Annotated in this window: 197 protein-coding genes, 4 pseudogenes and 1 riboswitch (1 of these 202 running past the window's edge); of the genes and pseudogenes, 96 read left to right on the top strand and 105 right to left on the bottom strand. The window is 60.7% G+C overall.

From position 1 onward, the window contains the following. The 3 genes in view from ELH03_RS31205 to ELH03_RS31195 are tightly spaced (at most 47 nt apart) and all read left to right on the top strand, a layout consistent with a single transcriptional unit that may run on beyond the window. Window positions 1–581, top strand: partial view of a DUF4153 domain-containing protein gene (locus ELH03_RS31205; protein ID WP_130767309.1) — the 3' end only. The gene continues 910 nt to the left of window position 1, outside the view; 581 of the gene's 1,491 nt are visible here — the last part of the coding sequence; its start codon lies beyond the left edge, outside the window; its stop codon occupies window positions 579–581. A 47-nt stretch (window positions 582–628) separates the two neighbouring features. Then, window positions 629–1,333, top strand: a complete 705-nt coding sequence (locus tag ELH03_RS31200; protein ID WP_018070626.1) for a response regulator — start codon at window positions 629–631, stop codon at window positions 1,331–1,333. Next, complete coding sequence (locus ELH03_RS31195) at window positions 1,333–2,361, top strand: sensor histidine kinase (protein WP_130767308.1); 1,029 nt, start codon at window positions 1,333–1,335, stop codon at window positions 2,359–2,361. The genes ELH03_RS31200 and ELH03_RS31195 overlap by 1 nt, the downstream gene beginning before the upstream one ends. 72 nt (window positions 2,362–2,433) lie before the next feature. Here ELH03_RS31195 and ELH03_RS31190 read toward each other — a convergent pair whose 3' ends face one another. Then, window positions 2,434–3,033, bottom strand: a complete 600-nt coding sequence (locus tag ELH03_RS31190; protein WP_130660004.1) for a TetR/AcrR family transcriptional regulator — start codon at window positions 3,031–3,033, stop codon at window positions 2,434–2,436. Window positions 3,034–3,153: 120 nt separating this feature from the next. Here ELH03_RS31190 and ELH03_RS31185 point away from each other — a divergent pair, with 120 nt between their 5' ends. Then, the gene (locus tag ELH03_RS31185) at window positions 3,154–3,582 is read left to right on the top strand and encodes a Tautomerase enzyme (RefSeq protein WP_128409584.1); all 429 of its coding nucleotides are present in this window, start codon (window positions 3,154–3,156) and stop codon (window positions 3,580–3,582) included. 94 nt (window positions 3,583–3,676) lie between these two features. Then, window positions 3,677–4,117 (top strand): VOC family protein, encoded by a 441-nt coding sequence (locus ELH03_RS31180; RefSeq protein ID WP_130767307.1) that lies wholly within the window; start codon window positions 3,677–3,679, stop codon window positions 4,115–4,117. Window positions 4,118–4,363: 246 nt separating this feature from the next. Here ELH03_RS31180 and ELH03_RS31175 read toward each other — a convergent pair whose 3' ends face one another. From ELH03_RS31175 to otsB, 7 genes are all read right to left on the bottom strand, one after another. Then, the gene (locus ELH03_RS31175; RefSeq protein WP_128403457.1) at window positions 4,364–5,128 is read right to left on the bottom strand and encodes an SDR family NAD(P)-dependent oxidoreductase; all 765 of its coding nucleotides are present in this window, start codon (window positions 5,126–5,128) and stop codon (window positions 4,364–4,366) included. Between the two features lie 43 nt (window positions 5,129–5,171). After that, window positions 5,172–5,900 carry an SDR family oxidoreductase gene (locus tag ELH03_RS31170; protein WP_128409582.1) on the bottom strand — a complete coding sequence of 243 codons (729 nt, stop codon included), beginning with the start codon at window positions 5,898–5,900 and terminating at the stop codon, window positions 5,172–5,174. A 26-nt stretch (window positions 5,901–5,926) separates the two neighbouring features. Next, window positions 5,927–7,186, bottom strand: a complete 1,260-nt coding sequence (locus tag ELH03_RS31165) for a sugar ABC transporter permease (protein WP_128403459.1) — start codon at window positions 7,184–7,186, stop codon at window positions 5,927–5,929. Continuing rightward, a complete protein-coding gene (locus tag ELH03_RS31160) occupies window positions 7,183–8,004 on the bottom strand; it encodes an ATP-binding cassette domain-containing protein (RefSeq protein WP_128403460.1) in 822 nt (273 codons plus the stop codon). Before ELH03_RS31160 ends, ELH03_RS31165 begins: the two co-directional genes overlap by 4 nt. Window positions 8,005–8,071: 67 nt before the next feature. Next, window positions 8,072–9,136, bottom strand: a complete 1,065-nt coding sequence (locus ELH03_RS31155) for an ABC transporter substrate-binding protein (protein WP_128403511.1) — start codon at window positions 9,134–9,136, stop codon at window positions 8,072–8,074. A 289-nt stretch (window positions 9,137–9,425) separates the two neighbouring features. Then, entirely contained in the window at window positions 9,426–10,310 is an 885-nt protein-coding gene (locus tag ELH03_RS31150; protein WP_130767306.1) for a helix-turn-helix domain-containing protein, read from the bottom strand. A gap of 200 nt (window positions 10,311–10,510) precedes the next feature. After that, window positions 10,511–11,290, bottom strand: coding sequence for a trehalose-phosphatase (otsB, locus tag ELH03_RS31145; RefSeq protein ID WP_197727816.1), 780 nt, complete (start codon window positions 11,288–11,290; stop codon window positions 10,511–10,513). Window positions 11,291–11,414: 124 nt separating this feature from the next. On the opposite strand from otsB, the gene ELH03_RS31140 reads away from it, so the two are divergent. From ELH03_RS31140 to ELH03_RS31115, 7 genes and pseudogenes are all read left to right on the top strand, one after another. Then, window positions 11,415–12,500 carry an ROK family protein gene (locus ELH03_RS31140; RefSeq protein WP_128403463.1) on the top strand — a complete coding sequence of 362 codons (1,086 nt, stop codon included), beginning with the start codon at window positions 11,415–11,417 and terminating at the stop codon, window positions 12,498–12,500. A 903-nt stretch (window positions 12,501–13,403) separates the two neighbouring features. Continuing rightward, window positions 13,404–14,081 (top strand): class I SAM-dependent methyltransferase, encoded by a 678-nt coding sequence (locus tag ELH03_RS31135; RefSeq protein WP_130767305.1) that lies wholly within the window; start codon window positions 13,404–13,406, stop codon window positions 14,079–14,081. Between the two features lie 518 nt (window positions 14,082–14,599). Next, a complete protein-coding gene (gene fabZ, locus ELH03_RS31130; protein WP_197730029.1) occupies window positions 14,600–15,046 on the top strand; it encodes a 3-hydroxyacyl-ACP dehydratase FabZ in 447 nt (148 codons plus the stop codon). Next, window positions 15,046–15,141, top strand: a pseudogene (locus tag ELH03_RS38820) (NAD(P)-binding protein); the annotation flags it as partial. The gene fabZ and the pseudogene ELH03_RS38820, both read left to right, overlap by 1 nt. Before the next feature lie 228 nt (window positions 15,142–15,369). Beyond that, complete coding sequence (locus tag ELH03_RS31125; RefSeq protein ID WP_419150374.1) at window positions 15,370–16,638, top strand: GMC oxidoreductase; 1,269 nt, start codon at window positions 15,370–15,372, stop codon at window positions 16,636–16,638. After that, window positions 16,610–17,017: a hypothetical protein gene (locus ELH03_RS31120; protein ID WP_245504914.1), complete on the top strand. Its 408-nt coding sequence runs from the start codon at window positions 16,610–16,612 to the stop codon at window positions 17,015–17,017. The genes ELH03_RS31125 and ELH03_RS31120 overlap by 29 nt, the downstream gene beginning before the upstream one ends. Then, window positions 17,001–17,726 (top strand): SDR family NAD(P)-dependent oxidoreductase, encoded by a 726-nt coding sequence (locus ELH03_RS31115; protein ID WP_130767303.1) that lies wholly within the window; start codon window positions 17,001–17,003, stop codon window positions 17,724–17,726. The genes ELH03_RS31120 and ELH03_RS31115 overlap by 17 nt, the downstream gene beginning before the upstream one ends. Window positions 17,727–17,766: 40 nt before the next feature. On the opposite strand, the gene ELH03_RS31110 is transcribed toward ELH03_RS31115, so the two are convergent. Together ELH03_RS31110 and ELH03_RS31105 are read right to left on the bottom strand one after the other, a co-directional pair. Continuing rightward, window positions 17,767–19,020, bottom strand: coding sequence for an acyl-CoA reductase (locus ELH03_RS31110; RefSeq protein WP_130767302.1), 1,254 nt, complete (start codon window positions 19,018–19,020; stop codon window positions 17,767–17,769). Beyond that, entirely contained in the window at window positions 19,004–20,068 is a 1,065-nt protein-coding gene (locus ELH03_RS31105; protein WP_245461732.1) for a LuxE/PaaK family acyltransferase, read from the bottom strand. Before ELH03_RS31105 ends, ELH03_RS31110 begins: the two co-directional genes overlap by 17 nt. Before the next feature lie 517 nt (window positions 20,069–20,585). Here ELH03_RS31105 and ELH03_RS31100 point away from each other — a divergent pair. Next, window positions 20,586–21,470, top strand: a complete 885-nt coding sequence (locus tag ELH03_RS31100; RefSeq protein ID WP_128403469.1) for a glycosyltransferase family 2 protein — start codon at window positions 20,586–20,588, stop codon at window positions 21,468–21,470. A gap of 58 nt (window positions 21,471–21,528) precedes the next feature. Here the strand turns inward: ELH03_RS31100 and ELH03_RS31095 are convergent, their stop codons facing one another. From ELH03_RS31095 to ELH03_RS31075, 5 genes are read right to left on the bottom strand one after another with little or no spacing between them, the layout of a single operon-like run. Beyond that, a complete protein-coding gene (locus ELH03_RS31095; protein ID WP_128403470.1) occupies window positions 21,529–22,911 on the bottom strand; it encodes an AMP-binding protein in 1,383 nt (460 codons plus the stop codon). Further along, a complete protein-coding gene (locus ELH03_RS31090) occupies window positions 22,912–23,151 on the bottom strand; it encodes a hypothetical protein (RefSeq protein WP_007637453.1) in 240 nt (79 codons plus the stop codon). It lies immediately after the preceding gene. Between the two features lie 9 nt (window positions 23,152–23,160). After that, entirely contained in the window at window positions 23,161–23,814 is a 654-nt protein-coding gene (locus tag ELH03_RS31085) for an LbetaH domain-containing protein (protein WP_128403471.1), read from the bottom strand. Window positions 23,815–23,825: 11 nt separating this feature from the next. Then, window positions 23,826–24,800 (bottom strand): transketolase family protein, encoded by a 975-nt coding sequence (locus tag ELH03_RS31080; protein ID WP_128403472.1) that lies wholly within the window; start codon window positions 24,798–24,800, stop codon window positions 23,826–23,828. Beyond that, the gene (locus tag ELH03_RS31075; RefSeq protein ID WP_130767301.1) at window positions 24,793–25,650 is read right to left on the bottom strand and encodes a transketolase; all 858 of its coding nucleotides are present in this window, start codon (window positions 25,648–25,650) and stop codon (window positions 24,793–24,795) included. The genes ELH03_RS31080 and ELH03_RS31075 overlap by 8 nt, the downstream gene beginning before the upstream one ends. A 303-nt stretch (window positions 25,651–25,953) precedes the next feature. Between ELH03_RS31075 and ELH03_RS31070 the strand changes: the two genes are divergently transcribed. After that, window positions 25,954–28,098: a TonB-dependent siderophore receptor gene (locus ELH03_RS31070; protein WP_130767300.1), complete on the top strand. Its 2,145-nt coding sequence runs from the start codon at window positions 25,954–25,956 to the stop codon at window positions 28,096–28,098. 887 nt (window positions 28,099–28,985) lie between these two features. On the opposite strand, the gene fhuB is transcribed toward ELH03_RS31070, so the two are convergent. Genes fhuB through ELH03_RS31050 form a run of 3 tightly spaced genes read right to left on the bottom strand, consistent with a single transcriptional unit; the run spans window position 28,986 to window position 32,654 of the window. Then, a complete protein-coding gene (gene fhuB, locus ELH03_RS31060) occupies window positions 28,986–30,956 on the bottom strand; it encodes a Fe(3+)-hydroxamate ABC transporter permease FhuB (protein ID WP_197730028.1) in 1,971 nt (656 codons plus the stop codon). Further along, complete coding sequence (locus ELH03_RS31055) at window positions 30,956–31,834, bottom strand: iron-siderophore ABC transporter substrate-binding protein (RefSeq protein WP_130767299.1); 879 nt, start codon at window positions 31,832–31,834, stop codon at window positions 30,956–30,958. The genes fhuB and ELH03_RS31055 overlap by 1 nt, the downstream gene beginning before the upstream one ends. A gap of 13 nt (window positions 31,835–31,847) precedes the next feature. Further along, the gene (locus ELH03_RS31050; RefSeq protein ID WP_130767415.1) at window positions 31,848–32,654 is read right to left on the bottom strand and encodes an ABC transporter ATP-binding protein; all 807 of its coding nucleotides are present in this window, start codon (window positions 32,652–32,654) and stop codon (window positions 31,848–31,850) included. 309 nt (window positions 32,655–32,963) lie between these two features. On the opposite strand from ELH03_RS31050, the gene ELH03_RS31045 reads away from it, so the two are divergent. Then, complete coding sequence (locus tag ELH03_RS31045; protein ID WP_128403478.1) at window positions 32,964–33,581, top strand: outer membrane protein; 618 nt, start codon at window positions 32,964–32,966, stop codon at window positions 33,579–33,581. A gap of 250 nt (window positions 33,582–33,831) precedes the next feature. Then, entirely contained in the window at window positions 33,832–34,743 is a 912-nt protein-coding gene (locus ELH03_RS31040) for an acetamidase/formamidase family protein (protein ID WP_128403479.1), read from the top strand. A gap of 63 nt (window positions 34,744–34,806) precedes the next feature. On the opposite strand, the gene ELH03_RS31035 is transcribed toward ELH03_RS31040, so the two are convergent. The 4 genes from ELH03_RS31035 to ELH03_RS31020 all read right to left on the bottom strand — a co-directional run bounded on the left by ELH03_RS31035 (window position 34,807) and on the right by ELH03_RS31020 (window position 38,644). Further along, the gene (locus ELH03_RS31035) at window positions 34,807–35,709 is read right to left on the bottom strand and encodes an NAD(P)H-binding protein (RefSeq protein ID WP_130767298.1); all 903 of its coding nucleotides are present in this window, start codon (window positions 35,707–35,709) and stop codon (window positions 34,807–34,809) included. 94 nt (window positions 35,710–35,803) lie between these two features. After that, a complete protein-coding gene (locus tag ELH03_RS31030) occupies window positions 35,804–36,661 on the bottom strand; it encodes a helix-turn-helix transcriptional regulator (protein ID WP_130767297.1) in 858 nt (285 codons plus the stop codon). 91 nt (window positions 36,662–36,752) lie between these two features. Beyond that, window positions 36,753–37,655: a proline iminopeptidase-family hydrolase gene (locus ELH03_RS31025; protein WP_130767296.1), complete on the bottom strand. Its 903-nt coding sequence runs from the start codon at window positions 37,653–37,655 to the stop codon at window positions 36,753–36,755. Window positions 37,656–37,831: 176 nt separating this feature from the next. Next, window positions 37,832–38,644 (bottom strand): helix-turn-helix transcriptional regulator, encoded by an 813-nt coding sequence (locus ELH03_RS31020; RefSeq protein WP_196767072.1) that lies wholly within the window; start codon window positions 38,642–38,644, stop codon window positions 37,832–37,834. A 129-nt stretch (window positions 38,645–38,773) separates the two neighbouring features. On the opposite strand from ELH03_RS31020, the gene ELH03_RS31015 reads away from it, so the two are divergent. From ELH03_RS31015 to ELH03_RS30995, 5 genes are read left to right on the top strand one after another with little or no spacing between them, the layout of a single operon-like run. Beyond that, on the top strand, window positions 38,774–39,664 hold the full coding sequence (locus ELH03_RS31015) for a proline iminopeptidase-family hydrolase (RefSeq protein WP_130660018.1): 891 nt from the start codon (window positions 38,774–38,776) through the stop codon (window positions 39,662–39,664). Between the two features lie 51 nt (window positions 39,665–39,715). Then, the gene (locus ELH03_RS31010; RefSeq protein ID WP_128403483.1) at window positions 39,716–40,654 is read left to right on the top strand and encodes an ABC transporter permease; all 939 of its coding nucleotides are present in this window, start codon (window positions 39,716–39,718) and stop codon (window positions 40,652–40,654) included. Beyond that, window positions 40,651–41,502 carry an ABC transporter permease gene (locus ELH03_RS31005; protein WP_128403484.1) on the top strand — a complete coding sequence of 284 codons (852 nt, stop codon included), beginning with the start codon at window positions 40,651–40,653 and terminating at the stop codon, window positions 41,500–41,502. Before ELH03_RS31010 ends, ELH03_RS31005 begins: the two co-directional genes overlap by 4 nt. After that, window positions 41,499–43,208: a dipeptide ABC transporter ATP-binding protein gene (locus tag ELH03_RS31000; protein ID WP_130767295.1), complete on the top strand. Its 1,710-nt coding sequence runs from the start codon at window positions 41,499–41,501 to the stop codon at window positions 43,206–43,208. The genes ELH03_RS31005 and ELH03_RS31000 overlap by 4 nt, the downstream gene beginning before the upstream one ends. A 19-nt stretch (window positions 43,209–43,227) precedes the next feature. Continuing rightward, complete coding sequence (locus ELH03_RS30995; RefSeq protein ID WP_130767294.1) at window positions 43,228–44,742, top strand: ABC transporter substrate-binding protein; 1,515 nt, start codon at window positions 43,228–43,230, stop codon at window positions 44,740–44,742. An 84-nt stretch (window positions 44,743–44,826) separates the two neighbouring features. On the opposite strand, the gene yghU is transcribed toward ELH03_RS30995, so the two are convergent. Then, a complete protein-coding gene (gene yghU, locus ELH03_RS30990; RefSeq protein WP_105010207.1) occupies window positions 44,827–45,702 on the bottom strand; it encodes a glutathione-dependent disulfide-bond oxidoreductase in 876 nt (291 codons plus the stop codon). 210 nt (window positions 45,703–45,912) lie between these two features. Between yghU and ELH03_RS30985 the strand changes: the two genes are divergently transcribed. From ELH03_RS30985 to ELH03_RS38205, 3 genes are read left to right on the top strand one after another with little or no spacing between them, the layout of a single operon-like run. After that, window positions 45,913–46,161 carry a type II toxin-antitoxin system ParD family antitoxin gene (locus tag ELH03_RS30985; RefSeq protein WP_072642369.1) on the top strand — a complete coding sequence of 83 codons (249 nt, stop codon included), beginning with the start codon at window positions 45,913–45,915 and terminating at the stop codon, window positions 46,159–46,161. Beyond that, window positions 46,118–46,306 carry a type II toxin-antitoxin system RelE/ParE family toxin gene (locus ELH03_RS38695; protein WP_348633884.1) on the top strand — a complete coding sequence of 63 codons (189 nt, stop codon included), beginning with the start codon at window positions 46,118–46,120 and terminating at the stop codon, window positions 46,304–46,306. The genes ELH03_RS30985 and ELH03_RS38695 overlap by 44 nt, the downstream gene beginning before the upstream one ends. After that, window positions 46,303–46,446, top strand: a complete 144-nt coding sequence (locus ELH03_RS38205; RefSeq protein WP_245504913.1) for a type II toxin-antitoxin system RelE/ParE family toxin — start codon at window positions 46,303–46,305, stop codon at window positions 46,444–46,446. Before ELH03_RS38695 ends, ELH03_RS38205 begins: the two co-directional genes overlap by 4 nt. Window positions 46,447–46,457: 11 nt before the next feature. On the opposite strand, the gene ELH03_RS30975 is transcribed toward ELH03_RS38205, so the two are convergent. Then, window positions 46,458–47,360: an NAD(P)-dependent oxidoreductase gene (locus ELH03_RS30975; RefSeq protein WP_130767293.1), complete on the bottom strand. Its 903-nt coding sequence runs from the start codon at window positions 47,358–47,360 to the stop codon at window positions 46,458–46,460. A gap of 160 nt (window positions 47,361–47,520) precedes the next feature. Between ELH03_RS30975 and ELH03_RS30970 the strand changes: the two genes are divergently transcribed. The 3 genes from ELH03_RS30970 to ELH03_RS30960 all read left to right on the top strand — a co-directional run bounded on the left by ELH03_RS30970 (window position 47,521) and on the right by ELH03_RS30960 (window position 49,346). After that, window positions 47,521–47,988 carry a universal stress protein gene (locus tag ELH03_RS30970; RefSeq protein WP_128409563.1) on the top strand — a complete coding sequence of 156 codons (468 nt, stop codon included), beginning with the start codon at window positions 47,521–47,523 and terminating at the stop codon, window positions 47,986–47,988. Window positions 47,989–48,105: 117 nt separating this feature from the next. Then, window positions 48,106–49,020 carry a DnaJ C-terminal domain-containing protein gene (locus ELH03_RS30965; protein ID WP_128403489.1) on the top strand — a complete coding sequence of 305 codons (915 nt, stop codon included), beginning with the start codon at window positions 48,106–48,108 and terminating at the stop codon, window positions 49,018–49,020. A gap of 2 nt (window positions 49,021–49,022) precedes the next feature. Then, a complete protein-coding gene (locus ELH03_RS30960; RefSeq protein WP_026236977.1) occupies window positions 49,023–49,346 on the top strand; it encodes a chaperone modulator CbpM in 324 nt (107 codons plus the stop codon). A 14-nt stretch (window positions 49,347–49,360) separates the two neighbouring features. Here ELH03_RS30960 and ELH03_RS30955 read toward each other — a convergent pair whose 3' ends face one another. From ELH03_RS30955 to ELH03_RS30945, 3 genes are read right to left on the bottom strand one after another with little or no spacing between them, the layout of a single operon-like run. After that, window positions 49,361–50,290 carry a phosphatidate cytidylyltransferase gene (locus ELH03_RS30955; protein ID WP_128403490.1) on the bottom strand — a complete coding sequence of 310 codons (930 nt, stop codon included), beginning with the start codon at window positions 50,288–50,290 and terminating at the stop codon, window positions 49,361–49,363. Beyond that, a complete protein-coding gene (locus ELH03_RS30950; RefSeq protein WP_128409562.1) occupies window positions 50,287–50,907 on the bottom strand; it encodes a lysophospholipid acyltransferase family protein in 621 nt (206 codons plus the stop codon). The genes ELH03_RS30955 and ELH03_RS30950 overlap by 4 nt, the downstream gene beginning before the upstream one ends. Beyond that, on the bottom strand, window positions 50,904–51,533 hold the full coding sequence (locus tag ELH03_RS30945) for a CDP-alcohol phosphatidyltransferase family protein (RefSeq protein WP_128409561.1): 630 nt from the start codon (window positions 51,531–51,533) through the stop codon (window positions 50,904–50,906). The genes ELH03_RS30950 and ELH03_RS30945 overlap by 4 nt, the downstream gene beginning before the upstream one ends. A 206-nt stretch (window positions 51,534–51,739) precedes the next feature. Here ELH03_RS30945 and ELH03_RS30940 point away from each other — a divergent pair, with 206 nt between their 5' ends. The 6 genes from ELH03_RS30940 to ELH03_RS30915 are packed head-to-tail and all read left to right on the top strand — an operon-like array spanning window position 51,740 to window position 58,971. Continuing rightward, entirely contained in the window at window positions 51,740–52,726 is a 987-nt protein-coding gene (locus ELH03_RS30940) for a BMP family protein (protein ID WP_130767292.1), read from the top strand. Between the two features lie 8 nt (window positions 52,727–52,734). Then, the gene (locus ELH03_RS30935) at window positions 52,735–54,147 is read left to right on the top strand and encodes an amidase (RefSeq protein WP_130767291.1); all 1,413 of its coding nucleotides are present in this window, start codon (window positions 52,735–52,737) and stop codon (window positions 54,145–54,147) included. Then, entirely contained in the window at window positions 54,144–55,676 is a 1,533-nt protein-coding gene (locus tag ELH03_RS30930; RefSeq protein ID WP_130767290.1) for an ABC transporter ATP-binding protein, read from the top strand. Before ELH03_RS30935 ends, ELH03_RS30930 begins: the two co-directional genes overlap by 4 nt. Then, the gene (locus tag ELH03_RS30925; protein ID WP_130767289.1) at window positions 55,666–56,715 is read left to right on the top strand and encodes an ABC transporter permease; all 1,050 of its coding nucleotides are present in this window, start codon (window positions 55,666–55,668) and stop codon (window positions 56,713–56,715) included. The genes ELH03_RS30930 and ELH03_RS30925 overlap by 11 nt, the downstream gene beginning before the upstream one ends. Next, on the top strand, window positions 56,712–57,656 hold the full coding sequence (locus ELH03_RS30920) for an ABC transporter permease (protein WP_128403497.1): 945 nt from the start codon (window positions 56,712–56,714) through the stop codon (window positions 57,654–57,656). Before ELH03_RS30925 ends, ELH03_RS30920 begins: the two co-directional genes overlap by 4 nt. Before the next feature lie 25 nt (window positions 57,657–57,681). Beyond that, entirely contained in the window at window positions 57,682–58,971 is a 1,290-nt protein-coding gene (locus ELH03_RS30915) for an amidohydrolase family protein (protein ID WP_130767288.1), read from the top strand. A 61-nt stretch (window positions 58,972–59,032) separates the two neighbouring features. On the opposite strand, the gene ELH03_RS30910 is transcribed toward ELH03_RS30915, so the two are convergent. Beyond that, entirely contained in the window at window positions 59,033–59,731 is a 699-nt protein-coding gene (locus ELH03_RS30910; protein ID WP_130767287.1) for a ribonuclease activity regulator RraA, read from the bottom strand. Between the two features lie 27 nt (window positions 59,732–59,758). Further along, window positions 59,759–60,544 (bottom strand): SDR family oxidoreductase, encoded by a 786-nt coding sequence (locus ELH03_RS30905; protein ID WP_130767286.1) that lies wholly within the window; start codon window positions 60,542–60,544, stop codon window positions 59,759–59,761. A gap of 93 nt (window positions 60,545–60,637) precedes the next feature. Between ELH03_RS30905 and ELH03_RS30900 the strand changes: the two genes are divergently transcribed. After that, window positions 60,638–61,510: a LysR family transcriptional regulator gene (locus ELH03_RS30900; RefSeq protein WP_130767285.1), complete on the top strand. Its 873-nt coding sequence runs from the start codon at window positions 60,638–60,640 to the stop codon at window positions 61,508–61,510. Window positions 61,511–61,516: 6 nt separating this feature from the next. Here the strand turns inward: ELH03_RS30900 and msrA are convergent, their stop codons facing one another. Continuing rightward, window positions 61,517–62,026: a peptide-methionine (S)-S-oxide reductase MsrA gene (gene msrA / locus ELH03_RS30895; RefSeq protein WP_130767284.1), complete on the bottom strand. Its 510-nt coding sequence runs from the start codon at window positions 62,024–62,026 to the stop codon at window positions 61,517–61,519. Window positions 62,027–62,210: 184 nt separating this feature from the next. Between msrA and ELH03_RS30890 the strand changes: the two genes are divergently transcribed. The 6 genes and pseudogenes from ELH03_RS30890 (at window position 62,211) to ELH03_RS30865 (ending at window position 68,779) form a co-directional block, all read left to right on the top strand. Beyond that, window positions 62,211–63,356, top strand: coding sequence for an extracellular solute-binding protein (locus ELH03_RS30890; RefSeq protein ID WP_130767283.1), 1,146 nt, complete (start codon window positions 62,211–62,213; stop codon window positions 63,354–63,356). Then, window positions 63,356–64,247: pseudogene (locus ELH03_RS30885) on the top strand (ABC transporter permease). The gene ELH03_RS30890 and the pseudogene ELH03_RS30885 overlap by 1 nt, the downstream one beginning before the upstream one ends. Next, on the top strand, window positions 64,244–65,071 hold the full coding sequence (locus tag ELH03_RS30880; RefSeq protein WP_130767281.1) for an ABC transporter permease: 828 nt from the start codon (window positions 64,244–64,246) through the stop codon (window positions 65,069–65,071). The pseudogene ELH03_RS30885 and the gene ELH03_RS30880 overlap by 4 nt, the downstream one beginning before the upstream one ends. A gap of 34 nt (window positions 65,072–65,105) precedes the next feature. Continuing rightward, a complete protein-coding gene (locus ELH03_RS30875; RefSeq protein ID WP_130767280.1) occupies window positions 65,106–66,188 on the top strand; it encodes an ABC transporter ATP-binding protein in 1,083 nt (360 codons plus the stop codon). A gap of 327 nt (window positions 66,189–66,515) precedes the next feature. Beyond that, the gene (locus ELH03_RS30870; RefSeq protein WP_130767279.1) at window positions 66,516–68,306 is read left to right on the top strand and encodes a methyl-accepting chemotaxis protein; all 1,791 of its coding nucleotides are present in this window, start codon (window positions 66,516–66,518) and stop codon (window positions 68,304–68,306) included. Further along, window positions 68,306–68,779 carry a chemotaxis protein CheW gene (locus ELH03_RS30865; protein ID WP_018069369.1) on the top strand — a complete coding sequence of 158 codons (474 nt, stop codon included), beginning with the start codon at window positions 68,306–68,308 and terminating at the stop codon, window positions 68,777–68,779. The genes ELH03_RS30870 and ELH03_RS30865 overlap by 1 nt, the downstream gene beginning before the upstream one ends. A 151-nt stretch (window positions 68,780–68,930) precedes the next feature. On the opposite strand, the gene ELH03_RS30860 is transcribed toward ELH03_RS30865, so the two are convergent. The 16 genes from ELH03_RS30860 to ELH03_RS30785 form a co-directional block, all read right to left on the bottom strand. Continuing rightward, the gene (locus ELH03_RS30860; protein WP_130767278.1) at window positions 68,931–69,764 is read right to left on the bottom strand and encodes an inositol monophosphatase family protein; all 834 of its coding nucleotides are present in this window, start codon (window positions 69,762–69,764) and stop codon (window positions 68,931–68,933) included. A gap of 105 nt (window positions 69,765–69,869) precedes the next feature. Continuing rightward, a complete protein-coding gene (locus tag ELH03_RS30855) occupies window positions 69,870–70,763 on the bottom strand; it encodes a ribokinase (protein WP_130767277.1) in 894 nt (297 codons plus the stop codon). Between the two features lie 23 nt (window positions 70,764–70,786). Next, window positions 70,787–71,434, bottom strand: coding sequence for a TenA family protein (locus ELH03_RS30850; protein ID WP_130660027.1), 648 nt, complete (start codon window positions 71,432–71,434; stop codon window positions 70,787–70,789). Between the two features lie 2 nt (window positions 71,435–71,436). Continuing rightward, a complete protein-coding gene (locus ELH03_RS30845) occupies window positions 71,437–72,279 on the bottom strand; it encodes a BtpA/SgcQ family protein (RefSeq protein WP_130660028.1) in 843 nt (280 codons plus the stop codon). A gap of 35 nt (window positions 72,280–72,314) precedes the next feature. After that, entirely contained in the window at window positions 72,315–73,088 is a 774-nt protein-coding gene (locus tag ELH03_RS30840; RefSeq protein WP_130660029.1) for a glutamine amidotransferase, read from the bottom strand. Window positions 73,089–73,228: 140 nt separating this feature from the next. Continuing rightward, on the bottom strand, window positions 73,229–74,308 hold the full coding sequence (locus ELH03_RS30835) for a phosphotriesterase family protein (protein WP_130660030.1): 1,080 nt from the start codon (window positions 74,306–74,308) through the stop codon (window positions 73,229–73,231). A 4-nt stretch (window positions 74,309–74,312) separates the two neighbouring features. Then, the gene (locus ELH03_RS30830) at window positions 74,313–75,317 is read right to left on the bottom strand and encodes an ABC transporter permease (protein WP_130660031.1); all 1,005 of its coding nucleotides are present in this window, start codon (window positions 75,315–75,317) and stop codon (window positions 74,313–74,315) included. Continuing rightward, window positions 75,314–76,135: an ATP-binding cassette domain-containing protein gene (locus tag ELH03_RS30825; protein WP_130660032.1), complete on the bottom strand. Its 822-nt coding sequence runs from the start codon at window positions 76,133–76,135 to the stop codon at window positions 75,314–75,316. Before ELH03_RS30825 ends, ELH03_RS30830 begins: the two co-directional genes overlap by 4 nt. Further along, window positions 76,132–77,085, bottom strand: a complete 954-nt coding sequence (locus ELH03_RS30820) for an ABC transporter substrate-binding protein (RefSeq protein WP_130660033.1) — start codon at window positions 77,083–77,085, stop codon at window positions 76,132–76,134. The genes ELH03_RS30825 and ELH03_RS30820 overlap by 4 nt, the downstream gene beginning before the upstream one ends. A 38-nt stretch (window positions 77,086–77,123) precedes the next feature. Further along, the gene (locus ELH03_RS30815) at window positions 77,124–78,146 is read right to left on the bottom strand and encodes a LacI family DNA-binding transcriptional regulator (RefSeq protein WP_130767276.1); all 1,023 of its coding nucleotides are present in this window, start codon (window positions 78,144–78,146) and stop codon (window positions 77,124–77,126) included. 265 nt (window positions 78,147–78,411) lie between these two features. After that, window positions 78,412–79,482 (bottom strand): ABC transporter ATP-binding protein, encoded by a 1,071-nt coding sequence (locus ELH03_RS30810; RefSeq protein ID WP_130767275.1) that lies wholly within the window; start codon window positions 79,480–79,482, stop codon window positions 78,412–78,414. Beyond that, window positions 79,479–80,306, bottom strand: coding sequence for a carbohydrate ABC transporter permease (locus tag ELH03_RS30805; RefSeq protein ID WP_128409543.1), 828 nt, complete (start codon window positions 80,304–80,306; stop codon window positions 79,479–79,481). Before ELH03_RS30805 ends, ELH03_RS30810 begins: the two co-directional genes overlap by 4 nt. Next, on the bottom strand, window positions 80,303–81,205 hold the full coding sequence (locus ELH03_RS30800; RefSeq protein WP_003552007.1) for a carbohydrate ABC transporter permease: 903 nt from the start codon (window positions 81,203–81,205) through the stop codon (window positions 80,303–80,305). Before ELH03_RS30800 ends, ELH03_RS30805 begins: the two co-directional genes overlap by 4 nt. Before the next feature lie 245 nt (window positions 81,206–81,450). Beyond that, window positions 81,451–82,683 carry an ABC transporter substrate-binding protein gene (locus ELH03_RS30795; RefSeq protein WP_128405604.1) on the bottom strand — a complete coding sequence of 411 codons (1,233 nt, stop codon included), beginning with the start codon at window positions 82,681–82,683 and terminating at the stop codon, window positions 81,451–81,453. A gap of 62 nt (window positions 82,684–82,745) precedes the next feature. Next, complete coding sequence (locus tag ELH03_RS30790) at window positions 82,746–83,648, bottom strand: sugar phosphate isomerase/epimerase family protein (RefSeq protein WP_130767274.1); 903 nt, start codon at window positions 83,646–83,648, stop codon at window positions 82,746–82,748. A gap of 11 nt (window positions 83,649–83,659) precedes the next feature. Beyond that, on the bottom strand, window positions 83,660–84,694 hold the full coding sequence (locus ELH03_RS30785) for a Gfo/Idh/MocA family protein (RefSeq protein ID WP_130660042.1): 1,035 nt from the start codon (window positions 84,692–84,694) through the stop codon (window positions 83,660–83,662). Window positions 84,695–84,831: 137 nt separating this feature from the next. Between ELH03_RS30785 and ELH03_RS30780 the strand changes: the two genes are divergently transcribed. Together ELH03_RS30780 and ELH03_RS30775 are read left to right on the top strand one after the other, a co-directional pair. Next, window positions 84,832–85,875 (top strand): substrate-binding domain-containing protein, encoded by a 1,044-nt coding sequence (locus tag ELH03_RS30780; protein ID WP_128405607.1) that lies wholly within the window; start codon window positions 84,832–84,834, stop codon window positions 85,873–85,875. A gap of 36 nt (window positions 85,876–85,911) precedes the next feature. Next, window positions 85,912–86,172, top strand: coding sequence for a type II toxin-antitoxin system Phd/YefM family antitoxin (locus ELH03_RS30775; protein ID WP_245504912.1), 261 nt, complete (start codon window positions 85,912–85,914; stop codon window positions 86,170–86,172). Window positions 86,173–86,215: 43 nt separating this feature from the next. Here ELH03_RS30775 and ELH03_RS30770 read toward each other — a convergent pair whose 3' ends face one another. Beyond that, entirely contained in the window at window positions 86,216–87,553 is a 1,338-nt protein-coding gene (locus ELH03_RS30770) for an LLM class flavin-dependent oxidoreductase (RefSeq protein ID WP_128405608.1), read from the bottom strand. 321 nt (window positions 87,554–87,874) lie between these two features. Between ELH03_RS30770 and ELH03_RS30765 the strand changes: the two genes are divergently transcribed. Next, complete coding sequence (locus tag ELH03_RS30765; protein ID WP_130767273.1) at window positions 87,875–89,092, top strand: SfnB family sulfur acquisition oxidoreductase; 1,218 nt, start codon at window positions 87,875–87,877, stop codon at window positions 89,090–89,092. 79 nt (window positions 89,093–89,171) lie between these two features. On the opposite strand, the gene ELH03_RS30760 is transcribed toward ELH03_RS30765, so the two are convergent. Further along, a complete protein-coding gene (locus tag ELH03_RS30760; protein ID WP_130660043.1) occupies window positions 89,172–90,380 on the bottom strand; it encodes an acyl-CoA dehydrogenase family protein in 1,209 nt (402 codons plus the stop codon). A 77-nt stretch (window positions 90,381–90,457) separates the two neighbouring features. Continuing rightward, the gene (locus tag ELH03_RS30755; protein ID WP_130660044.1) at window positions 90,458–91,504 is read right to left on the bottom strand and encodes a substrate-binding domain-containing protein; all 1,047 of its coding nucleotides are present in this window, start codon (window positions 91,502–91,504) and stop codon (window positions 90,458–90,460) included. A 234-nt stretch (window positions 91,505–91,738) separates the two neighbouring features. On the opposite strand from ELH03_RS30755, the gene ELH03_RS30750 reads away from it, so the two are divergent. The 11 genes from ELH03_RS30750 to ELH03_RS30700 all read left to right on the top strand — a co-directional run bounded on the left by ELH03_RS30750 (window position 91,739) and on the right by ELH03_RS30700 (window position 104,779). Continuing rightward, the gene (locus ELH03_RS30750) at window positions 91,739–93,223 is read left to right on the top strand and encodes a sugar ABC transporter ATP-binding protein (protein ID WP_128405441.1); all 1,485 of its coding nucleotides are present in this window, start codon (window positions 91,739–91,741) and stop codon (window positions 93,221–93,223) included. Next, window positions 93,220–94,281, top strand: coding sequence for an ABC transporter permease (locus ELH03_RS30745; protein ID WP_130767272.1), 1,062 nt, complete (start codon window positions 93,220–93,222; stop codon window positions 94,279–94,281). Before ELH03_RS30750 ends, ELH03_RS30745 begins: the two co-directional genes overlap by 4 nt. A gap of 17 nt (window positions 94,282–94,298) precedes the next feature. After that, window positions 94,299–95,696 carry an LLM class flavin-dependent oxidoreductase gene (locus ELH03_RS30740; RefSeq protein WP_130767271.1) on the top strand — a complete coding sequence of 466 codons (1,398 nt, stop codon included), beginning with the start codon at window positions 94,299–94,301 and terminating at the stop codon, window positions 95,694–95,696. A gap of 122 nt (window positions 95,697–95,818) precedes the next feature. Further along, on the top strand, window positions 95,819–97,429 hold the full coding sequence (locus ELH03_RS30735; protein WP_130767270.1) for an ABC transporter substrate-binding protein: 1,611 nt from the start codon (window positions 95,819–95,821) through the stop codon (window positions 97,427–97,429). A 40-nt stretch (window positions 97,430–97,469) separates the two neighbouring features. Continuing rightward, the gene (locus tag ELH03_RS30730) at window positions 97,470–98,459 is read left to right on the top strand and encodes an ABC transporter permease (protein ID WP_130767269.1); all 990 of its coding nucleotides are present in this window, start codon (window positions 97,470–97,472) and stop codon (window positions 98,457–98,459) included. After that, window positions 98,456–99,289 carry an ABC transporter permease gene (locus ELH03_RS30725; protein WP_130767268.1) on the top strand — a complete coding sequence of 278 codons (834 nt, stop codon included), beginning with the start codon at window positions 98,456–98,458 and terminating at the stop codon, window positions 99,287–99,289. Before ELH03_RS30730 ends, ELH03_RS30725 begins: the two co-directional genes overlap by 4 nt. Then, a complete protein-coding gene (locus ELH03_RS30720) occupies window positions 99,286–100,080 on the top strand; it encodes an ABC transporter ATP-binding protein (RefSeq protein WP_130767267.1) in 795 nt (264 codons plus the stop codon). Before ELH03_RS30725 ends, ELH03_RS30720 begins: the two co-directional genes overlap by 4 nt. Then, window positions 100,077–100,859 carry an ABC transporter ATP-binding protein gene (locus ELH03_RS30715; RefSeq protein ID WP_130767266.1) on the top strand — a complete coding sequence of 261 codons (783 nt, stop codon included), beginning with the start codon at window positions 100,077–100,079 and terminating at the stop codon, window positions 100,857–100,859. Before ELH03_RS30720 ends, ELH03_RS30715 begins: the two co-directional genes overlap by 4 nt. 11 nt (window positions 100,860–100,870) lie before the next feature. Next, window positions 100,871–101,965 (top strand): aminotransferase class V-fold PLP-dependent enzyme, encoded by a 1,095-nt coding sequence (locus tag ELH03_RS30710; RefSeq protein WP_130767265.1) that lies wholly within the window; start codon window positions 100,871–100,873, stop codon window positions 101,963–101,965. Window positions 101,966–102,131: 166 nt separating this feature from the next. Then, window positions 102,132–102,995 (top strand): glycerophosphodiester phosphodiesterase, encoded by an 864-nt coding sequence (locus tag ELH03_RS30705; protein WP_197730024.1) that lies wholly within the window; start codon window positions 102,132–102,134, stop codon window positions 102,993–102,995. Window positions 102,996–103,123: 128 nt separating this feature from the next. Beyond that, window positions 103,124–104,779, top strand: a complete 1,656-nt coding sequence (locus tag ELH03_RS30700) for a GGDEF domain-containing protein (protein WP_130806859.1) — start codon at window positions 103,124–103,126, stop codon at window positions 104,777–104,779. Window positions 104,780–104,828: 49 nt separating this feature from the next. Here ELH03_RS30700 and ELH03_RS30695 read toward each other — a convergent pair whose 3' ends face one another. The 7 genes from ELH03_RS30695 to ELH03_RS30665 form a co-directional block, all read right to left on the bottom strand. Then, window positions 104,829–105,638, bottom strand: coding sequence for an inositol monophosphatase family protein (locus tag ELH03_RS30695; protein ID WP_128409615.1), 810 nt, complete (start codon window positions 105,636–105,638; stop codon window positions 104,829–104,831). Further along, complete coding sequence (locus ELH03_RS30690) at window positions 105,638–106,642, bottom strand: LacI family DNA-binding transcriptional regulator (RefSeq protein WP_130767262.1); 1,005 nt, start codon at window positions 106,640–106,642, stop codon at window positions 105,638–105,640. The genes ELH03_RS30695 and ELH03_RS30690 overlap by 1 nt, the downstream gene beginning before the upstream one ends. Continuing rightward, a complete protein-coding gene (locus ELH03_RS30685) occupies window positions 106,626–107,405 on the bottom strand; it encodes a glycerophosphodiester phosphodiesterase (RefSeq protein WP_130767261.1) in 780 nt (259 codons plus the stop codon). The genes ELH03_RS30690 and ELH03_RS30685 overlap by 17 nt, the downstream gene beginning before the upstream one ends. After that, window positions 107,405–108,460 carry an ABC transporter ATP-binding protein gene (locus ELH03_RS30680; protein WP_130767260.1) on the bottom strand — a complete coding sequence of 352 codons (1,056 nt, stop codon included), beginning with the start codon at window positions 108,458–108,460 and terminating at the stop codon, window positions 107,405–107,407. Before ELH03_RS30680 ends, ELH03_RS30685 begins: the two co-directional genes overlap by 1 nt. Beyond that, window positions 108,460–109,302, bottom strand: a complete 843-nt coding sequence (locus ELH03_RS30675; RefSeq protein ID WP_018448958.1) for a carbohydrate ABC transporter permease — start codon at window positions 109,300–109,302, stop codon at window positions 108,460–108,462. The genes ELH03_RS30680 and ELH03_RS30675 overlap by 1 nt, the downstream gene beginning before the upstream one ends. 2 nt (window positions 109,303–109,304) lie before the next feature. After that, a complete protein-coding gene (locus ELH03_RS30670) occupies window positions 109,305–110,606 on the bottom strand; it encodes a carbohydrate ABC transporter permease (RefSeq protein ID WP_128401120.1) in 1,302 nt (433 codons plus the stop codon). A 63-nt stretch (window positions 110,607–110,669) separates the two neighbouring features. Then, window positions 110,670–112,016 carry an extracellular solute-binding protein gene (locus ELH03_RS30665; RefSeq protein WP_128401119.1) on the bottom strand — a complete coding sequence of 449 codons (1,347 nt, stop codon included), beginning with the start codon at window positions 112,014–112,016 and terminating at the stop codon, window positions 110,670–110,672. 247 nt (window positions 112,017–112,263) lie between these two features. Here ELH03_RS30665 and ELH03_RS30660 point away from each other — a divergent pair, with 247 nt between their 5' ends. Together ELH03_RS30660 and ELH03_RS30655 are read left to right on the top strand one after the other, a co-directional pair. Then, window positions 112,264–112,722 carry a YbaK/EbsC family protein gene (locus ELH03_RS30660; RefSeq protein ID WP_130767259.1) on the top strand — a complete coding sequence of 153 codons (459 nt, stop codon included), beginning with the start codon at window positions 112,264–112,266 and terminating at the stop codon, window positions 112,720–112,722. Between the two features lie 84 nt (window positions 112,723–112,806). Next, entirely contained in the window at window positions 112,807–113,802 is a 996-nt protein-coding gene (locus ELH03_RS30655; RefSeq protein ID WP_130767258.1) for a Tim44 domain-containing protein, read from the top strand. Between the two features lie 131 nt (window positions 113,803–113,933). Here the strand turns inward: ELH03_RS30655 and ELH03_RS30650 are convergent, their stop codons facing one another. Continuing rightward, window positions 113,934–114,965 carry a hydroxyacid dehydrogenase gene (locus ELH03_RS30650; RefSeq protein ID WP_130767257.1) on the bottom strand — a complete coding sequence of 344 codons (1,032 nt, stop codon included), beginning with the start codon at window positions 114,963–114,965 and terminating at the stop codon, window positions 113,934–113,936. Window positions 114,966–115,242: 277 nt separating this feature from the next. Between ELH03_RS30650 and ELH03_RS30645 the strand changes: the two genes are divergently transcribed. From ELH03_RS30645 to cydX, 7 genes are all read left to right on the top strand, one after another. Continuing rightward, on the top strand, window positions 115,243–115,842 hold the full coding sequence (locus ELH03_RS30645; protein WP_130767256.1) for a HupE/UreJ family protein: 600 nt from the start codon (window positions 115,243–115,245) through the stop codon (window positions 115,840–115,842). A 280-nt stretch (window positions 115,843–116,122) separates the two neighbouring features. Next, on the top strand, window positions 116,123–116,701 hold the full coding sequence (locus ELH03_RS30640; protein ID WP_018448951.1) for a GbsR/MarR family transcriptional regulator: 579 nt from the start codon (window positions 116,123–116,125) through the stop codon (window positions 116,699–116,701). A 4-nt stretch (window positions 116,702–116,705) separates the two neighbouring features. Next, the gene (cydD, locus tag ELH03_RS30635) at window positions 116,706–118,448 is read left to right on the top strand and encodes a thiol reductant ABC exporter subunit CydD (protein ID WP_130767255.1); all 1,743 of its coding nucleotides are present in this window, start codon (window positions 116,706–116,708) and stop codon (window positions 118,446–118,448) included. Continuing rightward, window positions 118,445–120,136, top strand: coding sequence for an amino acid ABC transporter ATP-binding/permease protein (locus ELH03_RS30630; protein ID WP_130767254.1), 1,692 nt, complete (start codon window positions 118,445–118,447; stop codon window positions 120,134–120,136). Before cydD ends, ELH03_RS30630 begins: the two co-directional genes overlap by 4 nt. 76 nt (window positions 120,137–120,212) lie before the next feature. Continuing rightward, window positions 120,213–121,793, top strand: coding sequence for a cytochrome ubiquinol oxidase subunit I (locus tag ELH03_RS30625; RefSeq protein ID WP_130767253.1), 1,581 nt, complete (start codon window positions 120,213–120,215; stop codon window positions 121,791–121,793). A 6-nt stretch (window positions 121,794–121,799) separates the two neighbouring features. Further along, entirely contained in the window at window positions 121,800–122,954 is a 1,155-nt protein-coding gene (gene cydB / locus ELH03_RS30620) for a cytochrome d ubiquinol oxidase subunit II (protein WP_130767252.1), read from the top strand. Window positions 122,955–123,054: 100 nt separating this feature from the next. Continuing rightward, window positions 123,055–123,177 (top strand): cytochrome bd-I oxidase subunit CydX, encoded by a 123-nt coding sequence (gene cydX / locus ELH03_RS30615; protein WP_130767251.1) that lies wholly within the window; start codon window positions 123,055–123,057, stop codon window positions 123,175–123,177. 40 nt (window positions 123,178–123,217) lie between these two features. On the opposite strand, the gene ELH03_RS30610 is transcribed toward cydX, so the two are convergent. The 5 genes from ELH03_RS30610 to ELH03_RS30590 form a co-directional block, all read right to left on the bottom strand. Next, window positions 123,218–125,221 (bottom strand): aldo/keto reductase, encoded by a 2,004-nt coding sequence (locus ELH03_RS30610; protein WP_130767250.1) that lies wholly within the window; start codon window positions 125,219–125,221, stop codon window positions 123,218–123,220. 38 nt (window positions 125,222–125,259) lie between these two features. After that, window positions 125,260–126,342: an ABC transporter ATP-binding protein gene (locus tag ELH03_RS30605; RefSeq protein ID WP_128401109.1), complete on the bottom strand. Its 1,083-nt coding sequence runs from the start codon at window positions 126,340–126,342 to the stop codon at window positions 125,260–125,262. Between the two features lie 20 nt (window positions 126,343–126,362). After that, on the bottom strand, window positions 126,363–127,199 hold the full coding sequence (locus ELH03_RS30600) for a carbohydrate ABC transporter permease (protein WP_063476083.1): 837 nt from the start codon (window positions 127,197–127,199) through the stop codon (window positions 126,363–126,365). Then, the gene (locus ELH03_RS30595; protein ID WP_017992298.1) at window positions 127,196–128,056 is read right to left on the bottom strand and encodes a carbohydrate ABC transporter permease; all 861 of its coding nucleotides are present in this window, start codon (window positions 128,054–128,056) and stop codon (window positions 127,196–127,198) included. Before ELH03_RS30595 ends, ELH03_RS30600 begins: the two co-directional genes overlap by 4 nt. 83 nt (window positions 128,057–128,139) lie before the next feature. Then, window positions 128,140–129,414: an extracellular solute-binding protein gene (locus ELH03_RS30590; RefSeq protein ID WP_130767249.1), complete on the bottom strand. Its 1,275-nt coding sequence runs from the start codon at window positions 129,412–129,414 to the stop codon at window positions 128,140–128,142. An 86-nt stretch (window positions 129,415–129,500) separates the two neighbouring features. Here ELH03_RS30590 and ELH03_RS30585 point away from each other — a divergent pair, with 86 nt between their 5' ends. The 8 genes from ELH03_RS30585 (at window position 129,501) to atzF (ending at window position 140,428) form a co-directional block, all read left to right on the top strand. Continuing rightward, a complete protein-coding gene (locus tag ELH03_RS30585) occupies window positions 129,501–130,418 on the top strand; it encodes a helix-turn-helix domain-containing protein (RefSeq protein ID WP_128401107.1) in 918 nt (305 codons plus the stop codon). Between the two features lie 212 nt (window positions 130,419–130,630). Beyond that, window positions 130,631–130,739, top strand: a riboswitch (guanidine-I (ykkC/yxkD leader). A 74-nt stretch (window positions 130,740–130,813) separates the two neighbouring features. Continuing rightward, entirely contained in the window at window positions 130,814–131,887 is a 1,074-nt protein-coding gene (locus tag ELH03_RS30580; protein WP_128401106.1) for a putative urea ABC transporter substrate-binding protein, read from the top strand. Window positions 131,888–131,952: 65 nt separating this feature from the next. Continuing rightward, entirely contained in the window at window positions 131,953–132,771 is an 819-nt protein-coding gene (locus ELH03_RS30575) for an ABC transporter permease (RefSeq protein WP_128401105.1), read from the top strand. After that, window positions 132,768–133,598, top strand: coding sequence for an ABC transporter ATP-binding protein (locus ELH03_RS30570; protein WP_128401104.1), 831 nt, complete (start codon window positions 132,768–132,770; stop codon window positions 133,596–133,598). The genes ELH03_RS30575 and ELH03_RS30570 overlap by 4 nt, the downstream gene beginning before the upstream one ends. Next, complete coding sequence (locus ELH03_RS30565; RefSeq protein WP_130767248.1) at window positions 133,595–134,416, top strand: urea amidolyase associated protein UAAP1; 822 nt, start codon at window positions 133,595–133,597, stop codon at window positions 134,414–134,416. The genes ELH03_RS30570 and ELH03_RS30565 overlap by 4 nt, the downstream gene beginning before the upstream one ends. Before the next feature lie 11 nt (window positions 134,417–134,427). After that, window positions 134,428–135,078 (top strand): urea amidolyase associated protein UAAP2, encoded by a 651-nt coding sequence (locus tag ELH03_RS30560; protein ID WP_130767247.1) that lies wholly within the window; start codon window positions 134,428–134,430, stop codon window positions 135,076–135,078. 3 nt (window positions 135,079–135,081) lie between these two features. Further along, window positions 135,082–138,621, top strand: a complete 3,540-nt coding sequence (uca, locus tag ELH03_RS30555; protein WP_130767246.1) for an urea carboxylase — start codon at window positions 135,082–135,084, stop codon at window positions 138,619–138,621. Between the two features lies 1 nt (window position 138,622). Next, complete coding sequence (atzF, locus tag ELH03_RS30550) at window positions 138,623–140,428, top strand: allophanate hydrolase (protein ID WP_130767245.1); 1,806 nt, start codon at window positions 138,623–138,625, stop codon at window positions 140,426–140,428. 97 nt (window positions 140,429–140,525) lie between these two features. On the opposite strand, the gene ELH03_RS30545 is transcribed toward atzF, so the two are convergent. The 3 genes from ELH03_RS30545 to ELH03_RS30535 are packed head-to-tail and all read right to left on the bottom strand — an operon-like array spanning window position 140,526 to window position 143,073. Beyond that, complete coding sequence (locus tag ELH03_RS30545; RefSeq protein WP_047622188.1) at window positions 140,526–140,936, bottom strand: VOC family protein; 411 nt, start codon at window positions 140,934–140,936, stop codon at window positions 140,526–140,528. 18 nt (window positions 140,937–140,954) lie between these two features. Further along, window positions 140,955–142,052 (bottom strand): Gfo/Idh/MocA family protein, encoded by a 1,098-nt coding sequence (locus ELH03_RS30540; protein WP_128401100.1) that lies wholly within the window; start codon window positions 142,050–142,052, stop codon window positions 140,955–140,957. Window positions 142,053–142,062: 10 nt separating this feature from the next. Continuing rightward, window positions 142,063–143,073, bottom strand: a complete 1,011-nt coding sequence (locus ELH03_RS30535) for a Gfo/Idh/MocA family protein (protein WP_128401099.1) — start codon at window positions 143,071–143,073, stop codon at window positions 142,063–142,065. Between the two features lie 366 nt (window positions 143,074–143,439). On the opposite strand from ELH03_RS30535, the gene ELH03_RS30530 reads away from it, so the two are divergent. Then, on the top strand, window positions 143,440–144,600 hold the full coding sequence (locus tag ELH03_RS30530; protein ID WP_130767244.1) for a fumarylacetoacetate hydrolase family protein: 1,161 nt from the start codon (window positions 143,440–143,442) through the stop codon (window positions 144,598–144,600). Window positions 144,601–144,663: 63 nt separating this feature from the next. On the opposite strand, the gene scpA is transcribed toward ELH03_RS30530, so the two are convergent. Beyond that, window positions 144,664–146,802, bottom strand: a complete 2,139-nt coding sequence (gene scpA, locus ELH03_RS30525) for a methylmalonyl-CoA mutase (RefSeq protein WP_128401097.1) — start codon at window positions 146,800–146,802, stop codon at window positions 144,664–144,666. A gap of 231 nt (window positions 146,803–147,033) precedes the next feature. Between scpA and ELH03_RS30520 the strand changes: the two genes are divergently transcribed. Next, window positions 147,034–148,392 (top strand): LLM class flavin-dependent oxidoreductase, encoded by a 1,359-nt coding sequence (locus tag ELH03_RS30520; RefSeq protein WP_130767243.1) that lies wholly within the window; start codon window positions 147,034–147,036, stop codon window positions 148,390–148,392. A 1-nt stretch (window position 148,393) separates the two neighbouring features. Here the strand turns inward: ELH03_RS30520 and ELH03_RS30515 are convergent, their stop codons facing one another. The 5 genes from ELH03_RS30515 to ELH03_RS30495 form a co-directional block, all read right to left on the bottom strand. After that, on the bottom strand, window positions 148,394–149,047 hold the full coding sequence (locus ELH03_RS30515) for a methionine ABC transporter permease (RefSeq protein WP_032980232.1): 654 nt from the start codon (window positions 149,045–149,047) through the stop codon (window positions 148,394–148,396). After that, window positions 149,028–150,113 carry a methionine ABC transporter ATP-binding protein gene (locus ELH03_RS30510; RefSeq protein ID WP_128409500.1) on the bottom strand — a complete coding sequence of 362 codons (1,086 nt, stop codon included), beginning with the start codon at window positions 150,111–150,113 and terminating at the stop codon, window positions 149,028–149,030. Before ELH03_RS30510 ends, ELH03_RS30515 begins: the two co-directional genes overlap by 20 nt. Before the next feature lie 89 nt (window positions 150,114–150,202). Continuing rightward, window positions 150,203–151,042: a MetQ/NlpA family lipoprotein gene (locus tag ELH03_RS30505; RefSeq protein WP_112908209.1), complete on the bottom strand. Its 840-nt coding sequence runs from the start codon at window positions 151,040–151,042 to the stop codon at window positions 150,203–150,205. Window positions 151,043–151,285: 243 nt separating this feature from the next. Next, on the bottom strand, window positions 151,286–151,846 hold the full coding sequence (msuE, locus tag ELH03_RS30500) for an FMN reductase (protein ID WP_128404558.1): 561 nt from the start codon (window positions 151,844–151,846) through the stop codon (window positions 151,286–151,288). Window positions 151,847–152,065: 219 nt separating this feature from the next. Continuing rightward, on the bottom strand, window positions 152,066–153,268 hold the full coding sequence (locus ELH03_RS30495; RefSeq protein ID WP_128404559.1) for an MFS transporter: 1,203 nt from the start codon (window positions 153,266–153,268) through the stop codon (window positions 152,066–152,068). A 356-nt stretch (window positions 153,269–153,624) separates the two neighbouring features. Here ELH03_RS30495 and ELH03_RS30490 point away from each other — a divergent pair, with 356 nt between their 5' ends. The 4 genes from ELH03_RS30490 (at window position 153,625) to ELH03_RS30475 (ending at window position 156,863) form a co-directional block, all read left to right on the top strand. Beyond that, a complete protein-coding gene (locus ELH03_RS30490; protein ID WP_128404560.1) occupies window positions 153,625–154,083 on the top strand; it encodes a helix-turn-helix domain-containing protein in 459 nt (152 codons plus the stop codon). Between the two features lie 27 nt (window positions 154,084–154,110). After that, window positions 154,111–156,060 (top strand): AfsR/SARP family transcriptional regulator, encoded by a 1,950-nt coding sequence (locus tag ELH03_RS30485; RefSeq protein WP_128409498.1) that lies wholly within the window; start codon window positions 154,111–154,113, stop codon window positions 156,058–156,060. Window positions 156,061–156,183: 123 nt separating this feature from the next. Beyond that, a complete protein-coding gene (locus ELH03_RS30480; RefSeq protein WP_128404561.1) occupies window positions 156,184–156,423 on the top strand; it encodes a hypothetical protein in 240 nt (79 codons plus the stop codon). A 47-nt stretch (window positions 156,424–156,470) separates the two neighbouring features. Then, window positions 156,471–156,863 (top strand): SMI1/KNR4 family protein, encoded by a 393-nt coding sequence (locus ELH03_RS30475; protein WP_128404562.1) that lies wholly within the window; start codon window positions 156,471–156,473, stop codon window positions 156,861–156,863. A gap of 667 nt (window positions 156,864–157,530) precedes the next feature. On the opposite strand, the gene ELH03_RS30465 is transcribed toward ELH03_RS30475, so the two are convergent. Then, window positions 157,531–157,677, bottom strand: coding sequence for a DUF1127 domain-containing protein (locus ELH03_RS30465; protein ID WP_003552150.1), 147 nt, complete (start codon window positions 157,675–157,677; stop codon window positions 157,531–157,533). Between the two features lie 813 nt (window positions 157,678–158,490). On the opposite strand from ELH03_RS30465, the gene ELH03_RS30460 reads away from it, so the two are divergent. Further along, window positions 158,491–159,420: a TauD/TfdA dioxygenase family protein gene (locus ELH03_RS30460; protein WP_130767242.1), complete on the top strand. Its 930-nt coding sequence runs from the start codon at window positions 158,491–158,493 to the stop codon at window positions 159,418–159,420. 201 nt (window positions 159,421–159,621) lie between these two features. Here ELH03_RS30460 and ELH03_RS30455 read toward each other — a convergent pair whose 3' ends face one another. Next, window positions 159,622–160,998 carry an FAD/NAD(P)-binding protein gene (locus ELH03_RS30455; protein WP_128409493.1) on the bottom strand — a complete coding sequence of 459 codons (1,377 nt, stop codon included), beginning with the start codon at window positions 160,996–160,998 and terminating at the stop codon, window positions 159,622–159,624. Between the two features lie 371 nt (window positions 160,999–161,369). On the opposite strand from ELH03_RS30455, the gene cysE reads away from it, so the two are divergent. The 4 genes from cysE to ELH03_RS30435 all read left to right on the top strand — a co-directional run bounded on the left by cysE (window position 161,370) and on the right by ELH03_RS30435 (window position 163,698). Further along, entirely contained in the window at window positions 161,370–162,218 is an 849-nt protein-coding gene (gene cysE / locus ELH03_RS30450; RefSeq protein WP_130767414.1) for a serine O-acetyltransferase, read from the top strand. 302 nt (window positions 162,219–162,520) lie between these two features. Beyond that, window positions 162,521–162,721, top strand: coding sequence for a type II toxin-antitoxin system VapB family antitoxin (locus ELH03_RS30445; RefSeq protein ID WP_128409613.1), 201 nt, complete (start codon window positions 162,521–162,523; stop codon window positions 162,719–162,721). After that, entirely contained in the window at window positions 162,718–163,125 is a 408-nt protein-coding gene (locus ELH03_RS30440; RefSeq protein ID WP_128409492.1) for a type II toxin-antitoxin system VapC family toxin, read from the top strand. The genes ELH03_RS30445 and ELH03_RS30440 overlap by 4 nt, the downstream gene beginning before the upstream one ends. Window positions 163,126–163,440: 315 nt before the next feature. Next, entirely contained in the window at window positions 163,441–163,698 is a 258-nt protein-coding gene (locus ELH03_RS30435; protein ID WP_128404570.1) for a CrpP-related protein, read from the top strand. Between the two features lie 94 nt (window positions 163,699–163,792). Here ELH03_RS30435 and ELH03_RS30430 read toward each other — a convergent pair whose 3' ends face one another. The 7 genes from ELH03_RS30430 to ELH03_RS30400 all read right to left on the bottom strand — a co-directional run bounded on the left by ELH03_RS30430 (window position 163,793) and on the right by ELH03_RS30400 (window position 177,932). After that, entirely contained in the window at window positions 163,793–165,595 is a 1,803-nt protein-coding gene (locus ELH03_RS30430; RefSeq protein ID WP_130767241.1) for an adenine deaminase, read from the bottom strand. 401 nt (window positions 165,596–165,996) lie between these two features. Beyond that, window positions 165,997–167,202, bottom strand: a complete 1,206-nt coding sequence (lhgO, locus tag ELH03_RS30425; protein ID WP_130767240.1) for an L-2-hydroxyglutarate dehydrogenase — start codon at window positions 167,200–167,202, stop codon at window positions 165,997–165,999. A gap of 147 nt (window positions 167,203–167,349) precedes the next feature. Then, window positions 167,350–168,780 (bottom strand): HlyD family type I secretion periplasmic adaptor subunit, encoded by a 1,431-nt coding sequence (locus ELH03_RS30420; RefSeq protein ID WP_130767239.1) that lies wholly within the window; start codon window positions 168,778–168,780, stop codon window positions 167,350–167,352. Next, a complete protein-coding gene (locus tag ELH03_RS30415; protein ID WP_128409488.1) occupies window positions 168,777–170,921 on the bottom strand; it encodes a peptidase domain-containing ABC transporter in 2,145 nt (714 codons plus the stop codon). Before ELH03_RS30415 ends, ELH03_RS30420 begins: the two co-directional genes overlap by 4 nt. Window positions 170,922–170,964: 43 nt before the next feature. After that, the gene (locus ELH03_RS30410) at window positions 170,965–171,273 is read right to left on the bottom strand and encodes a hypothetical protein (RefSeq protein WP_128409487.1); all 309 of its coding nucleotides are present in this window, start codon (window positions 171,271–171,273) and stop codon (window positions 170,965–170,967) included. Between the two features lie 67 nt (window positions 171,274–171,340). After that, the gene (locus ELH03_RS30405) at window positions 171,341–172,561 is read right to left on the bottom strand and encodes a GTP-binding protein (protein WP_128409486.1); all 1,221 of its coding nucleotides are present in this window, start codon (window positions 172,559–172,561) and stop codon (window positions 171,341–171,343) included. Between the two features lie 22 nt (window positions 172,562–172,583). After that, a complete protein-coding gene (locus tag ELH03_RS30400) occupies window positions 172,584–177,932 on the bottom strand; it encodes a DUF4082 domain-containing protein (RefSeq protein ID WP_130806857.1) in 5,349 nt (1,782 codons plus the stop codon). Between the two features lie 474 nt (window positions 177,933–178,406). Between ELH03_RS30400 and ELH03_RS30395 the strand changes: the two genes are divergently transcribed. Then, window positions 178,407–178,757, top strand: coding sequence for a hypothetical protein (locus ELH03_RS30395; protein ID WP_233944075.1), 351 nt, complete (start codon window positions 178,407–178,409; stop codon window positions 178,755–178,757). Between the two features lie 100 nt (window positions 178,758–178,857). Here the strand turns inward: ELH03_RS30395 and ELH03_RS30390 are convergent, their stop codons facing one another. Further along, entirely contained in the window at window positions 178,858–180,042 is a 1,185-nt protein-coding gene (locus ELH03_RS30390) for a GTP-binding protein (protein ID WP_128409483.1), read from the bottom strand. A 101-nt stretch (window positions 180,043–180,143) separates the two neighbouring features. Then, window positions 180,144–187,154: a DUF4082 domain-containing protein gene (locus ELH03_RS30385; protein ID WP_130806856.1), complete on the bottom strand. Its 7,011-nt coding sequence runs from the start codon at window positions 187,152–187,154 to the stop codon at window positions 180,144–180,146. Between the two features lie 637 nt (window positions 187,155–187,791). Between ELH03_RS30385 and ELH03_RS30380 the strand changes: the two genes are divergently transcribed. Beyond that, window positions 187,792–189,102, top strand: a complete 1,311-nt coding sequence (locus tag ELH03_RS30380; protein ID WP_130767236.1) for a polysaccharide biosynthesis/export family protein — start codon at window positions 187,792–187,794, stop codon at window positions 189,100–189,102. A 136-nt stretch (window positions 189,103–189,238) separates the two neighbouring features. Continuing rightward, complete coding sequence (locus tag ELH03_RS30375) at window positions 189,239–190,747, top strand: O-antigen translocase (protein WP_130767235.1); 1,509 nt, start codon at window positions 189,239–189,241, stop codon at window positions 190,745–190,747. Between the two features lie 69 nt (window positions 190,748–190,816). Here ELH03_RS30375 and ELH03_RS30370 read toward each other — a convergent pair whose 3' ends face one another. Genes ELH03_RS30370 through ELH03_RS30345 form a run of 6 tightly spaced genes read right to left on the bottom strand, consistent with a single transcriptional unit; the run spans window position 190,817 to window position 196,351 of the window. After that, window positions 190,817–192,034, bottom strand: coding sequence for a DegT/DnrJ/EryC1/StrS family aminotransferase (locus ELH03_RS30370; RefSeq protein ID WP_130767234.1), 1,218 nt, complete (start codon window positions 192,032–192,034; stop codon window positions 190,817–190,819). Continuing rightward, window positions 192,031–193,005: an NAD-dependent epimerase/dehydratase family protein gene (locus ELH03_RS30365; RefSeq protein ID WP_130767233.1), complete on the bottom strand. Its 975-nt coding sequence runs from the start codon at window positions 193,003–193,005 to the stop codon at window positions 192,031–192,033. Before ELH03_RS30365 ends, ELH03_RS30370 begins: the two co-directional genes overlap by 4 nt. Continuing rightward, a complete protein-coding gene (locus ELH03_RS30360) occupies window positions 193,002–193,721 on the bottom strand; it encodes an acyltransferase (protein ID WP_130767232.1) in 720 nt (239 codons plus the stop codon). Before ELH03_RS30360 ends, ELH03_RS30365 begins: the two co-directional genes overlap by 4 nt. Then, window positions 193,711–194,814 (bottom strand): DegT/DnrJ/EryC1/StrS family aminotransferase, encoded by a 1,104-nt coding sequence (locus ELH03_RS30355; RefSeq protein ID WP_130767231.1) that lies wholly within the window; start codon window positions 194,812–194,814, stop codon window positions 193,711–193,713. The genes ELH03_RS30360 and ELH03_RS30355 overlap by 11 nt, the downstream gene beginning before the upstream one ends. Next, complete coding sequence (locus tag ELH03_RS30350) at window positions 194,811–195,848, bottom strand: Gfo/Idh/MocA family protein (protein WP_128410688.1); 1,038 nt, start codon at window positions 195,846–195,848, stop codon at window positions 194,811–194,813. Before ELH03_RS30350 ends, ELH03_RS30355 begins: the two co-directional genes overlap by 4 nt. Beyond that, on the bottom strand, window positions 195,845–196,351 hold the full coding sequence (locus ELH03_RS30345; RefSeq protein WP_128410689.1) for an acyltransferase: 507 nt from the start codon (window positions 196,349–196,351) through the stop codon (window positions 195,845–195,847). The genes ELH03_RS30350 and ELH03_RS30345 overlap by 4 nt, the downstream gene beginning before the upstream one ends. A 553-nt stretch (window positions 196,352–196,904) precedes the next feature. Between ELH03_RS30345 and ELH03_RS30340 the strand changes: the two genes are divergently transcribed. Beyond that, window positions 196,905–197,693, top strand: a complete 789-nt coding sequence (locus ELH03_RS30340; RefSeq protein ID WP_128410690.1) for a response regulator transcription factor — start codon at window positions 196,905–196,907, stop codon at window positions 197,691–197,693. Window positions 197,694–197,860: 167 nt separating this feature from the next. Here ELH03_RS30340 and ELH03_RS30335 read toward each other — a convergent pair whose 3' ends face one another. The 6 genes from ELH03_RS30335 to ELH03_RS30310 form a co-directional block, all read right to left on the bottom strand. Continuing rightward, window positions 197,861–199,696 (bottom strand): glycosyltransferase, encoded by a 1,836-nt coding sequence (locus ELH03_RS30335; protein ID WP_130767230.1) that lies wholly within the window; start codon window positions 199,694–199,696, stop codon window positions 197,861–197,863. Window positions 199,697–199,700: 4 nt separating this feature from the next. Then, window positions 199,701–200,744, bottom strand: a complete 1,044-nt coding sequence (locus ELH03_RS30330; protein ID WP_130767229.1) for a UDP-glucuronic acid decarboxylase family protein — start codon at window positions 200,742–200,744, stop codon at window positions 199,701–199,703. A gap of 45 nt (window positions 200,745–200,789) precedes the next feature. After that, on the bottom strand, window positions 200,790–202,283 hold the full coding sequence (locus tag ELH03_RS30325) for a sugar transferase (RefSeq protein WP_128410693.1): 1,494 nt from the start codon (window positions 202,281–202,283) through the stop codon (window positions 200,790–200,792). A 7-nt stretch (window positions 202,284–202,290) separates the two neighbouring features. After that, entirely contained in the window at window positions 202,291–203,157 is an 867-nt protein-coding gene (locus ELH03_RS30320) for a WecB/TagA/CpsF family glycosyltransferase (protein WP_130767228.1), read from the bottom strand. Between the two features lie 347 nt (window positions 203,158–203,504). Continuing rightward, window positions 203,505–205,631 carry a right-handed parallel beta-helix repeat-containing protein gene (locus tag ELH03_RS30315; protein ID WP_130806855.1) on the bottom strand — a complete coding sequence of 709 codons (2,127 nt, stop codon included), beginning with the start codon at window positions 205,629–205,631 and terminating at the stop codon, window positions 203,505–203,507. Then, window positions 205,628–206,947, bottom strand: a complete 1,320-nt coding sequence (locus ELH03_RS30310) for an O-antigen ligase family protein (protein WP_130767413.1) — start codon at window positions 206,945–206,947, stop codon at window positions 205,628–205,630. Before ELH03_RS30310 ends, ELH03_RS30315 begins: the two co-directional genes overlap by 4 nt. Before the next feature lie 392 nt (window positions 206,948–207,339). Between ELH03_RS30310 and ELH03_RS30305 the strand changes: the two genes are divergently transcribed. The 7 genes and pseudogenes from ELH03_RS30305 (at window position 207,340) to fcl (ending at window position 215,236) form a co-directional block, all read left to right on the top strand. Then, window positions 207,340–207,555 (top strand): hypothetical protein, encoded by a 216-nt coding sequence (locus ELH03_RS30305; protein ID WP_130767226.1) that lies wholly within the window; start codon window positions 207,340–207,342, stop codon window positions 207,553–207,555. A gap of 9 nt (window positions 207,556–207,564) precedes the next feature. Then, window positions 207,565–208,515: a glycosyltransferase family 2 protein gene (locus ELH03_RS30300; protein WP_130767225.1), complete on the top strand. Its 951-nt coding sequence runs from the start codon at window positions 207,565–207,567 to the stop codon at window positions 208,513–208,515. Beyond that, window positions 208,512–209,612: a glycosyltransferase family 4 protein gene (locus ELH03_RS30295; protein WP_128410698.1), complete on the top strand. Its 1,101-nt coding sequence runs from the start codon at window positions 208,512–208,514 to the stop codon at window positions 209,610–209,612. Before ELH03_RS30300 ends, ELH03_RS30295 begins: the two co-directional genes overlap by 4 nt. Further along, on the top strand, window positions 209,606–210,748 hold the full coding sequence (locus tag ELH03_RS30290) for a glycosyltransferase family 4 protein (RefSeq protein WP_130806853.1): 1,143 nt from the start codon (window positions 209,606–209,608) through the stop codon (window positions 210,746–210,748). The genes ELH03_RS30295 and ELH03_RS30290 overlap by 7 nt, the downstream gene beginning before the upstream one ends. Then, complete coding sequence (locus ELH03_RS30285) at window positions 210,745–212,946, top strand: GumC family protein (protein ID WP_130767223.1); 2,202 nt, start codon at window positions 210,745–210,747, stop codon at window positions 212,944–212,946. Before ELH03_RS30290 ends, ELH03_RS30285 begins: the two co-directional genes overlap by 4 nt. Window positions 212,947–213,046: 100 nt before the next feature. Then, a complete protein-coding gene (gene gmd / locus ELH03_RS30280; RefSeq protein WP_128404468.1) occupies window positions 213,047–214,150 on the top strand; it encodes a GDP-mannose 4,6-dehydratase in 1,104 nt (367 codons plus the stop codon). Next, window positions 214,143–215,236, top strand: a pseudogene (fcl, locus tag ELH03_RS30275) (GDP-L-fucose synthase). The gene gmd and the pseudogene fcl overlap by 8 nt, the downstream one beginning before the upstream one ends. 300 nt (window positions 215,237–215,536) lie before the next feature. Here the strand turns inward: fcl and ELH03_RS30270 are convergent. Then, window positions 215,537–216,439 (bottom strand): LysR substrate-binding domain-containing protein, encoded by a 903-nt coding sequence (locus ELH03_RS30270; RefSeq protein WP_130767221.1) that lies wholly within the window; start codon window positions 216,437–216,439, stop codon window positions 215,537–215,539. Between ELH03_RS30270 and ELH03_RS30265 the strand changes: the two genes are divergently transcribed. Further along, entirely contained in the window at window positions 216,405–217,907 is a 1,503-nt protein-coding gene (locus ELH03_RS30265) for an MFS transporter (protein ID WP_165420547.1), read from the top strand. The two genes, ELH03_RS30270 and ELH03_RS30265, sit on opposite strands and share 35 nt — an antisense overlap. 344 nt (window positions 217,908–218,251) lie before the next feature. Here the strand turns inward: ELH03_RS30265 and ELH03_RS38690 are convergent. The 10 genes and pseudogenes from ELH03_RS38690 to ELH03_RS37765 form a co-directional block, all read right to left on the bottom strand. Further along, a pseudogene (locus ELH03_RS38690) lies at window positions 218,252–218,320 on the bottom strand (CGNR zinc finger domain-containing protein); the annotation flags it as partial. 12 nt (window positions 218,321–218,332) lie between these two features. Continuing rightward, entirely contained in the window at window positions 218,333–220,090 is a 1,758-nt protein-coding gene (gene lhpI / locus ELH03_RS30255; protein ID WP_130767219.1) for a cis-3-hydroxy-L-proline dehydratase, read from the bottom strand. Between the two features lie 89 nt (window positions 220,091–220,179). Further along, entirely contained in the window at window positions 220,180–221,190 is a 1,011-nt protein-coding gene (locus ELH03_RS30250) for an Lnb N-terminal periplasmic domain-containing protein (RefSeq protein WP_130767218.1), read from the bottom strand. 545 nt (window positions 221,191–221,735) lie between these two features. Continuing rightward, entirely contained in the window at window positions 221,736–222,782 is a 1,047-nt protein-coding gene (locus ELH03_RS30245) for an ABC transporter ATP-binding protein (protein WP_130767217.1), read from the bottom strand. A gap of 13 nt (window positions 222,783–222,795) precedes the next feature. Further along, the gene (locus ELH03_RS30240; protein WP_130767216.1) at window positions 222,796–224,496 is read right to left on the bottom strand and encodes a glycoside hydrolase family 32 protein; all 1,701 of its coding nucleotides are present in this window, start codon (window positions 224,494–224,496) and stop codon (window positions 222,796–222,798) included. 2 nt (window positions 224,497–224,498) lie between these two features. After that, on the bottom strand, window positions 224,499–225,392 hold the full coding sequence (locus ELH03_RS30235) for a carbohydrate ABC transporter permease (protein WP_130767215.1): 894 nt from the start codon (window positions 225,390–225,392) through the stop codon (window positions 224,499–224,501). Further along, window positions 225,385–226,317, bottom strand: coding sequence for a carbohydrate ABC transporter permease (locus ELH03_RS30230; protein ID WP_130767214.1), 933 nt, complete (start codon window positions 226,315–226,317; stop codon window positions 225,385–225,387). The genes ELH03_RS30235 and ELH03_RS30230 overlap by 8 nt, the downstream gene beginning before the upstream one ends. A 72-nt stretch (window positions 226,318–226,389) precedes the next feature. Further along, entirely contained in the window at window positions 226,390–227,682 is a 1,293-nt protein-coding gene (locus ELH03_RS30225) for an ABC transporter substrate-binding protein (protein WP_130767213.1), read from the bottom strand. A gap of 40 nt (window positions 227,683–227,722) precedes the next feature. Beyond that, complete coding sequence (locus tag ELH03_RS30220; protein ID WP_130767412.1) at window positions 227,723–228,733, bottom strand: LacI family DNA-binding transcriptional regulator; 1,011 nt, start codon at window positions 228,731–228,733, stop codon at window positions 227,723–227,725. A 594-nt stretch (window positions 228,734–229,327) separates the two neighbouring features. Continuing rightward, window positions 229,328–229,615, bottom strand: a complete 288-nt coding sequence (locus tag ELH03_RS37765) for a hypothetical protein (RefSeq protein ID WP_197730023.1) — start codon at window positions 229,613–229,615, stop codon at window positions 229,328–229,330. On the opposite strand from ELH03_RS37765, the gene ELH03_RS38200 reads away from it, so the two are divergent. Together ELH03_RS38200 and ELH03_RS30210 are read left to right on the top strand one after the other, a co-directional pair. After that, window positions 229,508–229,822: a YidB family protein gene (locus ELH03_RS38200; RefSeq protein ID WP_245276750.1), complete on the top strand. Its 315-nt coding sequence runs from the start codon at window positions 229,508–229,510 to the stop codon at window positions 229,820–229,822. The two genes, ELH03_RS37765 and ELH03_RS38200, sit on opposite strands and share 108 nt — an antisense overlap. 55 nt (window positions 229,823–229,877) lie before the next feature. Then, entirely contained in the window at window positions 229,878–230,333 is a 456-nt protein-coding gene (locus ELH03_RS30210; protein ID WP_130724774.1) for a hypothetical protein, read from the top strand. The last annotated feature ends 353 nt before the right edge of the window (window positions 230,334–230,686 follow it).

Genomic DNA, 230,686 nt, shown 5'->3' with positions numbered 1-230,686 from the left:
CCATGCGACCCGACGGCCCCGGCGATAAAAGCCCGCTGATCCGCGGCCTCGTCTACGCCTGGATCGGCCAGAACATCCTTCTCTGCCTGTCTTCGATGCTGCGGCTCGAGCTTTACGTCGAAGCCTATTCGCTGACGGAACTGCGTGTTGCCGCAGGTCTCTGGATGGGCATCGTCGCTGTCGGCCTTGCCTTGATCCTGCTGCGTATCGTGCTGCGCCGATCCAACGAGTGGCTGATCGCCACCAACCTCGCTTCCCTGATCGCCATTCTTTACCTCAGCGCCTTCATCGATCTCCCGGCTTTCATCGCCCGCTTCAATGTCGCGCACAGTCAGGAGATCAGCCAGGAAGGCCCGCCGCTCGATATCGATTATCTCTCCTCGCTCGGCCTTTCCGCCATCCCGGCGCTCGATCTCTATCTCCTCAAGCTTCCAACACATCTGATAGACCAGAGGAGCCAAGCGGTGACAGTTCGGTACTACCTCGCAAGGAATTTTGAGATGCGCCGGCGCGACTGGCGGAGCTGGACTTTCCGGTCTGCGCGACTGGATAACTATCTCCTTTCTCCCATTGCAAGATAGAACGAGAACGATAACAACAGGCATGACAAACAACGCAGGACTGGTGGATGGCGCCCCGCATTCTCGTCGTCGATGACGAACCTCACATCCGCGACGTGATCTGCTTCGCCCTCGAGCGCGCCGGCCTGGCATGGTTGGCAGTCCGCAACGGCACCGAGGCGATGACCGCCTTCCGCCGCGGCAGCATCGATCTCATCATCCTCGATATTGGCATGCCCGACATGGATGGCCTGGACGTCTGCCGCCAGATCCGCAAGACATCGGGATTGCCGATCCTGTTTCTTTCGGCGCGCGACGAAGAGATCGACAGGGTGCTGGGTCTCGAAATCGGCGGGGACGACTATGTCACCAAACCTTTCAGCCCGCGAGAACTCATCGCGCGGGTCAAGGCGATTTTGAAGCGTAGCGGCAATGGCGCAGAGCCTGAGAGACGCCACGCCACGCTTGTCGCCGGCGCGCTCAGCCTCGATCGCGGCGCCAGGACAGTGACGTTTCGTGATAGCGAGATCGCCATGACGGCGCTCGAATTCGCAATCCTGGATGCACTATTGTCACGCCCCGATATGGTCTTCAGCCGCGAACAACTGATGGAGGCGGCCTATGGCGCCGGTACCTATGTCGCCGACCGGACGATCGACAGCCATATCCGGAACATCCGGGCCAAATTCCTGGCGGCCGGCGGCCAGGGGGTCATCGCAACCGTTCACGGGATCGGCTTCAAACTCGGCAGCGAGATCGGGAGGCAGGCCTGATGCCGACGCCGAAGGTCAGGACGAAATGGCGGCCGGCGCTGGCGCTGGTCGTCTATGCCGTGCTTCTCGCCGTCATGGCGCTGCCGGTCCTGATCGTCATCTGGTTTCGCACTGTCGAGGCGAGCTCGCACCGGATGGCGCCGGCGGAAATCATTGCCCTGGCTTTCGCCTTCTTGCTGACGCTTGGCGTTGCCTATGTGCTGACGCGCACCATCACCGGACCGATCGACGCCTTGATCGCCCGCACGGACGAGATCGCCCGCGGTGGCAAGGCGGCGATCCGGCCGCTTGAAAGCTACGGAACGCGCGAGATCGCGGTGCTGTCGCAAAGCTTCCTCGATCTCGCCGGAAAACTGGTCGATCGCACCGAATATATCAGTTCCTTTGCCGCCCATGTCTCCCACGAGCTGAAATCGCCGCTGACGGCCATCCGGGGAGCCGCAGAGCTTTTACGCGACGATGACGTGGAAAGGCCGATGACGAAGGCTGAGCGTCTGCACTTTCTCGACAACATCGTCGCCGACGCAGTCCGACTCGATGCATTGCTGCAGCGGCTGAGAGAGCTTGCACAAGCGGAATCGTCGCTGGCCGAAGGCAGAAGCAGCATAGCAGACATCATATCCTCACTGCGCGAGCGATTTCCCGCCCTGGATATTTCCGGCGCAGGCGATACGGAAATATCAATTGCTCTTCCTCAGGAAGCAGCCGGTATCGTCTTTGCCAACCTTGCCGAAAACGCTCTTCAACACGGCGCCACGCTATTGGAACTCAGAGTATCCGCCGACGCCCGAACAGCCATAATTCTTGTTCGTGACGACGGCAGCGGTATTTCGGAGGCAAATCGCCAACGCATCTTTCAGCCATTCTTCTCAACCCGCCGCGAGCAGGGCGGTACCGGCATGGGTCTCGGTATCGTCCGCGCCATGCTGAGCTCCCATAGCGGTACGATCCGCCTGCTGCATACGACCGGTGCCGGCACCGAGTTCGAAATCACGATCCCGGGACCGAGCTGGCGTTACAAAGACTGATCGGAGCATTGCTCGGAAAGGCGATCCCGGCGCTACCCCGTCCTGAGCAAGGCATGTCGTCAAGCGAGTGGATCAGTTTCCAGGCTCTATCGCCGCCAATGCAGCCTGCGCGATGACATCTGCAATGCGTTTGGACAGCGCCGGGTCGGAAGCAGCGCGGGCGAGGGTCACACCGCCACTGAGCATGGCGAGTAGCAAGATCGCCTGATTTTCCCGGCGTGTTTCGGATTGACCCGGTATCTCACCCGCCGGCAAGCCGACCGCAACTTCCTCGATGAGACGTTTGAGTTCTGCCGTATAGGCGCTTCGTGTTTCATCGTCTGCGCGCATGACGTCGGGGGAAAGGCTCGGCAGAGCGCAGCTCTCGCCCAGATCGCAGGTTCTTTTATAGCCGAGATAGTAACCGACGAATGTCGTCAGCCAGTCTTTCGGTTCACTGGCCTTTAGCGCCGCAATTCCTTGCCGCAGCTCTTCGAGGCCCGCCAGCACGGCGGTGCGAAAGGCTTCGCCCTTGGACTTGAAATGTCCGTAGAAGGCACCGTTGGTCACGCCGGCCGCCTTGGTCAATGCATCGATGCCTGCGCCGCCATAGCCTTCCTGTCTGAAAACCCGTCCAGCCGCGGCAATGACGCGCGTTCGGGTCTCCTGCTTATGTTCGGCACTGTAGCGCATATATGTCCCTTTTAAGAGCGATCGCTCTTTATGTATTGCTAAGAGAGTGATCGATGTGTATGCATAAAGAGTGATCGGTATATATCAGAAGCGGTCACGGTTCAAACAGGGAGATATACGATGCCTATCACACTCACCGTGCCTGAAGGCCTGCTTTCGCAGCGGGCTCAGGCCCAAGCCTTTGCCGGATTGACGGAGGCAGTGCTCGATGCCGCCGGCTTGACCGGCAATGACTTCATGACCGCCAATATTATCGGTACGATCAACGTGCTGCCGCGGGAGCATGTGCTTGCTGCGGGAGAGCCGATCGATGCAGCCTTCGTCGAGCTCAAACTGCCCGAGATGGCGCTGGTGAGCGCTGAAGCAAAACAGTCCTTCTTCGAAAAAGCGGCCGATGTGATCGAACAGGCCGCCGAAGGCCGGCTCAAGCGCGAACATATATGGTCGAACATCGTCTACGCGCCTGAAGGGGCCTGGGGTATCGCCGGCCGCAGCTATAACAATGCCGATCTCGTCGGCGCCATCCGGGGTGCGGTTGCCGCCTCGTAACGATCGCGGCGTACGCTCGGAAATCTCAGACTTGATGCAACGCCGGGCCGGCGACACCAAGACGTCGCGGTCCGGCGCCTTACGGAGCCAAGCCATGCAGCTTGCCAACTATCTGTTCTTTTCCACCGGTTGCGAAGAGGCGCTTGCTTTCTACACCGAATGCGGGCTTGGCCAGATCACGCAATTGAAGCGCCACGGCGCAGACGGGATGCCCGTTGCCACCGACGCCATGCGGGGCAAGGTGATGCATGCCCGCTTCGAAGGACCTGGTATTCTGTTCTTCGCCTCGGACAATCACGATGCCGAGCCGATGCGAGGCTCCGCCCACATGCTGATTGCGGACGACCGCGACAGTACCGACAGCCTCTTCGCACGGCTGGCCGAGGGCGGCAAGATCACGACACCACTCGCCGCCCAGTCATGGGGAAGCTATTATGGCAAGCTCACGGATCGCTTTGGTGTCCAGTGGATGCTCGATTGCCTAGAGCATAATGCCGAAAAGTGTGAGCGGTTTTCGGACGGCATCATGCTCTAACTCTTTAATTTAGAACAGGATTCAGATTTCAGGCCGACCCGGCCTAAAATCATCCTGTTCTACCGTAACCATGTGCTGTCTACACACAAGTGCGAGACGAAAATCGCATCGATACATGCGAAGTGTCGGCGTCTGTGTCGCAATCATTCAGAACATCACGCGCGGAGGACAATCGGCAGGATGGCAGGGGAGAAACCCCGACCAAGCGGCTGCGAGCCGCCCTCCCCCCAATCTCGTCTTCGCGTCTCACCGCGTCGTATAACCGCCGTCGATAACCAGCACTTCGCCGGTGACATAACTTGCCGCCGCCGAGCAGAGGAACAATGCGGCACCCGCCACCTCCTCCGGCTGCCCGACGCGTCCCATCGGGGTCATGCTGCGCCAGGTAGGGAACCAGTCGGGATTGTCGATACCGCCGCGCGACAAATCGGTCTCGATATAGCCGGGAGCGATGGCGTTGACGCGGATGTTTTCAGCGGCAACCTCGCTGGCGAGGCTCTTCGTCATCATGTGGACCGCCGCCTTGGAAGTGTTATAGGCGACCTGGTTCTGCGGAATGTTGGACACGATGCCCGACATCGAGCCGATATTGAGGATGACGCCACCGCCCTGGCGCCGCATGGGTGCGAGCGCGGCGCGGCAAGTGCGGAAGACGGTGTCGACATTGACGGTCATGATCTCGCGCCAGATGGCATCGGAGAACTCGCCGCTGTCGCCATGAATGGCGATACCGGCATTGTTGACGAGGACGTCGAGCCGCCCCGCCCGTGAGAGGGTCTCAGTGACGAGTTCGTCGGCAGCACTTTCCTTCATCAGGTCGGCGGCAACGAAATCGCAATCGACGCCGGCCTTGGAGAGCCGGTCTTCCGCCGCTGCATTGCGGGTTCGGCCCGTGATGATCACTTTGGCGCCCGCCTCGCCGAGCGCCTCGGCGATGGCAAGCCCGATGCCGCGCGTGCCGCCGGTCACCAGTGCCACCTGTCCGTTCAGGCGAAATCTGTCGAAGATCATGTCCGTTTCCTCTCGGCGATTGTTGAAGGCGATCGCGCTTTCGTCAGATGTCGGCGCTCTGCGGCAGGATAACGAGATCGCGGATCGTAATGTTGCGTGGGCGCGTCAGCATGAAAAGCACGGCTTCGGCCACTTCATTCGCCTCCATCAGGCCGCCGGCGGCCAGCGCCTCATCCAGCTTCTCCTGCGGCCAGTCGCTGAGAAGGGCGGTGACCACGGGACCAGGAGCGACGGCGCCGACGCGCAATCCATGCTTGGCCACCTGCCGCCTCAATGTATGGACGAATGCCTGGACCGCATGTTTCGAGGCGGTGTAGATCGGCTCCCAGACGACAGGGATCATGCCGGCAACGGAACTCGTCAGGATGATATCGCCGGTCTTGCGCTCGACCATATGCGGCAGAACGGCGTGCACCGAACGGAATGCGGCGTTGATGTTCAGATTGAGCATCCGGTCCCAGGCATCAGGATCTCCGCCCAGCACTTCGCCGCCGATGTAAGAGCCGGCATTGGCGTGGAAGATATCCAGCTGGCCGGCTTTTTCCAGAATCTCAGGCATCATCCGTGCGACGCTTTTCGGATCCGTGAGATCGGTGACCAAGGGAATGGCGTTGGCGTCGAGTTTCGAGCAGATTTCCTTCAAGGCTTCTTCATTGCGGTCGACCAGCACGACCCGGGCGCCCGCGGCAAGCATAGTCTTGGCGCATTCAAGGCCGATACCCGACGCCGCTCCGGTGACGGCCGCGACTTTTCCAGACAGATCCTGTCCCATTTTCTTCCTCTGGTTTCCTGGTTGGTTTAGGCTCGGCCGTGGGAGATCCGCGATCTGCGTGCCAATGAGTCGACGATGACGGCGACGGCAAGGACGGCGCCGGTGATCATGTATCGAAGCGACGATGACAGATCGAGAAGCGTCAGCCCGCTGGCAATCGACTGAATGACGATGATGCCGAGAAGGGCTGAATAGGCACTGCCGCGCCCGCCGAACAGGCTCGTGCCGCCGATGACCGCCGCGGCGATGGCGTTGAGATTGACGTCGCCGGTGCCGGCCTGTTGACTTGCCGTCGCCAGCCGTGCGGCGGAGAGAACGCCGCCGGTCGCCGCAAGCAGAGCGCACATGACGAAGGCGCTCGTATAGATGTGCGAGACGTTGATGCCTGAGCGGCGCGCTGCTTCCCTGTTGCCGCCGACGGCATGCATGGAGCGTCCCCATTTGGTGCGCGTCAGCGCATAATTCATGGCGGCGGTGAGCCCGACGAAAAGGCCGAACATCCACGGAATGCCGCGCGACTGGTTGAGATAGAACGCGACAGCTTCAAGGGCGAGTGTGATGATGACGGCGCGCAGAAGCAGCCCACGGGCCGATTTCGCCGACAGGCCGGCCGCCCGCCGACGCGCCGAGGTGCGGTAGCTGGCGAAGAAGAAGGCAATGCCGGCAAGTGCCACCAGCAGATAGGCGATCGGGTCCGGCATGACCATGATCTGGCCGAAACTCACGAGCCAGGAACCATAGGGAAGATTGATCGAACCGGTCGCTCCGAGAATGTAGAGCTGCAGGCCGAGAACCGCGAGCAGCCCGGACAGGGTGGACACGAAACTCGGCATGCCGAAGCGGTTGAAGACAAACGCGTAGAGCGAGCCGATCAGGGCGCCGACAATCATGGCGGCGAGGACTGCCAGAACCACTGGCCAACCCTGGTTGACCCAGAAGACGCCGACCAACGCCGAGGCGAAGCCGCTGACGGAGCCGACGGAAAGGTCGATCTCACCCACCATCAGGATACAGACGATACCCAGCGAGATGACGCCGACCGTCGAGCAGTCGAACAGCATGTTGACGAGGTTGCTGCTGGAGAGAAACACAGGATTGAGCGCCTGGAACACCGTCCAGATGATCGCCAGGCCGACAATGACCGGCAGTGAACCGAGATCGCCGGAGCGGATGCGATCCCAAAAGGCCTGGATCGAGCCGCCGAAACTGTCGTCATGGCGCACTCTCTCATCACGCCGGTCAAGCAGCGCCGGCGTCGCCGGATCATTCTCGATGGACTTCATCATGGCCTGCCCTCCTCGCTCGGTTGGCTTTGCGCCTGGCGGCGCGACGCGCGGCGGGAGACGGAATTGTTGGATGCTCCGGTGATGGCGCTGACGAGCTGCTCGTTGGACGCGTCGGGCAGCATGGTGCCATTGTTGCGGCCGAGGCGAAGGACGACAATGCGATCGGCAACGGCGCGCACATCCTCCATGTTGTGGCTGATCATGATGACAGCGAGGCCGCGCTCCCGCACGCGCTCGATGAGGTCAAGCACCTCGGCGGTCTGGGCAACGCCGAGCGCAGCCGTGGGTTCGTCGAGCATGATCAGTTTCGGCTCGAGCAGCAGCGATCGGGCGATCGCCACCGTCTGGCGCTGTCCGCCGGAAAGTGAGGCGACGGGCTCGCGCACACTTGGAATGCGCGCCGAAAGCTCGTTCAAGAGCTGCCACGCGCGGATCTCCATGGCGACCTCATCGAGCTGATAGGGACTGAGCTCCTTGCCGAGAAAGATGTTGGCGACGACATCGAGATTTTCGCAAAGTGCCAAATCCTGGAAGACAGTTGCAATGCCGAGCCCGAGAGCAGCACTCGGGCTCGGCAGGGTCACCGGCTTGCCCTCGAACAGGATCGTGCCCGAGCTTGGCTGGTGCACGCCGGCCAGGATCTTGACCAGCGTCGACTTGCCGGCGCCGTTGTCGCCCACCAGCGCCACGACCTCACCGGCATGCACGTCGAGTTCGATATCGGTGAGCGCCGACACCGCCCCGAAGTTCTTCGATATTCCGCGCAGACTGAGGACAGGCTGACGGGAAGGGTCAAGAGTGTGCGAGATTTCAGACATCGCCTGGCCTTTCGGAAAAAGCAAAACGGAAAGCGCGACCGGCGACCGGTCGCGCTTTCCTTGCGGATTACTTCGTAATGCCAAGCTTCTTGCAGCCGTCGGCGTAACGGCCGGTGCACAGCTCCTCGGCGGTGTTGATCTTCTTGTCGATGATCTCGGCCTTGAGGTTTTCGGCAGTGACGACGGCAGGGACGAAAAGCTGCGCCGGCGTGTCGTAGAGCGTCATTTCGGCCTTCGGCGTTTCTCCGGCCAGAAGCTTCACGGCGACATCGGCAGCGGCGGCAGCGACGATTTCGCTGGGCTTGGAGATCGTATTGTACTGATCCCCTGATATGATCAGCTGCAGCGCGGCGATCGTCGCATCATTGCCGGTCACCGGCGGCACGGGATCGACACCCGCCGCCTTGAAGGCTGCGATGGCGCCGCCACCGGTGCCGTCATTGGCGGCGACAACTCCGACGATCTGTTTGCCGAAACGGGTGATCTGGCCGCCCGCCCATTGCTGGGCGTTCGAGGGCTGCCAGTTGGGCGTATCGAATTCGGCAAGCGTCTTGTATCCGCCGCTCGCCAGCCCCTCATGAATGCCGTCCTTGATGAGCCCGGCAGCCGCATCGGTCGGCGAACCGTTGATCTGCAGGATGCCGCCGCCATCGGTCGGCACGTTCTGCGCCTTCAGATGCTGGACGAGCGATTCCGCAATTGCCTTGCCGATCGCCTTGTTGTCGAAGGAGACGTAGAAATCGGCCTTACCCTTCGGGATAGGACGGTCATAGGCAATGACCTTGACACCCTGGCTCTGTGCGAGCTGGACGAGCGATGCGGCCGCCGCCGAATCCACCGGATCCAGCACGATGACCTTGGCGCCTTGCGTGATGGCCGAATTGAACTGTTGCTGTTGTTTTGCAATATCGGCATCGGCGTTCTGATAGAGAACCTTGCATGAGGCGCAAAGCTTCTTCATTTCCGCGACGAAGCCCGGGTGATCATGCTCCTCATAGCGGGTTGAGCCCTGGTCGGGCATCAAGAATGCCACCGTCGCATCCGAAACGGCCGTTTGCGCAAAGGCGGAAGTACCACCCAGCAAGGACAGGACAAATACCGCGGCGCCTGCCGCCTTTGTTGAGAATTTCATCATTTCTATCTCCTCCCATTGGTAAAAATTGTGTAGCTTCGTGATTGCACTGTCTGCTGTGGCCGTTCGGCTGAATGAACGGTCGCGCCTGTCCCGGTGGTTTGATGTTTTTGAGGACAAGCATCTCCCATCGCGAGCCGCTCATCGCGTGCCCGCGTTCAAGTCAGTGTCAGTTTTCGTTCCTCCTCCTTGTCCTCCCTCGTCCCTTGGACCGTGCTGGTTCGCCTCCTTTTTTTGTTTTTACGCAATTCCGGACGCAAAACCGCTGCGCACTTTTGCTGGAATTGCTCTAGGCCGCCTTTGCCACGTTGATATTGTCACCCAACAACCGCCGGAAACGCGAAGGCGTCATGCCTTTTTCCGCGAGAAACTGCCGGTTGAAGTTGGACAGATTGTTGAAGCCGACCTCGAAGCAGATATCGGTGATCGATGCGTGGTCATCGCTCATCAGGATCTGGCAGGCGAGATTGATGCGCAGGCGTTTCACATACTGTACCAGCGACATGCCGGTATGGCGGCGGAATGCACGCGAAAAGGCGCCGGTCGACTGGTCGGCGATCGCCGCGAGATCAGCTTCGTCGAAGGATTTCGTCAGGTTCTCTCTGATATAGGCGAGCGCCTTGTTGATGCCGGCAGACATGTAGCCCGATGGATCGGGCAGATAGCTCGGGCTGGCGAGAAGCTGGAAATCCTGCGCCCGGCTGAGCAGGCCGACAATCATCATGAAGAGCTCGATGCGACGCACACCGTGGGCCTGCTGGACCTCGTTCATCAGGGGAGCAACCTGCCGGCTAGTATCGGCGCCGAAGAGCACGCCGCGGCGGGAGGCTTCAAGAACCGGATCGAAGGACCCGAGTTCCGCCAGCACCTTCATCGTACCGCTGATGAAGCCCTCGCTGAACTGGATGAGCTGGCATCGAAGCGGAATGCTCGATCCTTTCGGGACATCGCTGATCCAGTTATGGGGAAGATTAGGCCCCGCAAGCACAAGGTTGCCCGGCTCGAACTCGCCGATGAAGTCGCCGACGAAATACCGTCCCCTTGTCGCCACGACGAGATGAAGTTCATATTCAGGGTGAAAATGCCACCGAACCGTATGGTAGGGATAGCCATGCGCCTTCGTTGCGAAAGATTCGCCCGGCCGGATCTGAATGACTTCCAAGTCAGGTTCCATTGTCTCCTCCTCCGAGGACGGTTCCAGGCCCGCCAGCCAAATTCCCTTTTTGGCTTTATTGTTGAAGGGGAGTGTAATGGGCTCATGTCACGCCTGCCACCACGATTCCCGGCTAAAACCGATACTTTTTTGACAATTGACGCTGCGCAGCCGGCGTAAAGACGACAGCAATCCGCATGCACATCGCCCAACGGCGTGCCTCAGGCCGCCAAGGCGGCAATCACGTTTCTGACCAGCGCAGAAGAGGACAGCCGGCTCGTGGCGCAGCTCGGTGCGCCGATCGCGCCGACGCGCACGGAAACGCCACCACGCGCATTGGCGATCGCAAACATCGACTCGTCGGTCAGATCATCGCCGATGGTAATCGGGCAGCGGTTCTTGAACGGGTCGGACTGGAAGAACCGCTCCAGCGCATCGCCCTTGCTCGACCGGGCCGGACGCAGCTCGAATACCATCTTGCCGAGCTGCAATGCCCAGTTCGGCCCGGCGAGCTCGGCATAGTGGTGCATGCGGTCTTCGAGCACCTTTTCATATTCGGGCGCCAGCCGGTAATGGGCGGCAACGGCCGCGCCCTTGTCCTCGATCAAGACGCCAGGATAGTGCTCGGCTTCCGCGGTCAGCGCATGCTTCAGTGCCTGAAATTCAGGTGTCGCCTCGACCGTCTGCATGCCCGCGGCGTTCCTGATTTCCGCGCCGTGCAGGCCTGCTGTCGGAAATGCAAAGGGTTTGAACAGCGCGTCTGCATAGGCAAGTGATCGTCCGGTGACCAGTGCCAAGGCACCGCCGAGCTTGTTCGACAGGCGATGAAGTTGTCCCGGAAGCGCCTCTGGGACCTCGATCGCATCCGGCGTGGGCGCAAGATTGAGCAGCGTCCCGTCGATATCGAGAAACATCGCCCAGTGGTCGGGCTCTTCCAAGACCAGTGAAAGCATTTCCTGAGTAGCGTCGTCGTCCTGCACGGCATTCTCCAAACTCTGCAACCATTGAAGCTAGGTCGCCGGCCGACAAGGACAAGGTGGCTTTTCAGACTCCGGAACATCCTGAGGCGAGTTCGCGTTGTATCTCGCCGCCCGTTCGAGCACTCGCGTCGTAGAAGGTACATTGATGGCCAAAAGCAGTTCCGATCCCCGTGATGAGGTCAATGCCCCGCTGGCACATGGCGCTTTAAATCTGCCACTGGTGACGATCGATGATTACAACAACGAACTGCGTGACAAGAATGGCTTCGTTGGCGACAACGCAAACAAGAAGACTTTCCAACAGAAGCTCGACGACTGGAGAAAACGCATCCGCAAGGTCGGAGACGACCCGATCGGCAAGACCGCGACGGACAAGCTCTCCAAGAAAAAAATCGACGCTATTTTGAAGGGCGATGATTTGGCGGCGGCGGCGTTGATCATCGGGGCCGTGGAGGATTTCGCCCGGGACTTTGCCGATGTGATAGGCAAGTTTCTGAGGGACAAACGCTGGGGAAAGACGGAACGCATCGTCGTTGGCGGCGGCTTCCGGCGGAGCCACTTTGGCGAATTAACGATCGCCAGAACAATGGTTATTCTCAAGGCGGCCGGCATCGACATAGAGGTCGTGCCAATCGTTCACCATCCCGATGAGGCCGGACTGATCGGCGCGGTTCACCTGATGCCGCGCTGGATGTTCAAAGGCCACGAGGCAATCCTCGCCGTCGATATCGGCGGCACCAATGTTCGCGCAGGCGTCGTTAAATTCGGAAAGGACGACGTGCCGAATTTTGCGGATGCAAGCGTCTGGGATTCAGCCATCTGGCGTCATGCCGACGACGAGCCAAGCCGCACTGCGACCATCGAGAAATTGGCCGCGATGTTGCGGGATCTGATCGGCAAGGCCGAGAAGGCCAATCTCAAGCCAGCCCCCATCATCGGAATTGCATGCCCCGGCATCATCAAAGCCGATGGTTCCATTGAACGCGGCGGACAGAACCTGCCGGGCGGAAACTGGGAGAGCGACAGCTTCAACCTCCCCGCCGCACTGATGAAGGCCATTCCCGCGATCGGCGACGACAGCACATTCGTGATGATGCACAACGATGCCGTCGTGCAGGGATTGTCACAAATCCCTTTTATGAACGACGTGTCGAGTTGGGCAGTGCTGACCATCGGTACGGGTTTGGGCAATGCGCATTTTACGAATCGCGAGGGAACGAAGGCGCGATAGGCTCCGCAGTTCGACACGTCCGGCGTCGCTGCCGCACGACGCATTTCAGGGTGCGATGGAAGCCCTCCTCGCCTCTCCCCCTTTCCCGCAAAACATGGTGATAAACGACGACAGACGGTTCTCCGCAGGTTCAAATTGCGCTTATCTCTGTTGCTTCACGCAATCGATCCGCAGACGAAAGATGGACCATGAACTTCAAGGGAATAAGCCCCCCGCTTAGTGCCGGCCGTCTCGAACAGATGCTGGGCCTAGTCCCGCCACGCCGCGATGCCGAAACCGAGGACGCTGGCGAGAAGCCCTCCAGCAACGCACCCGTCCGGGGATTGGAGGCTGAAAGATCGCGCCGTTCGGCCGCCTATAAGTGAGAACCGATTGTCTGATCCCGACCGTTCTCAGCTCCGCCGCTCGCCGGTGAGTAGGCAATGGCGTTCGGCCGTATCGATACGGGCTGTAACGAAGGATGGGGGCGATGGATGCGGACACGGCCGCCATTGTCAGCTGACAATTGCGCTAACATTCCGGAATTTCGCGTGACTTCGGAAAGAGACGCGGGTCGCTTTAATCACGTGGCATTCGTTCTCTCCCTACGAAGCCCCGCGGTTTTCGACAAGACCAAAGCCTCCGCTACCGCTCCCACGGCCATAACGGCAATCGTCGTTATCCCACGGAGAAGCCAGGTAGAGATAGGTGACCGCTCATCCACCGCATCAGGGTGAAACGACGCTCTAAGCGCTTGCGCCGTGGATCGAAGATTACAGCCAAATCCACCCACTTTCGCGAGGGTGAAACCCGTCCAGTGAAATGGGGGCACTCCATATTGACAGAATCAGAGCAATAACACATCGAAGGAATGGTGGGCCGGGGCCCTGATAGTGAGAGACAACAAAATCTGGCGGGCCAATCATGGACAGGGTAATGGATAGTCTAAAAGCGCTGATGACAGACCCTGCAACGCGGGCACGGGTCGACAATGAATGGGATCAGCTGGAGACAGATTTTGCCGCAGCTTATGCCGCGATGCCAGTCAAGTACATGTCCCGAACAGAATTGTCCTTTCATTCCTACGTCAAGCTTTTGGGATTTCTTAGTATCGACGTGGACTCGCTCGAGGGAGACATCGTCGAGATTGGCGTCTGGAAAGGCAAGTCTCTCGCCTTTATGCAAAGGCTTTCGTCACCTTCAACAAAACTCGTTGGAATCGATCCATTCGAGTTGCAAGGGCAGCTTCAAGAAGTCGATTATTTTCGCAATGTTCTTTATAGAACCTGCATTTTGGTGAGAGGTTACTCGCAGAACGCCATCGAGCGTACGCTCCAGGCTTCCCAAAGGTTCAAGATTTTGCATATCGATGGCGGTCACGCGAGCGAGAATGTATGGGCGGATTTCCTTCTTTATGAGCGATTTGTCGTACCTGGTGGGTATGTGGTCTTCGACGACTATGGTGATTTTGCCCATTCACCAGAAGTAGGACCTGCCGTCGATAGGATACGTGCAGCGGGCTTATTCGAACATTATGAGATTTTGGGTCAATTGCCGGAGTACGATAGCAGCTATGTCCTACGTAAGCGAAAGGGCGAGTGAATTCCCCGCTTCTCGAACGCCGGCGAGCATTCTGTCTCTATCCTCAGCCAGCTCTCGTGAGCTGGCTAAGTTACCTTAGCAAGGGACGCTGATGCGGCGCTAGAGCGCCGTTCGTCCTTTACACAAGGCACGATGCGCCAGCACGCGCATATCTGGAAGCTATGCAAAAACGTTCATACGCATTGGTCATCGCTGCCGTAGCATTGCAATTCATGACATCGACGGTTATCGCATTTTCGGTATAGCTGACGGCACTCCGCAAACATGAGTTCGTTTGCTTTAAACCCGTTGTTCTCAGCGCCACCCGTTCCCAACACTCTGGCTGACGAAGCAACCCTAAAGGCGCCTTTGCAGCACGGGTTGGGCCAGTTTCTGCGCAAGCCTGCGGCAGGGTTGGCCTGCTAAGTCGCAGTACGCCTTAACTTCGCGTGTCAGATCCATGAGCATTGCTTATCCAGGATCGTGCTGCCGAATATGCTGAATTTAGCTGTCAGACAGGAGTAAGAACATTGGGATTCATGTTGAACGCGGAAGCGCTGAAGGATTATCAGCCAAATCGATATCCTTTCCTGATGATCGACTGTGTCACCGATGTCGAGCCGGGTAAATATGCGAAGGGCTACAAGAACCTCTCCAACAACGAGTGGTATTTTCCCATTCACTTTCCCGGTCGTCCGAACATGCCCGGCGCGCTACAGCTTGAGGCGATGGCGCAGATGCTCACGGTTGCGATCACCACGCAGGAAGGGCTGAAGGGAATGGTCACTCATGCGCTTCAGCATACGGTGCGGTTTCGCAAGGAAGTTCTGCCGGGAGAGTGCCTGCAGATCGAGGCTTACGTGGACAGCTGGCGACGCGGCATATGTAAGGGTCACGCGACGGGTTATACCAACAGCACTATCGCTTGCGAGGCCGATATGTTGATTACGATACCGGAAATCCTAGAACAGTTTCTTCCGAAGTAATGGATCGTTTCCACTTCATCATTGTCGGAGCCGGGGCAGCGGGAGCAGCAGCGGCCTGGCGGTTGACGTCGAAGGGATATCGGGTGTTGTGCCTTGACCGCGGCCCGTGGATGGAGCCCTCCAGTTACCCATCCACAGGCCCGGACTGGGAGATCCGAAAGAAGACAGAGTTTAATCCAGCAATTGCAGAACGGCAAAACCGTTTCGATTACCCGGTTGATGACGCAGATTCCCCGATTGCGGTATGCAACTTCAACGCTGTTGGTGGTTCGACGGTGTTGTATTCCGGTCATTTTCCACGGTTCCTTGAGCCCGATTTCTCGTTGAAGACCAACGAGGGCCTCGGTGAGGACTGGCCCCTGAGCTATGTCGAACTGATGCCGTATTTTGCATTGAACGAACGGCAGATGGGCATGTCCGGTCTCGTCGGCGATCCCTATTATCCGCACATCGAGGAGGCGCTTCCTCCTGTGCCCCTTGGCGTGGCGGGTGCCCGGCTCGGTCGGGCGTTCAATGAAAAACGCTGGCACTGGTGGCCAAGCTTTGCCGCAATCGCCACGCGAGACAAAGGCGGGCGCAGTGCCTGTCTCAACCTTGGCCCTTGTAACACGGGCTGCCCGCAAGGGGCCAAGGCGACCGCCGACAATACCTATCTGGCGGATGCCCTGAAGCAAGGACTAACGATTGTTCCCGAATTCGCTGTGTCGCGCGTCCTCGTCAAGGACGGTGTAGCCTACGGTGTCGAGGGTTTTGATGCGAAAGGCGAGCGCCATGCGTTTCACGCCGACAACGTCATCCTTGCTTCGAGTGCTATCGGTACGCCGCGCATTCTCCTCAATTCGAGGAACGCCGAGCGCCCGACGGGGATCGGCAATACGATGGGTCTCGTCGGCCGCAATCTGATGATCCATCCGCTTGGTTATGTGGAAGGCATCTTTTCCGAGCGGATGGACACGGACGCCGGCCCGCAGGGGTGCATGCTTTACAGCCTGCAGTTTTACCGTTCGCAAGAGACGGGACATAAGCTTGGTTATATGATGCATGCGTTGCGGGGCACAGGCCCCGTCGAGTCGGCGATGTCTGCGCTCGGCAAACGCAAGCTGCGTTTCGGGAGCGATATCTATGGCGATTTCGATGCGCTCTATGGCAAGCAACTCGTTGTGGCGATCATCTGCGAAGATCTGCCGGAGGTGGAGAATAGGATCGAGCTGGACGAAACACGACAGGATCGTTTCGGAGATCCGGGCATCAAGGTTCACTACAAGCTGCACGAAAATACGAAAAAGATGATGGTGCACGGCATGACCCGCGGGCGCGAACTCATGGCGGCGGCGGGAGCCGTGAGAAGCTCGGCCTATGGCCCGGTCCGCAACACCGGCTGGCATCTGCTCGGAACCGCGCGAATGGGCGACGATCCGCAGCACTCCGTCGTCGATCCATCGGGAAAAGTTCACGATACCGACAACCTCTACGTCATCGACTCCAGCGTCTTCGTCACCGGTTCCTGCGTTAATCCTGCCAATACCATTCAGGCAGTTGCCCTTCTCCTTTCGGATCGCATCGATGAACGTGTCAGACCGACCATCCTATAAACTGCTGGCAAGGATGTTTCCCGGTGAGCCCGAAAGGTCGGTCCCGGCATTCGATGCAATTGCGGCCGCGCGCTTGGGCGAGCGGTTTGCCGGTCTGGACGAGATTGATGCATTAATACTCAAGGAGACGGAGGCCGCATGGCCTGAGGACGTCAATGTCTTGCTCAAGGCGCTGCGAAGTGGCGCACCAGATCTGGTCGGCCATTTCACAGAGCAAGCGGTGGTCCTCTATTTTTCGACGCCGGCCGTCTCCAGGGCCCTCACCGGCAAACCGGTTCCGCTTTTCCCGAACCGGACAGTCATGGACGACATCGACTATGATCTCCTGGAACCGGTGATCGCCAATTGCAAAGGACTTGCAGATGCCGAACGATCCTGAACGCGTTGCGGTCGTAACCGGCGGCAGCAGAGGTATAGGTCTCGCCGTTGTTCGGAAGCTAGTCGGGGACGGTTTTTTAGTCGCTGCCTGCAGTCGCCATCCGTCTCCCGCACTTCCGACGGGGGATGAAGGCAATGTCCGCTTCTTCCAGCTCGATCTTGCCGACCCGAATTCGGTGAAGGAATGTGCACAGGCACTTCACCGGCAATACCAGCGCATCGATGCGCTGGTGAATTGCGCTGGTGTCGCTGCCGGCGGGCTGTTTTCGATGGCTTCGATCGAGGATTTGAAACGGATATTCGACGTCAATTACTTCAATCAGATTCTGTTTTCTCAATATGTGGCGAAGAGAATGGTGCGGGCGAAGTTGGGCTCTATCGTCAATATCGCATCGACTGCCGGACTGCTTTCAGAGGCGGGAACGCTCGCTTATGGTGGCAGCAAGGCTGCGCTAATCCACGCCACAAAGGTGATGGCGACCGAGCTGGGGCCATTTGGAATTCGCGTCAATGCCATTGCGCCCGCGGTGGTCGAGACCGATATGGCTGTCCAGATGGACGAAAAAGCACGAACAGCGTTGGACGAGCGTTCGGCATTGCAAGGAGTGGTCGAAGTGGCCGACGTGGCCGAACTTGTCGCCTATCTGGTGTCCGACGCATCATCAAAGATGACCGGACAGATCCTGCGGCTGGACAGAGGGCTGCATTGATATCCTAGATGAATGCGCAGAGAATCGCGAGCTGAACCGCTCAGCTCTTGGAACTCGCTAAAGCCATTGCCGATATTGCTGCGCTCTCGCGCCCTTCCACTATTTCGACACGCCGGGACAGAAGCGAGAGAATGTCCTTGCCATCCCAGAAGGGATTGATATCGAGCGCCTTGCCGATAGGGACGATGCGGTCGATTGCGTGATTGGCAGAACCCGACTGGAGAGCGAGGAAGAGCGCCTGCGGTTGCAGTCCGAAATAGGTCAGGGTCTGTTCCTGCGGGCGAAGAAATGCTGCGATATCGGGAGGCGTCTGTACTTCAATTTCTGCAAACTGGCCGAAGCGCAGCCGTGTTTCCTTCGGCAGGGGTTGGCCGATACACCAGATATCCGGCGAATAGCGCTTGAGGGCCAGGGTTCCCCCGGTCGTGCGTATTGCATCCATCAGGTCGAGAAACTTGTCCAGTCGTGCGACCGTATCCAGATAAAAGTCCTGGCGATGGAGCTCTTCGTCGAGATGATGCCAGAAATCGACCTTGGCTTTCGCGATCGCGGCCGGCTCGCCGAGCCAGAAGATCTGACTTGGCGAGGAGCAGGCATTCTGGTCGACCAGATAGGTGTCGTTGAAGAAATCTCGCGCCAGTTTCGTCTTCTGTTCCGCCCCAAGCGCAGAATAGGCGCTGGCGTCGATCGCGGCCGATGATGTCCGGTCCGGAAAATAAAGCTCGACGGATCTAGGCTTCTTCGGCAGCGAGCGGAATTCGGCGACGGTCGCGTCGCCTCCCCAAACTGTCAGGCCATCAACCGCTGCAACGATCTCCTTGAGTTTGGCACTTCCGCGCTCCGTCTGGATGAATACATTGCCAACTGCGATCGATCGGAATGTTTCCAACGCTGCAGCGCCGTCGAATGCCCGCAAGAAGATATCGTTCTGTGGAAACGCCTTGCTCGGCATGCGCACAATGTTCGAATTGCCGGACAGCATGCCGAAGACCAACGAGAAGGCAAAATTGACGGGTATATTGGATGGCGCGATATGGGCCACTGTACCCCATCCACTGCGATATCCTGCATCTCGATATTGCTGCGAGAGTGTCCGCAGATTCGCCTTGCGGCAGAAATAGGCGAAGGTAACGAGGTCCGGATAATGTCGGGCATCGTTGTCCTTCATCAGACGGCGGGAAAGCTCATGCAGAAAATCGACAACCCGCTCATCGAAGAAGGCGTGGCGTGATGAAAGATCGAATTGCTTCAGCCAGTCGCCGGCTTCGAATCTGTCGTCACGAATTATAGGCATCGCTGCATCCTCGAATTTCCGCCTTCTGCAGCCGGCCGCTGATTTTGACGATCGTGTTTCGATTGCCACAGGAACAGGATGCGCCGTCGAGCGTGAAGCCGACATCCTCGGTCAGCAACGAGTGGCCCGGATAGCTCTTCTGGATGGAGGAGAAGACCTGGATCAGACCTTCCCGGCCGTGCGGAAGCGCATCGAGCGACGAAGTATCGCGAATGAGAGCGTCCGAGCCGGGTGCGGCATGCATATTGCCGTGTTCGCACTCCATGAAGATCGTACCCGTTTGCTCGACCATGCCGTAATAATTCCGTATGTCGGTACAGCCGGTCCATTCGCGGACCTCGTCCTTGAACATCGCATCCGAGATGTTCTGGTCGGCGAGTTTCTTCCATCCGCCGCCATGCAGCAGGAAACTGTTTGACAGATTGAGCCGCACATTCTGGCGGCGCAGCATCTGAACAAAGTTCAGCCAGACGATAGAGGTGAAACCGAAGATGAAGATGCGGTTGTCGCGATTGCTTTCGGCGAAGGCCTGCACGCGATCGATGTCGACGGAAAGTTCGTCGTCGAGCGCGAAATCGCGTCCTCTTGAGAACATGCTGAAGCCATTGATCGCTGCCGTGCGCGCGGAAAATTTCCGACGATCGGCAACAGTGTTCTCCGCATCGATGACAAGCATCGGGAAGCGGCTTTTCGAGAAGGCGATCGAGAAAACCTCGACGAGCTTGCGCGATTGTGCCTGTGACGTTTCCTTGTCGAGATAGATCCTGGAAACCTGTCCGGTCGTGCCGGAGGAGGTCATGATTTTGACGACCTCACTATCGGGGACGCTTTTCAGGTCGAAATTCTTGAAGGCACGGACTGGCAGATAGGGCGTTTCGGCGAGCGAAGTCGCCACGCGGTCGCCGAACATCGTGTGCACATAATGGCCGTAAAGATCGCAATACGCCTTGTGGTGTTCAGTCAACAAATTGATTTCGTTCAGGAACGTTGCGAGATCGGGAAGGAGCGGCTTGGTTACTGGAACAATGGGTAGCTCGTTCGCCGTCATTTCACTGCTCCATACCACGATATATGCCACAAGGCGGAAACCGGGCCTTGATTGTCTCCGCAGACTAGGTGGTTTAGCTTTCTCGTGGCTTGCGCGGGGGGTGCGCGACGGCGAGCAAGAGGGCAATAGACTCGCACAAGGTTGAATTGGAAAAGTCGACAGCGAGATGGTTTGAGATGGGCCGTTTCCGCACAGAAACCGCTTCCGAAAGATGCAGTCCGCCTGATGATCTCACACGCTTCGAGTGGTCGCCGTATCGTCGTCAATGAGGCGCCCGTGGAAAATGCCGCAGCGAGCGGCTCTTCGACAACACGCGCTTTGAGCGGAGAACAACTGCAGGAAATCAGGGCATTTGAACGTGCTGCCCTACCGCCCCATCGACCGTTCGCGAGCCATCGATTTCATCCGACATTGAATCTCGTGCAGTGGAACTGCGCGCGCCGAAACCCGCAGCCGCGCCAGCATCATGCCACTTCCAACCGCTCACGGGCGAGACAACCGTAAAAAGGACGTAGCAATGCCCCGAGTATCGATCTGCATCCCCGCCTACAAGCCGGATTTCTTTGAGCAAGCCTTGAAGAGTGCCATCGGGCAAAGCTATGGCGATACGGAGATTATCGTTTCAGACGATTGTCCAACGGATGCAATCGCAAATATCTGCGAGCGATATCAGCAACATCTCTCTTATAGCCGCAATCCGAAGCCGAGCGAGTTTTCCAATGTCATCCGGCTGGCCAATCTTGCGAACGGCGAATACATCAAGTTTCTGTTCGATGATGACATTCTCAACCCATTCTGCGTTCAGTTCCTGTTCGAGACACTGGAGGAGAGCCGTCATCTCGGCACAAGGCTCGCCTTTTCGCCGCGCTACCTGATCGATGGGAAAAACCGCATCACGTCGCTGGTCAATCACTTCGGCATCGCCGACGAGACAAAGGTCATCGACGGCGGCGCCTTCATTCGTGTGACGGCTGTCAATCACATGAACCTGATTGGCGAGTTCTCAAGCGTGATGTTCCGAAAGGAAGATTGCTTCGACGAGAACGGCGCATTTCGCCTATTTCGGATCGATGAGGACGGGATCTTCCGCGGCATCCTTGATCTATCGGCATGGATCGATCTTGCCAAACGCGGTCCGATCATCGGACATCCGCATCCGCTTTCCTATTTCCGCCAGCATGCCAATTCGACCTCAAATCACGAAATCAATCCGCTCTTCATCAACGGCATTCTTTACTATGAGGAAGTGATGAAGATGGCCTTCGAAAAGGGCTATATGTCAAGAGAGGACCTGCCGGTCTCAATGCGCCGTCTGCTCAACCACTACGGCTACTGGCAGAACGCTTATCCGCAGTTGAGGGCTCGGATCGTCGAAGTGCAGGCCATGCTGGCGAAACTGTAGAGCCGATAAGCTGGTGCAAGACAGATGCGGCTCTGCCGCATCTGATTTCGCAGAGATTCTACAGGAAACGCTCGGACAGCGTAACGTAGTCCGGCTTTCCGGCGGAGGTGAGTGGTAGGATTTCGGAGACCACAACCCTTGCAACAGACGGGTGGAAATTGAAGTTATCCTTCAACGCCGTCTGCGCTCGCTCCGCGTCCGGCTCCCTGATGCAGACAATCAGCCGGTTTTCGGCACCAATGACGATGCAATCAAGCCCGCCGGACTTCAGCACCGACTCCGCATGATCGAGATTGACTGAAATTCCGTGCAGTTTGATGAAGCGTTTCTTACGGCCGACGATTGTGATGAACCCGTCCTTATCGATTTTGGCATAGTCCCCGGTATAAAGTTTACCCTGGAATTCGTCGCCCTTTTCAAGGTCTTGCGCGGAGCTCGCATACCCCATCGACACGTTCGGGCCGACATACAGCAGCTCACCTTCGCCGATCGGCTCGCCCGTTTCCGCGATCAAAGCTCGACCGCCGGGCACCGGAATGCCGACGCTTCCAAGCTTCTCTATCGCCTGTCCGGGGGGAACGTAGGAAATGCGCGGGGCAGCCTCGGTCTGGCCATACATGGTGAAATAGCGCACGCCATGATCGGCGAAATACTGCCAGAAATGGCGAGTCAGTTCCGGTGCCAGGCGCCCGCCGGCCTGCGTCACGCAGACGAGATTGCCAAGGCAGGCCTCGCTCAGGCGAATGCGCCGCAATGTTTCGAATGTGAAGGGCACTCCGGCAAGATCGGTAACCCTCTCCTCTTCGATCATTTGCCAAATGCTCCTGTCGAGGATGGACTTATTGGTCAACACCATGCAGGCGCGCGCGAATATCGTATTGTGGAGAACGGAAAGCCCGTAGGAGTAATGAAACGGCAGAAGGCTGACCGTAATGCGTTCTCCGGTCATGCCGAGATATTCGACGATCGAACGCGTGCAGGCATCGATATTGTTGGCAGTTAGTCGCACGCATTTAGGGTCGCCTGTCGAACCCGAGGTGGGAATGAGCAAGGCAAGATCTTGATGCAGCAATGTGTTTACGACCGACGATCGCTCGAACAGAGCCTTTGTGCCCAATCGCCCGTTTGGCGCGTAGTCTTCCAGCGTCATCTCTGCGGGGGCGACAATGTAACGGGGCGTATAGGCTCCAATGGTGCGTTCCAGCGAGTGACGGGTCAATTCACCGTCGACCAACATGGGCACGAGGCCTTTGCGCAAGGCTCCCAGATAGGCCGCAACGGTTTCGGGCGACCGATCGCACAGAATCAGTACGATCGCCCTGTCGACCTTGGAGAATAGCGCATCTCCAAGTCTGAAAACGTCGTTGTAGCTGTAGCGGCGTCCATCGGCGATCAGGAACGTCCTGTCATCGGCGCCATCCGAGAGGCCTTGCCAGAACATTCAGAACGACACGCCGTATTTCTCGAGCGTCTTCAGGCCGGTCTTGTACGAGCCGAAATCGACCACGTCGTCCATGTCCAGCATGATGTCGAACGTATCCTCAAGAGAGGCGATAAGCGCCATGTGACCAACCGAGTCCCACGCGCGGATGCTCTGATACTGGAGGCCATCGCTTAAATCCTCGGCGCCAATGCCGAAAGTTTCGATGAAAGCGGCATCGTATTTTTCTTTGTTGCTCATGTCTTGCTCCTACTTGAATACTTTTTTGTCTTCGTTCCTGCGAACGACGCGCGCGGGATTGCCCAGCGCAATGACTTCATCTGGAATGTCGATATGCACGACTGAGCCCATGCCGATAATCGAAGAGTGTCCGATTTGCATGCGTTCCTTGACGAGTGCGCCCATGCCCAGATAACTCAACATCCCGACTCGCGTGCCGCCGCCCAGATTGACCATGGATGAGACGACGCAGTTTTCTTCTACCACAACGTCGTGGCCAAGGATCGAAGCCGTATTGACGGCAACGTTTCGACCGATCTTTGCCGTCGCCTGAATGGAGACATGCGGCGCGACGATCACGCCATCGGCAATCTCCGCATACTCAGAAATGAAGGCATCGGGGGAGAAGATCGATTGAAGCACGAGGCCCAACCCTTCCACCTTCTCGAGAAGAGCTTTCCGGGCAAAAGGTTCACCGACTGCGATCGTCACTTTGGCGCCGGGAACGTGATCCCCCACGGCAACGACCGGAAACCCAAGCACTTCCGTCGCCGTCGGATGATCGACGATGAATGCACAATGGTGAGGTTTCTGCTGGCCTCGGCGGATTGCCGATTGCAGTATATCCATGGTTTCGATGCCGAGGCCCCCTGCCCCGTAGATGTACCAATGATCCAGACTCATGCTTCGATTTCCTATTGCAATAACTTTTCCTGCAGGAAACCGGCGATACCCTCGCCATCCAGGCGCGCAGCCTTCAGCATGAAGGCATAGTCACCAGTCTCGACGAAGCGATCCGGAATGCCATGTGTGACGATGCGCGGAAACGGCATTCCCGAAGCATTGTAGTGATCAAGGATTGCGCTGCCCAGACCGCCGACCGTCGTGTGCTCCTCGATGACGAAAACCGTGCTGGCATGGCGGGCGACGTCGGCCAGTGCGCCCGCATCCAGCGGCTTGATCGTATGCATGTTAAGGACGCCGACATTCAGATCGGCTTCTTTCAGCTTTTCAGCGGCCAGAAGGCAATGCCCGACCGTGGTGCCGCTCGAGATCAGCATCACCTCGCGTGGCGGCGTCAGCCAAACGGCCTTGCCGATTTCGAACGTGTAGTCTTCCGTATAGACGACCGGTGCATTGGGCGTGCCGGTCAGCCGGATATAGACCGGTTGGTCGAAGCCGACACAAGCCTCCAACGTCTTGTAAATTTCCGAGCAGTCGGCTGGCGATATGATCGTCAGGCCCGGCACAGTGCGCATGACCGCGACATCCTCCAGGCCGAAATGGGAGTTGCCGAGATAAGCCATCGCCAGACCGCTACCAAGTGCAACGAGCTTCACCGGCTCGCCCATATAACCCATGTTCATGCGTACCTGTTCGCTTGCCCGCATTGAAGCAAAGGGCGCAAAAGTCGAGGCGAACACGTCGAACCCCATGCGAGCAAGACCGGCAGCGCAGCCCACCATGTTCTGCTCGGCAATACCGGTATTGAGGAATTGGTCCGGATATTCCTTGGAGAAGCGGTCAAGACCGGAAGACCGGCCGAGATCGGCGCTCATAGCGATAATGTTCTCGTTTTCGGTCGCAAGCGCTGTCAGCGCCTGACCATAAACAGCCCGCGGCCCGATGCGCGACCACGTGCGTGCATTGCGGCTCGACAACTCAACCACGGAATTCTCCTTCCGTTTCCAGCTCCGACCCAGTGCTCTCGCCGAGCGCCTTCAGGCACTCTTCATAGATAGTTCCCGTGATGCGATTGTGATGCCAATCGTTGTTGTTCTCCATGAATGGCAATCCCCTGCCCTTCACGGTGCGGGCGACGATGGCGGTCGGCATATCCGCGACCTCCTTTGCCTGCTGGAGGGCCGACAGGATCTGATGGTGATCGTGGCCATCGACATTGATGACGTTCCAGCCGAAAGCTCTCCAGATGTTCGTCAATGCAATTCTATTGGTATAGGTGGCATTCGGCCCGTCGTTGCGGAACCCGTTCTCATCAATGATCGCGGTAAGGTTGCCGACGCCCATTTCCGAAGCGGAAGCAGCGCTCTCCCAGACGGATCCTTCATTGCATTCGCCGTCACCGAGAAGCACATAAACACGACGGTCTTGTTTGCGCTTGCGCATACCAAGTGCGATGCCTATGCCATAGGCAAGGCCCTGGCCCAAGCTGCCGTTGGAGCTTTCGATGCCGAGCGCGACCTTCTTTACCGGGTGAGCGATCAGATCGCTGCCGTTCGTCTGAAAGGTCGCAAGCTTTTCGGCGTCGAAATAGCCGAAGTGATGCAGCACCGCTAGATAGCCAAGCACTGCATGGCCCTTGCTAAGAATGAAGATGTCGCGACCGTCCCATTGAGGTTCATGGGGTCGATGCGAAAGCACGTCGCTGAAGAGCGTATTCAGCAGCTCTACCATGCTCAGGCTACCGCCGATGTGCGCCGACTGTCCGCACCGAAACGCGGTGTCGACGATTATACGACGAACCCGCGCACAGGACTCCTCGAAGCTTGTATTGATCATCGGGCTAGTTTGCATCTTTCGGAAGCGGTTTTAGATCGGAATGGTCCATCTCAAACCATCCTTCCAATTGAAGCTTGTGCGGGTCTGTTGCCGCTACTTTGCCCGCCCCCAAGCCCGATTGAGACTGCGGGGCGCGCGGCCCGTGTTGCCCCTAAACCTCATGGTCCCGACCGGGCGCTAAGATGGTCACAAAGGTGTGATTATTAAGTTGACTCCAATTCTCCTGTTTTAGTAAACGGACTCTTAGCAGTGGCCGGAGGGGCGGCCGTCACACTGCCCGATATTGGTCTGACAGGGGATAGTATGACAGTGGGACTACAGGGAAAGTTGCGCGTGTTCACAAGCCGATTGGTTGCGAGCAGCGCTTTGATAACGGTGTCGTTCGCATCGATAGGCATCGGCTGGGCACAAGACAATTCGGCCGAAGAGGCGACGCAATTGGCCCCGATCGTCATATCGGGCAAGACGGATCGTGTGGCTGGCCCTGATCGCACCATCGTTGCCAAGGATACCGCCACCGGCACCAAAACAGACACTCCTGTCATCGATGTCCCGGCGTCCGTGTCGGTGGTGACGCAAAAGGAGTTGGAAGAGCGTCATGTGGACAATCTTCAGCAGGCGGTCGCTTATACTGCCGGCGTCTTTTCGGATGAGTTCGGCAACGACGACCGGTACGACTATATAAGAATTCGCGGCTTTGATCAGACGGCACTCGGCACCTATCGGGATGGACTGGCGGCACGTATTCCCGCTTGGTTCACTGCCAGCCGCCTTGAACCCTATGGTCTTCAGCGCGTGGAGGTTCTGAAGGGATCGACTTCGACCCTCTTTGGCCTCAACGGTCCGGGAGGACTGGTCAATGCGATCACCAAGCGGCCGCTGGATGAGAAGCATGGCGAAGTTTACACATCTTATGGTGATGGCACCAAGGAAGTGGGCGCGGATTTCGGCGGGCCGATTGATCCCGATGGTGTATGGAGCTACCGGCTTACCGCACTTGCCAAGGACGGTGACCAAGGCTGGGATTATTCGAACGACGACCGCACCTACATTGCACCGGCCCTGACGATCAGGCCGGAAGAGGGGACCTTGCTCACCATTCTGACCGATTATTATAAACGCGATGGAACGGGCGCGCGGGGCCTTCCGACCGGCGCCAACATCGATATCGACACCTTCCTCGGCGAGCCGGACTTCAATCGCTTCAATACGGAGCAGGCCGACATCGGCTACCAGTTCGAACACGAGATCAATGAAAATCTGACCTTCCGCTCGAATGCCCGGTATACGCATCTCGAGCTCGACTATGCCGAAGTCTATGGTGCATCGCTGGATCCGACCGCCGATCGAACGGCGTTCTCGGTCGACGGCATGTCCAACCGTTATGCCATCGACAATCAGTTGCAATATGATGCGACATGGAACGGGATCGACAGCAAGACGCTCGTCGGCGTCGATTACACCGATGACAATACGCGCGAGAACATCCTGTTCGGAACGGCCGGGCCGATCGATATCAACGATCCCGTCTATTGCGGCCTCTCCTGCATCAATCTCGGCCCGTACGTGAACTGGCGCGTCAAGCAGCAGGCGGTCGGGATCTATGCGCAGGAGCAACTGACCTTCGACGACCGATGGATCGCGACGATCGGAGGACGATGGGACCATGTTCATACGACGGCCGATTATCTCGACAGCGGCACGAGGGACGACGATACGGCATCGGCCTTCACCAAGCGCTTCGGCTTGACCTACAAGTTCAATCCGAACCTCGCGGCCTATGCCAATTATTCGGAAAGCTTCCAGCCGCTCGTAGCACAGACCGCAAACGGATATACGGTGACGGGCACGTTGAAGCCCCAGGAAGGCCAGCAATTCGAAATCGGCCTCAAATACAAGCCCGACGGATTCGATGGCCTCTTCACGATAGCGCTCTTCGATCTCACGCAAACGAACGTGCCGAGCTCGGTCAGCCCCCTCGTTCAGGAGCAGATCGGCAAGGTCGGCGTGCGCGGCATCGAGCTGGAAGGCAAAGCCGCCATCAACGACCGGGTCAATCTCACACTTGCCTATTCTTATTGGGATGCTGAAATCCGCGAGGACGGAACCGGCGGCAATATCGGCAACCGGCCCTCGCGCGTGCCGCGGCATCTGGCATCCGCCTGGCTCGACTACACGGTCCCGGGAGACGGAAAGCGCGGCGACCTGACACTCGGCGGCGGTGTGCGTTATATCGGCCAGACCTATGGGGACGAGGCGAACACCGTATCGGTCGCAGCCTATACGCTCGTCGACGCAGCCGTCAGCTACAAGGTGACGCCTGACGTGACGCTTGCCGTCAACGCGACGAATCTGTTCGATCGCAAATATGTCGCCAGCAGCTATTTCGGCACCGAATATTACGGCGATCGGCGCAAGGTCGTCGGCACGCTGAAGTATTCCTGGTAAAGTTTGGCGGACGCCGCCTTGTCCGATCAAGGCGGCGTCCGCTATCTGCGCCAAGGGATCACCCTCTCAGCAATGTGGACTGCATTTGGTCCATTCCGGAAATGATAACCCCACGACAAGGCTTCGATTGACGCAAGAGGGAGCCGCCTCTACCCAAGAGCGAGTTTTCAATTCGAACGTGCTCTAATTTGGTAGGTTGAACATGTCCGAGAATTCCCCGGGCTCAGTCCCGAAAATTTGGCCGTCTCCGGATCGGCCCGGTTTCCGCAAAACTTTCGCTATAGAACTCGACGACCATCTTGATATCCAGCATGCATCGCGCCAGCTTCTGCCACCCGGTCCAACCGTCGGGGCAGCGGGAATCGTTGCACTGTTTGTCGCGCTAATCACCAATTTCGACAAATGGCAGGCGGGTGACATCTGGATATTCGCTATCTATGTCCTCGCAACAATCGTTGCTGGCACGCTCGGGGCTTTTCTGCTGCTCGGGCCAATCCGGCGATTCCTGCGTTCCACGTATCGCCGGCGACTGGTGAAGGGCGGAAGCTATCGGCAGGCCCGTCGAGTCTACCGTGGACCAGAGCGGCATCAGCTACACGTTCCTGGGTCAGACGGTCACATGTACGTGGGATTCGCTCTATGCGCTCGAAGAGGATGCCGGAACTTTCCACTTTTGGATGTCCAGAATGGTTTCTCATCCGTGGCCGGCCAGATTGTTCGCCTCTAAGGAGGAGCGACAGGTCTTTCGCGAAAGCGTATTGAAATGGTCCGGCCGGCCGTTCTCCCCGCCCGTATTGGCCCGCCTCGGAGCAAGAGGCAGGGCCAACCTGCCGGCGAATGCGACGACGCCAAGGTGAGATCGTTGATGGTGTTGCGTGGGCAACCCCTCAGCTGGCGCCGCGCTTCCGCATCATCAACATCAAGAACGGCGCTCCGATGAGCGCGGAAACAAGACCGGCCGGGATCTGGTAGGGTGATACGATCGTGCGGCCGACGAAATCGGCAGCAACCATAAGGCCTCCTCCGATCAGAGCGGCACCAAGCATTTGCGGCAGCGCGCGTGCCAATCCCGCCTCCCGCGCAAGGTGAGGTCCCATGAGGCCAATGAATGACAATGGTCCAACCGTCAGCGTCGCGGCAGCCGTCAGCAATCCTGCGAGGCCAAAAAGCGCAAATCGCGATCTCGCCAATGGTATACCGACCGCCGCCGAGGGAGACGGCCCAAGGGGAAGTATGTCAAGCCAGCGGCGCACAGCGAGCGAGACGGCAATCAACACGGCCCCGAGCGCCACCTCCGTTGCGGCGGTCGACCCCTCGATAAGATAGGTGGACCCGCTCATCCACCGCATCAGCAGAACTGCTCTCGGATCTCCCGTCGAGCTCAACACGCCGACGACGGCATCGACCATCGCGCTTAGGGCAATGCCCGCAAGCAGGACTCGCTCGGGAGCGAACGCCGATCGCCGGGAGCTGGCGAAGATGACGACAAGCACGCTGATCGCACCTGCCACGGCAAATGCAAATTGACCGGAAAACCCTGGAGCGACGGCAAAGAGGGCAATCGCAACGCCGAAGGTCGCGCCGGCACTGATTCCCAGAACTTCGGGACTTGCCATTTCGTTTCCGGTCAGCCGCTGAAGGATCGAGCCCGCGACCGCAAGCATCGCGCCCGATGTCAGGGCGGCGAGGATTTTCGGTATCCTGATAGCAAGGACATCGTACGAGAATTCGCCTGATGTAAAAGCCCAGCCGCCATTGACGTCACGTCCGAGAAAAACGCTGACCATCAACAGCATAAGCAGGCCCGCAGCTGCGATGATGACCGGCGCGGTTCCATCCCATCGACGTGACCGTCCGAACGCCGGCGATTGCTGCAGTCTATGACGGATCTTCAGCCGCGGCAGGAGCGCGAGAAGCAGCGGCGAACCGAAGATGGCCGTTACCGCCCCCGTCGGCAAGAAATCACCAAGCCCGCCTGCGACCAGTTGCAGAACAGAGTCGGCGAAGAGGAGCAGCCCGGCGCCGATCAGGGGAGACCAGAAGATGAGCTGCGCGGGACGCCGTGCTCCGGACAATCGTGCAATCGTCGGCGCGACCAGTCCAACGAAACCAATGACTCCAACGGCGCTCGTGACAAATGCAGCAAGCGCGACAGCAAGCGCCACGACAACGAAACGCAAGCGGACCAATCGGACGCCGAGTGCCGTGGAACTGCTCTCGCCAAGATCGAGCAGCGAAAGCGGTCTGATCACGAAAGTGCAGACGATGGCGACGACGCCCAACTTCCAAAGAAGCGACAAGGGAATGACCCAGCTTTGCTGTGCCAGCGAGCCGGCGCCCCAGATGAACAGGCTCGAGAGATAGCGCTGGTTCAAATAGGTCAGGATGGCAGAGAGGCCGCCACACCATAGACTGAGAACCAGCCCCGACAGAACAAGCGAATAAGGCGAAAAACCACGGCGCGCCCCAAGGCTGACGACGATCACAGCCGCGGTCGCGCTGCCGATCAGAGCGACAAGATCACGGCCGGCGCCCAGCAGGTGCGGGAGAAACAGAGATGTCACCACCAGCGCCAGGTTTGCGCCGGCCGACACGCCGAGGGTGGTGGGATCGGCGAGCGGATTTCGCAAAACTTGCTGAAACAGCGCACCAGACAATGCAAGCGCGGCTCCGGCAATGAGCGCCGTCGTAAGACGGGGAAGCGTCGAATAGTACAACACCATTCGCGTGACATCGTAGTCCCCTTGAGCCATTTCAGACAGCGCAGGAGCGGCAAGAAACCACGATGCCACGCCTCCACCGCAAATCAGGAGGAGGAAGACAACGGCTGGCCCGATATTGTCGCGACGGGATATTATCATGCTTCTTTTTCCAGAAGATCTGTCAAAAGACTCGCGAAGCGCATGGCCTCGTTCACCATGCCAAACATCAGGGCTGGCGGCAGAATCGACAGATGGGCTGGACGTGCAAACGCAAGCCTGTTCCACAGCGGGCTCTGAGCGAGCTTCGGAAGAACGTCCGGAGGAACAGGGTCAAAGGCGATCAGACGTGCGTCCGGATCGGTGATCTTGGAGAGATCTTCAATCCCGATCGTTTCAAAACCCCAGTAATTCGACTCTCTGGACCAGGCGTTCCGGACACCGATGCGCTCGAGCACATTGTGGAACAGCCCAGGACTCGAATAGATGCGGACATGGCGGGCATCCATGAAATTCACGAGAGCGACTGGCGGCAGGTTCTTGCCCGCCAGCCGACTGCGGCATCGCTCGAAGAAGGCATCGGCTCGCGCAAGGAACTGCTCTGCTTCATTCTGACGACCAAGCTCACCAGCCAATTTGCGCGTCGCCGCGATGGCAGCGGGAAGGATAGATCCAATGCCCGGCGTAAAGACTTCCAGCCGAACGACTTTCGCCACCGACTGTAGCTTGGGCAGCAGCTCATCCAGGTAAGGTGTGGTCAAGATAATGTCGGGCTTCAGCGGGACGAGAATTTCAAAATTGACCTCGAACGAACTGCCAATATCGACGACGGATTTTGGCATCGGCGGCTCGACAACCCATCTGTCCCAATCGGCGAGGTCCGAGATCCCGACGGGAGGCAATCCGAGGGATAAAAGAGTGGACGCAAGGCCATAGTCGAGGCTGACGATCCTTGGGCCTATCGACTGCGCAAACAGCGGAGCTGGAACGACCGAGACCGCCGCAAACTGCAAAAAGGAGCGCCGCGTAACACCCATTGCACGATTAGCCTCAGCAAACATAAGCGAGCGGATAAGGCAGGTTGGGCGCCGAGATCACGTCCATATCGATCCCATAGATCTCTTGCAGCGTGTTTGGCGCAAGGATCACGCTCGGCGTTCCGCTCGCAACAACGCGACCGCGTTTCAATGCATGGATCCGATCGCAGAAGCGAGCGGCCATGTTGATGTCGTGGAGAACGATGACGACACTGCTTCCAACCTCGTGCGCCAAGCGTCGCACAAGGGAGAGCACCTCAATCTGATGTGCAACATCGAGTGCCGCAGTCGGTTCGTCGAGCAACAGGCACCGGGCATCCTGAGCGATCAGCATCGCGATCCAGGCACGTTGCCGCTCACCGCCTGACAGTGTTCCGACGATACGGTCGGCGAACTTCTCGATATGTGTTGCTCGGAGGGCTTCCTCGACTTTCCCTTCATCGTTCTTGGTGAAGCGGCCGAGCGCCCCGTGCCACGGATAGCGACCGCATCCCACAAGCTCGCGGACCGTCATTTCCGATCCGGTCGTGACATCCTGGGGCAGATATGCGACCGAACGAGCGAAGACGCGTTCCCTATACATCCTAAGATCCCGGTTCCCGTAAGAAATCGATCCAGCGCTTGGCACAAGCTGGCGAGCCAACATCTTGAGAAGACTGGATTTACCGGAGCCGTTGTGGCCGACCAGTGCCACAACTTCTCCTGCCGGAAATTTAAGACTGACGTCGCGGAGAATCTCGTTCCCCTCTATCGAAAGACCTATATTTTCGGCGACAAAAGTTTCAGCCGTTCGAGGCGGATCTTGCGTCGGGGGGAGCATAGCCACGTGACATCCTTTAACCGGGTGATAGCTCGGTACTAAAGATGAGACTAGCAATCAACTATTTTCGTTGTTCCAATACCCCTGCCTAGCGACTCGGCATCCTCATGCGGGAGGCAGGCCTTTCGGCCACCTGGTCAGGTTGACTTTTCCAAGTGCAACGCGCCGTCTCCAAGACGCCCAAGGTCGCAACATATCTCAACAATAAAGTGCAAACCGCAATACCGAACCGCAGCATAATGCATCGGTCCCAGCCGACTTCCGGTTTGCTGAAGCCTTCTCCAATCATCGAAATGACGAGGCAATTTAATGTACACAAAGATAATCGCGCTGGCCGCCGTGGCTTTCTCGGCGGTGCCGGCCTTTGCCGCCGATGCCGTGGTTCAGGATCCTGCTTACGTTCAACAGGGACAGACCCAGTCGGCCTTCGACTGGTCGGGATTTTATCTCGGGCTTCAAGGCGGATACACCTCGACACATGCGAGCTACCTCAACGGTTCCGAGCAGGATCTTGATGGAGGTTCGACGGGTATCTACGGCGGATATAATTTTCAGCACGGCCCTTTCATCTTCGGTATCGAGAATGACTTCAACTACAACTGGAAGGATGGAAGCGACGTTTCCCTCAAATGGGATGGCTCGGCGCGTGGCCGCGTGGGATATGCCTTGGACCGTACGCTGATCTACGGAACCGGGGGTTTGGCGGCCGCGGGTGGAGAAGTCGACGTGCCTGGAATTGGCAAGAAGGACGACATTCTGATTGGCTGGACCGCCGGTGGAGGTGTGGAGCGCGCTCTAACCGACAATATTATGATGCGTGCTGAATATCGTTATGACGACTTCGGACGCAAGGATTTCGGCTCGGCGCTCGGCGATTTCGAGGTTAATCAGCAAAAGGTAACAATCGGCACCAGCTTCAAATTCTGAACGTCGATCTGATCACGCCTCGACGTCGGTTGAGGCGTGATCATCCGCGAATCTTGCCCGGCGTGCACAAAGATGAGTTGATTTGACAGCCTGCCAATCGGCCGCCGGAATTGCGGCCGAACCCTATGTTACGGGTGATACTGTGGATATTGGCATTGCAAGGAAATCTCTGATCTAGTCTCGAACTCTTTCCGCCGGGCAGTTCAGCCGCAGGCTCATGATATTCGAAACGAGCGAGAGCCGTATTCTCATGACCACTCACCGCTTCATTCCGACGAGCTTTCACAATGTCATCGGCTCTCTTCCGCCGGCCCTGCACATCGCCGACGGCGACACCGTGGTCACCGGGACGCTCGACGCCGTTGGGTATGACAAGGACGGCATCAAGCAGGCATCCGGCCCCAACCCGATGAACGGCCCGATCTTCGTGGAAGGTGCTGAGCCCGGAGATGCGTTGAAGGTCGAGATCATCAGCATGGTCCCGACGAGGGACACGGGCTTTACCCGCAGCGTCGTCGCCGCCAATGTCGTCGATCCCGAGACGGTTCGTGACCTGCCGGCGCGCGATATGGCCGTCTGGGCGATCGACCGTGAGGCCTTGACCGTGCGGCTTTCCGAGCCGGTCGGCGGCCTCGAAAATTTCGTTCTGCCTCTCGCCCCGATGATCGGCTGTTTCGGCGTGGCGCCCAGCCTCGGCCAGGCGATATCGACCGCGACCAGCGGCGAATATGGCGGCAACATGGATTATCGGCTGTTTGGCCCCGGCACCACCGTCCGCTTCCCGGTATCGGCTCCCGGCGCCCTGTTCTTTCTCGGCGACTGCCATGCCGTGCAAGGGGATGGCGAGATCGTCGGAACCGGCGTCGAGACGACGTTCGAAGTCACGGTGCGGCTGACGGTGGAAAAGAAGGCCGGACTGGTCTGGCCGCGCGGCGAAACCGCCGAAGACATCTTCACCATCGGCAACGCCCGGCCCCTCGATCAGGCGCTCCAGCATGCGACCAGCGAAATGCTGAATTGGCTGGCATCGGATTACGGCCTGGACAGGACGGCGGCCAGCCATCTGCTCGGCCAGGTGGTGCGCTATGACGTCGGCAACGTCTTCGATCCGGCCTATACGATGGCTTGCCGTGTCGCCAAGAAATGGCTGGTTCGCCGATAGAGGGTTCTCGGGAGCTGCCGTCCCCGACAGGACTCCTCTCCGTGCGTCACGCGATTGAGACTATCACGGCACAGACTGCCGGACGTCAGGACGGAATGGTTCAAGGGCAGTGGAAAGCTCCGTGCTGCCACGACGGATTTCGCCGACGCCGGCTTCCGCTCCGATCAGGCCTCTATTGTGCACATCGCCGAGCCTGACGATCAGATCGGCGTAATTGTGCGAGAGTCCTGCGCGCATTAGCGTTGCCAGCCAATCGGCACGCGGCAGTTCGCGTGCGACGACGCTCCGGGTCAATAACCGCCCCAAGGCCGCAGCGATCTCGAGCGCCGTGTATTCGCGCGGCCCCTCGCCATGGATGATCCGCGGCAAAGGGCCATGATCCTCGTCGACGAGCAGAAGGTTTGCGGCCATATCGCCGATATCGGCGGCTGAGACGGTCGGGAAAGGTCGCGACAACGGTAGGTGCATGCTCGGCATTATGCCGGTCTCGCCGGCGATCTTCAGGTAGCGTGCCCAGTTTTCCATATGTTCGGCCGAACGCAGAAAGACCATCCTGGTGCTGCACTGCCGGAACCGCTCCTCCATCGCACGGAACAGGCTGGTAATGCCGGTATCGATCGTCAGATGTGCGCCGTAATCCGAGATCGCCAGGACGCGCGGCGGCCGGGCGGCATCGATCGCCTCCGCCATCCGCTCGATCGACTGCAGCATGTGGCGGCTAGCATCGGCGGTGCGAGGTTCGATCGGGCAGATGAGCTGTACAGCCGTCGCATCTCTCATCGCGACGGCCATGGCATCGGCATCGCCGACCTCGGCCATGGCGATCTCGCATCCGAGCGCCGCAAGGGGTGCAGCCTTGGCGGGATTACGAAGCACCGCCCTGACAGGAGAGCCCTCGGCTCGAAGCCTTGTTATCGTTGCCTTGCCGACCTTGCCGGTGGCGCCGAAGATGACAAACATGATCATTCCTTCCTCTGTTCGCAGTCGAAGGAAGATGTACTGCCGCCAGGGGCGTTGCCTGCGCATTCAGCCGATCCGTTGCAGGATCGGCCATTTTTCGTCAATTGCGTAGACGGGCGATGGTGCCGGGGCTGACGCCGACCAGCCGCTTCATGCTGTTTGCCATATGGCTTTGATGCGCGAAGCCTGCTTCCAGCGCGATCTGGCTCAGCGGCAGGCTGGAGCTCCGGATCAGTGCCTCGGCACGCGAGATCCGGCGGTGCATCACATACTGATGCGGCGGCATGCCGAAACTGTTTCGAAACTGCGTCTTCAGGTGCGAGAGGCTCAGTCCGGCAAGACCTGCCAGTTCTGCAAGCGAAAGCGACGTGTCGAGATTATCCTCGATGTAGTCGGCAAGCATCCGCTTCTGACGGGGCGAGAGCGCTCTGCCGCTATCCACTGGGCGAGAGCTGCCGCTGCCCGCCTCGACCAGACGGAGCGCCAAGGCTGTCGCCAGCGTATCGGCATAGAGATTGTCGGACGGCACATCCGCCTCGAGTTCCGCTTTCAAGGCCCAGACGATTGCCTCGAGCCGCGGATCGCGGAGTTGAAATTGCGGCACGATCGCCTCCGCGGGATCGCGGCCGAGATCGATCGCAGCCCGATGGAAAAGATCCGTGCTGATTTTCAGCCGCAGGATCATGCATTCACGGTCGTCCTCCCAGACGCCATCGAGGCCGGCTGGCACCACGTCGATATCGCCATGCTTCTGCAGTCGGCGATGCTCCCGCCCGTCACAGCGGCATTGCGCCCGCACCGGCCGGCCGACATGGATTCCGAGGCGATGATAGGGCGTGCCTGAAATATGCGTGCGGCCGGGCGGAATGCGCAAAAGCTCGGCCTCCAGACCGCGCCAGGCACGGCCCCTGCTCGTTGCGAGGATTGTCGCGCTTTCTGTTTGCGGATGATCGTTCATCGGTCCGTTCCATTCGCTCTTGAATGGGACGGAGACTATCGCAAGCGCCACTGCCGCGGCAAGAAACGGTGTAGCCGGCGCACGCGCTTCCTCAATCGTGCCGTGCCAGGAAACCGGAAACGGTCGCCAGGCAAAGCTGCTTTTCCTCGACGTGCGGCATGTGGCTGGAATTTTCGAAGAGCACCCATTCGCAGCCCGGAACGCGTTCGAGATAAGGCCTTACCACCAAGGGTGTCGCCTCGTCGTATTTTCCCGAGATCAGCAGCGTCGGGGCTTCGATGCGGTCGAGCCTGTTCTCGATCGTCCAGTCCTTCATCGTACCGATGACGTGAAATTCCGTCGGGCCGTTCATGTTGCGGTAGACCGTGTTGTCTTCGTCCATGATCGCGAAGGTCCGCGCCACTTCAGGCGGCCACGGCACCACCCGGCAGACATGGCGGTCATAGAAGACGCGCGAGGCGGCGATATATTCCGGATCGGCGAGGCTTCCCGCCAGTTCATGCTTCAGCAGCGTGTCCTGCACCTCTTTCGGCAGTTCCTGCCTCAGCCGGTTCGCCTCCGAAACCCAGGTGTGCATGTTGGCCGGCGAGTTGGCGATAACAAGTGCCTTCAGGCCTTGCGGCCGGCGCACCGCATGTTCGGCGCCGAGCATGCCGCCCCAGGACTGGCCGAGGAAGGCGTAACGATGCTGAATACCGAGATGGGAAAGCAGCGTGTCCAGCTCCTCGAGAAACAGGCCGACCGTCCAGAAATCCGGGCCCTTTTCCGGAAGGCAGGTGGAATTGCCATTGCCGAGCTGGTCGTAATGGATGACCGGACGGCCGTCGAGGGCGGCGATATCCTTGAAGGAATCGACATAATCATGGGTGCAGCCGGGCCCGCCATGGGCGACGACGAGAGGTAGCTTGCCGCTCTCCAGCGAACCGGTGATGCGATACCAGGTGCGATAGTCGCGAAAGGGCAGATAGGCTTCTTTGGTCGTGACTTCGCCCACCGGTGTCTCCATCTCCTAGAACAGGATGATTTTGGGCCTGTTCGGCCCAAAATCTGAATCCTGTTCTAAATTAAATAGTTAGAGCTTGATGTCGCCCGAAAACCGCTCACACTTTTCGGCATCATGCTCTGGCAATGATGAAAAGCATAACGCGGCGGCGACGGCGAAGGCAGCTATCACAAGTTATAGGGTGGCCAATTATGGGTCGGCCGGTCTTCGAGCAGGCGGTAATGGGTGGCGCGAACCACGGCCTGGGTGCGGTTGCGGGCGCCGAGTTTCTTTGTCGCGGCGTTCAGATGCATCACGACGGTCGGTACGGAACGGTCGATGATGCGGGAAATTTCCTTGGCGGAGTAACCTTCCGCCGAATGGCGCAGGCACTCACGTTCCCGCTCGGTCAGGCGGATCGTGCCGACGCTCTTCGCCCGCGTGTCGAAAAGCGAATAGGCGGTCTCATGGAAGACATGGGCAAGCAGGTTGAAGTCGGCGATATAGCGCAGCGCGTGCCGTTCGAAATCTTTGTTCCGGCCAAAGCGGATGCCGGTGACGGTCGCATAGTCGCCGCGTGGCATATGAACCGGGACGGTGACGCCAGTCGACATATCGCGTTCGCTCAAATAGCGCGTCACCGGCGCGGTGTCTTCGTTCATGAAACGGTTGATCAGCGTGTCGGCGTTCGGGTCATAGTTCCAGAAGAAAGGTGCGGAGGTGCGCAGCGCCACCTGCTGCACCGGATCGATACGGAAATAGCCGCGATTGAACCAGTAGTCGTGCATATCGTCTGAGATATTCCGCAGCTTCAGCAGCGATGGTATCATGATCGCGCCGTCGAGATCGTAAGGCACCGGCGTATAATCGTAGATCAGCGCCTCGAAACCGATCTGCTTCATCGCCTCGAAGGCCTGGTCGATCCGGCCGTCCAGCGTTTCGTGCGCTGTGAACTGCCGCCTGATCGTTCCAATGTCGTCAAGAATGGGGTCGTCAAGCATGGGCTGCTCCCGGGTTCGGCATTGCGGCCCACCCTATCACTTCTTATAGCTGGCACTGAATGCGGTTTAAGGTAAAAATTTAGCCGTGCCCAAATATTGAGCAAGCGAAATCTTCTGCCGGAGCGATCAATGTGGCGTGAAATACGGCCGGACGAGCGATTCGAGATCGATGTCGATGGCTATCGCGTCGTTGCCTATAGCTTCGGGACCGGCAGCGAGACGGTTTTCTGCCTGAACGGCGGGCCGGGTCTACCCTGCGATTACCTGCGCGAGGCGCATTCCTGTCTCATCGACAAGGGCTATCGCGTCGTCGCCTTCGACCAACTCGGCACCGGCGCTTCCGACCGGCCGGACGATCTCTCGCTCTGGACGATCGGCCGTTATGTCGAGGAGACGGAGACGGTGCGCAAGGCATTGGGGCTCGGCAAGGTCCACATGCTCGGCCATTCCTGGGGCGGGTGGCTGGCGATCGAATATGCGCTGACCTATCCCGAAAACCTCAAGACGCTGATCCTCGAAGATACCGTCGCCGACATGCCGCATCTGATCTCGGAACTGGAACGGCTGCGCGCAGCGCTCGGTCCCGAAACCGTGTCGATGATGCAGAAGCACGAGGCGCAGGGCACCTACAATCATCCGGAATATCTCGCTGCCGTCACCATCCTCAACTATCGCCATGTCTGCCGTCTGCCGGAATGGCCCGCGCCGGTACGCCGCTCGCTCGATGATTGGAACATGGCGCCCTATGAGACGATGCAGGGGCCGAACGAGTTTCTCTATATCGGCAACCTCAAGGACTGGAACCGCATCCCCGATCTGCCGCGGCTGACGCTGCCGGTGCTCATCACGACGGGAGAGCATGACGAGTTGACGCCGGCCTGTGCGCTGAGGATGAAGCTTGCGCTGCCGAATGCCGAGCTCAAGGTATTTGCCAATGCCAGCCATATGCCGTTCTATGAGAACCCGCAGGATTATTATCCGGCGCTTCTCGATTTTCTCGACCGGCACGAGGCAGGCTGATGCAAGAGGGAGCGGACCGAACCCGACGAAGACAAAGGGGCGATCGCCGTCATGCATCGCTATAAATTCGTTCTGACGCGACCGCTGCAGTTCCTGCCCGTCATTTTCGGCATCAGCGTCATCACTTTCATTCTGGTCCGGCTGATCCCCGGCGATCCGGCGCGCAATATCCTCGGCACGCGTGCGACGCCGGCGGCCCTTGCCAGCATTCGCGCCCAGTACGGCCTCGACCAGCCGATGTGGCTGCAATATGTCTATTTCCTCAAGAACCTTGCCAATGGCGAGATGGGCAAGTCGATCCTCTACAAGATCGACGTGCTGAAGCTGATCGTCACCCGTATCGAGCCGACGCTTGCACTCGTCGTCTCCAGCGTCGTGCTTTCGGTCCTGATCGCAGTGCCGATGGCGGCGGTCGCAGCACGCAATGCCGGCCGGGCGCCGGACCATGCGGTGCGCATCGTCTCGACCTTCGGCATCGGCTTTCCGCCCTTCTGGCTGGGGCTAATGCTGATCATCCTCTTCAGCGTTGAACTCGGTGTGCTGCCGGTTTCGGGCTATGGTGCGACGATCGGCGAAAAGCTGTCGCATCTCGTGCTGCCGAGCCTGACGGTCGCGCTGTCGCTTTCGACCGTGCTGACGCGCAGCCTGCGGGCGGCGATGATCGAGCAGCTGAAATCGGACGTCGCGACGGCGGCGCGCGCCCGCGGCATGCCCGAACGCATCGTCTTCTGGCGACACGTCCTGCCGAATTCGCTGGTGCCGACGATCAACCTGCTCGCCGTCAACATCGGCTGGCTGATCGGCGGCACAGTGGTGGTCGAGAGCGTCTTTGCGTTGCCTGGCATGGGGCAGTTGCTTGTCAGGGCGATCTTCTCGCGTGACTACATGGTGGTCCAGGGTGTCGCTATGGTCTTTGCCTGTGCCACCGTGCTCATCAACTTCATCGCCGATATCGTCACCGTCGCCGTCGATCCGAGGGTGAAGCTATGAGCATCGAGGCGATTTCCCCCGCATCTCTCGGCTGGCGTCGGTTCTTCGGCCGACGGCCGATGCTTGCGCTCAGTGCCGGCTTGCTGCTGTTCTTCGTTCTGCTGGCGATCGGTGCGCCCATCATCGCGCCTTACGACCCGATCATGCAGAATGCCGAGGTCCGCCTGCAGGCGCCTTCGCTGTTGCACCCCTTCGGCACCGACAATTTCGGCCGCGATATCCTCTCCCGCGTTATCTGGGGCGCGCGCCTCGACCTGCAGATGGCGCTGATCGGCGTCATCTTCCCCTTCGTGATCGGCACGACAGTCGGCACGATCGCCGGCTTTTTCGGAGGCATCGTCGATGCGCTGTTCATGCGCCTCGTCGATATCATCCTCGCCTTTCCCTTCCTCGTGCTGATGCTGTCGATCATCGCGATCCTAGGCCCGGGTCTTGGCAGTTTCTATATCGCCATGGCGCTTGTCGGCTGGGTCTCCTATGCGCGGCTGATCCGGGCGCAGATGCTGGTGCTGAAAGGCAGCGACTATGCCGTTGCCGCCGTCAGCCTCGGCTTCAGCCGCCCGCGCATCATGTTCCGCCACCTGTTGCCGAACGCGATCGCCGGCTCGATCGTCTTTTCGATGTCCGATGCGACACTGGTGTTGCTTAGCGGCGCTGCCGTCAGCTATCTCGGCCTCGGCGTCCAGCCGCCGATCGCCGAATGGGGTGTCATGGTCGCGGAAGGACAGAGCTTCATCACCACCGCATGGTGGATCACGCTGTTTCCCGGCCTCTCCATCGTCTGCCTCGCCTTCGGTTTCAGCATGCTGGGTGACGCGCTTGGCGAACTGCTGGGGGTGCACGAATGAGCGGCTCCGTGCTGTCCGTCCGCGATCTCACAGTCAGGGCGCATGTCGATTCCGGCCCGCGCACGCTGCTCGATGCGGTCTCGCTCGACCTCGGCAAGGGCGAGATCCTTGGTCTCGTCGGCGAGAGCGGCTCGGGCAAGAGCCTGTTCTGCCGTTCCCTGGTGCGCCTGCTGCCCTCCTCGCTGCTGAAGATCGAAAGCGGTAGCGTGCTGCTTGAAGGGCGCGACCTCATGCGGGTCGACGATAGCGAGATGCTGAAAGTGCGCGGCGGCGAGATCGGCATGATCTTCCAGAACCCGACCAGCCATCTCGACCCGGTGATGCGGATCGGCGATCAGATCGCCGAGGGCATCCGCTACCATCAGGGCCTCGGCCCCCGCGAGGCCCGCGCCGCGGCGACGGAAATCCTGGCGCAGGTCGGCTTCCCCGATCCCGTGCGCCAGTACGATAGCTATCCGCACGAATTTTCCGGCGGCATGCGGCAGCGCGCGATGATCGGCGTGGCGCTGTCCTGCAATCCGAAAATCCTGATCGCCGACGAGCCGACGACGGCACTCGACGTGACCATCCAGGCGCAGATCCTGCGGCTGTTGATTGACATTCGCGATCGGCGCGGCCTGTCGATCATTCTGATCACCCACGATCTCGGTATCGTCGCCCAGACCTGCGACCGCATCGCCGTGCTGCGCGGCGGCAAGCTGCTCGAAGAGGGGCCGAAGCGGACGATCCTGGCGCGGCCGCAGCATCCCTATACGATCAACCTGATCAACAGCCACCCTTCCATCTCAACCGAGACGCCTGCGCCGCCGCTCGAGCTTGCCGAGGCCAGCCAGCCGGCGAGACCATTGCTCGAAATCGATGATCTCCACGTGCGCTTCAGAGCGGGCGGCGCCCTGCTCAGAGGCGGTGCCAAGACGGTCAGCGCCGTTGCCGGCGTCAGCCTGCAGATCATGCCGGGCGAGACGGTCGGCATCGTCGGCGAATCCGGCAGCGGCAAGAGCACGCTTGCCCGCGCCGTGCTCGGCCTCACGCCGCTTTCCTCGGGCCACGTCACCTTCGACGGCGTCGATCTGGCGCTGCAGAAGAGTGCCGGCCTGGCAAAGCTCAGGCGCGAGACGGCGATGGTCTTCCAAGATCCCTACAATGCGCTCAATCCGCGGCTGACGATCGGGCAGATGCTGGCCGAGGTGCTGAAGGTGCAGGGCAAGGTCGCCAAGGCCGATATCCCGGCGCGGATCGGCGAACTGCTCGATCTCGTCGGCCTCGAACGCGAATTCGCCGGCCGCAAACCGCGCAGCATGAGCGGCGGCCAGTGCCAGCGCGCCGGCATCGCCCGGGCCCTCGCCGTTGATCCGAAGATGATCATCGCCGACGAATGCGTGGCCGCCCTCGACGTCACCATCCAGGCCCAGATCATCGAACTCTTCCGCGAGCTCACGGTGAAGATGAACCTGACGCTGATCTTCATCGCTCATGATCTCGCAATCGTCCGCAATCTCTGTGAACGGGTCGTCGTGATGTATCGCGGCGAGGTCGTTGAGGAAGGCCGCTCCGAAGAGGTCTTCGCGCGGCCGAAACATCCCTACACGGCGGCGCTGATCGCTGCCATTCCTGACATCGATCCTGACAAGCCGCTGCTTCAAGGCGTCGGCGGCAAGGACGATCCGCAGACGATGCCAATCCAGCCCATCAAACGCATGCCATAACAACGAAGGGAACGAACTCATGACAAACAGGTGGAAATCAATCGGGCTTGCAGCCTTGCTCGCCGGCCTGACGCTCAGTGCAAGCTATGCGGAGGCCGCCGGTGTACTCACCATCGGCCGCCGCGAGGATTCGACAACATTCGATCCGATCAAGACCGCCCAGAACATCGACAACTGGGTGTTCTCCAACGTCTACGACGTGCTGATCCGCGTCGACAAGACAGGCACGAAGCTGGAGCCGGGCCTTGCCGAAAGCTGGACCGCCTCGGATGACGGGCTGACCTACACGTTCAAGATCCGCGACGCGAAATTCTCCGACGGTTCGCCGCTGACGGCGGAAGACGCGGCCTACAGCCTGCTGCGCATCCGCGATGACGCGGCCTCGCTATGGAGCGATTCCTACAAGGTGATCGATACGGCGGTGGCAACCGACGCGCACACGCTGACGATCAAGCTCAAGAACCCGTCCGCGCCGTTCCTTTCGACGCTGGCGCTGCCGAATGCCTCCGTCATCTCCAAGAAGGGCATGGAATCGCTTGGCCCCGATGCCTATGGCGAAAAGCCGATCGCATCCGGCGCCTTCGTGGTCGAGGAATGGCGGCGCGGCGACCGCGTCATTCTCAAGAAGAACCCGAACTTCTGGCAGGCCGACCGCGTCAAGCTCGACGGCGTCGAGTGGATCTCGGTGCCTGACGACAACACCCGCATGCTGAACGTTCAGGCCGGCGAGCTGGACACCGCGATCTTCGTTCCCTTCTCCCGCGTCGAGGAGCTGAAGAAGGACCCGAACCTCAACGTCGATATCGACGCTTCGACCCGCGAGGATCATCTGCTGATCAATCATGCACATGGCGCGCTCGGCAAGAAGGAAGTCCGCCAGGCGCTGGATCTTGCGATCGACAAGAAGGCGATCGTCGATACCGTTACCTTCGGCCAGGGCACGGTCGCCAACTCCTACATTCCGAAGGGCGCGCTCTATTATTATGCCGACAATCTGCAGCGGCCTTATGATCCCGAAAAAGCAAAGGAGCTGCTGGCGGCTGCAGGCGCCTCGGACCTGACGCTGAATTACCTGGTCCGCGCCGGCGATGAAGTCGACGAACAGACGGCTGTGCTCGTCCAGCAGCAACTGCAGAAGGCCGGCATCACCGCCAATCTGCAGAAGGTCGACCCGAGCCAGGAATGGGACATGATCGTTGCCGGCGACTACGACGTCTCGGTCAACTACTGGACCAACGACATTCTCGATCCGGACCAGAAGACCACCTTCGTCCTCGGCCACGATTCCAACAACAACTACTCGACCAATTACAAAAGCGAGGCGGTGAAGGAACTGGTTGCCAAGGCGCGTCTCGAGCTCGACCCGAAGAAGCGCGAACAGATGTATGTCGATCTGCAGAAGATGGCCAAGGACGACGTCAACTGGATCGACCTCTATTACAGCCCCTATATCAACGTCTCACGCAAGAATATCGAGAACTTCTACCAGAACCCGCTCGGCCGATTCTTCCTGGAAGACACGGTCAAGAACTGAGTTCGGGCAGCCTGCAAACGCTCCGCCGCCGTAAAGGCGGCGGAGCATCATTTGTTGCTGCGACAAGTGGCTGAGGCCACTCGCTTACTCGGCGGCCGCGAGCTTGTCCTGCGTCCTGGTGTCGAAGTCGCTGGCGTCGTGGCGCTCGTGCAACTGGGTCGAGGGATCGCCGGAGAGGCGGTTGACCATCCGGCCGCGTTGCACGGCCGGCCTGCTATGGATGGTGTCGGCCCAGCGCAGCACGTTCTTATAGTCCTCGACCTGCAGAAACTCGGCTGCACCATAGGTCCAGCCCTTCACCAGGCCGCCATACCAGGGCCAGACGGCAATATCGGCGATCGTATATTGGCTGCCTGCCAGATACTCGCTTTCGGCGAGGCGACGATCGAGCACGTCGAGCTGACGCTTCACTTCCATGGCGAAGCGGTCGATCGCATATTCGATCTTCGTCGGCGCATAGGCGTAGAAATGGCCGAAGCCGCCGCCGAGATAGGGCGCGCTTCCCATCTGCCAGAACAGCCATGACAGGCATTCGGCGCGCGCACTCGGTTCCGTCGGCAGGAAGGCGCCGAACTTCTCGGCGAGATAGGTGAGGATAGCACCGGATTCGAAGACACGGATCGGCTTTGGTCCGCTGCGGTCCATCAGCGCCGGTATCTTGGAATTGGGATTGACCGCGACGAAGCCGCTTCCGAACTGGTCGCCATCGCCGATCTTGATCAGCCAGGCGTCATATTCGGCACCGCTATGACCGAGAGCCAGCAGCTCCTCGAGCATGATCGTCACCTTCTGGCCGTTCGGGGTGCCGAGCGAATAGAGCTGCAGCGGATGACGGCCGACCGGAAGCTCCTTGTCATGCGTCGGTCCCGCGATCGGGCGATTGATGCTGGCGAATTGACCGCCATTCGCTTTGTTCCAGGTCCAGACTTTCGGGGGTGTATATTCGGAAGAACCGCTCATCTTTCAAACTCCTGGCATTGGTCGGACAGAGCGCGACGCCGGTTGGGCCGCCGCATTTTTCCTGACATAGCAGAGGCAATCAGGTTTTGTCAGCGGTGTCGAAGCGGCTTCACACAATCGTCAGAATTGGCCGGGGATCAGATTCACGCTGTGAAGACTAGGTTTTGTTATGTACCAAAAATTGGTATATTGGCTTAAAGGAGATTCAGCATGGCCAGAAATACGTCCATATCGCTCGGCGAGCATTTCACCAGCTTCATCGATACGCAAGTTCAGGCTGGCCGCTATGGTTCAGCCACTGACGTTGTTCGGGCCGGCCTTCGCCTACTTGAAGAACACGAAGCCAAAGTGAAGGCATTACAGGATGCCTTGATTGAAGGCGAGGAATCCGGCCCTGCCACGCCCTTTGATTTCGATGCGTTCAACGCTCGCAAACGTGCGGCGTTCGAGGCGAAATGACAGGCATCATATTTCTCCTGCTGCGCAAACCGATATTGAGAAGATTTGGGATTACACAGCGACGAGTTGGAATGTCGATCAGGCAGAGCATTACATCCAGGACAAAGAGACGCCTGCCACGAATTGGCGGAGGGAAGACGGATGAGCCGTCCCTCAGATATTCGGAAAGGGTACAGAAAGGTCTCTGTTGGCTCTCATTTTCTGTATTTCAAAAGCAATGATGCAGGCCAGATCATCATCGTGCGCATCCTTCATCGAAGAATGGACGTAGCCAAGCACCTGTAAGGCTATTGCGGTCAGCGATCGATGTCGGGTCGCGCGAGGATTTCGTCCAACTGCCCGACGAGCACGCGGCTGCCCTCCACGTCATCAGCCATCCTGGCAAAGACGTCCGCCATGCCGCGGAAGATGGTCGTGGCCGGATCATCCTCGCCGAGGAAATCGGCGATCTCCTGCATTTCGGCTACCCACCGATAGGCTTTCGGATACATGTCGGGAATGGATCTCGACAGCTTGCGGCCGACGTCGGGAAGGCTTTGGGAGAGCTCGGCTTTCAGGCTTTCGGCAGCACCCGAACGCGATGCGGCAAGCAGCATGGCGGTGCTAAGGCCGATAAATCCCTTGTTGATGCCGGCATAACACATCTTCAGTGCCGAGGCGGCGCCGAGTGGTCCGTCGAGCCTGCGGATCTGCAGGCCGCAATCCTCGAGCAGCCGGCTCCGCTCCGCGGTATCGCCGCTGATATAGATGGTCGGACCTGATTTGCCGGGGACCGGCGGCCCGCCGATGATCGCACCATCAAGCACCTCGACGCCGCTGCCTTCGAACCGCGCCGCCAACGCCTGCATCGTTTTCGGCGCAATCGCGTTGAGGTCGACGAAGGGCGGCGGGGCCGGCATCCCCGACGATATGTCCGCGACGAGGTCGGCGACCTTGATCGCCTCCGACGGCGGAATGATCGACAGGATCAGCTCGGCCTTCGTCAGCTCCTGGCGGTCGACCGGCACCATGCCGGCTGCCTTTGCCCGCGCAATCGTCCGCTGGCTCCTGCCCTCGAGGTAAGTCAGCACCGTGGCGCCGTGGTCGATCAGCCGTTTGGCGACAGCGCTTCCCATCGCACCCGATCCGATAATCGCAAAATTCGGCATGTGAACCTCAATCAGTGACGACATCGGGTTAGAAATGTTGCTGGTGACCATGTCGTCAACTGCGACGATTCAGCCGGAGGTCCGTCGCGAAGCAGCTGGCCGTTTCATGCGCGCTGCCGTTGCGGCACTTTTTCTTGATATTCGTCAATGCCGGGATGGTCGACACTGGTATGATCGGTGTTATCATTCGCATTCAAGGATATGGATTTCAATGTATCGGACGATCATCTGCTGCATCGGCATGGGTTCCAGGGAAACGGCAAGCCGCCTTCTGCGCCGGGCTGCTGCGCTGGTGGATGAAGGCGGAAGCATCGTCGTCATGCACGTCATCGAGAGTATCCCGCACCGTCACCTGACGGAGCTTCCCGACGAATTCGAAACGACCGCCATCGTCGACGCCGAAAAGAAACTTGCATCGTGCTGTAAAGAGATGGGGATTCCGGCGACGATCGAGGTGCGCGTCGGCGTTGCCGCCTCCCTGCTCGTCTCCGTCGCAAGGGAGAAATCGGCCGATCTCATCCTGCTTTCATCCCATGTGACGAATATCACCGACTACGTCTTCTCCTCGATCGTCGACAAGGTCGTGCGTCACGCCGGGTGCTCGGTTCTCATCGATCGGCGACCCGATCCCGCGCAGGAAGGCTCGGCGCCACAAGTGGAAGACGCGGCGTTGTTTTAGTTCCGCTGCGGATTGAGGAGGTCGAGCAGAACGACCGCCTCCCCTCCCCGGCGGCGGCCCGACCACCTATATCATCCCCAAGCCAACCAGCAGTATCGCTGCCCTCAGGAGATATGCATGAGCCAGGATCCATATGAGCTTCTGGGCGTAAAGCGGGATGCGACGCAAAAGGATATTCAAAGCGCGTTCCGCAAGCTCGCCAAGAAACTTCACCCCGACCTCAACCCCGGCGACAAAAAGGCCGAGGAACGGTTCAAGGAAATTTCGGCCGCAAACGAGATCTTGAGCGACGAGGAAAAACGCGGCCGCTTCGATCGCGGCGAGATCGACATTACGGGCGCCGAGCGGGCGCAGCGTAATTATTACCGCGACTATGCCTCGGCGAGCGGTCCTAGTGATCCCTATCACAACAGCGCAGGCTTTGCCGATTTCGGCGATGCCGACGATCTCTTCGCCAATTTCTTTTCGCGGCGGACGGGAGGCAGCCAGACCCGTGGTCGTGGCCGGGACCGCCAGTTCTCCATGGAGGTCGATTTTCTCGACGCCGTCAACGGCACCAGGACCGAGATCAAGCTTCCTGATGGTCCGGCGCTCGATGTGCAGATCCCGCCGGGGACGCGTGACGGCCAAACCTTGAGGCTGCGCGGCAAGGGCGAGCCGGGGATCGGAGGCGGGCCGGCGGGCGATGCCCTGATCGACATCCGTGTGCGCCCGCACCGCTTCTTCACGCGAGACGGCGACGATATCCGGCTCGAACTGCCGATCTCGCTCGGCGAGGCCGTGCTCGGCGGCAAGGTTCGTGTGCCGACGCCGTCAGGGCCTGTTAATCTGACCCTGCCGCCTCATTCCAACACCGGCAAGGTGCTGCGCCTCAAGGGCAAGGGTGTTGCAAAACGTGGTGGCGAACACGGCGACGTCTATATTTCGCTGAAGATCGTGCTGCCCGACGCCCCGGATGAACGACTGACGGCCTTCGTCCAGGAATGGGCGACGGCAAACTCATACGATCCGAGAAAGAACATGGAGGCCTGATCATGGATGATCTCGAATTCCGTCTTTACTTGAAAATCGACATCGTCCAGCTCGACCTCTGGGTCGAAGAGGGTTGGCTGATCCCGGAGACGTCAGGCGGCCAACGGCAATTCCGGGACGCCGATGTCGCACGCGCCCGGCTCATCTTGGACCTCATGGGAAACATGGGTGTCAACGAAGCCGGCGTCGATGTCGTCATGGACCTGGTCGACCAGTTGCACGGCCTCAGGGGCACGATGGGCAAGCTGATGACCGCCATCAGCAAGCAGGAGCGGGATGTTCAGCGCCGGCTGTTCGAGAGCCTCGAGGAGATCGACCGGTTTTAGCCAGAACCAAGCTTCTACACGGTGAACCAATAGCGGACGATGTGGAAGAACAGCGGTGCGGCGAAGGTGATAGAGTCGAGGCGGTCAAGCACGCCGCCATGGCCTTCGATCACATAACCCCAGTCCTTAGCATTGAGATCGCGCTTGATGGCCGAGAGCACGAAGCCGCCAAAGAAGCCGGCGACGACGATGACCGTGCTGATGGCAGTGGCCTGCAGCGGGGAGAAGGGTGTCAGGCGATATAGCAGTGTTCCCACGAGGATGGCCGAGGCGCCGCCTCCGACCAGCCCTTCGATCGTCTTCGACGGGCTGATGTTCGGCGAGAAACGGTGCTTTCCGAGGAGTTTGCCCCAGACATACTGGAAGACGTCGCTGAGCTGCACGACCACGACCAGATAAACGAGAAGGAGCGCCGGTGACGTGCCGGTCTCCAACATGAGAAGGGCGGGCGCGTGGCTGATCGAATAGACCGTCAGCATCAAACCCCATTGGACTCTGGCGGTCCGCGCGAGGAATTCGTTGACATCCCCTGTCAAGGTCGCCACCGCCGGCAGGATCAGGAAGGCATAGACCGGGATGAAGATCGCAAACAGACCGTACCACTCCGTTCCGAGCAGCACGTAATGCAGCGGCAAGACGACGAAGAAGGACAGGAAAAGCGCCAGGTGATCGCCGCGCCGCGATGGTGTCAGGGTCCAGAATTCGCGAAGCGCCATAAAGGATAGGAATGCGAACAGGATGACGGTCGCCGTTTCGCCGAGCAGGATCGCGCCGCCGAACACGGCAACCATGATCCACCAGGAGCGGATGCGGGCGTTGAGGTTCTGAACGGTGGCGACGGAGCCGGGTTCTGTCGCGCGTCGCTGCAGGATGAAACCGATGGCGGAGGCGACGGCAAGCAGGCCGAGGATAGCAGCTAGCACGAGAGAGAACATACTGGTCATGCCGTGTGCCCCCCATCCGCGAGCTCGATGACAGCGGCACGGGCGCGCGCCAGGAATACAGCCTTTTCCTCGCCCGGTTCGACGCGCAAGGGTTTGCCGAAGCGCGCCGTGCAGGTGATCGGCACGATCAGCATGCTTCCCTTCGGCAGGATGCGCTGGAGGTTGTCGAGATGGATCGGCACCAGATCGACATCGGGGAAACGGCAGGCAAGACGAAAGATGCCGCTGCGGAACGGGGCGATCTCATCGGTGGTGCTTCTCGTTCCTTCCGGGAAAATCAGGACTGAGCGCCCCTCCTCAAGCAGGCGCTCTATCGGAGCCAGCGGGTCGGTGTCCGGCGGAGGCTTGCGGTCTATCAAGACGGCGCGCAGGCCTTTCTCTGCGATGAAACGGCGAAAGGCGCTCGTTCCCCAATAGTCCCGCGCCGCAACCGGATGGGTCATCCGGCGCACCGGCCAGGGCAAGGCGGCCATGACGGCGACGGTATCGATATGGCTGTTGTGATTGGCGAAATAGATGCGGCGACTGGGATCGGGCGCGCAGCCCCGCCACTCGCTTCGGGCGCCGACCAGGATACGGACGAACAGCACAAGAAGCCGACGGATGAGTGCGATCATAGTCTCTCCAGGGAACCGGCAAGCGTTATCGTGCGTGTGATGCAGGTGACAAGGCTGCCGGCCGCGATGACCGAAGATGCCACAATCAGCGACCAGTGGCTGCCTGATATCAGAGTCTCGACGCTCTGGGCGAGGAGGCCCGCCGTCAGCACCGCCATGCGGCGTTGCTTGGCCATGACACCGCTGAAGTCCTGGGCAAGACCGACCGATCCTCCGAACACCCTGATATAGGCGGTGAGTGCTGCGAGCAGCGCAGACAGCCAGCCGAGCCAGCCAAAGCCGCAGGCATAGCCGGCCGCGATCAGAAACAGGCTGTCGGCGACCCGGTCGGGGAATTCGTTGTAGATCGGCCCGCTCTTGGTTTTCTTTCCGCCCTCGATCGCGACCATTCCATCCAACAGATTGCAGACGAGCCGCAGTTGTACCGAGATCGCGGCACAAACCATGGCTATCGGATGTGTTGTGAAAACGATGAGCGCTGCACCTATACCCGCGAATACGACCGATAAAAGCGAGATGCCGTTCGGTGTCGCGCCGCTCCGCGCCAGCCACGCGCTGAGGCCGATGGCCCAGGACGACGACCGGCTCGCGATCGGCCGCCGCGAGGCGCCCTCTTCTTCCCCCATTTCATGTCCCCCAACCCCAATGATCCTTGCATATCCTGCCGATGTCGTCACGCCAAGATATAACACTTGTAAATCCAGCCCATCACCTCCGCCCTTCGGCGAGCATGGGTCGAACAGCCTGATTTTTAAGCCCGTTTACTGCTTGACACATTTTTGGGCGCTACTATGATTTTTGAACCAAATGGTAAAAAAAGGGGAGCAAAACAATGACCAAAGACATGCTGATTTCACGCCGGACAGTGATCGCGTCGGGCATTGCGCTCGGCGTCAGCGGCTTCGCCCCGCTGGTAAGAGCGGCTGCGCCACTGAAGGTTGCCGGCATCCATGCGTCGCCGGTGGAAAATGCCTGGAACTCCTGTCTGCACAAGGCGCTGCAGGACGCGGCCAAGGAAGGCGTCATCGAATATGTCTTCTCCGAAGGCGTCTCCGGCACCGATTATCCCCGCGCCATGCGTGAATATGCCGAACAGGGCAACAAGCTGATTATCGGCGAGGCCTATGCGGTGGAGAAAGAAGCCCGGCAGGTCGCGGCCGATTATCCCGATACCGCTTTCGTGCTCGGTTCGAGCGGCGAGCAGGCCGGCGACAATTTCGGCGTCTTCGGCACCTGGAACCATGACGGCGCCTATCTTGCCGGCATGCTGGCGGGCAAGATGACCAAGTCGAATGTCGTCGGTTCGGTCGGCGCCATTCCGATCCCCGAGGTCAACATGCTGATCAATGCCTTCGCGGCTGGCGTTAAGGCGGTCAATCCCGATGCAAAGCACCTCGTCTCGTTCATCGGCACCTTCTTCGATCCGCCGAAGGCCCGCGAAGCCGGTCTTGCCCAGATCGACGCCGGCGCCGACATCCTGTTCGGCGAGCGCATCGGTACTGCCGATGCCGCCAAGGAGCGCGGCATCAAGTCGGTCGGCTCGCTGATCGACTATACGCCACGTTATCCGGATACGGTGTTTGCCAACGCCATGTGGTACTTCCGCCCGATCCTGGACGCTGCGATCGCCGATGTCGCTGCCGGAAAGCCGGTCGGCAGGAACTACACGTCTTACGGCCTGATGAAGGAAGGCGGCAGCGACATCGTCTTCGTGAAGGGCGTGGCGCCTGCCGAGGCAGAGGCTGCGATGGAGGCCAAGCGGGCGGAGATCAAGGCCGGCACCTTCGAAGTCCCGAAGATGATGGACGAGCCGAAGTAATTCGGTTCATGAAGGGCGATGCAACGGATCTGGCGGCAGCGATCAGGCATGGCAAGCTGAGCGCTGCGGAGGCGATGCAGGCTTCTCTTGAGGCAGACGTGCTGCAGGAGCCGCTCGGCGCCATCGCTTATCTTGATGCCGCCATGGGCCTCGCCTCTGCCGACGACCGCGACAATGAGCGGCGGAGCGAGCCCGATCGCTTTGCCGCCAGGCCCTTTGGCGGTGTGCCGACCTTGGCGAAGGATCTTGGCGGTCCTTTTGCCGGGCTGCCGGTCACGGCCGGTTCCGGTCTTTTCGAAAGAAAGGGCGGCGAAGCGGATTCCGATCTGGCTGCCCGTTTCCGCGAAGCCGGCTTTTGCCTCTTCGGCCTGACGACCAGCCCGGAATTCGGCCTGTCGCTTGCGAGCGAACCGGCGATCGGGCCTGTCTGTCGCAACCCACTCGATCCGACACGAACCGCGGGCGGCTCCTCCGGCGGTGCGGCGGCCGCGGTTGCCGCCGGGATCGTCGCGATTGCGCATGCGACCGACGCCGGCGGCTCGATCCGTGTGCCCGCCGCCTGCTGCGGCCTTGTTGGGATGAAGCCGACGCGCGGTGCCATTCCGGGCGGGCCATCCTTCGGCAACCACGTTGCCGGCATTGCGAGCGAACTCGCGGTCTGCCGCTCGGTTCGGGATACTGCGGTGATTCTCGACTGGCTGAGCGGCAATTCGCGAGGTCCCTTTGCGGATCCTTCCCCTCTCCATATCGGCAACGGCTGTTTGCGGATCGGCCTGTTGACCGATACCGGAGCGGCCTATCCGACCGAGGGTGATCGGCTCGCAGCCGTCGAGGATGCGGCTCGTGCCCTCGAGAACGACGGGCATGTTATCGTTCCGCTGAGCTGGGCCGAGTTCGAATGGAGCGTCGCCGCCAGCGGCCGCGCCTTCGCGGATATCGTCTCCGTCAACCTTGCAGCACTCATGAAGGCGGCAGCGCTTGATGAAAGCAGGGCCGAGCCTCTGACGCAGGCTTTCACGGCGCGGGGACGGGCGCTTCCGGCGACATCGCTCTGGAACACCTTGAACGATGCCGTCCTGGTGAGCCATAAGCTCTGGACGCTATTCGACAGGGTCGATTGCATCCTGATGCCGATGCTTTCGTCTGTGCCTCTTGCGATCGGCTCCTTTCCGTCCGATCATGCCGACACGGATCTGCATCTCGGGCGGATGACGGCATTTGCGCCGCTTGCCTGCCTCGCCAATATTTCGGGTTTTCCTGCTTTGACACTGCCTTTCGGACGGGATGAGCACGCCATGCCGCTGCCGGTGCAGATCATGGCACCGATGGGCCACGAGCCGCGTCTCCTGTCGCTTGCCGCACGCCTGGAGGCCGAGGGGCGGTGGCAGCACCGTTTTCCCGTTGCAGGACTGCCGTCATGACCGGGCCGGTGCTGGAGATTATCGGCGTCAGCAAGCGCTTCGGCGCTAATCTTGCCAATGACGATATTTCCATGACGCTCGCCGGGGGTGAGGTCGTCGCTCTGCTCGGCGAGAACGGCGCGGGCAAGACCACGCTGATGAGCATCCTTTTCGGCCATTACATGCCGGATGCCGGCCGCGTCCTGATCGAGGGCACGGAGGTGCCGCAGGGCAAGCCGCGTGCGGCGATCCGCGCCGGCGTCGGCATGGTGCATCAGCATTTTTCGCTCGCGCCCAATCTGACCGTTCTCGAAAATGTCATGACCGGCACGGAAAGGCTGTGGTCCTGGCGATCGGGAACAACAGCGGCGCGGAAGAAACTCCTGGCAATTTCCGAGCGCTTCGGCCTCAAGGTTGATCCGGATGCCCGCCTTGGCGACCTGTCGGTGGGCGAGCAGCAGCGCGTCGAGATCCTCAAGGCGCTCTATAATGACGCCCGCATCCTGATCCTCGACGAGCCGACGGCAGTGCTGACGAACATCGAGGCCGAACGGCTGTTCACGACGCTAAGGGAAATGGCCCGCCAGGGCCTGTCGCTGATCTTCATCTCGCACAAGCTCGACGAGGTGATGGCAGCAGCCGACCGCATCGTGGTCCTACGCGGCGGCAAGATGGTCGCCGAACGCAAGGCGTCGGAAACCAGCAAGGCGGAACTTGCTGAACTAATGATCGGGCGCCGTGTAACACGACCCGTGCGCGAGCCGTCGACACCCGGCGCCGTTGCCCTCGAAGCGGCCGATCTGACGGTGCGCACCGGCGGCATCGATCGGCTGAAGTCGATCAGCTTCCGGCTGCACCAGGGCGAGATCCTCGGCATCATCGGCGTTTCGGGCAATGGCCAGGCGACATTGGCGCATCTTCTCTCCGGTATGCTGGCGCGCAGCGCCGGCGACCTGCTGCTGTTTGGCAAAGCCATCGGCAATCTTGGCGTTACCGATGTCGTCGAAGCCGGCATCGGCCGCATTCCCGAAGACCGCAACGAAGAGGGTGTGATCGGCGAAATGGCGATCTGGGAAAACACCGTGCTGGAGCGCATCGCCTCGCCGGCATTCTCTCGCCGTGGTTTCGTCAACCGCAAGGCGGGCATGGCCTTCGCCAAGGAGATCATCGACGGGTTTGATGTCCGCGGCGGCGGCCCTGCCATTCGCACCCGCCTGCTCTCCGGCGGCAATATGCAGAAGCTCATTCTCGGCCGCAACCTGCATTGGCGGCCGCGCATCCTGATCGCGGCGCAGCCCGCGCGTGGCCTCGATGAAGGGGCAGTGGCGGCCGTGCACGCACGCCTGCTCGAAGCCCGCAGGCAGGGTACCGCCGTGCTGCTGATCTCGGAGGACCTCGATGAGGTGATCGCGCTTGCCGATCGCATACAGGCGATCGTCGGCGGCCGCCTGTCCCCGCCCGTCGCGGCCGAAAGCGCCGATGCCCGCAGGCTGGGGCTGATGATGGCCGGCGAATGGCAGGAAACCCTCGAGGCCGGCCATGCGATTTGAGCGCCGCGAACATCGTCCGCTTTACCTGCTGATCGTCACCCCTGTGATCGCGGTCATCGCGGCACTGGCGCTGGCCGGCATCCTGATATCAATCGCCGGCGCGCCTGTTCTCGATGCCTATTGGCGCATCCTGACCGGCGCCTTCGGCTCGCGGCTGTCAGCGACCGAAACGCTGACGCGGGCAACGCCGCTGATGCTGACGGGGCTTGCCGCCGCCGTCGCTTTCCGGGCGCGGCTCTGGAATATCGGCGCTGAAGGCCAGTTCTATCTCGGTGCCATCGCCGTTGCCGCGGCGAGTTCCAAGCTGTTGGGCGATCTTCCCGCCGCCATCCTCATTCCGCTGCTGCTGGTGGTCGGCGCCATTGCCGGCATGGTGCTGATCCTGATCCCGCTCTGGCTCAGGCTGCGCTTCTCCGTCGACGAGGTCGTCACCAGCCTGCTCCTGAACTTCATCGCCGTGCTCTTCGTTTCGATGCTGATCGATGGTGTTCTCAAGGATCCGCTGGCCTTTGGCTGGCCGCAGTCGCAATCCGTCAGCGATCATGCCATGCTGCCGAAGCTGATCGCCCGCTCGCGCCTGCATATCGGATTTGCGATCGCGATCGCACTGGCGGTCGTCGTCCATTTCATCCAGTCCCGCACCGTGTTCGGCATGCAGTCGCGCGCCGCGGGCCTCAATCCCGGCGGGGCCGTCTTTGCCGGCGTCCCGCTCGGTAGAACGCTGGTGAAGGTCGCCTGTCTCTCGGGCGGGCTTGCAGGGTTGGCGGGAGCGATCGAGGTCATGGGCGTCAAGGGTTATGTGACGACCGACCTGTCGCCGGGCTTCGGCTACGCCGGTATTGTTGTCGCCATGCTCGCCAACCTCAATCCACTCGGCGTCGTCTTTGCCGCCATTTTCACGGCCACCATGTTCGTAGGCGCGGATGGGATGAGCCGGGGCCTTGGGATCCCGACCTATATCGCCGATGTCACGGTGGCGCTGTCATTGCTGACGATGCTGATTGCCTTGTTCTTCACCCAATACAGGATCCGGCGATGATGCAACTGTTCGACATCATCGCTTCATCAGGGCTCTGGGCGGCAATTCTGCGGATAGCCACGCCGCTGATTTTCGGCACGCTCGGCGCACTGCTCTGCGAACGGGCGGGCGTGCTCAATCTCGGCATCGAAGGCATCATGACCTTCGGCGCGATGATCGGCTGGCTTTCCGTCTATCACGGCGCCGATCTCTGGACCGGCTTGCTGATTGCGGCGGTGGCCGGCGGCGTCTTCGGCCTTTTGCATGCGTCGCTGACGGTGACGTTGGGCCTCTCCCAGCATGTCTCCGGTCTCGGCGTTACGCTGTTTGCCTCGAGCTTCAGCTATTATGTCTTCCGGCTGATCGTGCCGCTTGCCAATACTCCGCCCACCATCGTGCCGTTCCAGCCGATCGCCATTCCGGGTCTCTCGACGCTGCCCTTCATCGGGCCGGCCTTCTTCACGCAGACGGCGCCGACCTATCTTGCCATCCTTATCGCCCTACTGATGGCTTACATCATCTTCCGCACACCCGTCGGCCTTGCGATCCGCATGACCGGCGAAAATCCGCATGCGGCGGAAGCCCAGGGCGTCAATCCGATGAAGGTGCGCTACGGCGCGGTGATTGCCGGAAGCGCGCTGATGGGAATGGGCGGCGCCTTCCTGACATTGTCGGCGTTCAACAGCTTCTTTCCGACCATGGTACAGGGGCGCGGCTGGATCTGCATCGCGCTCGTCGTCTTCGCCTCCTGGCGGCCCGGCCGCGCGCTGTTCGGCGCGCTGCTCTTTGCCTTCTTCGACGCCTTTCAGCTGCGGCTGCAAACCGCACTGAGCGGGCTCGTGCCCTATCAGCTCTTTCTGATGACGCCCTATATCCTTTCCATTGCCGCCCTTGCCGTCATGGCCCGCCGCGCCCGCGTTCCACAGGCGCTGATGCAGCCCTATCGTCGCGGCGAACGCTGAACCACTTCTGTCCAATGAGGCTCCGATGTTCGATCTGATCGTCAGAAATGCAAATCTCCCCGATGGCCGAAAGGGGATCGATATCGGCATCCAGGGCGGCAAGATCATCGCTGTCGAGCACAATCTCCAGGCGCAGGCGGGGGAAGAAATTGACGCGACCGACCGGCTGGTCAGCCCGCCCTTCGTCGATCCGCATTTCCATATGGACGCCACCCTGTCGCTCGGCCTGCCACGCATGAACGTATCCGGCACGCTGCTCGAGGGCATCGCGCTCTGGGGAGAGTTACGCCCGATCGTGACGAAGGAAGAACTGGCCGATCGTGCGCTGCGCTATTGTGATCTGGCGGTGACGCAGGGCCTGCTCTTCATCCGCAGCCATGTCGATACCAGTGACCCCAGACTGGTGACCGTCGAGGCGATGATCGAGGTGCGCGAGAAGGTCGCGCCCTATATCGATCTCCAACTGGTCGCCTTCCCGCAGGACGGTTATTACCGCTCGCCGGGCGCGATCGACGCGCTCAACCGAGCCCTCGACATGGGCGTCGATATCGTCGGCGGCATTCCGCATTTCGAACGGACGATGGGCGAAGGGACCGCTTCGGTCGAAGCGCTCTGCCGCATCGCCGCCGATCGCGGCCTGCCGGTCGATATCCATTGCGACGAAACCGACGATCCGCTCTCGCGCCATATCGAAACGCTGGCTGCGGAAACCATCCGCTTCGGCTTGCAGGGGCGCGTCGCCGGCTCGCACCTGACCTCGATGCATTCGATGGACAATTATTATGTCTCCAAGCTTATTCCGCTGATGGCGGAGGCCGAGATCAACGTCATCCCCAATCCGCTGATCAACATTATGCTGCAGGGCCGGCACGACACCTATCCGAAACGCCGCGGCATGACCCGCGTGCGGGAGCTGATGGATGCCGGGCTCAATGTTTCCTTCGGGCACGATTGCGTCATGGATCCCTGGTATTCGATGGGGTCGGGCGACATGCTGGAGGTCGGCCATATGGCAATCCATGTCGCGCAGATGGCCGGCATCGACGACAAGAAGAAGATCTTTGAGGCGCTGACCGTCAATTCGGCGAAGACGATGGGGATTGCAGGTTACGGCCTTGAAAAGGGATGCAGCGCCGACCTCGTCATCCTCCAGGCCAGCGACACGCTGGAGGCGCTGCGGCTGAAGCCGAACCGGCTGGCGGTAATCCGCCGCGGCAAGGTCATTGCGCGATCGGCGCCGCGCATCGGTGAGCTTTTCCTGGATGGGCGCCCGGCACGGATCGACGGCGGCCTGGATTACGCACCTCGTTATTGAGATGCGATGAAAGCAAAAGGGCCGCGAAGCCGCGACCCCTTCATCCGTCTTAGCCTGGAGCCTATTTCTTCGAGGCTTCGTAGAGCGCCTTGGTTTCGGCGTTCATTGGGTAGAGGCCGGGCAACGGCGTGCCTTCATCGATCCTGGTCATGATCCAGGCTTCCATGCGCTCCTGTTCCGGCGCTTCCGCCAGCACGACGTCGAGCAGATCGGCTGGGATCAGCACTGCGCCGTCCTGGTCAACGACGATGACGTCATCAGGAAAGACCGCAACGCCACCGCAGCCGATCGGTTGCTGCCAGGCGACGAAGGTGAGGCCGGCGACCGAAGGGGGTGCTGCGACGCCGCGGCACCAGACCGGCAGGTTGGCATCGAGCACGCCGGCAAGGTCGCGTACGACGCCGTCGGTGACGAGTGCGGCAACGCCTCTCTTCTGCATGCGGGCGCAGAGGATATCGCCGAAGATGCCGGCATCGGTAACACCCATCGCATCGACGACGGCGACACAGCCTTCCGGCATCGCCTCGATCGCGGCGCGCGTCGAGTTCGGCGAGGCCCAGGATGCCGGCGTTGCCAGATCTTCGCGAGCCGGAACGAAGCGCAGGGTGAAGGCCGGGCCGACGATGCGCGGCTGGCCGGGCTTCAGCGGAACGGCGCCGCGGATCCAGACGTTCCGCAGGCCCTTCTTCAGAAGAACGGTCGTCAGGGTCGCCGTCGAGACGGTCTTGAGGGTTTCTATCGCTTCAACGCTGAGGGGCATCGGGTATCGGTTCCAATTCGGTTTCTGTCAGATGCTCTGGATCATGCCGCCATCGACGCGGATCACCGATCCGGTAAGATAGGAGGCAGGCTCGCTTGCCAGGAAGGTGACGACATTGCCATATTCTTCCGGTCGGCCATAGCGGCCGAGCGGAATGCTGCTGGTGCTCTCAGTGACAACGTCATCGACGGAGCGGTTTTCGCGTTTGGCCTTCTGCTCGTCGAGGAAGGTGATGCGGCCGGTGGCGATCCGGCCCGGCAGGACGATGTTGACGGTGATGCCGTCGCGCCCGACCTCGCGCGCCAGTGTCTTCGACCAGCCGACCAATGACAGGCGCAGTGCATTCGAGATGCCGAGATTGGGGATCGGCGCGACCACGCCCGACGAGGTCGAGGTGACGATGCGCCCCCATTTGCGCGCCCGCATCTCAGGCAGCACCCGATCGGTAATGGCGATGACGGAGAGGACCATGCTCTGGAAATACTGGTTCCAGATCGTCGGATCCTGGCCGGAGACGGTGGTCGGCGGTGGGCCGCCGGTATTGTTGACGAGGATGTCGACCGGTCCGAACTGGCGCTCGATTGCAGCGACATGCGCATCGATCGAACCGAGATCGGAAAGGTCCCATTGCAGCGCCAGCGCCTTGCCGCCTTCGGATTCGATCGCAGCCGTGGTCTTCTCAGCGACGGCGAGATCGATATCCGCCGCGGCAATTCTGGCGCCTTCGCGCGCAAGCTTGACGGCAATCGCGCTGCCCAGTCCGCCGCCGGCGCCAAGCACCAGGGCCGTCTTGTCCTTCAGGCCGAAATCCATTTCATCTCCTCATATGGTCGGGCCATCTTTCGGAGCAATGGATCGTAAATAAAATATGGCTTCTGCTTCGTTCAAGAGATAGAAAAACCATCGATGGACACACGCTTTCTCGAAACCTTCATCGTCGTTGCCGAGCGGCACTCGCTGGCAGAGGCCGCGCAGCGGCTGAACCTCACGCCTGCGGCTGTTGCCCAGCGCATCCGCGCATTGGAGACCGAGCTCGGGGTGCGGCTGCTGGTGCGCTCCGGCCGCGTCATGCGGCCGACGGAGGCGGGTTTTGCCATTCTCGACCGCTGTAGGGATCTGGTGCGCGATACGCGCGACCTGAAGGCGATGGCCGGCACCGCGACGATTTCGGGCGAGATGCGGATCGGGGCGATCAATACGGCACTGACCGGCATCGTTCCCGGCGTTCTCCACCGTCTCGCCCAGGATTACCCGCTGATCGAGATCTTCCTCAAGCCGGGCGCGTCGATGGACCTCTATGCCGAGGTTCTGAACGGCGCGCTGGACGCAGCCTTCATTATCGAGCCGCGATTTCCGATGCAGAAGACGCTGACTTTCAACAAGCTACGCCAGGAACCCCTGGTGCTGATCGCTCCGCGACACTGTGAGGGGGCGGATCCGTTTGAACTGTTGAAGTCTCTTCCCTTCATCCGCTACGACCGCAACCAGTGGGGTGGTCACATCGCCGATGAATATCTGCGCGAGATCGGCATCCATCCGGTCGAGCGTTATGAACTCGACGCGCTGGAGGCGATCGCAGTGATGGTAGACCGCGGTCTCGGAATCTCGATCGTGCCGGATTGGGCGCCGCCCTGGCCGGCGGGATTAGATATCGTCAAGCTGCCCCTGCCCCGCTCGTCCGCTGTGCGCACGGTCGGCATCGTGAAGACGCGATCCTCGCCACGGGCAAATCTCGTCGCCGCACTTCTGGAAACCAGCCGTGCGGCGATGGGGCTCTGATCAATTTCAGGCGATCTTCTGGCGGACCGGCAGTTTCCAGCCGGGTCGGACGAAATGGCAGGTATAGCCATTCGGAATCCACTCCAGATAATCCTGGTGCTCGGGTTCGGCTTCCCAGAAATCGCTAACCGGCACAACTTCGGTGACGACCTTGCCGGGCCACAGGCCTGATGCGTCGACATCGGCGATCGTGTCTTTGGCGACGCGCTCCTGCTCAGGGCTGACGTAGAAGATTGCCGAGCGGTAGCTCAAGCCAACGTCGTTGCCCTGGCGGTTGCGCGTGCTCGGGTCGTGGATCTGGAAGAAGAATTCGAGGATTTCCCGATAGCTGATCCTTGAGGGATCGAAGATGATCTCGATCGCCTCGGCATGGGTTCCGTGGTTGCGGTAGGTGGCATTCGGCACATCGCCGCCGGTATAGCCGACGCGGGTCGAAATCACGCCCTTGTATCGGCGGATCAGGTCCTGCATGCCCCAGAAGCAACCGCCGGCGAGGACTGCACGTTCTTCGGTCATTGGATATCTCCTTTTCCGCAAGAGATAGTATCTCCTGCCGCCGATTTCCACACGGTGCAAAGAGCACAGCTGTGCAATTTCCTCCAGATACGCCCGATCTGTCATGTCGATGTTACGCGCCGGCGCTAGCAAGGCCTCAGACAATCCTGCGGAGGCTGAGCCTCGACACCTGATGGAGACGGTTATGAATAGACGCGAATTTCTGATCACATCATCAGCTGCAGCTGGCCTGCTGGCTCTTCCGCGTTTCGCATCGGCTGCGGCCGGCACGATCGATCTCTACAGCGGTTCGGATGCCAATATCGTCGACCTCTGGAACAACGTCATCCGCCCGGCCTTCGAAAAGGCGCATCCGGGCGTCGCGTTGAAGGTGACCGACGCCGGCGACAATAATGGTCTGCGCGCCATCGCCGACCGTGCGCTCGCCGCGCTGAAGACGAAGACCGATCCGCAGGCCGACCTTTTCGAGCAGTTCGATCCGCGCCTGCCATCCGGCGGCGTGGATGCCGGGCTCTGGGTGAAGTTCTCCGCCGAGAACATCGAGGGCTATGACCATATCAATCCGCTTGCCTTCGATACTCCCTACTCCCTTCCCTATCGCGGTTCGCAGGTCCTTCTCGCCTATGACACGACCAAGCTCAATCCGAAGGATGCGCCGAAGAGCTGGGATCAGCTCACCGCCTGGATCAAGTCCAATCCGGGCCAGTTCATCTACAACCGTCCTGACAAGGGCGGTTCGGGCGGCAACTTCGTCCGCCGCGCGATCCATGAGGCCAATGGGCGTGATCCGAAGAAGTTCAAGATCGACAATTTCACCGCCGACTTCGCCACTGAGACGTTGACGCCGGCCTGGAAGATCCTCAACGACCTCGCGCCTGCGCTCTACGACAAGGGCGCCTATACGGCCGGCAACACCCAGTCGATCCAGTTGCTCGCCCAGGGCGTCGTCACCATGGTGCCGGTCTGGTCGGACCAGGTGCTACAGGCGATCTCCCAGGGTGTGCTGCCTGATACGACCGGCCTCGTGCAGCTTACCGATCTCGCCCTTTGCGGCGGTTTCTCCAGCATCACCGTCTTCTCCAACGGCGCCAACAAGGATGCGGCGCTGAAGCTTGCCGCATTCATGCTGACGAAGGAAATGCAGGAAGCGATCATCACCGAGATCGGCGGCTTCCCCGCCATCTCGTGGGATCACATCTCCGACGATCTTCGCAAGAAATATGCCGACGTCATTCCCTCGACCATTCCGACCTTCCCGGGCGGCGATTGGGAAAAGGCGATCGCCGACGGCTGGTACCGCAACGTTGCTCCTGGTATCAGCCGCACCTGATGTCCACTGACACTGCGCCGGCGGTTCTGCGCCGTCTCCGGTCCATCAACAGGGGGAGCTCGATCGGGCTCCTCCTCGTTGCTCTGCCGGTCTTCCTGGTTGCATGGCTGGTCGTCTTTCCGATCTTTTCGGCGGTCGTCGGCACAATCTTCGTTCGAGGCCCTGACGGAGCGACGGAATTCTCGCTTGCCTCCTACCGCTTCTTCTTCACCGACGGCTACAGCCTCGGCAATCTGTGAGCTGACGCTCTGGACCACCGCCGTCTGCGGTATCCTGCTTCTGGCGATCGGCCTTCCGATCGCGCTTTACCTTCGGTTCTCGGAGGGGCGATTTGCCGCCTATGTGCAGGCTCTTGCGATCTTTCCGATGTTCGTGCCGTCGATCATCCTCGCTTATGCGCTGATCAGGACGATCGGGCCGAACGGCACCGTCGACCTGTTGCTGAATTCCGTCGGCCTGCCCAAGCTGCGCACGCCCTATCTGACGCCGTGGGGACCGGTCATCGGCCTCGTCTGGGACAATCTTCCCCTGACGGTGCTGATGCTGACGGCAGGGCTTTCTTCCGTTTCGAACAGCGCGATTGAAGCCGCCCGCGATGTCGGCGCAAGACCGCTTCGGGTCTTCGTCTCGATCATCCTGCCGCGCATGGGGAACTCGCTGCTGGTGACCGCTTCCTTTGCCGTGCTTGGCATCTTCTCCGCCTTCACCCTGCCCTATGTGCTCGGCTCGGCGTCGCCGGAGATGATGGGGCCGTTCATGCAGCGCACCTTCGCCGATATGAACGACCCGCTGAACGCCATGACCCAGGCCGTCATCACATTCGGCTTCTGCCTGATCTTCGGTATCCTCTACATCAGGTCAATCGCCCGCAACCGCGAGGCCCGGCCATGAGTGCCGGCAGATCGAGCTTCGGCCCACGCTTCGACTGGATAGGCCTGCTCTTCGCCTGCCTGCTGACGCTGTTCATCGCGCTGCCGCTGATCGTTGTCGGCACATGGGCCTTCACCGAGGTCTGGCGTTACCCGTCGGTGATCCCGCAGCAGTTCGGCCTGCGTTTCTGGGGCCAGACGCTGGCGCGCGGGGATGTCTGGGACGCTCTCTTCCTCAGCCTGCGGCTGACGACGACGGTGACCATTCTTTCCGCCGTCATCTGCCTTCCCGCCGCGTATGCTTTCGCGCGCATGCGCTTTCCCGGCAGGAACATCCTGTTCCTGTCGTTTCTGGCATCGCATGCCTTTCCGAAATTCGGCCTGCTCGTCGCCATTGCCGGCATCTTCCTGCAGCTCGGCTTGATCAGCACCTTCTGCGGCGTCGTGCTGATCCAGCTCGTCGGCACGCTGATGCTGATGATCTGGATCCCCGTCGCAGCCTTCCAGAATGTCGACCGGCGCATGGAAGAGGCAGCACGCGACGCCGGTGCAACGCCGCTGCGCGTCTTCTGGTCGATCACACTGCCGCAGGCCGCACCGACGATATCAGCCGCGCTGCTTTTGACCTTCGTCGGCACCTTCTATGAGACCGAAGGCGCCTGGCTGATCGGCGCGCCTGAGATCCGCACCATGCCGGTGCTGATGATCAGCTTCATCAACAACCAGATCGTCGTGCAATACGGCGCCGTACTGTCAGTCATGCTGTGGGTGCCGTCCTTCATCGCGCTGATGTTTGCACGCCGGGTGATCGGCACCGGCGCCTTTGCGAGAGGCTTCGGCGCATGAAACGCCACGTGTCAGTCCAGGGAAGGGTTTGAGAATGGCACATCTTTCGATCGAGGGCGTTTCGAAGCTGTTCGGGACCAGTTTTGCCGTTCGCGACTTCTCGCTCGAAGTCGGCGACGGCGAGCTCGTATGCCTGCTCGGCCCATCCGGTTCCGGCAAATCGACGCTTCTCAGAATGATCGGCGGCTTCGAGCACCCGAGCGGCGGAACCATCCGCATCGATGCGAAGGATGTGACGACGCTGCCGCCCGAGCGGCGCCCCACCGGCATGGTCTTCCAGAGCCATGCGCTCTGGACGCATATGGACGTCTTCAACAATATCGCCTTCGGCCTGAAGCTCCGCCGGCTCCCGAAAGCGGAAATCCGTGAGCGTGTCGAGGATGCACTGGCGCTTGTCGGTCTTGCCGATTACGGCCGCCGGATGACGACCCAACTGTCCGGGGGCCAGCAGCAGCGTGTTGCCCTTGCCCGCTCGTTGGTGCTCGAGCCGAAGATCCTTTTGCTCGACGAGCCATTCGCCAGCCTCGACCAGCACTTACGCGAAAGGCTGAGGGAGGAGGTGCGCGATATCCAGCAGCGCCTCGGCATCACCACGCTCTTCGTCACCCATGGCCAGGACGAGGCCCTAGCGCTCGCCGACCGCATCGTCGTCATGCGCGACGGAGGCACCGAACAGATCGCGCCGCCGAGCACCGTCTACCGGCAGCCGCAGACTGCCTTCGTCGCAGGTTTCATCGGCTCGATGAATTTTGTCCAGAGCCGCATCAGAAACGGCGTCTGCGAGCATCCGCTGTTTACGCTTGCCGTTCCCGTCGAGGACGGGCCGGTGACGCTTGCCGCCCGCCCGGAAGCGCTGACGATCCGCCCCTCGGAGCGGGTCGATGCCGCGACAGTCCATCGCACCGTCGATTTCGGCACCCACAAGATGGTCGATGTCGATCTTGCCGACGGCACCCGTCTGAAAGCGATGGTGGCGCCGGATGATCGGATCCGGGCCGGGATGAGGGTCGAGCCGAGCTTTGCCGGCTTTTTCGTCTTCCGCGACAACGAGCTCGTCCACGCCGAGTTGCAGATCATGCCGCAGTACCTCGGCGACCGCATTAAGTCGCACACATAGATGCCATTCGGCATGAACGGCGCTTCAAGCTGTTGACTACGCCAGCTCACGCCGTGTGATCTGATGCCAGGTCTGGTGTTTCGAACTAAAGTTAAAGTTTAGTCCGCGTTTTCCATGGTCTTTTTGTGTATCCGCGGTTGTGCGGAGCGACCGCCATTTCGATTATCTGAAAAAATTCAAACAGAAATGAAGGAATTTTACACGAGTGCATTAGTACATTTACATATTATAAACGTCTTTATTTAAGAATTAGCACTACCAAAAGTAATGGTATTTGATGGGTTTCCGCACGCGTTAACGGCCCATTGTGAAACGTTGGAGGAATGAATGTTGGGATTTGGCGCTGGCGCCGATGCAAAGGCCGTTCTCGAAGCGATGAGCAAGTCTCAGGCGATCATCGAGTTCAAGCTTGACGGTTCAATCATCTTCGCGAATGAAAACTTTTGCCGGGCGCTCGGTTATCAGCTTTCTGAAATCGTTGGTCAACATCATCGCCTCTTCGTCGATCCGGCAGAAGCAGCCAGCTCCGACTACAAAGACTTCTGGGCAAAACTGGCGCGCGGTGAGTTCGATCAACGGCAGTATAAGCGCATTCGCAAGGACGGCACGGAGGTCTGGATCGAAGCCTCCTACAACCCGGTCTTTAGCGGTGGCAAACCCTATAAGGTCGTCAAATTCGCGACGGATATCACCGCGCAGAAGCTGAAGGCGGCCGAAGATGGCGGTAAGCTGAACGCCATTTCGCGCGCCCAGGCGGTCATCGAGTTCACGCCGAAAGGCGAAATCGTCAACGCAAATGACAATTTCCTGACGACACTCGGTTATGAGCTGACGGAAATCCAGGGCAAACATCACTCCATGTTCTGTGAGCCAAGCTATAGCAACAGTGAAGATTATCGTCGGTTCTGGACGAGGCTTGCCGCAGGAGAATTCGTTGCGGATGAGTTCTTGCGTATCGGCAAGGGCGGCAAGAAGGTCCATATCCAGGCATCGTACAATCCGATCTTTGACATGAACGGCAAAGTGTTCAAGGTCGTCAAATTTGCGACCGATGTCACCACGCGCGTCGGAAATGTCGACCAACTCGCGGGAGCGCTGAAGGCTTTATCAGATGGCGATCTGACTCAGACCATCGCCATGCCCTTCCTGCCCACCTTGGAGAAGCTGCGCGCTGATTTTAACGACGCTTCATCGAAGCTTCGCGTTACACTGCAGACAATCTCGCAGAACGCTGGCGCCATCGCTGCGGCATCGCAACAAATACAATCTGCCTCGAACGATCTCTCCAAGCGTACCGAGCAGCAGGCTGCTTCCGTCGAGGAGACGGCCGCAGCGCTTGAGGAGATCACAACCACCGTCGCTGATTCCAGTTCCCGCGCCCAGGAAGCAGGGCAGCTTGTTCGCAAGACCAAGGAGAACGCGGAGAATTCTGGCAACATTGTCAGTCAAGCCGTGGATGCGATGGGTAAGATCGAAAAGTCCGCCGGCGAGATCGCCAACATTATCGGCGTGATCGACGAGATCGCTTTCCAGACTAATCTTCTGGCGCTCAATGCCGGCGTCGAAGCGGCCCGAGCCGGCGACGCTGGCAAGGGGTTCGCCGTTGTTGCCCAGGAAGTTCGCGAACTCGCCCAGCGATCGGCAAAGGCGGCAAAGGAGATCAAAGAGCTGATCAATGCCTCGAACGAACACGTCAAAAGCGGTGTTGCCTTGGTTGGTAATACCGGCAAGGCATTGCAGGAAATCGTGACCCAGGTGGTGCAAGTCGACGGTAATGTCGGCGCCATCGTCGAAGCCTCCAAAGAGCAGGCAACGGGTCTCAAGGAAATCAACACCGCCGTCAACACGATGGACCAGGGCACACAGCAGAATGCCGCCATGGTCGAGGAGACGACGGCCTCGGCGCATAGCCTTGCCAAGGAAGCAGAGCAGCTCTTCGATCTCCTCGGTCAGTTCAACATCGGGACAGGTGGCGGTGCATCTCGTGCTGCCCCGGTTGCAGCCGACCGGCATTTGCGGGCTATGCCGTCGCCAGCCCGTCAGATGACGGCGAAGGTGGCCCGAGCATTCAACGGGAATGGCGCGCTTAAAGGCGGCGACAGCTGGGAGGAGTTTTGATGGCGTCGATATCCAAAAATCGCGAGGGACGTACGTCTCTTGAAATCATTGCATTCCAATTGAATGGTCAGAGCTTCTGCATCGAGACCACCTCCATTCGAGAGATACGTGGATGGGCGGCTTCGACGCCGATCCCGCACGCGCCGCCGGAAATGGTCGGTATCATTAACTTGCGAGGCGTCGTCATTCCCACAATCGACTTATGTCGCAAGCTGGGGATGCCGTCGTCGGAAGCGACCGAACGCAGTGCAATCGTGGTCGCGGAAGTTCACGGCAAACCGATCGGCCTAATGGTGGATCAGGTCACTGATATGCTTTCGATCAACGCCGATGATCTGCAACAGGCTCCAGAGATTGTCAGTTCGCCGGACCGCTCATACTGTGAAGGAATTATCACTCACCAGTCTGGGATGATTTACTTTCTCAGCTTGACCAGAATGTTCGCTGACGACGACAAAGCATTGGCCGCTTAGTTGTCCCGGTTCGGCGTTCAAATCAAAGAGTAGAGCATGATGTCGTCCGAAATCCGCCCATAGAAATCATGCTCTAGCACCGCGCCAACACAGTTGTCGGCCTGGCATCCGCTCGTGCGGAAGCGGGATAATTGCACCGGAATGCGACGGTTCATGTCTTGATCTGGAAGCCTCCCAGCAGCCATGGATGTAACGCCTTGCTGGCGGCCAGGATATCGCTCTTTCCGACAACCTTAGCGCCGGAAAAACGGGTGACGATGCCGCCCGCCTCTTCGACCATCAGTGCCGAGGCGCCGAAATCGTGGAGAGACAGCCCGTCTTCGAAGAACCCGTCCAGCCGGCCGCAGGCGACATAGGCGATCGACAGTGCCGCCGAGCCAAGGCGGCGCACGCCTGCCGTATTCGCCATCAGGCGTTTGATCGCATCGAGATAGATCTCTTCGGAAACCGCCTTGAGTTGGCCCGGGATCGGCAGGCCGGCGCCAACGAGCACATTTTCGATGTCGCCGACATCGGCGCAGCGGATGCGCTCGCCGTTCAGATAGGCGCCGCCGCCAATCTCGGCGCTGAACAACTCGTCCTGCATGGCATCATAAACGACGCCCATGACGAGCCTGCCGCCTTCGACGATCGAGATCGTCATGCCAAAATGCGGAATGCCCCAGGCGTAATTGGTCGTGCCATCGATCGGGTCGATGTAGATGATTGGCGTTTCCGGACCCGCCGTGCGGTTGCCGACGGCTTCCTCGCCCTGGATGGCATAGTCCGGGAAGGCCTTCGTCATCTCGTCGACGATGATCCGCTCGACGGCAACATCGATTTCGGTCTGATAATCGCGCGGCGCCTTGGCGAGCATTTCTGCCGACGTTCGTCGCCGCAGGGAGCCGCGGGCGGTTTCGCCCGCCTTCAATACCGTTTCGGCAAGCACGACGAGGCGGGACGAGGCGGTCGGGGAAAGACGCGCGAAAATCGGGGAAGTTGTCATGAGAAAAGTCCGGATGCTGCTGATATGACGGAGTGAATCGCGAGGAGCCCATCCCTTCGCAGAGGCTGATGATGGTTTTATGAAGCTGCAAGCCACACCGAGCGGCTATCTCAGGATCGCTTCAAGCTCGGAAATGGTCGGAAATGCCTTTCTTGTTCCATGTCTTGAGACGGTGATGGCTGCGGCTGCAACTGCGTGTTCGATGGCTAGCCTGTCCAGCCGCTTCCCGCGCAGCGCGCAGGATGCAAGTGCTGCGGCCATGAAGGTATCGCCTGCGCCCGTTGTATCCACAACATCGCAGACCTGGGCGGGCACTTCGATGCTATCGTGCCGGTTCACGAGCGTCGCGCCGTCGCCGCCCAGCGTCAGGACGATTTCACGCAGGCCGCGGCTCAGGAGATATTCGGCAGCATCCCTGCCCGTCGTTCCCGTCAGGGCCTGCGCCTCTCCCTTGTTCAGGAAGGCGATGTCGATCAGATCCCAGAGATCGGAGAAATAGGAGCGCACCGGCGAGGGATTGAAGGCGGTGACCATGCCGATCGCTCTCGCATGTTCGAGAATGTCGCGCGTCGTCCGGTCGGAGAGGTTGCCCTGCAGCATCATCAGATCGCCGGAGCCGGCCGTCGACAGGATACGCCTGACATCGGAGAGGGACAGGCTTTGCGCCGATTCCGTCGTCGTGACGATGGCATTTTCGCCGCCCGGCAGCCGGAAGATGATCGAGACGTCGCTCGATGCATCTTTCATTTCGATCAGTTCGCTCCGAAGCGGCTCGTCCGCGAGGTAACGGCGTATCGTATCGGCCCTCGCATCCCAGCCGACGGGCGCCACCAGCGTTGTCGGAACGCCGCAGCGAGCCATGACGACCGCCTGGTTCGTGCCCTTGCCGCCGAGATCGCTGCCCCCGGCATTGCCCAGGATGGAGGCGCCGATGACGGGAAGTTCGGAAACGGCGATGGTTTCGTCGATGGCGACGTTACCGATTATGTAGGCGCGCATGCATCCGCTTTCGCAAGGTGAGGCTAAGGGTAAGGCGCATCGTGAAAATCGACCTCGAGCTGCATCGCCCGGCCGAAGATCGCGCTGAGCCGCGCTTTTTCATCCTCTTCCAGCGTTTCTCCTGCCATGTCGAGTTCATTCTTCAGCCATTGCGCCTGGGCGGCGAAGTTCGGATCGACATGCAGGTCGACCCATTCTTTCAAGAGCGGATCGCTGATCGGGCAACTGGCCGCCGCCTTCGACCAGGTCCAATACATCCACTCGGCCGCAAACATCGCCGCGACCGTGTCGAGGAAACCGCCTTGGCGGGCGATCTCCAGCATGCCGGTGCGAAAGGCCTCGACCTCGGCGATGCCGGTGTCGAAGGACGAGGGGTCGATGCCGCGGCTGGCGAAGGTGCGCTCGAAATAGGCGATTTGCTCGTTGGCGAGCGCATCGAGAACCGCGATCAGCCAGCGCTTCTGCATCATCGTCTTGGCGGTCGCCGCTGCATAGGCGAAGATCGAGATGGCGCTGTCGACGAAGGCGCCTTCATAGACGAGATAACGTTCGAAAGCCGCCTTGCTCAGCCTGTCGTTCTTGACGTCCTCGACGAAGCGGTGGCTCAACATCGTCCGGAAGACAGCATCGTTCTCGCGCAGGATGCGGGCCGAAAGGCTCTCTGCCGCCATGCTCAGCCCTCCAGTCCCGGTTCGGCCGCCGCCCGGAAGGCGCGCACCCGCTCGATGTCGACCGGGTTCCACCAGACGCCGCCGTGCTTCAACGAAGACGCAACGATGACGCCGTTGGTGCGGGCGAGAATATCGACGATATTATCCTTGTTGACGCCGGAGCCGACGAGCAGCGGCAGGCGTGTCGCCGCACCGATCTCCTCGATTTCTTCCATCGTTGCCGCATTGCCGGTTCGCTGGCCGGTGGCGATGACGCCGTCGGCATCGAAGAAGGCGAGATCGCGCGTCAGTTCTTGGATCGAGCGGTCGGCGACGATGGCGTGGCTGCCATGCTTGACGTGGCTGTCGGCAAAGACCTTGATGTGCTCGGCCCGGAGCAGCGAGCGGTAGCGCATCGCCTCGGCCGCCCTGCCCTCCATGAAGCCTTCATTGGCGACATAGGCATTGGCCCATTGATTGACGCGGATGAATTTGGCGCCACCCGCCATGGCAATGGCGAAGGCTGGAATCGGTGCGTTGGCCAGCACGTTGACACCAAGCGGAATGCCGGCGGCGCGCGCGATCCGGTCGGTGACGACGGACATGAAGCCGGTCGTCTCGGGGCCGATATCCTCGGGCTTCGAGAACGGCACATCGCCGTGATTTTCGATGATCAGCCCATGCAGGCCGCCTTCCACGCAGGCTTCGGCGTCGCGCATACACGCGTCGTAGATCGCATCCATCGCAGCCCCCCGGTAGCGCGGCGCGCCCGGAAAGGCCGGGCAATGGATCATGCCGATCAGAACCTTGTCCCTGCCGAAGATATCCCTGATGGCGTTGGACGGCCTTTCCGAAATTTCCTGCATGTCATTCCCTTTCCAATTCCTGCCGCGCGCTGAAATCACGCCTGCTTTTCGGTGAGCCAGCCGAGGATGTTCTTCCAGAGCCGGCCATAACCCTCCCATTCGCAGAAAGCGGGCGAGAGCCAGTGCGGGCCGATATCGGACGTCCAGGCCGCCGTCCGCCCAATGCCATGCGTGCCGACGACGAGCAGCGGATGGCCGCCCTGATCGTCAGGCAGACGTGCGACGATCTCGACGTCGGCACGGTCGCGCACTTCGACCTCGTTGACGCCGAGAAGCACCGGCCAGGCGCCTTCAAGCCCCTGCATCGTCGGATGCTCCGGCTTCACCACTTCGGCAACGGTTCCCTCGGGAATTTCGACGCGGTCATCATAAGGCAGGCACGAGACGGGCAGCGTGTCTTCGACGGGGGTGCGCCGCCAGCGCGCCTTGCCGTCGATGCCCTGGAAGGAGAAGTAGCCGCCGACCATCAGCAGGCCGCCGCCCTTCTCCACCCATGCCTTCAGAAGCTTCAGCCGGTTCGGCACCGTGCGCGAATGCAGCCACACATCCGGCGGCAGCAGCAGCGAGTTGGCGCCGATATCGGAGAGAATGATGGCGTCATAGGCGTCGAGCCCGGCCATATCGAAGGGGAATTTCTCCACTGCCTCGTGCGCCGGCATATAGGCGAGCTCGAAGGCGCTGCCCGCGAGGGCCTTCACCAACGGTTCGGCGCCGAGATGGAAGGTGACGCTGCCGAACTGGTCGAAGCCTTTGTAATGCGTGGCGGAGCTGACCCAGCTCTCGCCGACAAGGAGGATTTTTTTTGTCATGGTCTTCCGTTTACCTGTGATCGATTGAACTGATGGAGCTAATGCATGTCGCCCAAAAGTGTGCAGCGGTTTGGAACAACGACATGCATAAATCAAAGACCTAAAGCGCGTCGCATGACTCCGGTTTGACGCGACGCGCTTTAGCCTCCGGCATGAAAGACGCGGCGCGGATTGCTGCGCATCATTTCGTCAAGAACCGTCCTGTCGAGGCCGTGCCGCTGAAGACGGGGAAGGAAGTGGCGAAGGATATAGGCGTAGCCGTTGCCGCCGTAATGCGTCAGCATCATCTTCAGAAACACGTCATGCGACAGAAGAATCCGGTCGAGATAACCGGCCTCGACAAGACGCACGATCGCGCACGCCGCCTCCTCGTCGCTCGGGCACTGCACCTGCTGGTCGGCATAGAAGAAATCCATGCCGATCATGTCGTATTCGATGAAGGCGCCACGCTCTGCCAGCTCGCTCTGATAGGCGATGTCGTCATGCGAGGGGTTCATGTGGCAAAGGACGGCGTGGCGGAGATCCGCTCCCTCTTCGGCGACCACGTCGAGCACGCGGTGGCCGAGACGGAACCAGCCTGGCAGATGCACCATCAGCGGAAGTCCAGTCAGCACCTGCGCCCGGGCAGCACCGCGCAGCGATTTCTCCTCCTCGGCGGTGAAATCCGAGGAGACACCGATCTCGCCGATCAGGCCGATCCTGACGCCGGTGCCGTCGACGCCTTGCTTCGCCTCGCGGACGATCTCCAGCGCAATGTCATCGACGCTCATCGCGGCGACGCCTTCCGGATGCGAGGAGCCGAGGTAATAACCCGCGCCCATCACGATGTTGAGACCGGATGCTTTCGAGATGCGCTGCAGCGCCAGCGGATCACGGCCGATGCCCTTGCAAGTCGGTTCCACCACGGTGCGCCCGCCCGCCGTAGCGAAGTCCTTGAGTTCGGCCACCGCCAGATGTTCGTCGTCGAGCGTGATATTGTGCTTGTTGACGAAGGGATCCTGCCTCAGTTCGCCGAGGATCTCCATGCAGACGAAGCTTTCGGCGAGATATTGCCGTTCCGGCGTCTTCGGCGCGTGCCACCAGCAGCGGCAGTCGTTGAGGATATGCTCGTGCATCAGCGTCACGCCGAGCGCATCCGCCGAAATCGGACCGGTGACGGTCATCACCTTGCCGGATCGGACATGCGCTTCGGACAGGCTTTCTGCTGTCTGTTCGCTCATCGCCTCATCCTTTCCTGCCCAGCCGGAAATGGAAATTGGCCGTGAAGATGCGGGTGTTCAGCCAGATGGCGACGAGGATGATGGCGCCGGTGACGATCTGCGTGAAGAACGGCGATATGTGCATCAGGATCAGGCCATTGCCGATGACGGCGATGGTCAGCGTGCCGAGCACCGTGCCGAGAATGGTGCCGCGTCCGCCCATCAGCGACGTTCCGCCGAGCACGACGGCGGCAATCACCTGCAGCTCGAAACCGACGGCGGCATTGGACGAACCGGAGCCGAGGCGAGCGGCGATCAGCAGGCCGGCGACAGCGCAGGCGACGCCGGAGATGATATAAACTGAGGCAATGATCCATTTGGCGGGCATGCCGACACGCCGAGCCGCCTCCATGTTGGAGCCGACCGCCACGACCTGCCGGCCATATTTCGTCGCGGTGATGACGACATAGCCGAGAATGGCGATGATGACGGCGATGACCGCCGGGATGGGGAAGCTCAGGATTTCGCCCCGGCCGAGCGCGAAGAAGCCCGGCGCGTCCTTGATCGGGATGGAATAGCCCTGGGTCAGATAGAGCGCCAGACCGCGTAGGATCGAGAGGCCGGCAAGCGTGACGATGAAGGCCGGGATGCCCTGATAGGCGACGAACCAGCCCTGGACCAGGCCCATGAAGCCGCCGAGCACGATCATGCCGATGACCACCGACGGCCAGGGAACACCCATAGCAATGACGATCGCCGCGACCGCATTGACGAGCGCGACCTGCGAGCCGACCGAAAGATCGATGCCGCCGGTGATGATGACGAAGGTCATGGCGATGGCAACGATCAGGATGGGAGCAGCCTGCCGCACGATGTTCAGGATGTTGCCGAGTGTGAAGAAGGTTTCGCTGCCGATCGAAAAGAAGATCATGCAGGCCAGGAAGAAGATGGCGATCGACAGGACCTGTGCGTGTTCGCCGAAGAAATCGGCGATGCGCGAGCCGCGGCCGCGTTCCGTATAAGCCGTCATTGTCTGGCTCCTTCACCGACGATCAGCCTGACGAGATCTTCGAGATTGGTGCTGCCGATCTGCCGTTCGGCCACCTTCGTGCCCTCGTACATCACCGCGATACGGTCACAGACCCGGAAGAGATCCTGCAGCCGGTGGGTAATGAGGATCACCGAGACCCCGTTCGCCTTGACGCGGTTGATCAGGGCCAGAACCGCCTCGACCTCGGCGACGGCAAGTGCTGATGTCGGCTCGTCCATGATCAGCACCTTCGGCTTGAAGGAGGCAGCGCGTGCAATCGCGATCGCCTGACGCTGCCCGCCGGAGAGCTGGGCGACCTTGCCGGTCAGCCTCGGGATGCGGATCTCAAGCGAATCCAGCATCTTGCGGGCTTCGGACAGCATCGTCCTGGTGTCGAGAAACGGCCCGCGGCTGAGTTCGCGGCCGAGGAAGAGATTGCCGACGACATCGATATGGTCGCAGAGGCTGAGATCCTGGAACACCATTTCGATGTTTCTGCCGCGCGCATCCGCGGGGCCGGAGAAGCGAACCTCTTCGCCTTCCATGGTGATGGTGCCAGCATCGGGAATGTAGGTTCCCGAGATGATTTTTGTCAGCGTCGACTTGCCGGCGGCGTTATCGCCGACAAGGCCCAGGCATTCGCCGGGGAAGATGTCGAGATCGACGCCGCGCAGGGCCTGGTGCGAACCGAACGACTTGCGGATACCGCGCAGCGAGATGCGCGGGTCGGATCGAGTGCCGCCGGATGTTCCGGCTCCGGAGGGGCCGACCCCTCCGGAACCGGCGGCAGCGATGTCACGCTGTCCACTTTCGATCATTTGAAGACGGCCCGGTACGGCTCGACATTCTCCTTGGTCACGATGGTGATCGGCACCGAGATCGTCTTGGTGACGGCCTCGCCGGCCGAAGCCTTGACGAGCGCGTCGACGGCGGCACCGCCCATTGCGGCCGGATCCTGCTGGACGACGGCGACGACGAAGCCGGCATCGATGCCGGCAATGGCTTCGGCAGTCAAGTCCCAGCCGAACACCTTGATCTTGTCCTGCTTGCCCTGACTCTGGACGGCGGCTATCGCCCCCATCAGGGCCGGCTCGCCGGTGGCGTAGATCGCGGTCAGGTCAGGATTGGCGGTGATCAGGTTTTCTGCCGCCGCAAGGGCGTTGTCCTGGATGTTCTGGCCGTCGACGACGCCGGCCATTTCAATGCCGTCGACGCCTTTCAGGGTCTTCTCGAAGCCGTCCTGGCGGATATTCTGGATGAACGAGTTCAGCGCACCGACGACGCCAAGCTTGGCCTTGCCGCCCATGTTCGCCTTGACGTAGTCGAGGAAATATTTGCCCATGTCGGCGCCGGCTGCGGCATTGTCCACGCCGATCTGCGCCTTCTGCGGGCCATCCGGCAGGATGGCGTCGATGGCGACGACAGGAATGCCGGCATCGGCCGCCTGCTTGACCGCTGGCATGATGCCGTTGACGTCGATCGCCACGACGGCAAGACCGGAGACCTTTTCCTGGACGTAGGTTTCGATCGCGCTGTTCTGCGCGGTCGTCTCGTTGTTGGCGTTGAAGATCACCAGTTTGACGCCTGCGGCATCGGCCGCCTTCTGGGCGCCCTCATTCATCTGATTGAAGAAAAGCGCCTGCTGGTTGATCTGCACCAGTGCGACGGTCTTCTTTTCCTGTGCCGCAGCGCTGGACAGGCCGATGAAGGTCAATGCCGTGAAGCCGGCGGCTGCGATCATCGTTCGTCTTGTCAAATTCCGTGTCATGTTCTCATCCTCTTTTGGTTTTTTGACGTTGCTCATTGTTATTTCGCAGGCGGCGCAACGGAGTTCCGCACCACGATTTCGACAGGCACCAGTTCTTCCGAGGCGGATGGTTTCCACTCGTGCCAATTGGTTTCCAGAAGCAGCTCCAGCGACCGCCGGCCGATCTGGCGCACCGGCTGACGGATGGCGGTCAGCGGCGGTGCAAAAAGATGAAGCGGACCGACATCGTCGAAGCCGATGACCGAAATGTCATCGGGGATCGAGACGCCTTGGCTTCTGAAGACCTCGACCAGCCCGATGGCGATCTCGTCGGAGCTGGCGAAGATCGCCGTCGCTTTTCGATCGCCCGAGAGATAGTCGAGCGCAGCCTCCCGACCGTATTCGATCGTATATTCGCCGGCATAACGATCGGCCCGGGCCTCGTCGCCATGCCGTTCCCTGAGCGCCTTCAGCAGGCCGTCATAGCGCCTGCGGGCGCTGATCATGCGCTCGTCGCCGCCGATGAAGAGGACGTGGCTGTGGCCCTGCTCGGCCAGATGCCGGCCGGCGAGATAACCGCCCTGTTCGTTGTCGCAGAACAGCTTCGGCGCCTTCGAATCGGGAATGTCCTCGTCGACGATGATGACCTTGCCGCTGCCGTTGATCAGCGCGGCAAGCGCGCCGTCATCAGGGTGGTTGGTGACGAAGATCAGGCCGTCGACGTGATTGCGCTCAATCAGCTGCAGATATTCAACCTCGCGTCCCGGCCGGTTGAGCGTCGCGTGCAAGGAGACCGCGAGCTTCTTTTCATCGGCCGCCTGCTCGACGGCGGCGACGAGGGTCGCGAAGAAGGGATTGGCGATATCGGGCACGACGAGGCCGATCGTGTCCGAGCGCCCCCTGCTTAACCGCCGCGCATGCGGGTTCGGCCGGTAGTTCAGCGTCTTGATCGCATCCTCGATGCGCTTCTTGGTCTGAAAGGGAAGATCGAGACTGCCGTTGACGAAACGCGACACGGTGGTGACCGACACGCCGGCGGCCGCCGCAACATCCTTCAAGCTTGGTGTCGTTCCCTTGGCCATTGATTGGACCTATTGTAAAGCGGTTTTGTAAAGCGGTTTAGTAAAGCGCTTTACAAAACAATATCGATTGCTCGACGTTGTCAACAGCGATGATCGTTCAGGATTTGTTTTTCTTGCGATCCAATCGAGCTCGACCGGACAGGCCCTCAGGCGAACGTCGGGTCGAGCTTGTCGCGCAGCCAGTCGCCGGTGATGCTTTCGAGATCTGACTCGACGGTGTCACCCGGTTCGATTTTGACAATTCCAAGCCGACGGGCCGCGGCCTTTATATGACGTGATCCGTCGACGCGTCGAAGAGATGGATCTGGTCCGGATCGACCGAAAGTCCGATCATGTCTCCTGCCTTGACCCTGTCTCGGCGCGTCTCGACGATCGTCAGTTCCGGCTGAGTCTCCGCGACGATGAAGGTCGAGGAGCCGGTCGATTCGACGAAGGCGATCGGCACATCGAAGCTGCCATGTCCGGGCTCGACGACGCCGATATGTTCCGGCCGGATACCGGCGATGAGATTACGTCCGGGCTCGATGGCGCGGGTGATCGCAAGCGTCTGCTTCACCGCGCCGAAGTCCAGGATCAGGCTCTTGCCGCCTTCCGCGGCAATCGCGGGAATGAAATTCATGGCCGGCGAGCCAATGAAACCGGCAACGAACCGGTTTGCCGGCCGGTCGTAGAGGTCGAGCGGCGCGCCCTGCTGCTCGATGATGCCGTCGCGCATCACCACCACATGGTCGGCCATCGTCATCGCTTCGACCTGGTCGTGCGTCACGTAGACGAAGGTTGCGTGCAGCCGGTCGTGCAGCGACCGGATTTCCTTACGCATGTGGACGCGAAGCGCAGCATCGAGATTGGACAGCGGCTCGTCGAACAGGAAGGCCTTCGGATGGCGGATGATGGCGCGGCTCATGGCGACACGCTGGCGCTGACCGCCGGAAAGCTCGCGCGGATAGCGCTTCAGGAGATGCGAAAGACCCGTCGTCGCCGCCACGTCCTCGGCGGCCTTCTTGGCCTCCGCCTTGGCGATGCCGCGGATGCGAAGGCTGTAGGTGAGGTTTTCCTCGACCGTCATATGCGGATAGAGCGCATAGGACTGGAAGACCATGGCGACGTCGCGCTTGCGCGGCGGCACGCCGTTCATCAGGTCGCCGGCGATCCTGAGATCGCCCGACGAAATGCTTTCGAGGCCGGCAAGCGAGCGCAGCAGCGTGGACTTGCCGCAGCCCGAGGGGCCGACGAGCGCGACGAAAGTGCCCTTGGCGATCGAAAGGTCGATGTTCTTCAGGGCGTGGAAGGCGCCGTAATATTTGTTGACGCCTCTGAGCTCGATTTGTGTGGTCATTTGAGGGCTCCAGAGGTGAGGCCGGATACGATGCGGCGCTGCAAGAGAACGAAGATGGCAAGGATCGGCGTCACATACATCGTGGCGTAGGCCATGATGTTGTTCCACTCGTTGGTGTTCGGTCCCATGAAGGAATTGAGACCGACGCTTGCCGGCTGAAGGTCGACCGCCTGGATCATCGACTTCGAATAGACGAATTCGCCGAAGGCCTGCATGAAGATCAGGATGGCGCTGACCAGGATGCCGTTGCGGGCAAGCGGCAGCACGATGTTGAAGAAGGCGCCGACGCGCGAATTGCCGTCGACGAGCGCCGCCTCCTCCAGTTCCTGGGGAACGCTCATGAAGGTGGCGCGCACCAGAATGACGAAGAAGGGCATGCTCTTTGCCGCGACCGCGATGATGACGGCAAGGCGTGGATAATTCAGCATGCCGATCTGCGAAAAGCCGACGAAGATCGGCGTGATCATCAGCGAGGCCGGCAGGACCTGCAGCATGAGGATAAGAAAGAGACCGATATCCACCCAGACATTGCGGTATCTGGCGAGCACATAGGCGCAGCCGACGCCAAGCAGCGTGATGAGCGCCATGGAGCCGAGAGCGATGACCAGCGAGTTCCAGAGATAGCGGCCCATGTCGCGGCTTTCCCAGACATAGGCATAGGTGCCCCATTGGGGTGCAGCCGGCCAGAAGCTCGGCGGCGTCGCGAACATCTCCGAGCCGCTTTTCAGCGCGGTGATGTACATCCAGTAGAGCGGAAACAGATAGATCCCCGCCATGACGATCGATATGGCGAGCATCAGGCGGTCGCGGTTCGTCGTAATCATCCGCGCACCTCGTGGCGTGTGGACCGGACATAGACGACGGACGCGAACATGACGAAGACGATCATGATGACGGAGATCGTTGCGCCCTTGGCGAAGTCGTATTGGCGGAAGGAGAGATCCCAGGCCCAATATTGCGTGACGTTCGATGAATTGTTCGGCCCGCCCGACGTGATCGCGGCGAAAAGATCGAATTGCTGCAAGGTGAAGATCAGGCCAAGTGCGATGATGGCGCCGATGGTCGAGCGCATCATCGGCAGCGTGATCGTCCAGAAGCGCTGCCAGACATTGGCGCCGTCGAGTTCGGCCGCTTCGTAGAGATCGGCGGGAATGCCGGCAAGGCCGACGGAAAGCAGGATCATGTTGAACGAGGTGCCGAGCCAGACATTGGCGATGATGACGGCATAAAGCGAATAATGCGGGTCCGAGCGCCAGAAGATGTTGCCCGAGATGATGCCGCTTTCCTTCAGAATGAAATTCAGCACGCCGAAATCGCCCGACAGTATCCAGTTCCAGATGGCACCGACGACGAGGCCGGGCATCACCCAGGAGACGAGGAACAGGCCGCGCATCCATGAGGCGCCGGGAAAATTGACCCAGAAGAACAGGGCCAGGCCGAAGCCGATCAGGAACTGGCCGGCGATGGAGCCGACGACGAAGATGACGGTGTTGTAGAGGATCGGCAGCGTTTCCGGCTGCGCGAAGAGGTCGGTATAATTCTTGAAGCCGACGAAGGGACGCGAGAAGGTCCCGAGGCTGAACATGTCGACCTCCTGGAAACTCATCACGACATTGTAGATCAGCGGCAGCCCCGCCATCAGGAACAGAAAGCCGAGCGGGAAAGCGACCAGCACGATATCGAAACCGCGGCCGTCCCTGACGCTCATCAGGATCCTCTTCATGGGTCCTCCGATACTCCGAACGGGGCCGCCTGGCGCATGATGCGGAAGACGGCCCCTGCCGGGAGGAAATGATGGGATGAACCGAGGCTCATCCGGTTAAAAGACGCTTTGCTTCCGGCTCCTCTTCTCCCCGCCGGGGAGAAGAGGGAGCAAACGGCGGCCCCGGCCCTTCGCGTTGGGCTCAGGGCGTTCGTCGCTGCAATCGATTCACTGGATCGATTGCTTCGGCTACGCCGAACCGCGCCTCACCCCAAGACAGCCTTGATCTTGTCGGCGGCCTGGTCGAGCGCGTCCTTCGGGCTCATCTGGCCGGTCAGTGCTGCCTGGATAGCGTCCTGGATCGCCTTGGAGATCTTCGGCCATTGCGGATGCGGGCCGCGCGGCTTGGCGTATTTCAGCTGTTCGAGGAAGACCTTGAGGGCGGCATCCTTCAGCGGCTGACCGGTTTCCGGGATCGAAATGTCGGAACGGGCCGGAAGCTGGCCGAAATTCTTGAACATCTTGTCGTCCTGCGAGGCGAAATATTCGAGCGCCTTGAAGGCTTCGGCCGGATGTTTGCTGGTGGCGAAGATCGCCCAGTTGAAATCACCCATGGCCGAGGACCGTTCAGCCCCTTCCTTGGGAACCGGGAGCAGTGTGACGCCCCAGTCGAACTTCGCTTCCTGCGTCATGCGGTCCAGCTCCCACGGACCCGAGATCGCCATTGCCGCATTGCCGGAATTGAAGGTGCCGGTCGAATCCCATTGGCCGCGCGTCAGCGTATCGGGAGAAGCGAGCTTCTCGTCCATGATCGTCTTCCAGATCCCGAGCGCCTTCACCGCACCATCAGCATTGATGTGCTCATAGCTGCCGCCGCCCATCTGAGCCCAGGGAAGGAACTGGAAGGTGCCCTCCTCGTTGGCCTTGGCCGAGAAGGCGAGACCGTAGACGTTTTTGGCGGGGTCGGTCAGCTTGCGTGCATCCTCGACGAGCTCGTCCCAGGTCTGCGGCGGCTTCGCCGGATCGAGGCCCTTGGCCTTGAACATGTCCTTGTTGTAGTAGAGCGCGATCGTGTTCGTTGCCTTCGGCACCCCAAAATACTTGCCATCCCACTCGACCGATTTCAGCGGGCCAGGGAAATAGTTCTCAGGCTTGATGACGGTCGATTTGGCGATCATGTCGGTGAGATCGAGGAAGGCGCCGCGCGACGAAAACAGCGCATGCTCCGGATTGTCGACGGCGATGATGTCGGGCGCCTGGCCGGTCGCATAGGCACGCATCGCCTCGGTGACGACGTCGTCGAACTGGATCAGCCGGTATTCGATCTTGATGCCATTGTTCTGGGCGTTGAACTCCTTGACGAGGTTCGGCGCCGGCTGGGTGTCCTTATCCAGCGACCAGAGCGTCAGTGTGACGTCTTCGGCCTTGGCCGAAAGGCCGAATAGCGAGACGCCTGCAAGCGCGAGAGCGCCCAGAATTGCATATTTGCGGATAGCCATGGTTCTCCTCCTTTGTGGTTATCCCCGTTTCCGGCAATTCCTCCTTGCCGGAAACGATATCATCAGATGGGATCGACGACGAATTCGCCGCCCCGGGCATGCTTGAGGTGGTTCAGCGCATAGACCTGGCCGGTCATTTCAAGCGCGTCGCGATAGACCGGGTCGTGCCAGCCTTCGATGTCGATCGAGCCCGACCAGCCGGCAAGGCGCAGCTCGGAAATGATGTCGGTCCAGTTGCTGTCGCCGAAGCCCGGCGTGCGCATGAAGACGAATTTCTCCTTGCCGAAGATACCGTGTTCCTTGATGACTTCCCAGCGGATGGTCGCGTCCTTGCCATGGACGTGGAAGAACTTATGCGCCCATTTGCGGATCTGCGGCAAAGGGTCGATCAGATAGACCATCTGATGGCACGGCTCCCACTCCAGCCCGATATTATCGTCAGGCGTCTCGTTGAACATCAGTTCCCAAGCATCGGGATTATGCGCGATATTCCAGTCGCCGGTCGCCCAGTTGCCGTCCATGGCGCAATTCTCGAAAGCAATCTTGACGCCCTTGTCGGCGGCACGCTTGGCGAGTTCGCTCCAGATCTGCTTGTAGCGAGGCAGGCTGTCGGTCAGCGGCTTGCCGCGGATGCGGCCGGTGAAGCCGGCAACGCAGGTGGCGCCGAAGTGATGGGCTTTGTCGATACAATGCTTCCAACCCTCCAGCGTCTCGAGGTCGATTGCGGTCTCTTCCAGCGGATTGCCGAACATGCCGAGCGTCGAGATGGTGATGTCGCGGTCGCCAATCGCATCGAGGCAGCGCTTGCCGAGTTCGGCAAGGTCCTGGCCCTTGGTCGTCTGCCAGAAGAAGGGCTCGAAGCTTTCGAAGCCCATGCCGGCGATCTCGCCGATGCGGGCTGCGGCATCGCCCTTGTTGCCGCTGACCATGGTGCCGATTCGAATGGATTTTGCAGGGTTGCTCACGTCACGTCTTCCTATGCTGAAATTTCGACGCGCCTGCCCGTCTTGGCGCTTTCGATTGCGCCGAAGACCATGGCAAGGCTTCTGATATTGTCGGAATTGACCGTCTCGGGCCGTTTGCCGGTGCCGATCGCCGCGATGAAGTCGGCGATGACGCTGGCGTGGCCATGGGTTTCCTCGTCATGTTCCGGACCGGGAACGTTTACGGCAGCGGAACCATGCAAAAGGCCGGGCTCTTCGCCGGCAACAGTCGCCTTGAAACTCTCCTCGCCATCCCAGGTGAGCATCCCCTTCGAACCGACGAGACGCCACTGGCTTTCCCAGCTGGTGCGCTCGCCCTCGGCGCACCAGGAGCCGCGATAGGTGAAGACGATGTCGTCGGAAAATTCGAAGATGGCATTGGCCGAGGCGCCGTGCCGGTACCACGATCCCTTCGGATTGCGCTCGACGCAATAGACGGTAAGCGGCTTCCTGTCGGCGACGTAGCGCGCCGCATCGAAAGTGTGGATCGCCATGTCGAGAAGCAGGACGTTGTCCATCTCTTCGCGGAAGCCGCCGAAATGCGGCGCCAGGAAGAAGTCGCAATGGATGCCGGTGAGTTCGCCGATCGCGCCGCTTTCGACGAAGCGACGCAAGCGCCTGACGCCTGATATGAAGCGGCGGTTCTGGATGACGGCATGGATGCGGCCGGTCTCGGCGGCTAGGTCGACCAGAGCGGCGCCCTCGGCAAGCGAGGCCGCCATCGGCTTTTCGCTGAGCACATGGCAGCCGGCCTTGAGTGCGATGGAAACGACGTCGTAGCGTGCAGCCGGAATGACGATGTCGAAGACCAGGTCGGCCTTTGTGGCCGCGATGACTTCGGACAGGTCCGAACCGATGACGGCGCCATCAAGGCCGAACTCCGCAGCAAGCTTTTCGGCCGTCTCCCGGCTCAGGTCGACAAGGCCGACGATGGTGATGGAATCGGCCAGCAGAGGATTGGAAGCGATGGCTCGCAACCAACCTTTGGACATAGCTCCGCACCCGCACAGAATGGCACTGAATTTCACGATTTCCTCCAGGGGGAACGGTGTCAACTCTCCTCGTGACACGCACTCCGTAAACGTTTACGACTGTATGCGGAAACATTTTGCGGTGTCAATAGACGCCAAATGGGAAATTACGGACGGGAGGAAAATCGTCAGCGATGAAGGGGATTCACCAGCTTGCCGAACACTTGAATATCTCGATCGGCACGGTCTCCCGCGCGCTGAACGGCAAGCCCGATGTCAATGAGGAAACCCGCCGGCGGGTTCTGGCGGCGGCCGAGGAACTCGGCTACGTCGCCAACCAGTCTGGGCGGAGCCTTAGGCAGGGGGAAACGAAGGTTATCGGGTTGATGATCGAATCCAGCAAAGAGACGGTCGAGAACGCCGACAACTTCTTCCTCGGCGTCACCAGCGGCCTGCAGAGCGTCTTTGCGCGACACAAGCTCGACCTCCTCATGTTGCCCTGCCCGAGCGACGAGGACCCGCACGAATATCTGAAGCGGATGGTGGCGCGGCGCATCGTCGATGCGATGATCATCTCGGACACGCAGCGCGTCGACCGGCGCATCGACTTTCTATCGCGGGCGAAGATCCCCTTCGTCGCGCTCGGCCGCAGCCTTTCGGCCAGCAATTTCCCCTGGATCGATCTCGATTTCGAGGGCGTGGCCGACCATGCCGTCGAGCGGCTGATCTCGCTGGGCCACCGCCGGATCGCGATCACCGCGCCATCGAGCGAGGCCAACCTCGGCTATCTCTTTATCGACAGCTATCGCCGCGCGCTCGAGCGGCACGATATTCCCTTCGACCCCACGCTCGTCATTCGCGTCAAGTCGAGTGAACAGGGCGGCTATCAGGCGGCCCATGAGCTGCTGCTGCTCGAAGAGCGGCCGACGGCGGTGATCCTGATCTACGAGCTGATGGCGATCGGCCTTTACCGCCGCCTGATGGAATCCAGCGTCATGCCCGGCCGCGACCTTGCCGTGATCGGTTTTCGCGATGCCCCGCGCGCCAGGTTCCTGCAGCCCTCGCTGAGCTGCTTTCGCATCTCGCTCTACGATCTCGGTGTCGCGCTCGGCCGGATGCTTCTCGCCACCATGCCGGCTTATCGGGATTTCTATCCGGGAGGCGAGCGCAACATCATCTGGCCCCTCGAACTGATGCCGGGCGAAAGCGATGCATTCGATGTGGGGGCCATGGTCTAAGACCGGCAGGTTGGGTATATTCCCTCTTGATGTAGAGTGGATGGTTTCGATGAAAATGTCCTTCATGACAGGCGCAGCCTTCAACCGGAATCCGAGCAGGGCGAAGAAGGAGCGAGCGAGCGGCCGCTGGTGATCACTGATCGCGGCGAAGCGGCCTATGTCCTTGTCAGCTATGCTGAATTTCAGGTGAACTGGACGCCGAAGACGCTGTTTGAGGCATTGCCCGATCCCTCCGCTGATGAAAGGGAATTCGAACCCGCGCGGGTGGGCTTTGGCAACAGGACCGTCGAATTCTGACGGTTACGCCATCGTATTGCCGCGCGGGGTTGCCCGTAACGTCTTACGCACTGGCGCCGAAAAACCGGTTCTCCGGCCGCGGCAATCCGAGATGTTCGCGCAGCGTCGTGCCCTGATATTCGCTGCGGAACAGACCGCGGCGCTGCAGCTCGGGAACCAGTCGGTCGGTGACGTCGAGGAGACCCTGCGGCAGATAGGGGAAAACGATGTTGAAACCATCCGAGCCTTCCTCATCAAGCCAGCGTTCCATCTCGTCGGCGATGCTTGCCGGCGTGCCGACAAAGGCAAGGCCGGCATAACCGCCATAACGCTGTGCCAACTGACGCACCGTCAGATTTTCTTCCGCGGCAAGTTTCAGTACCTGCGCGCGGCCGGTCTTGCTGGCGTTGGTGTCGGGAATATCGGCCGGCAGCGGTGCGTCGGGATCGAAGCCGGAAGCGTCATGGCCGAGCGCGATCGAAAGCGAGGCGATGGCGCTGTCGTAATGCACGAGGCTGTCGAGCGTGGCGCGTTTGGCGCGGGCCTCCTCGATGCTGTCGCCGACGATGATGAAGGCGGCAGGCAGGATCTTCAGATGCTCGCGGCTGCGGCCGATGGCTTCCATGCGGCCCTTGATATCGGCATAAAGCGCCCTGCCCGCGGCAAGATCGCGCGGCGAACAGAAGACCATCTCGGCGGTCTCCGCGGCAAGCTGGCGGCCGGGATCCGACTGGCCGGCCTGCACGATGACGGGCCAACCCTGCGGCGGCCGGGCGATATTGAGGGGCCCGCGCACGCTCAGTTCCTCGCCCTTGTGGCCAAGCACATGCATCTTTGTTGGATCGAAGAACAGGCCGCTTTCCCGGTCGCGCATGAAGGCGTCGTCGGCGAAGCTATCCCAGAGCCCGGTTACCACATCGTAGAATTCCCGGGCGCGATGATACCGCTCGCCATGCTCCATATGTTCGTCGAGGCCGAAATTGAGCGCGGCGTCGGGGTTGGATGTCGTGACGATGTTCCAGCCGGCGCGGCCGCCGCTAATATGGTCGAGCGAGGCGAAACGCCGGGCGATGTGATAGGGCTCGTCGAAGGTAGTGGACGCCGTGGCGACGAGGCCGATGCGCTCAGTCACCGCTGCCAGCGCCGACAGCAGCGTGAAGGGTTCGAAGGAGGTCACGGTGTGGCTGCGCCTGAGCGCCTCGACCGGCATGTTGAGCACGGCAAGATGATCGGCCATGAAGAAGGCGTCGAATTTCGCCCGTTCCAGCGCCTGCGCGAAGGACTTCAGATGGGCGAAATTGAAATTGGCGTCGGGATAAGATCCGGGATAGCGCCAGGCGCCGGTATGCAGGCTGACGGGACGCATGAAGGCGCCGAGGCGCAACTGCCGTGAACGGGTCATGATGTTCCTCATGGATCGGGCAAGGCGGCCGCCCTGCCCCGTATTGGGCGTTCTTTCTGCAACCGGCGCGGTGACGCAGCTGACATCGATTACGTAGGAGGTCGCCGTCGTCAAATCGAGACCGGAAGCGCCAGTTCTGGGCAGGATTTTGTCGCTTCCCAGGCGACTTCGTCGCACGAGTGCCGGACCGCGACACTAATCGCGGCGGCCTAAGCCTGATAAGCAAACACTTTTCATTTTCCATCGCATCTATAGAATTTGTGCTCTTATCTCGACGCTTAATTTCTTTCACCGATAGGCTCGTCAGAATTGGAGACATCGATGAACACCGTGCTGAGGCAAGCAGATCAGATCCGGCCCGTGGCCAACCGTATCGGCAGCGATGATGAGGCGATTGCCACCGCCCGCAGACTGGCGGCGCAATTTGCCGCACGCGCAGCCGAGCGCGACGCCGACCGGATACTGCCGTTTAGCGAACTGGATCTTCTCGCCCAGTCCGGCCTTCTGGCGATCACCGTGCCGGCGCAATATGGCGGGCTTGACGTCTCCAACGCCGTGCTTGCCGAGATCACCGCGATCCTGTCTGAGGCGGACGGTTCGATCGGCCAGATCCCGCAGAACCATTTCTATATTCTCGAGGCGCTCAGAACCGACGGCGGCGAGGAACAGCAGCGTTATTTTTTCGGCCGGGTGCTGGCCGGCGATCGTTTCGGCAATGCGCTTTCCGAGCGCGGCACGAAGACGGTCGGCCACTACAATACGCGCATCACCCGCGACGGCCCGGGTTACCGGATCAATGGCCGCAAATTCTATTCGACCGGCGTCCTCTTCGCCGACTGGATCACCATCTTCGCGCTCGATGCGGAGGATCGGCTGACCATGGCCTTCGTGCCGAAGGGCACCGAAGGGGTCGAGATCGTCGACGACTGGGACGGCTTCGGCCAGCGCACCACCGGCAGCGGCACGACCATCCTCGACAATGTCTATGTCAGCCCCGATTCCGTGGTCTTCCATCACAAGGGCTTCGAGCGGCCGACGACGATCGGCTCGGTCGGTCAGATCATCCATGCCGGCGTCGATCTCGGTATCGCACGGGCGGCCTTTGCCGAAACGCTGGAGTTCGTCAGGACGAAATCGCGCCCCTGGATGGATAGCGGCCTTGAGCGTGCCTCCGACGATCCGCTGACGATCGCCAAAGTCGGCCAGATCGCCATCCGCCTGGAAGCTGCAACGGCTCTCGTGGAGCGCGCCGGGCACAAGGTCGATGCCGCGCAGGTCGAGACGACGGAGGAAAAGGTGATCGCGGCCACGCTGGCAGTCGCTGCGGCGAAGGTGCTGACGACCGAAGTGGCGCTCGAGGCCTCGAACACGCTTTTTGAGCTTGCCGGAACTTCGTCGGTGCAGGCTGGCCTCAACCTCGACCGCCACTGGCGCAATGCCCGCACCCATACGCTGCACGATCCCGTGCGTTGGAAATATCACGTCGTCGGCAACTACCATTTGAACGGCGTAACGCCGCCGAAGAACGGCGCGCTCTGAAATTTCCCGCTCTTCCAAACCAAAACCCCACCGCCGGTGCCGGCAGTGGGATTTTTGCTTTCGATGAAGGATGGCCGCCTCAGCTATAGAGGCTGACCTCCGGTATCTTGTCGTTCAGCACGAATTCACCGACTTCCTTCGCCTTGTAGAAGACGGGATCGTGCAGCGTATGGGTGCGGACATTGCGCCAGAACCGGTCGAAGCGGTATTTTTCGGCCGTCGAGCGCGCGCCGGTCAGCTCGAAGACGCGCGAGGTGATGTCGAGCGAGACGTGGGTGGCGTGGACCTTGGCGGCATAGGCTTCCGCCGCTGCCTCGCCGCGCTCACGCGCGGTGACGTCGCGGCCGCGGGCAAGGCCCGCCTGCACGGCGGATGCCGCGTTGTCGGCAAGAGCCACCGAGGCCTTCAGCGCGGCGGTGAATTCGCCGACGCGTTCGAGAATATAGGGATCATCCGCTGCCCGATCGACACCGGAGGTGATCCAGGGCCGGGTTGTAGTGCGGACGTAATCGACGGCCGCCTGCAATGCGCCTTCGGCGGTGCCGAGATAAAAGTTGACGAAGACCAGCTGGATAAACGGCGTGTTGAAGGTCGACAGCACCGGCGGCGCCACATCAGGGGCGGCCGGCGCGCCGACGAAATCCTCCTCGTAGACGGGGAAGTCGCGGAACTCGACGCTGCCGCTGTCGGACAGGCGCTGGCCGATATTGTCCCAGTCGTCATTGGCGACGTACCCTGGACGATTGGTCGGCACGGCGAAGCCGGCGATCTTGTCGTCGAGCGCCGCATTGGCATTGATATAGTCGGAGACCCGCGCCGCCGTGGAGAAGGACTTGCGCCCGTTCAGCACATAGCCGTTGCCGCGGCGGGTGAGCACCAGCCCGGGATCGCGCGGATTGACGGCTGCACCCCAATAGAGGTTCCTGGCGACAGTATCGCTGCCCAGCGCATGGGCGCGTGCGGCATCGAGAGCCCAATAGATGTACTGGCTGTTGACATAGTGGTAGCCGAGCAGTTGGCCGATCGAGCTTTCGCCACGAGCGAGGATGCGCACCAGCCTCAGCCCGTCGACCCAATCGAGGCCACCGCCGCCGATTTGCGTGGGATGCAGCGCGTTGAGCAGCCCGGCATTTTTCAACTTGATGATCTCGGCAAGCGGCGGGCGGCCTTCGCGGTCGAGGTCTGCGGCGCGTCGGGAAAGGTCGGCAGAGATCTCCTCGGCACGGGCAAAGAGGTCTTGTCGCGTCGGATTGCGGCTCACCGCGAAGACGACATTGGACTGGCTCATGAGCGAAACTCCAATTCTCCAAAAAGGGGATCCGGCGGGAGCCTCGGCTCCCGCCGGAAGGATCGAGGGTGACCTCCTCAGAAAAGCTTGTCCGGAATCCAGCTCGCGGTTGCCGCATCGCTCGTGCTGAAGGCCGGGATCTTTGCAGCCAGTTCCTCGATGGTCTTGACGCCGGCTGCGCGCAGGCTTTCCTGCGTCAGAAGCGTCGGCTCCACGGTGATTTGGTGAGGAACCGTCTGCCCGGCGATTTCGAGGGCGGCGGCGCGAATGGAGACGGCGCCGACGACGGCAGGATTCGTCGCGACGGTCGCAACCCAGGGGCTGCCTTCCTCGGTGATTTCCTGGATATCGGCCGTCGAAACGTCGGCAGAATAGATCTTGAGCTTGTTTGCTATGCCGAGGTCGTTGGCGGCAAGCTTCACGCCGCGGGCGAATTCGTCATAGGGGGCGAAGACGACTGAAATATCGGGATTGGCGGTCAGCACCGCCTTCGCCTGATCGGCGGTCGAAGTCGCCGTCGTGTCGCTGACATTGCCGAAGCGGGCCCTTTCGACCACGCCTTTATTGTCCGTCTTAAACTTGTCCCAGACCTCGTTGCGGCGGTCGAGCGGCGCAAAGCCCGCAACATAGACATAACCGGCGCTGAAGCTGTTGCCGTTGTCCTTCACCACCTGCTCAAGCGCCAATGATGCGAGTTCGTGATCGCTCTGCTCCACCTGCGGAATCTTGGGATTGTTGAGGTTGACGTCGAAGGCCACGACCTTGATGCCCTTGTCGAGCGCCTGCTGCACGACGTCGCCGAGCGATTCAGGCAGACCGTGGTCGATGACGATGCCCGAGACGCCGAGGTTGATCGCCTGGAGGATCTGCTCGCGCTGCTCGGCGGCGTCCTGCCGTCCAGGGAAGATGCGCAGGTCGATATCCAGCGCCTTGGCCTGGGCTTCAGCCCCCGCCTGATAGGCCTGGAAGAAATCGCCCGCCGAGATGTAGCTGATCAGCGCGACCTTGACGCCGCCCTTGTCGAAAGGGGCAGGAGCGCCGGACAGACCGTCGGCTTTTGCGCCTTGAATGAAAATGAACGGAATGACGGCGGCAGACAGTGCGAGCCGTGCGAGGGATTTCATCGTCGCGTTCCTTTTAGCAATCGGGAGCGTCGTCTGACAGGTTGGGAGCCCTCGCGACGCATCGGATTATTTAGATATAATCTCTATGTTTTTAGTAGAGTAAATGATCCGATTTTACGGGCTGCAGGAGATTCTTTGTTTCCCGAGGATAGTTTGTGAAGGAAAGGCGTGCCTGGAGTTTGACCGCCCGGACAGGGCACACTCCGGCTTCGAATGCAGTCCCGGACACTATCGATGCCGCTTCTTCACATTGAAAATATCACCCGCAGTTTCGGGTCGACGCGGGCGCTTGCCGGCGCTGATCTTTCGATGGAGCGCGGTGAGATCGTGGCGCTGATGGGTGCAAACGGCGCGGGCAAATCGACGCTGGTCAAGATTCTTTCCGGCGTGCTTCCGGCCGATGGCGGCACGGTCAGTCTCGATGGCCACCCCTTTGCGCCGCGCAGCCCGGCCGAAGCGGCAAAGGCTGGCGTCGTCACGGTGCATCAGTCGACGGATCTCGTCGGCGCGGCCGGCCTGAGTGTTGCCGATGCCCTGCTTCTCAACCGGTTCGCCGATCGCAGCACGCCCTTCTTCGTCTCGCGCGCCGGCATCCGCCGTGCCGCTCAGGCAATGCTCGATGCTGCCGGCTTTAGCCTGCCGTTGGACCGTGATTTCGGCGAACTCACCAGCGCCGACCGGCAACTGGTGGCGATCGCCCGGGCGCTTGCCAACCGCGCCGACCTCCTCATCCTCGACGAGCCGACGGCGAGCCTTTCCGGAGAGGAAAGCCGCCGCCTCTTCGATATTCTGCTTAGGCTTCGCAAGCGCGGCCTGGCGATCCTCTATATCTCGCACCGCACCGCCGATCTCGAAGCCATCGCCGACCGCGCGCTCGTCATGCGCGGCGGCCGCGTCGTCGGCACCTTCTCGCGGCCGATCGATTTTTCGAGCGCCATCGAGACGATGATCGGCCGCAGACTGCAGGCGGCTCGTCCGGATGCGCGGCCTGCGACCGGTCCGGCGATTTTCGAGATGCGCGATATCAGCCTGATCTCTGAAGCCGCTTCCTTCGATCTGTCATTGCATGAGGGCGAGGTGGTGGCGGTGACCGGTGTGCTCGGCGCCGGCAAGAGCCGGCTGCTCCAGGCGATCTTCGGCGTGAGGGCGCTCGCCGGCGGCACGATGTTCCTCGGTGGCCGGCCCTATCGGCCGAAAGGGCCGGCCGAGGCGATCGTCGCAGGTGTGGTGATGGCGGCCGAAGACCGTCATCGTTCCTCGCTGATGCCACCGGCATGGCCCGGCCATTCGCTGTCTGCGACCATTAGCCTGCCGCATCTTGGCAAATGGTATCCGCACGGTTTCCTGGTCGGCGGCCGTGAACGACGCGAGGCCGAACAGGCAATCGCTCGTCTCGGGATCAAGGCCGCGGGTCCACTCGCCTCGATCTGGTCGCTGTCCGGCGGCAACCAGCAGAAGGCGGTGATCGCCCGCTGGGAGGCGGAACCGAGCCGGCTGCTGCTGCTCGACGAACCCTTCCAGGGCGTCGACGTCGGCGCCCGTCACGACATCATCCGGGCAATCCGCGCCCGCAGCGACCGGGCGACGCTGATTGCGACCTCCGACCCGGAGGAGGCCTATGAGGTGGCCGACCGCATCCTCGTCATCGACCGCCACGTGTTGAGGCCCGCGGCAGACGGGGCCGCTCTTGCCTCCGCCATCCAGGGAATATCCGCATGACGACGATCGACGACGACACTCTTCCACAGGCAAGCGCCCGGCCGAAGGCATCGCCGCAAGCCGATAAAGGCCATCTCGCCGCTCTCGGGGCGTTCCTCCGGGCGGGCGCGGTGTTCATCCTACTGGCACTGCTCGTCGTCGGCTTCACCATCGCCCAACCCGCCTTCATCAACATCGCCAATCTGATGAGCATCCTGCAGGCGGTGTCCGTCGTCGCCATTCTCGGCGCTGGCGTCACCGTCACGCTTGCTGTCGGCGGTTTCGACCTGTCGATCGGCGCGGTCGCCGCATCGAGCGTGATGGCGGCGAGTTACGCGATGATCGTCTGGGGCCTTGATGCCGATGCGACGGTGCCGCTGGTGCTCGCCTTTGGCGCCCTGGTCGGTCTCGTCAACGCCTTCCTCATCGTCCGCCTGAAGGTGCCGGATCTCCTGGCGACGCTGGCGATGATGTTTTTGCTTTCCGGCCTGCAACTCATCCCGACCGCCGGCCGGTCGATTTCGGCCGGCCTCACTCTGCCCGACGGCTCGAAGGCGGCCGGCGCCTACGATCCGGCCTTTTTGCTGATCGGCCGCTACAGCATCCTCGGCACCCTGCCCGTTTCCGTGGTGCTGATGGCGGTGGTCGCCGTCGCACTCTTCATTCTCACTGAACGCACCCGCATCGGCCGATTGCTGTTTGCAACCGGCGGCAATGAGGTCGCCACCCGGCTTGCCGGCGCGTCCACGGTCCGACTGAAGACGCTCGCCTATGTCATTTCAGGTACGCTAGCCTCGCTCGGCGGCATCGTCATCGCCGCCCGCGTCGGGCGTGGCGATGTCTCCTCCGGCGGCTCGCTGCTGATGGATTCGGTCGCCGCCGCGCTGATCGGTTTTGCCGTCTTCAACCTGCGGCGTCCAAACGTGCTCGGCACCATTGCCGGCGCGGTCTTCGTCGGTGTGCTGCTGAACGGCCTCACCATGCTGAACGCTCCCTATTACACCCAGGATTTCGTCAAGGGCGCCGTGCTCGTCGGAGCCTTAGCGCTGACCTACGGCCTCGGCCGCAGCAATCCCTAATTCCAAGGAAGAAAGACATGACCCGCGAAATCAGGCTGAACGCCTTCGACATGAATTGCGTCGGACACCAGTCGCCGGGGCTCTGGCGCCATCCGCGTGACAAGTCCTGGACCTACAAGGATCTCGACTACTGGGTGCATCTGGCAAAGACGCTGGAGCGCGGCAAGTTCGACGGACTGTTCATCGCCGACGTGCTCGGCGTCTACGATGTGCTGAACGGCAATGTCGATGCTGCACTTCGCCATTCGGCGCAGGTGCCGGTCAATGATCCGCTGCAGCTCATCCCGACCATGTCCTATGAGACCGAGCATCTCGGATTCGGCCTGACGGCGTCGCTCTCCTTCGAGCATCCCTACACCTTCGCCCGCCGTATCTCGACGCTCGACCATCTGACTAAAGGCCGTGTCGGCTGGAATATCGTCACCTCCTACCTCAACAGCGGCGCGCTCAATATCGGCCAGCCGGCGCAGACAAAACATGATGACCGCTACGATCTTGCCGAGGAATATCTCGAGGTCTGCTACAAGCTCTGGGAGGGAAGCTGGGAGGACGGCGCGGTCGTCCGCGACCGGGAAACCGGCATCTTCACCCATCCGGAAAAAGTCCATCCGATCCGCCATTCCGGCAGGCATTTCAACGTGCCGGGCATCCACTTGAGCGAACCCTCGCCGCAGCGTACACCGGTGCTCTACCAGGCCGGCGCCTCCAGCCGCGGCAAGGATTTCGCCGGCGCCCATGCCGAATGCATCTTCGTCGCCTCCCCGTCGAAACCCGTGCTGAAGCGTTACGTCGCCAATGTTCGCGAGGCGGCCGAACGGGTCGGCCGTAACCCGCGCGAAATCCTCGCCTTCAATCTGCAGACCGTGATCCTCGGCGAAACGGATGCGGAGGCGCAGCGGAAGTTCAACGAATACCGCAAATACGCCTCCTTCGAAGGCGCGCTCACACTGATCTCCGGCTGGACCGGCATCGATTTCGGCCAGTTCGGGCCGGACGAAGTGCTACGGCACCGTCATACCAATGCGGTGCAATCGGCCGTCGAGACTTTCACCACCATCGATCCCAGCAAGGAATGGACGGTGCGCGAAATGGCCGACTGGGTCGGCGTCGGCGGTTTCGGCCCTGTTTTCGTCGGCTCGCCGCAGACGGTCGCCGATCTGATGCAGGAATGGATCGAGGACACCGATGTCGACGGCTTCAACCTCGCCTATGCCGTGACGCCCGAGAGCTTCGAGGATGCCGTCGATCTGCTGGTGCCGGAACTGCAAAAGCGCGGCGTCTACAAGACGGAATATGCCAAGGGCACGCTGCGCGAAAAGCTCGGGGGAGCGGGGCCGCGGCTCGTCGCGCCGCATCCGGGTGCCGCTTATCGCAATTTCTTCACCGAGCCCGCCCGTGTCGCGGCCAACGGCTGAGCGAATAATGGCTGGGTGACAAAAAATATCTCGCCCAGCCCGACCATTCGAATCTAACCTCTATGACAATTGGCATTTCGCCCTGAATATGGGCACCCGAATTTCACCGATCAGGAGGGGTCATGACCGTATCATCCATCTCGCGGCGCACGCTGATGAAGGGCACCGCCCTGCTCCTTGCCTCGACGGCGCTCGCCCGGCAGGCGCTCGCGCAAGCTGCTCCCGCCGGCGGCCGGCTGATCGTTGCGGCCGATTCCGAGCCGAAGAACCTCAATCCTGCCATCGTCGCCTCGAACGGCGTCTTTTTCGTCGCAAGCAAGGTGATCGAGCCGCTCGCCGAAGCGTCGTTCGACGGCAAGGATGGGCTTTCGCCGCGCCTCGCCACCTCCTGGGAAGGCTCAGCCGATGGCCTCTCCGTCACCTTCAAGCTCCGCGATGGCGTCACCTGGCACGACGGCAAGCCGTTTACCTCGGTCGATGTCGCCTTCTCGGCGCTCAACGTCTGGAAGACGCTGCAGAATCTCGGCCGCCTGGTCTTCGCCAATCTCGAAGCCGTCGATACACCTGACGATTACACCGCCATTTTCCGCTTCTCCAAGCCGACGCCGTTCCAGCTGATCCGCAACGCCCTGCCTGTCGTCACCAGCGTCGTCGCCAAGCACATTTTCGACGGTACCGATATCGCCACCAACCCGGCCAACAACACGCTGATCGGCACCGGCCCCTTCAAGTTCGCCGAGCACAAGCCCGGCGAATATTACCGGCTGACGCGCAATGAGAATTACTGGGACAAGGAGAAGCCGAAACTCGACGAGATCGTCTTCCGCGTGCTGCCCGATCGCGAGTCGGCGGGTGCAGCACTCGAAGCCGAGGAAATCCAGCTTGCCGCCTTCTCGGCGGTGCCGCTCGCCGATCTCGACCGCATCTCCAAGGTCGACGGCATCAAGGTGATCTCGAAGGGCTATGAGGATTTGACTTACCAGCTCGTCGTCGAGATCAATCACCGCCGCAAGGAGCTGGCCGACCTCAGGGTCCGCCAAGCAATCGCCCAGGCGATCGACAAGAAATTCGTGGTCGACACCATCTTCCTCGGTTACGCCGCCGCCTCGACCGGTCCGGTGCCGAAGAATGCGCCGGAGTTCTATACATCAGATGTCGCGGCCTACACGTTCGACCCTGCGGCCGCCAATGACATTCTCGACAAGGCGGGTTACAGCCAAGCGCCGGACGGCAACCGCTTCTCGCTGAAGCTCCGCCCCGCGCCCTATTTCAACGAGACCCGCCAGTTCGGCGATTACCTTCGCCAGGCGCTTGCGGTGATCGGTATCGATGCCGAGATCGTCAATGCCGATGCGGCCGCACATCAGAAGGCAGTCTATACCGACCACGACTTCGATCTCGCCGTCGGTCCGCCGGTCTTCCGCGGCGATCCGGCGATCTCCACCACCATTCTCGTCCAGTCCGGCACCGCTGATGGTGTGCCCTTCTCCAACCAGGGCGGCTACGTCAATCCGGAGCTCGACAAGATTATCAAGCAGGCCTCCGAGACGGTCGACACGGCGGCGCGCACCGATCTCTACCGCAAGTTCCAGCAACTCGTCGTCGCCGATCTGCCGCTGATCAACGTCGCGGAATGGGGCTTCATAACCGTTGCGCGCGATACCGTGCTCAACGTCGCGGACAATCCGCGCTGGGCCGTTTCGAACTGGGGCGATACCGCGCTGCAATCGTGATAGAATCGGCGGCAATTCTCTTTCAGAGGCCCTGTCCGGCGTGAGACGTGCAATCATCCTCCTGAGGCGCAGGGCGATCGGCAGCATTCCGGTGCTGCTGATCGTGGTGATCTTCACCTTTTTCCTGCTTGAATCCGCCTCGGGCGATGCCGTCGACGCCTATCTCGGCTCGATCGGCGGCGGCGATGCCGCACTTAGGCAGTCGCTGCGCGAGAGCTACGGTCTCGACCGGTCCATGCTCGCGCGTCTCTGGCTCTATCTTTCCTCGCTCGCACGCTTCGATCTCGGCTGGTCGGTCGCCTTCGGCCGGCCGGTCGGCACGCTCATCGCCGAACGCCTGCCCAATACGCTGCTCCTGATGGGTAGCGCGACGGCGCTTTCCTTCGGTCTCGGCTCGGCGCTCGGCATCCTTGCCGGGGCGCGGCCGGGAAGCTTTCGCGACCGATTGCTGTCGATCGGCTCGCTGATCGTCTATGCCATTCCGAGTTTCTGGCTCGGCCTGGTCCTGAGCATCGCTTTCTCGGTGAAGCTGCGCTGGTTTCCGATCGCCGGCATTGAGACGATCGCTTCCGGCAAGACGGGTTTTGCGCGCGCGCTCGACATATCAGATCATCTGGTTCTGCCGGTGAGCGCGCTCGCCCTGATCTATCTCGCCTTGTTCCTGCGGGTGATGCGCAGCGGCATGGCCGAGGCGTGGAAGCTCGATTTCGTACTCTTTGCCCGGGCCAAGGGGCTGTCGCGCAGCCGGATCGTGCTGCGTCACGTGGCGCGCAATGCGCTGCTACCGCTCGTCACCATGCTCGGACTGCAGTCGGCGGCCATGCTCGGCGGCAGCGTGGTGATCGAGAGCGTCTTTGCGATCCCGGGTTTTGGGCGGCTGGCGCAGGAGGCGGTCAACGGCCGCGACGCGCCGTTGCTGATGGGCATCGTCGTCACCAGCGCCGTCCTCGTCATCTCGGTCAATTTCCTCGTCGATCTCCTCTATGCCGCGTTCGACCCGCGCATCGGCGCTTCGGAGGGTGGCGTATGAGCTGGCTGCGGCGCCTGCTGCGCACGCCGGAAGGTGCGGCCGGACTTGCGATCCTTTTCGTCCTGCTTTTGGCCGGGCTGCTCGCTCCCGTCATTTCACCGGGCGATCCGCTGAAAATTGCCGGACGCGCACTGCTTACGCCATTCGCCGATCCAGCTTTTCCGCTCGGCACTGACCGTCTCGGCCGCGATGTCCTGGCGGGGCTGCTCTATGGCGCGAGAACCTCGCTTGCCGTCGGCCTGGCGGCGGCGTTTTCGGCCATGGTGCTGGGGCTTTGCGTCGGCCTGGCGGCCGGTTTTGCCGGCGGGCTCATTGACGAGGCGCTGATGCGGGTGGTCGACGCCTTCCAGATCGTACCGGCTTTCTTGCTCGCTCTTGCTTTCGTCAGCACCATCGGGGTGTCGACGCCCATTGTCGTCCTTGCCATCGCACTCGGCACTTGGGCCGATCCGGCGCGGCTGACGAGAGCGCAGGTGCTTGCGATCCGTGAGCAGGATTACGTCGCCTCGGCAAGGGTAATCGGCATGCATCCGGCCGAGATCGCCCTCCGGGAGATCCTGCCGAACGCGTTGCCGCCGGTGCTGGCGCTTTCTGCCACCATCGTCGCCGGCGCGATCCTGACCGAGGCGGCGCTGTCCTTTCTTGGCCTCGGCAATCCCAATATCGCCACCTGGGGTTCGATGATCGCCGAGGGCCGCAGCGTGCTGCGTTCGGCATCCTATCTCTCGGTCATACCGGGCGCGGCTCTCGCCGTGACCGTGCTTGGCGTCCATCTCTTCAGCGAGGGTCTCGGCAAGGCGCTTGGCGATGATGGCGTGAGGGCGGCATGAGCGGCATTTTCTGCAGCCTGCGACAGCTTTCAGTCACCTATGGGCGCGACAGGAACGGCGCGGCTGCACTCGATGGCGTCGATCTCGATATCGTTGCCGGCGAAAGGCTGGCGATCATCGGCGAAAGCGGCTCCGGCAAGAGTACGCTCGCCCGCGCGCTTGCCGGCCTGCTGCCGGAGGGAGCGAAGGTCGGCGGCGAGATGTTCTGGCCCGGGCTTGGCCATCCGCCCAGCGCGGGACGCGACTTTGGCTTCGTCTTCCAGGACCCGGGCTCCAGCCTCAATCCCGTCCTGACGATCGGCGAGCAGATCGCTGAAGGCGCCAGGCGCCATCTCGGCCTCAGTTGGAAACAGGCCTATGTCAGGGCTGAGGAATTGCTCGGGCGGGTGCAGATACCGCAGCCTGAAAGGGCGATGCGGGCCTTTCCGCATCAGCTTTCCGGTGGCCAGCGCCAGCGCGTGGCGATCGCGGCTGCCATCGCCGCGAAACCTGCGCTGCTGATTGCCGACGAGGCGACCAGCGCGCTCGACGTCGTCGTCCAGGCCGAGATCGTCCGCCTGCTCGACGGGCTCGTACGCGAAGACGGCATGACGCTGCTCTTCATCACCCATGACATCGCGCTTGCCTCCGGCTTTGTCGATCGCATCGCCGTTTTCCGCAAAGCGAGGCTGGTCGAGGCAGGCCCCGTCCGTTCAGTGCTGTCTGCGCCGAAAAGCGACTATACCGCCGCCCTCATCGCCAGCCATCGCGACCTCGCGACGCCACCGCTGATTGCGGAGGTGCTGCCATGAACGATGTGCTGCTTTCCGTCGAAAACCTGTCGAAAGGGTTTTCCTCTGCGGGTCGCCAGGTTGCCGCTCTCGATCATGTGTCGCTGACGATCGCGCCTGGGGAAACGCTCGGTCTCGTCGGCGCCTCCGGCAGCGGGAAATCGACGCTGTCGCGCATCCTGCTGCGGCTTCTCAGCGCCGATGCCGGCTCGATCCGCTTCGAGGGAGAGGATTGGCTCGCTCTGAACGGTGCGTCTTTGCGCCGCCGGCGGGCGCGCATGCAGATGGTGTTCCAGGATCCGCTCGCCGCCTTCAATCCGTTGGCGACCGTCAGCACGGTGCTCGACGATCCGCTTCGCATCCACGGCATCGCGGCGAAAGACCGGCGCGCCGGCGAGATCGTCATGCTTCTCGAACGTGTCGGCCTGCCTGCCGATTATGTCGAAAGGCCGGTCCGCGCGCTCTCCGGTGGCCAGCGGCAGCGTGTGGCGATCGCGAGGGCGATTGCGACACGGCCATCGCTGCTGGTGCTCGACGAGGCGGTCTCGGCGCTCGATGTGACCGTGCGTGGCCGGATCCTCGAACTGCTGGTCGATCTGCAGAAAGAACAGGGCATTGCCTGTCTGTTCATTTCGCACGATCTTGCCGTGGTTCGGGCCGTCTCCCACCGTATCGCCGTCATGGATGGCGGGCGGATCGTCGAGACCGGTCCGGCAGCGGCGGTCGTTGCCGCGCCGCAATCGGAGGCTGCCCGTGCGCTTGTTGCCGCCGTCCCTCGTCTCGTGACCGATCCCTGCTGAAGGAAGTATCCATGTCCGATCTTGGTTGGAATCCCCTGCATGGCGTGCCCTCTTATCCCGCGGAGCGCTACGCCGTCCTTGCCGACAGGATCGGCGGCATCTTGCGCAGCCGCAACGATATATTGCTGGTGCAGGCAGAGGCGGTGGTGGCGCTGGAGGCAGCGGCCGTCAGCCTTGCACGCCCCGGGCTCAGAGCAGTCAATATCGTCACCAGCTCCTACGGCGGCTGGTTCGGGCAATGGCTGCGGCGAGGTGGCGCGGCGGTTGAAGATATCGTCGCCGAACCGGGAATGCCGATCGAGATCGTAGCAGTCGCCAAAGCGCTCCAGAAGGGTCCGAAGATCGATGTGCTCGCTCTGGTGCACGCGGAATCCGCAAGCGGCATTCTCAATCCCCTGCCCGAGATACTGGCGCTTGCCCGGGCCCGCGGCATCGTCACCGTCGTCGACGCGGTCGCCTCGGTCGGTGGCCACGGGCTCAATGTCGACGATCTCGGCATCGACATCGCCGTGATCGGTCCGCAGAAGGCGCTCGGCGGGCCGGCCGGCGTGTCCGCGCTTTCGGTCAGCCGTAGCGCCTGGGATCTCGTTCTCAGAGATGGTGCACCGCGCGATTCGATCCTGTCGTTGGCCGATCTGAAGAGCTGGGTCGACAGCGGCCGGCGCGGGCTACCGGGAACGCCGGCACCGCTGGAATTCTTCGCGCTGGAAACGGCGCTCGACCGCGTCGAGGCCGAAGGCCTGGAAAATGTCGTCGCCCGCCATGCGCTGGCGGCATCGGCGACACGGGCGGGACTTGCCGCGCTCGGCGCCCCGGCCTGGGTGCCGGCAGCAAAGGCTTCGAACCTGGTGACGGCGGTGCCGGTGCCGGAGGCGCTGGCGCCTGCTGCGCTGATCGCAGCCGCCGGGCGGTTGGGGGTCGAACTGACCGAAGGCGTCGGAACCGGGCCGGCCCGTCTCCTGCGGCTGAATCATACGGGTCCGCGCGCCGCATTCCAGACGGTGCTCTCGAATGTCGTGGCGTATGGCTCGGCCCTCAGGCAAGCCGGCCATCCCTCGGATATATCAGCCGCTTCCGAGGCGATAGCTGGAGCCTACCGCCGCTGAGAGGATGCTCTCGGAATCGGGAAAGCATGTCGGCGACCATAAGGCGGCCCCGGCTTAGGCCCGGCCTGACGAAAACTTTCCGGCACTCCCGATGAAAGCCGTATCCGGCCCTTGATAATCCCGGCTCGTCAAGGCAGGAGAGTGGTATCGCGGAGACTTGGTGCAGATGACGAAATTGCTGGATGCGCAGGGCCTGGAGATTTCGCATGAGGGGCATCGCACCCGCCTGAAATGGCACCGATTGCGCAAGCGGTTTGCCGATCCGTTGTTCTCAGCCGAAGTGATGGCGGAGGGATTTGCAGCAGGCGCCTCGATGGAGCTCGATCTGCGTGTACGCGCCGATGGCGGCTTCGTCGTGCTGCACGATGAGGACCTCGAGGGTGAAACGACCGGGCATGGGCTGATCACCGAAAAGAGCATCGGCGACCTCAGCGATATCAGGATGCAGGAGGGCAACCGGCCGCTGATCCTCAGCGAGGATCTTGCCGCCATGCTGCAATCGGCTCACCCGGCCGCACTGCTGCAATTCGACATGAAGGACGACTTTGAAGCGATCGGCGCCAGGGGCATTGAGCATCTTGCCGAGCATTTCCGCGATATCGCCGCCTCGGTGATCGTCAGCGGCGACAGTCTCGATCTCATTGTCGCGGTCAAGGAGAAGCTTCCGCATCTGCTGCGTGGAATCGACCCCACCAACAAGCTCTACGATATCAGCAAGGCTCGCGGCTGGAAGGCGGTCGAGGCGGAATTGCGCACCGACCTGCGAGGCCCGACGGAACCGGATACGATCTACCTCCAATGGTCACTGATCCTGGGCGCAGCCCGGGAAGGTCTCGACATGATCGCGCTCTGCCAGGATCAAGGCAAACGCGTCGATGCCTGGACCTTCACCCTGAAGGATCCGGAGGCCGGTTTCAGCGAGGAGGAATGGCTAGGCTTTTCGACGCTGATGGCCCTGAAGCCGGATCAGATCACCACCGACGAGGCACCGGCGACCGAACGCGCCTGGCGCAGCCGCATGGCGGATTAACCGGCGGACGTTGGAGCATGATGCCGAAAGGTATGAGAGGCTTTCGATACCCTGTTTCTGGGTTTGTCACCTGTTTTTTGCAGTTTGCATCATTTTAAACTTCTGATGCTATCCATAGCCAGCAGACAATGTTGGTGTCCGATATGCAAGTTGTTGATGCCGAAGCAAATACTCGACAAGCAAATTCCGGCTTACAGGAAGCGTGGCATCTTGGATGTACAGGCCGTTCGGTTGAGGCACTCACACTGGCCGGCGAAATTCTTGTTGATGCCAAGGCGCAGGGCGACGACCGGCTCGCCGCGCAATGCGACACCGATATCGCCTGGTACTGTTTTCAAATCGGCAAGGCCGAACTTGGACTGACACATGTTCGGCGGGCGATAGACTTCTGGAAATTGCACGGGGAGCGCAAACAGGAGGCCTCTGCCCGGGCGTATTTCGGATGGTTGCTCTTGGAACTGGGCTTGCCGGAGGAAGCAATCGAAGAAGCGACCCGCGCGTTGGATCTGGCCGACAAGGCAGCGGACCCGAAAGCACAAAGCCTGGCCACCAACGTCATAGGAATTATCTTCTGGTGCAACAAACAGCCCGACCGGGCCATCTTGATGAGCGAGAGGTCTGTCGAACTCGCCAGATTGATTGGCAATAAGAACTATGAATGCTGGTGGCTCATCAATCTCGGCGGCGCTCATTCGGAAGGCGGATATATCGCGCGGGCGCTCGGCCAGCCGGAGGAAGAACACCGGATGCTGGTCAGAGCGCTGGAACTGACCGAACAGGCGCTCGACATCGCAATCGAGATCGGCGACAGCTGGGCCGCTCGCCTCTGTCTCGGCAACCAAGCCGAGTTCTACAGCCACCTGGGCGAGCATGAGAAGGCGCTCCAGTGCATGGTCCGCTATCGGCTGTTTCAAGAGAACAGCTATGTCAGGGACAGGCAGCAATATCTCTACACTTTGGGCCAGATCTACAACAATTCCGGAAAATACACCGAAGCCCTGTCGCCGCTGCTCGAGGCGGTGGAGCTGATCGACGCCGGCGGCAGTTTCGATTCCTATGTGCAGATCTATCTTTATCTGTCGCAAACCTATGAGGGGCTGGGGCAGTTCGATCCGGCGCTGGAGGCACATAAGAAATACCACCAAGCCTATTTGCGCAATAGTGCCGAGAGTACGCAGCGACGCGCACGTCTCGCCGAAATCTACTATGAAACCAAACGGTTCAAGGAAGTTGCCGAAACGGAGTCAAAGCGCGCAGAAACGCTGGAGGCCTCCTATCAGAAATTGCAGGAGCAAACCGATATCCTTGCCAATGCCGTCTATCTGGACGCACTGACCGGGCTCTATAATCGCAAATATCTCGACAGCCGCTTTAAAACGCTGACATCCGAGAAGCGTCCATATTCCATCGCGATGCTGGATGTCGATCACTTCAAGTCGATCAACGACAACTTCTCTCATATGATCGGCGACCGCGTCCTGGGTGCCATTGGAACCATATTGCGCAGTCAGTTGCGCATTACCGATCAGGCAATTCGCTTTGGCGGCGAGGAATTCGTCGTCCTGTTTGCCGGCGCTCCCCGAGGCGCCGCAGATCTCTGCGAAAAGCTGCGTTCAGCCATTGAACAGTGGGACTGGTCTGAGATCTGCAACGGGCTGCACGTCACGATCAGCATAGGTGTCGCCGGTACCCTGTCTGCCAAGTCTCCGACCGAGATTTTGGCGATCGCCGATCAGAATCTCTATGCGGCGAAAAAGACCGGTCGCAATCGCGTTGTTGCGTAACGCTCGCAGTTTCGCCAATCGGGCGGATCGCGTCTCTGGAACGGCATATCTATAGCCCCTCGATGTCGAGGATGAACGCGAATTCGCCAGCAAGCCCCGGCGAGTAGGCGATGACCGGTCCGCCCTGCGCAAGCAGCCTGTCGACCGGCGGCATCGCCACCACAGCGCCGGCCTCTTCGGCGATCAGCGCGCCGGCGAGCATGTCCCAGGCATTGAGGTGGCGTTCGTAATAGAGATCGGCGGCACCCTCGGCGACACGAACGAGGTCGATCGCGGCCGCGCCCATGCGGCGATAATCCATGCCGCGTTCGTGGAGCCGCCGCGAGAGCGCGAGATGGTCGTCGAAGCTCGTCTTGCGGGAATGGCCGAGAATGACAAGCGCATTGGCCGGATCGGCGGTCGCCGCCGCATGGACCGGAATCCCGTCCTTGAAGGCGCCACCGCCGCGCACGGCGTGAAAGACCTTGTCTCCGGCCGCGTCGTAGACCACGCCGATCTCCACCTTGCCGCCGACGACGAAGGCGATCGAGACACCCCAATGCCGGAAGCCCCTGATGTAGTTGGTCGTGCCGTCGATCGGATCGACGACCCAGGTGCCGCCCTTACCCGATTGTCCGCCGCTCTCCTCTCCCATGAAACTATCATCCGGAAAGCGCGAAAGCAGACCGTCGTGGATCGCCTGTTCGGCCCTCCTGTCGGCGATGGTGACGAAATCCTGCAATCCCTTGTTCTCGACGGTGAGGGTGCCGGGGTCAGAATCGCGCCGAAACCGTGCCGTCTCTCGTCCGACCTCGAGGGCAACGGTGATCGCGACCTCCGCCCGTGCGCGGATGGTGGCGGCATCGAATGCGGAATTCATCACGCAGTCCTTCTTTTGATCAGTGTCACCGGCGTGAATTCGACACGCGCCGTCAGGTCCGGCTCAGCCATCCGGCTCATCAGCAGGTCGACCGTCTTTTCGGCCTGGACGTCGCAGGGTTGGCGGATGGTCGTGAGATCGTAGGCGGTCCAGCTCGCCTGAGGAATGTCGTCATGGCCGATGATACGCAGCGGCGGCGCATCATCGCGGCCGCGGCCCTGCATGACGCGGTCGATCACGCCGCAGGCCATGTGGTCATTGGCGCAGAACAGGCCGTCGATGCCGGATGCGGCAAGTTCAGCTGCCGCATCATAGCCACTCCGGTAATCATTGATCCTGATCTGCAGGAACTGCGCCTCGACGCCAAGCTGCTTGCAGCGTGCGATGAAGGCCTCGCTGCGCCGGCGCGCCGTATAGGATATGGCGGGCGCGGCCATTACAGCCGGCTTTCGCACGCCGCTGTCGATCAGGTGGGTGGCGGCGAGATGGCCGGCCATGCGGTCGTCGGAGATGATGCGGTCGACGAAGGGGATGTCGTTGCCCTTGTTGATCAGCACGATCGGCACGCCTTCGGCCGCGCATTGCTCGCAGATCTCGGTCGGCGGGGCGTCCGAGGTGACGATAACGCCCGACACGGCATAATGGAGCAACTGGCCGATGACGGTCGAGGTGTCGGCCTCTTGCGAAGTCGGCAGCAGGATGGGGCGGAAATTGCGGGCGATCAGCACTTTCGCCAGATGCTCGATCTGCAACGTGCGGAACGGATTGTCGAGGCCGGCGGCGACGACGCCGACGAGATCGGAGCGTTGGTTGGTCAGGCTTCGGGCAAGATAGTTGACCCGGTAGCCAAGTTCCTTGGCGGCCTGATAGACCTTCTCGCGCGTCTTCGGCGAGACGCTGGCATCCGGCGTGAAGGCGCGCGACACGGCGGCGCGCGAGACGCCGGCCACCCGCGCCACGTCGAAGGAGGTTACCTTGCGCGGTCCCTTATCCCTGTCTGCCAACTGCTTTTTCCTTAACCGCAGGCACCCGCATCAGATCGGGCAGATCCGTGCAGATGCCGAGAACCGGAAGCTTCATGATGTCATCGAGAACGGCCGGCCGCTCCTCGTGCCAGAGCACGATCTCGCGGCCCGCCTCGAAGGCGCGGCTCATCAGCGCGTCGGTCACCAGATCCTGCGGACGCTCGCCGGCCCTCTCCCAGCAGAGGTGCAGGATATCGGCGCCGGCCTCGTCGCCGAGTGCATGCGGATCGTGGCCGACACGGATCAGCACCGAGAGCGGAAAATCGCAGGCGGCATCGCTGAGTTCGCGCACCTGCGCGGTGTCGAAGGAGCCGAGGCAGGCGAAACGCTGTTCCATCTCGGCAAGATGCCGCCAGCAGCGCATTCCGGTCCCAGGCGCCTTGAGCTCGACATAGAGACCGGTCCCGGTCTCGCGGCCGAGTGCGGCGACCTGCGAAAAACTCGGCACGTCGACGCCGTCGAGTGCGCCAAGCTCCGCCGCCGTCATTTCGGAAATGCGGCGGTCGATGCCGAAGACACGCTCGAGATGGTCGTCATGCGAGACGACGACCACGCCGTCCTTGGTCAGTTGCGTGTCGAGCTCCCACATCTCAGCGCCGAGTTCGGCAGCGCGGCGGAAGGCGGCAAGGGTGTTCTCGCGTTCATGGCCGCTTGCGCCACGATGACCGATGCAAAAGGGAAGCCGGCCCTTACCTGACGGCCAGCCGTAACGCTGGAAAAATGCCGAGAAGTCGCGGGTCATCAGAGCCTCCTGCCATTTTCGTCGAAGACGAATATGCCGCGGCTGTCGATCGCCCACCGGACGTCGTCGCCGACGTGAATATCGCTGCGCACCGGCTGGATGGAGCGCAGCAGCGGTCCGCCGGCAAGAGCCACGTCGTAGAGATTCTCGCGGCCCTGCGTTTCGGCGAAGGTGATCTTGCCGGGCACGGTGATGTCGCCTGCCGGCGTAAAATGCTCCGGCCGGACGCCGAGCATCAGCTTCGTGCCGTCGGCGGCTGCGACGGTATCAGGCAGCGGCACGCGGATCTCGCTTTGCGGGATTGTGAAGGCGCCCTTGTCCACGACGCCGCGCAGGAAGGTGATCGGCGGATTACCAAGGAAGCCGGCAACGAAGGCGGTCTTTGGATCATTGTACATTTCAGCCGGCGTGGCGATCTGGACGATCTCGCCTTCCTTCATGATGGCGATGCGGTCGCACATGCTCATCGCCTCCACCTGGTCATGGGTGACGAGAATGGCGGTAATGCCGGTCTCGCGCTGCAGGCGGCGGATTTCCGAGCGCATTTCGAGGCGCAGCTTGGCGTCGAGATTGGCGAGCGGCTCGTCGAGCAGCAGCACATCTGGCTTGCGGATCAGCGCGCGCGCCAGCGCCACGCGCTGCTGCTGGCCGCCGGAAAGCTCGGCCGGCCTGCGGCCCATCAGATTGCCGATCTGCACGAGGGCGGCGATACGGTCGACCTCCTTGCGGATCTCTGCGGCGGGCATGCCCTTCACCTTCAGCGGAAAACCGATGTTCTCGGTAACCGTCATGTGCGGATAGAGCGCATAAGACTGGAAGACGACTCCGACATTGCGAGCCTGGCTCGGCAGGTCGGTGACGTCGCGGTCGCCGAAGAGGATGCGTCCGCCGCTCGGCCGGTGGATGCCGCAGACGGAAAAGAGCGTCGTCGATTTGCCGCAGCCGGAAGGGCCGAGCAGCGCCAGCATTTCGCCGCTGCCGACTTCGAGCCGCATGTTCTCGATGACCTTGGTGGAGCCGAAGCTCTTCGAAAAATTGTCGAGGAGGATGCGCATCAGCCTTTGCTCCCGCCGCCGTAGATGTTCATGAGATATTTGTTGAAGAGCGCGTAAACGATCAGCACGGGAACGAGGTAGAAGACGCCGACCGCTTTGAACATGTTGAAATCATAGTTGTTGTCGTCGGCGAGAAAGGCCGCGAGATAGACCGAAAGCACCTGCACCTGATTACCAGGTGCCAGCACCTGCGGCAGGATGAACTCGCCCCAGCCGGAGAGGAAAGAGAAGAGGCCGAGCGCCATGATCCCGGGCTTGACCTGCGGCAGCACGAGGCTGCGCCAGACCCGGAAGCGCGAGGCGCCGTCGACAACGCCGGCCATTTCGATTTCCCACGGCACGGTGTCGTAGAAGCCCTTCATCAGCCAGATGCCGAGCGGCAGGTCAATCGCCGCCTTCACCAGGATGACGCCGATCAGCGAATTGTAGAGGCCGATCATCTGCAGCACGATGAAGATGGCGATGATCAGCGTCACCGACGGGAAGGCATGCAGCACCATGACGCCGGCAAGGAAGAAGCCGCGCGCCGGCACGTTCAGCCGCGATAACACGTAGCCCGCCATCGATGAGACGATGAGCACGAGGCTGGTGGTGCAGGCCGAAAAGAGCAATGTATTCAGCGTCACCTGCCAGATGTTCGCCTTGCCCTCCGTCGTCTGCCAGAGGAATCGCCAGTGACTAAGCGTCAAGCCGGAGGGCAGCAACGCATCCGCCTGCTTGACGGTCACCGTGTCGAGGAAGAGATAGACATACATCAGGAGCAGCGGCAGGCTGACGATGGTCAGCGCCGATATGACAGGCCAGCTGCGGTAATTTGCCGAGGGCTGCGATCGTTCGGCCATGGTCAATCCTCGATCAGGGGCTTGGCGACAAGCGTGCCGTAGTTGAAGACGCGCAAATAGAGGAGCGACAGCATGACGCCGATGACGACGAGCACCAGCGCCATGGCGGCACCCAACCCGTATTCGAGATTGCCGGCATAGTTTCTGAGCGCAGTGTGATAGGCGGAGAGCGCCCAGACCTCGGTCGCGTTGCCCGGTCCGCCATTGGTGGCAAGCAGGATTTCATTGAAGGAGGCAAGCAGCGACAAGGTCTGGTAGCAGGTGACGAAGAGGATCGGCCAGCGCATCTGCGGCAGAATGATGTAGCGGATCTGCTGCCAGCGCGAGGCGCCGTCGACCTCGCTCGCATAGAACTGGCTCTTCGGAATGGCTTTCATCGCCGAGGAGAAGACCAGCATGCCCATGGAGGCCCCGATGAAGCCGTTGATCAGCACGACGAAGAACCAGGCGTTATAGGCGTTGTCGAGAAGATAGTTCTTCGGCGGATAGCCGAACTTGCCCATCAGAATCGAAATGAAGCCGGTATCCCAGGCAAGCCACTTCCATAGCATGACGTAGATGACGACGGGGGTAATGCGCGGCAGGAGCCAGATGCCGCGGAAGATCGAGGCCGGCGTCGGCGGCATGTAATGCGTCCAGATGGCCAGCAGCAGCGCATAGCCGACATTGAACAGCATCAGCACCAGCGCGACGTAGAGCACGGTATTCAAGAGCACGCGCGCCATGTCGGGCGAGGTGGTCATGCGCGAAAAATTGTCGGTCGTCCAAACCCAGCCGGTATAAGTGGTCTTGGCGACCGTTTCCTTTTGCTCAGGTGTCAGTTTGAAACCCAGACTATCCAGCGCCGAAAAGAGCTGCTCCTTGCTGTCGAAGCGGGTGTTGAGGACGGAGCGGTTGAACTGTTCGGAAATCTGCTTGACGTCGCGCGTCGAAGGCCGGTCGGCAAGATCCTTGATCATGCGCTCGACGTCGCGGCGTCCAGTGAACACCTCACCTGCATGTTTGGTGCGCAATTCCGCGGCAATCCCCGGCGCAAGCCCGAGCCCTTCGATGGCCTTGAGGCCTGCCTCGTCGATCGTGTAGCGCGGTTCGGCCATCTCGGCGGCGATGTCTGGTATCGCCGATTTCAGCGCGATCAGGGAATTCGGTGCGATCTGGTAGACACCGCCTGATATGCCGGTCGCCGTGGTCATGCTGGTCATCGAAAAGACCGCCGTCAGAACGACCGGCATCAGGAAGAAGAGGATGATCATGATCGCCGCAGGCGCGATCATCACCAGTCCGAGCGTTCTGGACGATTTCATGGAAGCCCCCTCGTCGCGGACCGACCGGGCGGCGGCGCCGCCGCCCGGAAGAGTGCTGCGATCTTAGCGGATGACGATCTTGTCGCCGAGCGTGCTCTTCAGCTCGCTCTCTGCATCATTGACCGCGGCGTCTACGGTCTTGGCGCCGGTCCAGGATGCTTCGAGGTTCTTCCACATGATGTTCCAATATTTGCCGAAATCGGAATTGTTCGGCATCGCATTGGCATGCGGCAGCAGGCGCTCGGTGGCTTCGCGGGTCCAGCGGTCGGCCGAGTAGAATTCGACGGTGGATTCCGACTTGGAGATGCCGAGATGGGCTGATTTGACCGCATGCAGCGCGTTGGTGCGCGGCTCGGAGGCGATCTTGACCAGCTGGGCGGCGATCTCGGTGTCTTCCTTGTCGTGGCCTGCGGTCAGCAGGTAGACGAGCGGATGGGTCAGCGTGTTGGCCTTGCCGCCTTCGCCGGCGGGGATCAGCGTGAAGATCACGTTGCCGAAGAAGTCCTTCAAGCCTTCCTGGTTGACGAGGCGGGCATAGTGCCAGGTGCCGCCATCCCAGATGCCGGCCTTGCCAGTGGCGACTTCCTTCCACCACTGGTCGCCCGGCATGCCGATGTGGTTCTTCTTGGTAACACCGGCCTTCACGGCATCGGCGAAGAACTGATAGGTGCGGGTCATCGCGGCCTTGTCGAAAACGAGTTTGCCGCCTTCTTCCATCGTGCCGCCGAAGCTGGTGTAGAACTGCCAGTAATCAGGACCGTTACTGGTGCGCGGATAAAATCCGTAGCCGGCCTGGACGAGGCCCTTGTCCTGCATCTTCTTTGCGTCTTCGAGCAGGTTCTTCATGGTGTACTTGCCGTCTTGGACGCTCTGCGGCAGCGCGTCCAGATCGGCATCGCTGTAACCGATCGCCTTCATGTAAGGCTTCCAGAAGAACATCGGGCGGGATTCGGCGTCCTGCGGGATGCCGTAGACGGTGCCGTTGTAGGATGCGATCTGCAGCAGGTTTTCATAGATATCGCTGAGCGGCCATGAGTCGAGATCGACATAATCCTCGATCGGAACGATCAATCCGGCCTGCGACCAGGGTGCGATGTCTTCATGGCCGCTGACGACGATATTCGGGGCGGTCTTGGCTTCGGCGGCAAGGGTCAGCGCCTGCTTGAAGTCCTCCCAGGCCGAATAAGGCTTCTTCTCTACGGTGATCTTCAGGTCTTCGCCCTTGAGAGCGGCTTCACGCTGCAGCTGCTGGGCTGCGATCTCGATGGCGTCGAGGCGATAGACGTCGTTCGGGCCGGTGCCGCCGGCCCAGACGCTGATATGAACGTCCTTGGCGAGTGCAATTGCAGAGGTCGACGCCAGGATGGCGGCTGCGACGGCAAGGGATTTCAGTGTCGGCAAAATGGTCATCTTCTTCGTCTCCCTAGAAGAGCAGTGTGAGGCCTCTTGACGGGTCAGCACTGCTGATGATGACCGCTCCGAAACCCCACGAAAACGTGGCGTATCCCGCTCTAGGGGTTGAACGTAACGGCCGAATGACAAAATTGAGCACGTGTGCAAAATTATTATGACGATGTCCGCGCGACTTGCAAGCGGCGGTTTTCGGCAGGCGTCTTTTACGCTTCAAATTGCGTATTTCCTGGGCTAGCATCGCGTCATGAGCCTTGAGTCTGTCCGCGCCTTCCTCAGCGCCTACGCACCCGATATCGAAATCATCGAAACCGCCGAGAGTTCCTCGACGGTAGCACTTGCCGCCGAAGCCCATGGTGTCGAGCCGGCCCAGATCGCCAAGACGATCTGCCTGCGCGTCGGCGAGCAGATGATGCTGGTCGTAGCCGGCGGCACGGCAAGGCTCGACAATCGCAAGTTCAAGGACACGTTTGGAGCCAAGGGGCGCATGCTCGATGCCGAAGAGGTCGCGGCGGTCACCAGCCATCCGGTCGGCGGCGTCTGCCCCTTCGGCCTGCCCTCGCCGTTGCCTATCTATTGCGATATCTCATTGAAACGCTTCGATGAAGTCGTGCCGGCGGCCGGCTCGACCAACTCGGCCGTGCGCATCGAAACCGGGCGGCTGGCTGAGCTGACCGGCGCCAGCTGGGTCGACGTCTGCCAGTAACGGAGCTGAAGAGCTTCACACGGGGGAAAGACTACCTATATTAGGTCTCAACATGCCGTGATTGTGCATGACAGGAGATCAGGAATGCCGAGTGCCGTTTCGCGTTTTGCCAAGATCGCGGCCATTGCCGCACTGACGAGCGCCACCGTTTTTACTTCCCTCGACGATGCCGAGGCGCGCCGCGCCGGCAGCTTCGGTTTCGGAAGCCGCGGCACGCGCACTTTCCAGGCCCCGCCGGTCACCCGCACCGCACCTGCCCCAGCAGCGCCGATCGAACGGTCGATGACGCCGCGTCCGCAGACCACCGCACCTGCCACCGCGCAGCAGCCCCTCGGCGCCCAGCGCCCCGGTTTCTTCGGCGGCTTCGGCCGCTCGATGATCGGCGGCCTGATTGCCGGCGGTCTTCTCGGTATGCTGCTCGGCCACGGTTTCGGCGGCGGCTTCGGTTTCCTTGGCATGCTGTTGCAGATCGCGCTGATCGGCGGCGCCGTCATGCTCGCCATGCGTTATTTTGCCAACCGCCGCCAGCCTTCCTACGGCGTCGGCGGCCAGAGCCAGTCCTATAACATGTCGCCCACGAATAAGTCGTCCTTCCAGATCCCGGCGATCGGTTCGGGGGCCGGTTTCGGCGGGCAGTCGCGCAGCAATCGGCCGAGCGACGAGATCGGGCTGGCGCAGGCCGATCTCGATCAGTTCGAGGAACTGCTGACCCAAGTGCAGACCGCTTACGGCGCCGAGGATTACGGCACGTTGCGCCGGCTGACGACGCCCGAGGCTATGTCCTATCTTGCCGAGGAACTCGGCGAAAACGCTACCAACGGCGTGCGCAACCGCGTCTCCGACGTCAAGCTGCTGCAGGGCGATATCGCCGAGGCCTGGCGCGAAGACGGCCGGGAATATGCGACGCTCGCCATGCGTTATTCCTCGATCGACGCCATGGTCGAGCGCGACAGCGGCCGCGTCGTTTCCGGCGACGACCGCCGACCGAGCGAAAGCACCGAGGTTTGGACCTTCGTGCGCAAGTCTGGCGCCGACTGGAAGCTTGCTGCGATCCAGGGTGCCGAGCAGCGCGCCGCCTAACGCGACGCGCCAAATCGGTATTTTGCTCTAAAGCGCATCGCAATCTTTAAGATTCGCTCCTTGCGCTTTAGATTTTTATTTTCACGCATGTCGTTATCGCAAAACCGCTGCACAGTTTTGCGCGACATGCTTTAATTCACTGCCACCGGTTTGGAGCGCATGCGGGAGACCGTTTCGCGTTCCGCCCGCTTGCAGCGCATCGGCGGCAAGCCGCGATCCATCAGGTCCATGTCTTCGAGCACCATGTCGCCCATCTTCTTGAAGGCGCTGTCGAGGGCGCCAGCCCTATGCGCCGAGCGGATGAAACCTTTTAGGCTCCGCACCGGATGGTCGGGGGGCAGCGGCTCCTGCGGATAAACATCGCTCGCCGCGACGATATGGCCTGACGAGACTGCGGCCATCAATGCATCGAAATCGACGACATCAGCGCGGCTAAGCAAGATGAAGGCTGTGCCCCTGCGCATGCTGGCGAAGGCCTCAGCGCCGAGAAATCCCCTGTTCTCGCTGGTGACGGCGGCGACGACGAAGACGAAATCGCTCTTCGTCAGGACATCGTCCAGGTTTGCCGGCTCAACACCGTCTTCCTCGAGGATCGATTGCGGCAGCCAGGGATCGAACACCCGGATGCGCGCCCTGAAGCCGGACAGCACTCGTCGCAGCGCCTTGCCGAGATCACCGAAGCCGACGATTCCGATCTCGGAGCCGGCGATCAGCCGCGCACTCGAATTGCCCTCGCCGCCCCAGAGTTCGTTGCCTTGGCGGAAAGCGACATCCGCATCGACGATGCCGCGCGCCAAGGCCAGTGCGAAGCCGAGACCGATTTCGGCGACCGGCTCGGCAAAGACCTGGCCTGTCGTCACGACATGGATGCCGCGCTCAAAGAGCACCTCATAGGGCATGTTGTTGAGAAGATTGCTTTCGACGTTGAGGATCGAGCGCAAGGCCGGCATACGTCCCAGCGTGTCCGCCGAAAGCGGCGGCTGGCCGATGATGTAGCGTGCCCTGCCGAGGGTCTCGTCGCCGAGCCCGGCGATATTCTCGGGATCAGCCTCGATGATCTCGTATTTCGCATGCAGTTCGGCGCGCGCCTTGTCGCTGAAGATCAGATCGAGCGTGCGCGGTTCGGGCGCGCTGATCGCCAGCGGCCGTTCGGTATTCGTCATGGGCGTCTCCTCCATCACGGCGGTCCGCGCCGTCTCTGCCGGACGATTGATAGCCTCTGTGGGGGATCGTTTCCAGTTCGATCTTGAGCCGCTCGGCGCTGAGAGACGCTATCGAAAGCGGCATCTGCCTATCGGATAAGCAGTTGAATTGGCTTGTTATTTCGCGGCATTTTCGTTGACTGCGCGAATTCTTTGAACTAGCGTGATTACGCCATTTGGAACCATGCCGGTGTTCGGCGGCCGCAGGATATTCGAAAACTCACGAGGGGAATGAGCAATGAAATCAGCAATCAAGAGCGGCCTGCTTGCCTTGGCTGCCGCAGCGCTTCCAGCCGCCGCCTCCGCCCATCCCGCCATCGGCGAAGCTGCCGGCTTCAGCCACGGCTTTGCCCATCCGATGTCTGGCCTCGATCATGTCCTCGCCATGGTGATGGTCGGTGTTTTCGCATTTCAGCTCGGCGGCCGCGCCACCTGGCTCGGGCCGACGACCTTCGTTCTGGTGATGGCGCTCGGTGGCGCTCTCGGCGTTGCCGGTATCAATGTTCCCTTCGTTGAAATCGGCATCGCGCTTTCCGTTGTCGTCCTCGGCGCCATCGTTGCGCTCAACGTCAAGGCGCCGCTCGCCGCAGCACTCGGCATCATCGGCCTCTTCGCCGTCTTCCACGGTCATGCACATGGCGCCGAAATGCCGGAAAATACCGCCGGAGCCGCCTATGCCGCCGGCTTCATGGCCGCGACGGCGCTGCTGCATGTCGCCGGTCTCGTCCTTGGTTACGTCATCGGCCGCGCCGGAGAACGCCAGGGTGTCTTCGTGACGCGCACGGCAGGTGGCATTGCCGCCATTGCTGGCGTCGGCATCCTGGCCGGCTTGATCTGAGCCTGACGGCATTAACTAGGCCGCGGCCTAGACATCGCGATCCGACAGAACGCCCGGCATGCGTAGCGCACCGCCGGGCGTTTCTGCACCATCGCTGCAAAGTGCTGTGGACTTGACCCAAGTCAAATCCAGCCACGTCGCGTCAGGCTATATCTAGCCAACGATCGACGAAGGGATATCCAAATTGACGCAGGCCTGCCTTGCCGATTGCTGGCGAGACGCGAAAGTCAGTATAGTGATTTCAGAAATTTCTGAAATCACAGACGCAACGGAAATGACCATGAACCTTCCGCCTCTCGTCCAGTCCTTCGTTCTCCATTTCGGCGAAATGGGATCGCGCTGGGGAATCAACCGCACGGTCGGCCAGATCTATGCCCTGCTCTTCGTCTCGCCCGCGCCGGTCTGCGCGGAGGAGATCGCCGAGTCGCTCGGCATCTCGCGCTCCAATGTTTCGATGAGCCTGCGCGAACTGCAGGCCTGGAACCTCGTCATCCTGAAACACAAGCCGGACGACCGCCGCGATTTCTTCACCACGCCGGACGATGTCTGGCACATATTGAGGACGCTTGCCGAGGAGCGAAAGAAGCGTGAAGTCGATCCGACGCTGTCGGTTCTGCGTGAGATCCTGATGCAGCGGCCGGCCAGCGAAGCCGAACGCCATGCGCAGCAGCGCATGAGCGAGATGCACACGCTGATCGAACAGCTGACGCATTGGTATGAAGACGTAAAACAACTTGAAACAGAAAGGCTTGCAACACTACTCTCGCTGGGCGCGAAAGTGACCAAGCTTCTGGAGGCCAAGGACCGGGTCGTTTCGCTCGGCCGCAGCCGCCGGCCGAATCCTGCGAACAAGAGTTAGCGCCATGGGCACTGCTTTCTTCGACGCGACGGACACACAAGAGGCCGAGCCGTTGCCGGACGGCGATACAGTCTCGCCTGTCACCGGCCCTGATGCGAAGGGCGGGCTGCGCAGAGCGGCAATGCTGCAGGTAGTGGCCGCCGCCGTCTGGATCCCGCAGGCCGGGTTGCTGGCCGTCTCCGTCGGCCGCATCGCCGATGGCGGCGGATTGCATGACGTTCTCTGGCCAGCCCTCGGCATGCTTGTCCTCGGATTTGCAAGAAGCTGTCTCGACGCGGCTGGTGGCCGCATGGCCTTTCAGGCCGCCCGCGGCGAGCTCAGCCGCAGGCGGAAGATTGCCGCCGCGGCACTTTCCATGTCGTCGCCGGTCGATCGCGGCCGGCCTGCCTCGGGCAAAGCCGCAAGCGTGCTTGGCGAACAAGCCGAACTGATCGTGCCCTACCTCGCCCGTTTCCAGCCGGCGAGTATGAAGGCGAGCCTTGTGCCGCTCATCATCCTTGCCTTCATTCTGCCGGTCTCATGGATCGCCGCGCTGGTTTTGCTGTTTGCCGCGCCGCTGATTCCCATCTTCATGGCGCTGATCGGCTGGCGTGCCCAGTCGGCCAGCGAAAGACAACTCGTGGCCACCGGTGGCCTCAACGGCTTCCTGCTCGATCGGCTGCGCGGACTGGCGACCATCCGTGCGCTCGACGCAGTCGATTTAACGGCGCTGCGCCTGCGGTCGGAGGCGGAGTCGCTGCGTGCGCGCACTATGGCCGTGCTGAAGATCGCCTTTCTGTCTTCAGCGGTGCTCGAGCTTTTCGCCGCACTCGGCGTGGCGATGATTGCCGTCTATGTCGGTTTCAGTCTGCTCGGCGAAATTCGCTTCGGCACTTGGGTGGGCCGGCTCGACCTGACCGAGGGACTGTTCATCCTGCTGCTCGCACCGGCCTTCTTCGAGCCCCTGCGCGAACTCTCGGCTGTCTGGCACGATCGGGCGGCCGGGGAAGCGGCGCTGAAAGCCCTGGACGCCCTCGCTGCCGGCGGCCTGTTCATCCAAGGAGCAGCCGAAGTCGCGCCAGCAGCATCTGCCGTCGTCGAAGCGCCGGCCATCCGACTTGAGAATGTTGATTTCCGTTACAACGCGGCCGAGCCGTTGATCCTTAACGGTTTCAACCTCGATATCGCGGCCGGCGAACATCTGGCGCTTCTCGGCGCAAGCGGTTCTGGCAAGTCGACGCTTCTTTCGCTCATATCAGGGCTGGCGCCCTGTACCGGCGGACGCATCGTCATCGGCGGCATCGAACTTGCGGATGACACCGCTGCCGCCTTGCGGGCTAGCATGGCATGGATCGGCCAGAGGCCGCATATTTTTGCAGGCACCATCGCCGGCAATATCGCGCTCGGCAGGCCCGGTATCTCGAGTGGCGACGTGACGGATGCGCTCGGCGCAGCCAAGCTCGGAAAAGTCGCCGCCGCCTATGGCAACCGGCCGCTTGGCGAGGGCGGGATCGGACTTTCCGGCGGCGAGGCGCTACGGCTTGCGATCGCGAGGGCCGCCTGCAATCCGCATCTCCGGATCATCCTCGCCGACGAGCCGACCGCGCATCTCGACGCCGCCACCGCCGCCGAGGTTACCGAGAGCCTGCTTTCGCTCTCCAGGGGCCGTACTTTGATCGTTGCGACTCACGATCCGTTGCTTGCCGCCCGCATGCATCGCGCTATGCGCGTCGATGCCGACATCGTTATAAGGGAGGCCGCCGAATGAGCGGATCTGCTGCAGACCTCAAGCCGATTCTGCATCTGTTCCTTGCCGAGCGCCGGCGTGCGCTGCTGCTCGGCGCAGCACTTTCGGCGGCGACGGTGACGGCTGGCATCGCCCTGCTCGGACTGTCCGGCTGGTTCATCACCGCCACCTCGCTCGCCGGCCTTTCGGCCGCTGCCGCCATCACCTTCGACGTCTTCGCGCCGTCAGCCGGCATCCGCCTGCTCGCCATCCTCCGTACGGCGGCGCGTTACGGCGAGAGGCTTGCGACCCATGATGCAACGCTCGGCGTGCTCGCCGCCCTGCGCGAAAGGCTGTTTCGCGGCTTTGCCGAACCGAGTGCTGCCCGCGCGCTGTCACACCGTCCCGCACGGCTGCTCTTCCGGCTGACCGCCGATATCGATGCGCTCGATTCCCTCTACCTGCGCATCCTCGTGCCGGCTGTTGTCGCGATCGGTGCAGCGCTGGCGGCAAGCCTCGTGCTGGGGTTGATGCATCCCTTGTTCGGCCTGTGCTTCGGCCTTTTTCTCGCCGGTGCCGGCCTCGGCCTGCCGCTGATCGCCGGCCGGACGGCGCGCAAACATGCCCGCCAACGCGCCCATGGCATCGAGGCGCTGCGGTCGCGGACGATCGATCTCGTCGCCGGCCAGACCGATCTGCTGATGGCCGGCCGCCTTGCCGCGCAGACAGGTACCATCGCTGCGGCCGACGCCTACTCTGCCCGTGCCGACGACCGGTTGAACCGCGTCGAGACCGGCCTGACATTCGGTTTCGGTCTTGTCTCGACGCTGCTGCTCACCGCATCGCTGCTTGCCGTCGCGGTACTTGCGGAAACGAAGGTGATTACCGCTCCTGTCGCCGCACTCGGCCTGCTCGTCGCCTTTGCGGCAGTCGAACCCTTCGCAGCGCTGCGCCGCGGTGCCCTGGAACTCGGCAGGACGCTGCTTGCGGCAAGGCGTATCGCGCCGCGGCTTGCCGTCGCGGCGGCACCCGAAGCATTGGCGGCGCCGTTGCCCGGATGCGCTTTTTCGCTGGCGAAGGTGTCAGCCTTCCATGAAAACTCCGCCGTGCCGGCGCTCCAGGGCATCGAGCTCGCGCTGGCACAAGGCGAACACCTGGCCGTCATCGGCAGCAGCGGCGCCGGCAAGTCGAGCCTGCTTGCTCTCCTTTCCGGCGAATTGCCGGCAAGGACGGGGAGTGTTGCCGCGATGGCGACGACCTTGCTGACGCAACGGACGGAGCTCTTCGAGGACAGCCTGCGCGGCAACCTGCTCCTTGCGAACCCCGATGCAAGTGAGGCCTGCCTTCGCGAAGCGCTCGCTGCCGCCGGCCTGCTTGCCGATATCGAGGCCATGCCGCAGGGGATCGATACGCTGCTCGGCGAAGGCGGGCTCGGCCTTTCCGGTGGCCAGTCGCGCCGGCTGGCGCTTGCCCGGCTCTTCCTGCGCGACACGCCGCTCTGGCTGCTCGATGAGCCGACCGAGGGCCTTGACGGCGTCACCGCCCGCGACGTGCTCAGCCGTCTCTCGGCAATGGCGGCGGGCCGCTCGCTGGTGATCGCAACGCATATCCGCCGGGAGGCTGCGATCGCAGACCGCATCGCCGTTATCGACGGCGGTCGCATCACCGAAATTTCGCGCCGCGGAGAGGCGGCGTTCGAAAAGGCGCTCGACCGGCTTCGGCCGGACTGAGCAAGAACCGCATGTCCTCACGCGCCGTCCGGCGCTGAGGAACGCTCGTATCCCGTGGGACCGAGGGAGAAAGACAATGGAACTAGATATCGTAGCACTTTCGCGCTTCCAATTCGCGCTGACGGCACTTTACCACTTCCTGTTCGTGCCCCTGACGCTCGGCCTGTCCGTGCTCCTGGCGATCATGGAAACCGTCTATGTCATGACCGGCCGGCAGATCTGGCGGCAGATGACCAAATTCTGGGGCACGTTGTTCGGGATCAATTTCGTGATCGGCGTCGCCACCGGCATCGTCATGGAGTTCCAGTTCGGCATGAACTGGAGCTATTACAGCTATTATGTCGGCGACATCTTCGGTGCGCCGCTGGCGATCGAAGGCCTGATGGCCTTCTTCCTCGAGGCGACCTTCGTCGGGCTGTTCTTCTTCGGCTGGGACAAGCTGTCGAAGGTCGGCCATCTGGTCGCCACCTGGGCTGTGGCACTCGGCTCGAACTTCTCAGCGCTCTGGATCCTGATTGCCAATGGCTGGATGCAGAACCCGGTGGGATCGGCACTCAATCCGCAGACGATGCGCATGGAGATCACAAGCTTCTTCGATGTGGTCTTCAACCCGGTGGCGCAGGCGAAATTCGTTCACACGGTGTCGGCAGGTTATGTCTGTGCTTCGATCTTCGTGCTCGGCGTCTCGGCCTGGTATATAATCAAGGGGCGACATATCGAGCTTGCCAAGCGTTCGATGACGGTTGCGGCCTCCTTCGGCCTCGCTTCGGCGCTTTCGGTCGTCGTCCTTGGCGATGAGAGCGGTTATCTCGCGACCGAGAACCAGAAGATGAAGCTCGCGGCAATCGAGGGCATGTGGAAGACGGAACCGGCGCCGGCGGCCTTCACCGCCTTCGGCTTCCCCGATCAGGAGGCCCGCGAAACGCATTTTGCCGTGCACATTCCCTGGGTCATGGGCCTGATCGGCACGCGCTCGCTGACGACCGAAATCCCCGGCATCGACAAGCTCGAACAGCAAGCCGAAACCCGGATTCGCGACGGTATCAAAGCTTACGACGCGCTGATGCAGATCCGTGCAGTACCGGCGCAGGATCAGGTTGCGCAGGAAGTGCGCAGCTCCTTCGAGGATCTCGGCCATGATCTCGGTTACGCTCTTCTTCTGAAGCGCTACGTCGACGATCCGCGCCAGGCGACCGACGAGCAGATCGTTCAGGCTGCGCGCGATACCATCCCGCACGTGCCGACGCTCTTCTGGTCCTTCCGCATCATGGTCGGCCTCGGTATCTTCTTCATCCTGCTGACCGCCACCTTCTTTTGGCTGTCGGCGCGCCGCCATCTCGACAAATATCCGCTGCTTCTGAAGATTGCCGTGCTGGCGATCCCCCTGCCCTGGGTTGCCATTGAACTCGGCTGGGTCGTTGCCGAGTTCGGCCGCCAGCCCTGGGTGATCGAAGGTATGCTGCCGACGGCAGCCGCCGTCTCCAGCCTCGGCGCCGGCACCGTGCTTCTGACCATCATCGGTTTTGCGGCACTCTACACGACGCTGATCGTCATCGAGATGGGCCTGATGATCAAGGCAATCAAGCAAGGACCGGAGCCGGACGACGAGCCGGAAGCGGTTCTGATTTCCGAAACCCTCGTCCCGGCCGCGGAGTGACCTGCCATGATCCTTCACGAACTCATCGACTATGAAACCCTGCGTCTCATCTGGTGGCTGCTGCTTGGCGTATTGCTGATCGCCTTTGCGACGACAGGCGGTTTCGATCTCGGCGTCGGCACACTTCTGCCTTTCGTCGCCCGGACCGATACGGAACGGCGCGTGGCGATCAACACCATCGGCGCCACCTGGGAGGGCAACCAGGTTTGGCTGATCCTCGGCGGCGGCGCCATCTTCGCCGCCTGGCCGCCGCTTTATGCGGTGTCCTTCTCGGGCTTCTATCTGGCGATGTTTGCGATCCTCTTCGCGCTCATCCTGCGTCCGGTTGGCTTCAAATACCGCTCGAAGCGGGAAAGCGCCCGCTGGCGCAGCGGCTGGGACTGGGCGCTCTTCATCGGCGGTTTCGTGCCCTCACTGATCTTCGGCGTTGCCGTCGGCAATGTGCTGCAGGGCGTGCCCTTCCGCTTTGCCGACGATATGCGGATCTTCTACGAGGGCTCGTTCTTTGCCCTGCTCAACCCTTATGCGCTGCTCTGCGGCCTGCTTTCCCTAGCCATGCTGACGATGCATGGTGCGGCATGGCTGGTGTTGAAGTCGAGTGGCCCGGTCGCAGTGCGTGCCAGAAGCTATGGCAGCATCGCCGCCCTTGCCGTCATCGTGCTTTTCGCACTCGGCGGCCTCTTCCTGTGGATCGGCGTCGGTGGCTATCGCATCACCAGCGATATCAACCCGATCGGCCCCTCCAACCCGCTGCTGAAGACCGTGGCGCTGGAGAAAGGCGCGTGGCTTACCAATTACGCCGCTCATCCATGGATGATCATCGCGCCCGTCCTCGGCTTCGCCGGCGGGGCACTGGCCTTCATTGCCATGCGGGCAAGGCGCGAGGTCATGACGCTGCTCTTCAGCAAGGTGGCGATCTTTGGCATCATCTCGACGGTAGGCCTATCGATGTTCCCGTTCATCCTGCCCTCCTCGCTCGATCCGCGATCAAGCCTGACGGTCTGGGATGCATCCTCCAGCCACATGACACTGTTCATCATGCTGGTCGTGACGGTGATCTTCCTGCCGATCATCTTCGCCTACACGGCCTGGGTCTACAAGGTTCTGTGGGGCAAGGTCGATGAGAAGTCCATCACCGATAAAAATAGCCACGCTTACTAGAGCGATTCAGGAGAACCGCTCTAACCTTTTGTTTTTACGCAATTCCGGACGGAAAACCGCTTCGCACTTTTCCTGGAATTGCTCTGAGGGAGACCAAACGATGTGGTATTTTGCATGGATGCTCGGCCTGCCGCTGGCCGCAGCCTTCGCCGTCCTCAACGCCATGTGGTATGAGCTGATGGACGACGCGGCCAGGAAGAAAGCTTCCGAGCTGCGCAAGTAAAGCAAAGGGCGCGGTTCAAACCGCGCCCTTTGCTGTTGCTTCAGCCTTCCAGCCACTTCACCTGATCGGGTGTCAGCTTGATGTCGAGCGCCGAGAGGCTGTCTTCCAACTCGGCGACGGTGCGCGGCCCGATCAGCGGAATGACCGGGAAAGGCTGGGCGATCACATAGGCAAGTGCGATGTGGATCGGATTGCGTCCGAGTTTGTTGGCAAGCTCGATAGCACGGTCGCGGCGTTCGAAGTTGCGCTCGGAATACCAGACCCGGACGATCTCCTCGTCATCTCGCTTGTCGCGGCCGGCGCGATCGGTAAAGAAGCCACGGCCCTGGCTCGACCAGGCAAAGTTCGGGATCTGTTTCTCGTTCAGCCACTTTTTCCAGTCGTCATCGGAAGCGGCAACGCAGCCGGCCCAGATCGGATCGAGCATCTCGGCGAGCGAGAAGTTGTTGGAAAGTGCTGCTGGCGCCGTCTTGCCGGTCTTTTCGGCATAGGCGATCGCCTCGTCGAAGCGCGCCCGCGTCCAGTTCGAACCACCGAATATGCCGCGGATGCGTCCACGCTTGACCTCGGCATCCATGGCATCGACGAACTCGCCGACGGGCACGTCGGTATTGTCACGATGCATGAAATAGATGTCGACATAGTCGGTCTTCAGCCTCGAAAGCGACTGGTCGAGCTGCTTTGCGATCATATCGGGATAGCAAAGCGGCGAATGCGCGCCCTTGCCGATCAGCACGACCTCCTCGCGCGGCACCTTGCGGCTCGTGTGCCAGTCGCCGAAGATCGCTTCCGTCTTGCCGCCGCCATAGACATAGGCCGTGTCGAAGGCATTGCCGCCGGCCTCGTAGAAGGCGTCGAGCGTCAGCGAGGCGGCGGCGAAGTTCGGGAAGAACTCGAAGCCGAGCGTCACGACCGAGGCCGGCTTGGAAATGCCGGGAATTTGACGCTGCGGAACGCTGTTGCCGCGCGCGATCGCGCCGCCGGCAATGTTTGTCGTGCGTTTGCCGGCTTTTTCCACGCCGTATTCGAGGCCGACCGAGGCACGCCACTGGTCGAGTACACGCAGGTTTCCGATCGAATCTGCCCAGCTCATGCCGGGAGAGCTGAATTCGGTCTTGCCGGCGCGGATGGCATCGCCGGCCGCGTCCGCCTCGAAGGAATAGAGCCAGCGATCCTCCCTGAGTTCGACGGTTTCTCGGCTGCCGCCCTTGAAGATCTCGATCTTACCGACGCCGCCCTTGTGGCCGGAGGCAAACCAGAAGTCCTGGACCTCGATCCGGCCCTCGGAGCCGATGATGCGCAGCACATTGTCCTGCTGCGCCATGATCGAGCATGAGACTTCGGCGATGATCTCGTTCGGGAACTTGAGCACGGCAGATGCCCATTCATCGACGCCGCTTTGGCCGAGATGGGCGACGCCCGAAACCTTCTCCGGTTCGAGGAAGGCCTTGCCCTCTGCGGCGCCGGCAATCAGTCTGGCCATCGAGACCGGATAACCGCCGACATCGAGAATGCCGCCACCGGCCGTGTCGTTGGCGAAAAGCCGGTGTTCCGGCTTGTAGCTGCCCATGTTGAAGCCGAAACTCGATCGGAGGATGCGAACAGTGCCGATGACGCCGCTTTTGACGAGTTCGACCAGCTTCTCTGTCTGCGGATGCACGCGATACATGAAGGCTTCCCCGGCAAAGACGCCGGCTTTTTTCGCCTCGTAATAAACCGCTTCGGCATCATAGGCCGACAGCGCGATCGGCTTTTCCACCAGGATGTGCTTGCCGGCGCGTGCAGCCTTGATCGCCCATTCGGCGTGGCCGGTATGGGGCACGGAGATATAGACAGCATCAACCTCGGGGTCGGAAAGCAGCGCCTCGTAGCCATTGACGATGCGGGCGCCGGGGAAGCTTTCGGCAAGCCCCGGCTTTGCCGGATTGCGGGTAGCAATCGCCACCAGCTTGCCCGTGCGCGAATGGGCGACGCCGTCTGCAAAGGTGCGGGCGATGGTGCCGGGGCCAATGATGCCCCAGCGGATCGGTTGATCTGAAGTCATGGAAAATCCTCTTTCGTCTTTCTGTCCTGGGATTTGGTTCAGCGAAGCCGTTTACCGGCGCCGTCGAAAAGGAATGTGCGGTTGGCGGGAAGGCCGACTGTCAGCGTTTCGCGATTGCCGGCGACGCGCGATTCCGGCCGCTCGATGATCAGTTGCTCGGGACCAATGGTGGCGTAGATGTAACTGGTATTGCCGAGGTGTTCGGCGACGTCGATGGTGACGGTGAGGTCGGCATCGCCCATGCCCGCATCGACGAAATGTTCGGGACGGATGCCGAGCGTCACCTTGGCGCCGGCAGCGACAGGATCGGCGACGGGCAGCGACAGGCGCGTATTGGGATCACTTTCCAGCCCGATCACCGCCCGGCCCGGCTGCGTCTCAACCACCACGGCCTTCAGGAAATTCATCTTCGGCGAGCCTACGAAACCGGCGACGAACTGGTTTGCGGGGTCGTCGTAAAGGTCGAGCGGCGCGCCGATCTGTTCGATATTGCCGGCGCGCAGCACGACGATCCTGTCGGCGAGCGTCATCGCTTCCGTCTGGTCGTGGGTGACGTAGATCATCGTCGTGCCGAGCTGCTTGTGCAGTCTTGATATTTCGACGCGCATCTGCACGCGCAACTCCGCATCGAGGTTCGACAAAGGTTCGTCGAACAGGAAGACCTGGGGTTCGCGGACGATGGCGCGGCCAATGGCGACGCGCTGGCGCTGGCCGCCGGAAAGCTGCTTCGGCCGCCGCTTCATCAACTCGGTGATCTGCAGGATCTCGGCGACATGGCGCACGCGCCGCTCGGTATCGGCTTTCGGATTGCCGTTCATGCGCAGGCCGAAGCTCAAATTTTCCTCGACCGTCAGATGCGGATAGAGCGCGTAGGACTGGAACACCATGGCGATGCCGCGATCGGCCGGCTCGACGTCGTTGACGACCCTGCCGCCGATCTGAAGCTCGCCTGAGGTGATATCCTCGAGGCCGGCGATCATCCTGAGCAGCGTGGACTTGCCGCAGCCGGAGGGGCCGACGAAGACGACGAATTCGCCGTCCTTCACCTCCAGATTGGCGCCGTGGATGATCTCAAAGCCGCCGAAGCGCTTGACGATGTTGCTGAGTGAAAGCTCTGCCATGCGGCCTCCCTATTGTTCGATTATTTGATTGCGCCGGCCGCGATGCCGGCGATGAAATGGCGCTGGAGAGCCACGAAGACGACGAGGATCGGCGCCGTCAGCAGCACCGCGCCGGCCATGATGCCGCCCCATGACACCTTGGTGAGGCCGATCAGCGTTCCGAGCGCCACCGGCGCCGTCATCATTCCCGGTTTGGAATTGATCAGCAGCGGCCAGAGATAGTTGTTCCACGAGGCGAGGAAGAGGATGATCGCCAGTGCCGCCATAGTCGGGCGTGCCAGCGGCAGGGCGATGCGCAGGAAGATCTGCCATTCCTTGACGCCTTCGACCCGGGCCGCATCAAAGAGCTCGCCCGGCATCATCGAGAAAGATTGCCGCATGAACAGCACGCCGAGCGAATTGAACAACGGCGGTACGATCAGCGCCACCCAGGTGTTTGCCAGCTTGAATTCGCGTGCCACCATGATGAATTGCGGGATGACGACCACCGAAAACGGCAGCGTGATCGTGCCGAGGATGATGGCGATAACGATGGAACGGCCGACGAAACGGTAACGCGCCAGCGCCCAGCCCGCCATCGAGGTCAGCAGTACCGACAGGACCGTATAGATGAGCGCGACGCCGACGGAGATCACCATGGCGCCGATGAAATCGGTATCGGCCTGCAGGTTCTTGAAATTCTCGACGAAATTGGTCGATGGCCAGAGCACGATGTCAGGGCTGAAGATGCCGTTGTCGGGCATGGTCGAGAAGACGAACATCATCCAGAGCGGAAACAGCCAGATGATCGCGAGCGGAGCCAGTGCGGCATGCAACGCGATCTGGCGCAGCAGAAGGGATTGCGATTTGGATTTCATTTCGGATCCCTCCCGACCCAGAGATTGAGAAGCGAGATCGCCACGGCAAGGGCAGCCATCGTATAGGCGATCGCCGAGGCATAGCCGAAGTTCAGCGAAGTGAAGCCCTGGCGATAAAGCAGCAGGCCGAGCGTCTCGGTGCCGCCGCCGGGACCGCCACGATTGGTGATCAGGAAGGGCTCGGTGAACAGCTGCATGGTGCCGATCACCGAAAGAACCACGCAAAAGAGGATGATCGGTTTCAGAAGCGGCAGGGTGATATGAAAGAATTGCTGGATCTTGCTCACCCGGTCGAGTGTCGCTGCCTCGTAGACATCGTCGGGAATCGACTGCAGACCGGCGAGGATGATGATCGCGTTGTAGCCCGCCCAGCGCCATGTGACGGCAAGGATGATCAACGCCATGGCGGCGTTCGCGTTGTCGAACCAGGAGACCGGGCTCAGACCGACGGCCGAGATCAGCTTGTTGATGATGCCGAAATCGAGGCTGAACATCAGCCGGAAGACGGCAGCATAGGCGACCTCGCCGACGACGACAGGCGCAAAGAAGGCGAAGCGGAAGAGCGGCCGCGCTTTCAGCAGCGGCGAATTGAGCATTACGGCCATGACCGTCGCAAGCGCGATCATCACAGGCACCTGGATCAACAGGATGATCAGCGTATTGTAGAGAGCGTTGTAGAAAGCCGGGTCATAGAAGAGCCGGCCCCAATTGGCCTGGAAACTGAATTTCCACGGATTGATTCGGGTGTTCTGAAACGAAATCAGGAACGAGTTGATGATCGGCCAGACCCAGAAGGTGGCAAAGACCAGCAGATAGGGGGCGAGGAACGCATAGGCGCTCCGGGTTCTGAACGGCATCAAGCCTCCTCCTCACGAACGAATGACCGGCCGCTTTGCAAACCGGGGGAAAGCCGGGCGCCTGAAGCGCCCGGCATCGTCATTCATTGCGCGATCGGAAGGCCGGTCGCCGAAGCGATCTGGTTGGCGGCATCGTCGAGAGCCGCCTTCGCATCGGGATAGCCGCCGGAGAAGAACTTCGTCTGCGTTGCCTTGAAGATGGCTTCGGCATCACTTTGGAAGGCGGTGCCGCGGCTCGGCACGATCTTCGGCAGTGTCGCCAGGATATCCGCCCAGACCTTCTGGCCGCCCCAATAGGGCTGCGGTTCATTGACGAAGGGATCCTTCTCGGCCGAAAGCAGCGACGGGACCAGACCGAATTCCTTCAGCATGGTGATCTGGCCCTCATCCGTGCCGAGGGCGTAGTTGACGAATTTCCAGGCAGCTTCCTTGTTTGCGGATGTCGCCGAAATGGCGAGCGACGAACCGCCGAGATTGGCCGCGTGCGGGCCATCGGCCGTCAGGCTCGGCATTCTGTAGACGCCCCACTTGCCCTTGAGATCGGGAGAGGTCGAGCGCACGGTGCCCTCATACCAGCCGCCATACAGCTGGCTTGCGGCCTTGCCGGCGGTATTGGCCTGGATCTTTTCGTCCCAGTTGGCCGACGTCAGCGTCCCGGCATCCTTCATCTCCTTCACCTTTTGCAGCGAGGCGACGCAGGCCGGCTGGTTGATGGTGATATTCTGGCCGTCGGTCGAGTAGTAGCCGCAGCCCTGTTCGTTGGCGATCATGCGAAACCATTCGCTGTCGCCGTTGAAGTCGGCCTGGGCCATGACGACGCCGGGATTGGCGGCGGAAACCTTTTTGCCGGCAGCGATGAAATCGTCCCAGGTGCTGATCGTGCTCGGATCGACGCCGGCCTTTTCGTAGAGATCGCGGCGGTAGAAGACGGCGACAGGACCGGAATCCCACGGCATGGCATAGGCGACATCGCCGACTTCAAGCTCGGTGCGCTTGAAATCAGGGAATTTCGCCTGGATATCGGCCGTGTAGCCGAGCTCCTTCAGATTGGCGAAGCAATCCGGGAAACGGCTCCAGAAGATTTCAGCCTCGAAATTCTCGATGCTGACGATGTCAGGCAAGCCGTCTCCGCCGGCAGCGCAGGCAGCGAGCGTCTTGTCGAAGACCTGGCTGTTGCCGAGGTCCTCGACGGTGATCTTGATATCGGGAAACTGCTTGTTGAAGCCTGGAAGCGTGGACTTCAATGCCGATGCAGCGACATTCCAGCTCCAGATGGTGAGATTAGCCGACTGCGCGAATGCGGAGCCGGAAGCAAGCAATGCTACAGCTGCGGTCGCAGCGAGAAGTTTGAAGCGCATTGAAAATCCTCCCTTTTCAATTGCCGATCTTTCACGAACGCGGTTAGACTATCTGTAAGGGAGCGGGTGTCTCCTAAAAAGGGAACATGAATTTGGCGGAAAGTAAGGTCGGCACACGTGCAATCTACCAGCCCGGCGCGAGCAGCATCGAGGGTTTGCCGACAGCGCTGCAGATGTTTCATGCCCATCCACCTGTCATGGCCATGCCGCACTGGCATGCGCAGGTCGAGGTCAACTACGTGATGCGCGGCACCGTGCACTACCGGATGAGCGACCACGAATTCCGGCTGAACGCCGGCGAAATGTGCCTCTTTTGGGGTGGTCAGCCACATCAGATGGACGAATCCTCGGATGATTCGCTCTATGCCGGCGCCCATCTGCCGCTCGTCTATTTCTTCCGGCTGCGCCTGCCGATCAACGTTTCCAGCCGGCTGATGAAGGGCGAGACGCTGCTGACCTCGGCAACGGATGCCGCCGACAGGGAGAACTTCACCCGCTGGTTCCGCTATGCCAACTCAGGCGATCCCGCCAAGGCCCAGCACGCCGTCGACGAACTGCTGCTGCGCATCGAGCGGATCGCGCTCGAACCCTATTCGATGACATCGCAGGCGGCCATCAATCTCGACGGCGATCACCCGTATCCTCATTCCTCGCGCAGCGTCGCGCGCATGTGCGATTTCATCGCCGCCAATTTCCTGCACGACATCGATTCGGTCGATATCGCCCGCGCCGCCGACCTGCATCCGAAATATGCGATGAACCTGTTCAAGCGATCGACCGGCATGACGCTCAGCAAATATGTGACACTGCTGCGGCTGTCGCGCGCTCAGGCGATGCTGATGAGCGAGGGCGCCAACGTGCTGCAGGTGGCGATGGACAGCGGCTTCGGCTCGATCAGCGCCTTCAACAAATCCTTCCGCCACATCGCCGGCATGTCGCCGTCGGACTTCCGCCGCGATATCCGGCTGGTGACTACGGTCCCGGCCGGCGCTTTCCGGAACTAGCTCAGGGCCAGCCGCAATTCGGCGTTCTGTGCGTCTGCCTGCGACTTGTTTTTCACTGGGCAAAAAGGAACCAACGCCTAAGGTGGCGGCAGAATACGCACATTTTCTGTGCAAGTGCATGCACTATTGCATTTGCCAGGGAATTGGCGCCATCGCACCCTCAATAAAATCAATGATTTATAATTTGGCACACACTTTGCTTCGATAGTTGCAGAGTTGGTGGCTAGGGTTCCGGCGTCGCAAGGCGTGGCTGGTCCGAGAGCTACCACCGGCAGGGGAGACATCCCGCCGGGTGCACGGCGGGACAAAAGCCCGGGAGACCTCGTAAGCCAAGGGATTGGCGGCACGATGGTCATTGCCGATCCCTTTTGAAGAAAAGCAAAAGGGGAATTTCAATGCAGACTTTTTCGAAGATTCTATCGATTACCGCACTGACGGCGTCCCTGGCGCTGGGACTCGGCTCCATCGCGAAGGCCGAACAGAAAACTGACTTCAAGGTTGCCTGGTCGATCTATGTCGGCTGGATGCCCTGGGGTTACGCCGCCGATCACGGCATCGTCAAGAAATGGGCCGACAAATACGGCATCAAGATCGAGGTGACCCAGTTCAACGACTACGTCGAATCGATGAACCAGTATACCGCAGGCGCCTTCGACGCCGTGACCCTCACCAACATGGACGGCCTGTCGATCCCGGCTGCCGGCGGCGTCGATACCACAGCCGTGATTGTCGGCGACTTCTCGAACGGCAATGATGCCGTCATCCTCAAGGACAAAGCGAGCCTTGCCGACATCAAGGGACAGAACGTCAATCTCGTCGAATTTTCCGTCTCGCACTACCTGCTCGCCCGCGCACTCGAAAGCATCAAGCTGACCGAGCGCGACGTGAAAGTGGTCAACACCTCCGACGCCGACATGGTCGCCGCTTACAAGACGGCTGACGTGACCGCGGTCGTCACCTGGAACCCGCTGGTCTCGACCATCCTCGAGGATCCCACGGCCAAGAAGGTCTTCGACAGCTCACAGGTGCCGGGCGAGATCATCGACCTGATGGTCGCCAATTCAGGCGTGCTGAAGGACAATCCGAATTTCGGCAAGGCGCTCGCCGGCATCTGGTATGAAACCGCAGCACTACTGACTGCCGACAGTGCCGACGGCAAGGCCGCACGCGAGGCGATGGGCCAGGCATCGGGCACCGATCTCAAGGGCTTCGAATCCCAGCTTGCCGCCACCAAGCTGTTTGCTAAGCCGGCCGATGCCGTTGCCTTCACTGCCTCGGGCAGCCTGCCGAAGACAATGGATCTTGTCCGCAACTTCCTGTTCGAGAAGGGCCTGCTCGGCAATGGCGCGCCGTCGGCCGATGTCATCGGCATTGAAATGCCGGACGGCAAGATCCTCGGCGACACCGGCAACGTCAAGCTGCGCTTCACCGAGACCTACATGAAGGCCGCCGCCGACGGTTCGCTCTGAGCGATGTAAAAGCCGCGGCGCGGCATTGACCGCGCCGCCTGACCTTCATCAGCGGAGCTTTCCTCATGCGCTGGATCAACACAAGGCCGAGCCGGGGTGCGCAACTTGCCCTGACGCTGCTGCCCTTCGTGCTGCTGATCGTTGCCTACACTTTCGGCTCGGCGGCACGATTGGCGGAAAATGCCAATGACAAGCTGCTGCCCGGTCTTGCCGGTTTTGCCGATGCGATCGACCGTATGGCCTTTGTTGCCGATCCGCGCACCGGCGAATACCTGCTTTGGTCCGATACCGGCGCGAGCCTGGTCCGCCTGTTTGCCGGCCTTAGCATCTCCACGATCACCGCGCTCGTCATCGGCATGCTGATCGGCATGCTGCCCTATCTCCGGGCGCTGCTCTCCCCTTTCGTCGCCGTTATCTCAATGGTGCCGCCGCTGGCGCTGCTGCCGATCCTCTTCATCGCCATGGGGCTTGGCGAAGCCTCGAAGATCGCGCTCATCGTCATCGGCGTTGCGCCGACAATGATCCGCGACCTTGCGCTAAAGGCGCTGGAACTGCCACGCGAACAGATCGTCAAGGCTGAAACGCTCGGCGGGTCCTCCTGGCAGATCGGCCTTCGCGTCGTGCTGCCGCAGATCCTGCCGCGGCTGATCACCTGCCTCAGGCTTCAACTCGGTCCAGCCTGGCTGTTCCTGATCGCCGCCGAAGCGATTTCGTCGGATTCCGGTCTCGGCTACCGCATCTTCCTCGTCCGCCGCTATCTCTCGATGGACGTCATCTTTCCCTATGTCGTCTGGATCACGCTGCTCGCCGTGGTCATGAATTATATCCTCGATCGCATCCGCATCGCCGTCTTCCCCTGGTCGGAACTGGAGAAGCAGGCATGAGCGAACTGGTGATCGAAAGGGTCTGGAAAGAGTATGGTGACCAGATCGTACTCGAAGATGTGTCGCTGACTGTCGCCGCGCGCGCATTCGTCGCCCTTGTCGGCCCGTCCGGCTGCGGCAAGTCGACGTTCCTGCGCATGCTGCTCGGCCAGGAGCGGCCAACGCGAGGGACCATCTTGCTGGACGGCGAAGCTCTGCCGCAGGAGCCAGGGCCGGATCGCGGCGTCGTCTTCCAGCGCTACTCGGTCTTCCCGCATCTGACCGTGCTCGGCAATGTGCTGCTTGGGCGGGAACTCTCAGCGTCTCGCTATAAGGCCAAGCTTTTCGGCGCTGCCCGTCGCAATGCCATCGACGAAGCCCGGCGACTGATCGGCGAGGTCGGCCTTTCCGGCGCCGAGGGCAAATATCCGGCGCAACTATCCGGCGGCATGCAGCAACGCCTGGCGCTGGCGCAGGCGCTGATCATGAAACCGAAGGTGCTGCTGCTCGATGAGCCCTTCGGCGCGCTTGACCCCGGCATCCGCACCGAAATCCACACATTGATGAAGCGCCTCTGGCACGAAACGCAGATGACCGTCGTCATGGTGACGCACGACATGCGCGAGGCCTTTACGCTGGCGACGCGGGTCGTCGCCTTCGAGCGCAAGCGTGACCGCCCGGAGGAAAAGGAACGCTACGGCGCGACGATCACCAAGGACATTTCCATCTGGCCGCCCAGGCTTGCCGGCGCGCCCACCGTCTTCAGCCCCGACCGGGACGGCCCGGTCATTTCTCTGGGCCTTCGCCGGGACGACCCGGCTTCCAGTCCGTCAGGAGAAAAACCATGATGCATGTCAGACGTTCGCCCGAAGAGATCGCCGCCAACCGGCAGCGTTATGAGGAACATCAGAAGAAGGGGCTGGAATTTGCGCCGAAGGCCCTGCCGGCGCCGAGCCCCCTGCCCGCCCCCGCAATCGATGCCACCGCGATCATCCATCAGGAGACCATCCCCGGCGGCTGGTACTGGTCAACCGCGCTGAAGCGCAGCGAGGCGCTCCGCATTGACCAGGGCGAAGGCGGATCGACCGTGGCGCTCGTTGCCTGGAACGCCACTGATACCAGCGAACGGCTCAATCTCGTCGATACGGTCAAGGTGCAGTGGACGACCGCTCTCGGCAAGGGCCGAGTCATCTTCTCAGACATGGGTCGAGTGATGTTTTCGCTGATCGAGGATAGTTCCGGCGCCCACGACTGCCTGATGGGCGGCTCGACCGCAGCTTCGAACGTCGCAAAATATCCCGGCGTCAAGACCCGTAACACCCGCGACAATCTCGTGCTCGTCGCCGGCAAGCTTGGTTTCACCAGGCGCGACATCCCTTCGATTCTCAATCTCTTCGCCCCCGTCCGCGTCGACGACGACGGTGGCTTCCACTGGCGCGGCAAACTCTCCAACAGCGGCGATTATGCCGAGCTGCGCGCTGAAATGGACATGATCGTCGGCCTTTCCAATTGCCCGCATCCACTCGATCCCGATCCGGTCTATGCGCCGAAGCCGGTGATCGTCACGCGCTTTCGCGCGCCCGCACCCGCAGTCGACGATCTGTCGCGCACGGCAACCGCCGAAGCCCTTCGCGGTTTCGAGAACAACGCCTCGATGCTGGCCTGAGGAGGATGACGATGACCGATTTCATCAAGACTTCAGCTTCGCGCAGCCTCGAAAACGCCGTGCAGGAACATTTCATCCCGGCCGAAGCGCCGTGGTCCGGCATCGTGCGCAAGGGTCAGACCATCCGCATCGAGGACAGCTACGGCCAACAGGCGATCGATACGCTGTTTTATCGCGCCGATGATTTTGCCGAACGTTATTCCAACCAGGATACGATGCGGGCACAAGGTGGCGCCTATATCGGCACCGGCACGCAGATCATCTCGAACGAAGGCAACGTCATGCTTGTCATGACGGCCGACAGCTGCGGCCGCCACGATACATCAGCCGGCGCCTGCTCCTGCGAGAGCAACACGGTGCGCTTTGGCCACGGCACCAAATACCTGCATGCCTGCCGCGACAATTTCGTGATCGAGGTGACAAAACACGGCATGAGCAAGCGCGACATCGTGCCGAACATCAATTTCTTCATGAACGTGCCGATCAAGCCGAACGGCGAGATGACCATCGTCGACGGCATTTCCGCGCCTGGCGACTATGTCGAACTGGTGGCGGAGATGGACGTGCTCTGCGTCATCTCCAATTGCCCGCAGATCAACAATCCTTGCAACGGTTTCGATCCGACGCCGATCCGGGTGCTGATCTGGGACGGCGAGGACTGATCAATGTTCACCAAAGTCCTTATCGCCAATCGCGGCGAAATCGCCGTCCGCGTCATCCGCACATTGAAGCGGATGGGCATTGCCTCGGTTGCCGTCTATTCCGATGCCGACCGGTTCTCGAAGCCGGCGCTGACCGCTGATGAAGCCGTCCGCCTCGGCCCGGCGCCTGCTGCCGAAAGCTATCTTGACGTCGATGCCGTCATCGCTGCCTGCAAGGCGACGGGCGCTGAGGCCGTGCACCCAGGCTACGGCTTCCTCTCGGAGAATATCGGCTTTGCCGAGCGGCTCGCCGCTGAAGGCATCGCCTTCATCGGCCCGCGCCCAGAACATCTGTCGGCCTTCGGCTTGAAGCATACGGCACGAGAATTGGCGAAAGTGAGCGGCGTGCCGCTGCTGCCCGGCACCGATCTCTTGCAGAGCGTCGACGAGGCGCTTTCGGCTGCTGAGACCGTCGGTTATCCCGTCATGTTGAAAAGCACGGCCGGCGGCGGCGGCATCGGCATGCAGCTCTGCGCCGATGCCGCCGGCCTCAAGGCTTCCTTCGAAAGCGTGCAGCGGACCGCGCGCGCCAGCTTCGGCGATGCGCGCGTCTACATCGAGCGTTTCGTTGCCGAAGCGCGCCATGTCGAGGTGCAGATCTTCGGCGACGGCAAGGGCGGAGTGATTGCGCTCGGCGAACGCGACTGCTCGCTGCAGCGGCGGAACCAGAAGGTCGTCGAGGAAACGCCTGCGCCCGGCCTTTCTGCGGAGACAAGGGCGCGCCTGCACAAGGCGGCGGTCGATTTGGGAAGCTCGGTCTCCTATGAATCGGCCGGCACTGTCGAATTCATCTATGATCCCCAGCGCGAGGAATTCTATTTCCTCGAGGTCAATACCCGCCTGCAGGTCGAACATCCTGTCACGGAAGCCGTCTTCGGCATCGACCTCGTCGAATGGATGATACGGCAGGCGGCCGGCGAAGACGTGCTCTCGGGTGCTAAGGCCCTGACGCCGAGGGGTGCGGCGATCGAGATGCGGATCTATGCTGAGATGCCGCATGCCGATTTCCGCCCGAGTGCCGGCCTTTTGACCGAAGTCATTTTTCCGGAAAGCGCCCGCGTCGACGGCTGGGTCGAGACGGGAACCGAGGTCACGCCCTTCTATGACCCGATGCTCGCCAAGCTGATCGTGGCGGCGGAAGATCGTCCGGCGGCGATCGAGAAGCTGAAGGTAGCACTCGCCGAAACATCGATATCGGGCATCGAGACCAATCTCGATTACCTCAGGGCGATCGCCGCTTCCGAATTGCTTGCCAGCGCCAAGGTTAAGACGACGGCGCTACGCGACTTCGCCTTCGTTCCCGATGTCGTCGAGGTTCTTGCGCCCGGCGCGCAGTCAAGCATCCAGGAACTGCCGGGCCGGCTCGGCCTCTGGCATGTCGGTGTGCCGCCGAGCGGGCCAATGGACGAGCGCTCCTTCCGCCATGCCAACCGGCTGGTCGGCAATGACGATGTGACGGCTGCGCTGGAGTTGACCGTTTCCGGTCCGACATTGCGGTTTTATGCCGACCAGACGATCGCGCTTGCCGGCGCGCGGATGCCAATGACATGCGACGGCGTAAAATTGCCGCATGACGCCCAGGTGACAATCCGGGCGGGTCAGGTTCTGTCGATCGGTTCGATCGAAGGACCGGGACAACGCGCCTATCTCGCCGTCGCCGGTGGTTTTGCCGCTCCCGTTGTGCTCGGCTCGCGCGCGACCTTCGGCCTTGGCCAATTCGGCGGCAACGCCACCGGCACCCTGAAGACAGGGCATGTGCTGCATTTTGCTAGCCAAGTACCGGCCGAACCGGTGAGACCCGCGACGGAGGCGGCCGCCTTGACGCGCGAATGGGATGTCGGCGTCGTCTACGGTCCACACGGTGCGCCCGATTTCTTCGAGGATAGCGATATCGAGACGCTGTTTTCGACGGCTTACGAGGTGCATTTCAACAGCGCCCGCACCGGGGTCCGCCTCATCGGCCCCGCCCCGCAATGGGCACGTAGCGACGGCGGTGAGGCGGGGCTGCACCCCTCCAACCTGCACGATAATGCCTATGCGATCGGGGCGATCGATTTTACCGGCGACATGCCGATTATTCTCGGCCCTGACGGCCCGAGCCTTGGCGGCTTCGTTTGCCCGGCGGTGATTGCCCGCGACGAGCAGTGGAAGATGGGCCAGTTCAAGCCCGGCGACCGTATCCGTTTTCATGCGGTGGCGCGGCCGGAAGACCCGATCGCCGGCCCGGCGGTGCGGCGGCCCTCGGAAGAAACAGGTTCGCCGATCCTCGGCATCAGCGAGGATGGCCCGGTTTCTGTCGTTTATCGCCGCCAGGGCGACGACAATCTGCTCGTCGAATATGGGCCGATGACGCTCGATATCGCGCTGCGGCTGCGGGTGCACCTGCTGATGCAGGCGGTCATCGAGGCCCGCCTCCCCGGCGTTGTCGACCTCACCCCCGGTATCCGCTCGCTGCAGATCCATTATGACGGCACGCAGCTGACGCGCCGGCGCCTGCTCGGGTTGCTCTCCGAGATCGAGGCGACCCTTCCGGCGGCACAGGAGGTCACGGTGCCGAGCCGCATCGTGCATCTGCCGCTCTCCTGGAACGATCCGGATGCGGAACTTGCCATGCGCAAGTATCAGGAGCTCGTGCGCCCGAATGCGCCCTGGTGCCCGTCGAATATCGAGTTCATCCGCCGCATCAACGGCCTTTCCGACGAACAGGCCGTCCGCGATATCGTCTTCGATGCAAGCTACCTGGTGCTCGGTCTCGGCGACGTCTATCTCGGCGCGCCGGTTGCGACCCCGACTGATCCGCGCCATCGCCTCGTGACGACGAAGTATAATCCCGCCCGCACCTGGACGCCGGAAAATGCCGTCGGCATCGGCGGCGCCTATATGTGCATCTACGGCATGGAAGGACCGGGCGGCTACCAGCTCTTCGGCCGCACCATCCAAGTCTGGAACACATGGCGGGAGACGCCGGCCTTTGCCAAGGGAAAACCTTGGCTGCTGAACTTCTTCGACCAGATCCGTTTCTTCCCGGTCAGCAATCAGGAATTGACGGAGGCGCGCGCCGCCTTCCCGCATGGTGGCTATCCGATCAGGATCGAGGAGACGGAATTCTCCTATGCCGCCTACGAGAAGGAATTGCAGGTGAATTCGGCGTCGATCGGCCGATTCAAGGCAACGCAGCAGGCCGCCTTCGATGCCGAACGCCAGCGCTGGAAGGAAGCCGGGCTCGACAGTTTCGTCACCGACGAAGGCGCGGGCGAAAGTCCGGATGGGGATATTCCCGACGGCTGCTTCGGTGTTGCCAGCGCCGTGCCCGGCAATATCTGGAAATTGCTGGTCGAGCCGGGTGCTTCGGTTGCGGTCGGCGATACACTCGCCATCATCGAATCGATGAAAATGGAAATCAACGTCACCGCCCATGCGGCAGGGCGCGTCCGCGATCTGCGCGCCGGGCCGGGAAGAAACGTCAAAGCCGGCGATATCATCGTCGTTCTGGAGGAATGCTGACATGCTGCCGACCATCCTCGATCTCTCAAGCCTTCGCGCCGCCTATCGATCCGGCCTGACACCGCTCGATGCCATCGAAGAGGTGATCTCCCGCCGCGCCGCCTCGAAAGATCCGGCAATCTTCATCACCCCGGTGCCGGATGAGGAACTGCGCGCTGCCGCGAAAGCGCTGATGGCACGTGCGCCCGAGGCAAACAGCCTGCCGCTCTGGGGCGTTCCCTTTGCCGTGAAAGACAATATCGATGCCGCCGGCCTGCCGACGACTGCCGCCTGCCCGGCCTATGAGTATCGGCCGGAGGCGGACTCCACCGTCGTTGCCCGCTTGAAGGCGGCCGGCGCCATCATCATCGGCAAGACCAATCTCGACCAGTTCGCGACCGGCCTGAACGGCACGCGCTCGCCCTATGGCGCGCCGCGATCGGTCTTCGATGCGGCCTATATCTCAGGCGGTTCGAGTTCCGGATCGGCGGTCACGGTGGCCTCCGGCCTTGCGGCCTTTGCGCTCGGCACCGATACGGCGGGCTCCGGCCGCGTTCCGGCTGCCTTCAACAATCTGGTCGGCATCAAGCCGACGCCGGGCCTTTTGGCGAACACCGGCGCGGTTCCGGCCTGCAAGAGCGTCGACTGCATCACCATCTTTGCCGCGACCGTCTCTGACGGTGTTGCGATCCGCAAGGTCGCCGAAGGCTTCGATGCCGCCGATCCTTTCTCGCGTCGCGCCAAGCCGGCGAACCTGCCTGTGTCGGGCTTGCGCATCGGCGTCCTCACCGACGCTGAGCGGGAGTTCTTTGGCGACAGGGAGGTGGAGGCGCTCTACGACCAGGCCATCGAGCGGGCCAAAGCGCTCGGCGCGACCATCGTGCCATTCGATTACGCGCCATTCCGCGAGGCCGCCGCCCTTCTTTATGACGGGCCGTGGGTCGCCGAACGTCTGGCGGCGGTCGAGACCTTCCTCGCCACGAACGCGGCCGATTTCGACCCGACGGTGCGGGGGATTATCGAAGGCGCCAAGGGCAAGACCGCGGTCGAGGCTTTCAACGGCCGATACCGGCTGGAAGAATTGCGTCGCAAGACCGAGGCCGAATGGGAAAAGGCCGACGTGCTTCTGCTGCCGACAGCACCGACCACCTACACCGTTGCGGACATGCTGGCCAATCCCGTCGTGCTCAACGGCCGCCTCGGTCGCTACACCAATTTCGTCAACCTGCTCGATTGCGCAGCGATCGCCGTTCCGGCCGGCTTCGGCAAAGGTGGGCTGCCGGGCGGCGTGACCGTCATCGCACCTGCCTTCACCGACGATGCGCTGGCGCCGCTTGCCGATGCGCTGCACCGCGCAGCAAGCTCCGGCATGGGCATCGACCGGCAGGCTGCGATCCCCGAAGCAAGCCGTGTTGTGCCTGGCGATGACGGTTTCATCGAAATCGCGGTCGTCGGTGCGCATCTGACCGGCATGCCGCTCAATCACGAACTGGCAGGCGCCGGCGGGCGTCTGGTCAAGACCTGCCGCACGGCCGGTGACTATCGCCTCTTCGTCTTGCCCAATACCACGCCGCCGAAACCGGGACTGCTGCGCGAACCCGGCCATAAGGGTCAGGGGCTGGAGGTCGAGGTCTGGGCACTGCCGGCCGATGCTTTCGGCAGGTTCGTCCAGAAGATTCCGGCACCCCTCGGCATCGGTAAGCTGACGCTCGAAGACGGCTCCAGCGTCTCCGGCTTCGTCTGCGAGGCCCATGCGGTGAAAGGTGCCGAGGAAATCACCGCACTTGGCGGCTGGCGCAACTATATCAGCGCCAAGCTGGCGAGCTGAGGAGAGCCTTGCATGGCAGCAAAGCTCATCCGGCACCTGATTGATCTGCTGCGGGACGGTCTGACCGCCCGCAGCGAAGCGATCGGCAGCACCTGTGTCAGCCCTGGCGGTTCTGAGAGCGTTCGGCAAGCTCGACGATGATGCCGTCGGGATCGCGAACGAAGGCGATCTTGTTCAGCATCTCGGAGTGGACGGCGAAGCGCGGCCGCTCCTTGATCTCGACGCCCGCCTGTTCAAGGCGGGCAAAGGCCTCGTCGACACTGTCGAAATGAAAGGTGAGGTGGCGGACGCCGGCCGTATCTTCAGGCACATCGACCGCTCTCGACGCGCCGCCGGGCGGCGCAAAGACCTCCAGCATGCCGCCGCCTGCATCGAGGAACGCTACCTGCATGCCATTCGCCATCGTCTTGCGCAGCACGAGGCTGAGGCCGAGCAGGCCACAGTAGAAATCGACGGTGCGGTCCATGTCGCTGACCGTCATGCCGACATGCTCGAAGGATTTCAGCATGGGAGAGCCCTTCCCGGTTCAGACGGTGGCCGCAGCACGCCATTCCCCTGCCGGCAGCCAGGAGCGGTAGAGCGGATGATCGGCGGCGATCGGCATCGGCGTCGGTTGTCCGGTTCGCTGCGAGAAATAGGCGGCCGTTACCAGTTCCAGCGAATTGCGGGCATCCTGCAATGTCACCGGTGGGTCGGTGTCTTCGATGATCGCCTTGTGGAAGAGCTCGAACTGGCGGGTGTAGCCATCCTCGCCAGGCACATAGCCAGCGAGCACTTCGTCGATCCGCGCCTGATGTTCCTCTGTCCCGGCGACGAACGTCCACGGATCACGGCCCATCGTATAGGGTTCGATGATGCTTTCGGCGACGAGGTCGTTGAAGCAGAAGCGCAACCGCGAGATCTCCTTGCGCGAACCCAGCGTCATCGACAGCGTCGCCAGCGAGCCATTCTGCATCTTCACCGAAAGGGCTGCCGTATCCTCGACCTCGATCGGATTGACCAGCGTCGCCCCATAGGAAAACACCTCGGCACAGGGGCCATGTACGTAGTTCAGCATGTCATGAGCGTGGATGGCGTGGCCGAGAAGGCCGCCGCCGAGTTCGCTCGCCCATTTGCCGCGCCACGGCACGGCATAATAATCCGGACCGCGCCACCAATGGGTTTCGATCGTTGTCAGGAACGGCTTGCCGGCCAGACCGCGCTCGATCAGCAGCTTCAGCTTCTGCAGGCCGGAGCCGTAGCGATACTGGAAGATCGGCATCAGCTTCCTGCCGGGGTAACGATCGAGGATGCGCCCCATCTCGTCAACCTCGGCAATCGAGCCGAAGAGCGGCTTCTCGCAGATCACGTGCTTGCCGGATTCGATGCCCTTGCGGCAAAGTTCAAAATGCGAACTCGGCGGCGTCGAAATGTCGATGATGTCGAGATCGTCACGGGCAAATAGCGAATCCGCATCCTGCGTGTATTCGCCAATGCCGTACTCCTCGCACAGCGCCTTGCCGCGTTCCTCGTCGAGCGAGCAGAGCACAGGAACCTCGAAAAGCTCCTTGTTCCAGCCGAAGCCGGCCAGATGCCGCGCAGCGATGCCTGCGCCGATGACGCCGACGCGCAATTTTCTGGTCATGATATCCTCCTCAGCGAGCGCCGATGCGCGCGGCTTTCGCCTGGGCTTCGAGCGAAAGACGGCAGACTTCAAAAACGTGATCCTGGGTCATCGCCGTCTGCGTGTGGTTGCCGACGTCGGCGGTGAAAGCGTCGAAATAATCGAGTTTTTCGCCGCTGCAATCGATATGGGTCATTTCCTTGCCGTTGACCAGGAAGAGGTGATCCTTACCCGGCCGGCCGGCGATATCGATATATTTGCGCAGTTCGATGTAGCCTTCAGTGCCGAGGATGGTCAGGCGCCCGTCACCCCAGGTCGGCAGCGCCTCCGGCGTGAACCAGTCGACACGGACATAACCCGCCGCCTTGTCGGAGCGCAGAAGCACCTCGCCGAAATCCTCGAAGGCGGGCTTGTCAGGCATGCCGAAATTGCCGATCGAGCTTGCGATGACCTCGCCTGTGGTCGAGCCGGTATAAAACAGGAACTGGTCGACCTGGTGTGAAGCGATATCGACGATGATGCCGCCGAAGGCTTCGGGATCGAAGAACCAGTCCGGCCGGGTCGGCAGTTGCAGCCGGTGTGGACCGACGCCGAGCGTTTGGATCACTTTGCCGATCGCGCCTTCGGCGACGAGCTTGCCGGCCTTGACGGCGGAGCGCACGCAGTGGCGCTCGGAAAAGCAGATCGAGAAGATCTTGCCGGTCTCGGCAACGGTGCGCCTGACATCCTCGAGCTGGGCGAAGGTCGTCACGCCAGGCTTGTCAGTCATCACGTCTTTGCCTGATCTCATCGCGCGAATGGCAAGCCCGGCGCGATCGCGGGGGATTGCGGAAATGCAGATGACGTCGATCGACGGATCGTCGAACAGCTTTTCCCGATCGATCTGCGGCGCGTCAGGATAGGTCTTCTCAAAGGCCTCGCGCAGTGCCGGCACCGAGGTCTGCGGGCAATAGCCGACGAATTCGCCGCCTGAAGCAAGCAATCCCTTCACGTGATCGAACGTATGCCCATGGTCGATTCCGACGACGGCAAATCTCAACATCGCTGCAATATCCTCCTGGGATTTTCGTGCGGCCGGCTGACGCCAGCCTCCTCCATGTCGCGCAAAACAGATAACGAAAGCTGGCTCCTGTCAAGGCGAGATGGAGGGCAAAATCGTCACAGCCCATATTTAAATAACTGAAATATAACGGCTATTTTGTATCTAAATAGTTATTTTGTGGGCTTTTGCAATTGGATTCCCGAGGAAGTCCGCCGCTTGAGCCGATCAGACAAAGGTCTTTTTCCCCAGCGCATCTTGCCCCGTCTTCATGAATGTGATCGATTTTGGTCGTCGCCGGGTCGGAGGGCGGCAACACCCCGCAATTTTTAAAAGAGCACTTCTCGCTCGCCTTGATGAAAGATCACCATGTCTCAAGCTCTTCTCGATGTCGCCGCTTCGGATGGTCTTTTTGTCGGTCGTATCTGGAATCCCGAAGTGGAGGGACCGAGCATTGTGACGTTACGCGAGGGCATGCTGGTCGACATCACCTCGCGCGAGGCGCCGACGCTGAGCGCTCTGCTCGAGCGGCAGAATGCCGCCGCCTTCGTCCGTGCAGCAAGTGGCAAGGCGGTTGGCTCGCTGGCGGACATCGCCGCCAACAGTACCGGAGCTCCGGATCAAACGCGCCCTTATCTCCTTGCGCCCGTCGACCTGCAGGCAGTCAAAGCCTGCGGCGTCACCTTTGCGCAGTCGATGATCGAGCGCGTTATCGAGGAGAAGGCGGCCGGCAATCCGGAACGCGCCGCCTCGATCCGCGAGCGTGTCAGCACGCTGATCGGCGGCAGCCTCACCAATCTCAAGGCGGGCTCGCCGGAGGCTGCCAAGGTCAAGCAGGCGCTGATCGACGAGGGCATGTGGTCGCAATATCTCGAGGTCGGTATCGGGCCGGATGCCGAAGTCTTCACCAAGTCGCCGGTGCTTTCCTCCGTCGGCTGGGGTGCGGATGTCGGCCTGCATCCGATCTCGACCTGGAACAACCCAGAGCCGGAAATCGTGCTCGCGGTCAACAGCCGCGGCGAGATCAAGGGGGCGGCACTCGGCAACGACGTCAACCTGCGCGACGTCGAAGGCCGCTCGGCACTACTGCTCGGCAAGGCCAAGGACAACAACGCCTCCTGCTCGATCGGTCCTTTCATCCGCCTGTTCGATGCCGGTTACAGCCTGGATGACGTACGCAAGGCCGAACTCGACCTGAAAGTCACCGGCCAGGACGGTTTCGTGCTGCACGGCAAGAGTTCGATGTCAAAGATCAGCCGCGACCCGACCGATCTCGTCAAACAGACGGTCGGCGCCCATCATCAGTATCCTGATGGTTTCATGCTTTTCCTCGGCACGTTGTTTGCGCCGACGCAGGACCGCGACGCGCCGAAGCAAGGCTTCACCCACAAGATCGGCGATGTCGTCGAGATTTCCTCATCAGGCCTCGGCGCGCTCGTCAACACCGTGCGCCTTTCCACCGAATGCCCGCCTTGGACCTTCGGTATTTCGGCGCTGATGAGCAACCTCGCAAAGCGCGGGCTGCTCTAATTCTTTGATTTTTCGCATTTCCGGGCGGAAAACCGCGTCGCACTTTTCCTGGAAATGCTTCAGCTACTGGTTTCGCCGCCTGCCCTGCAGCAGATCGAGGACGGAGTTTGCCGCCTCGAGAACATTTGTCCCAGGACCGAATACGGCTGCAACGCCGTGTTCGTGCAGGAATTCATAGTCCTGGCGCGGGATGACGCCGCCGCAGACGACGATGATATCGCCACCGCCCTGTTCCCTCAGCCTGTCGATCAGCTGCGGAAGCAGCGTCCTGTGACCGGCCGCCAGCGACGAGACGCCGACGACGTTGACCTTTTCGCTGAGTGCGACGCCGGCAGCTTCCTCCGGTGTCTGGAAGAGGGGACCGGCGAGTACATCGAAGCCGATGTCACCGAAGGCCGAGGCGATCACCTTGGCGCCTCGGTCGTGTCCGTCCTGACCGAGCTTGGCGACCATGATCTTCGGCCGGTGCCCCATGGCTTCCGTCACCTCCGTCATGCGGGTCTTTAGCACGGCGAGTTCCGGCTCGTTTTCATACGCCTCGCCGTAGACGCCCTTGATGACTTCAGGGGTCGCGGCGTGATCGCCGAAGGCAGCGCGCATGGCGTCTGATATTTCGCCGACCGTGGCGCGGGCGCGGGCCGCCGCGATCGCTGCTTCCAGCAGGTTGCCCTTGCCGCTCTGTGCGATCTCTACCAGGGCCGTCAGCGTCTCGCGCACGGCTCCGCCATCGCGGCGCCGCTTCGTTTCCTCGATACGTCTGATCTGCGCTTTGCGCACCGCGCTGTTGTCGATCTCCAGAATGTCGATCGGCTGCTCGTTGTCGAGCCGGTAGCGGTTGACGCCGACGATGACCTCTTCACCCTTGTCGACGGCCGCCTGGCGGCGTGCGGCCGCTTCCTCGATCAGCCGTTTCGGCAGGCCATCGGCCACGGCCTTGGTCATGCCGCCCAGTGCCTCGACCTCCTCCATCAAGGCCCAGGCCTTGTCGGCAAGCTCGGCCGTCAGGCTTTCGACATAGTAGGAGCCCGCCAGGGGATCGACCACTTTTGTCACGCCGGTTTCGTGGCTCAGGATCAGCTGCGTATTGCGGGCAATGCGCGAGGAGAATTCCGTCGGCAGCGCGATCGCCTCGTCGAAGGAGTTGGTATGCAGCGACTGCGTGCCGCCGAGCACGGCCGACATCGCCTCGAAGGCCGTGCGTATGATGTTGTTGTAAGGGTCCTGCTCCTGCAAGGAGACGCCGGAGGTCTGGCAATGGGTGCGCAGCATCAGCGAGGACTGTTTCTTCGGATGAAACCCTTCCATGATCCGCGTCCAGAGCAGGCGGGCGGCGCGCAGCTTGGCGGCTTCCATGAAGAAGTTCATGCCGATGGCGAAGAAGAAGGACAGGCGGCCGGCGAACTCGTCGACGCTCAGGCCTTTGGCAATGGCGGCGCGGACATATTCGCGGCCGTCGGCCAGCGTGAAGGCCAGTTCCTGCACCAACGTCGCGCCGGCTTCCTGCATGTGGTAGCCGGAGATCGAGATGGAGTTGAACTTCGGCATCTCGCGGGCGGTATAGTCGATGATATCGGCAACGATCCGCATCGATGGTTCGGGCGGATAGATATAGGTGTTGCGGACCATGAACTCCTTGAGGATGTCGTTCTGAATGGTCCCCGAGAGCTCGGCCCGTGGAACGCCCTGCTCCTCGCCGGCCACGATGAAGGAGGCAAGGATCGGGATGACGGCACCGTTCATGGTCATCGACACCGACATTTCGCCAAGCGGAATGCCGTCGAACAGGATCTTCATGTCCTCGACGCTGTCGATTGCCACACCCGCCTTGCCGACATCACCCTCGACGCGCGGATGATCGCTGTCATAACCGCGGTGGGTGGCAAGATCGAAGGCGACCGACAGGCCCTTCTGGCCGGCCGCCAGATTGCGGCGATAGAAGGCGTTCGATTCCTCTGCCGTCGAGAAGCCGGCATATTGGCGGATCGTCCAAGGCCGGCCGGCATACATCGTCGCCCGCGGGCCGCGGGTGAAGGGGGCAAAGCCGGGAAGCGAACCAAGGTGCCCGGCGCCGTCGAGATCCTCGGCCGTATAGAGCGGCTTGACGGCAATGCCTTCCGGCGTCTGCCAGGTCAGCGTTTCGGGCGAGGTGCGCAGTTCCTTTTGCGCAAGCTCCGCCCAATCCGACAGCGTCTTCTTCGTCATGCGGTTCCTCCGGCTTTTTTCATCCCCACCCTACCATTTCACCGGCTCCTCGTGCGATAGAGCCGAACAGGATGATTTTAGGCCGAGCCGGCTAAAATCTGAATCCTGTTCTATATTATATAGTTAGAGCATGATGTCGTCCTAAAACCGCTCACACTTTTCGGCATCATGCTCTAGGATAATTAATGCGGCAAATCCTTGATTTCTATTGCCGGCTTTGGGACCCGCTTGATGAAGACCATTCAGATCTATGCCTTTGACATGAACTGCGTCGGGCACATCAACCACGGCCTGTGGACGCATCCGCGCGACCGCTCAGCGCATTATACCGATCTCGACTATTGGACGGAGCTTGCCAAGACCGCCGAACGCGGCAAGCTGGACGGCATCTTCCTGGCCGATATCGTCGGTGTCTATGATGTCTACAAGGGTAGCCCGGCGCCGGTGATCGAGACGGGCGCGCAGATCCCGGTCAATGATCCGCTGATCCCGATTTCGGCGATGGCCTATGTCACGAAACATCTGGGTTTCGGCGTCACCGTCAACACCACCTATGAGCCACCCTTCCTCTTGGCGCGGCGCATGTCGACGCTCGATCATCTGACCAAAGGACGGATCGGCTGGAACATCGTCACCGGTTATCTCGACAGTGCCGCCCGCAGCATGGGTTTCGACAAGCTGCCGGAACATGACGCGCGCTACGATGCGGCCGAGGAATATCTCGAAATACTCTACAAGCTCTGGGAAGGGAGCTGGGACGACGATGCGGTAGTGCGCGACAAGGCGGGCGGCACCTATGCCGATCCCTCCAAAGTGCGCACTGTCCGTCACGACGGCAAATATTACCGGATGGAGGGCATCCATCTCTCAGAACCCTCGCCGCAGCGTACGCCCCTGCTCTTTCAGGCCGGCGCCTCTCTACGCGGGCAGGACTTTGCCGCCCGCCACGCCGAATGCGTCTTCATCGCCGGTCCTAATCCCAAGGCGGCCAGGCCGACCGTCGATGCGCTGCGGGCGAAGGCGGAGGAATTCGGCCGCGGCGCCGACGCATTGAAGATCCTGAGCCTGATCACTGTTGTCGTCGGCCGAACGGAGAAGGAAGCACGGGACAAGCTGGAGGAGTACCGCCGCCATGCGAGCGTCGAGGCCTCGCTTGCGCATTACTCCGCTTCGACAGGTATCGATTTTTCGAAGTATGGATTGGACGACGTCATCGACCAGAGCTCGACCAACGCCAATCAATCCGCACTTGCGGCCATCACGAAACAGGCAGCGAAGCCGGTGACGTTGCGTGACATCATCGACCAGATGGTACTCGGCAGCCGGATGAAGCCGATGGTAGGCTCGCCCGAACAGATCGCCGATCATCTCACGACGTGGATCGAAGAGGGTGGCGTCGACGGCTTCAATCTGGCGCGGACAGTGGCGCCGGAAAGCCTGCGCGATTTCGTCGACCTGGTCGTCCCAGTGCTACAGGAGCGCCGCGTCTTCAAGGCGGACTATGCTGCAGGACCCTTGCGGCAGAAGCTTTTCGGCGGCGGGAACGGCAGGTTGCCCGCCGCTCATCCCGCCGCCCAGTTCCGGCGCTGATTTATCGGTGGTCCAGCCTGGCAACCAGCCGGTCGCCAAGCCACTGGATGCCGCAGACGAGCACGATGAGGACGGCCACCACCGCGATCATCACACTGGTTTCGAAACGCTGATAGCCATAGCGGATGGCGAGATCGCCGAGGCCGCCGGCGCCGATCGCGCCCGCCATGGCTGAGGCGCCGATCAGCGTCACCAGCGTGACGGTGAAACCGGCGACGATGCCTGGCAGCGCTTCAGGCACCAGCACCTCGCGGATGATGGTCCAGCGATTGCCGCCCATGGCACGCACGGCATCGATCAGCCCGCGGTCGACCTCGCGCAGCGATACTTCGGCTATGCGGGCGTAATAGGGCGTCGCGGCAATGGCGAGCGGCACGATGGCCGCCCAGGTGCCTAGCGCGGTGCCGACGATCAGCCGCGTCAGCGGGATCAGCGCCACCAGCAGGATGATGAAGGGCACCGAGCGGAAACCGTTGATGACCCCGCCGAGCACGCGGTTGATCCAGAGGTTTTCGGCGATGCCGCCGCGTGCCGTCGCGACCAGAGCAAGGCCGAGCGGCAGGCCGGCGACGAGCGAAATCACTCCCGAGGCGACGGTCATCAGGATCGTCTCCCAAAGGGAGCGAATAAGCAGTTCAAGCATGATCGGTGTCATAACCAAGCACCTCCACCCGGGCGGACCGGGCCACCAGGAATTGTTCGACCTTTCCGGCAAGCGCGGGGTCGCGCGCGGGAACAGCGATGAAGAACCGCGCCACCGGCTGGTTCTGGATGTGGTCGATGCCGCCATGGACGAGGCGGAAGGAATGCGGCAGGGCCGCCGAGAGCTCGGCAAACAGCGCGCCCTGCGCCTGCGGCCCGGCGAGATCGACGCTGAGGATCGCTTCGCTGCCCGCCGCCGCCGACAGCCGGCCGGCGATATGCTCAGGAAGCTGCGGACGGATGCCGCCGAGCAGGCTCCTGGTGATATCAGCCTGCGGGTTGGCGAAGACAGACCAGACCTGCCCTTCCTCGACGATCCGCCCGGCATCGATGACCGCGACGCGATCGGCAATGCCGCGGAGCACTTCCATCTCATGGGTGATCAGCAGAATGGTCAGTCCGAGCTTACGGTTGATGTCCTTGAGCAGCGCGAGGATCGACCGGGTCGTTTCTGGATCGAGCGCCGACGTCGCCTCGTCGGACAACAGCAGTGCCGGGCGTGCCGCGAGCGCCCGGGCGATGCCGACGCGTTGTTTCTGGCCGCCGGACAGCGATGAGGGATAGGCCTTCGCCTTGTCGGCAAGGCCGACGAGCTCGAGCAGCTCATGCGACCGTTTCAGGCGCTCGCTCTTTGCAAGACCCTCGATCTTCAGCGGCAGTGCGACGTTTTCCTCGACGGTTTTGGCGGACAGTAGATTGAAATGCTGGAAGATCATGCCGATACGGCGGCGCAGCGGCTGCAGTTCCTGTTCTGAAAGTCCGGTGATATCTCGGCCTTCGATGAGGATCTCGCCGCTATCGGCGCGTTCCAGGCCGTTCAGGCAGCGGATCAGCGTCGATTTGCCGGCGCCGCTGCGGCCGATGATGCCGAGGATCTCGCCTCTCTTCACCGTCAGCGAAATGCCGTCGAGTGCTGCAGTGGCTCCGAACCGCCGCTTCACGTCGGTAAGCCTCACCACCTCTTCGGTCGCCGTTTGCGGCTCTGCCGCGATCGCCGTGGTGGAAACAAAGGAATTCATGTGCTTTTCCTTACAAATACTGAAGGCGGCCCAGGCAAAAAACGCCCGGACCGCCTCTCGGCAGGCCTTAACCCCAGCCCTGCCCCGGATCAATAGGCGCTGAGACCCGTCCCCTTGTAGACCTTGTCGAACTCGGCCTTGACGGTCTCGTTCTGATAGGAAGACACAAGCGTCTTAACCCAGTCGGCATCCTTGTTCTCGTCCTTGACGGCGATGAAGTTGCGATATGGATTGTCGGCGATCGGCTCCTGGGCAATGCGTTCGGCCGGAGAAAGACCGCTTTTCAGCGCCCAGTCGGTGTTGACGATACCGGCATCCAGATCGTCGATCGAACGGCCGACGATGCCAGCGTCGAGTTCCTTGATTTCGATCTTCTTCGGATTGTCGGTGACGTCGGCGACGGTCGCAAGAATACCGGTGTCGTCCTTCAGTTTGATCAGGCCTTCGTTCTGGAGAACGCGCAGCGCACGGCCTTCGTTCGAGGGATCGTTCGGCACGCCGATGACGGCACCTTCCGGGATCTCGGCGACGGACTTGTACTTCTTGGTGTAAAGGCCGATCGGCCAGACCCCAGTATAACCGACGCGAACGATGTGGTAGCCGTGCTGCTTGATCTGGTTGTCGAGATAGGGCTGGTGCTGGAAGGCATTGGCGTCGAGTTCGCCGCGTTCCAGCGCTTCGTTCGGCTGCGTATAGTCGTTGAAGGTGATGGTCTCGATCTTGAGGCCCTTCTTGGCCGCCTCGCTCGCGACCACGCGCCAGATGTCCTCCTCCTCGCCGGCCATGATGCCGACCTTGATCGACTTGTCCTCGGCAAAGGAAGGAGCAGGGGCTGCAAAGGCAAAGAGTGCGGCAGCGGAAACGGCGACGGCGGCAAGAGCCGCCCGGCGCGAAAGGTGGAAGCCGTGAAGATTTTTGTTCTTGGTCATTTTATATCCCGTCTGACTGAATGAGGCCAAGCGCCCCGAGCGGGCCGATCATGGCAAATGCGCGTATCGTGAGCGAAGCACGAATGTCTGATGTGGAGGAAGGGCCGGAAAAACTCTTGCCCTGCCATCGATATCGGCAGGATAAATTTCCATCAAATTTGTGGACTATGACGACTGGAAAAGGACAGTCTTAAAACGAAAACGGCGCCTCCGCGGCGCCGTTTCAAGTCTATCCCGCACGCTTCACTCGGCGGCGATAAGCGCCTGCTTCTGGCTGGGAAAGAAGGCGGCGAGCTCGCTGATGACTTCCCCGATCCGATTGGAAAGCGGGTCGGATGAGACACGATAATCGGTGAAGTCACGGTCGGACGCGTAAACGGCGGTCGGCAGCGTGTGTGACATGAAGAAACCGAAGAGCGGGCGAAGCTGGTGCTCGACCATCAGCGCGTGCCGGTCGCCGCCGCCGGTCGCGGTGATGATGATCGGCTTGGCGCGTAGCTCATGCGGGTCGATCAAGTCGATCAGATGCTTGAAGAGGCCGGGATAGCTGCCCTTGTAAGTTGGCGCTCCGATGACCAGCACATCGGCATTGACGATGTCGTCGATGACTTCCTTGGCGCGACTGTCGAGATCGCCACGGCGCAGCGCCTGGCCAAGCGAAGGGCCGACGTCGGTCAGGTCGTAGATCGTGTTGTCGAAGCCATATTTCTCGGCGGCGAGACCAGCAACGTTTTCAACAAGCGCAAAGGTCTTCGAGGGGCGGTTGAAACTACCTGCAAGGCCGACCAGTTTGGGAGCAGACATGCCATTTCCTTCCAATATCGTGCCGAAACCGACGTCATTATTGGACGAATATTATCTATAAAAATAGTGGATTAAAGGAATGGTGATCCCTCTTCCCCGTATGAGGAGAAAAATACGTTCGGGCCCGTGGGCGATGGCGACGTGTGAAACTGCATGATGCATCGAGCCGAAGTGTCGGTGACATTTCGGCTCGATCGATTGTCCGTAAGCGATGTCGCCTCAGACTGGTTTCTGCTTGGGAATACGCGGCAGGAAGACCGTCAGGAGACCGAGCAGCGGCAGGTAGGAGCAGATCCGGTAGACGAAGTCGATACCGTGGGTATCGGCGAAATCGCCGAGCAGCGCAGCACCAAGCCCCCCTGCCCCGAAGGCGAAGCCGAAGAAGACGCCAGCAATCAGCCCGACGCGCCCGGGCACCAGTTCCTGTGCGAAGACGACGATTGCCGAGAAGGCCGAAGCGAAGATCAGGCCGATGACGATGCTGAGCACGCCTGTCCAGAAAAGGTTCGCATAGGGAAGCAGGAGCGCGAAGGGAATGACGCCGAGGATCGAGAACCAGATGACGAAACGCGCGCCGAAGCGGTCACCGATCGGCCCGCCGAGGAACGTGCCGACGGCGACCGAGCCGAGGAACAGAAAGAGCATCAGCTGTGCCTGCTGCACGCTGAGCTCGAACTTGTCGATGACATAGAAGGTGAAGTAGCTCGACACGCTGGCCATGTAGACATTCTTGGTTGCCGTCAACAGCACGAGAATCAGCAGCGCCCAGATGACCCGGTTCTGCGGCAACGGCAGGGTCCGGCTGATTGCCGGCTTGCTGGCATTCTGGCGCCTGTGGCTCATGTACCAGTTGCCGACCCAGCTCAGCACGACCATGCCGACCATGGCGATGGCGGCAAACCAGGAGACGCTGTGCTGACCGAGCGGCAGCACGATGAAGGCGGCAAGCAGCGGACCGATCGCCTGGCCGGCATTGCCACCGACCTGGAAGAAGGATTGCGCGAAACCGTGGCGACCGCCCGAGGCAAGACGGGCAACGCGCGAAGATTCCGGGTGGAAGACCGCCGAGCCGAAGCCGATCAAGCTTGCGGCAACCAGCAGCAGTTCGAAGCTGCCGGCATTGCCGAGCAGAATGAGGCCGCAAAAGGTACTCGCCATACCGACCGGCAGCGAATAGGGCATCGGCCAGCGGTCGGTGACGATGCCGACCAGCGGTTGCAGCAGCGAAGCCGTGACCTGGAAAGTCATGGTGAGGAGGCCGATCTGCACAAAATCGAGATCGTAGTTCGCCTTGAACAGCGGATAGAGCGAGGCGAGCAGTGACTGCATGATGTCGTTCAGCATGTGGCAGAAGCTGACCGCCATGAGGATGGACATCGTTGTTTTTTCGAAACGGGGCGCGCTCTCGGCAACGGTTGCCATCAATGCTTCTCCTGCACAGGCACGGCCGGTGCCGTGCCACGTCGCTTTGTTCGATGGATTTTCGGGCGATCGGGGCTGGGAAGACTCTCGGGCGGCGGTCGCTGAAGTGCATTTAGCGTAAGCGGAGACGCAATTACAGCCCAGTTTTATCCGTATTGGTACGGTTTTTGTTCGATTTGCTCTCCGGACAAGTGATTTCTGCCCAGCTTAGCGTCTTCCCAGACGGGCATTCATATCACAGTCAGTCGCGATCATCGCATATCCAGTATGCTATGTGAAAACAACCATGGAAAAGCCATGCAGGGGATACTACAGCTGCACCGATTGAAAAAAGCGATCGAGGCTGAAAACACGCGATGAATGTCAAGACAGCGAATGCGATAGACAGCTATGTCGGAGCGCGCATAAGAATGCGCCGGCAGTTGCTCGGGATGAGCCAGGAACGGCTTGCCGAGCAGATCGGCGTGACATTTCAGCAAGTTCAGAAATACGAGAAGGGCATCAACCGCATCGGCGCGAGCCGTCTGCAGCGGATCGCCGATGTGCTTCACACGTCGGTGAGTTTCTTCTTCGAACAGGAGAACTCCGAGCCGTTGACGCTGCAAGGGCTGGATCTGTCGGCGAATACTGATCCAGTTGCCGAATTCCTGCGAACGAAGGAAGGATTGGCGCTCAATCGCGCCTTTCTGAAGATCGCCGACCGCAATATCCGCGAAACGGTCATCGCATTGGTGAAGGCGATGGCGCAGGCGGAAAGTCGCGACGTAACATTGGGAGCCTCCGTAGCGGATATCACTCTTCCGCTCGGAGAATAGCCAGGGATATCGGCAGGCAGTATCCGCATGAAGCTCAGGCTCGAGTCATTTGGTGAGTTGCGGCTGATCGATCTGACCGGGAAACCCGTGGCGTTCCCGGAAAAGGGTCTGCTTGCGATTTGCTATTTGCTGGATCGTTATCTGCAGGACGGGGCCGGGAGCGAATATCCGCGCTCGGCGTTGGCGCGGTTCCTATGGGACAGCCATGACAATCCTGACATCATGGCCAACCTGCGCAAGACTATATCGCGCATTCAGGCACGTCAGACCGAGCTCGGCACCGAGCTTCTGGTCTTCACGTCGACCGGTGTGCGGATCAAGCCGGATGCATTTGTTTGCGATCTCTTCGAACTCGCCAAGCCCGATGGCGATGGCGCACTTGAAAAGTTGCGGCGGCTGGTTGCCGTCCTACGCCAGGATTTCCTGGCTGTGCTCGCCGACCAAAGCGTCAGCACGCGGCAATGGATCGCCGGCCAGCGCGACAAGCACATGGCGATCCTGGTGGATGCGCTGAAGACGGCGCTACCCGCGGCCCGGTCGCGAGAGGATGTGAGCCTGATCAAGGAGGCGGCGCTCAGGATTTTCCGCGATGCACCTGATGACGAGAATATTCGTCGTATCCTTCTCGAAGCCTACGAATCCGAGGGACAGCTGGAGAATGCCCGCAGGCTTTTTGATGCCAGCAGGCATGGCTTGGAAAGCGCACTCGATGTCGGTCTTGACGTCCAGGCTTTGGGAGAGGTCCGCAAGGTCTTTGCCGGCAGTCAATCGCCGCCGAGCGTTATGGAGCCACCAAGCGACGGCGGCGGTCGGGCTCCTCGTCCCCTGCCCCGTCTCGTGCTGCTGCCACCTGGCGGGATGGATGCGGCCGGTGCTTTGCCGATGCTCTCCGGACCGCTGATCGAGGACGTGACGATCGGCCTTTGCGCGCTGAATACGGTGTCCGTCGTGGCACCGCATACGGCTGCTCGGATCGCCCGTAATGCCGACAAGGCCGAGCTGATCCTGCGTCACTCGATTTCTTATGTTCTCGATACGAGGCTGACCGATCATGCGGGCATCGCTACGCTCTTTGTTCAGCTGATCCATGCCGGCGGCGATGAGGTCATCTGGGCCGAGCGTTTCAGCCTCGAGAAATATGATTTGATAAGTCACCGGCGCGACATCGCGCGGCGGATTGCCAGGGAGCTTGCCGGGCAGGTTCGCCGGCATGAAACCATGCGCGATTCCTTCGAGGGCAATTCGGCCGCCTATCACAGCTACCTTCTTGGCCTGCGGGACGTAAAGCGGCTTTCCCTTCCCGATATTCGCCGCTCCCGGAAGGCGTTCCGGGAAGCGCTTCAACACAGCGCGCATTTTGCCCCTGCACTCAGCGGGTTGTCGCGTACCTTTCTCGTCGAGTGGCTGCTGACGGCACGTGGCGACAGCGAACTGCTCGGACTTGCGGAAGACTATGCGAACCGGGCGATCGTCGCCGATCCATCGCTGGCAGCCGGTTTTCGCGAACTCGGCGTCGCCAAGCTTTATCTGGGGGACATCGATGAAAGCGTTCTGGCGCTGAAGCTCGCGGAAGAACTCGGCCCGCATTATGCCGACGGCATTGCGAGTTATGCCGATACCCTCGTTCATGCGTCGCGCCCGGCCGATGCGCTGGCCAAGATCGAGCGGGCGATCTCGCTCAACCCGCTGAGCCCGACAGATTATCTATGGACGGCGGCCGGCGCCAATTTCGCACTCGGCCATTATGCCGAGGCGCTGGAACAGATCTCCGCAATGGACGACCGCACACCGGCCGACCGGCTTTCGGCTGCCTGCTGGGCCATGCTCGGTGATACGAAAAATGCGCGTCTCTACATGCGCAAGGTGCGCGAGATCTATCCGGATTTCGATGTCGACAAATGGCTTTCCGTCGTTCCCTTCAAGGAGCAATGGCAGAAGGAACAATATCGCGAGGCTTTGCGCCGGGCCGGTTTCTGAGATCTGGTTCTGAACACCGGGAAGTCTTGTCACGCCCGTGTCACGCGCGTCTTTCCTCCAAGAGGGCTAAGCTTTCTCCGCTTTGTCGGCATGTGCCGGCAGGGAAGCCGGGGGAACACTCAGATGCACGAAACAGCCGAAGCAACAGTCTCGCCGAAGAGTGAGGAAGAGCTCAAGGAGTTGGCATCACTCGCCAGGCTGGTTGCCTATGCCCGAGAGAACGCCAGGGAGCTGAACGCTGAATTCTCCGCCTATTGCCTGGATCTTGCGCTGGGCGCCCTGCTGCAGGACCTGGATAGAAGCGGCGTATCCCTCTCCCAGGCAAACGGTCAGGACAGTTTTCTGCCCGGCACGCGGCACTGAACGGCCGCTGAGCGTCCGGGTGCTTTGCCATAACCGGGGGCTAACATATGCTCGAAAAGCTGCAGCATGGATATCAATTGCCCGGCGCCAGTCTTTCGGAGATCGAGGCATGTGAGGCTTCGCTCTCGATCATCTTGCCCGAAGAGTACAAGGCGTTCTTACGTATCTCGAATGGTTTCAATGACGAAGTCGGTCAAGGATATCTGGTTCTCTGGAGCGTCGCGGAACTCGCCAAGGCGGACGGTTATGAACTCTTCGAATTTCAGACCGACCGGTTCTTGATTGGTTCGAATGGTGGCCCGACCGCTTATGGAATAATCGGCGAAGATTATATCTCGATTCCGTTTGTCTTTGCCGGCGCATGGTCAGATGAGGTCCGCGTGCTTGGACAAACTTTCGCTGAGTTCATTGAAGCCATTGAGGCGGGCGAAGGTTCATAGCGATCGCCTTTGCCTGCCGGCACCTCCTTCATGGATGAAGCCATAGCCGACGGCCTTTTCGCAACGCCGTTTCTGGGAAGCCGGACTACTCGCGAAACCGAGACATTCGGCGGGGTCAGCTGCTGTGCGGAAATCGCGCCAATGCGGGACCTAGCCCTTTGGCAAATAGACTTCCTTTTAGGACGACAGAGTCCGAAGGTCTGCGACAGGCGCCTCCAGGGAACCGCCAGCCGGTTCCAAAGGAAGACGGGTGCGATTGAGTGGGTGACGCGACGTGAGAGTTCCACTCGATTTCGATCTGCAGCAGGGATTGCTCCGAAAACGAAAAAGCCTGCCGCGGGAGGAGGTGCGGCAGGCTTTCTGAAAACCGAACAGCGACTGGGAGGAGGAGTGCCGCTGTTCCGACAGACGTCCCTTGGGAGGAGGAGTGGGCCGTCTGAAAGTCGAAGCTTTGCGGGAGGAGGTGCATTGCTTCGATTGATCCAATCATACACCGGCTATGGATGGTGCCAATGTCTTATGCTGCACCGCAGCTATGCAAGAAATACAAGTCGGAAAGCTTACAATACGAATGAGAATCCAACCGACCTCAGCCATGGCGTTGGACGCAAAAACGCCCGCGTCAGGAGCGGGCGTCAAGCAGTATTAAATACCAAGTGCTGTGCGGTTAGCGCGCGATCGATGCGCGGGCAACGCTGCGGATGTCAGCCCGGTCGATACCGAGGTCCTGCAGCTCACGGCTGGACATGCGGCCGAGTTCGGTAACGGTCTGACGGAACTTGCGCCAGTTGTTGAAAGAGCGTGCTACGTTCATGATAATCCCCTTTCCTGAGGGCTGTCTGACGTCAGCAACCTTGCTTGGCTCCGGCGTCGTTTCAATGATTGGAATATAGGCGGTTCAATCGGTTTAAAACAGCGACAATCTCTCACCTCAGCTATGCGATAAACGCATAGGCTGTTTCTTTTTTGCGCGAAATTCTCTCTTTTTTAAGCCGCGGAGGTCAAAGCCTTCGGATCGATGGGGTTCGTGTCTCGCGTCACAGAGTGAATCCGGGCGAACAGTTCTTGATGACACGTGTTGAGTACCGAGCGCCCGAAGTATCCGACATATCCGGACGGAAGCGCTCAGCGGCATATCCCAGCGCCACGGCGTGACGATATCGGCCCCCCCAAATTCTCCGAAGTGACAAGCAGGATCCCCGCCACGCTGAGCGTCTTACCGAACAAATCGGTGGCCAAGGCGCTGCTGGTCTGCGGACTCTGATTTGCGGAAGCGACGTTTTCGTTCCAATCGCGAATCTGCGAGTCTGTTGATGAGTGTTTACCTTGCCTGCGTGTCATTCAGGACCACGAAAGTCGGGAGCTCCCAACTTCAGGCGCAAGCGCCTTCGGTGAAACGATGCATCGCTGAAGGCCCAAGTGAGGAATTCATCGGCAAGAAGGAACTATCGAAGGCGGCTGTTTCGGGCAAACGGACAAAATTAGAAAATTTTGTCTATGGATTTTATAGATTATGGCGTTCCATAGCCCTGTCGATTTTAACAATGAGATTTTCGAACGCCCGGCGGATGCCTCGTTGGGCGCATGTGACTTGCCGTCTTCTTCCAAGATCAGCCAGGAGGTTTCCATGAGCAATCCAGTTCTCGTCAATCAGATCATCCCCGAGTCCGATGTCGTGCCGCTGACCGGCCGCGTCGGCGCCGAAATCAGGGGCATCCGCCTCGGCGGAGACCTTTCGGACGCAACGGTGGCGGCCATCAACCAGCTTCTCCTGAAACACAAGGTCATCTTCTTCCGCGACCAGGAACATCTTGACGATTCCCAACAGGAATCATTCGCACGCCGCCTGGGCGACCTTGTGCCTCATCCAACCCAGGGTCCGGTGACCGGTACGGCCTCCATCCTCAATCTCGATTCCAGCCGCGGCGGCGGCAGGGCGGACCAGTGGCACACCGATGTCACCTTCGTGGATGCCTATCCTAAATTCTCGGTCCTTCGTGGCGTCGTCATTCCGGCGGCTGGAGGTGATACGATCTGGTCCAACACCCAGGCCGCATACGAAAGTCTGCCAGCATCGCTCAAATTGCTGGCGGACAATTTATGGGCCATTCACAGCAATGCCTATGACTACGCAGCCGTGCGCCCTCGTGCCACCGCTGAAGAGAAAAAGCATTTCGAGGAAGTTTTCACCTCGACCATCTACGAGACCGAGCATCCAGTCGTGCGTGTCCATCCCGAAACCGGCGAAAGATCGCTGCTGCTCGGCAATTTCGTTCAGCGTCTGGTCGGCTTGTCGAAGAGCGACTCCGCCAAACTCTACGAGGTGTTCCAGTCCTACGTTACCGCCCCGGAAAATACCGTGCGCTGGCGCTGGAGAGCCGGGGATGTCGCGATCTGGGATAATCGTGCGACCCAGCACTATGCTGTCAACGACTACGGCGACCAGCACCGGGTCGTGCGCCGCGCCACCGTTGACGGCGACGTCCCCGTCAGCGTCGACGGCCGCCGCAGCATAACCCACGTCAAGGCCGCCAAGCCGAAAGCAAAGGCCGCGTGAGCGCGGCCGGACAGGGGACGACCATGTAGCTTCATGTCGCGCGGTGCTTGCCGCCGCTTGCGCCACCGACAGTCATCCAGGCATAGCGAACAGCCTGACGGCACCCCATTCCCAACCCGCGGCATCGCCCAGAGCGGCGATGCAGCTTTGGTCGGCTGCAGCCATCCATTTACAGGTTGGGACAATAACTCTCACACGTCGTCACAGGCTTCGACGACGTGCTGCGCTTTTAGCCACTTCACCAATCCAGCGGTTGAGCAACGACGCTGCCGCATGGCTTTGCAAGACGATCTGAGGCACCAGATCGATATCCGGAAGGCTGCCCAGGCCGAGCGGTCCCATCGCGAACAGCCCATGGAGCGCGCTCGCCTTGGTCCGCCCGCATTCGTCTACGACGATACCGATCTCGAGTTCGTCACGCGTTGCAAGACCCGCAACGATAAGCGAGCGGACAAGCGGGCTATCAGTCCCGGACGGCCGGAAGCGGCAGTCTATCGTCAGATCCGCGGGAAGCACCTCGAGCCCGGTCGGGGCCGAAAACAGCACGCCGTTCGTGGCGATACAATTCACTTTTCCCTTCCGCACGGCGATCGCGCCGCTGGCGATCGCATGATGCAGGCGCTGGTAGTGCTCAGGTGGCAACCGGTTGCGATGACTGTCGTAAATGGCCTTCACGTGGCGTTTGAACCGTGCACGCTCTTCCGGCGTCAGTCCCGCCCAAAGGTCGCGCGCGCGTGAACGAAAGCCGTTCATAATGCCTTGCCATCCCGAACCTTCCAGATCGGCTCTGCTGGCGGCCTCACGCAGGAAACGGAACGCGCCGCGGAGAGTCCCCGGCATGGGTTGGTCCGTGACAACAGATCCAACGGCAGCGGGAGCATGCGACTGAGGCAGAAAGCCCGATTCCGAGATCAACGTGACATGGGAAATCTTGGCGTCCGCCAGCAGTCCGAGCGCCCTGTCGACCGCATGGATGCCGCCGCCGATCACGACAGCATTTTGCGTTTCACTGGCAGGCGCCGCGTCCGAATATTCCCGCATCCCGTAACCAGTCGCAAGAAACACCGCGTCAAAGCGGGTTCGCTGCTCGGCTCCAAGGAAAACGGAATATCCTCCGTCCAGATGCCTATCGATCGCCGTTACGGTATCCGAGCCAAATTGCACGATGACATCAGGCCGATGGGTCAGGGCTTCGGCGAAGCGTTTATACACATAGGTGCTGAAGATTTCTCCGGGCACAAAGGCGTGTTCGAGACCTGCAGGATCCGAGATCAGGCGATCGCGCCACGTGTCATCGGTTTCGAGCCACCGACGAAAATCGTCCGGCAGTCCGGGATCAACGGAAAGGTCGCGAACGCGGCTGGTCAGCACCGTCGACGCGGGCTGACTTATGCCCTCGCCGATATCTATCTTTGCTCGTGGGTCGAACATCACCAGATGGAAAGGCTGATCAACTCTTTTGAAAAGAGCGATTGCGGTCATGATCCCCGTGAAGCCTCGGCCGACAATCGCAATCCTTGCGAGGTGGTCCGCATCCTGGCTCTCCGAATTCGAAGAACGTGACGAGAGAAGAGTCATTCATCGGCTCCTTCTGCGTTGGACCGGTCGGCCTAAATTCGCCCGATCCGACCAGTCGCTAATTCTCTACTAAAATAATAGAAAATCATATCCCGAACGCAAGCACTATTCGACCTGGAACGATGACTGCGTTGTTTTGGCGTCTGACGGGCCTTGGCCTCCCTGCCGGCTGCCGGCTTCACGCATTCCGGAGCACGGCTGAGGGGCGATGCAGCGACTTGGAAATAATTTCCCAGTTCCTGCGAAAAAAGAGAGGAATTTTAGAGCGGCCGCAAAGATCCACGTAATTTTAGACCATCTATCGCCGGCCAGATTAACCTAACGTCTGCATGCCGGATGTCGCGACATCCCGCATGCAGAAGGAAGCTAGCATGACGGTTCCACTGGTCAGCTTGAGCAATCTGTCGACGGAGCCATCCCCCTCGCCTCAGGTTGCCGCAATCTGGGAGGCGCTTTGCGCGGAGGCCGTCAACGCTTCGGCCAAGGATGCAGCACTCACACGCGCCATGAATTCCGCAGTGCTTTATCATGCGAGTTTCGCCCGGGCGCTCGCTCAGCGGGTCGCGATCAAACTGGCCAATCACGACCTCGACCATGAAGAGCTGCTGGCGGTGATTGCGCAGGCGTTCGTCGGCAATCGCAATATTGTCGCCGATGCCGCCGCCGACCTGACCGCGATCAAGGAACGCGACCCATCGAACACGGAAATCCTCACGCCATTCCTTTATTTCAAAGGCTTTGTGGCTTTGCAGGGACAACGCGTCGCCCACTGGCTTTGGCATCATGACCGCCTCCATTTGGCGCGCCACATTCAGAGCCGAATTTCTGAAGTTTTCGGTGTCGACATTCATCCCGCCGCAAAGATGGGGAAGAGCATCATGCTCGATCATGGGAGCGGCCTGGTCATCGGCGAGACAGCGGTCGTCGAAGACGACGTCTCCATACTCCAGAATGTTACATTGGGTGGGACGGGCAAGGAGACCGGCGACCGGCACCCCAAGGTACGGCGCGGCGCTCTTATCGGAGCGGGGGCGAAGATTCTCGGCAACATCGAAATTGGCGTCGGCGCCAAGGTAGGTGCAGGCAGCGTGGTCATAAATGCCGTTACAGCCTACACATCGGTCGCCGGCATTCCGGCGAGACAGGTGGGCAAGCGCCACTTTAACCTCCCGGGCATTACGATGGACCAGACCTTGTCTGAACCGGAGTATACGATCTAACGGCACAGTGCGAGGTATCTGCTTGTCCCGGGGCGCGCCCCTTGCCGCGCTGGCGCTGCCAAGTTTTCGGGTGGCTCATCCTGCGCGGCTCAAATTATCGCTACAGGCGTTTCTTTCCGGCAGGGTCTGTCAGTTTGAATATCACGGACACTTTCTCCCTGACCAAATTCGAACCGCGGATCATGCAATCTGTCGCGGTTGATAGGCACAGACGTCTATATCCGGCCAACAGCGCCCGCTATCAGCGTAGATTTAGTCATCAAATGGTGCTATTTGGTGTGCCTTGGCAAAGGAGGCAGATGATGCGATCAACCATCAATCTCGACGACGCACTCTTGGACAAGGCAAAGTCCTTGACCGGCACCAAGGAGACCGCGGCGCTCGTCCGCCAAGCGTTGGAGACGCTTGTTCGTGTCGAGTCGGGAAAACGCCTCATTGCGCTTGGAGGAACCATGCCCGACGCCGAGGCAGCCCCGCGCCGCCGGAGCGCAGCGGTTAAGTGATACTCGCAGACACCTCGATCTGGATTGATCATTTCCGCCATATCGATGCCGAGCTACGCAGGATTATTGAAGACGATCGACTGCTTTGCCACCCGAGCGTGATCGGCGAACTGGCTCTTGGCAGCCTGCGGGATCGCGGCAGCGTGATAGCTTTCCTTGCCGCTCAGCGCGGAGCGATCGTCGCCACGCACGACGAAGTCATGACAATGATCGACCGACATGGCATTTTCAGCATGGGCATCGGCTACACGGATGCGCACTTGCTAGCATCCGTTCTCCTTGACCGGAGAGCGGCCTTATGGACCAGAGACAAGCGCCTGCGGACAGCAGCCGAAAAGGCCGGTGCTTCACTGCACATACCGGGCAGCGCCCCCCCATTAGATGCTGAAACCGATCGTCAATGACCGCGATGCGGAAACCATGGGCGCCACCGCGATGCCGAGATGACCAAACTCGCCGCCTATCCTTCTTAGAGACGCTCTGCACGCCGAATCGATCAGGAAGAACTTCAGGCCCCCCAGTATTTGGCGATGTAGGCCAAAGCCTCGCCGAGTGGGGGTGTGGAGCGATACGGGCGCGGTGATGGACGAGCCGGGTATGCATGTCGTCGACCAGAGTCGCTTTCCACTCGAAACTGTCCCAAATTAACCCATTAATTAGCATTCTCTTGCATGCGCGGACTGCGATGCTACCGTCGTCGACATCGTGGGGGATCGCGCATGACGATTGAAGAGCTGATCGATTTACAGGAGGCAGGCTCAAGGGCGCGGGTGCTCGGCCTGAAGGCTCACGAAAACCCATACCTCGCCGCCCACAGGATGCCTACTGGTGATACCGGTGCCCTCGGGGATTGGCTTGCGCGCCACGACGCGTGGAAGTTCGGTTGGGAAGCGGAGGACGCTAGCCGCGAAGGCAGGATTGCTGCGCACTTCAAGGAGTTGATCTCGACTGCCAAACAACGTGCACTCGATACGTAACGTTACTGATGGCGGTTCGCTGGCGACGAGTTAGGTTTTCTTGCCCCGTCGCAGCGAAGGATCGGCACCTCTTTCACCATCGGATTGCCAGCGTTCAGGCCTTTTCGAAGAGCGGCGAGATCACCATTTCCGGCACCAGCACCAGACCCTTATCGGTTATCCGGATTTCCGGGATGACCGACAGCGGGATGAGGTTGAAGCCCATATAGGCGATGGTGCAGCCTGCCTTTTCCCATTCGAGCTTCAAGGACTTTACCTCGTCCGCGACGTGGTGCACGCGCTTGTCGGACAAAAGCCCGGCGATTGGCAGCGGCACCATGGCCGTCACCTTGCCGTCCATCACGACACAGACGCCACCCTGCTTTTCTTCGATCGCGTCGAGCGCCACCTGCATGTCCGCTGCATTGGTGCCGGCGACGATGATGTTGTGGCTGTCGTGGCCGACCGAGGATGCGACCGCGCCTTGTCTGAGCCCGAACCCGTTGAGCAGTCCGTGGGCGACATTGCCGGCAGACTTGCCGTGACGCTCCACCACCGTCACGAAGCAGAGGTCGTGCTTGTCGAAATGCGCCTGCCAGTCATTGGCCGGTTCCAGCGTGACGGTGACATGGCCAAGGGTAATGCCAGGCAGCTCCGTCCTGATCGTATGAGCGACGACTGTCTCCCTCGGTAGTTCCGGTGTCAGCTTGAGATTTTTTGGCAGCTTGACCGTGTGGTAGGCGGTATCCGGATAGCGGTACGGTTTCGACAGGGCCTCGTCGAGGATCGGCGTGATCTTCTTGCCGTCGACGACGAGCTCGCCACCATACCAGGTGCTGACCGGCGTAAGGTCGTCGTTGAGAAGCACAAGGTCGGCGCGCCGCCCGCCGCCCAGACCGCCGATTTCGCCTTCCATGCCGAACCGCGTCGCGCCGTGCAGCGAACCCATCGCCCAGGCCTCTTCCGGCCTCATGCCGCATTTCACGGCTTCGCGCGTTACCCAGTCCAGGCCGAAGGCGAGCAGATCTTCCGCATCACGATCGTCGGTGCAGACGGCGACGCGCTTGTGGGAAGCGCCGAGCTCGGTGATCGTCTTGATCGCCTGCGGCAGCGAATGCCAGGGAGTCGTCGGCGGGCCGCCGCGCAGGAAGATCCACACGCCGGCTTCCAGCAGGTCGTCGGCAATGTCGCGGTCGATGGCTTCATGCGTGTCGGTGACGCCGGATGCCGCATAGGCGGCAACGAACTCTCGTCCGTAGACATGGCCCGACACCGGCCTGCCGCGCTCGAGTGCTGCAGCCAGGATCGCATGGCTGCGCTCGTCACCCATCGCAACGGGGACGAAATCCATCTTCTCGCCGAGAGCCACGGCTTCCGGCCATTTGTCGAACAGGGCGGCGATCTTGTCCGGCGTCAGGTCGCCGCCGGCTGTTTCCAGATCCGGCGTTGTCGCCGGCACGGTGCTCGGCACGGTCAGGAAGATCGACAGCGGCGCCTGCCGTGCATCCTCGAGCATGGCCTCGACGCCGGCGACGTCCATGACGTTGCCGATCTCGTGGCTGTCGCAGAAGATCGTCGTCGTGCCGTTCAGGAGCGCCGCTTCGGCATAGGCGCAGGCCGTCACCATCGAGGATTCGATATGGATATGCGGATCGACCAGGCCGGGGGCGATGATGCCGCCCTTGGCGTCGTAGAGCTTAGCGCTCCCGCCCCTGTAGCTCCCGGACGGCTTCACGGCCGCAATGCGCCCCCCTGAAATCCAGACTTCCCGTCCGTCGAGAAAGCGCTCCGAATAGGTGGACAAGACGCGCGCGCCCTGGATGACAAGGTCGGGTTCGCGACGAGCGGAGGCGACATCCGCAAGTCGGCGGGTCATGCTCGAGAGCGGCTGAACGGAGAAGCGGGTAAGCGTGCTCATGAAAACCTCATTTCCAGGGCGGGGAGAACAGGCAAGATTGTAAGGAACGCCGTCGAGGGAAGGAAGTACGAATAGTTGTTGTGTCTGGCGTAGGCCTCGGCCCCCTGGAACGGGGCAACAGGCAGGGATGCCCTACCGCTCAGGCAATCGAGCAGGACTAACAACCTTCCGGCGAGGAGGTAAGGCTTGGCGGATCGCCCCGCTGCTGTCGTGTGGATGTCTCGATCGATCTCAGGCGTCAGCCCGTCTTCCGGCCGCAGCAGAAAGAAGAAACGAAAAGGCTGCCACCAGGAGCCGGATAAAACGGCACGGCGCCGGTCGCATCGAAGTTATGCCAGATCTTCATTCCGACTTCGAGAAATCTTGTCTTGAACGTCATCCGGTTTCTCTCACGGTTTCGTTCAGCCGGCGGAAAAGCACCTGTCGGCGATATCCCGGCCGATCGGGATCGCCGATGTGGCTGCTGGCGACGGCGCATTGCAGACGTGCAGCATGCGACCCGTCTTTAGGAACAGGAAATCATGCTCCAGACGCCCGTCCCGCATCACGGCCTGGGCCCGGATGCCCGCTTCCATCGGCTGAAGGTCTTCGAATGTCAGCGATGGGCAGTATTTGCGGCACGCTTCCAGATAATTTTTCCGCCACAGCGAGTCCCTGAATTCGTGCACGGAGGTCCCTGCGTTTTTCCAGAGAAGCCGCCATAGGCCCGGAAACGACAGACACTCGCTCAGATCCCGGATGTTTATGCTGAATTTCGGATACCCCTCGCGCGCCATTCCCAGAACCGCATTGGGTCCGACGGTGAGGCTGCCGTCGATCATCTTGGTGACATGAATGCCAAGGAATGGAAGCGACGGATCAGGCACCGGATAGATCAGGTGCCTGACCAGTCCATTCCGCGACGGCGGCAGACGGAAATATTCGCCCCTGAATGGTATGATCTGATGATCGATCTTGAGGCCCGCAAGTTTGGCGATGCGGTCGGACTGCAGGCCGGCGCAGGCGATCAGCTGTCTGGCCCGCCATTGGCACTCACCCGCTGAAATCTCCACGAGATTCGAGGTTTCGCGGATCGCGGAAACCTGCGTATTCAATTCGATTTTCACGCCCTGAGCAGCCAGACCAGCGCCCATGGCGACGCACACAGCTTTGTAGTCGACGATACCCGTCGCCCGAACGAAAATTGCCGCGACGCCTTCGACCATGGGCTCCCGTTGTTTCAGCGCATTCCGATCCAACCATTCGATATCGATGTTGTTGATCTTTGCCCGTTCGGCCAGGTCCTTCAGGCGGCGGTGTTCGAGCTCGTTGGTGGCAACCACCAGTTTTCCGCATTGTTCATAGGGTACACCCTTCTCCCTGCAGAACGCCTTGATGGCATCGGCCCCCTCCCGACAAAGGCGCGCTTTCAAGCTGCCTGGCGCATAGTAGATTCCCGCGTGGATGACGCCGCTGTTGTGCCCTGTCTGGTGGACGGCCAAGCGAGGCTCCTTTTCAAGGAGAACGACACTTGCACCGGGACGCTTTTCCAGAACGGCCATGGCGGTGGCAAGACCAACTATGCCGCCGCCTATAATGCAGACGTCGTGAATCATTGCGACACTCATTCCCAATCAATCGAAGTTAACGCCGAAAGCCGGGCAAATCCGACTTCACGAACATGCGGGCGGGACAGGCCGCAGCTATGGGATGCAAAATATCTACTTTTGAATCTCACTTGAGATCTCGTTCGGGGCGAACTGATCCGCCACGTCCTACGGTTCGCGTATTGCGTTGTCGAGGCCACGCAGCAGCGGATACAGGAAATAGGAGATCACCGTACGGTTGCCGACCTTGATTTCCGTGGTCACAGTCATGCCGGGAAGCAGCCGCACCGGCACATCTGTGGCATTCAGCCGGGTATCGGCAAGCAGGATCCGCGCCTTGAAGAAGGGTGCGGACGGCTGGCTGGTGGCGGCCTCCTGCTGGCCCGTGAGGAAGGTGTCCTGGCTGATGGTCCTCACCTCGCCTGTCGCGGTTCCGTATTTCTGGAACGGATAGGCATCGAGCTTGATACGGGCTTCCTTGCCGACGCCCACCCGGCCGATATCGCGCGTGTTGATCGAGACTTCCGCTTCAAGCGGCACGTTAATGGGCACGAGTGTGACCACCGGCTCCGCCTCCCGCACCACCGAACCGACCGAGCGCTGCGCCAGGTCGAGCACGACGGAATCGGCCGGCGCCGTCAGCACGACCATGTTGCGGCGCAGCGCCATCTTCTTTAGTTCCTCGTCCGCCATGTCACGCTGGCCGCGCAGCTCCACCAGCTGCTCCATTGCCGCCCGGCGGAAATCCTCGATGAAGGCCTGCCGGTCGGCCCTAAGTTTAGCATAGGCGTGCTCGGCCTCGTCGGCCCGGCCGCGAACGGCGGTCAGATCGGATTCGACATCGAGGCGGGCGTCGCGCGAGCCGAGCAGCGTGATCAGCGAGCCGCTCTGCTTGTTATAGAGCCGCTCCCGCGCCGCCTCGATCTGCGAGAGCCCATCGCGCCTGTCATTGAGCACAGCCTCCTGGTTCTTGCTCGCCGCAAGAGCGGCCGACTGGCCGGCTATCTGTTGCTCGAAATTCTGCAGCTGCGCCATGTAGAAGGCCCTTCGTTGGCCGAAGAGCTGCGCTTGCAGCATCTGGTCGGGCGTACCTCCCGCCGTGTAATCGTCGCCGGCAAGCTCGGCCTCGATGCGCCGCACCTGGGCGTCGAGCGCGGAGAACTTCGCCTGCTGCTGGTCGACATCGGCCTGGCTGAAAGTGGCGTCGAGGGTCGCGAGCGTCTGGCCGGCATGCACCACTTCGCCGGCCTTCACCTCGATCGTGCGGATGATCGAGGTTTCGAGCGGCTGGACGACGATGGTCGGCTGGGTGGTGACGAGCTTGCCAGGCGCGATCACCACCTCGTCGATCGATGAGACCGAGGCCCATATGATCGCCGAAGCAATCAGCGCAGTTACGCAATAGAGCGTCATGCGCGCAACTCTGGGCGGCGCGCGTTCCTCGAGTTCGACGGCATCGGATTGGAATTCCGCAATGGCCGGCGGCAGCGGCGGGCGAGCGGTCAGTGCCCTTCCCTTGCCCGAGGGCGCCTTGTCTGAAGGGCCATTGCCTGAAGGGACCGGCAGGTTCTCGCTGGGTTTTCTGGTGTGCGCGTTCATGCGACCTGCCTCATCTGCTGGGACCACAGGTGGCGATAGGTCATGCAGCGCGATACAAGCTGATCGTGCCGGCCGATATCGGCGACCTTGCCACGGTCGATGACGAGAATGGCATCGGCATCGACGAGCGTCGAAAGCCGGTGCGAGACGATGATGACGGTGCGGCCGGCGGCGATGCGGCTCAGATTCTCGCGGATGATCGCCTCGCTGTCGGGGTCGAGCGCGCTCGTCGCCTCGTCGAAGATCAACAGCTTCGGATCGGTGATAAGCGCGCGGGCAATGGCAAGCCGCTGCTTCTGGCCGCCTGAAAGGTTGGACGCGTTTTCCTCCAGCATCGTGTCAAAGCCGCGCGGCAGGCGCTCGATGAACTCCTCGGCGCCGGCGATGCGGGCGACTTCCATGATCTCCTCGATGCTGGCATCGGGCTTGGCGGCGGCAATATTCTCGCGCACCGAGCCGCGAAACAGGAAACTATCCTGCAGCACGACGCCGATGCTCGTTCTCAGATGCACGAGGTCGATCTCGCGGCTGTCATAGCCATCCATGCGCACGAGGCCTTCCTGGCTCTGATAGAGCCCCTGGATGAGCCTTGTGATCGTCGTCTTGCCCGAGCCGCTCTTGCCGACCACGCCGAAGAGGCAGCCCGACGGAATGGCGAAGGAGACATTGTCGAGCGCCGGCGCGCTATCCGGGCCGTAGCGGAAGGTGACCCTGTCGAATTCGATGCGGCCCTGCAGATGCGGCCGAACACCTCGCCCGCGGCCCGCCTGCTCCGGCCGCTGGTTCATGATCTCGCCGAGCATGCGCACGGAGAGCGCGACTTCCTGATATTCGTGCACCATGGTGACGATCTGCACCAGTGGTCCCGAGACCCGGCCGGCGAGCATGTTGAAGGCGACCAGCGCGCCGATCGTCATCGCGCCGCTGAAGACATCGAGCGCGCCGAGGCCGATGATCGCGACGCTCATCAGCTTCTCCAGCAGTCCGGTCATCGCCTGGGCGATGGTCGAGATCTTGTCGACCCGGAAACGCACAGAGATCGACTGGGCGGAATAATCGTCCCACACCTTGCGTTGGCGCGGCTCCAACGCCAGCGATTTGACGGTGCGCATGCCGTGCACGGTTTCCACCAGCAATGCCTGCCGGTCGCCTTCGGCCTGGTAAAGCGCCTGCAACCGGCGCTGGAACGGCCCGACGAGCATCATCACCACGAGCCCGACGAGAGCTGCGAAACCGAGCACGACAAGCGTCAGCTTGACGCTGTAGAGAAGCAGGATCGGCACGAAGACCAGAAGCGAAACGCCATCCAAGAGTGTAAGAAACAGCCGGCCGGTCAGGAATTCGCGGATGCGCCCCGTCTGCTGCATATGCTTGACGAGAACGCCGGCCGAGGCCTGCTCGAAGAGCGCGATCGGCAGGTTGAGCAGATGGCCGAAGGTGCGGGTCGCGACGCGGATGTCGATCCTATTCGTCGCATAGAGCAGCAAATAGCGGCGCAGGAAGGTGAAGGTCGCGTCGAAGACAAGCGCGATCGCAATGCCCGCCGTGAGAACCGTCAGCGTCGCATAGCTCTGATGCACCAGCACCTTGTCTATGACGAGCTGAAAGAAGATCGGCGTCGTCAGCCCCAGCCCGTAGAGCACGAAGGCGGCGAGCGCGACATCGCGGAAGAAGCTGCGCTGCTTGATGATCTCGGGGACGAACCACCGGAAGCCGAAGGGCCGGTCCTCATCGGACATACGATAGTTGCGCTTCACCAGGATCACCGACCCGAGCCAGGCCTTAGCGAACTGCTCTTCGCTGAGCATCATCACTTCGGCGCGTGATGCCAGCGGGTCGAGAACGCGGATTCTCTCATCCTCCCCGCTCCCGACAGCGCCGGCGATGACCACCCAGTTGCCATTCGTCAGCTCAGCGAGCACCGGGAATGCCTCGCCAAGTTGGAACAGAGATCGCCAGTCGAGCGTCAGATGCTTTGCCCTGAGGCCGGCATCCTTGGCTATGCGCAGCAGCTGCCGCAAGGCAACAGGATCGTTGCCGACGGCATAATCGTGCTGCAATCGTTCAGGAGCAAGATCGACGCCGTGATGACGCGCGACCAGTGCAAGACAGTGCAGGTTGGTATGCAGAAAACCACTCATGGCCCACCCGAAACAGTACGAGACCGAGGCAATATTTGTTTAATCAGTTGAAGTTCGGCGAGGCGTTCGAACCGCCGGGCTGCACCGACTGGATATCGGCAGCCGCCGCAGTTGACATATCGCCGATGCGACGGACCGCACCCGCCTCGACCAACCCGCCAAGCGCCTTCTGCATGAGATCGACCGCATTGGCGAAGGCATCGACCGGCATGATGATGCGCTGGCGGAAAACCGGCTTCGGATTGTTGTTGTCGTCACGATCGGTGGCCGAGAGCGACATCAGGTCGATGCGCACGATCGTACCCGTGATGGTGATTTCGCCGATGCCATCTGCATAAAGTTCGTTGCTCATAGTTCTCTCCTCCGGTTGATAATCAAAACGTCTTCATCTTAGGGCGTCTTACGTCCATTGGGACGCTCTAACTATTTGGATGTGCGTGCTGCCAGGCCGGAAACGGGTCCCGAAGCCCGGCGGCGGTCTGCGGATCGAAGCCCGTCTCCTCACCGGTCAGGCAGTCGTCGAGCGCGGTGCGGATTGCGTCTTCATCGAAGCCGGCGCCGATGAAAACGAGTTCCTGGCGGCGGTCGCCCCAGACCTCGTCCCAATGCCGGTCGATGAGCTGGCGGAACTGCGGATAACGCGGCCATTGCGCCTTCGGCACGGACGCCCACCAGAAGCCCTTGGTCTCGATGCGGCACTGCGTGCCGGCAATCGACAGCAGGCCGATCTCGTCGGGTCTTGTCGCCAGCCAGAAATGGCCCTTTGCGCGGATGAGGCCCGGCCATTTTCTGTCGAGAAAATCCCGCAGCCTGGAGGGATCGAACGGCCGGCGGCTGCGATAGACGAAGCTCGAAATACCGTATTCCTCCGTCTCCGGCGCATGGTCGCCCCAACCGAAGAGTTCCTTGTGCCACAGCGGATGGCGGGCAGCTCTCGCTTCGCTGAAGAGGCCGGTATCCAAGATGGCGTCGAGCTTCAGCCGGCCGAAGCCGGCCTCGATGACGCGAGCATCGGGGTTGAGTGCGGCAACGATGCGGCGAACCTCGGCAAGCGCTGCAGGCGGCACATCCTGCGCCTTGTTGATGACCACGACATCGGCAAATTCGATCTGCTCGACGAGCAGTTCCACCAGCTTGCGCTCGTCGTCTCCGTCCCGGCTCTCGCCGCGATCCCTCAGGAACTCCGCGCTTGCATAATCGGCCAGAAGATTAACCGCATCGACGACGGAAACCATCGTGTCGAGCCGCGCGACGTCGCAGAGGGCTGCCCCGCTCTCGTCGCGGAAGGAGAAGGTCGCTGCGACCGGCAGCGGTTCGGCAATGCCGGTGCCCTCGATCAGCAGATAATCGAAACGGCCGGCGGTGGCGAGACGGCGTACTTCGCTCAGGAGATCGTCGCGCAATGTGCAGCAGATGCAACCATTGGTCAGCTCTACCAGCGTCTCGTCCGTCCGCGACAGGTTCGCTCCCCCGTCGCGCACGAGATCGGCATCGATATTCACCTCGCTCATGTCGTTGACGATGACGGCGACCCGGCGGCCCTCGCGATTGCGCAGGACATGGTTGAGGATCGTCGTCTTGCCGGCGCCGAGAAAACCGGCAAGGACCGTCACCGGAAGTCTGTTGTCTGCACTCGTCATCGGTACTCCCCGCTCGCTTCTTCTACGCCGCGAGCTGCGGTCTGAATGCTACATCCACATAGTAGTTTGTGCTGTTATAGCTGGCACTCGGGAACAAGCCGCCCGAGCCATAGGCATAGACGCCGTTGTTGCCGCTGAGCGCCCTCAAGTCGCCGTTCGTCACTTCGGCGCTGAAGTAATTGCCAGTCGCCGAATAATTGCCGTTGGTGCTGTAGGAAACGACATAGGTCGTATCCGCGGCGACCTCGACCTGCTGGGTGAGCGTCGCGGTCTGCCAGCCGCTTGCCGTTTCGTTGTTGAAGCTGACGCTGCCGAGCAATGTGCCCGAGGCGGTCCAGAGATAGCCGTTATGCGGGCCTGTATTGTCTGCCCCTTTGTAGAAGCGGATGCCGGTGATCCAGCCTGCCGTATCGGCCTGGAATTTCATGCCGAGATTAACCGGCTGGTTGTCGTTGACGGAGACGATTGAAGGCGTCGCATCGGCGGCAAAGAGGTTCTGCTCCGGCCCTCCCGTCTGGCCACCGTTGATGGCGAGCGCAACCTGCGCCGACGCCGTGCCGCCCTTGCCGTCTGCAATTGCGTAGCTGAAGCTCGCCGGTCCCGAATAGCCTGCCGTCGGCGTGAAGGTCACCGTCTGGGCCTGGGCGTTGTATGCGACCGAGCCATTGACCGCGCCACTGACGCCGGTGATGACAAGCGGATCGCCATCGGCATCGGTGTCGTTTGCCAGGAGCACTGAGGCCTGGATCGTGATCGGCGTGCCGGTATTGGTCGACAAGCCGCTGTCATTAGCGGCGACCGGAACCGCATTCTGCGCGCCGCCCTGCTGATAGAGTACGTCGACCCAGTAATTGCTCGCATTGTAGGAAGCGGTCGGGAACAGGCTGCCCGAGCCATAGGCATAAAGGCCGTTGCCGCCGCTCGCAGCACTCGACGGCGCCGTCAGCGCGCCACTCGTATGGTCCGTCGTGAAGTAGTTCGCCGTTGCGGAATAGAAGCCGTTCGAATGGTAGCTCGCCACATAGGTGGCGCCGGCCGTGACATTGATCGGCTGGGTGAAGGAAACCGTCTGCCAGCCGCTCGCCGTCTCGTTGATGAAGGTCGCCTGGCCCAGAAGCTGGCCGCTCGCCGCCCAGAGCGAGCCGACATGCGTACCGATATCCTGGGCGCTCTTGTAATAGGTGAGCCCGGTGATCTGGCCATTTGCAGAAGCGACGAACTTGACGCCGAGTTCGACCGAGTTGGCGTCATTGGCGCCGGCAACCCCCGACGTGTCGGCGCCGCTGAACAGTCTCGACGTCGTACCTCCGCCGGGTGGAGTGCCGACAGTCAGGCTAACCGTGGCCGACGCCGTTCCGCCAAGCCCATCCGAGATCGAATAGGAGAAGCTTGCCGCGCCCGCATAACCCGCCGTTGGCGTGAAAATGACGGACTTGGTCTGGCTGTTGAAGGTCACCGTTCCATTGACCGCACCGTTGACGCCGGTGATGCTGAGCGGATCGCCATCGGCATCGGTGTCGTTTGCAAGCAGGCTGGCTGCGGCAATCGACAGCGTCGTGTCGGAATAGGTCGTGTAGCCATTGTCATTGGCGGCGACCGGCACCGCGTTGCCCGTCGACTGGTTGTAGACGACATCCACCCAGTAGTTTGACGACTGGTAGCTGGATGTCGGGAATGCCGAGCCCCCGACCGCGTAGACGCCGTTGGCGCCGGCGAGCGCCGTTAGCGAGCCATGGGTATGGGCTGACGTGAAATAGCCTGCCGTCGCCACATAGGAGCCTGTAGTGCTGTAGGAGGCGACATAAGTCGTGCCGACCGCGATATGCACCGGGTTGATGAATGTCGCGGTCTGCCAGCCGCTCACCGATCCGCTGTCGGCGAAGCTGACGGTCGCAACCAGCGCTCCGTCTGACGTCCAGAGGGAGCCGGTATGGGGCCCGCTATCGCCGTCCGCCTTGTAGTAGCGGATGCCGGTAATCATGCCGCTCGACGAAGCGACGAACTTCATGCCGAGTTCCATCGACTGGCCGTCGTTGAAGCTTGCGCCCGTCGGCCCTTCGCTTGATGTAAACAGTGTCTCTCCGGAAGGGCCCGGGTTAACGGTGAGGCTGACGCTGCCCTGATCCGTGCCGCCGCGCCCGTCCGACAGCGTATAGGTGAAGCTTGCAGGCCCCGAATAATTGTTGGTCGGCGTGAAGACGACGGTGCCGTTCTGCCTATTGAGCATCACCGTGCCGTTGACGGCATTGCCGACCGCCGAGATCGTCAGCGCGTCTCCATTGAGATCCGTATCGTTTCCGACAAGCGATGCGATCGAGATGACAACAGTATCGTTGTTGGTGATGGTTAGCCCCGTATCATCGGTCGCGACGGGGGCGCTGTTCGGGCCGGCATCGAAGACCACGTCGACCCAGTAATTCGTGCCGGTGCCGGGGCTTTGGCCGGGGAACGTGCCGGCGGTGGTGCCGTAGGCGAATACGCCGCCGCCATCAACGGCCTTCACCGCGCCGCTGGCATAGGTGCCACCAGTGAAATAATTGTTCGTCAGCGAGTAGAAACCGCCACTGTGATAGGAGGCCACATAGGTTGTGCCGGCGGCAATCTGAATCGGGTTGGAGAACAGCACCGTCTGCCAGCCGGAGAGCGACTCGCCGACCGATACACCCGTTGCCAGCCGCGTTCCGTCGGCGCTCCAAAGGCTGACGGCATGGTCGCCGATGTTATAAAACCCCTTGTAGAAGCGGATGCCCTCTACGAAACCTGCGATCGTCGTTTGGAAGCGCAGGCCGAGCTCGACGGAATCGCGATCGATCGCCGTTTCGACAGCGGGCTTGTCCGCCAGCGTCCACAGGCCCGTCGTTCCTGGCAGGGTGACGGTGACCTGCTTGCCCGCCGACGGCGCCTCCATATTGACGCTGTCGTCGACGGCCCGTGACATGACCGTGTAGGTTCCGCTTGCCTGGACGACCCAGTTATAGCTCCAGCTCTCGCGGCCGGTGGCCTTGAACCAGTGCTGGCCGCCATCGGTCGAGACTTCCACGCCGGCAATGATGCCGCCGCCGAAATCCTGCGCCGTGCCGGTGATCGTCACATGCTGCCCTTCGAGGAAGCTTGCACCGACTATCGGCGACGTGACCGACGAGGTGGGCTTCAGCGTGTCGGTTGATTGTGTCGCAAGGATCAGGCTCGCATCCAAAGTCGTCGGCTGAATGCCCATGTCCGCGAACATGTTGACCATCGCCTGCTGCACGTTGCGATCGGTTGACGTGGCCGGGCCTTGGTGGTTGTCACTCAGCCCCCAGGACCAGAAGACGGTGCCGGCGCCGAAGACAAGCGCGCCGCTTTCCGCCCGGTACATGGTGAGACTATGGTTGGCGACGGCCGAGCCGACCGTTGCGCCGTAATCACGCAGATAGGTATCGACCGAGACCGACGAGAGCGACAGGTTGATGAGACCATCCGGACGGAAGCCATTCTCGACATCGGAATCCCACTCGTAGCCCAGCAGGTTCTTCACCAGATCGTAGGTTTCACCTTCATTCAGCTGGGAGACATCGGTATTGCGCCAGAAGCGCAGGTTCGAATAGTCGTAGGGGATGGAAATCGTATCCTGGCGGTAGCTGTCCACCTGGAACATCGTGCCCGTCAGCGCATTCTCCGGCTGCTGCCCCGGATCGGCATAGCGTGGATCGCGCCAGGTACCGGTGCCGACATTGCTCGGATCCGTGCTCGTGCCCCAGGTTTCCTTGTAGCAAACCATAGTGCGGTACGCCTGGCCACTGCCGTCGATGCTGCTTTCCCAGCGGACCTTCCAGTAGCACTCATTGCCGCTCCAGAAGGCGAGGTTGACGCCGGCATCGCGCGCCGCCTCGACATTGGCGCGCTGTTCGGCAGACCAATATTCGTCATGCCCGACGGAGAGATAGGCATCGTGGTTGAGCAGCAGCGCGCCGCTGCGCGCCGCATCGACGCCTGATATATAGGAAACGTCGTAGCCGTTCTGTTCCAGCCACGAGATGGCAGAGGATTCGACGCCGAAGATGTAGTCGTGCGAGCCGCCGATCGGGCTCGTATTGGTAATGATCGGCCTGTTATAGCTGACCGCCGACGCCCGGCCGATGGCCTGCAGGCCGCAGCTGCAGTTCGGGGGCAGGTAGCCGATCATGTCTGCCGGGTCGACGGGCACTTCGCCATAATAGAGGCTGGCGCCGCCCCAGGCATTATAGGCCTGCCATGTCGTGTCTGACGTCTGGAAGACGATATTGCTGGTAGAGGCGTCGTCACGCACGACGAAGGGAATGATGCTGGCGTCTTCGACGCCGTCCTCGCGCACCAGCTTGGCGAAATAGACGCCAGAGACCGCGTCCGTCGGAATCTGCCAGCTCGCCGAAACCGACCAGTTGCCGCAATCGATGAGGCCGAGCGACATGTCGACGATCGGATGCGGCTGGATCTGCGCCGTGGTCAGCGATTGCTCGATCGAGCCGACCTTGCGCGCGCCGTCCCCGCCATAATAGCCCATGCGGTAGATATCGATGCGGTAATGGGTGGAATCGGTGGCGATCTTGAAATCGACCGTCTGGCCGATATTCGTGCTGATCTCGGTGGCGAAGCCCTGGATGGTGCCTCCGCCGTCGCCCTCCAGACCCCATTCGCTGATCGGATTGCCCTGCTTCAGGTTCTCGAGCGCGATCTTGTTGGGCGTCGCAGCAGTTGCAGCAGCTGCAGCCGCCGCCACCGGTGCCGCAAGCGCAGTCGGGGCCGCGGTCGTATTGGCGGAAGCGTCCTGGCTTGGCCCCAGCGAGATGGAGGCTGTCGAGGTTTGAAGGCGCAGTGACGTCGTGCCGGAGCCGGCGGCGGGATCGGCCGGCAGCGTGGTAGCGCCTCCCGTGCCGGCATCGCTGGTAACACCCGTCAGCACGGGCGCGGCAGGCAGCGTCGCAGCCTCCTCGTACGGGTCCGGGCCGAGCACGGTGCGCTCGGATGACCTGGTCGTCGTCTGCAACACCGTCGCAACCGACGCCGTCTTGGCGGACGTGTCCTGTGCGCTGCCGTCGCCTGCAGGCGCCGGCATCGTCGTTGGTGGAATCGAGGCAGTCTGCACGCCGCCAGCTGAGATCAACGCGGCGAGCAGCATCATATTGCCTGTGTAGGAGGACGGGACGGCGCCGCCGTCGGGATTGGCGAAGCTGCCCTTACCGGCAAAGCTTACGGAACCATCGGTACTCGTGGAAGATACAACCGTCGCGGTTCCCAGCACTGCGCTCCAGGCTGAAGGTGCACGACAGATACTCAACGCTCCACCAAATGTACTCAAATACTCACGATTACTGACATGAATTCTCCGCATCAGCGGCGTCCCCTCCCGCATCGGCCGGCCCTTCGACCGCTATAGCAAGGTGTGTATTCTGGCACCTTTGCTAAGGGAATGTACGACAGCAATCTGGGGTATGAGGGAGGTATCCCCTACGCCGATATGATGATCCTCAACGTGTACCGGCCGACAAAGTCCCAGAGCTGCCTGCGGCTACTGGTAGAGCCTTTCCGGGCTAGAGATGCCCGGCCCACCGGCCGCACCGTTTCGCGTTGGCGAAGGTCTGCGTCTCCTCTCAATCGACCTTGACAAGCACGCCCAAGTCGAGACGCTATTGGGCTCGCAACGTCGTAGGAAAACGAGGATAGGATGAGGTTCAGCAGACCGGCAGTCGCAGGCGTGATTGGCGTGACAGCGTGTGTGTTTGGCGCGTGCCTTGCGGCATCGCCTGCGCTCACACAGGAAGTCGAGCCGCCCGCTCCATGGGTTAAGCTCACCGGTTCGCATGCCGGAGCGGTCGGAACATGCTCAATGATTGATGCGAGCGACATCGAGGCTTGTTACATGGTCCGGTGCGACGCCAAGAACGGTCTTATCTTCGAGATTGGCGATGCCACTGTTGGTGGGAACGGCCTGCGATTGGCGCGCTTCGAGATTGGGAGGTACAAAGAGACGATCCGCCTCGACGGGAACAGTCCCGATCGGCGAACGATTGTTCTCTCAAAGCATCCGAAGCTGCTTTCCGCCCTCACATCTGGCGCTGATTTCGCCACTATGTTCGCCATCAAGGCCGGTGTGATAGATTACAGCACCGGCTTTGAACTTACGGGGGCGCGAGACCAGATATCTCGCCTGGCAAATGGCTGCCGAACCAAGCCGTGACGATGGGCAAGGGTCCTGTCCTAGGTAGCTGACGCTGGTTGAAAAAATTCCGGGCCGGATCGGCTGCTCGAGCCGGTTACGTTGTCCTGCGCCGCCCGTGCTACCAGGCAGGAAACGGATCTTCGAGGGTCTCCCAGTCGCGTGGATCGGCGCTGGCGAGGCATCCGTCCAGTGCGGTCCGCACACCTGTCTCGTCCATATCAACGCCGATAAAAACCAATTCCTGCCGACGGTCGCCCCAAGCGCTGTCCCACCGGCTCTCGAGATGCTGACGAAACTGCTGATGGTTCGGCCAGTCCTGCCGGGGCACAGCTGCCCACCAGAGACCCATGGGCTCGCAGCGCCGTTGGATGCCGGCAGCCGACATCAGGCCCACATGACGCGGGCGCGTAGCAAGCCAGAAGTGGCCTTTGGCACGCATCACCCCCGGCCAGGGCTCGTCTAGGAAGGCTCGAAACCGCATCGGGTCGAAGGGACGCCTCGTGCGATAGACAAAGCTCGATACCCCGTATTCCTCCGTCTCTGGAACATGGTCGCCCGGGCTGTACAATTCCTTGTGCCACAACGGGTGCGCGGCAGCCTTTGCTTCATCGAAGAGGCCCGTACTGAGGATGGTTGCCAGAGAAACGCTGCCGAAATCCGTCTCCACCTGGCGCGCATCCGGGTTGAGCGCGGCAACGATCTTGCGGACTTCCGCGCGGATCTCTTCGGTCGCGTCCGAGATCTTGTTGATCACGACAACATCGGCAAACTCGATCTGATCCACCAGCAGATCGATGAGCGTGCGCCGGTCCTCACCGTCGCGCTGCAGGCCGCGGTCGGCAAGCAGATCGGCACTGCTGTAGTCGGCTAACAGGTTTGCAGCGTCGACAACGGTGACCATCGTGTCGAGGCGGGCAAAATCGGCGAGCGAGACGCCGTTCTCGTCGCGGAAAGAAAAGGTTGCCGCGATAGGGCATGGCTCGGCAATGCCGGTGCCTTCGATCAACAGATAGTCGTATCGCCGCTCTTCCGCCAGTCGCCGTACTTCCGTCAGGAGGTCATTGCGCAGGGTACAGCATATGCAGCCATTGCTGAGCTCAATCAATGTCTCCGTCGTATGCGACAGGTTGCAGCCGCCGTCTCGAATGAGACTGGCGTCTATGTTCACTTCGCTCATATCGTTGACAATGACAGCAACCCGCAGGCCCTGACGATTCATCAGCACGTGGCTGAGAAGCGTCGTCTTCCCAGCGCCGAGGAAGCCGGTGAGCACTGTCACGGGTAGCCGGTCGATCCCGTTCATCGACATCCCTCGAATATGGACGTCCGGGGCGACCGTCGCCGCGGCAAGCATTTGCGTCGCATGCGCCTCATTTCGATCCCGTTCCCGACCTCCCCGATCCTTCATGCGGCAAGCTGCGGTCGGAAGACCACATCGGCATAGTAGTTCGCTGAATTGAAGGTGCTGGTCGGGAAGAGACCTGCGGTGGCGGAGCCGCCATACGCATAGAGGCCATTGCCGGCGGCTGGCGCCGTCAGCGGACCGTTGGTGACGGCGGTGGTGAAGAAGCTGTCGGTCGCCACGTAGGCGCCGGTCGTGTGGTAGGAGGCGACATAGGTTGTGTTGGCGGCAATGGTGACGGGTGTCGTGAAGTTCGCCGTCTGCCAGCCACTTGCCGTGGTGTTGGTGAAGGTGGCAGTGGCAAGCTTGGTGCCCGTCGCGGTCCAGAGATCAACGACGTTCTGACCGTTGTCGTTGGCGCTGCGATAGAACCTGATGCCGGTGACATCCCCGGCAACGTTCGACGTGAACTTGACGCCAAGCTCGAGCTGCTGACCGTCGTTGAGGTTCGTCTGGGCCGGCGTGCTGGAGGCGGAGAACAGGCTGTAGGTCGATGGCCCCGCCGCGGCGGCGATAGTGAAAGTCTCGTTGGTCGAGAGGCCGCCGATATCGGTTGCCGTGACCTTGACGCCATAGCTGCCTGCTGTCGTCGGCGTGCCGGAGAAGGTGCGCGTCGAGGCATTGAAGGCAAGCCAGGCGGGCAATGCCGTGCCGTCGGCAGCCGTTGCCGAATAGGTCAGCGTCTCGCCGCTGTCGACATCGGTGAAGGTCGTCGTCGGCAGCACGTAGGAGAAGGCGGAACCGACGGTGGCATTCTGGGTCGCCGTCTGGACGGCGAGCACCGGCGCGTCATTGGCGCCATGGATGGTGACGGTCAGATTTGCCGTGGCGGTGGCCCCGGCGCTATCGCGCATCGTGTAGCTGAAGACATCGCTCAGCGTGTTGGTCGACTGACGCAAGGCCTGGACGGCGGCATTGGTCTCGTTGATCGCATAGCTATAGACGCCCGATGCATTGAGCACGAGACTGCCATAGGCGCCGTTCAGCGCTGAGCCGAGTGTGCCTGACGTCGCACCGAAGCTGACCGCGCTCACCGTCTTGGTGTCGCCGGAATCCGGATCGGTGTCGTTGGTCAGCACGTTGCCGCTTGCAACCACGCCACCCGAACCATTGGCAACGCCACCCTTCTCGGTCGCATCCCCCGCATCGGCAACCGCCGTCGGCGTCGTGTTGCCGGGCACCGACACGGCGATGTTGAAGGTTTCGTTGGCGGCAAGGCCCCCGAGGTCGGTTGCCGTGACCTTGACACCATAGGTCCCGCCTGTCGTCGGCGTGCCGGAGAAGGTGCGCGTCGAGGCATTGAAGGAGAGCCAGGCGGGAAGTGCGGTGCCGTCGGCAGCCGTTGCCGCGTAGGCCAGCGTCTCGCCGCTGTCGACATCGGTGAAGGTCGTCGTCGGCACTACGAAGGAGAAGGCGGAGCCGACGGCGGCGTTCTGAGTCGTCGTCTGGACGGCGAGCACCGGTGCGTCGTTGGCGCCATGGATGGTGACGGTGAGGTTTGCCGAGGCGGTAGCGCCGGCGGTGTCGCGCATCGTGTAGCTGAAGACATCGCTCAGCGTATTGGTCGACTGGCGCAGCGCCTGCACGGCGGTATTGGTCTCGTTGATCGCATAGGTATAGGTGCCCGATGCATTGAGAACGAGACTGCCATAGGTGCCGTTCAGTGCCGAGCCGAGTGTGCCTGAGGTCGCGCCGAAGCTGACCGCACTCACCGTCTTGGTGTCGCCGGCATCCGGATCGGTGTCGTTGGTCAGCACGTTGCCGCTGGCAACCACGCCGCCCGAACCATTGGCAACGCCACCCTTCTCCGTCGCGTTCCCCGCATCGGCGACCGCCGTCGGCGTCGTGTTGTTCGCGTTCGAGGGACGAAAGACCACGTCGGCCCAGTAATTGGTGGCGCTGAAAGTGGCGTTCGGGAAAATGCCTGCGGTGGCGGAGCCGCCATAGCGGTAGACGCCGTTGCCGCTTGCCGGAGCAGTCAGCGGACCACTGGTGACGGCAGTCGTATAGAAATTGGCGGTCGCCACGTAGGCGCCGGTCGTGTGGTAGGAGGCGACATAGGTTGTGTTGGCGGCAATGGTGACGGGTGTCGTGAAGTTCGCCGTCTGCCAGCCACTTGCCGTGGTGTTGGTGAAGGTGGCAGTGGCAAGCTTGGTGCCCGTCGCGGTCCAGAGATCAACGACGTTCTGACCGTTGTCGTTGGCGCTGCGATAGAACCTGATGCCGGTGACATCCCCGGCAACGTTCGACGTGAACTTGACGCCAAGCTCGAGCTGCTGACCGTCGTTGAGGTTCGTCTGGGCCGGCGTGCTGGAGGCGGAGAACAGGCTGTAGGTCGATGGCCCCGCCGCGGCGGCGATAGTGAAAGTCTCGTTGGTCGAGAGGCCGCCGATATCGGTTGCCGTGACCTTGACGCCATAGCTGCCTGCTGTCGTCGGCGTGCCGGAGAAGGTGCGCGTCGAGGCATTGAAGGCAAGCCAGGCGGGCAATGCCGTGCCGTCGGCAGCCGTTGCCGAATAGGTCAGCGTCTCGCCGCTGTCGACATCGGTGAAGGTCGTCGTCGGCAGCACGTAGGAGAAGGCGGAACCGACGGTGGCATTCTGGGTCGCCGTCTGGACGGCGAGCACCGGCGCGTCATTGGCGCCATGGATGGTGACGGTCAGATTTGCCGTGGCGGTGGCCCCGGCGCTATCGCGCATCGTGTAGCTGAAGACATCGCTCAGCGTGTTGGTCGACTGACGCAAGGCCTGGACGGCGGCATTGGTCTCGTTGATCGCATAGCTATAGACGCCCGATGCATTGAGCACGAGACTGCCATAGGCGCCGTTCAGCGCTGAGCCGAGTGTGCCTGACGTCGCACCGAAGCTGACCGCGCTCACCGTCTTGGTGTCGCCGGAATCCGGATCGGTGTCGTTGGTCAGCACGTTGCCGCTTGCAACCACGCCACCCGAACCATTGGCAACGCCACCCTTCTCCGTCGCGTCCCCCGCATCGGCGACCGCCGTCGGCGTCGTGTTGCCCGCGTCCGACACGGCGATGTTGAAGGTTTCGTTGGCGGCAAGGCCCCCGAGGTCGGTTGCCGTGACCTTGACACCATAGGTCCCGCCTGTCGTCGGCGTGCCGGAGAAGGTGCGCGTCGAGGCATTGAAGGAGAGCCAGGCGGGAAGTGCGGTGCCGTCGGCAGCCGTTGCCGCGTAGGCCAGCGTCTCGCCGCTGTCGACATCGGTGAAGGTCGTCGTCGGCACTACGAAGGAGAAGGCGGAGCCGACGGCGGCGTTCTGAGTCGTCGTCTGGACGGCGAGCACCGGTGCGTCGTTGGCGCCATGGATGGTGACGGTGAGGTTTGCCGAGGCGGTAGCGCCGGCGGTGTCGCGCATCGTGTAGCTGAAGACATCGCTCAGCGTATTGGTCGACTGGCGCAGCGCCTGCACGGCGGTATTGGTCTCGTTGATCGCATAGGTATAGGTGCCCGATGCATTGAGAACGAGACTGCCATAGGTGCCGTTCAGTGCCGAGCCGAGTGTGCCTGAGGTCGCGCCGAAGCTGACCGCACTCACCGTCTTGGTGTCGCCGGCATCCGGATCGGTGTCGTTGGTCAGCACGTTGCCGCTGGCAACCACGCCGCCCGAACCATTGGCAACGCCACCCTTCTCCGTCGCGTTCCCCGCATCGGCGACCGCCGTCGGCGTCGTGTTGTTCGCGTTCGAGGGATTGAACATTACATCGACCCAATAGTTCGTCTGGTCGAAGCTTGTCGTCGGGAACGCGCTATTGCCATAGTTATAGACCCCGTTGCCGCTCGCCGGCGCCGTCAGCGGGCCACTCGTCACATTGGAGAGGAAGTAGTTGGCGGTCGTCGAATAGTTGCCGACATTCGTATGGTAAGATGCCGTGTAGGTCTGTCCGGGTGTCAGCGTCACCGGGCTCGAGAAGGAAGCTGACTGCCAGCCGCTGGCAGTCTCGTTGGTGAAGGTGAGGGTCGCAAGCCGCGTACCCGTGCTTGACCAGAGCGACCCCGTATGTGTGCCGGTATCCAGGCTGCTCTTGTAAAACCGGATACCGCTCACCGTGCCCGCCGCGGAGGACTGGAATTTGACCCCGAGCTCGACGGCTGCAGTATCGTCGGTGTTGACGACCGCCGGCGTCGCGCCACCGAAGAGAGATGTAAAAGTGGGCCCGGTGACGGTGACAGTGCGCCCCGCCGAGGGTGTCTCGAGATTGATGCTGTCGTCCACGGCACGCGACCGGATCGTGTAGGTACCGGCGATCGCCGGCACCCAGCTGTACGTCCAGTTCTCATCGCCTGTCGCCGGATGCCAGCTCGCACCATTGTCGGTCGAAACCTCGACGCTGGCGATGACCCCGCCGCCCGTATCGGCAGCGGTGCCCGAAATCGTCACGGTGGATCCAGCGGCCACCGTGGCGGGTACGGTGATAACGGAGGTCGGCGCAACATTGTCCGACGAAGCAGTCGAGGCGGTAAGCCCGGATTGCAGCGTCCCCGGCTGAATGCCCATATCGGCAAGCAGATTGACCATTGCCTGCTGCACGCGAGGATCGGTGGGGGTCGCTTCGTTATCGTGATTGTCGCTCAGGCCCCATGTCCAATAGACCGTACCGGCGCCGAACACCAACGCACCGCTGGGGGCGCGGTAAAGGGTTAGATTGTGGGTCGCGGTCGCATTGCCGGTCGTGTTTCCGTAGTCGAGCAAGTAGGTGCTGACGGGTAGCGTCGTCGACGACAGCTTTACGAGCCCAGCCGGATCGAAGCCATTATCAGGCGCTTCATCCCACTCGTAACCAAGATAATTCTTGGTGAGCGTTGCCGTCTGGCCGGGTTGAAGGTTTGCGACGCTCGTATTGCGCCAGAAGCGCAGGTTGGCATCATCATAGGCAACCTTGATCGAGCCAAGATTGCCGCCGACGTCATCGACCTTGAACAATTGGCCGGTGAGCGAGTTCTCGGGATTGCCGCCGCCGATAGCAGGTGGGCTGAGACGCGGATCGCGGAAGGTGCCCGTCCATTCGTTGGTAGGATCGAGGCTGGTACCCGGGGGGCCCCATGTCTCCTTATAGGAGATCAGGGTGCGATAAGGTGTTCCATCGGGGCTGTAGGCATTGCCCCAACGGGTACGCCAATAGACCTCGTTACCACTCCAGAACATCAGATTGACGCCCGCATCGCGTGCGGCTTCGACATTGGTTCTCTGCTGTCCCGACCAGTATTCGTCGTGTCCGGCATCGACATAGGTCTTGTGATTGAGCAATAGGCTGCCATAGCGGTCGACGTCGACGCCCGAGAGATAGGAGACGTCATAGCCGTTCTGTTCCAGCCAGTAGATGCCTGCATATTCGGCGCCGAACAGATAGTCCTGCGGGCCGGCATAGGTTCCGACCCCGTCGCGGGTCGCAATCGGCCTGTTGTAGCTGAGCGCATAGGCGCGACCCGCCCCCTGCCCCGTCGCCGGGCCGTTGCCGCCATAGAAGTTGGCGCCACCCCAGCCGTTGTAAGCTTGCCAGGTCTCGTCTGCGGTCTGAAAGACGATGTCGCTGTGGCTGGCGTCGTCGCGCACGATGAACGGAATCTGATTTTCGCCGAAGGTGCCGTCCTGACGCACGAGCTTGGCGATATAGACGCCTGAGACGGCATCATCAGGTACGGTCCAGGACGCCGAGACGGCCCAGTTGCCGGCGTCCACCGTGCCGGTCGTGGCATTGCGCAGCGGATTGGGCTGAGTCTGCAATCCGGTATGCTGCATGGTCGTGACCTTGCGCGCCCCCATGCCGCCATAATAGCCGAGCCGATAGATATCGATCCGATAGTTGGTGGAATTCGTATTGATCTTGAAGCTGATCGTCTTGCCGTTGTCGACACTGATGTCGGTCGCAAACCCCTCGATGTTGGTGCTGGCACTGTCGATGCCCCACTCGCTCTCCGGATTGCCCTGCTTCTGGTTTTCCAGCACGATCGCATTGCTCGCCACCGCGGCGGCCGCCACACCTTGCGTTGCCAACGACCGCTGCGCAGAAGGTTGAGGTGGCGTCGTCACCGAGCCGGAAAGGACAGCGATACCCTTGGTGCCGGTTCCCGTTCCCAGCTCTCCGCCGCCGGGCAATGATCCGTTGGAGATCGCCGAGTTCGTCCACTCTGCGGTTCCGCGCCAGCCCGCGAACGAGGATACGTCACGATCGAGAAGCGGATCACTGACTGAGGCGCCGATGGCCTTCTTGATCGTCGACACATAATCCGGCCCGTCGGTAAATTTGGTCCCCGGCAACTGACCGTCCTGCTGAAGCAGGCCGCTGCCATGAGCCCAATCGAGAATCCGTGTGGGGGACGTATAGTAGCCGCACCCGCACACACCAAAGGGCATGCCAAATGCCAATGAATTAGCGCCAGCCTGGTGCGCAGTCGCCTGCGCCGACGGGCTCGATTCGAGAATGACCACTTTGCCCGAGTGAGCACGCTCGCCCGTCACCGCAGCAGAACTTTGCCCCGAAACTGTCGGTGCAGGGTTTTGCGGCAGATACGGAGCCAAAGGATCATCGCCCATGAGGCTCATTCCAGCGGAGGTGCGATAAAAGGACGATTGAGCCCCGAATGCAACTCCGTTCGCGTTCCGGTCGAAACCTGCAAAACCAGACGTGTGGGCGGGCAAAACAGACGCGGCAGTCTCACCGCTTCGACCCCTCGTTTCGCGATTTGTTGCGAAAGCGTCGGGCAAGGGCGGCGGTGCGCGGGTGATATCGGCCCGAGGGTCCGGATCATCGATCACGCCCACTCTATGTTCAGCGTCACGTTCGTCGAGCGCCGCGTTGTTGGGGGGATTGTCGACAAGGGTACCGTATTTGATACCATCCGCGGTCTGCACGGAAGCCGCAAGTTGAGCACTGTCCTCGTGCTTTTCGGCAGGTTTGCGCGGCCTTCCCTTGCCGCCGACGGTCAGCCATGCGGGAATCAACGAATCCACCAGGAGTGAGCGCGAGGTCCACCGACGAGCGTTGCGATACATGGCAGGCACCTCCCGCGAGATTATCAGAATCGAATCTATGAGGACCGCTCGATAGGCGGCCCTGAATTGTAGTCGAAAAATGAGAGAGTATAGGCTACGCCTTTCGCTCTACCGGCGGCATCCTTTGGGCAACCGGCCGTGTTGCACGCCCAGGTTTTGAATGGGACGCGCGAAGATTCGCCGCTTGCTGTGCAAGCTTGAAGCCGCATAGGTGGCTGAGATGGCGGCGTCTTCGGTCGTCAAGATCTGGCACGAGAACGGCCTTGTGCAGCACCCCTGGCGCTGCTTCGAGTTGTCGAACGAAAGGCGGCGACGCCGGTCAATATCGTCGTTCGGCAAAATTGGCGATGCGAGCATAAAGGCTCTGCCGCGAGGGATTGCGGTTCTCAAGGCTAGCGCGCCCGAGGCGATGCCTCTGAGTCGCGCCGAAGATATGTGTTTCTGCTCGATTTAGGCTTAAGCATCCTCCCCACCTCATCAATTGTGATTAGGCAAAGTAAACGACCTCCACCTTCCTCAAGGCTTCGCCAGACTGCACACTAGCGATCTGGTTTCGGGCTTGGCGTCCGGCGTTCGAACAGCGCTTAAGGCATTGGACCAGCGTCCGTTGAAGGATGTTTTGAAGGCGAGACATGTAATGAATATATCGCACCGTGCCCCTCACCCGTTCTTTCGCGCCACGTTTGTCATCAGTGCGCTCGCCCTTCTTGCCGGAGCTGTGTCGCCCGCTCTCGCCGATAGCGCCCCTTTGGCTCCACAAACGAAAATCCGCCTGACGGTCGTCCAATGGATGCCGTCCAGGGGTCAGTTTGAGCGATGGGATGCGATTGGCGGCGAATATACGGTTTCGGATGCAGGTGAAGTCTCCCTGCCCTTTCTGGGGTCGCTGCCGGTCGGGAATTTGGACAGTGCGAACCTCACCGGCGAGATTGCCAAGCGTCTTCAGGCAAAGATGGGTTTGGCCCAGACACCTGCGGTGACCATCGACGTTCTCGACTATCCACCAATCTACGTCGTGGGAGACGTAACCACGCCTGGGCAGTACAGTTTTCGCCCCGGACTTACCGTCCTGAAATCCCTGGCAATGAGTGGCGGGCCGCGTCGCGCTAAAGAGGAGCAGCAAACGCATTCGATCCAGATCGTAGGGGAGTTGCGCGAAATCGATCACTCGATCCTGCGCAGCACCGCGAGGCTGGCGCGGCTCCAGGCGGAGATGGATGGAGCCAACGAGATTACCTTCGATCAGACGACCGACGTCGATCAGCAATTTGCTGCCGGGATATACAACGAGGAAAGGATTATCTTTCGGGCGCGCGCCAATGCGCTGGAGAGGCAGTCAAGGGCATTCACCGAATTACGCGATCTTCTGACCACGGAAATATCGACGTTGGAAGAGAAACTGACGGGCGCAGACGACAATATCAAATCAGTCGAGGACCAATTGGTCAGCGTTAAGTCCCTGGTCCAGAAAGGCCTGACGATCTCGTCAAGGCAGATGGATCTGGAACGGTTGCTGACGACTTATCGTTCCGACAAGCTCGACCTTGTCACCGCCGTGATGCGGGGCCGCCAGGCGATCAGCGAGACGACGCGGAACCTCGAGGGACTTTACGACGCACGCCGGAGCGAAGTGGCGACCGAAGCACAATCCGAACGGGCAAGTCTCGATCAATTCAAGTTGAAGCGCGAAACACTACAAAAGCTGCTCATCGCGGACCTTGGGAGCAATGACAGCGTCAAGAGCCTTACCGACGACCTCCCGCTTACCTTTAGCGTGACCCGTCGGAACGCAGGACAGATCAATCAGTTCCAAGCCTCGGAAACGACGGCGCTGGCACCGGGCGATGTGGTGAGAGTCGTTCAGCCGCACATTTTGGACAATTCGCCTCAGGCCGACACAAGCCCGTCTTTCGAGACCCAATCGCTTGCAGATCGAGCCGGCCAGTGACCCGCGAGGTGCACGTGTTCTCAACAACGTTGGAGCGGAGGTTCGAGCGCCACCAAGGCGCTCAGGCCGTCTGCCTCAAAGAAATCGCTCTTGATATGGACCGGCCTGAATCCAACATGCCAGCTAGGGTTGAGTGATGAACCTGCGTATGATCCCGCCCAGCGGTCAGACTTATACCCAAATCCTCAAGTCGACGATGCTGATGGGCGGTTCCTCGCTTGTTAATGTCGCCCTTAGCATCATTCGCAACAAGGCGCTCGCCGTTCTGCTCGGTCCTGAAGGCGTGGGGCTTCTCGGCCTTTACGGGGCAATCCTCGATATCGCGCAAGCGATAGCTGGTCTGGGCGTGAGCAGCAGCGGTGTGCGCCGGGTCGCCGAGGCGGCGGGCGCCGGCGACGAAGAAAGGATCGCGCGGTCGGCGACAGCGCTCAGACGGATCTCGGTGGTGCTCGGGTTGCTTGGCGGGCTTTTGCTTGCGGCGCTGGCGTTTCCGGTCTCGAAGTTCACCTTCGGCGACTACCAGCACGCCGGCGGCATTGTGCTGCTCTCCCTGGCCGTATTTTTTCGGCTCATGGCTGCCGGGCAGGCCGCGTTGATCCAGGGCTTGCGGGGCATTGCAAATCTTGCCCGCATCAACGTGCTTTCAGGGCTCTTCGGCACGGTAGTCAGCATCCCGCTCATCTATCTGTTCGGCGAGCGGGCGATCGCACCGTCTCTCGTGGCGATCGCGGCTGTCTCAGTCCTTCCCACCTGGTGGTACAGCAAGCGAATATCCACGCACCCACCGACAATGTCGGCGCGCCAGTTCGGCCAGGAAGCGACAGCTCTGTTCAGGCTCGGCGTCGCTTTCATGGCAAGCGGACTTCTGACCTTCGGCGCAGCCTATGCCATCCGTATTATCGTGCTGAATGAAGGGGGCGTCATAGCGGCGGGATTGTATCAGGCAGCCTGGGCGCTTGGGGGGCTGTATGCCGGGTTCATCCTGCAGGCGATGGGAACGGACTTCTATCCGCGTTTGACCGCAATCGCAGACAACCATGCCGAGTGCAACCGGCTGGTCAATGAGCAGGCGGAAATTAGCATATTGCTGGCCGGCCCCGGCCTGATCGCCACGTTGACCCTGGCGCCGCTCGTGATGAGTTTGTTCTATTCCGCGGAGTTTCATGGGGCAGTGGATCTTTTGCGCTGGATCTGTCTTGGGATGATGCTCAGGATTGTCGCCTGGCCGATGGGTTTCATCGTCCTGGCGAAGGGTGCTCAGACAATCTTCTTCTGGACGGAGGTCGCTGCAACGCTTGTGCATGTGGGGTTGGCGTGGCTCTTCGTATCGAAGCTCGGCACGCCAGGGGCCGGCATGGCGTTTTTCGGCCTCTACGTCTGGCATAGCATTCTGATCTACGTGATCGTGCGTCGGCTGACCGGTTTTCGCTGGTCCGCCGCCAATCGCAGACACGCGTTTCTGTTCTTGCCTGCATCGGGTTTGGTCGTCTCGGGCTTTTTGCTCTTGCCGCCATGGTCGGCGATGGTGATTGGCTGCGTCGCCGTGGTCGTGACCGGCCTTTACTCGCTGTGCATGTTGGTCAAACTGCTGCCGCCGGAGTCGGTGCCAGCAAGCGTCAGAGGATGGATCACGAAATCCGCATAAGAAAAGCGCGCATCGGATGAATGCGCGCTTTTCCGCTGTTGTATCAAGCCACCGCAATCAGGTTTCGCTTCAGGCGGGAATGACGTCCTGCTCGGTCTGACGGACGCCGCCGCGGGTGCGGGTCTCAGCAACTGCTTGGCGCAATGTCTCGACGACTCTGACGATATCCTCCTCCGTCATCTGAGCATAAAGCGGCAGGATAACGGTTTGCTGCTGCGCCGACACGCTTCGTGTCAGGCTGGTGGCGGCGCGATGAGAGCTCTGGCCGGAATAGGCTCCCTCCAGATGAATGTTCATCACACCGCGGCGGGTTGATATACCTTGATCGAGCAGCGCTTGCATGACTGCTCGCTGGTCGATGTCATCAGACAATCTCACGCAGAAACTTTGCCAGTTGCTGCGAGCCCAGCGGGGCTCGGATGGCATCGACAGACCTGCGGCTGTGGACAGTCCCTCGCAATACTGCGAGGCAAATCGCCGTCGCTGCGCAATCAGCTCCGGCAGACGCCGCAGTTGCACCCGTCCGATCGATGCCTGGAGGTCGGTCATACGGTAGTTGTAGCCCAGCTCATCATAATTCTCAAAGATCACCTGCTTGGACCCGTGGCGGACAGCGTCGGTAACGTTCATACCGTGCTGGCGCCATAGCCGGAATTTTCGGTCATATTCCGGGTTCGCCGTCGTCAGCATGCCGCCATCACCCGTGGTAACGACCTTTCGGGGATGGAAGGAGAAGCAGGCAATGTCGCCATGCGGTTTGCCAATCTTTTCCCAACCGCCTCCCCATAGGATTTCGCTCCCCGTAGCACAGGCCGCATCCTCGATAACCGGTATCGAATGGCGCTTGGCGATCTCCACAATCGAAAGGAGATCGCAAGGCATGCCGAGCTGATGCACGCACAGGATGGCCTTAGTGCGAGACGTGATCGCCGTTTCGATCAGGCTGGGATCGATATTGTAACCATCGGGCTCGATGTCGACGAAGACAGGCACCGCATCGCAGTATCGAACAGCATTCGCGGTGGCGATGAAAGAATGGCTGACCGTGATGACTTCATCGCCAGCGCTGACACCGACCGCCATCAAGGCAAGATGAAGCGCCGTCGTGCAGTTGGAAACGGCGCAAGCGTGCTCGGTGCCAACGAATGCCGCAAATTCCTGCTCAAAAGCCGCAACTTCCGGCCCCTGTGTCACCCATCCTGAAAGAATGACGCGACGGGCGGCCTCAGCCTCTTCCTCGCCGAGCACGGGTTTGGCGACGGGAATTGTAGATAATAGCGGGCTCATGCGGCCTGGCCTCCTGCCGCAGCAGTCTTAGACTGCCACCACGCGACAAGGTCACGAAGCCCCTGCTCCATCGGGATTTCCGCCTTGAAGCCCAGAAGTCTTTCAGCCTTACCGATATCAGCAAGACGACGGGTTACGCCGTTGACTGCGCGCGCCTCTTTGTGCTGCGGCTCGAGTGAGGATCCCATGACGCCGCTCAGCATCTGGGCGAGTTCCAGCAGACTTATTTCCCTGCCGCTCGCGACATTGAACACCTCGTCCGTAACGTCGCTCTTTGCCGCAAGAAGGTTTGCCCGAGCGATGTCACGCGCATCGACGAAGTCCATCGTCTGGCTCCCGTCTCCATAGATCAGCGGCGGCATTCCGGCCGCAAGGCGTTCCATCCAGCGGATCAGCACTTCGGTGTAGGCGCCAAAAACGTCCATTCGTGGCCCGTAGACGTTGAAATAACGCAGCGCAACATAACGTAGGCCATACATTTCCGCAAAGCTGCGCAGCAAGCCCTCGTTGAAGGTCTTTGCCGCGCCGTAGATCGTCCGGTTATTATAGGGGTGATGTTCTTCGGTCGTCGGAAAGCTTTCGGCAAGCCCCAGCACGGACGCGGAAGAGGCAGCGACCACTTTCGAGACACCTGCCTTGGTGGCAGCTTCGAGAACGTTGAAGGTGCCTTCTGCCAGGACTTCGAAAGCCAGTCGTGGCTCTTCGGCGCATTGCGTGATGCGGATGGCGGCCTGATGAAAGACGATATCGACGCCTTCGAAGAGTTTTGCCAGAAGCGCTCTGTCGCGGATATCTCCGTCGACGATCTTGACAGGCGCGCTTGTTATCGCCGAGCTGAGATTGTCCCGGCGGCCGCGCACGAAATTGTCGAGGACAATGATCTCGCGAGGCTTTTCCAATGCGACAAGGTCGGCAATATGCGAACCGATCAGACCGGCGCCGCCGGTAATGAGCACCCGTTTATCTCTCATGATCTTCCCTCACGCAACATGTTCGTCATCGGATCATTATCCGAACGCCAACGTATGAACTTCGCAGGTACGCCTGCGACGACGGAGAACGGCTCGACGTCGGAAACGACAACTGCCCCCGCTCCAACGATCGCTCCCTTCCCGATGGTCACGCCGGGAAGAATGGTCGCGTTCGTTCCGATATCGGCCTCCGCGCAGATACGCACCGGCTTTATTTCAAGATCCGTGCGAATGATCGGCACATCCAAGGGCAATGCCGTGTGGGTCGAGCCAAGCACCTTGGCGCCAGGTCCCCACCCGACAGAATCCTCGATCACGAGATCGCGAGCGTCGAAATAGGCCATCGGCCCGATCCAGACATTATCGCCGATCGTGCATCGGCCGTCGAAGCGACCCTGGATATAGGCCTGGGCGCCTATGAACACCCCATTGCCAATCTCGAATGTCTCAGGATGTTTGAAACCGGCACCGCCTGCAACCTGCAATCCGGTGCCACAGCTCCGCGCGATGGCTTGCCAGATGGCTTTTCGCATCAGGGTATCGATGACGCCGTCACCGGTCGCGAAACGACTGTAGAGCTCAATCAGGCCAGCTCGGCCGTATGCCTGCTTGAGTTCTTCGGCCAGCCCGGCCTGATAGGCGGGGTCCGCCGGTCTTTCATGACGGCCATGGACCGCCTGCACGATCCGCGCCTCGCCCGCACGATCAGCTGACATAGGCGTTCTCCAGCGCGACAGCCACCTGGTCGACGTGCCACGCCGGCATCTCGGGATAGATCGGCAGCGAAAGGACCTCCCGTGCGGCGGCTTCCGAGATTGGGAAATCGCCGGTCTTGTAACCAAGGTCTGCATGGGCCTTCTGCAGATGAACTGGGATCGGATAGTGCAGCCCCGACTGAATGCCCTCAGCGCTCAGTACGCGCTGAAGCTGGTCGCGATCGCGGCTTCTGATGGCATAGACGTGATAGACGTGGCGCCGGTCGGTAATTTCGACAGGCGTCCTTAAATTCGCCGAACCGCCAAGCAGCAACGAGTAGCGGCGCCCATGGGCGCGTCGCGCTTCGGTCCAGGCTTCGAGATGCCGGAGCTTGATGCGCAGGATCGCACCTTGAATGGCATCCATGCGGTAGTTGAAGCCCTTCAGCAGATGGTGATAGCGCTGTTCCTGACCCCAGTCGCGCAGCATGCGCATCGTCTTGGCCTGATCGTCGCTGTTCGTGACGACGATACCCCCCTCGCCGCAGGCGCCGAGATTTTTGCCGGGATAGAAGCTGAAGCAGCCGGATGTGCCGATGCTGCCGGCGCGCGCGCCTTTGTATTGCGCACCGTGCGCCTGGCAGGCGTCCTCGATGACCGGTATCCCGTAGTGGTCAGCAATCGCTTTGATCGCGTCCATATCGGCCATCTGACCGTAGAGATGGACGGGAATAATGGCCTTGGTTCGGGATGTAATCTTTGCCTCGAGTTGAGCCGGATCCATCGTGAGGGTCACGGGCTCGACATCGACGAATACCGGTCGTGCACCTGCGTAGCAGATCGCCGATACGGTCGCGACGAAGGTAAATGGCACGGTGATGACTTCATCGCCAGGGCCGACGCCTGCCGCGAGAAGCGACAGATGCAGGGCACTCGTCCCGGTGTTGAGGGCTATCGCATGTTTGACGTTGCAATAGTCCGCGAATTCCTGCTCGAGGCGCGCGACCTCCTCGCCCAGTATGTATTGCCCCGAGGCCAGGACGCCGAGCACGGCGGCGTCGATTTCGCCCTTGATGGATTGATATTGTGCTTTGAGATCCAGGAAGGGGATCATGCGATGCGCCTCGCCTCTTCGAGCTCGATGATACGACCGCGCTGGGCGAGCGACCGGCTTGCGGCTTCAAGGATGCGAACGACCCGCAGCCCGGCTTGACCATCCGTAATGGGCCGCGAATTTTGCTCGATACAATCGACGAACTGATCCAGTTCGCGTTTCAACGCTTCGGTCATATCGAGCTTGGGCGCCCACATGTCGCCGCTGCGGTAGCCGACCATCATCTGATGCACCTTCTCGCCATATGCATCGGAATTGGGGCACATGGTGATGCCCTTGTCATAGACCTTGATTTTTTCGCTGGGCTCCAGATCGTCATAGACGATCATCTTGCTGCTGCCGCCGATCAGCGTGCGGCGGACCTTGACCGGTGCCAGCCAATTGACGTGGATATGTGCGATGAGCTTGCTCTCGAAGAAAAGCGTCAGATAGGCGATGTTCTCCGGCTCGCCGAGCACATGGCTCATGCCCGTCGCAGAAACGGCTACCGGCCTTTCGTGCACAACATGGTCCAGGATGGAGAGATCATGCACCGCGAGGTCCCAGATGACGCTGACATCGTGCTGGAAGAGCCCCAGATTGACCCGAACCGAGTCGTAGTAATACATGTCGCCGAGGCCGCTTTCGACCAGTTCGCGCATCTTGCGGACGGCGCCCGTATGGACGAAAGTATGATCCACGGCCAGCACGAGGCGTCTGCGCGCGGCTTCTTCGACCATCCGCGAGGCTTCGTCCGTCGTCGAAGCCATCGGCTTTTCGACGAAGACATGCTTTCCGGCCATCATAGCCTGCATTGCGAGCTTGAAATGGGTGAAGACTGGCGTCGCGATAGCGATGGCATCCACTCTCGGATCGCGCAGGACTTCCTCGAAATCATCGGTGATCGTCACTGCGGGGTAGCGGCTTTTGACAGCCGCCAACCGTTCGACATTGAGATCGCAGACTGAAATGAGCTGCGCGCCGGCCGCTTCCGAGATGTTACGAACCAGATTCGGACCCCAGTACCCATACCCAACAACGGCGATACCGATCATTGCACTTCTCCCAACGCTTGCATGTTGACTGATCGGTCATGAACGCGACCGATGATCCTGGCCGGAACGCCGACAACAATGGCGCCGTCGGGCACATCCTTGGTTACAACCGCGCCGGCGCCGACCTGGGCGGCTTCTCCGATGATGACGCCAGGCAGAATGGTGGCGTTGCTGCCAATCGACGCGTGGCGCTTGACCAGAGTAGGGATGACAGCCCAGTCGGCTTCGGTCTGCAGGCTGCCATCCGAGTTGACGGCGCGCGGGTACAAGTCGTTCGTAAACATGACCCCGTGGCCTATGAACACGCCGTCTTCCAGCGTCACGCCCTCACAGAGGAAGGAATGGCTGGAGATCTTGCAGTCTTGTCCGACGATGACGTTTTTCTGAATTTCAACGAAGGTGCCGATGCGCGTTCCTGCGCCGATCGTGCAGCCGTATAGATTCACAAGATCTCGATGGTGGATGACGCAGCCGTCATCCAGCTTGACGTTTGATGCAATCATCCCCGCAAAACCCCTACTCCTGAACAAGTCCAGACTTTCAGTTGAAACAAACAATCGCTTGATTGCGCCCAAGGTTTCACACCGACAGGACCAATATTTCTCCACACTCCAAAGAGAATTGTTTTCGTCATCCGAGTAAAGAAACAAAACGTTTAAGGTTATTCACCTAAAGGCGTATCTACTTACGACGACTTACGCCCTGGTTCATGCATCCACCGACATTAGTGGCGGGTCATATTCCGTACCCGTTGCCGGGGGCTTGCGCCGGAGACAGCGATTGTTTCCATGCATTTAGTTGCCCCCCTCCAAAGTGCCGTGTAACGACGCAGACTAACTTGGCAACTATCTAGTATTATATAAGTCTACCTGAGATTTGTCTTTATATTTCGGGGCGGCGATAGAAGTTGTGCGCCACTTAGCCTATATTAGCTACTGTAACGCTTCGCGAATTGTGGTATTCGATTCCTACTTTAGAGTTTCCTAAACCCCCGTAATGAGAGGGGTTGGTACTCGGGTCGTAGTGTGGCGTAACGTGTTTAGGGGAGGTGAAGCTGTGAATTCAGCACTTGTACCGAATTTGGACCTCAGGCAGGAAAACGTAGGTTTTCCCGTAAAGATGGAAAATAATTCCAACACACCTGCCGTGTCGGTAAGTCAAACGCATTCGCTTGTCATTCTCGATAATCGTGAACTTGATCGGCAATGCCTGGCGCAATGCATGGCTGCCCAGAAGGCGGATTTGCAGATTCTGGCATTTGGATCGATTGAGGAGTGGAAGCAGAGGCGAGACGAATTTCCTCCGCTTTCCGCGATCCTCCTTAACGTCGGCGGCAAAAAGATCGATGAACCGGCCGTTTCGGAGCAAATTCGGAAGCTTTCAGCGGAATTTGCATCAACGCCCCTCATCGTATTGGCTGATAGCGATGATTTCGGTCAAATCGTTAGGGCGCTTGAGTACGGAGCCAAGGGGTTCATACCCGCCTCGGTCAGCGTCAGTGTGTGTATGGAGCTGATCGCGCTGTCCGTGGCAGGAGGAATTTTCGTGCCTGCAAGCGCCCTGTTCGCCATGCGTCGTTTGCTGGACTCGAGCAATTCGACCGCGCGCCCGCTAGCTGGCATTTTCACGGATCGTCAGGTCGAAGTCGTGGAGGCGCTCCGACGCGGAAAGGCGAATAAAATTATTGCTTATGAGCTTAAGCTGCGAGAAAGCACGGTGAAGGTGCACGTTCGCAATATTATGAAAAAGGTCAAAGCGACGAACAGGACGGAAGTCGTGTTCAAGCTTAACGATCTTTTTGTCAGTAATCTTTCGAGCAGCTCAGCGGCAAACAGCCTGTGCTGATGCGGTCAGCCAATCAGATCTGGCATCGCGTCACGAGCACGTTCTCGCTCTAAACAACGTCAGTCGCTGCGTGGTTTGGAGGATCTTCAACCTCACCCGGAGTTTGGCATGCATGCCTTTCCAGGTGAGGTTGCCTGCGCGTGCAGTTTTCCAGTTTCCCCACCCAGCTAATTGCCTATCCCCAAGGGCCTAGAAAGCGCCATTCGGATCCTTCGCAACAGGCCTCTCTGCGAATGGGGGACTAGGCGCCGCGCGAGATGCCAGAGATATCGGAACTCCGGAAGGGGGGGTACATTCGGCCTCACGTCATTCAGGTGCAGCTTGACCATGAGGCCATCCAGGCCTGAATATAGTCGCAGGCACCAGCCCGCATCACGTTTGAATGGTAGGGATGCTACTTTCTCGCCAGTCACGCCTCCGCCAGCAGCGTGACGAAGAACATTTGCAAGATCTGGCTGCTGACACCGTTCAAGAATATCGGAGAACCATGCTAGCCATTCGGAATCGCTCCGATCGGGAAGCTCGTGAATGCTTTTTCGATCCTTACCATACCGTTCCGAGACCACGGCATCGGCCGAGCGACCGAGTTGGGCAATGACGAGGCGCGCGCGCCTCATTTCGCCGTGAGATAGAGATGGATAGAAATATTGCAGCCTCCGCGCGCGCTCAAAGTGGCCTCTGCAGACCAAGGAGAGGAGGAAGTACGCCCACTCCACCGGATCCGGATTGAGTGCCCCATATTCGGTCATGGTCACCTTGACCAGGTCAACCAGAAGGTCATAGGCGCGATCTGCGTCGCCCTCTTGCAAGGCGCAGATGGCAAGGCAGAATTTAGCTTCGGGCAGGTAGGATACATACTCCAGGCAGCGTGCATAGCGCTGCTTGGCCTCCACCACCCTGCCCTGATCGAGAAGCAAGTCGCCCTGCTTCAGCAAAGCGCGATCGCTCGCTTCGCCCACGATATGGATGCTCTCCAGTTTCGAGGCACGACTGACCTTTGTAAGATCGCCGAAGGGGCCGGACTGGATGATCTTTTCCCCGAACTGCAGGCCTTTGTTCAGCGTGAACCACTGATATATTTGCGGCCTGTGGCTCAGTGTATGACGCGAATGAATTAAACTGTAACCGGCTCTCGTGATACGCCCTAGTTCGTCGGGATGGGCAAAAAGGTAATCTAGTCGCTCGACCACGTTGTGGCCGCCAACGAAGACACAATTCTCCATGTCGACAAAGCCGGCGGCTTCCACTGCTGCCGTGCGTTCCGTCACGAGACAGGCCTTTGCCCCGGGGATCTCAAAGTGTTTGCGTACGACCTCGCCGCCCATTGTGCCGCATGTGGGCACGACGAAGCTCGCGTTGAGTGCGCGCGCGTAAGCCTCTCCAGACAGGAGCTGGGAAGCTAGCTTGCTCTCATAGGCGTGTCGCGGTGAGACCAGGCAGGGGTAACGGTCCTGGATCATCGGAAAGACCGTCTGTCGCCAAGGATAAAGGCCATAGGCTTGACCTGTGAGCATGGCCGGGATGACCTTTTGCTGGCCATAGTCGTGGTAAACTTCAGGATCGATGAAATTTGGCCAGACGAACAGATTCTCCTTTACCGCTGGCATATACTCCGGCGTCATCGTTGCGATTGCGAAATAGGTCTCGATGCCCCACTGCTCCATATCGGAAAGAAAGCCCGCGCGTCGATCGCACCATGCGTCGGCGTTATGGAGGCCAAGCCTCGGAACGGCGATATGGGTATTGGTGTTGGTGATTCTTATCCGACGTGAGCCATGCGATCGGTAACCGCTTTCAAACAGCGTCAGGTCGGGCTGATACCTTTCACATATCTCTGCATAATCGCAGTCGCGGTTAATGACGACGACATCGAAATGTGTTGCGAGGCATTTGACCTGCTGCTGCATGTGCAGCAGCAGGTAACCGGCCGCGTTCGCATTGGGCTGATGGTCCCATTGAAAAAAAACGAGCCGCGGCTTTCGATGATCAATGTTGCTATTCATGTCCCTATCGAATGGCTTCAGGAGCGTTGAGTTCGACCTTCGGAGACGCCAGATGCGCGTAAGCGTGTTGCGAGGACTTGGTCCCAAGCCTGTTCTTTACGCCGCCGGAAAGCTTCCACTCGAAATAAGCGATCGTTCTCTCAAGGCCCTCACGAAGGTTCACCTTCGGCTGCCAGCCTAATTGTTCCGTTGCGCGGCTGATATCGGGCTTGCGCTGTGTCGGATCATCGATTGGCAGGGTCTTGTAGACGATGCTTGATTTCGATCCCGTCATCTCGATGACCATTTCGGCCAGTTCCCGGACCTGGAATTCTCCTGGGTTACCGAGATTGATCGGACCCGTAACGCCGGCCGGCGCGCCCATCAGGCGGATGAAGCCCTCTATCAGATCGTCTACATAGCAGAAGGAGCGCGTTTGCGTGCCGTTGCCAAAGATGGTGATCGGCTCGTTTTGAAGCGCCTGGACGATGAAATTGGAGACGACCCGGCCGTCATTGGTCTGCATGCGCGGCCCGTAAGTATTGAAGATCCGCGCCACGCGGATTTCGACGCCATATTGACGATGGTAATCGAAGAACAGTGTTTCTGCACACCGCTTGCCTTCGTCATAACATGCCCGCGGCCCAATGGGATTGACGCTGCCTCGATACTCCTCGGGCTGAGGGTGGACTGCCGGATCGCCGTAAACTTCGCTCGTGGATGCCTGGAAGATCTTCGCCTTGGTGCGTTTTGCCAAGCCGAGCATATTGATGGCCCCGTGCACATTGGTCTTCACGGTCTGCACGGGGTCGTGCTGATAGTGGACCGGAGATGCCGGACAGGCGAGGTTGTAGATCTCGTCGACCTCCACGTAGAGCGGGAAGGTAATGTCATGGCGGAGCACCTCAAAGCGAGGATCGTCAAGAAGATGAAGCACATTGTCGCGCGAACCGGTGTAGTAATTGTCCACGCAGAGGACGTCATTGCCCTCTCGCAAAAGTCTTTCGCACAGGAATGATCCCAGAAACCCGGTGCCGCCGGTTACCATAATTCGCTTTTGTCCGTACATTGGTGTGCTCCGTTGTTGACGTTTGCCTCGCGGAAGCGAGGATGGTCAGTAGGCTCCCCTGCGCTTGAAGACCGCAGGGATTGTGCTGAGAAGAATTTGGCAGTCCAACCACAGCGACCGGTTGTCGATGTAGAACTCGTCGAGTTGCTGCTGCAGCTCGATATCCGCATTGCTTCGTTCGGATATTTGCCAAAGGCCCGTGAGCCCCGGCGTGACGGAACGGCGCTTGTTTCGAAATTCGCCGTCCATAGCCAGGAGGTGATATTCCGGAAACGGACGCGGTCCGACGATGGCCATCTGGCCGGCAATGATGTTTGCCAATTGCGGGAGCTCGTCGATGCTCGAAGAGCGAAGCATATGTCCTATAACCGGAAGGATGCGCGGATCGTCCTTGAGCTTGAAGTGGCTCAACCACTCGGCGCGCATGGTAGGGTTGTCTCGGAATAATGCTTCAAGGCGCTGTTCTGCATCTTGGTACATCGTCCTCAATTTCAGGACGTGCACCGGCCTGCCGGACCGACCTTCGCGGGTATGTCGGAAGAAGACGGGGCCTGGATCGATGGCATAGATTGCGGCCGCTGCGAAAGCGATGAATGGCGCGACCACGATCATTGCAGGGATGGCGATTGCGAGGTCGAGGATCCGGCGAATTAGATCCGAGTTGATCCAACTTCCACTGGTGGTGAGGCGAATCCCGATCTCTCCGCCGACATCCGCTGGCCGCAATCCGCTTACCTTGAGGCTCGGCGTGTCGGACAACAAAATGACTTCGGCGAACTTCCGACGCATCGCCGCCAAGTCGGGTCCAAGCGAGCCAGTGTCGCCTGCGATCACGGCAATGGATGGCCCGCCATCGGGCAATGCCTCCAAACTATCGTGGAAAAAGGGCTCCGGCCTGATGCCATGCTGCCAGTGGTTCTTGAAATGGGCGACGATAGCGGGAGTAAGGTTGTCTCCCCCTATAACAACCGCGCGCTCACCCCAGATTCCGAGTTTCCAGCACAGGCCCCGTTCAAGCCAATGCACAAGTGGCTGAACGATCAGCCCGAGAGCGAGGAACCCAATAACGGCAAGTAGCAGTGGCCCGCCTTCCGGCAGGATAATCGCTCCGAATGCCGTCAGGACAGCGACCTTGAAGGTCGCCATGGTGCGCCGCCGCAGATGTTCGTGGTCATGCAACCGATATCCAGGATACAGGCCGGCCGATGCGTAAAGAACAATCGAAGCGAGTGCTGCGATCGTGAAAGTGCGCTCCAGTATCATGCCCTCCGTACCGCTGGGGAGAAAGGACAGGAGAACAAAATAGGCAATCAAATAGCTTGCAATGTCGCCTACGACCAGGAAGGAGGACGTTGCAAGACGAGCAAGCCGACGCCGTAGTGCGACGGGCATTTGCGACGCCGCCTGTGCAAAGGGATCGGCGGTCTTAGCTGCTATGGGCGGGACGGAACCTGCCGGAACCGCCCGCGACGTCGGGTCATTTGATGTGGATGCCTTCGACGGACCCGGTGTCATTGCTGACGACGCAAATAGGGACATGATGGCTTTACACCTTTACAGCTGCTTCTTTTGGCGTGCTTGACCCAAAAACCCTGTCTTCGATCGGAAATTTTCGAAGCCCCAGTCTCTGGAATGCCGTCAGTGAGATGAAGGTCGGCACGACGAGCGCATAGCGCCGCCATAGCCGTCGCGGCTCGCATAAGAGGCGAAACGCCCATTCGAAGCCGCTTCTTTGAATGAACCTCGGAGCCTGCCGCTTGAGGCCGGCGTGGAAATCGAATGCGGCTCCAACACCGATGAGCATCGATGCTTCCAGACAATCGCGCATGCGCGCCATCCAGAGTTCCTGCTTGGGGCTGCTCAGCCCGACCCAGATGATATCGGCGCCCGACCGATTGAGCTGGGCAGCAATATCCGTTTCCTCTCGCGTCGACAGTTTGCGAAAAGGCGGCGCATAGCAGCCGACGATCTGTGCTTGCGGAAATCTTGCCAGCAGCCGCGCTTGCAGTTGTTCGAGTGTTTCGGCCGTCGCGCCATAAAGGAAGTGGCGCAAGCCCTTGGAGCTGCCGGCATCAAAAACGGATAACATGAGATCCGGTCCGTAGACCCTGTCGCTTTCGGCATGGCCAGCGCGCTTCAACGCCCATACCAACGGCATGCCATCGGGGGTAACGAGGAAAGCGCGGTTATGTATCGACCGGAGTTCGGGATCATCTTGACACCGGACGATGCCGTGCGCGTCGCGAACGCAAACATATTCCTTCCTGCCGTCTTCGATCGCCTTTTGAATAAATCCAGTCGCGCTTTTCAGATTGACCGCCGAAACGCGAACACCCAGCACGTTCGTCCATTTCAACGGATCCTGTGGATGAAGAACCGAAGTTTGGCTGGTGCCTGCTAGTTGCTTTCCCATGACCTACGCTTTCGCGATCGAAACTGTCATCAGAATATCCTGGCAGGCCGATTGCCTCCATACTTGCCACTCCAGCTATTGGACGTAGAAGACATTTCAACTTTACGTCTTATGCCGCGACGGCGTACAATATTCGAAGTAAGTCTATGTACCCCTCAGCTTACCCTTTTGCTCTTTTTGATGACCGTTGGCTCGAAATAGCGCTTCGACCCGCGCGGGGCCGCAGAGCGTTCACTCCAGCGCGATCAAAGCCGGCGGGGCGTGCATGCCATGATTGAAGGGTGTTCTAAAGTCGCCGAAGCTGCGGACTTTGTTGCCGCGGACACCGCTCGTCGCGGGGCCATTCGTTACTCGGGCGGCGCGACTACGCTTCCGGTGTCCGCGCCAACCTTCTGAAGATCTCTTAGACTGCCAAATTCGCCCGAACGCATGATCTCCGGACTTATCCTGAAGCTGTTGTTGTTCAAGTTGCCGCTGTAGCGGTTGCGCGCGAATTGCACAAATCCCAGCCCAAGATCGGGAGTGTTGACATACGCCACAATTCCGCTGTCACTGTCAGCCGATACAACATTCTCCTCAATACGATTAGGACGTGCCCATGGCGGGCGCCAACCCCTGCCGGTACCGTCATCAACGCGAAAAGCCGCGCCCGACCCGTGGGTGATGACGTTTCCGGCCACCAAGTTGCTCCAACCGCCGTTGATGCCGATCGCCGCGACATTGCCCGAGAGCGTATTTCCCTCGATGCGCACCCCGCTCGCCTTCCCATCCGTATAGATCGCCCAGCTGATGGGAGACGGCCATTCGCTGGTATTCTCATATCCGGGAGGCCAGAACGACCCATCGACCCTATTCATGAGATGACCGGTCCCGGTCACCACATTGGAGCGGATGATGCTGTTGAGAGGGTCGGCCTGCTCGCCCATCATCTTGATGGCGCCGCCATCTGCCGTCTGTTGATTGGCGTTATGGATCACGTTGTGCTCGATCACAGCGTCATAGACGGCGTCGTTGGAACCCCACAGCGAACCGCCGGCGATTCCGAACTGCGCCGTGTTTTCGATCAGGTTGTTGGCGATCCAGACATTGTCGGCCGCCTGGAACCATATCCCGGCGGTTTCAATGTAAACCTTTCCAATGTCATGGATATGGTTTGAAAGGATCCTGGGGCCGTTCGACTTGCCGAACGTGCCGTAATTTGTGCCAACATAGACCCCGTTGCCAGCCACATTCGCGATCACATTTCCGGCAATCAACGCATCCTTGCTTTCCGTCACATGGACACCGACGCCAACATTTTCGATGCTGTTACCGACAATCTTAACGCCGTCGGCGTGTTCAATCCGTATGGCGCCATATCCTCTGGTTTCCGTATAGAACTTGCCGCTGCCCTCAGGAGCTCCATCTCTGATCTCGAGCCCTGATACAACCATCCCATTGGCCCCCTCCAGTTTGAAGAATGTCGGCAAAATGCCGGCGACGACTACGGAATTTGGTAACGACTGATCGACAGGGATGTAATGGAGCTGGCCCGCGGCAAGGTCGTACCACCACTCTCCGGGAGCATCGAGCAAGGCCTTGGCTCCGGTCAGGAAATAGCGGCTGCCTTCCGCGGTAAAGAAATAGCCTGTGCCTTTCGTATGGACAGTCCGGCGGGCGGCATCAATGGATACAACTGGGAGCGTATCATTGCCCCACTGGCTTCCAGGTTGATAGCCTCCAACGATGTCCACGACCAGTCCGCTGGTATCATCCACTGCCGGAAGATCGCCTGCATGGAAACAAAAGCGCGTGTTTCCTTCCCGCATGTCGATGGCAGGCTCGCACTTTGCGGCAAACAGCCATCCCTTGCGTGGATCGCCATCAGCCGGAGCGTTGGGGAATCGAGCCCGAATTTGGCGTATCCCTTTGACGAAAAGGTCACCGACTCCTTCACCCGGTGGCAATTTCAGCGGCGCTGTCCAGCGACCATCGGCCTGCCGAGTCCAATCGAGCACGCGTTGCCCCCCATGCAAAATCGGCGCTTCATTGCATCTTTCTGTCAGGATCAAGCCTTTGTCGCGGGCGTCAAAGACGATCGGCTGAGTGAGGTAGTAATCACCCTTTCCCAGCGCGATTATGTTAGTGCCGCCCTTCTCACGGGCAGCATCACGGGCCTTTTCAATGCTGGCGAAAGGGCCGTCGCCGCCCTGGTCATCTGAGGTGGGAAGGAGGCCACTCCAGGTGTCCCTGCCATCGGGAGAAACGTAAAATATCGTCCGCGCCCCGGTGCTGCTGCTCGTTAGGTCGCTTAAAGCCGTCCCATTCAACTTAGCTGACGAAGTCGCGGAAGCTTCCGCGCAAGTCGCCTCCCTTACGAGCATCTGCAAGCCCTCGGGCGCATCGATCTGTGTCCCGACTGGAGCCGGATTCCCGGGCTGCGGAAAGAGCATGACAGGCAAAATGCTCAAGATCAGTTCAAAGCAACGCCTCATGATGTCTGCAACCCGCTCGCAAGGCCACGCGACCGCACCTGCCAAGGCGGCGGATGGCTGATCGAAACGACGGGCGCATACAGCGAAAACATGATGATGGCTGCGGCAAACAGGATGAAGATCGCATCATTCTGAACGAAAAATATGCTCTCGGTGAGATTCATCACCAAAATCATGATCGTCAGGACATTGAGCCAGAGCCACCCGTATTGCGGATCTTGACATTGAAGGACCGCACCCTGGCGGATTGCATGGAGAAGCAACAGAACAAATGGAATCATTCCCATTATTCCAAAGCTCAACAAGATGTCGCGGTATCCATTATGCGCGTGGGGCGCCGGCCATCCAAGCTTTAACCACATCCGTGTCGCTTCGGGGTTCGCGGTTGTCCAGAACGCCTGGTAACCATAGCCAAGCAATAAGCGATCAGATATTTCGTGATCAACCAGCTCCCACAATGGCACGCGACCGGTCAGAGTCGCGTCCTTGCCGAGCGCTTCAAGGGCGGGAACCAGGAATTCGTGAAGCGAAATCAGAATGCCGAGAGATATCTGAACGAAAAGCAGGACGATGACGACGCGGCCAATGCTGCTGCTTTTTTGCAGGAGGGAATAAAAGCCTATCAGGCAAAAGGCCACTGACGTTGCAATGGTCGCGGTCATAGATCCGGAGCTTGCAAGGCAGACCACGCCCGCAGCCAACAAGATGAAGGCGGTTCGCCGCAGGCCGAGGGTCCCGTCAATCAGTACGGCCGTCGCCACCAAGATCATCAAAGACGCGTACCAGCCCAGGACGTTCTTGTGAATGAAGACACCCCGCATGGTACCATCCCGCATAGTGGCGAGGTTTGGTGACACCACGGAGATACCCACGCTGAGGACAATACAGGTTCCCAGAGTCGCAAATAAGAGTAGCAACAACTGCCTTGGCGTGAAACGTATCGCCAGGACATAGGAAAGAAGCAAGCAAAACAAAAGGCCGATTGCGCGCCTCAAGGTCGTTGGAGGATCTATTGACCATAGGGCCGACAAAAACGGCAGGGTAAGGATCAGGGGAACAATCAAATTTCGCCTGAGCGCGGTTAGAAATTGCGGAAAATTGCGTATCAGGATCACGATCGTAAAAACGTATACAGGAAAGCAAGGAAGACGCAGCATGGATCTGGCGGATTCGCTGAGCGCTCCATCCGTATCCGCCAGCATAAGTGGCAGAACGGCGCCTGCCTGAAAAAAAAGGGATATGCCGGCGCCCCAGCATTCTATGGTCCGCCAACTGATGCTTGGTCCGCTGGCGGTTCCGAGACTGTCTACTCTCATTATCCGTCCCGACTGACTTGAAAAGACAAGCGACTGTTGATCGCGGTAGATCAAAAACAGCTGTCGGCCTTCGTGCTGTGCTGCCCCCAAGCAATCATTCAGCCACATCAACAGTCAACCTGTCCGAGCGAAGGGCGGGCTACGCCTAATGCACCTTGGCTCCACCCAAAGACTATGTTGTGCGTAAGCTTTCAGCCGGTCTTTACCCAAAAGGCGGGTCTTCATGTCGGCGGATAGCCCTTAAGAGCAGATGTTGCGCATGTCCGTTCACCGCTACCGTGGCAATGAATGTCTATGAAGCGTGGTGGGTAAGCCGCGGCTCCACTGGAATGAGGCAACAATTCTGACAGAGGCTCTCTCTGCAGTCGAAGCCTGGAAGGTTTAGGATTACTATGTTTCTGCGTCATGATCCTAGTTCTCTATGCAACACGACGGGCGCTCTACTCGTTGTGGCGATCTCATCGGCTCTGCGCGAGATGCTGTTCGGCCGACAAGGTATTTTGGATATCACCATCACCGAGGCTCCAAACCTTGATGGCTGCATAAAGGTGGACCTCTCAAGCAACTTTGCGCTGCTGTACGGCGGCGCATCTCCGCAACCCGCCTGAGAGCGCGTCATGGAGCGGCCGGCCCTCAGTGTCCTCATCAATAATTACAACTACGCTCGCTTCGTTGGGCGGGCGATAGACAGCGTGTTGAACCAAGACGCGCGCAACATCGAGATAATCGTCGTCGATGACGGCTCCACCGACCAGTCGCGGTCTGTTCTGGAAGCCTATGACAGCCGAGTGAAGGTGATCTTTCAAAAGAATGCAGGACAGGCCGCTGCGATCAATACCGCTGTCGGATCAAGCATCGGCGAGATCCTCTGTTTTCTGGATGCCGACGACTGGTGGGCGCCGAGCAAGCTGTCGGCGACGGCTGCAGCGTTCCGCGCAAACCCTCAAGCATCGCTCGTCTATCACCGACTTCAACCAACGCTTGTCGATGGCACGGCGACTTCCAAGCCGGTTCCTCGAAGCCTGTGTTCGGGCGCTTTGTCGCCGCTGCTCACCAGATCGGCTGGGTGGTGGCCTTTTCCGATGACGTCAGCCGTCGCGGTACGACGTAGCGCATGGAATGCCGCAGGCAGCATTCCCGAACAGTTCCGCATATCGGCCGACGCCTGGCTCGTGGGGATCTATCCATTTCTGGGAGACGTCATTGCCATGCCGGATGCGCTTGGATTTTACCGCATCCACAACAACAACTGGTACCGCTCGAGCGAGGACGCGGCCACGCTGAGGAGGCGGATGACGCACTGGCAGCAAACCGTTGAAGCAACGAACCTGTTTCTCTCAGCCCATGAACTGCCAGCAAGACTACATCTGACGGATCACTATCCCTATCGCGTTGCGTCGGCAAAACTGCAGGGAGCCGATGCACGCACCCGGTTCAAGATTGCCGTCGAGGGCCTCTTCTTTGGCGGCGAACCGAACCTGCTCAGGCGGACACGGGATAGTTTGCGCGCGGCGCGCGGCCTGTCACGGCTCGGGCTGGACGTCGGCTTGTCGGAGGCAGCGAAATGAAGGCGCTGCTTTTGGTTTCCGAACTGGAAGACTATACCATCTCGTTTGCCAGCGGCGTTGCCCAACACCTGGACGTTGTGCTTGCCGTGCCGCGCCGGCGCTATGCACATCTCGCCTCTTCCATCGATCCGGCTGTCGACCTGCACCTTCTGGACTGGCCGAGACACCGTTCTGTCGCCAATCCCTGGTTTTTGTACCAGCTGACGCGTCTGATCCGGCGGGAACGGCCGAACCTCATTCATCTCCTCAGCAATTCGACGCTTTGGCTGAACCTCGCCGTGCCGTTCTGGCGCCCGATCCCGCTTTTGACGACCGTTCATGACGTGGAAATCCATCCTGGCGACTCCGATACGCGTACGCTGCCCGGCTGGGCCCCCGAATTGATGGTGAAGCAATCCCGACATCTTGTCGTCCACGGTGAGGGACTGAAGCGGCTGGCCGTCGATCGATATTCAAAATCGCCGGACTGTGTGCATGTCCTGTCGCATCCCTCCATCCTTCGCTATGCAGAGCTCGCCCGGCGACAGAAGATGGCGCCGCGAGAAGCGGATGCAACCATACGCGTGCTGCTCTTCGGACGGATTTTTGCCTACAAGGGCCTGGAACATCTGGTCCGGGCCGAGGCGATGCTCAAGGACGTACTTCCCAACCTGCGCATCACGGTCGCAGGACGTGGCGACAATCCCCTGATCTTTCAGGCGCTCATGGGGGACGCCCGCCGCTATGATATTCGCAATCGTTTTATCGAGGATGCTGAGGTCGCCCAGCTTTTCCTGGACACCGACATCGTCGTGCTTCCCTATACGGAAGCATCCCAAAGCGGTGTGCTCAACCTAGCCGCCGCATTTGGCAAACCGGTCATCGTCACCGATGTCGGCGAGTTGCGGGACACCGTTCAGCCCAACGGGCTGGGAATGGTGGTCGCTCCCGGGGATGCCAACGAGCTCGCTTCAGCTATCAGGACATTGGCAGACAATAGCGAGCTTAGAAACAATTTCGGTGCCAATGCGCTCGAATGGGCGAATGGACCGAATTCGCCTGAACGCGTCGGCGCCCGAGCCGCGGCAGTTTATCGGGAGGTGGTTGGGTCATGCTGACGGAGGCCCTCACGGACAGAAGTCGAATGGCAGCACCGAGCGCGGCTAGTGTCCGCCACTATGTTTCGGGCGGCTGCGAGAACGGCGGCGGAATTGGCAGGCTGATCGGCTATATAACAGAGACCGCGAAAGAGACCGGAACGCAACATTTCGTCACCGATACCAGAGGGGCTCGATGGTCCAAGGTGACATCACCCGCACGCCTGCTCGCCGCCATCCTGACGATGGCAAAGGACCGGATTGTTGCGCCCGCTCGCATTCACCATATCCATATCGCCGGCCGCGGCAGCACCTTCAGAAAGTTGATCCTGACCGAGGCTGCCCGTTTGTTCGGGTGTTGCCATATATTGCACCTGCACGATTACGACTATGCCGGCGACTTTGCGCAACGCTCGCCGCGCCAACAAGGGCTCATACGTCGGATGTTTCAAAATGCTGATTGCGTTGTGGCGCTCGGCAAGCGCGATCGCATGACGCTGACGACACTTCTGGGCGTTGACGAGGCCCGCACGGTCGTTGCCCATAATTGCGTCCCCGACCCTGGGTCGCACGATATTCGCGTCGGTCAGACACCATTGATCGTATTCCTTGGCCGGTTGAGTGAACGCAAGGGGGTCAGAGAGCTTCTGTTGGCGCTGAGCCACCCGGTCATGAAAGAACTCCAGTGGCGGGCTGTACTTGCAGGCGACGGACCTGTCGAGGATTATCGCCGTCAGGCTGACGCCATGGCGCTTGCAAATCTGGTAGAAATGCCCGGCTGGCTTGACGCCGGTGAGGCGCGAGCCCTGTGTGCGCGTGCAGATATACTGGTCCTGCCTTCGCACGCCGAAGGTCTGGCAATGGCCGTACTCGAAGGGCTGTCCCACGGTCTCGCCGTCGTCACCACGCGTGTCGGGGCGCATGAAGAAGTCATTACCGACGGCGAAACCGGCATCTTCGTCCCAGTCGGAGACCAGGATGCCCTGGCTGCAGCCCTGGCGAAGCTGGTGTCCGATCCAGAAATCTGCATTCGCCTCTCGGTCCAGGGGCGCACACATTATCTCAACCATTTCAGCATGAGGGCCTATATGCGGTCGCTCGAGAAACTTTACGAAACCGTTTCCGCGAAACCTCAAGCAATGGTTAGCACACGATGACCATTTCCACCCTACCGCCGGAGCGCAACCTTCCGATTTCGCCGATGCGATATGACCCGCGCTTTCAGGTTGAGACCAAGGCGGACAACTTCGATCTGGCATCCGTCTTCCGTCTCGTCCGGCGAAGAATGATAATGATCACCGCGGTAACCGTAATGCTGACGGTACCGGCGGCGATAATGATTGTTGGGTCGAAGCCCACCTATCAGGCCTGGGCCCGATTGATTGTCCACCAGCCTCTGGCAACATCGCTTGGTGCCGATACCAGCCACAGTGATCTACTTGACGCAAAATCGGAGACCGAGCGGCTCCAATCTAGAAGCATTGCGGAGCGTGTCGTCCGCGAACTGCGGCTTGACGTGCGGCCGGAATTCAATCCGGCGCTGCGAAAGCTCTCGCTCATTGACAGGATCCGGACAAAATTGCGCGGCCTGTTCGACTCGGAAAAACCCACCTCGCCGGATCAGCATAACATCGAACCCGTCATTCCGGAATATTATAGGGCGCTCGGCGTGTGGAACGAAGATAAGAGTGACGTTATCCAGATCAGCTTTACTGCGACTGATCCTGAACTCGCAGCCGCGGTCCCGAACCGACTTATCAGTATTTACCTCGATGAACGAAAGTACAGCTCCAGTGGCCGCCTGGATTCGGCGCAAGAATGGATCCGACGGCGCATCACGGAACAGCAGGTTCGCGCCGATATTGCTCGCGAAGCTGCGCGCAACTATCAAGAATCGATGGACGTCGTCTCGAGAGAGGACGCTCAGGAAGAGCGGATCAAGTCCATCATAGAAGTCACTGGCCGCGAAGGGAAAATCGAAGAAAGCCGGCTTGAGGTAAAGGCGACGATCTCCACGCTGGAAGGATCGGATAACGCTTCGGTCGCTGCGGAGAATATCGCCGTCCCCGACAACATTGCCACAAAGCAACGCGATCTTCGCGCGCAGGAGCAAGATCTCGCCCGTCTTCTTCAAACATATGACGGCAATGCCGAGGCCGTGGTGGATATGCGTGGGAAGATCCAAGAATCCCGTGCCGATCTCGACCTTGCGACCAAGCAATATCTCCAAACAATGCGCGCCAAGCTCGGCGCACTTGATCACGAAGCTAAGGCAATACAATCCATCCTGGCTGAAGCACATGAAAAACGCACACGCGATGCCATGGTGCAGACGGAATTGACGCGACTGCAGCGTATCGCCGAAAACGAACAAACGGCACTCGACAAGCTTGAGGACCAGCGCCGTGACCTCGCCGCGAAGGCCATGTTGCCAGGGGCGGAACTGGAAGTTTTGTCACCGGCTTCAGTTCCGCTCACGCCACAGGGACGTGGACGGCTTTTCTATCTGGTGGGCGCACTCCTGGCTGCAATCTCGGCAGCCGTAACGGCTGCTTTCGTGATCGAAATGTGGGACCGGACGGTCCGGAGTTTCGACCAGATAGCTGGAATGGCCCGCATGATCCCGGCTGGACTTATCCCAAGTCTGTCTCGGTGGGAAAATTCGAAAACCATGTTCGAACATATGCCGGTCCCGATGTTTGACGAAGCAATTCGTAGCGTGGTGCTTTCACTCAAGCAGTCCAATGGCGGCAAGTTGCCGAACAGTATCGTCGTTACGTCAGCTCACAGCGGAGAAGGCAAGTCGCTGGTCGCGAGATCGCTCGCTATCGAACTTGCCGCCGCCGCAATTCCGGTGCTGCTGGTTGACGGCGACCTTCGGCGGGGAAAACTCAATTCGTTTTTCAGGTCGGGTCTAGTGCACGGACTGAACGAATTCCTGACTGGTCAGGCCGATATCCGCGACATCATCTACCGCCATCCAAGCGGTATCGACTTCATTCCATCTGGCAAATTCAGTCTCCAGCGGCGTACCCGTTCGAACGGCCTGGCAGAAATCATCGAGATGGCGGGCGCGGCCGGCCAGATTGTCATATTCGACAGCGCGCCTGTGCTCGCCTCGACAGATACCGTGCATTTGACTGCCCTTGCGGAAAGAACGCTGGCGGTCGTTAGATGGGGAAAGACGAGCCGCCGCGCGGTCGAGTTCAGCCTGCAGCAAATGAAAAGCTCGCGAAATTCGGAAATTGTTGTCGCGATCAACAATGTAAATCCGAAAGGCCACGCTTTGTATAATTTCAGTGACTCGGAGCTATTTTCGAAATCCCTGATGAAATACTACAGATTCAAAGCATGAATACTTCAAATATTTGGAGATATACGCTCACTTTTGTGATATGGTACGAACCACACGACATCATCTTCTTATGCATTAGTATTCGAGTTGGAGGGCAATCATGGATACGGGAATGACAAAGAACCGAAAAGTCGCGCTGATTACGGGTATAACCGGGCAGGACGGTGCGTATTTGGCCGAATTGCTCCTGGAGAAGGGCTATATCGTCCACGGCCTCAAGCGGCGCTCATCGTCCTTCAACACCAGTCGCATCGAGCATCTATACGAGGATCCCCATGTCGAAAACCCTCGCTTCATTCTGCATTTCGGGGACATGACGGATTCGACGAATCTCATTCGTGTCGTTCAGGAAACGCAGCCGGACGAGGTCTATAATCTCGCCGCACAGAGCCACGTTCAAGTCTCTTTCGAGACGCCGGAATATACTGCTAACGCAGATGGAACCGGCACCCTTCGGCTACTTGAAGCAATTCGCCTGCTGGGGCTGACCAGGAAGACCCGCTTCTATCAAGCCTCCACCTCAGAGCTCTACGGCAAGGTCCAGGAAGTCCCGCAGAGCGAAACGACGCCGTTCTACCCTCGTTCACCCTACGCGGTGGCCAAGCTCTATGCCTATTGGATAGTGGTCAATTATCGCGAGGCATATGGCATGCACGCCTCGAACGGCATTTTGTTCAATCATGAAAGCCCGATCCGCGGCGAAACATTCGTGACGCGTAAAATCACCCGGGCGGCGGCCGCGATCCATCTTGGGCTGCAGGAAAGGCTCTATCTCGGCAATTTGGATGCCAAGCGCGACTGGGGACATGCACGAGAATATGTCCGCGGCATGTGGCTGATGCTGCAACAGGACGAACCGGAGGACTATGTCCTTGCGACCGGCGAAACGCACTCGGTTCGCTCCTTTGTCGACAAGGCCTTTGCCAAGGTGGGCATGCCGATTGAGTGGCGTGGGAACGGGGTTGAGGAAAAGGGATACGATAAGACATCCGGTCAATGTGTGGTGGAGATCGATCCAGCTTACTTCCGTCCGACTGAAGTTGATCTTCTGATTGGCGATCCGACGAAGGCGCACACGAAGCTTGGCTGGAAACATGAGACCAGTCTTGATCAGCTGGTTACGGAGATGGTTCGCGAGGATCTGAAAGTCATGGCACGAAATGTTCCGACGGTCGGTGTAACCAAAGGTTTTGCCTATGCCTGAGGTGATCTACAGCCTTGCTGGAAAAAGGGTCTATGTCGCGGGCCACCGCGGCATGGTGGGCTCTGCGATCGTGCGGCGTCTCGCTTCCGAGGGTTGCGAGATTTTGACGGCCACCCGCGCCGAGGTCGATCTGAGACGTCAGGACCAGGTGGAGGCCTGGATGAGTAAGAATCGTCCCGACGCCGTCTTCCTGGCTGCGGCTAGGGTCGGCGGTATTCTGGCGAACGCTACCTATCCCGCCGACTTCCTTTACGACAACCTGATTCTCCAATCGAACGTCATCCACGCAGCCCATAGAACTCACGTCGAAAAACTAATGTTTCTGGGCTCGTCCTGCATCTATCCGAAATTCGCCGATCAGCCGATCGTTGAGGACTCACTTCTGAGTGGATCGCTTGAGCCTACGAATGAATGGTATGCGATCGCCAAAATCGCCGGATTAAAGCTCTGCCAAGCTTATCGCAAACAGCACGGTAGAGATTTCATCTCGGCCATGCCGACCAATCTTTATGGTCCAGGGGATAATTTTGACCTCGGGTCAAGCCATGTCATGCCGGCGCTCATACGCAAGGCGCATGAGGCCAAGATCAACCAGCAGCAAGAGATATGCATCTGGGGTACTGGCACGCCGCGGCGCGAATTCCTGCATGTTGACGATTGCGCCGACGCCTGCCTCCATCTCATGAAGACCTATTCCGCCGAAAGTCATGTGAACGTAGGTTCGGGCGAAGATATTACCATCCTGGATTTGGGATATCTCGTCTCCAAAGTCGTTGGTTTCGAAGGCAAGATAACGCGCGACCTCACCAAGCCAGATGGCACGCCACGTAAACTCTTGAGTGTCGACAAGCTTCGCACTCTCGGCTGGTCTCCCAAGATCGGTCTGAAGGAGGGTATCGCGGACGCCTACCGCTCCTTCCTTGACGGGCATTATCTCGAACGCAGCAACAGGCTATGCCCGGCGATTTGATCGGTCAAAGCGATATCAGGTTTGAGAGAGCCAAAACCTCGGCGCTGCACGCGCGCACTCTCTCTACAGTCGCACATCATCCCTCGCGCACAGCGAATTTGCGCGAGGAACAATAAGGTTCTGTCTCGGGGGGGACGCACATGCTGGGGGGAGCAACTAATGCAACCAGTAGAAATTAGGATTGCAGCGCTAATTTTCCTCATAACCGTGTGGGTGATGATTATCAGGGCGGCAATGGATTTTTTCGCGGTCAACATGCCGATATCGCTTGTCGCGCTCTTACACTGAGAGACGGACCGGCAGTATTTTCAAATTGGACATTCCTTCTCCCATCGTCCGCGATATTCCCACGGTGACGACCGCCCTGTGACGGGAAGCCGAACATAGGAAGTTCTAGTAGTAGGCACTGGGTCGGATCAACTTCGATCGAGCCCGTGGGCGTCAAGCACGTGGTCAACCAGACTGCGAACGACGCGCGACATGTGCCGCTCTCGGCGAAAGAGAATATTTAAAGGGCGGTGGGCGGGACGGTAGTCCTCCAGAACAGGGCACAGGAGGCCAGCCGCAACGTCCGCCTTGGCGATTACGTCCGGCAGCAGAGCAATGCCGATGCCCGCTCCTGCCGCGCGACGCAAGCCCTGAGCTCCGTATGCGCGCAACTGACCAGCGACCTCAATTGAGATCGGGCCATCCGGTCCGATCAGCCGCCATGTCTCGCCATCGGATCCTGCGCCTGGATTGCCGTATAGCAGGCAGTCGTGGCCTGCGAGGTCCGAGGGGACCAAGGGCGCGCCCCGACGTGCTAGGTAGGACGGGGCGGCGCAGATCATTAGACCGTAGGGTGCGAGTGGACGCGCCACGAAGTCGCCAATCGGAGGCGAGCCAATCCTGATGGCAGCGTCAAAGCCGGCAGCATCAATATCAACGAGGGTATCGGTCAGATCCACGTCGATGCTGACCTCCGGATAACGCTCCAGATAGCACGCTAGGCCAGGGAGGAGCATCTCGGATCCGAAAATCACTGGCGCTGTCACGCGGATATGTCCGCGCGGTTCTGCTTGCCGGGCCTCGGCCAACAACTCGGCGTCTGCGAACCGATAAAGGATCTCGCGGCATCGTTCCAGGTAGTCGCGGCCGAAGGAAGTAAGATCAAGGCGCCGCGTGCTCCTTATCAGAAGCTTCGCGTGGAGCCTTTCCTCCAGCGCGGTAATACGATTGCCAACCTGCGTGGCGGAAATGCCCAGGGGCCGAGCTGCAGCCGCCATGCTTCCAGCGTCGGCGGCTTTGACGAAGGCCTCAATCGCTCTCAAGAGATCCATTCTCAAGTTTTCCTTGATGCTGTCATGGGATTCGCACCGCTTATCACAAGTCACGCTATGGATTAAAGGCAATCAGAGAGCTTTGAAAGGTGAACCGATGTCAAATAAGTCAACGTTTGCCACGCCGGCCCTTGCGGCCGCCTGCCTGGGCTTCGTCGTCGTCAGCCTCGACGCGACGGTCGCCAATGTCGCGCTCGAAGATTTGCGGCTGGCGCTCGCGGCGAACCTCTCGATGCTCGAATGGGTTCTAAATGCCTATACCGTCGCCTTCGCAGGCTTGCTGCTCAGCGCTGGCGCTGTGACCGACATGGTAGGTGCTCGGCGGTGTTATCTGGCTGGCACGACGATATTCCTCGCGGCGTCGGTCTACTGCGGGCTGACCGGAACCGCCATGGGATTGATCTGCGCGCGGGCACTACAAGGAGCCGGAGCGGCCGCAATTGTGACGGCATCTTTGGCACTGATCGCGGCTGGATTTCCAGATCGCGGCCCGCGATCAAGAGCAGTTGCCATTTGGGCCATGTGCGGTGGCAGTGCGATGGCCGCTGGCCCCTTGATCGGGGGGGCTCTGCTAGAGTTGGCCGGGTGGCGCGCGATCTTTCTTATCAATGTTCCGGTCCTGCTGACTGCGATGCATCTATGCAGGCTAACCCGCAGTGAACCCCTGCGGAAGGCCCGAGCCTTCAACCCGCTGGGACAAAGTGTGGCAATAGTCGCGCTGGCCAGTTTGACGTTGGCCTTGGTCGAGGCAGGACAGAGAAGCTTCACAAGCCCCACAGTTCTGGGCTCGCTCGCCGTGGCGGCGTGTTGTCTTGCCGTGTTCGTCGTCACCGAAAAGCGCCGGACCGATCCGATGCTTCCGCCGGCGCTATTCGCCTCTGGCAGATTTACGGCATGCTGCCTTGCGGGTTTTGCGCTCAACTACGGCTTCTATGGGATGCTCTTTGCTCTTAGTCTACGGTTCCGCGTTCTCGGCTTCGGCGCCTTCGAGACCGGACTTGCCTTGCTGCCGTTGACGCTTTGCCTTTCTGGGGCAAATCTCATCGGCGGCACGATGGTCGGTCGGTACGGTGCCCGCTTTCCCATTCTGTGTGGCCTGAGCTTGGCATGTCTCGGCTACGTGGGACTTGCGGCCGGCATCGGTATCGGCGGCTATGCATGGTTAGTGCCTGGGATGTTCACCGTCGGGGCGGGATCGGCGATTGCTGTTACGGCACTGTCCGCTGAGGCCTTGTCTGTGGTCGAAAGTGCGCTTGCCGGTATCGCCGGCGGTACACTCACAACCGCGAGGCAAGTGGGAGGAGCGTTTGGCGTCGCATGCTACGGAATTCTTCTCGGCGGCAAAGATGGAATCGAGAGTACGGGCGGGCTGCAACTTGCATTTCTGACGGCTACGATTGTAGTCCTCGCCGCCTTGGTCTTAGGTGCAAAGGCGCTGCGCGCCAACATCGAAGCCGAAGCCTGCTGAGCAACGAGAATTAAGCTGTCAACATCGTGCCCGACCCTCCACATACAAGGGTCTGATCCTGCAACCATGCCAATGTTGGAGGTGAGCCGAACCGACGTCACGTCATTTCGCGTCATGGTTTCAACAGTGATGTCAGCGAGTTAGAAACGGCTGGAAGCGCGCTGAGCGAAAATGAGTGACAGTTACGGTTGAGAGTTTAGCGCTCTGTTGAGATCACGCAACCCGACCATTAGCATCATGGGGTAGACCATGGCGCAATACGTCGGCTCCGCACCATGATCATGTCACCTGAATTTTTATGCCGTCGCCTTCCTCTCGTTAGTAAAGACCCAACTTCGGTCGGCTTAGACAGCCCTGAACCTGCGCGCCCTTGCATGCGATCCGCAGGTTTGGTCCGAGCACCATCGCCTGCTCCGGTGGCAGCGCTAGTCCCGCAGCAACCAGCCGGGCGCTGTCTTGCTATGCACCCCACTACATGCAGCCGCAACGCATGCGGCAATGCCACCGAAGTAGAAGCGTCGACCTGTTATCCCCGGCCCGTAATGGGCATATTTGCCCGAGTTCGTCAGTATGGTTGTCGCAAGGGTAGGAATAATCGGATCGGTGATCATGCACCAGCATGTGTCCGTGACGAACTGCACCCCGAAACGTTCGAGGTCCGCTACTAGCCCGGCTTCGTTGGCCTTATCGTGCGTTGCGCGGCCGCAGGTAACGACCACCGCCACATCCACATGCTTCTTTCGCCCGGTGCACAGGGACGCCAGCCTCTCAATTTCGCTAAGCGAGAAATGCGGATTGCCGAGCGAGACGAGATCGACGCGCTCCTCGTCTGCACTGTTGAGTTCTTCCCAACTCGACGCAAGTTCATCTAGCCGAAGATCGATCGAAGGAATACTGATGCCTGCGGGCATAACGGCATCCAGCGTCGTTGCCTCAGGCGTCACCCCGACGATATGAAACATCGGAGCACTGGAAACGGTCGCAAAAGCTGCACCAAACGCCTTAAGATCATCATTGGTTGGACGGGCCCGGTCGAGACCGGTGACAACAGGGATAAGGTTCGATGCCAGAGCGCCAATGTGATAACCGAGCAGCGGATAGAAGGAATCGTCAATGTCCTCGATATTGCCGACACTGACGACGAGCCCAGCTTTTCGATTGATGTCGATGTGTGGCCCCGCCAGCGGCGCGCGGCCGGTTAGTGCGATGCAAATGTCGAGAAAGTCCGGATATTTCATCGTCCGCGCACCAAGAACGCTGTTGGCGTAGATGACGGCATTCGATTCTGCCCAGGCCACCTGCTCGCCGATCTTGGGAGCCGTCTCGAGCAGATAGGGCGCGCAGGTGAAGGTCGGCCGTGCACCCATCTCGACATAGACGTCACCCAATTTGCTGGCCGGCTCGCCCAGGACAGGATCAATACCTTGCGAGCGCCAGCGTCGATGATCGACCGAAATCGAGTTGAGCGTTGTCGGCACCACGACACGCCCGCCCAGATCCCGCAGCTTTTCGGCAAACGAAAGCGAGCCGGGTCCGGTGTAGATGCAGCCGTCGACGTGGACTTGTGAGACATCCATCAATTGCGTGGCACCCTGCAGTCTCGCCATTCGCAGGATTATGCGGATCGCCGATTGCGCAGCCTTCCCATGATCACCAGCCAGATAAGCTCTATCCCGCTCCGACAATTCGACTTCGCCGAAAAGATGGCCAGACTCCTTGCTGTGCGCCGGAATGGCGTCCATTGCTAAGCCGTCGGCTGAACAGGAGACCACGTTTCCGTCGATTTCGACAAATGCCGAACTCACCACTTTGCGAAAATTCTCGGGCGTGAGCGTCACAACGGGAATGGATTGACCGAATACCTCCTCGGCGATGACGACACCAAGCGTGAGGATATCCTCCTCTCGCTCGAACAACATCGCTTTCGGACCCTTGCCATTCAGCAGCAATTCTAACATCACGCCGCTGCCGGAGCAGGACCCCCTGCCCCCGGGGATCGCGAGGATATGGTCTTTGAGACAGCGGCCACTCAAGGGGTGATGCCGATCGATCACCTCGCCGGTCCGGGGATCGACGCCACCCCAGAAACTCAGTTCCAGATCGCTTGCAACAACATCGCCCGAAGCCTTGCCGTGCACGTACGCGGTACCTGAGAAAATCCGTACGTCAACAAGGTTGACCATCTGTGAGCCTTTCAGGATGGGTGAGCGTACAAGCAGTTTGAGTCATGTTGCCTGCCTAGCCGTTTGCTTGCTCAACGCTTCGGTGGAGGTCACAACGCGCCCTGCGGCGACGGGACGCCGACGCGAATGGCCTGCGAAAAATTCGGAGAAAGACCGTCCTCATGTGCCCTTGCAGCGATGTGTGCGGCCGACCGCAACTGCGACAAGGGAACCGAGATGTCCAGCGCGCCACGGTCATAGGCGTATTCCGGCAGGTATCCGTTGACGACAAGGCGCCAGTCCGTCGGCACGGCGTCGCCTGCGACGCGCATCATCTTGACGATGGTTGTCGTGCAGTTGGTCGTCAGCGAATTGTAGAAGGCGGGCGTGGCTGCGAGCGCGTTTGCGTCGGAGACGTACTCGCGCAGAAGAAGCCTCGCAGCCACCGGCGACGCCCTCAGGCGGTAGATCTGGACGTCCTCACCGCGAAAATTGGAGCGGAGGCCAATCACATCCCTTTCGTCTGCGGCGAGGATGACCAGAGGACTGCTTTTGAAGAGGTCCGCCAGCGGTGAGAACGAACCTCCGGAAAGGCGACGCACTTCAATAGACCACGCCAGATAGCGGCCGTCGTCGAAGCCGAAGCTCATGATGACATGCGCGATGGTCGGACCTGACCAGTAAGACATGAACATGTCGACGCTCTTCAACTTGTTCAGGTCGTAACTGCGCGTCGTCCATCGTTGCGTGAAGTCGGTGGCGCTGCGCCACTCGAAATCGCGGACATTTGTCAGCGTCAACAGATCACCGTCGAATTCGCCGGTGACCTGACGAGCGACGTCCGGAGCCCACGCTCCATTTGCCGGCGGTTCGATCGTGCTCCACCAGGCGAGGACAAGGACGAACGCGACCGCAAACGCGAGGACCGCACGAAAGCGCCTTCTGCCAAAGAGCGCCACGACGACCAAGGCGCCAAAAAGCCCGAACAAGATGGCGCTGGCTTGCCGGCCGACCTCGGGCAACGGCAAGCGGTACCAAAGCGCGAGCGACGACCAGGCCGATGCAAAGATGACAAGCAACACGAGCACCGCAATGACGATCGCACGGACCAATCGAACCATTTTGCTTTTCCAAACGAGTTTGAAGCGTCCGTCCTGATCATTGGACCCTATCGGTTTCCGGACTCGAAGCCCAGAACCTATCCGAAGCGACAGGCCGCCGGATCCTCCATTTTGGTATGGTCTGAATTCCGCTGGCGTAACCGACGGTGCCAACAGGGATGACAAGACCAAGATATTCCTCCGCGACATCATTCCTCTCCCTCGAGAGCATCAGGGGACGAAAGGGGAAGGCCTCCAACCCGACGAATTCTCGCTACTATCCGTCTTGAATCTGTGGGTCGCGTCATCCGCAAGCGTGATCCGGCAGATGAGCGCCAGGTGATGACAAATGAGGGTCAGTCGATGAAGGCGGAGGCGAGAGCGGTATGCCTCGAGATCCATCGCGCGACTGGCCTTGCCGTGGCAACAGATCGCCGCGCAATTGACCAATTCGATCAACTGAAGGGCCGAACACCCAAAACCAAGACGTCGCAAGGCTGGGTGGCACCGGCACCGAACCACGCCCGTCAAATGACGGACGCGGCTCAGCGGGAGGCGCCGAGGGATCAGTCGATCCGACTGCCTTCGGCGGAGAAGAGGTGGATTTTCTCGGATTTGGGCGCGAGGTGGATTTGCTGGTCGGACTTTAAATCCACCCGCCGGTGCAGCACGATCGTTGCCGTCTGCGTGCCGACACGCACCGAAAGATGGGTCTCCGCACCGGTCGGCTCGACAGTCAGCACGGTGGCCGGAATGCCCCTCTCGGCAGTGTCGAGGTCTTCCGGGCGGATCCCGTAGGTGCGCGCCGCGCTTTGGCTCAATTGCGGCGGAAGCGGCAGGGAAACACCGCCTTCGATACGGAAGCCGCCGTCGCTGACGCCACCCTCGAAGAGGTTCATCGACGGCGAGCCGATGAAGGCGGCGACGAAGGTGTTATCTGGGCGGTCGTAGAGATCGAGCGGCTTGCCGATCTGCTCGATGCGGCCGGCGCGCATGACGACAATCTTGTCGGCCATGGTCATCGCCTCGATCTGGTCGTGGGTGACGTAAACGATGGTCGTGCCAAGGCGCTGATGCAGCTCCTTGATCTCGCTACGCATGGTCACCCGCAGCTTGGCGTCGAGGTTGGACAGTGGCTCGTCAAAGAGGAACACTTTCGGATGGCGTACGATGGCGCGGCCCATGGCGACGCGCTGGCGCTGGCCACCGGAAAGCTGTTTCGGCAGGCGCTCCAGCAGGGGTTCAAGTGCGAGAATACCGGCGGCTTCGCTCACCAGCTTGTCGATTGTCGCCTTATCGCGCCCCTGCAGCTTCAGGGCAAAGCCCATATTTTCGCGCACCGTCATGTGCGGATAGAGTGCGTAGGACTGGAACACCATGGCGATATCGCGCTCCTTCGGCGCGACGTCGTTGACGACGCGGCCGTCGATGCGGATTTCACCGCCGCTGATATCCTCTAACCCCGCCAGCATGCGCAGAAGCGTGGACTTGCCGCAGCCCGACGGCCCGACGAGCGTGACGAACTCACCGTCCTCGATATCCGCGGAAACCCCGTGGATAACGGAGGCCGCGCCGTATTGCTTCAGAACCCGGTCGATTGCTACCGATGCCATTGTCTGTCCTCCCTCACAGTTTCAATTGCCAGACGCCGGCCTCGGCGACGGCGCCGGTGAGCGTTGCCGAACGTGCGGCGGCAAAGCCCGGAATGCGTTTGGACCCCGTCCAGCGGCCGTTGTCCGCGAAGACCTCGATGGAGCCGGCATCGAGGAAGATGCGCAGGCTCGATGGTTTCGCGCCGGTGGCGACGTAACGTGGCGGCGTCTTACCGGTGCGAGCGTCGAAGACAATCGCCAGACCATCGGCATCGAGTTTCACGCCTAGATCGACATTCGGATGATCGAAGGTGAGATCGAAGGCGGCGCCCGGCTCGGTGAGATCAAGTACGATCTCGACGGCGCCGGTGCCGAGCGGCACGGTCTTGCCGGCGGCAAGCGCGGTGTCGTCCAGCAACTGATGGCGCAGACTTTCGACGGCTGCGACCGGCGGGGTCAGCACGGTGTCGCCGTCGAGAAGCACGCGGCGCGGCAGGGTCATGGTCGTCGGGAAATCGTCCTTCTTGGAAAAATCCGACCAGTTGGCGAGCCAGGCGATGCCGACCGGCTCGTCGCCATCAACGAAGGCCTGGAAGGCATAGGCATCCGAACCGAAATCCAACTCCTGCTCGAACTCCGCCGTGAAGGTGCGGCCATCGAAACCGCCGACGGTGACGGAGGTGAGGTTGCGGCGGCCGGTGGCCGGGTCGCGGCTGGTGAGCAGACCGAAGATCAGCGCCCAGCGGGTTTCTGCGTTTTTGCCGGAAAGCGGCACCATGCAGGGGCATTCTGCCGCCGTCATGCCGAAACCATCCTCGCGATGGATGATGCCAAGGAAGGTCCAGCCATCGGCGCCTTGCGCGTTTGCGGTTTCATAGAGCAGTATGACGCCGCCCTGCCTGTCGCGGCTGCCGAGCAGCATCTTCCAGCGGCCGTCCGGGCCTTTGAAGACATAGGGGTCGCGGAAATCGGTGGTGAGGTTCAAGCCTTCCGGGCGCAGCGGCATCACCGTTTCCGACGGGCCGGCGACGATGCCGTCGCGGCTGACGGCGGAAAGCTGGATTTGCTCTTCCGGTTGCCGGTCACGCACATGCTCGGTGTAGAAGACGCGGATTTCCTCGCCTTCTGGACCGGTGCCGGGGATCGCCGAGCCGGAGAAGGCGCCGCCGCGGCCATCGTCCTTTTCCGATAGATGCGCCGCCGGGAAGAGGAACATGGGCAGATGTGTCCAGCGGACGAAATCCTTCGAGACGGCATGGCCCCAGTGCATCGTGTTCCAGCGCGGCTCATGAGGATAATGCTGGTAGAAGAGGTGAGCGTTTCCGCCGAACCGTCCAAAACCGTTCGGATCGTTCATCCAGCCGAAGGGCGGGCGGAAGTGGTAGCCGTCGGGCACGTCGGGGGCGGCGGTGCGGGCATCGCTGTGCAGGACGCGGATGCCCTCCTTCATCACGGTTTCCGGCCGGAAGGCATAAGCGACGGAGAGCGCTGTGCTTGTCGCATCATAGGACAGCGTGGCACGACCGCCCTTCGCGAGCGTCACAGCGAAGAACTCAAATTCCCCCGTGCGGCGGGTCGAGGGCTCGCCGATGTCTCTGCCATCAACGGCGACGAAGAGCTTCGCCTCGCCGCCAGCATGGCGCGCCTTCAGCCAGAGATGCAGCACCGTGCCTTCGGGCAGCTCCGCTTCGATGGTTTCAGGTGCTGACGTTTCGGATTTTGCCTGCAGAGACATGATCAACCTTTCACGGCGGAGCCGACGAATGAACTGACGAACCAGCGCTGGAAAGCCAGATAGAGAATGAGGACAGGGATCATCATCAGCACCGAGGCGGCCATGGCGCGGTCCCAGTAGATGCTGTCCTGTCCGAAGAAAGTGGCGATGGCGACGGCAATCGGCCGAGCATAGTCGGTCTGGGTGACCAGCGTCGGCCAGAGATACTGGTTCCAGCTTTCGATGCCCATGAGGATCGAGACCGTGGCGAGCGCCGGCAGGCTGAGCGGCATGTAGATCGACCGGTAGATGCGGAAGGCCGATGCGCCATCCATTTCCGCCGCTTCATAGAGTTCCTTCGGCAGCTGCGCGAAGAACTGGTAGAAGAGGAAGACATAGAGCGGGCTTGCCACCCAGGGCAGGATCTGCACCGCGAAGGTATCCGTCAGCCCCGCCCGCGACATCATGACGACGAGCGGCATGATGATGCTTTCCTGCGGGATGACATAGAGCGCGACGACGAGCGCCAAGAGCGCCGCCTTGCCACGCAGCGAGCCCCAGGCCAGAACGAAGCCCGCCATGGAATTGACGACCAAACCCGAGACGACTGTGGCGACGAGGATCACCAGCGAATTGAAGAGATATCGGCCATAGGCCAGCTCGCCGGAGAAATGGGCGATCTCCGTGTAGTTCGACAGCGTCGGGTCGCTGACCCAGAAGGCGTGGAAGCTGCCCATGTCTGCGAGGATGCGGAAGCGGTCGTCCTTCAGACTGGCGATCAGCAGCATGAACAGCGGCGAGATCATCACCAGTGCGATGACCAGGATGCAGAGGCTCTGCACGATGCGCAGGCTTCTCTTGCCGTTGCCCCTTGCGATTGCCAGCGGGGCGGGCTGGCTCAAAGCGATATCAGACATCGAAGCGCCTCAGGAGTTTGCGTTGCAGGAGCGCGATCAGAAGGACGATGACGAAAAGGATGACGGAAACGGCCGATGCGTAGCCGAGTTTCTGCTCCTCGAAGCCGGCGCGCACCATGTAGTGGACAACGGTTTCGGTGCTTTCCTTCGGGCCGCCCTGGGTAAGGATCGCCACCTGCGTATAGAGCTTGAAGGCCTGGATGGTAGTGATGACCAGTACGAAGACATGGGTCGGGCGAAGGCCGGGCATGGTGACGTGCCAGAAGCGGCGTAGCGCACTTGCGCCGTCGATGCGGGCGGCATCGTAAAGTTCTTCGGGAATGCCCTGCAGGCCGGCGAGATAGATGATCATCTGAAAGCCATAGGCCTGCCAGGCTGAAAGCAACACGATGGAGAACATCGCCCAGTTGGGGTCGCCGAGCCAGTCGATCGGCTGGATCGTGCCGCCGGAAAGGAACCCGACGATCTGGTTGAGCGGGCCGCTCGGATACTGAAACAGCGTGCCCCAGATGACACAGACCACCACCATGGAGGTGATCGCCGGCAGGAAGAACAGGCCGCGCAGCAGGTTTTGCATCGGCAGCTTCTGGTGCAAGAGCAGCGCGGTCAGGAAGGCGAGGCCGCACTGCACCGGCAGCACCCAGAAGGTGAAGCGCGTAACGTTCCACAGCGAGGTCCAGAACAGCGGATCGGTGAAGACGCGCTCGAAATTCAGGAGGCCGACGAAGCGCACCGGCGTCGGCCGCGGCACGAGCGGCTGGTTGGTCATCGCTGTCCAGAAGGACAAGAGGAACGGCGCGATCAGGAATATCGTCAAAAGCAGAACGGCAGGCGCGATCATCGCCATTTCCTGCCAGAGCCGCCGCCTGTCGCGGCGTTTCGCCGGGCGCCGCAAAGCGGGCGTGGAGGTCTGTTGCAAGGTCATTGTTTCCTCCTCATCGGTGATCCTCCCGAGATGGTCCAGGGCCGGCCGGAGAACCGGCCCCGTCAAAACCCCTTACTGCTGCTCGTCGAAGGGCGGGTAGCCGGCGTTATCCTCGATATCCTCGTCGATCTTCTTGGCAGCGGCCGTCAGCGCTTCCTGCGCGTCACCGCCGTTGAAGATCTTGTCGACGGCCTGCATGAAGGCCGAAGTGATCGTCGGATAGGCCGGGTGCGGCGGACGGGCGATCGCGGTCTTGGAAGCCTGCTCAAAGGCGATGGCGAGCGGACCGCCTTCCGCATAGAGCGGGGATTCGGCGGCGAAGCTCTTCAGGCCCGGATAGGCGGACTGGGTCTTGGCGTATTCCCGGTACTCCTTGTCCTTCAGCAGGAAGCTCAGGAACTTGCCGGCGATCTCAGGGTTTGTCGAGGTCGCGGAAATGCCCCAGATCCAGGTTCCGTTCGGGCTCACGCCCTTGTCGCCGATCTTGGGCAGCGGCATGACGACGATATTGTCCTTCATCGCTGCCGATGCCTCCGCGTAGAACCAGTGGCCGCCCATGGCGAGCGCGGCCGGCTGTCCCTCGGCGTAGAACTGGTTGGTGCCCGACGAAGTCGGTACAACCCAGCCCTTCTTCACCCAGTCCTGCATCATCGTCAGCGCCTTGAGGCAGGCCTCGCCATCGAGCGTGCCGCCGGCCTTCCAAGTCTTGCGGTCGATCAGGTCGCAGCCGGCGCTTTCGAGCAGGGGGCCGTAAGCATAGGTGATCCACTCGGTCTTGATGCCGTAACCTCGGAAGGTGTCGATCGGCCACTTCACGCCTTCGAGCTTGGAAAGCTTTTCGAGATAGCCTTCGAATTCCTCGCGGGTCCAGGCATCGTCGACCGATTTCGGAATGCGGGCGCCAATGGCTTCAAGATATTTCTTGTTGCCATAGAGCACGACCGAGGAGTCGGTGAGGCCGATCGCATAGAGGTCCTTGTCGATCGGATAGGTGCCCTGGGCGATATTCGAATCCGTCATGTCATCGAGCAGGTCCTTGTCAATGAGCGGCTTGACGGGCTGCAGATAGCCGGACCAGACATAATTGGCGAGGAACGGAGCATCGAGTTCCATGATATCGGGCAGCTGCTTGGCCATGACGGCGGCGCTGAACTTTTCGTTGTAGGCATCGTGTGGCGCGTAGATCATCTCGATGTCGACATCGGGATTGGCGGCCTCGAAGCGGGTGGCAACGTCGCCATAGGCCTTCACCCAGCCGGGATCGCCCTGGTGCATAACATGAATGACGGTCTTCGCCTCGGCAAGACCGGCGGTCGCGACCAGCGCGGCGGACGCGAAGAGTCCACCAAGTAAACGATTACCCATTCTCATTGATATTCTCCTCCTGTTAGACACTATTCGATGTTCAGACGGATGCCCGTTCGACCAGATGGAACGGCAGTTTCCGCAGACGCGGCGGTTCGGGCTGCTCGGCCAGGAGGATCTCCATGGCAAGGCGGCCCATGGCGCGGTGCGGCAGGCCCATTGTCGTCAATGGCGGATCCAGCCGCGAGGCAAGCTCGACCTGGTTGTCGAAGCTTGCCACCGCGATATCATCCGGAATGCGAAGGCCGGCGCGGGCAAGCGCCGCGTAGACTTCCATCGCTACGCGGTCATTGCCGCAGAGGATAGCGTCCGGCCGTTGACCGGATTTCAGAAGCGCCTCCACATGAGAGGCAACAAGACTTGGCGCGCGGTCGCTGTAGACGCTGCGGCGCACCGCCGGCAACACGCCGACGGGGTCGATGCCCCCCTCCTCAAGCGCCGCACGAAACCCCATCTCACGTAGCGTGCCGGCGAGAATGCCCGGCAGGTTGATGAAGGCGATGCGCCGGCGGCCGGCGACGAGGAGATAACGCACGACCTCCCGCGCGCCGCCCTCTTCGTCAGGCACCAGCGCGGTGACGCGGCCGGCAGCCTCGCGACAGTTGATCATGACGCCGACGGCGCCCGCCAACCTGTCCGGCAGGGCGACATCCTTGTGGTACATTGCGGCATAAGCAACGGCGCGCGGCCGGAACTGCTGCACCTCGTCGAGCACCTCGCCGATAGACTGGCCGCTGCGGTGGTTGACCGCAAAGACCGCCATGCCGGCGCTGCGGGCCGCCCCATCGAGGCCACGTACTATCTCGGTGGCGAAGGGCGAAGTGATGAGGCCGTCGGAGATGACGCCGACCAGCGGCAGCCAGCCCTGACGCACGCCACGCGCTGCAAGGTTGGTCACGTAGCCGAGTTCTTCCGCAATGGCCTTGATCTTCTGGCGCGTATCGTCCGACATGCGGGCGGAGCCGCCATGCAATGCGCCGGAAACCGTCTTTACCGAGACGCCCGCACGTTCCGCGATGTCAGAGAGCGATACTGCCACGATCCTTGCCATCCTCCGTGGGTGATCGATTACCCAATAGTGGCAGCGGACGCGTTTTGTCAAGGGCCCATCTTCTGCGCACTGCGACGAGAAGCGCTCGCCCGAATTTCGACGAACGGACTGCGGCAGTCTTGCAACTAGCGCAGTTGGTTGTCTGCCATGACGTTCAGGAGATACGTGCCAAAATCAAAGTCGTCACCGGCAAATCATTCGTTCGCCGGCGCTCATTTGTAATCCCCGCCCATCCTTTGCCATCTCATCATAAAATTGCGCTAGACCTTTTCCTCGCAGAGGTCGATGCACAAGGATGCGCCATCCGGTGACGGCACGGCTGGCTGTAAACACGGCCCGCACTCTGACCCTGCTCCGGGTTGAATATGAGCGGAAAGGTCGTCGAACTTCACCTGTTGCCTTTCACCAGCCCTCAGAGCTTCAACGCCTGCTCGTCCATCGCAAAACGATCTTTGGCGACGCTAGATGACCAGAGCGCCATTCCGGCGGCACGAATGGCGGGCCGAACGGTTTTGGATTTCCATAGACAAAGTGGGGTGGTGTCGCAACCAGCCGATCGACAATGCTGCGAGTGACGATCAGTCATCCCATCAATCAGCAAATGCACGCCTCTGGCTCTCGGACGAGACGCCGCAAGGAGCTCCAGAAGCAGTGGTCGCCCTTGTTCATCTGAGGTTCATTCAGCAGGTGTAAGCGTTTGTGGTGTAGGGCGAATGAACCAAGGGGAGTGTCATGGGGCTTTTCGATGGTTTGGGCAGTGTCGTAAGCGACGTCTTGAATGGCAGGCCAGTCAATCTTCTGGCTGTCGCCGAAGATGTTTTCCAGAACGCCGGCGGACTCGATGGCGTTCTCACGCAACTCAATCAAAGCGGGCTTGGCCATCAGGTAGCATCCTGGATAGGCACGGGAGACAATATCCCGATCACCGCGGACCAAATTCGCGCAGCGCTCTCGTCGGAGCAGCTACAGGCCCTTGCCTCCAAACTCGGCATCGATATCAGCAAGGTACCCGAGCTTCTCGCGGAGCACCTTCCGACGGCCGTAGATCAGGCAAGCCCGAATGGAACCCTACCGTTGTCAGCGTCTTAGCGCCGAGGCGGAAGCGTAGACTGAAACGTCAACATCATCGACGGAGGCCAATCATATGTCACACAAACTGCTTCTCTCCGCTGCCGGCTCGCTGCTCGCTGCTTTTATCATGTCGTCGCCGGCGCATGCCTTGACGATGAAGGAGTGCAGCACAAAGTATCAGGCCGCCAAGGCCGACGGTTCCGCCAAGGACGTGAAGTGGAACGATTTCCGCGCAAAGTTCTGTGGCGCCGACGCTGCTGCTGCCGACAAGGCTGACGAGGCGGATGTTACCGCCACGAGCGAGAAGGAACCGGCAAAGCCGACGACCGCGGCGCCGAAGAGCGTCAAGTTCCCGAAGGCGATCGACAAGAAGTATTCGAGCGAAACGCCTGGCAAGGCCCGCCTGCACACTTGCGTCGACTCCTACCATGCGGCCAAAGATGCCGGCACGCTCGGCGATCTCAAGTGGATCCAGAAGGGCGGCGGCTATTGGAGCCTGTGCAATACCAGCATCAAGGCCGCCGGTTGATCGAAGCTTTAATCGGTCTGCAGATACAGGAAAGACCGCCACGAGCGGTCTTTCCGCTGCCGCGGCAACAACGCACCGATCCTATTTGCACGATGATCTGCGATCCGGGCGAGAAGGTCGGGGAGCAAACCAGTGGATCAAAACGGTTCATTTTCGCTGGAGGCTCTGATGGAAGCACGACGGGACCAGACTTCCTGGTCAGTCTGAGACCGGGCGCGAAACTCGTATTTCAACATCACAATGGCCCCGCACCTTTCGCCTTGAGTTCGAAACAGCGGCCTGTCCCCTCTCATTTTAGACTTTGGCGTCTTCACCCTCACTGCGTCGAAATACCGACACAGTTGTCGCGGCGG

Origin of the sequence: Rhizobium beringeri, from assembly GCF_004306515.1 — a bacterium.
Classification (GTDB): Bacteria; Pseudomonadota; Alphaproteobacteria; order Rhizobiales; family Rhizobiaceae; genus Rhizobium; species Rhizobium beringeri.
The sequence above is the reverse complement of the archived record's forward strand: the minus strand, read 5'-3'. Positions and strand labels throughout refer to the sequence as shown.

What these genes read in the sequence shown, in the direction of transcription:
- ELH03_RS30420 (WP_130767239.1), bottom strand. Translation starts at nt 168,780, where the DNA reads ATGAACGCGCACACCAGAAAACCCAGCGAGAACCTGCCGGTCCCTTCA.
- ELH03_RS30530 (WP_130767244.1), top strand. Translation starts at nt 143,440, where the DNA reads ATGTCTCAAGCTCTTCTCGATGTCGCCGCTTCGGATGGTCTTTTTGTC.
- ELH03_RS30510 (WP_128409500.1), bottom strand. Translation starts at nt 150,113, where the DNA reads ATGAATTCCTTTGTTTCCACCACGGCGATCGCGGCAGAGCCGCAAACG.
- ELH03_RS30720 (WP_130767267.1), top strand. Translation starts at nt 99,286, where the DNA reads ATGAGCGGCATTTTCTGCAGCCTGCGACAGCTTTCAGTCACCTATGGG.
- ELH03_RS30315 (WP_130806855.1), bottom strand. Translation starts at nt 205,631, where the DNA reads ATGAGGCGTTGCTTTGAACTGATCTTGAGCATTTTGCCTGTCATGCTC.
- ELH03_RS30520 (WP_130767243.1), top strand. Translation starts at nt 147,034, where the DNA reads ATGAAGACCATTCAGATCTATGCCTTTGACATGAACTGCGTCGGGCAC.
- lhgO (WP_130767240.1), bottom strand. Translation starts at nt 167,202, where the DNA reads ATGAGTGTCGCAATGATTCACGACGTCTGCATTATAGGCGGCGGCATA.
- scpA (WP_128401097.1), bottom strand. Translation starts at nt 146,802, where the DNA reads ATGACGAAGAAGACGCTGTCGGATTGGGCGGAGCTTGCGCAAAAGGAA.
- ELH03_RS31050 (WP_130767415.1), bottom strand. Translation starts at nt 32,654, where the DNA reads ATGCTCCCCCCGACGCAAGATCCGCCTCGAACGGCTGAAACTTTTGTC.
- gmd (WP_128404468.1), top strand. Translation starts at nt 213,047, where the DNA reads ATGGATACGGGAATGACAAAGAACCGAAAAGTCGCGCTGATTACGGGT.
- ELH03_RS30330 (WP_130767229.1), bottom strand. Translation starts at nt 200,744, where the DNA reads ATGTACGGACAAAAGCGAATTATGGTAACCGGCGGCACCGGGTTTCTG.
- ELH03_RS30935 (WP_130767291.1), top strand. Translation starts at nt 52,735, where the DNA reads ATGAAGGGCGATGCAACGGATCTGGCGGCAGCGATCAGGCATGGCAAG.
- ELH03_RS30960 (WP_026236977.1), top strand. Translation starts at nt 49,023, where the DNA reads ATGGATGATCTCGAATTCCGTCTTTACTTGAAAATCGACATCGTCCAG.
- ELH03_RS30740 (WP_130767271.1), top strand. Translation starts at nt 94,299, where the DNA reads ATGACCCGCGAAATCAGGCTGAACGCCTTCGACATGAATTGCGTCGGA.
- ELH03_RS30925 (WP_130767289.1), top strand. Translation starts at nt 55,666, where the DNA reads ATGCGATTTGAGCGCCGCGAACATCGTCCGCTTTACCTGCTGATCGTC.
- ELH03_RS30335 (WP_130767230.1), bottom strand. Translation starts at nt 199,696, where the DNA reads ATGAATAGCAACATTGATCATCGAAAGCCGCGGCTCGTTTTTTTTCAA.
- ELH03_RS31040 (WP_128403479.1), top strand. Translation starts at nt 33,832, where the DNA reads ATGACCACTCACCGCTTCATTCCGACGAGCTTTCACAATGTCATCGGC.
- lhpI (WP_130767219.1), bottom strand. Translation starts at nt 220,090, where the DNA reads ATGGTCAACCTTGTTGACGTACGGATTTTCTCAGGTACCGCGTACGTG.
- ELH03_RS30245 (WP_130767217.1), bottom strand. Translation starts at nt 222,782, where the DNA reads ATGGCATCGGTAGCAATCGACCGGGTTCTGAAGCAATACGGCGCGGCC.
- ELH03_RS30870 (WP_130767279.1), top strand. Translation starts at nt 66,516, where the DNA reads ATGTTGGGATTTGGCGCTGGCGCCGATGCAAAGGCCGTTCTCGAAGCG.
- ELH03_RS30640 (WP_018448951.1), top strand. Translation starts at nt 116,123, where the DNA reads ATGAACCTTCCGCCTCTCGTCCAGTCCTTCGTTCTCCATTTCGGCGAA.
- ELH03_RS31070 (WP_130767300.1), top strand. Translation starts at nt 25,954, where the DNA reads ATGACAGTGGGACTACAGGGAAAGTTGCGCGTGTTCACAAGCCGATTG.
- ELH03_RS30410 (WP_128409487.1), bottom strand. Translation starts at nt 171,273, where the DNA reads ATGAGCAACGAACTTTATGCAGATGGCATCGGCGAAATCACCATCACG.
- ELH03_RS31030 (WP_130767297.1), bottom strand. Translation starts at nt 36,661, where the DNA reads ATGAACGATCATCCGCAAACAGAAAGCGCGACAATCCTCGCAACGAGC.
- cysE (WP_130767414.1), top strand. Translation starts at nt 161,370, where the DNA reads ATGACGGTTCCACTGGTCAGCTTGAGCAATCTGTCGACGGAGCCATCC.
- ELH03_RS30630 (WP_130767254.1), top strand. Translation starts at nt 118,445, where the DNA reads ATGAGCGGATCTGCTGCAGACCTCAAGCCGATTCTGCATCTGTTCCTT.
- msuE (WP_128404558.1), bottom strand. Translation starts at nt 151,846, where the DNA reads ATGTCTGCTCCCAAACTGGTCGGCCTTGCAGGTAGTTTCAACCGCCCC.
- ELH03_RS30645 (WP_130767256.1), top strand. Translation starts at nt 115,243, where the DNA reads ATGAAATCAGCAATCAAGAGCGGCCTGCTTGCCTTGGCTGCCGCAGCG.
- ELH03_RS31000 (WP_130767295.1), top strand. Translation starts at nt 41,499, where the DNA reads ATGAGCGGCTCCGTGCTGTCCGTCCGCGATCTCACAGTCAGGGCGCAT.
- ELH03_RS30860 (WP_130767278.1), bottom strand. Translation starts at nt 69,764, where the DNA reads ATGACAACTTCCCCGATTTTCGCGCGTCTTTCCCCGACCGCCTCGTCC.
- ELH03_RS30480 (WP_128404561.1), top strand. Translation starts at nt 156,184, where the DNA reads ATGCACGAAACAGCCGAAGCAACAGTCTCGCCGAAGAGTGAGGAAGAG.
- ELH03_RS30590 (WP_130767249.1), bottom strand. Translation starts at nt 129,414, where the DNA reads ATGCGCTTCAAACTTCTCGCTGCGACCGCAGCTGTAGCATTGCTTGCT.
- ELH03_RS30850 (WP_130660027.1), bottom strand. Translation starts at nt 71,434, where the DNA reads ATGGCGGCAGAGAGCCTTTCGGCCCGCATCCTGCGCGAGAACGATGCT.
- ELH03_RS30890 (WP_130767283.1), top strand. Translation starts at nt 62,211, where the DNA reads ATGAATAGACGCGAATTTCTGATCACATCATCAGCTGCAGCTGGCCTG.
- ELH03_RS30875 (WP_130767280.1), top strand. Translation starts at nt 65,106, where the DNA reads ATGGCACATCTTTCGATCGAGGGCGTTTCGAAGCTGTTCGGGACCAGT.
- ELH03_RS38695 (WP_348633884.1), top strand. Translation starts at nt 46,118, where the DNA reads ATGCGTTCAACGCTCGCAAACGTGCGGCGTTCGAGGCGAAATGACAGG.
- ELH03_RS30270 (WP_130767221.1), bottom strand. Translation starts at nt 216,439, where the DNA reads ATGGATCTCTTGAGAGCGATTGAGGCCTTCGTCAAAGCCGCCGACGCT.
- ELH03_RS30970 (WP_128409563.1), top strand. Translation starts at nt 47,521, where the DNA reads ATGTATCGGACGATCATCTGCTGCATCGGCATGGGTTCCAGGGAAACG.
- ELH03_RS31090 (WP_007637453.1), bottom strand. Translation starts at nt 23,151, where the DNA reads ATGAGCAACAAAGAAAAATACGATGCCGCTTTCATCGAAACTTTCGGC.
- ELH03_RS30650 (WP_130767257.1), bottom strand. Translation starts at nt 114,965, where the DNA reads ATGACGAATACCGAACGGCCGCTGGCGATCAGCGCGCCCGAACCGCGC.
- ELH03_RS30755 (WP_130660044.1), bottom strand. Translation starts at nt 91,504, where the DNA reads ATGAAATCCCTCGCACGGCTCGCACTGTCTGCCGCCGTCATTCCGTTC.
- ELH03_RS30505 (WP_112908209.1), bottom strand. Translation starts at nt 151,042, where the DNA reads ATGACCAAGAACAAAAATCTTCACGGCTTCCACCTTTCGCGCCGGGCG.
- ELH03_RS31160 (WP_128403460.1), bottom strand. Translation starts at nt 8,004, where the DNA reads ATGTCTGAAATCTCGCACACTCTTGACCCTTCCCGTCAGCCTGTCCTC.
- ELH03_RS30915 (WP_130767288.1), top strand. Translation starts at nt 57,682, where the DNA reads ATGTTCGATCTGATCGTCAGAAATGCAAATCTCCCCGATGGCCGAAAG.
- msrA (WP_130767284.1), bottom strand. Translation starts at nt 62,026, where the DNA reads ATGACCGAAGAACGTGCAGTCCTCGCCGGCGGTTGCTTCTGGGGCATG.
- ELH03_RS30710 (WP_130767265.1), top strand. Translation starts at nt 100,871, where the DNA reads ATGTCCGATCTTGGTTGGAATCCCCTGCATGGCGTGCCCTCTTATCCC.
- ELH03_RS31010 (WP_128403483.1), top strand. Translation starts at nt 39,716, where the DNA reads ATGCATCGCTATAAATTCGTTCTGACGCGACCGCTGCAGTTCCTGCCC.
- ELH03_RS37765 (WP_197730023.1), bottom strand. Translation starts at nt 229,615, where the DNA reads ATGGCCAAGCCCGCTTTGATTGAGTTGCGTGAGAACGCCATCGAGTCC.
- ELH03_RS38205 (WP_245504913.1), top strand. Translation starts at nt 46,303, where the DNA reads ATGAGCCGTCCCTCAGATATTCGGAAAGGGTACAGAAAGGTCTCTGTT.
- ELH03_RS31190 (WP_130660004.1), bottom strand. Translation starts at nt 3,033, where the DNA reads ATGCGCTACAGTGCCGAACATAAGCAGGAGACCCGAACGCGCGTCATT.
- ELH03_RS31105 (WP_245461732.1), bottom strand. Translation starts at nt 20,068, where the DNA reads ATGACGGCGAACGAGCTACCCATTGTTCCAGTAACCAAGCCGCTCCTT.
- ELH03_RS31075 (WP_130767301.1), bottom strand. Translation starts at nt 25,650, where the DNA reads ATGATCAATACAAGCTTCGAGGAGTCCTGTGCGCGGGTTCGTCGTATA.
- ELH03_RS30830 (WP_130660031.1), bottom strand. Translation starts at nt 75,317, where the DNA reads ATGACGGCTTATACGGAACGCGGCCGCGGCTCGCGCATCGCCGATTTC.
- ELH03_RS30570 (WP_128401104.1), top strand. Translation starts at nt 132,768, where the DNA reads ATGAGCGAACTGGTGATCGAAAGGGTCTGGAAAGAGTATGGTGACCAG.
- ELH03_RS30955 (WP_128403490.1), bottom strand. Translation starts at nt 50,290, where the DNA reads ATGACCAGTATGTTCTCTCTCGTGCTAGCTGCTATCCTCGGCCTGCTT.
- ELH03_RS30815 (WP_130767276.1), bottom strand. Translation starts at nt 78,146, where the DNA reads ATGGCCAAGGGAACGACACCAAGCTTGAAGGATGTTGCGGCGGCCGCC.
- ELH03_RS30735 (WP_130767270.1), top strand. Translation starts at nt 95,819, where the DNA reads ATGACCGTATCATCCATCTCGCGGCGCACGCTGATGAAGGGCACCGCC.
- ELH03_RS30250 (WP_130767218.1), bottom strand. Translation starts at nt 221,190, where the DNA reads ATGGTTCGATTGGTCCGTGCGATCGTCATTGCGGTGCTCGTGTTGCTT.
- ELH03_RS30835 (WP_130660030.1), bottom strand. Translation starts at nt 74,308, where the DNA reads ATGAGCGAACAGACAGCAGAAAGCCTGTCCGAAGCGCATGTCCGATCC.
- ELH03_RS31110 (WP_130767302.1), bottom strand. Translation starts at nt 19,020, where the DNA reads ATGCCTATAATTCGTGACGACAGATTCGAAGCCGGCGACTGGCTGAAG.
- ELH03_RS30430 (WP_130767241.1), bottom strand. Translation starts at nt 165,595, where the DNA reads ATGAGCACGCTTACCCGCTTCTCCGTTCAGCCGCTCTCGAGCATGACC.
- ELH03_RS30725 (WP_130767268.1), top strand. Translation starts at nt 98,456, where the DNA reads ATGAGCTGGCTGCGGCGCCTGCTGCGCACGCCGGAAGGTGCGGCCGGA.
- ELH03_RS30465 (WP_003552150.1), bottom strand. Translation starts at nt 157,677, where the DNA reads ATGAACGTAGCACGCTCTTTCAACAACTGGCGCAAGTTCCGTCAGACC.
- ELH03_RS30495 (WP_128404559.1), bottom strand. Translation starts at nt 153,268, where the DNA reads ATGGCAACCGTTGCCGAGAGCGCGCCCCGTTTCGAAAAAACAACGATG.
- ELH03_RS30945 (WP_128409561.1), bottom strand. Translation starts at nt 51,533, where the DNA reads ATGGGGGAAGAAGAGGGCGCCTCGCGGCGGCCGATCGCGAGCCGGTCG.
- ELH03_RS30780 (WP_128405607.1), top strand. Translation starts at nt 84,832, where the DNA reads ATGAAGGGGATTCACCAGCTTGCCGAACACTTGAATATCTCGATCGGC.
- ELH03_RS30295 (WP_128410698.1), top strand. Translation starts at nt 208,512, where the DNA reads ATGAAGGCGCTGCTTTTGGTTTCCGAACTGGAAGACTATACCATCTCG.
- ELH03_RS30240 (WP_130767216.1), bottom strand. Translation starts at nt 224,496, where the DNA reads ATGTCTCTGCAGGCAAAATCCGAAACGTCAGCACCTGAAACCATCGAA.
- ELH03_RS30285 (WP_130767223.1), top strand. Translation starts at nt 210,745, where the DNA reads ATGACCATTTCCACCCTACCGCCGGAGCGCAACCTTCCGATTTCGCCG.
- ELH03_RS31100 (WP_128403469.1), top strand. Translation starts at nt 20,586, where the DNA reads ATGCCCCGAGTATCGATCTGCATCCCCGCCTACAAGCCGGATTTCTTT.
- ELH03_RS30575 (WP_128401105.1), top strand. Translation starts at nt 131,953, where the DNA reads ATGCGCTGGATCAACACAAGGCCGAGCCGGGGTGCGCAACTTGCCCTG.
- ELH03_RS30750 (WP_128405441.1), top strand. Translation starts at nt 91,739, where the DNA reads ATGCCGCTTCTTCACATTGAAAATATCACCCGCAGTTTCGGGTCGACG.
- ELH03_RS30535 (WP_128401099.1), bottom strand. Translation starts at nt 143,073, where the DNA reads ATGTTGAGATTTGCCGTCGTCGGAATCGACCATGGGCATACGTTCGAT.
- ELH03_RS30300 (WP_130767225.1), top strand. Translation starts at nt 207,565, where the DNA reads ATGGAGCGGCCGGCCCTCAGTGTCCTCATCAATAATTACAACTACGCT.
- ELH03_RS31055 (WP_130767299.1), bottom strand. Translation starts at nt 31,834, where the DNA reads ATGGGTGTTACGCGGCGCTCCTTTTTGCAGTTTGCGGCGGTCTCGGTC.
- ELH03_RS31005 (WP_128403484.1), top strand. Translation starts at nt 40,651, where the DNA reads ATGAGCATCGAGGCGATTTCCCCCGCATCTCTCGGCTGGCGTCGGTTC.
- ELH03_RS30445 (WP_128409613.1), top strand. Translation starts at nt 162,521, where the DNA reads ATGCGATCAACCATCAATCTCGACGACGCACTCTTGGACAAGGCAAAG.
- ELH03_RS31095 (WP_128403470.1), bottom strand. Translation starts at nt 22,911, where the DNA reads ATGTTCTGGCAAGGCCTCTCGGATGGCGCCGATGACAGGACGTTCCTG.
- ELH03_RS30805 (WP_128409543.1), bottom strand. Translation starts at nt 80,306, where the DNA reads ATGATTACGACGAACCGCGACCGCCTGATGCTCGCCATATCGATCGTC.
- uca (WP_130767246.1), top strand. Translation starts at nt 135,082, where the DNA reads ATGTTCACCAAAGTCCTTATCGCCAATCGCGGCGAAATCGCCGTCCGC.
- ELH03_RS31195 (WP_130767308.1), top strand. Translation starts at nt 1,333, where the DNA reads ATGCCGACGCCGAAGGTCAGGACGAAATGGCGGCCGGCGCTGGCGCTG.
- ELH03_RS30685 (WP_130767261.1), bottom strand. Translation starts at nt 107,405, where the DNA reads ATGACCCGCGACTTCTCGGCATTTTTCCAGCGTTACGGCTGGCCGTCA.
- ELH03_RS30320 (WP_130767228.1), bottom strand. Translation starts at nt 203,157, where the DNA reads ATGGGAAAGCAACTAGCAGGCACCAGCCAAACTTCGGTTCTTCATCCA.
- ELH03_RS30595 (WP_017992298.1), bottom strand. Translation starts at nt 128,056, where the DNA reads ATGCCGTTCAGAACCCGGAGCGCCTATGCGTTCCTCGCCCCCTATCTG.
- ELH03_RS30560 (WP_130767247.1), top strand. Translation starts at nt 134,428, where the DNA reads ATGACCGATTTCATCAAGACTTCAGCTTCGCGCAGCCTCGAAAACGCC.
- ELH03_RS31140 (WP_128403463.1), top strand. Translation starts at nt 11,415, where the DNA reads ATGGCCAAAAGCAGTTCCGATCCCCGTGATGAGGTCAATGCCCCGCTG.
- ELH03_RS30360 (WP_130767232.1), bottom strand. Translation starts at nt 193,721, where the DNA reads ATGTCAGCTGATCGTGCGGGCGAGGCGCGGATCGTGCAGGCGGTCCAT.
- ELH03_RS30490 (WP_128404560.1), top strand. Translation starts at nt 153,625, where the DNA reads ATGAATGTCAAGACAGCGAATGCGATAGACAGCTATGTCGGAGCGCGC.
- ELH03_RS30580 (WP_128401106.1), top strand. Translation starts at nt 130,814, where the DNA reads ATGCAGACTTTTTCGAAGATTCTATCGATTACCGCACTGACGGCGTCC.
- ELH03_RS30455 (WP_128409493.1), bottom strand. Translation starts at nt 160,998, where the DNA reads ATGACTCTTCTCTCGTCACGTTCTTCGAATTCGGAGAGCCAGGATGCG.
- ELH03_RS30600 (WP_063476083.1), bottom strand. Translation starts at nt 127,199, where the DNA reads ATGAAATCCAAATCGCAATCCCTTCTGCTGCGCCAGATCGCGTTGCAT.
- ELH03_RS30745 (WP_130767272.1), top strand. Translation starts at nt 93,220, where the DNA reads ATGACGACGATCGACGACGACACTCTTCCACAGGCAAGCGCCCGGCCG.
- ELH03_RS31020 (WP_196767072.1), bottom strand. Translation starts at nt 38,644, where the DNA reads ATGCTTGACGACCCCATTCTTGACGACATTGGAACGATCAGGCGGCAG.
- fabZ (WP_197730029.1), top strand. Translation starts at nt 14,600, where the DNA reads ATGTTGAACGCGGAAGCGCTGAAGGATTATCAGCCAAATCGATATCCT.
- ELH03_RS30900 (WP_130767285.1), top strand. Translation starts at nt 60,638, where the DNA reads ATGGACACACGCTTTCTCGAAACCTTCATCGTCGTTGCCGAGCGGCAC.
- ELH03_RS31185 (WP_128409584.1), top strand. Translation starts at nt 3,154, where the DNA reads ATGCCTATCACACTCACCGTGCCTGAAGGCCTGCTTTCGCAGCGGGCT.
- ELH03_RS30475 (WP_128404562.1), top strand. Translation starts at nt 156,471, where the DNA reads ATGCTCGAAAAGCTGCAGCATGGATATCAATTGCCCGGCGCCAGTCTT.
- ELH03_RS31135 (WP_130767305.1), top strand. Translation starts at nt 13,404, where the DNA reads ATGGACAGGGTAATGGATAGTCTAAAAGCGCTGATGACAGACCCTGCA.
- ELH03_RS31045 (WP_128403478.1), top strand. Translation starts at nt 32,964, where the DNA reads ATGTACACAAAGATAATCGCGCTGGCCGCCGTGGCTTTCTCGGCGGTG.
- ELH03_RS31180 (WP_130767307.1), top strand. Translation starts at nt 3,677, where the DNA reads ATGCAGCTTGCCAACTATCTGTTCTTTTCCACCGGTTGCGAAGAGGCG.
- atzF (WP_130767245.1), top strand. Translation starts at nt 138,623, where the DNA reads ATGCTGCCGACCATCCTCGATCTCTCAAGCCTTCGCGCCGCCTATCGA.
- ELH03_RS31035 (WP_130767298.1), bottom strand. Translation starts at nt 35,709, where the DNA reads ATGATCATGTTTGTCATCTTCGGCGCCACCGGCAAGGTCGGCAAGGCA.
- ELH03_RS30565 (WP_130767248.1), top strand. Translation starts at nt 133,595, where the DNA reads ATGATGCATGTCAGACGTTCGCCCGAAGAGATCGCCGCCAACCGGCAG.
- ELH03_RS30545 (WP_047622188.1), bottom strand. Translation starts at nt 140,936, where the DNA reads ATGCTGAAATCCTTCGAGCATGTCGGCATGACGGTCAGCGACATGGAC.
- ELH03_RS30220 (WP_130767412.1), bottom strand. Translation starts at nt 228,733, where the DNA reads ATGGCAAGGATCGTGGCAGTATCGCTCTCTGACATCGCGGAACGTGCG.
- ELH03_RS30415 (WP_128409488.1), bottom strand. Translation starts at nt 170,921, where the DNA reads ATGAGTGGTTTTCTGCATACCAACCTGCACTGTCTTGCACTGGTCGCG.
- ELH03_RS30865 (WP_018069369.1), top strand. Translation starts at nt 68,306, where the DNA reads ATGGCGTCGATATCCAAAAATCGCGAGGGACGTACGTCTCTTGAAATC.
- ELH03_RS31015 (WP_130660018.1), top strand. Translation starts at nt 38,774, where the DNA reads ATGTGGCGTGAAATACGGCCGGACGAGCGATTCGAGATCGATGTCGAT.
- ELH03_RS30930 (WP_130767290.1), top strand. Translation starts at nt 54,144, where the DNA reads ATGACCGGGCCGGTGCTGGAGATTATCGGCGTCAGCAAGCGCTTCGGC.
- ELH03_RS30605 (WP_128401109.1), bottom strand. Translation starts at nt 126,342, where the DNA reads ATGGCAGAGCTTTCACTCAGCAACATCGTCAAGCGCTTCGGCGGCTTT.
- ELH03_RS31200 (WP_018070626.1), top strand. Translation starts at nt 629, where the DNA reads ATGGCGCCCCGCATTCTCGTCGTCGATGACGAACCTCACATCCGCGAC.
- ELH03_RS30375 (WP_130767235.1), top strand. Translation starts at nt 189,239, where the DNA reads ATGAACCTGCGTATGATCCCGCCCAGCGGTCAGACTTATACCCAAATC.
- ELH03_RS30675 (WP_018448958.1), bottom strand. Translation starts at nt 109,302, where the DNA reads ATGGCCGAACGATCGCAGCCCTCGGCAAATTACCGCAGCTGGCCTGTC.
- ELH03_RS30230 (WP_130767214.1), bottom strand. Translation starts at nt 226,317, where the DNA reads ATGACCTTGCAACAGACCTCCACGCCCGCTTTGCGGCGCCCGGCGAAA.
- ELH03_RS30625 (WP_130767253.1), top strand. Translation starts at nt 120,213, where the DNA reads ATGGAACTAGATATCGTAGCACTTTCGCGCTTCCAATTCGCGCTGACG.
- ELH03_RS30305 (WP_130767226.1), top strand. Translation starts at nt 207,340, where the DNA reads ATGTTTCTGCGTCATGATCCTAGTTCTCTATGCAACACGACGGGCGCT.
- ELH03_RS30680 (WP_130767260.1), bottom strand. Translation starts at nt 108,460, where the DNA reads ATGCGCATCCTCCTCGACAATTTTTCGAAGAGCTTCGGCTCCACCAAG.
- ELH03_RS30880 (WP_130767281.1), top strand. Translation starts at nt 64,244, where the DNA reads ATGAGTGCCGGCAGATCGAGCTTCGGCCCACGCTTCGACTGGATAGGC.
- ELH03_RS30515 (WP_032980232.1), bottom strand. Translation starts at nt 149,047, where the DNA reads ATGACACCGATCATGCTTGAACTGCTTATTCGCTCCCTTTGGGAGACG.
- ELH03_RS31170 (WP_128409582.1), bottom strand. Translation starts at nt 5,900, where the DNA reads ATGGGACAGGATCTGTCTGGAAAAGTCGCGGCCGTCACCGGAGCGGCG.
- ELH03_RS30795 (WP_128405604.1), bottom strand. Translation starts at nt 82,683, where the DNA reads ATGGCTATCCGCAAATATGCAATTCTGGGCGCTCTCGCGCTTGCAGGC.
- ELH03_RS31085 (WP_128403471.1), bottom strand. Translation starts at nt 23,814, where the DNA reads ATGAGTCTGGATCATTGGTACATCTACGGGGCAGGGGGCCTCGGCATC.
- ELH03_RS30820 (WP_130660033.1), bottom strand. Translation starts at nt 77,085, where the DNA reads ATGACACGGAATTTGACAAGACGAACGATGATCGCAGCCGCCGGCTTC.
- ELH03_RS30965 (WP_128403489.1), top strand. Translation starts at nt 48,106, where the DNA reads ATGAGCCAGGATCCATATGAGCTTCTGGGCGTAAAGCGGGATGCGACG.
- ELH03_RS30355 (WP_130767231.1), bottom strand. Translation starts at nt 194,814, where the DNA reads ATGATCCCCTTCCTGGATCTCAAAGCACAATATCAATCCATCAAGGGC.
- ELH03_RS30435 (WP_128404570.1), top strand. Translation starts at nt 163,441, where the DNA reads ATGACGATTGAAGAGCTGATCGATTTACAGGAGGCAGGCTCAAGGGCG.
- ELH03_RS30695 (WP_128409615.1), bottom strand. Translation starts at nt 105,638, where the DNA reads ATGAATTCCGCATTCGATGCCGCCACCATCCGCGCACGGGCGGAGGTC.
- ELH03_RS30715 (WP_130767266.1), top strand. Translation starts at nt 100,077, where the DNA reads ATGAACGATGTGCTGCTTTCCGTCGAAAACCTGTCGAAAGGGTTTTCC.
- ELH03_RS30845 (WP_130660028.1), bottom strand. Translation starts at nt 72,279, where the DNA reads ATGCAGGAAATTTCGGAAAGGCCGTCCAACGCCATCAGGGATATCTTC.
- ELH03_RS30670 (WP_128401120.1), bottom strand. Translation starts at nt 110,606, where the DNA reads ATGAAATCGTCCAGAACGCTCGGACTGGTGATGATCGCGCCTGCGGCG.
- ELH03_RS30400 (WP_130806857.1), bottom strand. Translation starts at nt 177,932, where the DNA reads ATGCGGGAGGGGACGCCGCTGATGCGGAGAATTCATGTCAGTAATCGT.
- ELH03_RS30365 (WP_130767233.1), bottom strand. Translation starts at nt 193,005, where the DNA reads ATGAGAGATAAACGGGTGCTCATTACCGGCGGCGCCGGTCTGATCGGT.
- ELH03_RS30370 (WP_130767234.1), bottom strand. Translation starts at nt 192,034, where the DNA reads ATGAGCCCGCTATTATCTACAATTCCCGTCGCCAAACCCGTGCTCGGC.
- cydB (WP_130767252.1), top strand. Translation starts at nt 121,800, where the DNA reads ATGATCCTTCACGAACTCATCGACTATGAAACCCTGCGTCTCATCTGG.
- ELH03_RS30855 (WP_130767277.1), bottom strand. Translation starts at nt 70,763, where the DNA reads ATGCGCGCCTACATAATCGGTAACGTCGCCATCGACGAAACCATCGCC.
- ELH03_RS30210 (WP_130724774.1), top strand. Translation starts at nt 229,878, where the DNA reads ATGTCACACAAACTGCTTCTCTCCGCTGCCGGCTCGCTGCTCGCTGCT.
- ELH03_RS30310 (WP_130767413.1), bottom strand. Translation starts at nt 206,947, where the DNA reads ATGAGAGTAGACAGTCTCGGAACCGCCAGCGGACCAAGCATCAGTTGG.
- cydD (WP_130767255.1), top strand. Translation starts at nt 116,706, where the DNA reads ATGGGCACTGCTTTCTTCGACGCGACGGACACACAAGAGGCCGAGCCG.
- ELH03_RS30905 (WP_130767286.1), bottom strand. Translation starts at nt 60,544, where the DNA reads ATGGATTTCGGCCTGAAGGACAAGACGGCCCTGGTGCTTGGCGCCGGC.
- ELH03_RS30700 (WP_130806859.1), top strand. Translation starts at nt 103,124, where the DNA reads ATGTTGGTGTCCGATATGCAAGTTGTTGATGCCGAAGCAAATACTCGA.
- ELH03_RS30920 (WP_128403497.1), top strand. Translation starts at nt 56,712, where the DNA reads ATGATGCAACTGTTCGACATCATCGCTTCATCAGGGCTCTGGGCGGCA.
- ELH03_RS30660 (WP_130767259.1), top strand. Translation starts at nt 112,264, where the DNA reads ATGAGCCTTGAGTCTGTCCGCGCCTTCCTCAGCGCCTACGCACCCGAT.
- ELH03_RS31115 (WP_130767303.1), top strand. Translation starts at nt 17,001, where the DNA reads ATGCCGAACGATCCTGAACGCGTTGCGGTCGTAACCGGCGGCAGCAGA.
- ELH03_RS30460 (WP_130767242.1), top strand. Translation starts at nt 158,491, where the DNA reads ATGAGCAATCCAGTTCTCGTCAATCAGATCATCCCCGAGTCCGATGTC.
- ELH03_RS30825 (WP_130660032.1), bottom strand. Translation starts at nt 76,135, where the DNA reads ATGATCGAAAGTGGACAGCGTGACATCGCTGCCGCCGGTTCCGGAGGG.
- ELH03_RS30760 (WP_130660043.1), bottom strand. Translation starts at nt 90,380, where the DNA reads ATGAGCCAGTCCAATGTCGTCTTCGCGGTGAGCCGCAATCCGACGCGA.
- ELH03_RS30610 (WP_130767250.1), bottom strand. Translation starts at nt 125,221, where the DNA reads ATGACTTCAGATCAACCGATCCGCTGGGGCATCATTGGCCCCGGCACC.
- ELH03_RS30950 (WP_128409562.1), bottom strand. Translation starts at nt 50,907, where the DNA reads ATGATCGCACTCATCCGTCGGCTTCTTGTGCTGTTCGTCCGTATCCTG.
- ELH03_RS30975 (WP_130767293.1), bottom strand. Translation starts at nt 47,360, where the DNA reads ATGGTCACCAGCAACATTTCTAACCCGATGTCGTCACTGATTGAGGTT.
- ELH03_RS31155 (WP_128403511.1), bottom strand. Translation starts at nt 9,136, where the DNA reads ATGAAATTCTCAACAAAGGCGGCAGGCGCCGCGGTATTTGTCCTGTCC.
- ELH03_RS30395 (WP_233944075.1), top strand. Translation starts at nt 178,407, where the DNA reads ATGATTGATGCGAGCGACATCGAGGCTTGTTACATGGTCCGGTGCGAC.
- ELH03_RS30705 (WP_197730024.1), top strand. Translation starts at nt 102,132, where the DNA reads ATGACGAAATTGCTGGATGCGCAGGGCCTGGAGATTTCGCATGAGGGG.
- ELH03_RS30585 (WP_128401107.1), top strand. Translation starts at nt 129,501, where the DNA reads ATGAATTTGGCGGAAAGTAAGGTCGGCACACGTGCAATCTACCAGCCC.
- ELH03_RS30390 (WP_128409483.1), bottom strand. Translation starts at nt 180,042, where the DNA reads ATGAACGGGATCGACCGGCTACCCGTGACAGTGCTCACCGGCTTCCTC.
- ELH03_RS30810 (WP_130767275.1), bottom strand. Translation starts at nt 79,482, where the DNA reads ATGACCACACAAATCGAGCTCAGAGGCGTCAACAAATATTACGGCGCC.
- ELH03_RS30840 (WP_130660029.1), bottom strand. Translation starts at nt 73,088, where the DNA reads ATGACAAAAAAAATCCTCCTTGTCGGCGAGAGCTGGGTCAGCTCCGCC.
- ELH03_RS30765 (WP_130767273.1), top strand. Translation starts at nt 87,875, where the DNA reads ATGAACACCGTGCTGAGGCAAGCAGATCAGATCCGGCCCGTGGCCAAC.
- ELH03_RS30800 (WP_003552007.1), bottom strand. Translation starts at nt 81,205, where the DNA reads ATGAAGAGGATCCTGATGAGCGTCAGGGACGGCCGCGGTTTCGATATC.
- ELH03_RS30385 (WP_130806856.1), bottom strand. Translation starts at nt 187,154, where the DNA reads ATGTATCGCAACGCTCGTCGGTGGACCTCGCGCTCACTCCTGGTGGAT.
- ELH03_RS30940 (WP_130767292.1), top strand. Translation starts at nt 51,740, where the DNA reads ATGACCAAAGACATGCTGATTTCACGCCGGACAGTGATCGCGTCGGGC.
- ELH03_RS30665 (WP_128401119.1), bottom strand. Translation starts at nt 112,016, where the DNA reads ATGACCATTTTGCCGACACTGAAATCCCTTGCCGTCGCAGCCGCCATC.
- ELH03_RS30485 (WP_128409498.1), top strand. Translation starts at nt 154,111, where the DNA reads ATGAAGCTCAGGCTCGAGTCATTTGGTGAGTTGCGGCTGATCGATCTG.
- cydX (WP_130767251.1), top strand. Translation starts at nt 123,055, where the DNA reads ATGTGGTATTTTGCATGGATGCTCGGCCTGCCGCTGGCCGCAGCCTTC.
- ELH03_RS30345 (WP_128410689.1), bottom strand. Translation starts at nt 196,351, where the DNA reads ATGATTGCATCAAACGTCAAGCTGGATGACGGCTGCGTCATCCACCAT.
- ELH03_RS31175 (WP_128403457.1), bottom strand. Translation starts at nt 5,128, where the DNA reads ATGATCTTCGACAGATTTCGCCTGAACGGACAGGTGGCACTGGTGACC.
- ELH03_RS30910 (WP_130767287.1), bottom strand. Translation starts at nt 59,731, where the DNA reads ATGCCCCTCAGCGTTGAAGCGATAGAAACCCTCAAGACCGTCTCGACG.
- ELH03_RS30985 (WP_072642369.1), top strand. Translation starts at nt 45,913, where the DNA reads ATGGCCAGAAATACGTCCATATCGCTCGGCGAGCATTTCACCAGCTTC.
- ELH03_RS30995 (WP_130767294.1), top strand. Translation starts at nt 43,228, where the DNA reads ATGACAAACAGGTGGAAATCAATCGGGCTTGCAGCCTTGCTCGCCGGC.
- ELH03_RS30540 (WP_128401100.1), bottom strand. Translation starts at nt 142,052, where the DNA reads ATGACCAGAAAATTGCGCGTCGGCGTCATCGGCGCAGGCATCGCTGCG.
- ELH03_RS31120 (WP_245504914.1), top strand. Translation starts at nt 16,610, where the DNA reads ATGAACGTGTCAGACCGACCATCCTATAAACTGCTGGCAAGGATGTTT.
- ELH03_RS30655 (WP_130767258.1), top strand. Translation starts at nt 112,807, where the DNA reads ATGCCGAGTGCCGTTTCGCGTTTTGCCAAGATCGCGGCCATTGCCGCA.
- ELH03_RS30325 (WP_128410693.1), bottom strand. Translation starts at nt 202,283, where the DNA reads ATGTCCCTATTTGCGTCGTCAGCAATGACACCGGGTCCGTCGAAGGCA.
- ELH03_RS30225 (WP_130767213.1), bottom strand. Translation starts at nt 227,682, where the DNA reads ATGGGTAATCGTTTACTTGGTGGACTCTTCGCGTCCGCCGCGCTGGTC.
- ELH03_RS31165 (WP_128403459.1), bottom strand. Translation starts at nt 7,186, where the DNA reads ATGATGAAGTCCATCGAGAATGATCCGGCGACGCCGGCGCTGCTTGAC.
- ELH03_RS30235 (WP_130767215.1), bottom strand. Translation starts at nt 225,392, where the DNA reads ATGTCTGATATCGCTTTGAGCCAGCCCGCCCCGCTGGCAATCGCAAGG.
- ELH03_RS30350 (WP_128410688.1), bottom strand. Translation starts at nt 195,848, where the DNA reads ATGATCGGTATCGCCGTTGTTGGGTATGGGTACTGGGGTCCGAATCTG.
- ELH03_RS30290 (WP_130806853.1), top strand. Translation starts at nt 209,606, where the DNA reads ATGCTGACGGAGGCCCTCACGGACAGAAGTCGAATGGCAGCACCGAGC.
- ELH03_RS30770 (WP_128405608.1), bottom strand. Translation starts at nt 87,553, where the DNA reads ATGACCCGTTCACGGCAGTTGCGCCTCGGCGCCTTCATGCGTCCCGTC.
- ELH03_RS30380 (WP_130767236.1), top strand. Translation starts at nt 187,792, where the DNA reads ATGAATATATCGCACCGTGCCCCTCACCCGTTCTTTCGCGCCACGTTT.
- ELH03_RS31150 (WP_130767306.1), bottom strand. Translation starts at nt 10,310, where the DNA reads ATGGAACCTGACTTGGAAGTCATTCAGATCCGGCCGGGCGAATCTTTC.
- yghU (WP_105010207.1), bottom strand. Translation starts at nt 45,702, where the DNA reads ATGAGCGGTTCTTCCGAATATACACCCCCGAAAGTCTGGACCTGGAAC.
- ELH03_RS30405 (WP_128409486.1), bottom strand. Translation starts at nt 172,561, where the DNA reads ATGACGAGTGCAGACAACAGACTTCCGGTGACGGTCCTTGCCGGTTTT.